General features: G+C 64.5%; 219 protein-coding genes, 2 tRNA genes, 5 pseudogenes, 2 riboswitches and 1 other annotated feature (2 of these 229 cut by a window edge). Of the genes and pseudogenes, 106 read left to right on the forward strand and 120 right to left on the reverse strand.

Annotated elements, in window-relative coordinates:
• From M9955_03330 to M9955_03360, 7 genes are all read left to right on the forward strand, one after another.
• Nucleotides 1–576, forward strand: partial view of a dehydrogenase gene (locus M9955_03330; GenBank protein MCO5080675.1) — the 3' portion only. The gene continues 477 nt to the left of window position 1, outside the view; the window shows 576 of its 1,053 coding nt (coding positions 478–1,053); its start codon lies beyond the left edge, outside the window; it ends in the stop codon at nucleotides 574–576.
• 129 nt (nucleotides 577–705) lie between these two features.
• Complete coding sequence (locus M9955_03335; GenBank protein MCO5080676.1) at nucleotides 706–2,361, forward strand: extracellular solute-binding protein; 1,656 nt, start codon at nucleotides 706–708, stop codon at nucleotides 2,359–2,361.
• 109 nt (nucleotides 2,362–2,470) lie between these two features.
• On the forward strand, nucleotides 2,471–3,418 hold the full coding sequence (locus M9955_03340) for a sugar ABC transporter permease (protein ID MCO5080677.1): 948 nt from the start codon (nucleotides 2,471–2,473) through the stop codon (nucleotides 3,416–3,418).
• On the forward strand, nucleotides 3,418–4,269 hold the full coding sequence (locus tag M9955_03345; GenBank protein ID MCO5080678.1) for a carbohydrate ABC transporter permease: 852 nt from the start codon (nucleotides 3,418–3,420) through the stop codon (nucleotides 4,267–4,269). Before M9955_03340 ends, M9955_03345 begins: the two co-directional genes overlap by 1 nt.
• Nucleotides 4,270–4,278: 9 nt before the next feature.
• Complete coding sequence (gene ugpC / locus M9955_03350) at nucleotides 4,279–5,373, forward strand: sn-glycerol-3-phosphate ABC transporter ATP-binding protein UgpC (protein MCO5080679.1); 1,095 nt, start codon at nucleotides 4,279–4,281, stop codon at nucleotides 5,371–5,373.
• Nucleotides 5,373–7,349 (forward strand): hypothetical protein, encoded by a 1,977-nt coding sequence (locus M9955_03355; protein ID MCO5080680.1) that lies wholly within the window; start codon nucleotides 5,373–5,375, stop codon nucleotides 7,347–7,349. The genes ugpC and M9955_03355 overlap by 1 nt, the downstream gene beginning before the upstream one ends.
• A 113-nt stretch (nucleotides 7,350–7,462) precedes the next feature.
• Entirely contained in the window at nucleotides 7,463–7,777 is a 315-nt protein-coding gene (locus M9955_03360) for a cytochrome c (protein MCO5080681.1), read from the forward strand.
• 28 nt (nucleotides 7,778–7,805) lie between these two features.
• Here the strand turns inward: M9955_03360 and M9955_03365 are convergent, their stop codons facing one another.
• Nucleotides 7,806–8,750 carry a winged helix-turn-helix transcriptional regulator gene (locus tag M9955_03365; GenBank protein MCO5080682.1) on the reverse strand — a complete coding sequence of 315 codons (945 nt, stop codon included), beginning with the start codon at nucleotides 8,748–8,750 and terminating at the stop codon, nucleotides 7,806–7,808.
• A gap of 151 nt (nucleotides 8,751–8,901) precedes the next feature.
• Between M9955_03365 and M9955_03370 the strand changes: the two genes are divergently transcribed.
• The 5 genes and pseudogenes from M9955_03370 to M9955_03390 all read left to right on the forward strand — a co-directional run bounded on the left by M9955_03370 (nucleotide 8,902) and on the right by M9955_03390 (nucleotide 14,190).
• The gene (locus M9955_03370) at nucleotides 8,902–9,894 is read left to right on the forward strand and encodes an ABC transporter substrate-binding protein (protein MCO5080683.1); all 993 of its coding nucleotides are present in this window, start codon (nucleotides 8,902–8,904) and stop codon (nucleotides 9,892–9,894) included.
• 36 nt (nucleotides 9,895–9,930) lie between these two features.
• Nucleotides 9,931–11,025 (forward strand): ABC transporter permease, encoded by a 1,095-nt coding sequence (locus M9955_03375; GenBank protein MCO5080684.1) that lies wholly within the window; start codon nucleotides 9,931–9,933, stop codon nucleotides 11,023–11,025.
• On the forward strand, nucleotides 11,022–11,780 hold the full coding sequence (locus M9955_03380) for an ATP-binding cassette domain-containing protein (protein MCO5080685.1): 759 nt from the start codon (nucleotides 11,022–11,024) through the stop codon (nucleotides 11,778–11,780). The genes M9955_03375 and M9955_03380 overlap by 4 nt, the downstream gene beginning before the upstream one ends.
• A gap of 44 nt (nucleotides 11,781–11,824) precedes the next feature.
• Nucleotides 11,825–12,742, forward strand: coding sequence for a tagatose-bisphosphate aldolase (locus M9955_03385; GenBank protein ID MCO5080686.1), 918 nt, complete (start codon nucleotides 11,825–11,827; stop codon nucleotides 12,740–12,742).
• 16 nt (nucleotides 12,743–12,758) lie between these two features.
• A pseudogene (locus M9955_03390) lies at nucleotides 12,759–14,190 on the forward strand (ROK family protein).
• Here the strand turns inward: M9955_03390 and M9955_03395 are convergent.
• Nucleotides 14,171–14,356: a hypothetical protein gene (locus tag M9955_03395; GenBank protein ID MCO5080687.1), complete on the reverse strand. Its 186-nt coding sequence runs from the start codon at nucleotides 14,354–14,356 to the stop codon at nucleotides 14,171–14,173. The pseudogene M9955_03390 and the gene M9955_03395 overlap by 20 nt on opposite strands.
• A 37-nt stretch (nucleotides 14,357–14,393) precedes the next feature.
• Between M9955_03395 and M9955_03400 the strand changes: the two genes are divergently transcribed.
• On the forward strand, nucleotides 14,394–15,191 hold the full coding sequence (locus M9955_03400) for an inositol monophosphatase family protein (GenBank protein MCO5080688.1): 798 nt from the start codon (nucleotides 14,394–14,396) through the stop codon (nucleotides 15,189–15,191).
• Here M9955_03400 and M9955_03405 read toward each other — a convergent pair.
• The 10 genes from M9955_03405 to M9955_03450 all read right to left on the reverse strand — a co-directional run bounded on the left by M9955_03405 (nucleotide 15,178) and on the right by M9955_03450 (nucleotide 28,655).
• On the reverse strand, nucleotides 15,178–16,254 hold the full coding sequence (locus tag M9955_03405) for an ABC transporter ATP-binding protein (protein MCO5080689.1): 1,077 nt from the start codon (nucleotides 16,252–16,254) through the stop codon (nucleotides 15,178–15,180). The two genes, M9955_03400 and M9955_03405, sit on opposite strands and share 14 nt — an antisense overlap.
• The gene (locus M9955_03410) at nucleotides 16,254–18,506 is read right to left on the reverse strand and encodes an iron ABC transporter permease (protein MCO5080690.1); all 2,253 of its coding nucleotides are present in this window, start codon (nucleotides 18,504–18,506) and stop codon (nucleotides 16,254–16,256) included. Before M9955_03410 ends, M9955_03405 begins: the two co-directional genes overlap by 1 nt.
• Nucleotides 18,507–18,545: 39 nt before the next feature.
• Nucleotides 18,546–19,571, reverse strand: coding sequence for an ABC transporter substrate-binding protein (locus M9955_03415; protein ID MCO5080691.1), 1,026 nt, complete (start codon nucleotides 19,569–19,571; stop codon nucleotides 18,546–18,548).
• 407 nt (nucleotides 19,572–19,978) lie between these two features.
• Nucleotides 19,979–20,899, reverse strand: coding sequence for an FAD:protein FMN transferase (locus M9955_03420; GenBank protein ID MCO5080692.1), 921 nt, complete (start codon nucleotides 20,897–20,899; stop codon nucleotides 19,979–19,981).
• A 3-nt stretch (nucleotides 20,900–20,902) separates the two neighbouring features.
• Nucleotides 20,903–21,472, reverse strand: a complete 570-nt coding sequence (locus M9955_03425) for a nitrous oxide reductase accessory protein NosL (GenBank protein ID MCO5080693.1) — start codon at nucleotides 21,470–21,472, stop codon at nucleotides 20,903–20,905.
• Nucleotides 21,472–22,293, reverse strand: a complete 822-nt coding sequence (locus tag M9955_03430) for an ABC transporter permease (protein ID MCO5080694.1) — start codon at nucleotides 22,291–22,293, stop codon at nucleotides 21,472–21,474. Before M9955_03430 ends, M9955_03425 begins: the two co-directional genes overlap by 1 nt.
• Nucleotides 22,290–23,189 (reverse strand): ABC transporter ATP-binding protein, encoded by a 900-nt coding sequence (locus tag M9955_03435; protein MCO5080695.1) that lies wholly within the window; start codon nucleotides 23,187–23,189, stop codon nucleotides 22,290–22,292. Before M9955_03435 ends, M9955_03430 begins: the two co-directional genes overlap by 4 nt.
• Nucleotides 23,155–24,483: a nitrous oxide reductase family maturation protein NosD gene (locus M9955_03440; protein ID MCO5080696.1), complete on the reverse strand. Its 1,329-nt coding sequence runs from the start codon at nucleotides 24,481–24,483 to the stop codon at nucleotides 23,155–23,157. The genes M9955_03435 and M9955_03440 overlap by 35 nt, the downstream gene beginning before the upstream one ends.
• Before the next feature lie 2 nt (nucleotides 24,484–24,485).
• Nucleotides 24,486–26,441: a TAT-dependent nitrous-oxide reductase gene (gene nosZ, locus M9955_03445; protein MCO5080697.1), complete on the reverse strand. Its 1,956-nt coding sequence runs from the start codon at nucleotides 26,439–26,441 to the stop codon at nucleotides 24,486–24,488.
• A gap of 18 nt (nucleotides 26,442–26,459) precedes the next feature.
• A complete protein-coding gene (locus tag M9955_03450; GenBank protein ID MCO5080698.1) occupies nucleotides 26,460–28,655 on the reverse strand; it encodes a NosR/NirI family protein in 2,196 nt (731 codons plus the stop codon).
• 379 nt (nucleotides 28,656–29,034) lie between these two features.
• Here M9955_03450 and M9955_03455 point away from each other — a divergent pair, with 379 nt between their 5' ends.
• Genes M9955_03455 through M9955_03470 form a run of 4 tightly spaced genes read left to right on the forward strand, consistent with a single transcriptional unit; the run spans nucleotide 29,035 to nucleotide 32,938 of the window.
• The gene (locus M9955_03455; protein ID MCO5080699.1) at nucleotides 29,035–29,316 is read left to right on the forward strand and encodes a DUF2249 domain-containing protein; all 282 of its coding nucleotides are present in this window, start codon (nucleotides 29,035–29,037) and stop codon (nucleotides 29,314–29,316) included.
• A gap of 54 nt (nucleotides 29,317–29,370) precedes the next feature.
• Nucleotides 29,371–29,829 (forward strand): (2Fe-2S)-binding protein, encoded by a 459-nt coding sequence (locus tag M9955_03460; GenBank protein MCO5080700.1) that lies wholly within the window; start codon nucleotides 29,371–29,373, stop codon nucleotides 29,827–29,829.
• A complete protein-coding gene (locus tag M9955_03465; protein ID MCO5080701.1) occupies nucleotides 29,826–30,695 on the forward strand; it encodes an FAD binding domain-containing protein in 870 nt (289 codons plus the stop codon). The genes M9955_03460 and M9955_03465 overlap by 4 nt, the downstream gene beginning before the upstream one ends.
• Complete coding sequence (locus M9955_03470) at nucleotides 30,692–32,938, forward strand: molybdopterin-dependent oxidoreductase (GenBank protein MCO5080702.1); 2,247 nt, start codon at nucleotides 30,692–30,694, stop codon at nucleotides 32,936–32,938. The genes M9955_03465 and M9955_03470 overlap by 4 nt, the downstream gene beginning before the upstream one ends.
• A gap of 232 nt (nucleotides 32,939–33,170) precedes the next feature.
• Here M9955_03470 and M9955_03475 read toward each other — a convergent pair whose 3' ends face one another.
• From M9955_03475 to M9955_03495, 5 genes and pseudogenes are all read right to left on the reverse strand, one after another.
• Nucleotides 33,171–34,256, reverse strand: coding sequence for a fumarylacetoacetate hydrolase family protein (locus tag M9955_03475; protein ID MCO5080703.1), 1,086 nt, complete (start codon nucleotides 34,254–34,256; stop codon nucleotides 33,171–33,173).
• A gap of 127 nt (nucleotides 34,257–34,383) precedes the next feature.
• On the reverse strand, nucleotides 34,384–34,830 hold the full coding sequence (locus M9955_03480; GenBank protein ID MCO5080704.1) for an NAD-binding protein: 447 nt from the start codon (nucleotides 34,828–34,830) through the stop codon (nucleotides 34,384–34,386).
• A 21-nt stretch (nucleotides 34,831–34,851) separates the two neighbouring features.
• Nucleotides 34,852–35,218 (reverse strand): annotated as a pseudogene (locus tag M9955_03485) (NAD(P)-binding domain-containing protein).
• A 46-nt stretch (nucleotides 35,219–35,264) separates the two neighbouring features.
• Nucleotides 35,265–36,164: an IS1 family transposase gene (locus M9955_03490; protein ID MCO5080705.1), complete on the reverse strand. Its 900-nt coding sequence runs from the start codon at nucleotides 36,162–36,164 to the stop codon at nucleotides 35,265–35,267.
• Nucleotides 36,165–36,214: 50 nt separating this feature from the next.
• Nucleotides 36,215–37,225, reverse strand: coding sequence for a P63C domain-containing protein (locus M9955_03495; protein ID MCO5080706.1), 1,011 nt, complete (start codon nucleotides 37,223–37,225; stop codon nucleotides 36,215–36,217).
• A gap of 43 nt (nucleotides 37,226–37,268) precedes the next feature.
• Between M9955_03495 and M9955_03500 the strand changes: the two genes are divergently transcribed.
• On the forward strand, nucleotides 37,269–37,745 hold the full coding sequence (locus M9955_03500; protein MCO5080707.1) for a hypothetical protein: 477 nt from the start codon (nucleotides 37,269–37,271) through the stop codon (nucleotides 37,743–37,745).
• 186 nt (nucleotides 37,746–37,931) lie between these two features.
• Here the strand turns inward: M9955_03500 and M9955_03505 are convergent, their stop codons facing one another.
• The 3 genes from M9955_03505 to M9955_03515 form a co-directional block, all read right to left on the reverse strand.
• A complete protein-coding gene (locus tag M9955_03505; protein ID MCO5080708.1) occupies nucleotides 37,932–38,753 on the reverse strand; it encodes a hypothetical protein in 822 nt (273 codons plus the stop codon).
• 129 nt (nucleotides 38,754–38,882) lie between these two features.
• Nucleotides 38,883–39,920, reverse strand: a complete 1,038-nt coding sequence (locus M9955_03510; protein MCO5080709.1) for a 4-hydroxythreonine-4-phosphate dehydrogenase PdxA — start codon at nucleotides 39,918–39,920, stop codon at nucleotides 38,883–38,885.
• Nucleotides 39,921–39,964: 44 nt separating this feature from the next.
• Nucleotides 39,965–41,193, reverse strand: a protein-coding gene (locus M9955_03515; protein ID MCO5080710.1) for an IS3 family transposase whose coding sequence is annotated in 2 segments (ribosomal slippage) — nucleotides 39,965–40,905 and nucleotides 40,905–41,193 — 1,230 coding nt in all. Because the reading frame shifts where the segments join, the coding sequence is not laid out codon by codon here.
• Nucleotides 40,796–40,912: a sequence feature (AL1L pseudoknot), on the reverse strand. (Overlaps the previous gene by 117 nt.)
• Before the next feature lie 254 nt (nucleotides 41,194–41,447).
• Here M9955_03515 and M9955_03520 point away from each other — a divergent pair.
• The 4 genes and pseudogenes from M9955_03520 (at nucleotide 41,448) to M9955_03535 (ending at nucleotide 45,523) form a co-directional block, all read left to right on the forward strand.
• Nucleotides 41,448–41,827 (forward strand): annotated as a pseudogene (locus tag M9955_03520) (transposase).
• A gap of 596 nt (nucleotides 41,828–42,423) precedes the next feature.
• Nucleotides 42,424–42,834: a DUF3489 domain-containing protein gene (locus tag M9955_03525; GenBank protein MCO5080711.1), complete on the forward strand. Its 411-nt coding sequence runs from the start codon at nucleotides 42,424–42,426 to the stop codon at nucleotides 42,832–42,834.
• Nucleotides 42,835–42,869: 35 nt separating this feature from the next.
• The gene (locus M9955_03530; protein MCO5080712.1) at nucleotides 42,870–43,436 is read left to right on the forward strand and encodes a DUF2924 domain-containing protein; all 567 of its coding nucleotides are present in this window, start codon (nucleotides 42,870–42,872) and stop codon (nucleotides 43,434–43,436) included.
• Between the two features lie 149 nt (nucleotides 43,437–43,585).
• Complete coding sequence (locus tag M9955_03535) at nucleotides 43,586–45,523, forward strand: recombinase family protein (GenBank protein MCO5080713.1); 1,938 nt, start codon at nucleotides 43,586–43,588, stop codon at nucleotides 45,521–45,523.
• Nucleotides 45,524–45,892: 369 nt separating this feature from the next.
• Here the strand turns inward: M9955_03535 and M9955_03540 are convergent.
• Nucleotides 45,893–45,968 (reverse strand) — tRNA-Ala (locus M9955_03540).
• Between the two features lie 261 nt (nucleotides 45,969–46,229).
• Here M9955_03540 and M9955_03545 point away from each other — a divergent pair.
• From M9955_03545 to M9955_03560, 4 genes are all read left to right on the forward strand, one after another.
• Entirely contained in the window at nucleotides 46,230–47,255 is a 1,026-nt protein-coding gene (locus M9955_03545; protein ID MCO5080714.1) for an aldo/keto reductase, read from the forward strand.
• Between the two features lie 108 nt (nucleotides 47,256–47,363).
• Nucleotides 47,364–47,654, forward strand: a complete 291-nt coding sequence (locus tag M9955_03550) for a YggT family protein (protein ID MCO5080715.1) — start codon at nucleotides 47,364–47,366, stop codon at nucleotides 47,652–47,654.
• A gap of 2 nt (nucleotides 47,655–47,656) precedes the next feature.
• Nucleotides 47,657–47,995 carry a DUF167 family protein gene (locus M9955_03555; protein ID MCO5080716.1) on the forward strand — a complete coding sequence of 113 codons (339 nt, stop codon included), beginning with the start codon at nucleotides 47,657–47,659 and terminating at the stop codon, nucleotides 47,993–47,995.
• 26 nt (nucleotides 47,996–48,021) lie between these two features.
• The gene (locus tag M9955_03560) at nucleotides 48,022–48,615 is read left to right on the forward strand and encodes a hypothetical protein (protein MCO5080717.1); all 594 of its coding nucleotides are present in this window, start codon (nucleotides 48,022–48,024) and stop codon (nucleotides 48,613–48,615) included.
• 10 nt (nucleotides 48,616–48,625) lie between these two features.
• On the opposite strand, the gene ppa is transcribed toward M9955_03560, so the two are convergent.
• Complete coding sequence (gene ppa / locus M9955_03565; GenBank protein MCO5080718.1) at nucleotides 48,626–49,159, reverse strand: inorganic diphosphatase; 534 nt, start codon at nucleotides 49,157–49,159, stop codon at nucleotides 48,626–48,628.
• A 223-nt stretch (nucleotides 49,160–49,382) separates the two neighbouring features.
• On the opposite strand from ppa, the gene M9955_03570 reads away from it, so the two are divergent.
• The gene (locus M9955_03570; GenBank protein ID MCO5080719.1) at nucleotides 49,383–50,888 is read left to right on the forward strand and encodes a caspase family protein; all 1,506 of its coding nucleotides are present in this window, start codon (nucleotides 49,383–49,385) and stop codon (nucleotides 50,886–50,888) included.
• 8 nt (nucleotides 50,889–50,896) lie between these two features.
• Complete coding sequence (locus tag M9955_03575) at nucleotides 50,897–51,922, forward strand: tetratricopeptide repeat protein (protein MCO5080720.1); 1,026 nt, start codon at nucleotides 50,897–50,899, stop codon at nucleotides 51,920–51,922.
• A gap of 18 nt (nucleotides 51,923–51,940) precedes the next feature.
• Here the strand turns inward: M9955_03575 and M9955_03580 are convergent, their stop codons facing one another.
• Nucleotides 51,941–53,140, reverse strand: a complete 1,200-nt coding sequence (locus M9955_03580; GenBank protein ID MCO5080721.1) for an aromatic ring-hydroxylating dioxygenase subunit alpha — start codon at nucleotides 53,138–53,140, stop codon at nucleotides 51,941–51,943.
• Nucleotides 53,141–53,500: 360 nt separating this feature from the next.
• On the opposite strand from M9955_03580, the gene M9955_03585 reads away from it, so the two are divergent.
• The 3 genes from M9955_03585 (at nucleotide 53,501) to M9955_03595 (ending at nucleotide 56,421) form a co-directional block, all read left to right on the forward strand.
• Nucleotides 53,501–53,773, forward strand: coding sequence for a helix-turn-helix transcriptional regulator (locus tag M9955_03585; GenBank protein MCO5080722.1), 273 nt, complete (start codon nucleotides 53,501–53,503; stop codon nucleotides 53,771–53,773).
• A gap of 112 nt (nucleotides 53,774–53,885) precedes the next feature.
• Nucleotides 53,886–55,592 carry a SulP family inorganic anion transporter gene (locus M9955_03590; GenBank protein MCO5080723.1) on the forward strand — a complete coding sequence of 569 codons (1,707 nt, stop codon included), beginning with the start codon at nucleotides 53,886–53,888 and terminating at the stop codon, nucleotides 55,590–55,592.
• Nucleotides 55,593–56,004: 412 nt separating this feature from the next.
• Entirely contained in the window at nucleotides 56,005–56,421 is a 417-nt protein-coding gene (locus tag M9955_03595; GenBank protein ID MCO5080724.1) for a hypothetical protein, read from the forward strand.
• Between the two features lie 82 nt (nucleotides 56,422–56,503).
• On the opposite strand, the gene M9955_03600 is transcribed toward M9955_03595, so the two are convergent.
• Together M9955_03600 and M9955_03605 are read right to left on the reverse strand one after the other, a co-directional pair.
• Nucleotides 56,504–58,588: a PAS domain S-box protein gene (locus tag M9955_03600; GenBank protein MCO5080725.1), complete on the reverse strand. Its 2,085-nt coding sequence runs from the start codon at nucleotides 58,586–58,588 to the stop codon at nucleotides 56,504–56,506.
• A gap of 17 nt (nucleotides 58,589–58,605) precedes the next feature.
• On the reverse strand, nucleotides 58,606–59,382 hold the full coding sequence (locus tag M9955_03605; protein MCO5080726.1) for a response regulator transcription factor: 777 nt from the start codon (nucleotides 59,380–59,382) through the stop codon (nucleotides 58,606–58,608).
• 31 nt (nucleotides 59,383–59,413) lie between these two features.
• On the opposite strand from M9955_03605, the gene M9955_03610 reads away from it, so the two are divergent.
• Nucleotides 59,414–60,091 (forward strand): winged helix-turn-helix domain-containing protein, encoded by a 678-nt coding sequence (locus M9955_03610; protein ID MCO5080727.1) that lies wholly within the window; start codon nucleotides 59,414–59,416, stop codon nucleotides 60,089–60,091.
• A 32-nt stretch (nucleotides 60,092–60,123) separates the two neighbouring features.
• Here the strand turns inward: M9955_03610 and M9955_03615 are convergent, their stop codons facing one another.
• Together M9955_03615 and M9955_03620 are read right to left on the reverse strand one after the other, a co-directional pair.
• Nucleotides 60,124–60,267 (reverse strand): hypothetical protein, encoded by a 144-nt coding sequence (locus M9955_03615; protein MCO5080728.1) that lies wholly within the window; start codon nucleotides 60,265–60,267, stop codon nucleotides 60,124–60,126.
• Nucleotides 60,268–60,300: 33 nt separating this feature from the next.
• The gene (locus M9955_03620; protein ID MCO5080729.1) at nucleotides 60,301–60,450 is read right to left on the reverse strand and encodes a hypothetical protein; all 150 of its coding nucleotides are present in this window, start codon (nucleotides 60,448–60,450) and stop codon (nucleotides 60,301–60,303) included.
• 360 nt (nucleotides 60,451–60,810) lie between these two features.
• Between M9955_03620 and M9955_03625 the strand changes: the two genes are divergently transcribed.
• On the forward strand, nucleotides 60,811–61,260 hold the full coding sequence (locus M9955_03625; GenBank protein ID MCO5080730.1) for a L,D-transpeptidase: 450 nt from the start codon (nucleotides 60,811–60,813) through the stop codon (nucleotides 61,258–61,260).
• A gap of 142 nt (nucleotides 61,261–61,402) precedes the next feature.
• Here the strand turns inward: M9955_03625 and M9955_03630 are convergent, their stop codons facing one another.
• From M9955_03630 to M9955_03655, 6 genes are all read right to left on the reverse strand, one after another.
• Nucleotides 61,403–62,338: a phosphatidate cytidylyltransferase gene (locus M9955_03630; protein ID MCO5080731.1), complete on the reverse strand. Its 936-nt coding sequence runs from the start codon at nucleotides 62,336–62,338 to the stop codon at nucleotides 61,403–61,405.
• A gap of 2 nt (nucleotides 62,339–62,340) precedes the next feature.
• Nucleotides 62,341–62,997 carry a 1-acyl-sn-glycerol-3-phosphate acyltransferase gene (locus M9955_03635; protein ID MCO5080732.1) on the reverse strand — a complete coding sequence of 219 codons (657 nt, stop codon included), beginning with the start codon at nucleotides 62,995–62,997 and terminating at the stop codon, nucleotides 62,341–62,343.
• Nucleotides 62,998–63,020: 23 nt separating this feature from the next.
• Nucleotides 63,021–63,476: a hypothetical protein gene (locus M9955_03640; GenBank protein ID MCO5080733.1), complete on the reverse strand. Its 456-nt coding sequence runs from the start codon at nucleotides 63,474–63,476 to the stop codon at nucleotides 63,021–63,023.
• A 212-nt stretch (nucleotides 63,477–63,688) separates the two neighbouring features.
• On the reverse strand, nucleotides 63,689–64,984 hold the full coding sequence (locus M9955_03645; protein MCO5080734.1) for a phosphatase PAP2/dual specificity phosphatase family protein: 1,296 nt from the start codon (nucleotides 64,982–64,984) through the stop codon (nucleotides 63,689–63,691).
• A 216-nt stretch (nucleotides 64,985–65,200) separates the two neighbouring features.
• Nucleotides 65,201–66,970, reverse strand: a complete 1,770-nt coding sequence (locus M9955_03650; GenBank protein MCO5080735.1) for a bifunctional alpha/beta hydrolase/class I SAM-dependent methyltransferase — start codon at nucleotides 66,968–66,970, stop codon at nucleotides 65,201–65,203.
• A 1-nt stretch (nucleotide 66,971) separates the two neighbouring features.
• On the reverse strand, nucleotides 66,972–67,571 hold the full coding sequence (locus M9955_03655; protein MCO5080736.1) for a CDP-alcohol phosphatidyltransferase family protein: 600 nt from the start codon (nucleotides 67,569–67,571) through the stop codon (nucleotides 66,972–66,974).
• A gap of 241 nt (nucleotides 67,572–67,812) precedes the next feature.
• Here M9955_03655 and M9955_03660 point away from each other — a divergent pair, with 241 nt between their 5' ends.
• A complete protein-coding gene (locus M9955_03660; protein ID MCO5080737.1) occupies nucleotides 67,813–68,466 on the forward strand; it encodes a hypothetical protein in 654 nt (217 codons plus the stop codon).
• Between the two features lie 15 nt (nucleotides 68,467–68,481).
• On the opposite strand, the gene M9955_03665 is transcribed toward M9955_03660, so the two are convergent.
• The 3 genes from M9955_03665 to M9955_03675 are packed head-to-tail and all read right to left on the reverse strand — an operon-like array spanning nucleotide 68,482 to nucleotide 70,389.
• On the reverse strand, nucleotides 68,482–69,255 hold the full coding sequence (locus M9955_03665) for a DUF429 domain-containing protein (GenBank protein MCO5080738.1): 774 nt from the start codon (nucleotides 69,253–69,255) through the stop codon (nucleotides 68,482–68,484).
• A complete protein-coding gene (pdxY, locus tag M9955_03670) occupies nucleotides 69,252–70,136 on the reverse strand; it encodes a pyridoxal kinase PdxY (GenBank protein MCO5080739.1) in 885 nt (294 codons plus the stop codon). Before pdxY ends, M9955_03665 begins: the two co-directional genes overlap by 4 nt.
• 4 nt (nucleotides 70,137–70,140) lie before the next feature.
• On the reverse strand, nucleotides 70,141–70,389 hold the full coding sequence (locus M9955_03675; protein ID MCO5080740.1) for a hypothetical protein: 249 nt from the start codon (nucleotides 70,387–70,389) through the stop codon (nucleotides 70,141–70,143).
• A gap of 145 nt (nucleotides 70,390–70,534) precedes the next feature.
• Here M9955_03675 and M9955_03680 point away from each other — a divergent pair, with 145 nt between their 5' ends.
• The 4 genes from M9955_03680 to M9955_03695 all read left to right on the forward strand — a co-directional run bounded on the left by M9955_03680 (nucleotide 70,535) and on the right by M9955_03695 (nucleotide 73,485).
• Complete coding sequence (locus tag M9955_03680; protein ID MCO5080741.1) at nucleotides 70,535–71,185, forward strand: LemA family protein; 651 nt, start codon at nucleotides 70,535–70,537, stop codon at nucleotides 71,183–71,185.
• A gap of 114 nt (nucleotides 71,186–71,299) precedes the next feature.
• On the forward strand, nucleotides 71,300–72,166 hold the full coding sequence (locus tag M9955_03685; protein ID MCO5080742.1) for a YgcG family protein: 867 nt from the start codon (nucleotides 71,300–71,302) through the stop codon (nucleotides 72,164–72,166).
• 17 nt (nucleotides 72,167–72,183) lie between these two features.
• Nucleotides 72,184–72,819 carry a TPM domain-containing protein gene (locus tag M9955_03690; GenBank protein ID MCO5080743.1) on the forward strand — a complete coding sequence of 212 codons (636 nt, stop codon included), beginning with the start codon at nucleotides 72,184–72,186 and terminating at the stop codon, nucleotides 72,817–72,819.
• Between the two features lie 159 nt (nucleotides 72,820–72,978).
• A complete protein-coding gene (locus M9955_03695; protein MCO5080744.1) occupies nucleotides 72,979–73,485 on the forward strand; it encodes a GNAT family N-acetyltransferase in 507 nt (168 codons plus the stop codon).
• 41 nt (nucleotides 73,486–73,526) lie between these two features.
• Here the strand turns inward: M9955_03695 and M9955_03700 are convergent, their stop codons facing one another.
• Nucleotides 73,527–74,921 carry an aminotransferase gene (locus tag M9955_03700; GenBank protein ID MCO5080745.1) on the reverse strand — a complete coding sequence of 465 codons (1,395 nt, stop codon included), beginning with the start codon at nucleotides 74,919–74,921 and terminating at the stop codon, nucleotides 73,527–73,529.
• Between the two features lie 282 nt (nucleotides 74,922–75,203).
• Between M9955_03700 and M9955_03705 the strand changes: the two genes are divergently transcribed.
• The 5 genes from M9955_03705 to M9955_03725 all read left to right on the forward strand — a co-directional run bounded on the left by M9955_03705 (nucleotide 75,204) and on the right by M9955_03725 (nucleotide 79,617).
• A complete protein-coding gene (locus M9955_03705; GenBank protein MCO5080746.1) occupies nucleotides 75,204–76,121 on the forward strand; it encodes an ABC transporter permease in 918 nt (305 codons plus the stop codon).
• Nucleotides 76,118–76,939: an ABC transporter permease gene (locus M9955_03710; protein ID MCO5080747.1), complete on the forward strand. Its 822-nt coding sequence runs from the start codon at nucleotides 76,118–76,120 to the stop codon at nucleotides 76,937–76,939. Before M9955_03705 ends, M9955_03710 begins: the two co-directional genes overlap by 4 nt.
• A gap of 10 nt (nucleotides 76,940–76,949) precedes the next feature.
• Nucleotides 76,950–78,023 carry an ABC transporter ATP-binding protein gene (locus tag M9955_03715; GenBank protein ID MCO5080748.1) on the forward strand — a complete coding sequence of 358 codons (1,074 nt, stop codon included), beginning with the start codon at nucleotides 76,950–76,952 and terminating at the stop codon, nucleotides 78,021–78,023.
• A gap of 97 nt (nucleotides 78,024–78,120) precedes the next feature.
• Entirely contained in the window at nucleotides 78,121–78,912 is a 792-nt protein-coding gene (locus tag M9955_03720) for an SDR family oxidoreductase (protein ID MCO5080749.1), read from the forward strand.
• Between the two features lie 159 nt (nucleotides 78,913–79,071).
• Complete coding sequence (locus M9955_03725; GenBank protein ID MCO5080750.1) at nucleotides 79,072–79,617, forward strand: hypothetical protein; 546 nt, start codon at nucleotides 79,072–79,074, stop codon at nucleotides 79,615–79,617.
• A gap of 78 nt (nucleotides 79,618–79,695) precedes the next feature.
• Here M9955_03725 and M9955_03730 read toward each other — a convergent pair whose 3' ends face one another.
• The 10 genes from M9955_03730 to M9955_03775 form a co-directional block, all read right to left on the reverse strand.
• Complete coding sequence (locus M9955_03730) at nucleotides 79,696–80,100, reverse strand: F0F1 ATP synthase subunit epsilon (GenBank protein MCO5080751.1); 405 nt, start codon at nucleotides 80,098–80,100, stop codon at nucleotides 79,696–79,698.
• An 18-nt stretch (nucleotides 80,101–80,118) separates the two neighbouring features.
• Nucleotides 80,119–80,571: a hypothetical protein gene (locus M9955_03735; protein ID MCO5080752.1), complete on the reverse strand. Its 453-nt coding sequence runs from the start codon at nucleotides 80,569–80,571 to the stop codon at nucleotides 80,119–80,121.
• Nucleotides 80,572–80,625: 54 nt separating this feature from the next.
• Complete coding sequence (atpD, locus tag M9955_03740) at nucleotides 80,626–82,206, reverse strand: F0F1 ATP synthase subunit beta (protein MCO5080753.1); 1,581 nt, start codon at nucleotides 82,204–82,206, stop codon at nucleotides 80,626–80,628.
• Between the two features lie 24 nt (nucleotides 82,207–82,230).
• Nucleotides 82,231–83,112, reverse strand: a complete 882-nt coding sequence (locus M9955_03745; protein MCO5080754.1) for a F0F1 ATP synthase subunit gamma — start codon at nucleotides 83,110–83,112, stop codon at nucleotides 82,231–82,233.
• A gap of 28 nt (nucleotides 83,113–83,140) precedes the next feature.
• Nucleotides 83,141–84,670 (reverse strand): F0F1 ATP synthase subunit alpha, encoded by a 1,530-nt coding sequence (gene atpA / locus M9955_03750; protein MCO5080755.1) that lies wholly within the window; start codon nucleotides 84,668–84,670, stop codon nucleotides 83,141–83,143.
• On the reverse strand, nucleotides 84,670–85,230 hold the full coding sequence (locus M9955_03755) for a F0F1 ATP synthase subunit delta (GenBank protein MCO5080756.1): 561 nt from the start codon (nucleotides 85,228–85,230) through the stop codon (nucleotides 84,670–84,672). Before M9955_03755 ends, atpA begins: the two co-directional genes overlap by 1 nt.
• Nucleotides 85,231–85,469: 239 nt before the next feature.
• Nucleotides 85,470–85,868 (reverse strand): DUF4345 domain-containing protein, encoded by a 399-nt coding sequence (locus M9955_03760; GenBank protein ID MCO5080757.1) that lies wholly within the window; start codon nucleotides 85,866–85,868, stop codon nucleotides 85,470–85,472.
• Nucleotides 85,869–85,958: 90 nt separating this feature from the next.
• Nucleotides 85,959–86,333, reverse strand: a complete 375-nt coding sequence (locus tag M9955_03765) for a type II toxin-antitoxin system RelE/ParE family toxin (GenBank protein MCO5080758.1) — start codon at nucleotides 86,331–86,333, stop codon at nucleotides 85,959–85,961.
• A complete protein-coding gene (locus tag M9955_03770) occupies nucleotides 86,299–86,580 on the reverse strand; it encodes a type II toxin-antitoxin system ParD family antitoxin (protein ID MCO5080759.1) in 282 nt (93 codons plus the stop codon). The genes M9955_03765 and M9955_03770 overlap by 35 nt, the downstream gene beginning before the upstream one ends.
• Nucleotides 86,581–86,654: 74 nt before the next feature.
• Nucleotides 86,655–88,838 carry a primosomal protein N' gene (locus tag M9955_03775; GenBank protein ID MCO5080760.1) on the reverse strand — a complete coding sequence of 728 codons (2,184 nt, stop codon included), beginning with the start codon at nucleotides 88,836–88,838 and terminating at the stop codon, nucleotides 86,655–86,657.
• A gap of 103 nt (nucleotides 88,839–88,941) precedes the next feature.
• On the opposite strand from M9955_03775, the gene fsa reads away from it, so the two are divergent.
• Nucleotides 88,942–89,598: a fructose-6-phosphate aldolase gene (gene fsa, locus M9955_03780; protein MCO5080761.1), complete on the forward strand. Its 657-nt coding sequence runs from the start codon at nucleotides 88,942–88,944 to the stop codon at nucleotides 89,596–89,598.
• A gap of 5 nt (nucleotides 89,599–89,603) precedes the next feature.
• Nucleotides 89,604–90,413, forward strand: coding sequence for a hydratase (locus tag M9955_03785; GenBank protein ID MCO5080762.1), 810 nt, complete (start codon nucleotides 89,604–89,606; stop codon nucleotides 90,411–90,413).
• Here M9955_03785 and M9955_03790 read toward each other — a convergent pair.
• The 3 genes and pseudogenes from M9955_03790 to leuS form a co-directional block, all read right to left on the reverse strand.
• Nucleotides 90,410–91,330: a 1-acyl-sn-glycerol-3-phosphate acyltransferase gene (locus M9955_03790; protein MCO5080763.1), complete on the reverse strand. Its 921-nt coding sequence runs from the start codon at nucleotides 91,328–91,330 to the stop codon at nucleotides 90,410–90,412. The genes M9955_03785 and M9955_03790 overlap by 4 nt on opposite strands.
• A gap of 81 nt (nucleotides 91,331–91,411) precedes the next feature.
• Nucleotides 91,412–91,980 (reverse strand): annotated as a pseudogene (gene lptE / locus M9955_03795) (LPS assembly lipoprotein LptE).
• Nucleotides 91,967–94,591 (reverse strand): leucine--tRNA ligase, encoded by a 2,625-nt coding sequence (gene leuS / locus M9955_03800; protein ID MCO5080764.1) that lies wholly within the window; start codon nucleotides 94,589–94,591, stop codon nucleotides 91,967–91,969. Before leuS ends, lptE begins: the two are co-directional and overlap by 14 nt.
• Nucleotides 94,592–94,717: 126 nt before the next feature.
• Between leuS and M9955_03805 the strand changes: the two genes are divergently transcribed.
• The gene (locus M9955_03805; GenBank protein MCO5080765.1) at nucleotides 94,718–95,380 is read left to right on the forward strand and encodes a YggS family pyridoxal phosphate-dependent enzyme; all 663 of its coding nucleotides are present in this window, start codon (nucleotides 94,718–94,720) and stop codon (nucleotides 95,378–95,380) included.
• 105 nt (nucleotides 95,381–95,485) lie between these two features.
• Here the strand turns inward: M9955_03805 and M9955_03810 are convergent, their stop codons facing one another.
• The 4 genes from M9955_03810 to M9955_03825 all read right to left on the reverse strand — a co-directional run bounded on the left by M9955_03810 (nucleotide 95,486) and on the right by M9955_03825 (nucleotide 99,100).
• Nucleotides 95,486–96,334, reverse strand: a complete 849-nt coding sequence (locus M9955_03810; GenBank protein MCO5080766.1) for a DMT family transporter — start codon at nucleotides 96,332–96,334, stop codon at nucleotides 95,486–95,488.
• 207 nt (nucleotides 96,335–96,541) lie between these two features.
• The gene (locus M9955_03815) at nucleotides 96,542–96,814 is read right to left on the reverse strand and encodes an usg protein (GenBank protein MCO5080767.1); all 273 of its coding nucleotides are present in this window, start codon (nucleotides 96,812–96,814) and stop codon (nucleotides 96,542–96,544) included.
• A gap of 261 nt (nucleotides 96,815–97,075) precedes the next feature.
• Complete coding sequence (locus M9955_03820; GenBank protein MCO5080768.1) at nucleotides 97,076–98,098, reverse strand: IS110 family transposase; 1,023 nt, start codon at nucleotides 98,096–98,098, stop codon at nucleotides 97,076–97,078.
• A 171-nt stretch (nucleotides 98,099–98,269) separates the two neighbouring features.
• Entirely contained in the window at nucleotides 98,270–99,100 is an 831-nt protein-coding gene (locus tag M9955_03825) for an alpha/beta hydrolase (protein ID MCO5080769.1), read from the reverse strand.
• A gap of 155 nt (nucleotides 99,101–99,255) precedes the next feature.
• Between M9955_03825 and M9955_03830 the strand changes: the two genes are divergently transcribed.
• The 16 genes from M9955_03830 (at nucleotide 99,256) to M9955_03905 (ending at nucleotide 115,381) form a co-directional block, all read left to right on the forward strand.
• Complete coding sequence (locus M9955_03830; protein MCO5080770.1) at nucleotides 99,256–101,544, forward strand: bifunctional salicylyl-CoA 5-hydroxylase/oxidoreductase; 2,289 nt, start codon at nucleotides 99,256–99,258, stop codon at nucleotides 101,542–101,544.
• Nucleotides 101,544–102,293 (forward strand): SDR family oxidoreductase, encoded by a 750-nt coding sequence (locus M9955_03835; GenBank protein MCO5080771.1) that lies wholly within the window; start codon nucleotides 101,544–101,546, stop codon nucleotides 102,291–102,293. The genes M9955_03830 and M9955_03835 overlap by 1 nt, the downstream gene beginning before the upstream one ends.
• Nucleotides 102,287–102,751, forward strand: coding sequence for a MarR family transcriptional regulator (locus M9955_03840; GenBank protein MCO5080772.1), 465 nt, complete (start codon nucleotides 102,287–102,289; stop codon nucleotides 102,749–102,751). The genes M9955_03835 and M9955_03840 overlap by 7 nt, the downstream gene beginning before the upstream one ends.
• On the forward strand, nucleotides 102,748–103,566 hold the full coding sequence (locus M9955_03845; protein ID MCO5080773.1) for an enoyl-CoA hydratase family protein: 819 nt from the start codon (nucleotides 102,748–102,750) through the stop codon (nucleotides 103,564–103,566). Before M9955_03840 ends, M9955_03845 begins: the two co-directional genes overlap by 4 nt.
• 236 nt (nucleotides 103,567–103,802) lie before the next feature.
• A complete protein-coding gene (locus tag M9955_03850) occupies nucleotides 103,803–104,945 on the forward strand; it encodes an acyl-CoA dehydrogenase family protein (protein MCO5080774.1) in 1,143 nt (380 codons plus the stop codon).
• A gap of 27 nt (nucleotides 104,946–104,972) precedes the next feature.
• Complete coding sequence (locus M9955_03855; protein MCO5080775.1) at nucleotides 104,973–105,425, forward strand: cupin domain-containing protein; 453 nt, start codon at nucleotides 104,973–104,975, stop codon at nucleotides 105,423–105,425.
• A gap of 2 nt (nucleotides 105,426–105,427) precedes the next feature.
• Nucleotides 105,428–107,047, forward strand: a complete 1,620-nt coding sequence (locus M9955_03860) for an AMP-binding protein (protein ID MCO5080776.1) — start codon at nucleotides 105,428–105,430, stop codon at nucleotides 107,045–107,047.
• A 103-nt stretch (nucleotides 107,048–107,150) separates the two neighbouring features.
• Nucleotides 107,151–108,344, forward strand: coding sequence for a kynureninase (gene kynU, locus M9955_03865; GenBank protein ID MCO5080777.1), 1,194 nt, complete (start codon nucleotides 107,151–107,153; stop codon nucleotides 108,342–108,344).
• Nucleotides 108,341–109,177, forward strand: a complete 837-nt coding sequence (gene kynA, locus M9955_03870) for a tryptophan 2,3-dioxygenase (GenBank protein ID MCO5080778.1) — start codon at nucleotides 108,341–108,343, stop codon at nucleotides 109,175–109,177. Before kynU ends, kynA begins: the two co-directional genes overlap by 4 nt.
• Nucleotides 109,178–109,268: 91 nt before the next feature.
• Complete coding sequence (locus M9955_03875; protein MCO5080779.1) at nucleotides 109,269–110,411, forward strand: ABC transporter substrate-binding protein; 1,143 nt, start codon at nucleotides 109,269–109,271, stop codon at nucleotides 110,409–110,411.
• A gap of 165 nt (nucleotides 110,412–110,576) precedes the next feature.
• Entirely contained in the window at nucleotides 110,577–111,497 is a 921-nt protein-coding gene (locus M9955_03880) for a branched-chain amino acid ABC transporter permease (protein ID MCO5080780.1), read from the forward strand.
• Nucleotides 111,494–112,483: a branched-chain amino acid ABC transporter permease gene (locus M9955_03885; GenBank protein MCO5080781.1), complete on the forward strand. Its 990-nt coding sequence runs from the start codon at nucleotides 111,494–111,496 to the stop codon at nucleotides 112,481–112,483. Before M9955_03880 ends, M9955_03885 begins: the two co-directional genes overlap by 4 nt.
• A complete protein-coding gene (locus M9955_03890) occupies nucleotides 112,476–113,225 on the forward strand; it encodes an ABC transporter ATP-binding protein (GenBank protein MCO5080782.1) in 750 nt (249 codons plus the stop codon). Before M9955_03885 ends, M9955_03890 begins: the two co-directional genes overlap by 8 nt.
• On the forward strand, nucleotides 113,222–113,911 hold the full coding sequence (locus M9955_03895; GenBank protein MCO5080783.1) for an ABC transporter ATP-binding protein: 690 nt from the start codon (nucleotides 113,222–113,224) through the stop codon (nucleotides 113,909–113,911). Before M9955_03890 ends, M9955_03895 begins: the two co-directional genes overlap by 4 nt.
• Nucleotides 113,912–113,931: 20 nt before the next feature.
• Nucleotides 113,932–114,339 carry a RidA family protein gene (locus M9955_03900; GenBank protein MCO5080784.1) on the forward strand — a complete coding sequence of 136 codons (408 nt, stop codon included), beginning with the start codon at nucleotides 113,932–113,934 and terminating at the stop codon, nucleotides 114,337–114,339.
• Between the two features lie 181 nt (nucleotides 114,340–114,520).
• Entirely contained in the window at nucleotides 114,521–115,381 is an 861-nt protein-coding gene (locus M9955_03905; protein ID MCO5080785.1) for an RNA polymerase factor sigma-32, read from the forward strand.
• 9 nt (nucleotides 115,382–115,390) lie between these two features.
• Here the strand turns inward: M9955_03905 and M9955_03910 are convergent, their stop codons facing one another.
• The 7 genes from M9955_03910 to thiB form a co-directional block, all read right to left on the reverse strand.
• Nucleotides 115,391–115,825 carry a 6,7-dimethyl-8-ribityllumazine synthase gene (locus M9955_03910; protein MCO5080786.1) on the reverse strand — a complete coding sequence of 145 codons (435 nt, stop codon included), beginning with the start codon at nucleotides 115,823–115,825 and terminating at the stop codon, nucleotides 115,391–115,393.
• 75 nt (nucleotides 115,826–115,900) lie between these two features.
• Nucleotides 115,901–116,042: riboswitch (FMN riboswitch) on the reverse strand.
• Between the two features lie 36 nt (nucleotides 116,043–116,078).
• On the reverse strand, nucleotides 116,079–117,551 hold the full coding sequence (locus tag M9955_03915; GenBank protein ID MCO5080787.1) for a UdgX family uracil-DNA binding protein: 1,473 nt from the start codon (nucleotides 117,549–117,551) through the stop codon (nucleotides 116,079–116,081).
• A complete protein-coding gene (locus M9955_03920; protein MCO5080788.1) occupies nucleotides 117,548–118,783 on the reverse strand; it encodes a putative DNA modification/repair radical SAM protein in 1,236 nt (411 codons plus the stop codon). The genes M9955_03915 and M9955_03920 overlap by 4 nt, the downstream gene beginning before the upstream one ends.
• Before the next feature lie 64 nt (nucleotides 118,784–118,847).
• Nucleotides 118,848–120,347, reverse strand: coding sequence for a M48 family metalloprotease (locus M9955_03925; protein ID MCO5080789.1), 1,500 nt, complete (start codon nucleotides 120,345–120,347; stop codon nucleotides 118,848–118,850).
• 120 nt (nucleotides 120,348–120,467) lie between these two features.
• Nucleotides 120,468–121,208, reverse strand: a complete 741-nt coding sequence (thiQ, locus tag M9955_03930; GenBank protein MCO5080790.1) for a thiamine ABC transporter ATP-binding protein — start codon at nucleotides 121,206–121,208, stop codon at nucleotides 120,468–120,470.
• Nucleotides 121,205–122,833 carry a thiamine/thiamine pyrophosphate ABC transporter permease gene (gene thiP / locus M9955_03935; GenBank protein ID MCO5080791.1) on the reverse strand — a complete coding sequence of 543 codons (1,629 nt, stop codon included), beginning with the start codon at nucleotides 122,831–122,833 and terminating at the stop codon, nucleotides 121,205–121,207. The genes thiQ and thiP overlap by 4 nt, the downstream gene beginning before the upstream one ends.
• A 22-nt stretch (nucleotides 122,834–122,855) precedes the next feature.
• Nucleotides 122,856–123,857 (reverse strand): thiamine ABC transporter substrate binding subunit, encoded by a 1,002-nt coding sequence (gene thiB / locus M9955_03940; protein MCO5080792.1) that lies wholly within the window; start codon nucleotides 123,855–123,857, stop codon nucleotides 122,856–122,858.
• 38 nt (nucleotides 123,858–123,895) lie between these two features.
• Nucleotides 123,896–124,018, reverse strand: a riboswitch (TPP riboswitch).
• Nucleotides 124,019–124,118: 100 nt separating this feature from the next.
• On the opposite strand from thiB, the gene M9955_03945 reads away from it, so the two are divergent.
• From M9955_03945 to M9955_03960, 4 genes are read left to right on the forward strand one after another with little or no spacing between them, the layout of a single operon-like run.
• Nucleotides 124,119–124,763: a thiamine diphosphokinase gene (locus M9955_03945; protein ID MCO5080793.1), complete on the forward strand. Its 645-nt coding sequence runs from the start codon at nucleotides 124,119–124,121 to the stop codon at nucleotides 124,761–124,763.
• 3 nt (nucleotides 124,764–124,766) lie between these two features.
• Nucleotides 124,767–126,581 carry an ATP-binding cassette domain-containing protein gene (locus tag M9955_03950; GenBank protein MCO5080794.1) on the forward strand — a complete coding sequence of 605 codons (1,815 nt, stop codon included), beginning with the start codon at nucleotides 124,767–124,769 and terminating at the stop codon, nucleotides 126,579–126,581.
• 47 nt (nucleotides 126,582–126,628) lie between these two features.
• Nucleotides 126,629–126,868 carry a type II toxin-antitoxin system CcdA family antitoxin gene (locus M9955_03955; protein ID MCO5080795.1) on the forward strand — a complete coding sequence of 80 codons (240 nt, stop codon included), beginning with the start codon at nucleotides 126,629–126,631 and terminating at the stop codon, nucleotides 126,866–126,868.
• Nucleotides 126,868–127,167 carry a CcdB family protein gene (locus M9955_03960; protein ID MCO5080796.1) on the forward strand — a complete coding sequence of 100 codons (300 nt, stop codon included), beginning with the start codon at nucleotides 126,868–126,870 and terminating at the stop codon, nucleotides 127,165–127,167. The genes M9955_03955 and M9955_03960 overlap by 1 nt, the downstream gene beginning before the upstream one ends.
• Before the next feature lie 11 nt (nucleotides 127,168–127,178).
• Here M9955_03960 and M9955_03965 read toward each other — a convergent pair whose 3' ends face one another.
• Together M9955_03965 and M9955_03970 are read right to left on the reverse strand one after the other, a co-directional pair.
• Entirely contained in the window at nucleotides 127,179–127,547 is a 369-nt protein-coding gene (locus M9955_03965) for a cell division protein ZapA (protein MCO5080797.1), read from the reverse strand.
• 6 nt (nucleotides 127,548–127,553) lie between these two features.
• Nucleotides 127,554–127,826 carry a DUF4164 domain-containing protein gene (locus tag M9955_03970; GenBank protein MCO5080798.1) on the reverse strand — a complete coding sequence of 91 codons (273 nt, stop codon included), beginning with the start codon at nucleotides 127,824–127,826 and terminating at the stop codon, nucleotides 127,554–127,556.
• Between the two features lie 240 nt (nucleotides 127,827–128,066).
• Between M9955_03970 and tkt the strand changes: the two genes are divergently transcribed.
• From tkt to gap, 3 genes are all read left to right on the forward strand, one after another.
• On the forward strand, nucleotides 128,067–130,088 hold the full coding sequence (tkt, locus tag M9955_03975; GenBank protein ID MCO5080799.1) for a transketolase: 2,022 nt from the start codon (nucleotides 128,067–128,069) through the stop codon (nucleotides 130,086–130,088).
• A gap of 44 nt (nucleotides 130,089–130,132) precedes the next feature.
• Nucleotides 130,133–130,423, forward strand: coding sequence for a Dabb family protein (locus M9955_03980; protein MCO5080800.1), 291 nt, complete (start codon nucleotides 130,133–130,135; stop codon nucleotides 130,421–130,423).
• Nucleotides 130,424–130,644: 221 nt separating this feature from the next.
• Complete coding sequence (gene gap / locus M9955_03985; protein MCO5080801.1) at nucleotides 130,645–131,655, forward strand: type I glyceraldehyde-3-phosphate dehydrogenase; 1,011 nt, start codon at nucleotides 130,645–130,647, stop codon at nucleotides 131,653–131,655.
• Nucleotides 131,656–131,727: 72 nt separating this feature from the next.
• Here the strand turns inward: gap and M9955_03990 are convergent, their stop codons facing one another.
• On the reverse strand, nucleotides 131,728–132,507 hold the full coding sequence (locus M9955_03990) for an SDR family oxidoreductase (GenBank protein MCO5080802.1): 780 nt from the start codon (nucleotides 132,505–132,507) through the stop codon (nucleotides 131,728–131,730).
• Between the two features lie 210 nt (nucleotides 132,508–132,717).
• Between M9955_03990 and M9955_03995 the strand changes: the two genes are divergently transcribed.
• The 3 genes from M9955_03995 (at nucleotide 132,718) to M9955_04005 (ending at nucleotide 136,599) form a co-directional block, all read left to right on the forward strand.
• A complete protein-coding gene (locus tag M9955_03995; protein ID MCO5080803.1) occupies nucleotides 132,718–134,568 on the forward strand; it encodes a potassium/proton antiporter in 1,851 nt (616 codons plus the stop codon).
• Nucleotides 134,569–134,650: 82 nt separating this feature from the next.
• Nucleotides 134,651–135,847, forward strand: coding sequence for a phosphoglycerate kinase (locus M9955_04000; GenBank protein ID MCO5080804.1), 1,197 nt, complete (start codon nucleotides 134,651–134,653; stop codon nucleotides 135,845–135,847).
• 20 nt (nucleotides 135,848–135,867) lie between these two features.
• Complete coding sequence (locus M9955_04005) at nucleotides 135,868–136,599, forward strand: SGNH/GDSL hydrolase family protein (protein MCO5080805.1); 732 nt, start codon at nucleotides 135,868–135,870, stop codon at nucleotides 136,597–136,599.
• 80 nt (nucleotides 136,600–136,679) lie between these two features.
• Here the strand turns inward: M9955_04005 and M9955_04010 are convergent, their stop codons facing one another.
• Both M9955_04010 and M9955_04015 read right to left on the reverse strand, forming a co-directional pair.
• Nucleotides 136,680–138,878, reverse strand: coding sequence for an esterase-like activity of phytase family protein (locus M9955_04010; protein ID MCO5080806.1), 2,199 nt, complete (start codon nucleotides 138,876–138,878; stop codon nucleotides 136,680–136,682).
• A 109-nt stretch (nucleotides 138,879–138,987) separates the two neighbouring features.
• Nucleotides 138,988–139,149: a hypothetical protein gene (locus M9955_04015; GenBank protein ID MCO5080807.1), complete on the reverse strand. Its 162-nt coding sequence runs from the start codon at nucleotides 139,147–139,149 to the stop codon at nucleotides 138,988–138,990.
• Between the two features lie 99 nt (nucleotides 139,150–139,248).
• Between M9955_04015 and M9955_04020 the strand changes: the two genes are divergently transcribed.
• The 12 genes from M9955_04020 to M9955_04075 all read left to right on the forward strand — a co-directional run bounded on the left by M9955_04020 (nucleotide 139,249) and on the right by M9955_04075 (nucleotide 150,922).
• Nucleotides 139,249–139,821, forward strand: a complete 573-nt coding sequence (locus tag M9955_04020; GenBank protein ID MCO5080808.1) for a DUF3291 domain-containing protein — start codon at nucleotides 139,249–139,251, stop codon at nucleotides 139,819–139,821.
• 59 nt (nucleotides 139,822–139,880) lie between these two features.
• Nucleotides 139,881–141,803 (forward strand): propionyl-CoA synthetase, encoded by a 1,923-nt coding sequence (locus M9955_04025; GenBank protein ID MCO5080809.1) that lies wholly within the window; start codon nucleotides 139,881–139,883, stop codon nucleotides 141,801–141,803.
• A gap of 96 nt (nucleotides 141,804–141,899) precedes the next feature.
• Nucleotides 141,900–142,688, forward strand: a complete 789-nt coding sequence (locus M9955_04030; protein ID MCO5080810.1) for an SDR family oxidoreductase — start codon at nucleotides 141,900–141,902, stop codon at nucleotides 142,686–142,688.
• A 79-nt stretch (nucleotides 142,689–142,767) separates the two neighbouring features.
• Nucleotides 142,768–142,947, forward strand: coding sequence for a hypothetical protein (locus tag M9955_04035; protein MCO5080811.1), 180 nt, complete (start codon nucleotides 142,768–142,770; stop codon nucleotides 142,945–142,947).
• A 63-nt stretch (nucleotides 142,948–143,010) separates the two neighbouring features.
• A complete protein-coding gene (locus M9955_04040) occupies nucleotides 143,011–143,604 on the forward strand; it encodes a DJ-1/PfpI family protein (protein ID MCO5080812.1) in 594 nt (197 codons plus the stop codon).
• Nucleotides 143,605–143,655: 51 nt separating this feature from the next.
• A complete protein-coding gene (locus M9955_04045; protein ID MCO5080813.1) occupies nucleotides 143,656–144,087 on the forward strand; it encodes a hypothetical protein in 432 nt (143 codons plus the stop codon).
• Nucleotides 144,088–144,090: 3 nt separating this feature from the next.
• Nucleotides 144,091–144,810, forward strand: coding sequence for a YafY family transcriptional regulator (locus tag M9955_04050; GenBank protein MCO5080814.1), 720 nt, complete (start codon nucleotides 144,091–144,093; stop codon nucleotides 144,808–144,810).
• Between the two features lie 195 nt (nucleotides 144,811–145,005).
• Nucleotides 145,006–145,950: a substrate-binding domain-containing protein gene (locus tag M9955_04055; GenBank protein ID MCO5080815.1), complete on the forward strand. Its 945-nt coding sequence runs from the start codon at nucleotides 145,006–145,008 to the stop codon at nucleotides 145,948–145,950.
• A 176-nt stretch (nucleotides 145,951–146,126) separates the two neighbouring features.
• On the forward strand, nucleotides 146,127–147,698 hold the full coding sequence (locus M9955_04060) for a sugar ABC transporter ATP-binding protein (GenBank protein ID MCO5080816.1): 1,572 nt from the start codon (nucleotides 146,127–146,129) through the stop codon (nucleotides 147,696–147,698).
• Nucleotides 147,695–148,711, forward strand: a complete 1,017-nt coding sequence (locus tag M9955_04065) for an ABC transporter permease (GenBank protein ID MCO5080817.1) — start codon at nucleotides 147,695–147,697, stop codon at nucleotides 148,709–148,711. Before M9955_04060 ends, M9955_04065 begins: the two co-directional genes overlap by 4 nt.
• A 126-nt stretch (nucleotides 148,712–148,837) precedes the next feature.
• A complete protein-coding gene (locus M9955_04070) occupies nucleotides 148,838–149,842 on the forward strand; it encodes a LacI family transcriptional regulator (GenBank protein ID MCO5080818.1) in 1,005 nt (334 codons plus the stop codon).
• Nucleotides 149,843–149,977: 135 nt separating this feature from the next.
• Nucleotides 149,978–150,922 carry a DUF2865 domain-containing protein gene (locus M9955_04075; protein MCO5080819.1) on the forward strand — a complete coding sequence of 315 codons (945 nt, stop codon included), beginning with the start codon at nucleotides 149,978–149,980 and terminating at the stop codon, nucleotides 150,920–150,922.
• A gap of 73 nt (nucleotides 150,923–150,995) precedes the next feature.
• Here M9955_04075 and M9955_04080 read toward each other — a convergent pair whose 3' ends face one another.
• The 4 genes from M9955_04080 to M9955_04095 are packed head-to-tail and all read right to left on the reverse strand — an operon-like array spanning nucleotide 150,996 to nucleotide 153,150.
• On the reverse strand, nucleotides 150,996–151,292 hold the full coding sequence (locus tag M9955_04080; GenBank protein MCO5080820.1) for an N-acetyltransferase: 297 nt from the start codon (nucleotides 151,290–151,292) through the stop codon (nucleotides 150,996–150,998).
• A gap of 10 nt (nucleotides 151,293–151,302) precedes the next feature.
• Entirely contained in the window at nucleotides 151,303–151,602 is a 300-nt protein-coding gene (locus tag M9955_04085) for a GNAT family N-acetyltransferase (protein ID MCO5080821.1), read from the reverse strand.
• Nucleotides 151,596–152,216, reverse strand: a complete 621-nt coding sequence (locus M9955_04090; protein ID MCO5080822.1) for an alpha/beta hydrolase — start codon at nucleotides 152,214–152,216, stop codon at nucleotides 151,596–151,598. Before M9955_04090 ends, M9955_04085 begins: the two co-directional genes overlap by 7 nt.
• A 1-nt stretch (nucleotide 152,217) precedes the next feature.
• Entirely contained in the window at nucleotides 152,218–153,150 is a 933-nt protein-coding gene (locus M9955_04095) for a VOC family protein (GenBank protein ID MCO5080823.1), read from the reverse strand.
• 208 nt (nucleotides 153,151–153,358) lie between these two features.
• Between M9955_04095 and M9955_04100 the strand changes: the two genes are divergently transcribed.
• Nucleotides 153,359–154,906, forward strand: coding sequence for an alkaline phosphatase family protein (locus M9955_04100; GenBank protein ID MCO5080824.1), 1,548 nt, complete (start codon nucleotides 153,359–153,361; stop codon nucleotides 154,904–154,906).
• A gap of 9 nt (nucleotides 154,907–154,915) precedes the next feature.
• Here the strand turns inward: M9955_04100 and M9955_04105 are convergent, their stop codons facing one another.
• The 7 genes from M9955_04105 to M9955_04135 form a co-directional block, all read right to left on the reverse strand.
• On the reverse strand, nucleotides 154,916–155,587 hold the full coding sequence (locus M9955_04105; GenBank protein MCO5080825.1) for a 2'-5' RNA ligase family protein: 672 nt from the start codon (nucleotides 155,585–155,587) through the stop codon (nucleotides 154,916–154,918).
• A gap of 62 nt (nucleotides 155,588–155,649) precedes the next feature.
• The gene (locus M9955_04110; protein ID MCO5080826.1) at nucleotides 155,650–155,949 is read right to left on the reverse strand and encodes a monooxygenase; all 300 of its coding nucleotides are present in this window, start codon (nucleotides 155,947–155,949) and stop codon (nucleotides 155,650–155,652) included.
• Between the two features lie 69 nt (nucleotides 155,950–156,018).
• Nucleotides 156,019–157,671 (reverse strand): indolepyruvate oxidoreductase subunit beta family protein, encoded by a 1,653-nt coding sequence (locus M9955_04115; GenBank protein ID MCO5080827.1) that lies wholly within the window; start codon nucleotides 157,669–157,671, stop codon nucleotides 156,019–156,021.
• The gene (locus M9955_04120) at nucleotides 157,664–159,817 is read right to left on the reverse strand and encodes an indolepyruvate ferredoxin oxidoreductase subunit alpha (GenBank protein MCO5080828.1); all 2,154 of its coding nucleotides are present in this window, start codon (nucleotides 159,815–159,817) and stop codon (nucleotides 157,664–157,666) included. The genes M9955_04115 and M9955_04120 overlap by 8 nt, the downstream gene beginning before the upstream one ends.
• A gap of 24 nt (nucleotides 159,818–159,841) precedes the next feature.
• Nucleotides 159,842–160,321, reverse strand: a complete 480-nt coding sequence (locus M9955_04125) for a MarR family transcriptional regulator (protein ID MCO5080829.1) — start codon at nucleotides 160,319–160,321, stop codon at nucleotides 159,842–159,844.
• A complete protein-coding gene (locus M9955_04130; GenBank protein MCO5080830.1) occupies nucleotides 160,321–161,892 on the reverse strand; it encodes an NAD(P)/FAD-dependent oxidoreductase in 1,572 nt (523 codons plus the stop codon). The genes M9955_04125 and M9955_04130 overlap by 1 nt, the downstream gene beginning before the upstream one ends.
• A 19-nt stretch (nucleotides 161,893–161,911) precedes the next feature.
• Nucleotides 161,912–162,703: a cyclase family protein gene (locus M9955_04135; GenBank protein MCO5080831.1), complete on the reverse strand. Its 792-nt coding sequence runs from the start codon at nucleotides 162,701–162,703 to the stop codon at nucleotides 161,912–161,914.
• A gap of 117 nt (nucleotides 162,704–162,820) precedes the next feature.
• On the opposite strand from M9955_04135, the gene M9955_04140 reads away from it, so the two are divergent.
• From M9955_04140 to M9955_04175, 8 genes are all read left to right on the forward strand, one after another.
• Complete coding sequence (locus tag M9955_04140; GenBank protein MCO5080832.1) at nucleotides 162,821–164,395, forward strand: NAD(P)/FAD-dependent oxidoreductase; 1,575 nt, start codon at nucleotides 162,821–162,823, stop codon at nucleotides 164,393–164,395.
• Between the two features lie 65 nt (nucleotides 164,396–164,460).
• Nucleotides 164,461–164,862, forward strand: a complete 402-nt coding sequence (locus M9955_04145; protein MCO5080833.1) for a RidA family protein — start codon at nucleotides 164,461–164,463, stop codon at nucleotides 164,860–164,862.
• Between the two features lie 58 nt (nucleotides 164,863–164,920).
• Complete coding sequence (locus M9955_04150; GenBank protein MCO5080834.1) at nucleotides 164,921–166,459, forward strand: ABC transporter substrate-binding protein; 1,539 nt, start codon at nucleotides 164,921–164,923, stop codon at nucleotides 166,457–166,459.
• A gap of 182 nt (nucleotides 166,460–166,641) precedes the next feature.
• Nucleotides 166,642–167,649: an ABC transporter permease gene (locus M9955_04155; GenBank protein ID MCO5080835.1), complete on the forward strand. Its 1,008-nt coding sequence runs from the start codon at nucleotides 166,642–166,644 to the stop codon at nucleotides 167,647–167,649.
• Nucleotides 167,642–168,493 (forward strand): ABC transporter permease, encoded by an 852-nt coding sequence (locus M9955_04160; protein ID MCO5080836.1) that lies wholly within the window; start codon nucleotides 167,642–167,644, stop codon nucleotides 168,491–168,493. Before M9955_04155 ends, M9955_04160 begins: the two co-directional genes overlap by 8 nt.
• Nucleotides 168,494–168,701: 208 nt before the next feature.
• On the forward strand, nucleotides 168,702–169,580 hold the full coding sequence (locus tag M9955_04165; protein MCO5080837.1) for an ABC transporter ATP-binding protein: 879 nt from the start codon (nucleotides 168,702–168,704) through the stop codon (nucleotides 169,578–169,580).
• Nucleotides 169,573–170,406 carry an ATP-binding cassette domain-containing protein gene (locus M9955_04170; protein MCO5080838.1) on the forward strand — a complete coding sequence of 278 codons (834 nt, stop codon included), beginning with the start codon at nucleotides 169,573–169,575 and terminating at the stop codon, nucleotides 170,404–170,406. Before M9955_04165 ends, M9955_04170 begins: the two co-directional genes overlap by 8 nt.
• A gap of 88 nt (nucleotides 170,407–170,494) precedes the next feature.
• Nucleotides 170,495–171,085 (forward strand): VOC family protein, encoded by a 591-nt coding sequence (locus M9955_04175; protein MCO5080839.1) that lies wholly within the window; start codon nucleotides 170,495–170,497, stop codon nucleotides 171,083–171,085.
• 1 nt (nucleotide 171,086) lies between these two features.
• On the opposite strand, the gene M9955_04180 is transcribed toward M9955_04175, so the two are convergent.
• Genes M9955_04180 through M9955_04200 form a run of 5 tightly spaced genes read right to left on the reverse strand, consistent with a single transcriptional unit; the run spans nucleotide 171,087 to nucleotide 176,004 of the window.
• Nucleotides 171,087–172,553: an aldo/keto reductase gene (locus tag M9955_04180; GenBank protein MCO5080840.1), complete on the reverse strand. Its 1,467-nt coding sequence runs from the start codon at nucleotides 172,551–172,553 to the stop codon at nucleotides 171,087–171,089.
• Nucleotides 172,537–173,553, reverse strand: coding sequence for a branched-chain amino acid ABC transporter permease (locus M9955_04185; GenBank protein ID MCO5080841.1), 1,017 nt, complete (start codon nucleotides 173,551–173,553; stop codon nucleotides 172,537–172,539). Before M9955_04185 ends, M9955_04180 begins: the two co-directional genes overlap by 17 nt.
• The gene (locus M9955_04190) at nucleotides 173,550–174,461 is read right to left on the reverse strand and encodes a branched-chain amino acid ABC transporter permease (GenBank protein ID MCO5080842.1); all 912 of its coding nucleotides are present in this window, start codon (nucleotides 174,459–174,461) and stop codon (nucleotides 173,550–173,552) included. The genes M9955_04185 and M9955_04190 overlap by 4 nt, the downstream gene beginning before the upstream one ends.
• A complete protein-coding gene (locus M9955_04195; GenBank protein MCO5080843.1) occupies nucleotides 174,458–175,207 on the reverse strand; it encodes an ABC transporter ATP-binding protein in 750 nt (249 codons plus the stop codon). Before M9955_04195 ends, M9955_04190 begins: the two co-directional genes overlap by 4 nt.
• Complete coding sequence (locus M9955_04200; protein ID MCO5080844.1) at nucleotides 175,204–176,004, reverse strand: ABC transporter ATP-binding protein; 801 nt, start codon at nucleotides 176,002–176,004, stop codon at nucleotides 175,204–175,206. Before M9955_04200 ends, M9955_04195 begins: the two co-directional genes overlap by 4 nt.
• A gap of 169 nt (nucleotides 176,005–176,173) precedes the next feature.
• On the opposite strand from M9955_04200, the gene M9955_04205 reads away from it, so the two are divergent.
• The 4 genes from M9955_04205 (at nucleotide 176,174) to M9955_04220 (ending at nucleotide 179,618) form a co-directional block, all read left to right on the forward strand.
• A complete protein-coding gene (locus tag M9955_04205; GenBank protein ID MCO5080845.1) occupies nucleotides 176,174–176,890 on the forward strand; it encodes a GntR family transcriptional regulator in 717 nt (238 codons plus the stop codon).
• Nucleotides 176,883–177,230, forward strand: a complete 348-nt coding sequence (locus tag M9955_04210) for a TIGR04076 family protein (protein ID MCO5080846.1) — start codon at nucleotides 176,883–176,885, stop codon at nucleotides 177,228–177,230. Before M9955_04205 ends, M9955_04210 begins: the two co-directional genes overlap by 8 nt.
• A 1-nt stretch (nucleotide 177,231) precedes the next feature.
• On the forward strand, nucleotides 177,232–178,281 hold the full coding sequence (locus tag M9955_04215) for an aldo/keto reductase (protein MCO5080847.1): 1,050 nt from the start codon (nucleotides 177,232–177,234) through the stop codon (nucleotides 178,279–178,281).
• Nucleotides 178,282–178,352: 71 nt separating this feature from the next.
• Nucleotides 178,353–179,618: an ABC transporter substrate-binding protein gene (locus tag M9955_04220; GenBank protein MCO5080848.1), complete on the forward strand. Its 1,266-nt coding sequence runs from the start codon at nucleotides 178,353–178,355 to the stop codon at nucleotides 179,616–179,618.
• Nucleotides 179,619–179,660: 42 nt separating this feature from the next.
• On the opposite strand, the gene M9955_04225 is transcribed toward M9955_04220, so the two are convergent.
• Complete coding sequence (locus M9955_04225) at nucleotides 179,661–181,040, reverse strand: MFS transporter (protein ID MCO5080849.1); 1,380 nt, start codon at nucleotides 181,038–181,040, stop codon at nucleotides 179,661–179,663.
• Nucleotides 181,041–181,181: 141 nt separating this feature from the next.
• Nucleotides 181,182–185,963 (reverse strand): NAD-glutamate dehydrogenase, encoded by a 4,782-nt coding sequence (locus M9955_04230; GenBank protein MCO5080850.1) that lies wholly within the window; start codon nucleotides 185,961–185,963, stop codon nucleotides 181,182–181,184.
• A gap of 128 nt (nucleotides 185,964–186,091) precedes the next feature.
• On the opposite strand from M9955_04230, the gene M9955_04235 reads away from it, so the two are divergent.
• Complete coding sequence (locus tag M9955_04235; protein ID MCO5080851.1) at nucleotides 186,092–186,658, forward strand: peroxidase-related enzyme; 567 nt, start codon at nucleotides 186,092–186,094, stop codon at nucleotides 186,656–186,658.
• 313 nt (nucleotides 186,659–186,971) lie between these two features.
• Here M9955_04235 and M9955_04240 read toward each other — a convergent pair whose 3' ends face one another.
• Nucleotides 186,972–187,439: a YbaK/EbsC family protein gene (locus M9955_04240; protein MCO5080852.1), complete on the reverse strand. Its 468-nt coding sequence runs from the start codon at nucleotides 187,437–187,439 to the stop codon at nucleotides 186,972–186,974.
• 133 nt (nucleotides 187,440–187,572) lie between these two features.
• On the opposite strand from M9955_04240, the gene M9955_04245 reads away from it, so the two are divergent.
• The gene (locus M9955_04245) at nucleotides 187,573–187,950 is read left to right on the forward strand and encodes a YciI family protein (protein ID MCO5080853.1); all 378 of its coding nucleotides are present in this window, start codon (nucleotides 187,573–187,575) and stop codon (nucleotides 187,948–187,950) included.
• Between the two features lie 8 nt (nucleotides 187,951–187,958).
• Here M9955_04245 and M9955_04250 read toward each other — a convergent pair whose 3' ends face one another.
• Nucleotides 187,959–189,197 (reverse strand): ubiquinone biosynthesis hydroxylase, encoded by a 1,239-nt coding sequence (locus tag M9955_04250; GenBank protein ID MCO5080854.1) that lies wholly within the window; start codon nucleotides 189,195–189,197, stop codon nucleotides 187,959–187,961.
• Nucleotides 189,198–189,282: 85 nt separating this feature from the next.
• Here M9955_04250 and M9955_04255 point away from each other — a divergent pair, with 85 nt between their 5' ends.
• From M9955_04255 to M9955_04265, 3 genes are all read left to right on the forward strand, one after another.
• A complete protein-coding gene (locus M9955_04255) occupies nucleotides 189,283–190,155 on the forward strand; it encodes an acyl-CoA thioesterase II (protein MCO5080855.1) in 873 nt (290 codons plus the stop codon).
• Nucleotides 190,156–190,376: 221 nt separating this feature from the next.
• Complete coding sequence (locus tag M9955_04260; GenBank protein ID MCO5080856.1) at nucleotides 190,377–190,715, forward strand: P-II family nitrogen regulator; 339 nt, start codon at nucleotides 190,377–190,379, stop codon at nucleotides 190,713–190,715.
• A gap of 28 nt (nucleotides 190,716–190,743) precedes the next feature.
• Nucleotides 190,744–192,099, forward strand: a complete 1,356-nt coding sequence (locus M9955_04265; GenBank protein ID MCO5080857.1) for an ammonium transporter — start codon at nucleotides 190,744–190,746, stop codon at nucleotides 192,097–192,099.
• A gap of 146 nt (nucleotides 192,100–192,245) precedes the next feature.
• On the opposite strand, the gene M9955_04270 is transcribed toward M9955_04265, so the two are convergent.
• The 3 genes from M9955_04270 to M9955_04280 form a co-directional block, all read right to left on the reverse strand.
• Nucleotides 192,246–192,494: a hypothetical protein gene (locus M9955_04270; protein ID MCO5080858.1), complete on the reverse strand. Its 249-nt coding sequence runs from the start codon at nucleotides 192,492–192,494 to the stop codon at nucleotides 192,246–192,248.
• 110 nt (nucleotides 192,495–192,604) lie between these two features.
• Nucleotides 192,605–192,811: a DUF6447 family protein gene (locus M9955_04275; GenBank protein ID MCO5080859.1), complete on the reverse strand. Its 207-nt coding sequence runs from the start codon at nucleotides 192,809–192,811 to the stop codon at nucleotides 192,605–192,607.
• Between the two features lie 90 nt (nucleotides 192,812–192,901).
• The gene (locus M9955_04280; protein MCO5080860.1) at nucleotides 192,902–196,429 is read right to left on the reverse strand and encodes a hypothetical protein; all 3,528 of its coding nucleotides are present in this window, start codon (nucleotides 196,427–196,429) and stop codon (nucleotides 192,902–192,904) included.
• Between the two features lie 187 nt (nucleotides 196,430–196,616).
• Here M9955_04280 and M9955_04285 point away from each other — a divergent pair, with 187 nt between their 5' ends.
• The 3 genes from M9955_04285 to M9955_04295 all read left to right on the forward strand — a co-directional run bounded on the left by M9955_04285 (nucleotide 196,617) and on the right by M9955_04295 (nucleotide 198,232).
• Entirely contained in the window at nucleotides 196,617–196,940 is a 324-nt protein-coding gene (locus M9955_04285) for a helix-turn-helix domain-containing protein (GenBank protein MCO5080861.1), read from the forward strand.
• A 513-nt stretch (nucleotides 196,941–197,453) separates the two neighbouring features.
• Nucleotides 197,454–198,044, forward strand: coding sequence for a hypothetical protein (locus M9955_04290; GenBank protein ID MCO5080862.1), 591 nt, complete (start codon nucleotides 197,454–197,456; stop codon nucleotides 198,042–198,044).
• A 2-nt stretch (nucleotides 198,045–198,046) separates the two neighbouring features.
• On the forward strand, nucleotides 198,047–198,232 hold the full coding sequence (locus M9955_04295; protein MCO5080863.1) for a hypothetical protein: 186 nt from the start codon (nucleotides 198,047–198,049) through the stop codon (nucleotides 198,230–198,232).
• 61 nt (nucleotides 198,233–198,293) lie between these two features.
• On the opposite strand, the gene M9955_04300 is transcribed toward M9955_04295, so the two are convergent.
• The 13 genes and pseudogenes from M9955_04300 to M9955_04360 form a co-directional block, all read right to left on the reverse strand.
• On the reverse strand, nucleotides 198,294–198,521 hold the full coding sequence (locus M9955_04300; GenBank protein ID MCO5080864.1) for a hypothetical protein: 228 nt from the start codon (nucleotides 198,519–198,521) through the stop codon (nucleotides 198,294–198,296).
• Between the two features lie 81 nt (nucleotides 198,522–198,602).
• Entirely contained in the window at nucleotides 198,603–198,935 is a 333-nt protein-coding gene (locus M9955_04305) for a hypothetical protein (GenBank protein MCO5080865.1), read from the reverse strand.
• Between the two features lie 20 nt (nucleotides 198,936–198,955).
• A complete protein-coding gene (locus M9955_04310) occupies nucleotides 198,956–199,141 on the reverse strand; it encodes a hypothetical protein (protein ID MCO5080866.1) in 186 nt (61 codons plus the stop codon).
• Between the two features lie 39 nt (nucleotides 199,142–199,180).
• Nucleotides 199,181–199,390 (reverse strand): hypothetical protein, encoded by a 210-nt coding sequence (locus M9955_04315; protein ID MCO5080867.1) that lies wholly within the window; start codon nucleotides 199,388–199,390, stop codon nucleotides 199,181–199,183.
• A 10-nt stretch (nucleotides 199,391–199,400) separates the two neighbouring features.
• Nucleotides 199,401–199,649 (reverse strand): hypothetical protein, encoded by a 249-nt coding sequence (locus M9955_04320; GenBank protein MCO5080868.1) that lies wholly within the window; start codon nucleotides 199,647–199,649, stop codon nucleotides 199,401–199,403.
• Nucleotides 199,650–199,698: 49 nt separating this feature from the next.
• On the reverse strand, nucleotides 199,699–200,352 hold the full coding sequence (locus M9955_04325) for a peptidoglycan-binding protein (GenBank protein MCO5080869.1): 654 nt from the start codon (nucleotides 200,350–200,352) through the stop codon (nucleotides 199,699–199,701).
• A 32-nt stretch (nucleotides 200,353–200,384) separates the two neighbouring features.
• On the reverse strand, nucleotides 200,385–201,053 hold the full coding sequence (locus M9955_04330; GenBank protein ID MCO5080870.1) for a hypothetical protein: 669 nt from the start codon (nucleotides 201,051–201,053) through the stop codon (nucleotides 200,385–200,387).
• Nucleotides 201,050–202,111, reverse strand: coding sequence for a glycosyltransferase (locus tag M9955_04335; protein MCO5080871.1), 1,062 nt, complete (start codon nucleotides 202,109–202,111; stop codon nucleotides 201,050–201,052). Before M9955_04335 ends, M9955_04330 begins: the two co-directional genes overlap by 4 nt.
• 344 nt (nucleotides 202,112–202,455) lie before the next feature.
• Nucleotides 202,456–203,121, reverse strand: a pseudogene (locus tag M9955_04340) (hypothetical protein).
• A gap of 179 nt (nucleotides 203,122–203,300) precedes the next feature.
• Nucleotides 203,301–204,134, reverse strand: a complete 834-nt coding sequence (locus M9955_04345) for a hypothetical protein (GenBank protein MCO5080872.1) — start codon at nucleotides 204,132–204,134, stop codon at nucleotides 203,301–203,303.
• 3 nt (nucleotides 204,135–204,137) lie between these two features.
• Entirely contained in the window at nucleotides 204,138–205,496 is a 1,359-nt protein-coding gene (locus M9955_04350) for a hypothetical protein (GenBank protein MCO5080873.1), read from the reverse strand.
• A 3-nt stretch (nucleotides 205,497–205,499) separates the two neighbouring features.
• The gene (locus tag M9955_04355; GenBank protein ID MCO5080874.1) at nucleotides 205,500–207,050 is read right to left on the reverse strand and encodes a hypothetical protein; all 1,551 of its coding nucleotides are present in this window, start codon (nucleotides 207,048–207,050) and stop codon (nucleotides 205,500–205,502) included.
• Between the two features lie 2 nt (nucleotides 207,051–207,052).
• Nucleotides 207,053–211,951, reverse strand: coding sequence for a phage tail length tape measure family protein (locus tag M9955_04360; GenBank protein MCO5080875.1), 4,899 nt, complete (start codon nucleotides 211,949–211,951; stop codon nucleotides 207,053–207,055).
• Nucleotides 211,952–212,076: 125 nt separating this feature from the next.
• Between M9955_04360 and M9955_04365 the strand changes: the two genes are divergently transcribed.
• A complete protein-coding gene (locus M9955_04365; protein ID MCO5080876.1) occupies nucleotides 212,077–212,301 on the forward strand; it encodes a DUF4156 domain-containing protein in 225 nt (74 codons plus the stop codon).
• On the opposite strand, the gene M9955_04370 is transcribed toward M9955_04365, so the two are convergent.
• From M9955_04370 to M9955_04455, 18 genes are all read right to left on the reverse strand, one after another.
• Nucleotides 212,302–212,598, reverse strand: coding sequence for a hypothetical protein (locus tag M9955_04370; GenBank protein ID MCO5080877.1), 297 nt, complete (start codon nucleotides 212,596–212,598; stop codon nucleotides 212,302–212,304).
• 29 nt (nucleotides 212,599–212,627) lie between these two features.
• Nucleotides 212,628–213,074: a hypothetical protein gene (locus tag M9955_04375; protein MCO5080878.1), complete on the reverse strand. Its 447-nt coding sequence runs from the start codon at nucleotides 213,072–213,074 to the stop codon at nucleotides 212,628–212,630.
• A 92-nt stretch (nucleotides 213,075–213,166) separates the two neighbouring features.
• Complete coding sequence (locus M9955_04380) at nucleotides 213,167–214,657, reverse strand: phage tail tube protein (GenBank protein MCO5080879.1); 1,491 nt, start codon at nucleotides 214,655–214,657, stop codon at nucleotides 213,167–213,169.
• Nucleotides 214,658–214,732: 75 nt separating this feature from the next.
• A complete protein-coding gene (locus M9955_04385) occupies nucleotides 214,733–214,909 on the reverse strand; it encodes a hypothetical protein (protein MCO5080880.1) in 177 nt (58 codons plus the stop codon).
• A complete protein-coding gene (locus tag M9955_04390) occupies nucleotides 214,909–215,319 on the reverse strand; it encodes a DUF4128 domain-containing protein (protein MCO5080881.1) in 411 nt (136 codons plus the stop codon). Before M9955_04390 ends, M9955_04385 begins: the two co-directional genes overlap by 1 nt.
• Nucleotides 215,320–215,322: 3 nt before the next feature.
• Nucleotides 215,323–216,021 carry a hypothetical protein gene (locus M9955_04395; protein ID MCO5080882.1) on the reverse strand — a complete coding sequence of 233 codons (699 nt, stop codon included), beginning with the start codon at nucleotides 216,019–216,021 and terminating at the stop codon, nucleotides 215,323–215,325.
• Complete coding sequence (locus tag M9955_04400) at nucleotides 216,021–216,353, reverse strand: hypothetical protein (protein ID MCO5080883.1); 333 nt, start codon at nucleotides 216,351–216,353, stop codon at nucleotides 216,021–216,023. The genes M9955_04395 and M9955_04400 overlap by 1 nt, the downstream gene beginning before the upstream one ends.
• The gene (locus tag M9955_04405; GenBank protein MCO5080884.1) at nucleotides 216,350–216,997 is read right to left on the reverse strand and encodes a hypothetical protein; all 648 of its coding nucleotides are present in this window, start codon (nucleotides 216,995–216,997) and stop codon (nucleotides 216,350–216,352) included. Before M9955_04405 ends, M9955_04400 begins: the two co-directional genes overlap by 4 nt.
• A gap of 4 nt (nucleotides 216,998–217,001) precedes the next feature.
• A complete protein-coding gene (locus tag M9955_04410; GenBank protein ID MCO5080885.1) occupies nucleotides 217,002–217,436 on the reverse strand; it encodes a hypothetical protein in 435 nt (144 codons plus the stop codon).
• A 76-nt stretch (nucleotides 217,437–217,512) separates the two neighbouring features.
• Complete coding sequence (locus M9955_04415; protein MCO5080886.1) at nucleotides 217,513–218,796, reverse strand: phage major capsid protein; 1,284 nt, start codon at nucleotides 218,794–218,796, stop codon at nucleotides 217,513–217,515.
• 11 nt (nucleotides 218,797–218,807) lie between these two features.
• A complete protein-coding gene (locus M9955_04420; protein ID MCO5080887.1) occupies nucleotides 218,808–219,500 on the reverse strand; it encodes an HK97 family phage prohead protease in 693 nt (230 codons plus the stop codon).
• Nucleotides 219,497–220,726, reverse strand: coding sequence for a phage portal protein (locus tag M9955_04425; protein MCO5080888.1), 1,230 nt, complete (start codon nucleotides 220,724–220,726; stop codon nucleotides 219,497–219,499). Before M9955_04425 ends, M9955_04420 begins: the two co-directional genes overlap by 4 nt.
• 12 nt (nucleotides 220,727–220,738) lie before the next feature.
• A complete protein-coding gene (locus M9955_04430) occupies nucleotides 220,739–222,424 on the reverse strand; it encodes a terminase large subunit (protein ID MCO5080889.1) in 1,686 nt (561 codons plus the stop codon).
• Nucleotides 222,411–222,896, reverse strand: coding sequence for a hypothetical protein (locus M9955_04435; protein MCO5080890.1), 486 nt, complete (start codon nucleotides 222,894–222,896; stop codon nucleotides 222,411–222,413). The genes M9955_04430 and M9955_04435 overlap by 14 nt, the downstream gene beginning before the upstream one ends.
• 80 nt (nucleotides 222,897–222,976) lie before the next feature.
• Nucleotides 222,977–223,258: an HNH endonuclease gene (locus M9955_04440; GenBank protein ID MCO5080891.1), complete on the reverse strand. Its 282-nt coding sequence runs from the start codon at nucleotides 223,256–223,258 to the stop codon at nucleotides 222,977–222,979.
• A 16-nt stretch (nucleotides 223,259–223,274) separates the two neighbouring features.
• Nucleotides 223,275–223,352: transfer RNA gene (locus tag M9955_04445), tRNA-Met, on the reverse strand.
• Between the two features lie 138 nt (nucleotides 223,353–223,490).
• Nucleotides 223,491–224,150 (reverse strand): hypothetical protein, encoded by a 660-nt coding sequence (locus M9955_04450; protein ID MCO5080892.1) that lies wholly within the window; start codon nucleotides 224,148–224,150, stop codon nucleotides 223,491–223,493.
• On the reverse strand, nucleotides 224,119–225,081 hold the 3' portion of the coding sequence (locus tag M9955_04455; GenBank protein MCO5080893.1) for a helix-turn-helix domain-containing protein. 258 nt of this gene lie beyond the right edge of the window; 963 of the gene's 1,221 nt are visible here — the last part of the coding sequence; its start codon lies beyond the right edge, outside the window — the gene reads right to left on this strand; it ends in the stop codon at nucleotides 224,119–224,121. The genes M9955_04450 and M9955_04455 overlap by 32 nt, the downstream gene beginning before the upstream one ends.

Raw genomic sequence — 225,081 nt, forward strand, 5'->3', positions numbered from 1 at the left:
TCGCTCGGCATCGGCAATATCGGCGCGGAAGTCTTCCGCATGGCCAAGCCGTTCGACATGAAGTTCATCGCGCACGATCCATTCGCGGACGCCGCCATGGCGCGGGAGCTCGGGATCGAACTGGTCGGTATCGAGGAGTTGTTCTCCCGCGCGGACGTGCTGTCGGTGAGCTGCCCGCTGACGAAGGAGACGAGGCATATCGTGAACGCCGGGCGTATCGCGATGATGAAACCGACCGCCTACCTCATCAACACCGCTCGCGGCCCGATCATCGACCAGAAGGCCTTGACGAAGGCGCTTCAGGAAAACCGCATCGCCGGCGCCGGCCTCGACGTTCTGGAACAGGAGCCACCGGACGTCGACGACCCGATCCTGAAACTCGACAACGTCATTCTGGCGCCGCACGCGCTGTGCTGGACCGATCAGTGTTTTGCCGGCAATGGCGCGGCGGATGTCCGCGCGGTGCTCGACGTCATGCATGGCCGCGACCCGCGGGGCGTAGTGAACAGGGAGGTTCTTGCCACGGATCGCTGGAAGGAGCGCCTGGCCGACTACGCCGCGCGCTTCGGCGCATGAGGGCTATGACGAACTGAGGCGCTGGCCGGTTCGGTCAAGTCTTGAGAATGCCCGGCCGCTGCGCCCGCGACCGAGTCAAAATCGAATGCTGAAGCCCGTTGGGCTCGGCCATCAGGGAGGAGTGAAGCCATGAACGATAGAGAAAGACGAGATTTTCAGGCCGGCCTCGCAGCCGAGGTTGATGCCTTCATGCGCGGCGAGAACACGCGGCGCGATTTCATCAAATTGTTCGGACAGGCCACGGGCATGATCGCCGCGTCAGGCCCCATACTGGGCATGCTGACGGACTGGGCGGTGGCGCAGCAGCAGGCCGAGCTCGCCGATCCGTCGACGCCGCTCGGCAAGGCGCAGGCGGCGGCGCTGGAAGCATCGACCAAGGGACCGGAGGACGGCTCCGCCTTCAAGGCCGTGCAGGCGGCCAAGCAATATTCCGGCGTGACGCTCAACATGACGTCGGAAGCAGGACTTCAGGCTCTCGATCCGCGCAACTTCAGCGGTCCGCTGTGGGAGCAGCTGACCGGCATCAAGCTCAACGCGGTCGAGCTCTCCTGGCCGGACCTCTATTCGAAATCGGTCGCCGAGCATATCGCGACTTCGGGCGCCTATGACGTCCTCGACGTCGCGCCGATGTGGACCCCCTCGCTCGCCGATGGCGGCGTGATCCAGCCGCTGGACGACTATATCGCGAAGTTCATGAACACGGCGGACATGGACGACTTCCATCCGCTGTACAAGGCGCTGCCCACCTACAAGGGCAAGATCTGGGGCTTCTTCGACGATGGCGACATGTTCGCGCTCTACTATCGCAAGGACATCTTCGAGGACCCGAAGCTCAAGGACGCCTACAAGGCCAAGTTCAATGCCGAACTGGCGCCGCCGACGACCTGGAAGGAATACAACCAGATCGCGCAGTTCATCACCGACCAGCTGGCGCCGAACGTTTACGGCGCGGGCCACTTCCGCAAGGCCGGCAGCCCCGGCAACCAGTTCGACTTCCTGCAGCAGTTCCGCGCGAATGGCGGCAAGCTGTTCGACGACAACATGAAGGCGCAGCTGGCTTCCGATGCGGGTGTCGCCACGCTGCAAAGCATGATCGAGTCGAACAAGGCGTCTATGCCGGGCAACAACGAGCTCGACGCCGTGTCGCTCTGGGCAGCCTTCCTCACCGGCAAGGTGGCGATGATCTACTCGTGGCCGCCGTCGGGACGCATGGCCGCCAACTACTCGCAGAGTGCGGCGGCGATCAACTTCATCCCGAAGTCGGAAATCGCCGGCAAGGTCGGCTACGCCGTCGTGCCGGGCAATCCGGAGCACGCGACCGGCTTCAACAAGGCGTTGACGGCGGATTCGGCCAATCCGGAAGCGGCCTATCTGCTGATGCAGTGGATGGTCTCTCCGCCAGTGTCGCTCGCCCGCGTCATGCTGCCCTACGCGCTGCGCGATCCATATCGCCTGTCGCACTACAAGTCCGATCTCTACGGCGAACTCTTCCCGAGCGCGAAGGAATATCTGGCCAACCTCTGCAACTCGGCCAATGTCGGTCTGCTCGATCCGATCATGCCGGGCGCGCAGGACTACTTCCTGAGCATCGACCGGATGTGCACGGCCGTCTGGGCGGGCGCGGACCCGAAGGCCTCGCTCGAAACGGCCGCGAACGAGTTCGACGCGACGACCGAAAGGCTCGGCGTCGACGCGCAGAAGGGCTTCTATACCGAGTTCCTGAAGCTGCCCGGCGCGACGGCCGACAACACCGTCGAAAAGCTCGGCATGGCCGTCAAGCTCTGACCTTCATGCAGCGACCGGCCGGCGCATTCCGCCGGCCGGTCGTGGTGTTTCACAGGCTGAGCGGCGCTCACGCGCCTGCTTCGAGTTCCATACGAAAGAGCGACACGGCATGTCCAACGGGAATGCGGCGACGATTTCGATGATGGCGGCGGCCGGAGCCCCGGCGAGGCAGTCCGCCTTTTCGGCCTGGGCGGACCGTCATTTCAAATGGATACTGGTCGCACCGGCCGTTCTGCTGATCCTGGCCCTGTCGATCTATCCGCTTCTGTTTTCGCTCGTCGTCTCGTTCATCAACTACGATTTCCAGGTGCCCGGCCATGCCTTTGTCGGGCTGAAGAACTTTTCGATGGTGGTCTTCGACCCCGTCGCGCGCTGGTCGCTCCTGCTGACCGCGATCCTGTCGGCCGTCAATGTCGCGATCGAGTTCGCGCTCGGCTTGCTCGTTGCGCTCAGCATGGTGCGCAATTTCCGGGGTCGCGGCCTCGTCATGTCGATCCTGATCGTGCCGCTGTTCATCAGCCCGGTCATCGTCGGGCAGGCCTGGACGCTTCTGCTGCAAAGGCCGTTCGGTCCGACCAATTACATCCTCAGCCAGTTGCTCGGCTACGACGTGACCATCGGCTGGCTGACTGAGAGCCCGTGGCTCTACATCTCCCTGATCATCGCCGACGTCTGGCAGTGGACGCCCTTCATGTTCGTCATATTGCTTGCCGGGCTCACCTCGATCCCACCCAATCTCTACGAGGCGGCTGAGCTCGACGGCGTCAACGCCTGGCAGGCTTTCTGGGCGATCACGGTGCCCCACCTCGCGCCGATGATGATGCTCGCCATCACTTTCCGGCTGCTCGACGCGATCCGCATGTTCGACACGATCTTTATCATGACCGGAGGCGGGCCGGGCACACAGACCTACACCGCCTCCTACTATCTCTACACGGTCGGCTTCACGCAGTTCCACCTGTCGCAGGCGACGGCGGGAAGCTGGCTTTTCCTGATCTTCACCGCAATCGTCGTGACACTTCTGGTCAGGCGGTTGCTCAAGCCGGAGCAGCGCTGATGTCGTCCGTCACGCCTCCCGTCCGCAGGAGGAAACACCGCTCGATTCCTGTCGGGCGCATCCTGCTGCTCGGCTTTTTCCTGATCTTCGTGCTCGTTCCGCTCTACTGGATGTTCAATACGTCTATCAAACCGAGCGACGACTACCTGGCCATCCCGCCGGTCTGGTTTCCGGAGCATCCGACGCTCATCCACTACTGGGCCGCGCTTTTCACCTATCGGGGCTTCGACGGCCTGGTAAACAGCATCATCGTCTCGCTGTCGGCCACCGCGCTCTCGGCGCTTCTGGGCACGCTGATGGCCTACAGTCTGGCGCGCTTCAACACCGGCGGCCAGCACCTCTCCTTCTGGGTCCTGTCGCAACGCTTCCTGCCGCCCATCGGCATCGTGCTGCCGATCTTTCTCATCTATCGCAATATCGGCATCTACGACACGCGCTTCGGCCTGATCATCGCCTATACGGTGTTCACGCTGCCGGTTTCCGTCTGGATGATGTTCGCCTATTTCCGCCAGATGCCGAGTTCCATGGAGGAAGCGGCGCTGGTCGACGGCTGGACACGATGGGGAGCGTTCTGGCGGGTTGCCGTGCCGCTTGCCGCGCCGGGCATCGTGGCGGCGGCGGTGTTCGCCTTCATCGCCTGCTGGACCGAGTTCTTCTTTGCGCTGCTCCTGACGAGCAGACATGCCTTCACGCTGCCCACCGTCTTCCGCGCCTTCATCGGCTTCCAGGGCGCGCAGTACGGCGAGGCGGCGGCTCTGGCGATCGTCTCACTGGTTCCGTCCATCGCGCTCGGCGTGCTGGCCCAGAAACATCTCGTGCGCGGGCTGACGCTCGGCGCCGTCCGCGGTTAGGAGAATGACGTGGCAGACGTAAGGATTTCCGCGCTCCACAAGCACTACGGGACATTTCACGCGGTACGGGGCATCGATCTGGCCATACGCGACGGCGAGTTCACGGTGCTCGTCGGGCCGTCCGGCTGCGGCAAGAGTACGTTGCTGCGGATGATCGCAGGTCTGGAAGAGATTTCCGACGGTACGGTCGAGATCGGTGGCGAGGTGGTCAACGATCTGCGGCCGCGCGACCGGGACGTGGCGATGGTGTTCCAGGACTATGCGCTCTATCCGCACATGACCGTGGCGAAGAATATCGGCTTCGGGCTCAAGGCCCGCAAGATGCCGCCCGCCGAGATAGAATCGCGGGTCAATCAGGCGGCGAGGATGCTCGGCATCACGCCCCTGCTCGACCGCTATCCGCGCCAGCTTTCCGGCGGGCAGCGCCAGCGCGTCGCCATCGGCCGGGCGATCGTGCGCAATCCGCGTATCTTCCTGTTCGACGAGCCGCTTTCGAACCTCGACGCACAGCTGCGGGACGAGATGCGCGGCGAGATCAAGCGGCTTCATCAGGACATCTCCACGACGATGATCTACGTCACGCACGACCAGATCGAGGCGATGACGCTTGCCGACAGGATCGTGCTGATGCGCGACGGCATCATCGAACAGCAGGGCGCTCCGCTCGATCTCTTCGAGAGACCCGCCTCAACCTTCGTCGCCGGCTTCCTCGGCTCGCCGAAGATGAGTTTCCTGCCGGGCCGGCTGACCGAGACGGACGGCTTGCCGGCGGTGCAGGTCGGCAAAATAGCGCTGCCGCTGCCGGTGGGCCGCACGGTCAACGGCTCAGGAGCAGACCAGCCAATTCTTCTCGGGCTGAGGCCCGAACATCTCATGCGCGCCCAGGGCGAAACGCCGGCAGCCGGCTGCTATCGCTACGATGCGACCATCGACATGGTGCAGCCGACCGGCTCGCGCAGCTACGCCAACTTCCTGCTGTCCGGCGAGCAGGTTATCGCCGAACTGCGCGCGCACGACGTCAGCCGCCCGGGCGAAACGCTGCCGATCGATATAAACATGAATCGCGCCTCGGTCTTCGACGCCGCGACGGGGAGAGCGCTCTGATGCCAGCTTCCGCGCCATCTGCCGCCGTGCGCCTCTACGGCACCGAGCAGGTCGATCCGCCCCTGCGAACGTTGCGGGCCGGCCCGCTTTCGGTCGAGTTCGACAATGGAGCGCTTCGCTATGTCCGGATCGACGGCATTGAGGTTTTGCGCGGCATCTCGTTTCTGGTTCGCGACGAGAACTGGGGCACCTTCACGCCGAAGATAGAGGACCTCGACCTCCACGAGGACGCCACCGGCTTCACCGTCACCTATCGCGGCACCTGCGCCGACGCCTCGCGCCGTCTCGTCTACGACGCCCGCATCGTCGGCAAGCAGGACGGTTCGCTGTCGTTCGTGGCGGAGGCCCTTCCGGAGACGGACATTCTGACCAACAGGACGGGCTTCATCGTCCTTCATCCGATCGCGGATCTGGCCGGAAAACCGGTGAAAGTGCTGCATGAAGACGGCACCGAACGGATGGCAGCCTTTCCCGAGAACATCGATCCACGCGTGCCCTTCACGCGGATTCGCGCGCTCTCGCATGAAGTGCGGCCGGGCCTGTGGGCCACCTGTTCGATGGAGGGCGAGGATGCCTTCGAGATGGAGGACCAGCGCAACTGGTCCGACGCCTCCTACAAGACCTATGTGCGCTCGCTGCTGCAACCTTGGCCTTACACCTTGGGCAAGGGTCAGAAATTCACGCAGGCGGTGCATCTGGCCGTGGCGGGAACCCTTTCGCTCCGTCCCGCATCCGGCGGCGAGCAGCGCGGGACTGCGCTGACGCTGGGCAATCCGGCCGGCGCCACGCCGGCGATCGGCGTCGGCGTTCCGGCCGAGGAGACTGCGCCCGCGCTCGCCAATGCCGAATTGATGAAACGCCTCGCGCCGCGCCTGCTGGTCTGTCAGATAGATCTGCGCGAGAACCATGGGCGGCGCGAACTCGAAAACTACAAGGCGCTCTCGGAACTGACCGGCGCCGGCGTTGCGCTGGAGATCATAACTCAGGGCACCCTTGATCCGTACAATGAACTGGCGCCGATCGGCGAGGCAATGCGCGCCGTCGGGCTCGTGCCGGAATCCGTATCGGTCTTCCCGATGCAGGACATGCGCTCGGTGCAGCCGGATGCGCCGTGGCCGGAAATGCCGGGCTTCGAGGAAAGCTACGCCGCAGCGCGTCGTGCCTTTCCCGGTGCAAAGCTCGGCGGAGGCATGGCCGCCTACTTCACCGAACTGAACCGCAAACGCCCACCGGCGGCCCTGCTCGATTATGTGACCTTCACCAGTTGCCCGAGCGTACACGCCGCCGACGATATTTCCGTCATGGAAACGCTGGAGGCGGTCCCGCATCTTATCCGCTCGACACGAGCCTTCGTCGGCGCGGGCAAGCCGCTACGGATCGGCCCGAGCCAGCTCGGATGCCGCGAGAACCCCTACGGCCGCTCGACCACGCCCAACACGGACAACCGGCGGGCCTGCCTCAGCCGTATCGATCCGCGCCAGCGCGGTCTCTTCAACGCCGCCTGGTCGCTCGGCTATATCGCCGCGGCGGCCCGCGAGGGTATCGATGTAGTGACGCTCGGCGCTCCGACCGGACCCTTTGGTCTGATCCATCGAAAGACCGATTTCGTGCAACCCTGGTATGATGTTCATGAGGGAGCCGCCGTCTATCCAGCCTTCCATGTCATGGCTGGCCTGTCGGAGCTTAGCGGCGCGCCTCTGGTCGATGTCGCGGTAGAGGGAAGCAATGGTATCGCCGTGCTCGCGGCTCGAAAGGACGGACGCATCGTGCTGTGGGTTGCCAATCTGACTGCGGAGCCGCAAGCAGTTCAACTGGCCGACGCTGACGTAACGTCGAAGGTTGCGATCCTGTCCGCCGATCGCTTCGAACAGATTGCAGTCGATCCCGCCTTCATGGCTTCCGCTGCGCGGCCCCTGACGGATGGACGCCTGCATCTCGACGCGTATGCCGTCGCACGTGCGGAGTTGACCGTTTAGCCTTCTGCAGCCCGGCTCCGGCGAAAGTCGCGTCGCCGATCGCTGGCAAGAAGTAAGGCTTATATTGCGAGCAATACCCGAAGCGTTAACCATTCTCGGCAAGGATTGCCGGCATGAAACGGCTTGCATCGGCATTTGCGGTTCTTGTCCTCTCCGCCTCGGCGTTCGCCGACGACATTGTCGAATTCGGTCGACAGATCGCCGAAACGAACTGCTCTGGCTGTCATGCCGTAAAAGCGACAGGGGCCAGCCCGCACAAGGATGCGCCACCATTTCGGGAGCTCTCATCCCGCTATCCCCTCGAGGCTCTGGAAGAAGCGTTTGCTGAAGGGATCGTCGTCGGGCATGCCGACATGCCGGTGTTCAGGCCCACTGAGGATCAGACCAAAGCACTGCTGGCATATCTGGAAACGATCCAGAGCAAGTAGCTGGCGTCGCTGGAGCACAGGGCGAATATCAAACCGGTGAACCGGCAGCGCGTTGCAACGGAGGCGACGATCGCAGGACGTCGAGCACGCGCATTGCCGTTCTGGTATCGGTGGCTAATGCGTTGATGAGGCCGCTGCGCGCCGCGCCTATGATGCTCACGGCTTTGAGCGGAGAGACGGCGACACCAATCAGAAGCGGCACACGCTTCAACTGTGCCGTGCTGATGGCAAGCAATTGGTCTTCCCGGTTCCAATGCACCATGCGTCCGCTTATGTCGAAATAGCGCAGCAGCACATCGCCAGCCGCATGGTCCAGCGCCGGATCGTCAGGAGTGATCGCCGCGCCGCCGCTGGTGCGGTCGCCGCCATGAGGCCGGCCGATACCGACCAGCGCAGTATCCACCCGCTCCCACAAACCGACGCTTCCGCTGATGGCAGGATCTCGCACCAGGGCGTGGCGCGCCTCGTCGCTCAACAGGTAGGGCGCATGGACGAAACGCGGATTGCCGCCGATCTGCGAGGCAGCGAGACGCGCGAACTCTCCAATCTGGAAATGCCTCGCCGCTTCGGGAATGCCGCCACTGAGAGGCATTGTCGTGGTGCCGGGCAGCGCCGGCAATCCGACCTGCAGAATTTCCCAGACAGTGCGCCCCCAGCCCAGGCCGAGCACCGTGCCGGGCCCGAGGCGCGCGTCTTTCAGCAGTCGCGCTACCGGCTCGGCCAGTGCTGCCATCGCACCCGATTCCGGCGCCGTGGGCGCGATCGCCACCTGCTTGAGCCGCAATTCATCGGCAAGCTGGCCAGCCAGCGAATGGGGCTCCACGAATTCCGCGATCTCGATACGGACGATGCCTTCTTCCCGCGCCCGGCGAATGAGGCGGGACACGGTGGCGGTCGAAAGGCCCATCTGCTGCGCGATATCGCGCTGGGACATGTCCTGCTCGTAGTGGAGACGCGCTACGGTGTGCAGCAGGGTTCGCGAATCTGTCGATTGGATATCCAAGGAATCCGCCTTGCAATTTGCTTCTGCAATTTGTTACACAGGTTTTGTCATTGGCCAAGCCGTTGGTCTGAGGACGGCTCGGGTCCGAATATATCTCGCACCATCGATCTGGGAGGATCTCATGCGCGCCACGTTTTCTCGCTGCTTCTCCGTTCTCGCTGCGGGCACGATCTGTGCCGTCGCAGCGTTTGGGTTTACGGCTTCCGCTCAGGATAAGAAGACCATCGCCCTCGTATACGGCATCAAGGGCGATGCATTCTACGTCACCATGGAAAAGGGCGCTCGCCAAAAGGCCGAGGAACTCGGTGTCGACTTCATCGCCGACGGCCCCTCGCAATGGAATCCTGCGCTGCAGACACCGATCGTCGACGCCATGATCGCGCGCAAGGTCGATGGCCTCGTCGCGGTGCCGAACGATCCGCAGGCGATGATCGCCGTGCTTCAGCGCGCCTCCGACGCTGGCATTCCCGTGGCGACGACCGACCAGTATATCGGCGACGGCGACTACGAGAAGGGCTCGGTGACGTTCCCGGTCAGCTACATCGCGTCCGACAATTTCGCAGGCGGCAAGCTGGCTTGCGATACCCTGATCAAGGACATGGGCGGCAAGGGCAAGCTGCTCGTGCTCGTCTCCACGGCGAACGTGCCTTCCGACACGGCCCGCCGCGACGGCTGCCTCGAGGCGGTCAACGCGACCAATGGCGGCGTCACCGCCTCCGTCGACTACACCCAGAGCAACGCCACTATCGCCACCACGCAGACCCAGGCGGCCCTGCAGAAGGACCCGGACATCGGCGCCATCTTCGGCGGCAATCTGTTCAGCGCGCAAGGCGCTGCGGCTGCCGTCAAGACAGCCAATCTCGCCGGCACGGTCAAGATCGCGAGCTTCGACGCGCCTGAACAGGCCATCGATGATCTCCGCGCCAAAACCATCGACATGGTAATCGCGCAGCAGCCGGCGTTGATCGGCGCGCTGGCCGTGCAGGCCGTGGTCGACGCACTCGACGGCAAGACCGACAAGATCGAGCGCAAGGTGGCCACGCCGTTCGTCGTCATCACACGCGACAACGTCGATACTCCGGAAGCGCAGGCGGCGATCTACAAGAGCAACTGATCCCGCTGATCGATCCCGGAGGTTGGACGAGGAACCATGCCCAAGCTCGCGAGCCGTGAAGGCGTCGAATCCCCGACGCCGATGCGCCGTGCAGGAGATCGGGGCCTGATCCTGCTCGGTCAGGTGTGGGCCTGGCTGTTCCTCGTCATTCTCGTCGCGTTCTTCTCGATCACGACGCCGCATTTCTTCGATCTCTTCAACTTCCAGTCGATGGGCGCGAATGCGGCCGTGATGCTGGTGCTGGCGCTTGGCCAGACCTTCGTCATCATAACCGGCGGCATAGACCTGTCTGTCGGCTATGTGATGGGCCTCGCGACCATCGTCATCTCGATGACGATGCAGGCATTGGTCGGCTATCCCTTCCCCGTTGTGGTATTGGCCGGCCTTCTGGCTGGTCTCAGCGTCGGCGTCGCCGCGGGGTTGATCAATGGAGCTATCATCGCAAAGCTGCAGGTGCCGCCCTTCATCGCTACACTCGGCACGCTGGGCATCGCGCAGGGACTTGCCTATGTTCTTTCCGGCGGCCCGCCGGTGAGCATTCCCCTGCCCGGCCTCGGAACGCTCGGCAACGGCTACCTGTTCTACTATCACGCGACCTATGGCTTCTCCATGTTCGCGGTCCCTGAAGGCGTGACCGGGCCGGAGATCCGCAATGTCAGAGGCTTCATACCGTTCCAGATCCTCTACGCCGGCATCTTCACCGCTTTTTTGGCATGGCTGCTCGCGTCGACCCGCTTCGGACGCCACGTCTACGCCATAGGCGGCAGCGCCAAGGCTGCCTTGCGCGCCGGCATTCCGGTGCAGCGCAACCTCTTCAAGGTCTACGTGCTCTCCTCCGTGATGGCCTCGCTGGCGGGCTTCATGTACGTCCTGCGCTATACAGGCGGCGTCGCCAATTCAGGTGACGCGATGATGCTGTCGTCGATCGCCGCCATCGTTATCGGCGGCGCTTCCCTGCTCGGCGGCGAGGGACGCATACTCGGCACCCTGGTCGGCGCGATGATCATTGCGGTGATCCAGAACGGCCTGGTCCTGCTCGGCATCGATCCGTTCTGGCAATATGCAGCCGTCGGTGTCGTCATCATCCTGGCGGTGCTGGCGGATCAGGCGAAATTCAGGATCAGGCGATGACCACCGAGGCCCGATCCGTGTCCCCGCTCCTGCGTTGCCGCGGCGTGACGAAACGCTTCGGTGGCCTCACTGCCGTCGATGCGGTCGACTTCGACCTCCCTGCCGGCGAAGTCGTCGCGCTGGTCGGCGACAACGGCGCAGGCAAGTCGACGCTCGTCCAGCTCATTTCCGGCGTGTTCCCGTACGACGAAGGTTCGATAGAGGTGGATGGCGAGGCGATGCAGTTCCGCACGCCTGCGGATGCACGTGCGGCAGGCATCGAGACCATCTACCAGGACCTCGCCCTTTGCGATAATCTGAGTGCGGCTGACAACATCTTCCTTGGACGCGAGATCGTAACGCGCCGTCTGGGCGTGTTCCCGGGCGTCGACAACCGGACAATGCGCGAGCGTGCGAAGACAGTGCTGGACGAGCTGCACATCCGCATTCCGGATCTCGACGCGCCAGTGCGGCAGTTGTCAGGTGGCCAGCGTCAGGCCGTCGCGATTTCACGTGCCGTCTACTGGCAGGCGCGGCTGATGATCATGGACGAGCCTACGGCGGCGCTCGGCGTACCGGAGCAGCGCAAGGTGATGGCGCTAATCCAGATGCTGAAAGGCCGTGGTGTTCCGGTCATCCTCATCAGCCACAACATGCAGGACGTGTTCGAAATCGCGGATCGCATTTTCGTGATGCGGCGCGGCAGGAATGTCGGTGATTTTCGCGTCGGTGACGTCAAGCCGAGCGATGTCGTCAATCTGATGATCGGTAGCTGACCGCCCCCCCAGCGGACGCCGACGAAGCAACATTGGAAAACAACATGACAAGTAAAATGACCACCGCGGAACGGCGCGGATACCAGCAGATCACCGGCGCGGATGGGTTGATGATGGTAATCGCCTGCGACCAGCGCGGCGGCATGCGCACCCTTCTGTCCGACGATCCCGCGGTGCGTGCCGGCATCAGCGATGCCGATCTCGGCAGCGTAAAGGCCGGCATCGTCCGTTATCTCGCGAATCATGCGAGTTCCGTCCTTCTCGATCCCACCTGCGCAGTGCCGGGCATTGTGGACGACGGTGTCCTGGCACGGGACGTGGCGCTGATCATTGGCCTCGATGCGTCCGGCTATGATGTCGATGCGAAGGGTTATCGCCAGTCGCGCCTGGCCAAGGGCATCGGCGCGCGACAGGTACGTGAACTGGGCGGAACCGCCGGCAAGATCATGGTCTATTTGCGTCCGGACCAGACAGGCGCGGACGACCACAACATCGGTATCCTTCGCCACTGCATTGAGGATTTTGCTCGCGAGGACATGCTGCTTGTGGTCGAGTTCCTGACCTACGAGCTCGAAGGCGAAACAAAGGAAGAATACAAGGCGAAGGTGCCGGCTCTGGTCGAAGCCGGCACGCGCATTTCGCTTGATTGCGGTGCGAAGGTCCTGAAACTGCCCTATCCCGGAACGGCCCAGGCTTGCGCCAATGTTTCCGCCATGGCGGGAAACGTGCCGTGGGCGGTGCTGTCGGCGGGCATCGACCACGCCACCTTCCTCGGACAGATAGAGACCGCCATGCAGAACGGTGCCTCGGGCGTGATCGCCGGCCGGGCGCTCTGGAAGGATTGTATCTCGCTCGATCGCGACGTGACACGCGAGCGCCTCACCACCATGGCGCTGCCCCGCTTGCGCGAAATACAGGCTCTTATTGGCCGATATGGCGCGCCGCTGGCGAAAGCGTCCTGAAACGCACCGGCAGATCATGAGCATCAGCGAGGCGATAGGAGTCGATATCGGCGGAACCAACCTGCGCGTCGCACGGGTATCCGCATCCGGCACAATCCTGGAGGCCCGTTCCGAGCGCATCAGCCGCGATCCACGGACGGTGCTCGATCGCATCCTGACACTTGCGACGGCATTGTCGACGGCGAGAGTGAAAGGCGTCGGGGTTGGCGTGCCCGGTCGCGTCGACAGCGCGGCGCGCCGTGTACTTTCCGGCGGGTTTCTGGATCTGGCCGGCGTCAACCTCGTCGAACGACTTGAAGATATGGCCGGAAAGTCCGTCATGCTGGACTCCGACTGCAATATGGCCCTCGTCGCCGAGATGCGGGCCGGCGCGGCGATGGGCCGTCAGCACGTGGTCATGCTGACGATCGGCACTGGTATCGGCGGCGCCATCGCGCTTGACGGAAGGATATTGCGCGGTCGCGCCAGCGGCGGCCAACTCGGCCATCTCACTGTGGTTCACGACGGCCTTCCGTGTAATTGCGGACGCAAGGGATGCGTCGAGACGACGAGTTCAGGCACTGCGCTCGGCCGGCTGATCGCAGAAGCGTTGCTGCCGGCCAGCACACGGATCGAGGCGCTGCTTGAGGCTATGGCTACGGACGAGGTTGCGAGATGCGTGGTCACCGCATGGGCCGCGCCGTTGCGCGACGCGATCGACAGTCTGGTCGCGACGATCGACCCCGAACTGGTGGTGCTCGGCGGCGGGCTGGGGCAGGCCGCATGCCGCGCCGTCGCCGGGACCCCGGCAAGGTCTCCCTGGTATCAATGCCCCGTCGAACCTGCCATGCTGGGGGACGATGCCGGCGTGATAGGCGCCGCGCTCGCCGCCCTGGATTGAGGTTTCGATGAAGCGTGCCGTTCTGGTCAATGGCGTCCCCGCCAGCGGCAAAAGCACCGTCGCCCGCTCCATCGCATATCGCTTCGGCTGGCCTCTTTTCAGCCTCGATGCGGTGAAGGAGCCGTTCTTCGAGCATATCGGGGTCGGCGACCGCGAATACAATCGGAAGCTCGGCCGGGCAAGCTACGCGGCGATCTTCAACGTCATCGCGGAGTGTCCTGACGACATCAGCGTGGTGATCGACGCCTGGTTCGGATTCCAGTCGGCGGAGATCCTGGTCGCGCACCTGAAACGCGCGGGATTGGACGAGATTCTGGAAATATGGTGCCACGCAGCACCCGAAGAGATCGCCGCCCGCTACAGAAGGCGCGTGGAGACCCGCGCTCCAGGTCATCCCGGATTGGAATATGTTCCTGAACTCATCGAGCTGGCCGCGCGTGCCCATCCTCTCGACCTGTTCCCGCGGCTGGATGTGGAGACTTCGAGCCCGGCAGACGATACGGCAATCGCCGACTGGATCGAGAGGCAATGGCCGATCATCCCGAGGGTCAATAGCCAAAGTGGATGACTGGCGGCGGATCGAACACCGCATCCTGCATCTCGCGATAACTATGGTACGCCTTCAAGAACTTGTTCTCACGCAGCCTCAGCCCCTGACAATCCTTCACCGTCGATGCTTGGCCGCCTAAAGAATGATAAACGGGCAAAGGAGTCGTCGCGGAGGTCTCCGCCATCCACTTCGATCCGCCCAACGGAGATTGAGGAATCCTGATGCAAGACGAAATCTCTGGCAGGCTATCCCTCGCCCTCGATATGGTCCGCGCCGCAGGCCTGGAAGGGTTGCGCTATTTCAGGGATCTTGGCAGCCTCACGATCGAGAGCAAGGGACATCAGGATATGGTGTCGGAGGCGGATCGGAACGTCGAGCTTTTCATCCGCGAAGCAATAGCTTCCAGCTATCCCGACGATGGCGTCGTCGGAGAGGAGCATGCCGCCACTCCAAGCCGTTCGGGCTATACGTGGGTGCTCGATCCAATTGACGGCACCGCCAACTTCGTGAGCGGAATCCAGTCGTGGACCGTCGTCATAGCCATTGTTCGCGATGGCGTAGCGGAGGCTGGCGTGATCCACGAGCCATGTTCGGGCGAGACATTCCACGGGCTCCGCGGCGGGGGCGCCTTCCTGAACGGTGCACTGATGCATGTCAGCCGTAGCGACAGCCTGTCCCGGGGCTCGCTGGGCGTTGGCTTCTCGAACAGGCGCGAGGCGCATAACGTGGTCAAGCTCATCGATCGGTTGCTGGGCGAGGGCGGTGTTTTCTTCAGGAATGCATCGGGCGCTCTGATGCTGGCTTACGTGGCATCCGGCCGCCTGCTCGGCTATGTCGAGGAACATATGAACGCCTGGGATTGCCTCGCGGGACTTCTCCTCGTCGAAGAGGCCGGCGGTCGCGTGGTCGCGCCGGATCCGGACACGGTCCTGGATCGGGGCACGGTCGTCGTGGCCGCCGCGCCCGGCGTTTTCGACGCCGTGAAGGCCTTGGCGGATCGCGCTTTCAAGCCGGAATGAGGACTGGGCCGCGATCAGGGAACCCGATGCCGATCGCATCGCCCTCGGCGAACGGGCCGTCGACATCGCGGGAGACGACGAACACGTTGCCGGCAGCGGTCTCGACGGCAAACTCGAGGTGACGTCCGACATAGGTCACCTTGCGGATGGTTCCCGGAACGGTGTTGGGCGTGTCGGGTCTCTGGAGGATAAGCCTGTCAGGCCGGACGGCGAGCTTGGCCGGACCCGGTGACAGGCCTCGCGCCGGGAGGGTCAATGCCGCCGGCCCGACCTTCGCCGAAGCTTTTCCGTCGCTGATCGAGAGCACTTCGCAATCGAAGAGGTTTGCCTCTCCGACGAAATCGGCAACGAACGCATTGGCAGGCCAATCGTAGAGATCGCGGGGCGTGCCCTCCTGCGCGATCCTGGCATTGCTCATGACGACGATCCGGTCCGATACCGCCAATGCCTCTTCCTGGTCATGCGTCACATAGACCACCGTCAGGCCGAGCTTCTGCTGGATGTCACGGATTTCGCCACGGACATGACGGCGCAGCTTCGCATCCAGGTTCGACAGAGGCTCGTCGAACAGGAGAACCTGTGGCTCCAGCACGAGCGCACGGGCAACGGCGACGCGCTGTTGCTGCCCCCCGGAGAGTTGGCTCGGAAGGCGGTCATCGAAGCCGGAAAGACCGACCAGTTCGAGGCCCGCCCGTGCCTTCTCGGAGGCCTTGTCCTTGCGCAGCCCCGAGAATTTCAGCCCGTATTCGACATTCTCCCGCACCGTCATGTGGGGGAAGAGCGCATAGGATTGAAACACCATGGAGACATCGCGATCCGTGGCTGGAAGCAGTGTGACGTCCTCGCCGCCGATCAGGATCCGCCCATCGGTCGGCAACTCGAGCCCGGCGATCATGCGCAGCGTCGTCGTCTTCCCGCAGCCGGACGGTCCGAGAAGGGTGACGAGTGTTCCGGCCTCTATGTTCAACGAAACGTCGTCCACTGCCGGCGACTTGCTGCGTCCGTAGACCTTGGTGACGTTCCGGAACTCCACCGAAGCGGCATTCGAACGTATCTCGATCATCATCCGCCTCCGGCAAGAACGGGTTGTCCGCGGCCGGACGGATGCACGTTGGTGCGCGACTGGGAGAGATCGCCCGCCATCCGCCGCCCGATGTCGCGCCGGCCCACCGCGAGTTGCATCATACCGATGACGGCAAGCATGACGACGATGAGCACGGTCGAGTAGGCGATCGCGATGCCGTACTCGTTGTTCTCGACACGACCGACGATATAGCTGGTCGACATGTCGTAGCGCGCGCTCACCAGGAAGATGATGGCGCTGATCGCCGTCATCGCCCTGACGAAGGAATAGACCAGGGCCGCGAGGATCGCCGGCCGCAGAAGCGGAAGGATGATCTTGCGAAAGGTGTGCCAGGAACTGGCCCCGAGCGTCAGCGAGGATTCGTCAAGGCTGCGATCGATCTGCGACATGGAGGCCACTCCCGCGCGCACGCCGACCGGCATGTTCCTGAAGATGAAGGAAAGCACCAGGATGATGCCTGTGCCCGTCAGCTCTATTGGCGGAACGTTGAACGCGATGACATAGGACACGCCGATGATCGTGCCCGGGATGGCAAAGGACAGCATGGTGCCGAACTCGAACGTTCTCTTGCCCGCGAAGTCCTGCCGTACAAGCAGATATGCCGTCAGCAATCCGATGGCGGCGGTGAGCGGCGCCGAGATCAGGGCGATCTGCAGCGTCGTCCAGAAAGATGACCATGCCGATCCGCGCCAGTGGATACCGAATTCGTTCCAGCCGACGGAAAACGCCGTCATGTAGTGCCGGACGGTCAGGGAGAAATCGACTCCCCACAAGGTGACGAAGCTGCCGTAGAAGATTGTCGCGTAGATGAAGATGGTGAACAGCGCCCAGATCAGGGCGACGGCGATGACGAGACGGCTCAGCGCAAGGGGCAGTGCGGCATGCACGCCTGCGTCGCCCTTGCCCGAAACGGTCGTGTAGGAGCGATCGCCAAGCCAGACGCGTTGGGCATAGAACGCGGCCAGCGTGAAGAAGAGCAGCACGATGGCGAGAATAGCGGCCTGCGCCTGGTCGTATTGCGCGCCGACGATCGCGAAGAAGATCTCCGTGGAGAGCACGTCGAAATTGCCGCCGAGCACCAGCGGATTGCCAAAATCCGCCAGAGATTCGATGAAGCCCAGCAGGAAGGCGTTGGCCAGGCCCGGCCGCATCAGCGGCAGCGATACGGTGAGGAATGTCTGCCAGCGGTTGGCGCGGAGCGTTTGCGCGGCTTCCTCCATGGACGGGCTTATGCCTTCGACCACCCCGATCAGGACCAGAAACGCGATCGGCGTGAAAGCCAGCCCCTGGGCGATGAGCAACCCTGGCATGCCGTAGACCCACCGTGTCGGCTGAATGCCGAAAACGGACGAGAATGCCTGCGTGGCGATGCCGGACAGCCCGAAGATGAGAATGATCGCAAGCCCGATGACGAAGGGCGGCGTTATGATCGGCAGGACTGTCAATACGCGCAGCAGACGGCGGTAGCGAAAGCCGGTACGCGTGGCGACGAGCGCGAAGACCAGGCCAAGCGCCGTTGTCAGGACTCCGACGATGACAGCCAGCGCGAGCGAGTTCCACGCAACGCCGCAGCGCGGACCGCCGCTCAGGCAGCCGAGTCCCCATAGCCGTTCACTCAACAGCTTTCCGAGGAATACCTCGAATGAGTAAAAGCCCTCCTGGGTCACGAACGCGCTCGCGAGCATCTGTAGTATAGGCATGAAGATGAACACGCCGACCACGGCCACCACGAAACCGATCGCGCCGACGACGAACTCATCGCCTCCGACGGCGCCCTTCGCGGCGAGGCCGAGGGTCAGCAGGAAAAGGAGCGAGAAGGCGACCAGCATCGCACCCCAGCCCATGCCGAACTGCCGGTCGTCGAGTTCCCCGAAAAGGGTGTTGGCCCATTGCCAGGACCACCCTCTCACGCCGATTCCGAAGCCCTGAAGAGCGAACCAAGCAAGTCCGCCGGCTCCTATGGCGATCAGAATGCTGCCGAAGGCGGGATCCTGCTTGCCCCGGCCGAGCAGCAATATCGGTGCGATCAGCACAAGACCGATCGGTGCGAGCCAGAGCTTTTGTCCCTGAAGATTCAGGAACAGAGCCGGCGCCACATCCTTATCCAGAGGATAGCCGTCAAACAGCCAGGAGAAGGTGAAGAAATTGTCGTTGATGCCGTACCAGGGGAGAAGCGCATAGCCCAGCAATCCGACCGCCATCCACATGGCGGCGGTCGGATAGAGCCACAACGGTTTCGCGCCGCTCCTTCGCACGTCACAGAGCCGGCGTTATTGCGGCAGGGTCGAGACCTCGTCGTCCCACTTCTTCAGCAGGCGCTTCCGCTCATCGCTCGAACCATACTTCTTGAAGTCGTAGTCGATCAGCTTGATGGTCGACAGGTCCGGCGTGAGCGGCGAAACTTCGGCTGATTTGTTCGAAGGAAGCTGGAACGATTTCACGTCCTTGGCTTTCGACTGCATTTCCGCGCTCAGCGCCCAGTCGTAGAACTGCTTGGCCTCGTCCTCGTTCCGCGCGCCCTTGATGATGGACATGGAGCCGATCTCGTAGCCGGTGCCCTCACAGGGAGCGACAGTCACGACGGGGAAGCCGGCGGCGGTCTGTGCGACCGCATCATGCATGAAGACAATGCCGATCGTCGTCTCTCCGAGACCGGCCGCCTTGATCGGCGCCGATCCCGACTTGGTATACTGGTTGATGTTCTTGTGCAGCGCCTTCAGATATTCAAAGCCCTGCTCCTCGCCCATCAATTGAACCATGGTCGCGAGCATCGTGTAGGCGGTGCCGGAAGAATTCGGATTGGCCATCTGGATCTGGCCCTTGTATTCCGGTTTGGCAAGATCCGCCCAGCACTTCGGCTCGGCCAGTCCATTCTTGGCCAGCAGATCCTTGTTGTATCCGAACCCGAGCGCACCCGAATATACGCCGACGGTCCTGTTGCCGGATGCCTCCGCCTGCTTGATCGCCCAGTCATGCAACTCGCCGCGCATCGGGGATTCGTAGACCTCGGTGAGCCCTTCCTCGGCCGCCTGAAGATGCGGATCGCCAGTGCCTCCCCACCAGACGTCGCCCTTGGGGTTGGCGGCTTCCGCCCGCACCTGCGCGTATGTCTCGCCGGAACTCTTGCGCGTCATGTCCACGGTGATACCGGTCTTCTCTTCAAAGCCCGTCTTGATCTGCTGGCACCAGGCCTCATCCGCGGCGCAGTAAAGCGTCAGGCTTGCTGCCGAGGCGCCCGAGGCCGCGAGCATTGTGGCCGCAGACAGAATCGCGACGTGAATCGAAAATCTTGCCATGATGGTTCCTCCCAATTCTCTGCCGTCGTCATTGTCCGCGGCAAAACGAAAATTGGGGCAAGAACTGCCGCCTGACAACCGAAGAAATGATTTGCCGTCAAAATAATATCCGTCGCTGGTGGGGCGGAGGGCTGACCTGCTCTGGGCAGAATCTTGATGTTCGCTGCCGTTCCGTCTCCAACGTCACACAATAGCAATGAGCATCCAGCGTTTGCTGACAATGAGCCACAATTTAGCCCGGCGTATGAGGCGCGTCCTGTCGACAGGCCAGAAGTCCCTCAGGATTAGAGGGGCAGGCGCGACCTCAAAAATAGGAATTTCCGAAATTCCACAGCGATGGAATAGCAGATCATACGCGAGATCGCGTTTGATATTTCAGGGGTTTTCTGCTCATCCGCACAGGTTTCCTAAGCCCGCCGTGAAATGCCCTCGATGCGTGAACCGTGGAACTGCATCGTTATATGATCGATAGTCTTTCGGTCGGGCATCAGGCATGCAGCCGTGGATAGCGCATCGGCGACCGCCGCGGACGGCGCGGTCATCGAGATCGATCGCCAGACCGAGCGCGCCGGCCGTCCCGTCAGTGGATCGAGGATGTGCCCGTCATGGCCGGCCTGGTCGAAAGTCGTGCCCAGCGGCGAGGATGTCGCGAGCGCACGCTGTCGCAAGCCGAGGCTGGCGCCTGCTTCCAGCCGCATGGGCCAGTCCCCGCCTTCCGGCCGGCCGCCCATGGCGCGGAATTCGCCGGTGTCGATCAGGATGTCGTCCAGCCCTTCGGCCTCCAGCAGCGCCGCGACCCGGTCGGCGACATAGCCCTGCCCGATGCCGTTCAGGGTCAGCGCCATGCCCGGCTGCAGCGTGATCGCTGCAGGATCAACGCCGACCTTGTGGAGGCCGACATAGCGGCGGGCGTGCTCGATTGCAGTGTCCGACGGCCTCTTTCCCGCTGCCGCCGCCTCCGCCCAGAGTGCCCAGAGCGGCTGTACCGTCGGATCGAAAAGCCCGCCGCTCGCATTGTGGACGGAGGCGGCCGTCGACAGGCATTCGAGCAGTTCGAACGGAGGCGCTTCCAGCCGGCCCTCGCGATTCAGCCGGGCCAGCGCGCTGACCGCCCGATAAAGGCTGAGGATGTTCTCCAGCCGGTCGATCTCGGCAAAGACGCGGGCGGCGATCGCCTCGGCATCTGGATGGTCGAGCCGTATGGAGGCGCGCGCGCCGAGGGCCTGTCCGGTCCACAGCCGGGCCGCTGGCCCGGCATGGAGTCTTCCGGCGAGCGGCGATATCGCCATGGCGGCGGAAATGGCGATCAGGCGGCGACGGGTGAGCATGGTTCAGCCTCCGACGGAATTCGGCAAGGCGCGAAGACGGCCTTTGTAGTCATCGTCCTGTTCGTGAGTCGGCCCGTGTTCCACCGGCGTCAGGACCATGTCGTCCGTGATCGAGGACAATTTCAGCACCTCTCCGCCTTCGGTTCGGGCGAAGGCCTCGGCCCCGGCCGAGTTCTCGAAGGGCACCGTCTCCGGTGCGCCCATCCCGCCTTCGCGGACGGAGCCGACCACGAAGAATGCCTTCTCCGCGTCGATCCAGTTGCCGTCACCGGGCTGTTCCCAGGTCGCGCCGGGAGCGCCCATATCGTTGACGTAGATCGCGAGGATCGGTGCGACCTGCTCCGGCGCGCGCGCATAGGCGATCGCATCGCGCACCTGGCTGAAGAAAAGCGGCGCCATGCCCTTCAGGTGGACCTGCGCCTTCGGGCCGGGATGTTCGAGCAGGTTCATCTGACAGTAATGGCCCAATGTCTCCGCCGTCATGTCCTGCGGGGCGATGTCCTGCGCGACTTCCTGCTTGCAGGCGCTCGCGATCAACAGGAAGGCCAGAAACACGAGCCTTGTCGACGTCATCATGGGGTCACCTTTCTGAACGCAGCCCAGGCCATGGCCAGCACGACGACCGGCCAGAGCAGGATCGACGCGGCGGATTGCCAGAGCGGTATCGCGTCGGCCGCGCCGCCGATGCCGCCGGCCACCGAGACCGCTTCGGCGGCCGAGAGGTTGAAGATGCGGAAAGCATCCGCGGGATTGGACAGCAGAGCGATCGGCAGGATGCGGGTGGTCAGCGGGCCGCCCGCATCCGAGACGATGAGCGCCAGAAGCGCAAGGTCGAACAGGACGACGACCGCCAGCCAGAGGCCGATGGCGAGCCCCGCCGCGCTTGACGTCCGCCGGGTCAGGGCCGAGAGCGCGTAGCCTGCGCCGAGGAACGTCGCACCGAGCAGCACAGACGACCAGACCAGTCGCCACAAGGATGGCAGACCGGCCAGCGCGTCCCGATCGACGACGATCGCCGCGATGCCGGCCACGCCGTAACCCAGACCGGTTGCAAGGCCGAGGATCGCGACATGGGCGAGGAGCTTGCCGAGCAGGATCTGCAGCCGCGAGACGGGATAGGTCAGGACCAGCGGCAGCGTCCCTCTTTCGACCTCGCCCGCCACCGCGTCGAAGCTCATGAGCAAGGCCAGCAGCGGCACGAGATAGACCGAAAGGGAAGTCAGAGAGGCGACGATCACGGAAAGCCGGTCGACACCGACATCGCCGGTGGGGGCCGCGCCCGCCGCAGCCAGCACGAGCGCGAACAGGGCCATCATCGCGGTGGCGATGGCGACCCAGCGGTTCCGGAACGCGATGCGGAACTCGCAGAGGACGGTGGCGAGCACACGCTTCATTGCCCGGCTCTCCTGCTGAAATGGGAATAGATGTCTTCGAGGCTCGGCGGGACGACATCCAGATCGGCGACCTGTCCGTCGAGCGCGGCGATGCGCGACAGGAGCGGCAGCTTCTGCGCCTGCTCGCAGGCCAGCCTCAGCCGGCCGTCATCGGTACGGATTGCTTCTGGAAGGGCAATTGCCAGCGCCGCCTCGTTCCCGGCGGCCGGAGTGACCAGCATGCCGACGGGCAGGGCCGCCCTGCCCCTCAGTTCGGGCAGGCTGCCCTCCGCCACCAGTTTTCCCTTCGAAAGGATCAAAATCCTGTCGGTGCGGGCCTCGACCTCGGTCAGGACGTGGGACGAGAGCAATATGGCGGCCCCGTCTGCCGCCAGCCCATCGAGAAGATCGTAGAAATCGCGGCGCGAGACCGGATCGAGGCCGGATGTCGGCTCGTCCAGCACTAGCAGCCGCGGCTTGCCGATCAACGTCTGGGCCAGGCCGACACGCTGGCGCATTCCCTTGGAATAGCCGCCGATCCGGCGGCGCGCGGCATGAGCCAGCCCTACCCTCTCCAGGAGATCCATCGCCTGTTTCGGGCTCTCGCCGCGCAGCGACAGATAATAGCGGATCTGCTCTTCCCCCGTCAGCGACGGATGGAACGACGCGTTCTCCGGCAGGTAGGCCACCTGCGTGCGCGCCTCGGCCGAACCCGGCGCCGCGCCGCAGACGGTCACGGAACCGCTGTCGAAGGGGATAAGGCCGAGGATCATCTTCATCATCGTCGATTTGCCCGCGCCGTTGTGGCCGAGCAGGGCGACGCGCTTGCCGCGCTCAAGCGTCAGCGAGACATCCTTGAGTGCCTCGACCGACTGAAAGCGCTTAGTGAGCCGCGAGATTTCCAGCGTCGAATTCATCAATGTTTCCTTGGGCCCATCGTCCCTGGACCTGGCTCTCAAAGGCCTGCGCTTCCGCGCTGACCGGAATGGAAAGGGGCCGCATCAAGGGGGAGGAATCGCGTACGCCGCCCGGCAGCGTGGCCGGAAAACTCTGCTGGCTCCAGCGGACCAGTTGCACGGCCGGGGAGCCTGTCAGAAGCGCTGCCGCAGGCTGCGACCACAGGATCTGGTCCATCAGATCGTTCGGGCGGTAGAAGCTGTCGGCAAGGCCGTCGCCGTTCAGGTCGTAGGCCGGATGATCAGACCAGAAATTGCCGCGCCCCTTATGACTCCACTCCATGTGGCGGGTGCCGACATATTTCACCTGCTCCCGATTGCCGATGAAGGCGTTGCCGGTGAGCACGTTCTTCTCGGAACCGGCCGTGAAATGGATGCCGATCCCGCACCCTTCGAAACGGTTCTCCCAGATCAGGTTCTTGTGCGCGTTGTATATGAAGAGGCATTTCTTCGTGCCGCCGCGCACCAGATTCCCCGTCACATCCGCGTTGTTGGCATAGTTCAGCATCAGCCCGTGCTCGCGGTCGCCGAGGCTGAGGTTGTTCAGGATCTTCGCGCGGTCGGAGAACATGATGGCAAAGCCGAGATGGTTGCCGATCGATATGTTCTGCGACACCTCGGTGTTGCGGGTGTACATGAAGTGCACGGCAAAGCGCAGGTCGCGCATCATGTTGCCGCGATAGATGCTGTTGGAACTGGCGTTGGAGAAGATGCCGTCGCGGCCGTAGCGGATCGAGTTCCCCTCGAGCAGCGTCCCCGGGCTGTTCCAGACATAGATGCCGTTGCCGCGTTCGTTCATATGAAGGTTCTGCGTGCCGACGATCTCGTTGCCGACGACCTGCGCATCGCGGCCGCCATGCACATCGATGCCATGCATGTTTCCGGTGACCAGCAGCCCTTTCACCCGTGCGCGGTCCGCCCCCTTCTCGATCTTCACGCCGGCGTCGAGATCCTGGTTCACCTGTCCCGATCCGGTGACGGTGAAGCCCGACAACGTAATGTCCGGCGCTTCCAGCGTGATGACGCTGCCCTTCCCGCCGCCGTCAACAACGGCGCCGCGCGGCCCGACGACGGTCAGCGGACGGTCGATCGTGACGGGACCTTCATAGGTCCCGTCGGTCAGCTTGAGCACGTCGCCGGGTGCGGCCCCGGCGACGGCGAGAGCAAGGCTGCCCACTCCCGGCGCGACCTCCCGCTCGGCCGCGGCCAGCGGCGCGGCGGACAGCAGGCCGATAAGAAGGACAGCCAGGCGCATGGTCAGGCGGCCTTCGGCTCGACGAACATGCGGCCGCGCATCTCCATGTGGAGCGCATGGCAGAACCACTGGCAGTAGTACCAGTAGACGCCGGGGTTCGCCGCGACGAACGTCACGGAGGCGGTCTGCTGCGGCCCGATCTCCATCGCCACGCCATGGTTGCCCATGGTGAAGCCGTGGGTCAGGTCGTCGATTTCGTCGAGATTGGTGACGATCACCGTCACCTCGTCGCCCTCCTTCACGGTGAAGCTCTCGACGCTGAACGCCGGCGCGACGGAGGTCATGTAGACGCGGACCTTGTTGCCGTCGCGGACCACCTCGTCGGTCCATTCATCGATGTTGACGCCATCGGCCTCGGCCTGCTTGCGGGTCTCGGCCCACATCGGATCGCTGCGGTCCCAGACGGACTTGATGTTGGGCAGGATCGAGGGATGCACGGCGATCGCGTCATGCGGCTCGGCGAAGTTCGAGCCGTCATGCACCAGCACCATCTTGTCGCCGGAAATGTCGATGAGCTGGTCGTTCTCCGGCTTCAGCGGCCCCACATTCAGGAAGCGGTCCTTCGAGAACTTGCAGAGGCAGACAAGCCAGTTATTGGCTGCGTCCAGCGTCTCGCCCATCACCGTCTTCAGGTGGCCGGGTTGGTAGTGGACATCCAGCTTGTCCTTGATCGGATCGATCTTCTCGCCGGCATAGGCCTTGATCGCGTCCTCGATGTTCCACTTGACGACCTGGCTGTCGAGGAAGAGCGATGTGTAGGCGTTACCGCGCCCGTCGAAGGCGGTGTGCAACGGGCCGAGGCCCAGTTGCGGCTCCGCCACCACGGCGCTGCGCGGTTCGGCATTGTCATTGAACAGCGCATCGAACTTCGTCACGTCCAGCACGGTCACGGTCGGCGACAGCTTGCCGCCGATGCACAGGTGCTTCTTGTCAGGCGCCATGTTGCATCCATGCGGGTTGTTGGCGATCGGGATGTAGCGGGTGAACTGCGACTTTGCCTCCTTGCGCCCATCCAGCACCTTGACGCCGTTGATCTCCTCATACTGCCCCGCGGCGATGGCCTTCTCGATCTCGGCGATGTTGAAGACGACGATATGGTCCATCTCGGACTTGGTCATCTCCTCCAGCGTCATGCCCATTTCCGAGTTGTAGCTGGTCGAGAAGGCCCACTTGCCCTCGTAGTCGGCGTCACAATTGTCGAGGTTGCCCGAGACCTGCACCTGCCAGGCCACATCCCACTTGTCGGCATCGATCGCGGTGAAGATGTTCACGTAGGTCGAGACGTCCTGCATGGTCGAACCGTCATTGTTCAACGGAGCTTCGTCCTCGCCGTTGCAGAAGACGTAGTTGGTGCGCGGCCACTTTTGTGGACGCATGCCGTGGATGCCCTTGGCGTTCGGGATCTCGAGGATCGCGTCCGTCTTCATGACGTCGCAGCGCACCCGCGCCACGCGGGTGTTCGCCTTGTCGTTCATGAACAGGTAGCGCCCGTCATACTTGCCTTCGGTGAAGGACATGTGGACATGGTGCAGGTCGCCATTGTCATGGATATGCTTGCCGTTGGCGGCGAGCTGCTTCTTCGTCTTCTCCGTCATCGTCCGCTGGTGGATGCGGATCGATTCATTGGTCTGGCCCCAGCCGGAAGCCGAGCACCGGTTGAAGACCGGAACACGCATCAGCTCGCGCATCGAGGGAATGCCGAGGATGCGCATCTCGCCGGTCTGGCCCGAGGACCAGAAGCCGTAATAGTCGTCAAGCTGCCCCGGCGCGACCGTACCGTCTGCGCCTGCCGCATGGGCCTTTCCGGCGCCTGCCGCGGAGATTCCCGCGGCGCCGAGCCCGATCGCGGCAGAGCCCATCACAGCCCGGCCTCCGAAGGCGCCGGCCAGCGCCGTACTCGATGCCGTCGCGCCGAGCAGCGCGCGGCGAGTAACTCCGTTGTTCCTGTCTGATTCCATGGCGAGACTCCTTTTTGGTCAGGTCGTGGGTTGATCGGTTTGAACTGCGCTCCTGGCGGCTGGGACCATCCCCAGCGTCGGCGTGCTTGCCGCCAGCTTTGCCCGTGCTTTCATCTTCTTGATCACCACCGGGCATGTGGTCTGCGACTGGTAGAGCACCTGGCAATGCAGGCAGTTGATGCACTCGTTGGGGTTGATCTCACCGGTCGGGTGGATCGACTGCACGGGGCACTGATGCGCGCAGGTCTGGCAGGGGTGGCCGCACTCATGGTAGCGCTTGAGCCAATCGAACATCCTGAGCCGCGCCGGGATCGCCAGTGCCGCGCCCAGCGGGCAGAGATAGCGGCAGTAGAAGCGTTCCACGAAAAGACCGGCGATCAGCACCGCCGCGGCATAGGCCACGAAAGGCCAGGCCCGCACGAACTTCAGGATGATGGCGGTCTTGAAGGGCTCCACTTCCGCCAGATGCTCGGCATGCTCGACGCTGATCAGCGAGACGCCGAACAGGCCGAGGAAGATCATGTACTTGATCGGCCAGAGCCGCTCGTGCAGGCCCCATGGCAAGGTCCATTGCGGGACTCTCAGCTTGCGGGCGATCTGGTTGGTCAGCTCCTGCAGGGCGCCGAACGGGCACAGCCAGCCGCAATAGGCGCCACGACCCCAGAACAGGAGGGCTGCGGCGAGCGAGAACCACAGGATGAAGGTCAGCGGGTCGAGCAGGAAGGCCTGCCAGCTGAAGCCGTTCACGAGGCTGCCGAACAGCGCCATGATGTTGACGACCGAGAGCTGGGCGTTGGCGTACCATCCGAGGAACACCAGCGTCACCACGAGGAAGCCCATGCGGAAGGCATAGAACAGGCGCTCGTTCCTGACCGCGAAGGTCTGGAAGAAGAACACTCCCGTCAGCACCGTCAGCATCGCGCCGAGCACGGCTATCTTCAGCTTCGAATCTGTCCAGATGCGCTTCCAAAGGTCCGCCTGCGCAGCGCCTTCGCTGCGATCCGCGACGGTCGCCACCTCCGATGCCGGGGCGGCGGCAGGGCGCGCGATGGCGCGCAGGTATTTCTGCGGCAACTGGTAGCCGAGGTCGAAGGTGTGGAAGAGCTTCTCGATCGGCCCCACTTCCCGCTGCACGAGAAGCTGGATGCGAAACGGCTTGGCCGGATCGAACCCGACGCCGGCGGGGATGCGGAACAGATCCTTCTCGGGGAAATCCGGCGCGCCTGCCGCGGCTATCGTGGAAAGGCGGCGATGGTCGCGGTCGCGGAAGCGCACCGAGACGTCGTCCTGGATCAAAACGATCCTGTCGAAGATGCCGCCGCGCACATAGCCCGATCCCTTGAAGGAATAGAGACCCCGCCCCATCAGCGCGACAGCGTTCTCGCCTTCCTTCAGCCAGGTCTTCAGGTTCGCCGCCTCGGCGGGACCGAGCAGCCCCTCAGCCACCGGCGGCGCGGAAACGAGCGCCGCCTGCAAGTCGATGAAGACGGTTCCGGGCGGCTCCGTCAAAGCGCGCTCGCGCGCCCTGGCATCTGCATTGGCCGCGAAGGCGGTATTGACCTGCCCGACGTCCAGGGACAGCCTTCTCACCGTGCCGTCGCCTTCGGCCTCGAGCCAGTCCGCTGGCGCTGCCGCAGCGGGATCGATCTCGAATTGCGGTCCGGCGTCGGCCTGCTCGGCCGACAGTCCGCCCAGACCGAGCGCACGGGCGACCTTGAGACCCGACCTGACGATCGAATCGTCGATCACCATGACCGTCACGGTAGCGCCCGAGATGATATCGACCTCGTGGGCGGTGCCGCCGGATTTCGCCTCAGCGATGAGGTCGAGGCCGGAATAGCCTTCGACGAGCGCCTTGATCTTGGCCTCCGGGATGCCGATCAGCACGATCGGCTCGGAATGTTTCACCAGCCGCACGCCGACGATCCTGGCATTCTTGTCGACGGCCACGAGAGAATGGATCGGCTTGCCGGAATAGCCCGTCGTCCCGACGAAATCGGAGGTGATGAACGCCCAGGCAACCGTCTCGCCGCCCTTAAGGACGGGCGCGACGGCAAGATCGCTGCGGATCGGCCCGAAGACATCGGCTCCGGGAACGAGCTCCGACGCGACCTCGGCCGGCAGGTATTCCTGCAGCACCGTAGCCGCCAAGGCGTTGCCGGCCAGCAGGCCCAGCATCGCGCAAAAAAGAAGAAGGAGACGGAGAATTTTCATTCCATGATGTTTCGGCGTTTCATGGCCGGAACATTGGACTGCGGCTCCAAAATGTTATTTGCGCCAAGACAAACAGCGCAGCGCTTTGCATGCGGCAAAATGTACGCAAGCAGCGGCGATCAATATCGATCCATGGCCGTTCAAAGCTTGTGGAAGCGAGCCGCCATCCGCCTCCGGTGCAGTCACATCGGGACGTGCCTCCAGACCGCTATCAGCAAGTCTTCCGACGATTCTCCAAACGACAACCAACGTGGTCCGCGGAAGCAGTTCCTCTCACAAGTTTGCGCTTTAGCAAAGACGCTCTGTCAATCAGGTTGAATCATACCTAGCACCTCCTGAAATATCCTGCCTTGGCGGGCAAAAGAGGCTTTGATTTCTGATGACTGATACAAAAGCCGCGAGGCCGGCTATCGATGTGCGCACTATCCCGCCTTTCGAACGACATCCGAAAATCTTCGGCATTCTGAAGACGCTCAACGCGGACGAGTCCTTTGTGGTCATCAGCGACCACGATCCCAGACCGCTGCACTACCAGATAGAAACCAACTATCCTGATCTCTTTGCATGGGAGTATCTCGAGCAGGGGCCGAAAGTCTGGCGCGTCCGGATTGCCCGGGAAGCATCATCGGGTTGTGGATGCGGTTGCGGATCGCAGCCATGACAGGAGATGTTCGGCGCCGGGAGGGATAGCAGTTTCATGCGGACGCGGCTTCGCGTGAACGGACAGTATGTCGAAGCGGATGTCGAACCCGCCACCCGGTTGAGCACTTTTCTCCGGGAGCCGCTCGCTCTTAAGGGCGTTAAGGAAGGCTGTTGCGAGGGCGAGTGCGGCGCCTGCACTGTTCTCGTTGATGATAGGCCGATCAATTCTTGCCTGATGTTGGCGTTCCAGGCCGAAGGACTTGATGTCGTCACAATCGAGGGGCTCTCCGCCGGTGGCGTCAGCCGTCTGCAGCAGGTTTTCGTCGATACAGGCGCGGTGCAGTGCGGCTATTGCATCCCGGGCATGATTATGGCGGCGGAAGGGCTCCTGCGCGCTAACGCCGATCCGAACGAATTCGCGACCCGTCATGCGCTTGCGGGCAATATCTGCCGCTGCACCGGATATGAGACGATCGTGCGCGCCGTCATAGCCGAGGCTGCCGCGCGTAGAAAAGAAGAAGCACGATCATGACGGCGCTTGCTGTGGTCGCTCCTGTCCACATGGCGGCGCTGCGTGAGCTGATAAGCGCCGCTAAAGCCCCGCTACATTTTCTTGCCGGCGGTACCGATATGCTGATCGCCGGCAGAAGCCTGCCGGAGGCAGGGGTGCTGGTGGATGTTTCGCGCGTCGAAGGTCTCGCTGGCATTGACATGCGAGGAAGGGACATACGCATCGGCGCAGCCACCAGGGTTGCCACACTTGCAGACCACGGCGGACTCCGGGCGAAGCTTCCGGCACTCTGCCATGCAGCCAGACAGTGCGGCTCCGCGCAGATTCGCAACCGTGCCACTATAGGCGGCAATATCGCCAATGCCGCACCTTCGGCCGACCTCGTGCCAGTGTTGCTCGCGGCAGAGGCACGGCTCGTGCTTATGCAGCCGGGCGGCCGATCGCGCGAAACGGAGCTTGCCGGCTATGCGCATGTACCCGGAGACTTGATCGTTGAAGTGATCCTGCCCTCGGAGAGCCTCCTTTCCCACAGCGCATTCGTCAAGCTCGGGCCGCGTCTCGATTTGACGATCGCTCGCTTGAACCTCGCCTTGGTTGCGAACATACAGAAGGACTGCTTTGGAGCCTTGCGGCTCGTGGCGGGTTCCATCGGACCTGAGCCTCGCCGCTTATCCCTGGCAGAAGCCGCTTTGGCGGGCCGTAGGCTTGCACCCCCCACGCTACGTGACTTCATCTCAGCGTTGACGTCGGAGGTCGACATGGCCATCCCCGGACGCGCATCTCAATCCTACAAGCGCCGCGCCGTGGCTGGGATCGGCTTAGATCTGATCGCATGCCTGACCGGCACAAGCCCTCGCGACCGACTGTTTGAGGAAGCGCTGGAGTGAACCAGGTCTCCCGTCGCATTCCACTTATCGACGGTATCGCCAAGGTCACCGGCGATCTGCATTTCGTCGCCGACCTTCCGGTCGAAGGATCGCTGCATTGCGCCCTTGTCTTCAGCTCCCGTCCTCATGCGCGGATACAAGCTATCGATGCCGCGGGCGCCTTGGCGCTCAAAGGCGTTCACGCCGTATTCTGGCATGAGAACACTCCGAGGCGGCGCTATAACAGCTCCATCTGGTTTGCCGGCCAGGAAGCTATCGCCGATGAGCAAATGTTCCCTTCCGTCGTGCGGCATATCGGCGACCGCGTCGCTGCGGTGGTGGCCGACACCGAAGAACTCGCGCGTCGAGCCGCCCGCCTGATTGCGGTCAGCTACGAGGACTTGCCAGCCATCCTTGCTCCCAAAGCCGCGCTGGAACACTCCGGAGCGACTGTCGGAGCCGACGGTACGCCGACATTCCTCAACCCATTGGCCGAAACAACTTTCGAACATGGGAACGCGGAGGCCAGCTTTGCCGCCGCCGACCTTATCGTAGAAGCGAACGTTACCACGCCGCGATCACATCATTGTGCGATCGAGACCCACTGCTGTGTTGCCACGCCGCAGCCCGATGGACGCCTTCTGATACTCTCTCCGTGCCAGAGCGTCTTTGCCGTACAGGCCGTCATCGCGCAGGCGCTGAACCTTCCCGTTGAGCGGTTGCGCGTCGTCAAGACTCCGATCGGTGGCTCCTTCGGAGGCAAGGCCGAGCCCATTCTGGATCCGCTCTGCGCCTTCTTCGCGCTCACGCTCGGTCGGCCCGTCACGATCCGCTACAACCGCCGCGAAACCTTCACGGCCACGCGGACGCGGTCAAGCGTCATCGGGCGCATGCGGATAGGTCTGAGCGCCGACGGCCATATTCTGGCGCGAGAGACCGACGCTTTGGTCGATATTGGCGCCTACTGCACGGGCGGCAACTATCTGCCTGACTCGATGCTGCAGCGGCTGGTACGGCTCTACGATGTTCCGGCAGAGCGTTATCGAGGGCGGGCGGTCTACACGAACACGGCGCCCACGGGTGCGTTCCGTGGCTATGGATCGCCACAGATCCATACAATCGGCGAAATCATCCTGGATATCGCTGCTCGCTGGCTACAGCTCGATCCTGTCGAGCTGCGCCTGAGAAATATTGTCCGTCCTGGATGCAAGGAGCCGTGGCAAGGACTCGATCTCGGCAACGCGCGCGGGCGCGAGTGTCTCGTGCGCGCCGCCGACGCATTCAAATGGTCGCAGCGCCTTCAATCTGGTCAAAGACGCGGCCGCTGGAGACGGGGTGTGGGAATGGCTGCCGCCACCCATATCAATGGCTGCTATCCAGGCTTCCACGAAGAGACCACCGCGACGCTGAAGCTGTTGCCCGACGGACGGGTCCAGCTTGTCTGTGCGCTCCACGATCTCGGATGCGGAGCCGACACGACTTTGGCGCAGATTGCAGGAGAAGTGCTCGGACTTCGCGCGGACGAGATCGCAATTGTCGCGGCGGATACCGATACCTGTCCTTACGATCTTGGGACACGGGCGAGCCGGATGACCTACATATGCGGCGAGGCTGTCCGCAGGGCCGCGGTGGCGCTCGCGGCAATCATCAGAGCTGAAGGCGTACGGGAACTCAACGCAGCCGAGAACGAGCTGCGGCTTGAGGCAGGAGCAGTTCGTCGCGTGGACGGCTCCTGCCTGGCGCTGTCTGATATCGCGGCTCGCCTCGACGCTCGCAGAACAAACCTGCCGGCGGCGACCGAAACCTATCGCGCTGCAGCTAACCCCGGTTCCTACGCCGCACACTTCGCGGAAGTCGAAGTCGACACGCTGACCGGCCGTGTCCGCGTGACGGACTACCTCGCCGCTCACGACGTGGGACAGGCAATCAACCCGATGCTGGTCGAAGGACAGATCCACGGCGGCATCCAGATCGGTATCGGCTATGCGCTTTATGAAGAGGTGGCGATCGATTCCACGACGGGCGCAATGCGTGGCGACAGCTTCAGCCGCTACACGATGGCCAACGCTCCGGAGATGCCGCCGATGCGCATCTTGCTGGTGGAGGATGGGGAGCCAACAGGGCCGTTCGGAGCCAAGGCGGTGGGTGAGATCGCCACGATTCCTGTTGCCGCTGCGGTCGTCAATGCCGTGAATCACGCGCTTGGAACCGAAATCACGGACTTGCCGCTTGCGCCCGAGCGGATATTGGCGGCGTTAGACTGACCAGCGTCATGCGGCAGTCACCCCGTTGTAGACGTGGGTTAGATCACAAACGGTCACCCAGATCGCGACGGCAGAGCGATGACGTCGTTGACTTCACCCGCCCTCGCCGTGCAGGCCGCCCACACCGCGATGCCGCTGATGCAGCCAAGACGGAAAGCGTCACTTCTTAGCGCCGCTCGTTTGGGTCAGCTTACCTGTCTGATGCTCGTCTGATAACGTGAGCAACACATCATCAGATGAGATTTCGGACGGCGAGATTTCGCATGAGGGCGCGCGCACCGAAGATCCACTCCGGGCATTCCGTCGATAGGCGCACCGTGTTTGTCAGGCGACCCAGCCGAGGGGAAGAGATTGTGACGATGTCACCCAACTTGTGGGTAAAACCCTCGCCCGGCACATCGCGGTCCTGGATCGGTGCAAACAGCGTGCCGAGGAACAGCATCAAGCCATCCGGATATTGGTGATGCCGACCCAGTGTCTGGCGCACCAAATCCTCGGGGTCGCGGCTGATCTCCTTCATCGAGGAATGGCCTTTGAGCACAAAGCCGTCCTGACCCGTCACGGTCAGATCGAGTTCGGCCGCGCGCACGTCGTCGAGCGTGAAGGCCGCATCGAACAGCCTGATCATCGGGCCGATAGCGCAGCTAGCATTGTTGTCCTTCGCCTTGGACAAGAGCAGCGCTGACCGCCCTTCCACGTCGCGCAAATTAACGTCGTTGCCGAGCGTCGCGCCTACGATCCTGCCCCGAGAGGAGACAGCCAGCACAACCTCCGGCTCGGGATTGTTCCATTTCGAAACCGGATGCAATCCGACCTCCGCCCCCGCCCCCACTGAAGACAGGACTTGCGCCTTGGAGAAGACCTCGGCATCAGGTCCGATACCGACCTCCAGATACTGGCTCCACAATCCTTCCGCGATGAGCGCAGTCTTGATCATCACCGCCTCGTCAGAGCCAGCCTTGATGTCGCGCAACGATCCGCCAATCGCCGCGCCGACCCTGCGGCGGATGTCTTGCGCCTTCATCGGATCGCCTGCCGCCTTCTCCTCGATGACACGTTCGACCATCGACGAAGTAAAGGTGACACCGCAGGCCTTCACCGCCTGAAGGTCGCACGGAGCCAGAAGATGCGGCAGCGACATGTCGTCTGGACTATTGGCGACGATCTCGGCTAACGGCGCCAGGGCGGTGCCCGCGACTGCGTTCACATAGACGGCCGGGTCCTTAAGGTCGCAGATGTCCGAAACAAGCGGCGTCTCCGGCGACGTGATGTCCAAGATCATACCGTCCCGCACTGTGACGACGGAAGGACCAACCATCTCCGGCCGCCATACTCGCCCGACAAAAGTTCCGTCCGCTGGCAAGATCACTTTTTCCTCCTGAGGCTAGCGATTTTGAGCGCGATGGGTCGTGCTCAGATCTGACGGAATACAAGTGCATCCTCGATTACTGAGCCGTTTGCAGCTTTGGAAAGCCTGGCTGGATATCGAGAATTAGCGCTGAATGATCCAAGTCTCCGTGACGGCCGATGACTGACGCGAAGGCCTGTTCGAGGTGCGCGCTCAAGCCCAAAGACAGACGCCGCTCGCTCGCATAGCGGAGTGCGTTGCGAATATCCTTCAGATGCGTGCTTGATCTGCCACGAACGGAAAAGTCGCCGGCGATCATGCGCGGCCCAAGCTGCTCTACCACAGCGCTGCCGGCAAGCCCGCCCCGGATCGCTTCGAGAAAGGCGTCGAGATCGAGCCCGCCGCTTCGCGCGAGCGCGATACCTTCGCTCACCGCGCCGATCGTCGCGCCGACGATGACCTGATTGGCGAGCTTGGCGATCTGCCCCGAGCCGGCCGGACCGAGATAGATAGGCCGCCCAAGCGATTGAAGCACAGGAAGCATCCGATCGAAAACCTTCCACTCGCCGCCCACCATGATCGCAAGCGTGCCAGCTTCAGCGCCGGCCGTCCCACCCGAGACAGGAGCGTCCAGCTGCTCGACGCCGCACTCCGCAAGACGCCGGCCATGGTCGAGAGCCTCCTGTGGCGCGATGGAACTCATGTCGATCAGGATACTGCCCCGCGGCATCGCAGACGCCGCGCCGCGTTCGAAAAGGATCGGCGACCGACGCTCCGTCGGTCAGCATGGTGATGATGACATCTGCCTTGCCGACCGCCTCGGTGACATCCTCGAAAACCCGCAAGCCGGTCAGGTCCATGCCGCCCAGCTTTCCCGGATCGCGGTTCCACACCGCAATCTCGCCGAACTCATCTGCCAGCCGCCGCGCCATACGGCGCCCCATGAGACCGAGGCCCAAAACAGATAGTGGTAGTGTCTCAGTTTGAATTTTCGGCGATGCGCTTTTTGTAAGGACCGCGCGGACCGGGTTTGGGTGATACGGCGTCCATCATGCCGCAGAGATCGTCCATCGACCAGAGCGTCTTGGACACGCCAGCGGCCATAGCAGGCGACATTTTCAGCGTCTTGTGAACGCGGATGAAGTTGTACCAGACGGTGTAGAGAGCCACCATGTGAACGTGGTTTTCGAACTTCTTTGAGAACGCGTTGGTGAGGCGCGTAAAGCGACGGTTCGCCATGCGCATCGTGAGATTGGCGCGCTCAATGTGTGACGTGCTGACGTGTGCCGGCTCGGGGTTTCCCTCAACGCGCGTCTTGACCGCACCAGTGCAAACGGCCGGACTATAGCGGCGCTCTGGCGACGACTTCTTGCCTTCCGGCTCGCCGTACTGCTTCACCAGCATGGCGTAGTCGATGTCTGCGCCAAACGTCTCCTCGACCGCGTTCAGGTAGGCGCGATGGCCGTCTGTCGTAAGCTGGACGCGGTTTGCAAGACGCTCCTGCACGTCCTGCATGAAGGCCAGCGCATACTCGCCATCGCGACCACCAACCAACCAAGACACGATCAGCTTGCTGTCGGCGTCGAGCGCGGTCCAAGTCCATGTGTCGCCAGCGCGGTCAACGGCGTTCTTCATGGTCGCGACGTTCTTCTGCTTCGCGGCGGTAAAGCTCCAAATCTCGTCGCACTGGACGCGCTTGGCCGTCACGTTGCGGACTTCGCGGTCATGCAGCTCAGCGCAGAACGCGCCAGCGTCCACAAGCAGCTTGGAAACCGTGTTGATCGACACGTCGGCAACGCGGGAGATCGACCGCATAGAAGAACCCTCACAGAGCATGGTAAGGATTTGGACACGGGTTCTTAGAGGCAGCTTGTTCATGCCCCTAATATCTGAACTTTTATGCTTAGTGTCAAGCATGAAAGTTCACATCAATCGAAAAGGTCGGTTTGATCGCCTGCCTTCGGGAAGCGCTTTCCGAACAACTTCCTGAACTGTCCAACCGTGTCGGAAACCTTTATGAGCGTCAGAACCTCTTGGACCTGCCGCTTAAGCTTCTCGATCCCGTAGCCCTGCGTGAGGTGCTGGTGAAACCTGGCCTTCCGGTTTCCCTTGGCGTCAATCTTCGGATTAATCCGGTCTAGCTCCTCTAGGACGGCCCCGTTCTCCAAGGGGTGATATACGTAGCTTCGCGTGAACTTCGCAAAATGTTGCGGACGGTTTTGGATGACGGCACCGTTGGCGGTCATAGTTCGCTTGCGGCTGCCATAAAGACGGTTCAATTCGTCGTAGTACTCATCGGGAAACTGTTTTTCCCATTCGCGCTTTTCGCTCTCGATGTACTGCTGGACGAGGATCCTAAGTGCATTCGGCTGGCGGATCTCCTGAAAGCCGGTTGCCTCATCGATGAGGGCGGCGACACCCACTTTGGCAAAAGCATTTAGAAGGATTTGCGCCTGTGCTGCCAATCCTTCCTGAGAAGCCGTCAGCTTACCGTTGTCACGAGCGCGTATGATCGCCTTGCATACATTGACCAGAACATCCGCCTCGTAGCCGTGGCCCAGATCCTGTGTCAGGGGCTTGAAATTAATAGGGTTCTCGAGATCTTGGACCAGTTTTTGATCTAGTTCGGATCCTAGTCCTTTCCGGCGCATTGCCCGGAGAAAGACGTTGCCGCCGCCGGACTTCATGTCCAACGCCCGCGCCATGCCGCGCTTGTGGAACAGCCTCCGTCCATCTTTGAGCACGTAGCAATCGAGATCGAGAGATCCGACTTGCATTTTGCCTTGATGGGTAGCTCGTGGAAGCGAGGGATCCGATGAAACCGCCTTTGGTTTCCACCGCGCTTCTGCGCCGCGTTTTGCGATCTCGCGGCGTTCCTCGCTGCTCAGACTTTGAGCGCGAGATTTTCCGCCCTTGCTCTGTGGGGTATCGTCATTCATGGAGTCACCTCATGCTTGCTGCACAGGAAACTCATAGCTATGCTTGCTGATTATTGCAAGCATATCTATCTATTTTTCACAGCACAATGCTTGCTATCTTTTCCAACGGCTTTCCGCCGCCTTCTTCGCGATCTCGGCGCGCCGCTCCGGCGTCATATTCTCGGCGCGCTTCTTTCCGCCCTTTGCGCCTAGCGCCTTCGCAGCAGGATCTTTGCCGTCGTCGATCACGTCGTCGGTTTCTTCGCCTGTCGCAATGCGCATGACCCGGACGGCGTTTCCGATCACGTCGGCAGGGCGCTTCTGGCCTTTAGGTCCGGTAGGCATCGAGCGGCGTTCCTTCTGGCCAGACTTCTTTCTCAAGCAGCAACCGGCGTTGCTGGATTTCAATCCACTTATCGCCCCCCTCTTTCCGCGCTCGCTTCTCCTGCTTCATGAGCATATGACATGCTCCGATTTTGCGGAGACGGGATTTTGTTTCTGGGGAATGCGGACGTCCCCTGTACTTGGTATCGGTGGATGAAGAGTAGATAGTTTCGATTGTGTAGTTGCTGAACGCGGTCTCAAACCTCCGCCGGGTCATTCGAGCCTCCCATGCTTTCCGCTAAGCATATAGAAGTTCAGACCGGATCGCGACAAGCGAGCGCTCAAATTTCAAACTGAGACACTACCCAGATAGTTGCAAGATTTCCTCCGTCGATCGGTTCGGCTATGCTGGCGAACCGGATATGAAACAGGCATCGGGTTCGGCGCCAGTCGGCCGGCGGGCCACAATGCGCATGGTCCCTAGCTCGATTTCGAGCGACTCATTCGAATCCAGCGAGACATGGAAACTATCCCGACCGGGATCGACACATGCGGCGGCAGGCCGCCCTTCAAGCCGCAAGTGGGCTATCTCGCGTAGCGACGCACGGTCGAGAAGCGAAACGGCCTGATCCTTGAAATGGGTGACGAGCAAGCGGTCGGATCCGACGCAGTAGATACGCGTCGGATCGGCAAGCACCGGCGCCGTGGAGTCAACGACGAAATCTCTCACGTCGATTCTTGCGATCGTATTAGACCCCCTATTGGCCACGAACAGCACGGTTTCGTCGCTGCCAAGACAATTCCCTTCCGGTTGCACGCCGGGCAGGAGCGCCCGCGGCGCTATGGTCGGATCGCGAGGCGCTATCCTTGTCACCGTGTGGGTTAGAAGGTTGGTCACGTAGGCGGTCCCGCCATCGCGGGTGACCGAGAGGAGGTGGCTCTTGAGGCCGCCAGTCGCCGCCCCCCTGCTCGGCAATCTGTCCTCGCAGGGATTGTCGAAGACCAGCAACACGTCGGCGGCTTCGCTCAGTGCGTAGAGCCGTCCCGCCTCGTCCACGGCAAGACCGTGAATCCGTGTATAGGGTCGGCAATCCAGCGTGTTGACGAGCCGGCGCCGTGCAATGTCGATGACGAACACCTCGTGGCCGCCGACACCCGCGTCGGTGCCTTTCTGCACGCCATAGTGGCCTACGAAGGCAAACCGCCCTTCACGGTCGGCGACCATCTCGTGCGGATAGCTCGCCAGATGGATCCTCTCCGCCGCGCCGGTCCGCTCCAGATCGTGGAACGCAATGCAATGTCCGGATTTTTCGACCAAGACGAGAGTGCGGCCATTCCTCACCTGCCCACCTCCCTAGAAAGGCCGCCGTGTCTCGATCGCGCGCTGTGCCAAAATCACCGCGATCTGGAACGCCTGGACGATTGCATCGGCATTGGCCAGGTTCTTTCCCACTATATCGAAGGCACTGCCTTGGGCGGGCGTGACGATAGGGATGGGAAAACCGCCATGAATCGTGACGCCGCGATCGAATCCGATCGCCTTCAAAGCGATCTGGCCCTGATCGTGATACATGGTCACGACCGCATCGTAGGCTCCGTTCCAAGCTTTGGGAAAGATCGAATCGGCAGGAAATGGCCCTTCCACCGCTACGCCGGCCTCTCGCATGCGCGCAATTGCCGGAGCAATGATCTCGATCTCCTCACGGCCCAGCGCGCCGGCGTCCCCGGCGTGCGGATTGAGCCCACAGACAGCAAGACGCGACGGCTGGCGACCGAAGAGCCGCAGCGTTCTATCGGCCAGGCCTATCGCGTCCGCAACCGCTTCAATCGTGATGCGGTCCGCCACCTCACGTAGTCCTATGTGGGAGGTAACTCGTGTCGTGCACAGATGGCCAAGAATACTAACCTCGCCGAAGTAGGTGTCATGCCCCAGCGTCTCGGCAAAAAAATGGGCCTCATCCAAGTACCGGACGCTGGCCGCCTTCAATGATGCCTTGTTGAGCGGCGCATATAACAGTGCATCCGCATGTCCGCTGCGGACCAGAGCCACCGCCTCGGTCAGGTGCGCGAGCGTCGCCTTGCCGCTTCGTTCGGACACTTGAGCCCGCGCAATCGGGCCATTCCCACCGACCGGACGATGCAGCAGGATGATTCGTGCATCATCCTCGAATGCAGCCTCTATTTCCTCTGTGCTTTCGATCTCAACAAAGTCCAGATCGATGCCAGCTATTACGGCTCCATTCTCGAACTCGGCCTTGTCGGCCAGGACCACGATCCGCGCGTTCCGCGTTTCAGCAGGGCGAGCCAGCAATTTGGCCACAAGTTCCGATCCGATGCCGGCCGGGTCACCCAATGTCACGAGAATTCGCGGCAAGAGCTGCAGCTTTTCCATCGGAATGAACCGCCCCGGGTTTGCCGGAGGCCGTTTCGTTTGGGTCACGCTGCCATGGCTGGTTCTTCCAGCATGGCGTAGTAGCGCTCCTCGGCTTCAGCCGGCGGGACGTTGCCGATGGGCTCCAGCAGCCGGCGATTGTTGAACCAGTCGACCCACGTCAGCGTGGCAAACTCGACGGCCTCGAAGCTTCGCCACGGTCCGCGTCGATGGATGACCTCGGCCTTGTATAGCCCGTTGATCGTCTCTGCGAGAGCGTTGTCGTAGGAATCTCCAACGCTGCCCACGGAGGGCTCGATGCCGGCTTCGGCCAGGCGCTCGGTGTAGCGGATGCTGACATATTGAGAGCCCCTATCGGAATGGTGCACCAGACCGCCGCGATGGATGGGCCGCCGTTCGTGCAGAGCCTGTTCGAGAGCATCGAGGACGAAGCCCGCATGGGCGGTCCTGCTCACCCGCCAGCCGACGATCCGGCGGGCATAGGCATCGATGACGAAGGCCACGTAGACGAAACCCGACCAGGTGCTGACATAGGTGAAGTCCGACAGCCAGAGGCGGTTCGGCGCCGGAGCATGGAAGACCCGGTTCACATGGTCGCGCGGACATGGCGCCGCCTTGTCCTGCACCGTAGTCCGGATGGCCTTGCCGCGGATGACGCCGTGAAGGCCCAGGCCGGCCATCAGACGTTCGACGGTGCAGCGCGCGACGGTAAAACCTTCGCGCAGCATCTGCCGCCAGACCTTGCGCGCGCCATAGACCTCAAAGTTCTCGGCGAAGACGCGCTCGATCTCCGGCCTTAAGGCCATGTCCCGCTTCGCCCGCGCCGAGAGCTTCTCGGGATCGACCCGCTTGGCGACATGGTTGCGGTAGGTCGACGGGGCGATCGGCAGCACCTTGCAGATCGGCTCGACCCCGTGAACCTCGCGGTGATCGTCAATGAACGCAATCATCGTTTGAAAGGGCGGTCGAGCTCCGCCTGGGCAAAATAAGCGCTCGCCTTGCGCAGGATCTCGTTGGCCTGTCGAAGCTCACGGTTCTCCCGCTCCAGAGCCTTCAGCTTCGCTGCCATGTCCGTCGGCACACCGGCCCGCTTGCCGGCATCAACCTCGAACTTCTTCACCCACTCATTCAGAGTTTGCGCCGTGCAGCCGATCTTGGCCGCCACCGATGATACCGCCGCCCAGCGCGACGGATGCTCGGGCTCGTGATCAAGAACCAGCCGCACGGCTCGCTGGCGCACTTCGGGGGAAAACTTGTTCGTCGTCTTGCTCATGATGGCTCCACCTTCTCAGGAGTTGGAGCCTCCGGCAAACCCGGGGCGGTTCAACGTGCGGCGCGGCAATCAACGTGAGTCTGCGCAACAGCAACGCCTCGATCCTTCACCAACCTCACCGCCTCAAGTTTGAACTCGCGGCTGAACTTCCTTCTCTGCATTCCCACTCTCCAGTTCCGTCAAACACCTTATCTCGGTGTCCACGAAACCGGCAGCAGGCCACCGGCCTCGCTGTCGCGCTGGCTGGTCCGCAGCTATCGCTTCAAAAAAAGCTGCTGGCCTCAGAACAAGATCGGCCCGACATCAAGAAGGCGCCAAGAATGGACGACCGGCGGCAGCCGAGGATGCGGCTTGAGCCACACAGGCTGGTCTTCATCGATGAGACTGGCATGACCACGAAGATGACACGCCTGTAAGGCCGCTGCCTCAAGGGCGAGCGGCTGCGTTCCAAGGCGCCGTCGGGCACTGGAAAACCCAGACCTTCATCGCCGGTCTCAGATGCTTCGGGCTCACCACACCTTTCGTAGTGGACCGGCCGATGAACCGGCACATCTTCGAGACTTATGTAGAGACCCAGCTTGCCCCGACGCTGTCTGCGGGCGATGTTGTCATCCTCGACAACCTCGCCGCTCACACCAAGGGCCGAAGCCTACTTCAAGGCCGCAGGGTATGCACAAAATTGAAAGTCCGAGGCGATAGGGCTCTGACGAAAGCTTCGGAACGCAAGGTTGCCGGGTGTTGTTCGTCTTTGATATCGCTCTTTGGCTTGTTGGTGGGAGACAAACCCAAGGCAGCCGTACCGTTCAACGTTATAGCTATGCTGCCTGCGGCGAATATCCCGCAACCGCATCACCGTATAAGTGATAGTGTTACTCGCGACGTCACCCTTCGAAACGATCATGGGTAACGCCGAGATATTATATCTGGCACATGGTCGTCGACCGGGACGGCGAAGCCGGGGCTCGGGGTGGGGGCCGCCTAGCCGTCGATGGCGTCGTGACGGTAGGCGGCCATTTTCCTCGCGGATAACAGAGCCGTCACGACCCTTCCGCAATATCATATGAACGAGACCAAATTGCCATTTGACTCTCGTCCCCATACGAGCATTGGTGACAGCGACAGCTGCCGGCGAGTTTGATCGCAGAGCCAGGTTTCTCCCGCCCGCATTTGCGGGCTTCAGCCAGTACAGGCGCCGGATGGTCCGGCTGGCTGAAGCGATGGAGAACAGACATGGCAATTACCGAGCTTTCGTACGAGGAACCTGTCGCCGGGCAGGTTGCGCAGCCTGATCGCGCCCCAGCCCCGGCGGCAAAGAACACGCGCGGGAAGAAGCTTCGTGAGAAGGCGACGCCGCTGACCGTCGGTCCCGAGGTCGTCAAGTTCCCCGGGAATGCCAAAGCGAAGAAGCCGCTGCCGACAGGGCCGAAGTCAGCGGCGGTGTTGAAGCTGCTTCGGTCTGCGAAGGGCGCCACTGTCGATGCGATGATGCAGGTGACGGGCTGGCAGGCGCATTCGGTGCGCGGCTTCCTGTCGGGTGTGGTGAGGAAGAAGCTCGGCCTTGCGGTGACGAGCAGCCTCGGCAAGGACGGCATGCGCCGCTATCGGGTCATGGCTGAAGCCGATGCTGCGAAGACGGGGTGACCGTCATGCACGCGCGACCGGACCATGCCGCCGGAGTGGCGGCGCTCGGCAAATTGCCGAGAGAAGACCTCGTCCGCCATTGGGTTCGTATCTACCGCCATCAGCCGCCGACCGGCGCCCGCAAGGAACTGCTACTGCGGGCTGCTGCCTGGCATCTTCAGGCCAAACATCTCGGCGGCCATTCCGCCGAGATGCGCCGGCTGCTCAGGTCCGCCATGGACAGGGTCGAGGCAAAGGCGCTCGCCCATGGAAAGGAGCGTAGCCGGACCGGTTCAGAACACAAAGCTGGTTTGTCGGCTTCCATCGATGTTGTCGAAGGCCCTGTTGCGGAAGCTTCACGGTGCAGCGATTGCGATGATCGCACGTCACAGCCGGGCAGACCGGACGGGGCAATGGAGAAGAAGGCCGGCCACCGACGTCGTCAGCGTCGTTCCGTTCAGCCGGGTGCGCGGCTGCTGCGGGACTGGAACGGCAGGACCCATGTCGTCGATGTGATCGAGGGCGGATACGTCTTCGAGACAAAGGTCTATCCTTCGCTCAGCGCCATCGCCAGACAGATCACCGGCGCCCACTGGTCCGGCCCGAGGTTCTTCGGGCTATGAATGACAGAGCAGATATGGCTGGCAATATCCGCTCAACATCGGAGAAGAGAAGATGCTCCACTCCTGATCGGGGCTCCGGTCAATCCGGCAGAACGGGTGTGATACCGGAGCGTCCTGCACCGACAGTCTATCGTAGCACGCACGGACAGATGTCCCGTTCTCCATCCTCTGCACCTCGCCTGCGCTGTGCGGTCTACACCCGGAAGTCGAGCGAGGAGGGACTTGAACAAGACTTCAACTCCCTCGATGCACAGTTCGAGGCCTGTGCCGCCTTCATCGCCTCGCAGGCAGGATTGGGCTGGAAGCTGGTATCCGACCGCTATGACGATGGCGGCATCTCCGGCGGCACCATGGAGCGCCCTGCCCTCAGGCGCCTGCTGCAGGATGTTCGCGACAGGAAGATCGATGTCGTGGTCGTCTACAAGATCGATCGTCTGACCCGCTCGCTCATGGACTTTGCCAGGATCGTCGAGGTGTTCGATCAGGCCGGCGCCTCGTTCGTCTCCGTTACCCAGCAGTTCAACACCACCACCTCGATGGGCAGGCTGACGCTCAACGTTCTCCTCTCCTTCGCCCAGTTCGAGCGGGAGGTCACGGCCGAGCGCATCCGGGACAAGATCGCGGCATCGAAGAGGAAAGGCATGTGGATGGGCGGCGCCGTGCCGCTCGGCTACCGGGTCAGGGACCGGAGGCTCATCATTCATGAGAAGGAGGCCGGCTTCGTCCGGCACCTGTTCAGGCGCTATCTCGAACTCGGATCGGTCCCAAGGCTGGTCGCAGAGCTGAACAGGGCCGCCGTGCTTCATGGCAAGTCGTGTGAGCTGAAGGAAAGAGATGCGCAAGATGAGAACCCTGCCGACAAGCAGGCCGGCGCCCGCGGCACCCCGAAAGGTGTTCATGATGATGATCTGAGCCGTAACGGCCGGCATCGGTCTGCGGGCGGCACGATCGCAGCGGCAACAACGGACATAGACGGAGCTTCCAACGAGGAAGGCAGTGCCGCCGGAAGCAGCGACCGGCTGTGTCGTCCGATGCGGGCCGGCATGCTCTACAAGGTGCTTGCCAATCCGCTCTACATCGGCAAGCTCCGGCATCATGACAATGTCTATGATGGCGAGCACGAGGCGAACATCGATGAAGAGCTGTTCGGACGTGTTCAGCAGAAGCTGGCGGCCGGCGCGGCAACGCCACGGGGATCGCGTGTCCATGGTGACATTCATCTGTTGACCGGGATTCTGTTCGACGAGACAGGAGATCGTCTGGCGCCGACCCATGCAAGGGCGCATGGCCGGCGCTATCGCTACTATGTCTCCAGCCGCATCCGGACGTCGCAGGGGGATGTTGCAGGTAGCTGGCGCGTGCCGGCGACGCAGATCGAGCAGCTGGTGATCGACGCCGCCGTCGGCATACTGCGGGACAGGGCGAGGATCGCACGCTGGATCGGCGAGCATGTGTCAGCGCATCTCATCAAGCCGGGTCTCGATCGCGTCGAAGCTGTGATCGGGTGCCTGTCGTCGGCGCAGCCGGCGGAGGGACGTCGCACGGCCCTGCACCGCATCTTCAGCTCCATCACCCTGTCCGCAACCTCCATCCGCTTCGAGGTCGTACCAGGGGCGATCGTCGGTACCCTGCTGGAACGAGACGAGGAGCCAGCCGGTATGCACGAGACGCCCGACGTCACGCTGGACGATGACAGCGCCGATCCCGATGATGCCCTCCCGGCAACCGAGATCATCGACGTGCCTGTGATCCTGAAGCGTCGCGGCAGCGAGATGCGGCTGGTGATCGATTCTCCGCTCGCGCGGCCGCGGCAGGCTGATCCCGCGCTGGTCGATCTCGTCGCTCGCGCGCATGTCTATCTCGACCGGCTCACATCGTCTTCCGACATCGGCAGCACGGAGATCGCAAGAGAGTTCGGTGTCGACCGTGCCGACGTCGGCCGCATCCTGCCGCTCGCCTTCCTCAGCCCGGCGATGCTCGCAGCGATCCTCACCGGACGCCAGTCGCCATCGCTCACCGCCCGGCAGCTCGCCCGCATCGACCTGCCGTTGCTCTGGTCCGGGCAGGAGGCCGCACTCCGGCAATAGCCTCGGCTGGACCGAAGCGGCGAGAGCGATCGGGAAGTCTTGTTCCCACCCGGCTGCTGCAGCCAGCTGCTATCAGCAGTCCGGCCGGTAACGTCACCGGAACCACCGCTACGATCACTGGCGATGGCGCTCCGATCTCCGCCGGCATCGCCACGATCGTCGCCACCGTCACCGCGATCTCCATGCATCGCGTCGCCAGACTTGTGGGCACGGCAAACGCCCGACAGAGACGCGGTCCCCCAATGCCCGCCAATTCCATCTCAATGAGCGTCTCACTTCGGTGGAACTGCACGCTGGACTCGGCTAAGCCTCGGAAAAGTCGACGCTATTCCAGACAGCACTTGTGGGCACATGTTCGGGAGATTCCGCTGGTGGAGCTGAGGGGGATCGAACCCCTGACCTCGTCATTGCGAACGACGCGCTCTCCCAGCTGAGCTACAGCCCCTTCAGCGGATGGCGCGCATTTATGGGTTCTTGCCTGCGCCTGTCAAGAACGCCTGCTCCCAATATCGCGCAAACGGGAATGCCGGCGACGCCTGCATCCACACCGGATGCCTAGTTCTTCCGCACGAGCTGCTTTCCGACGAAATATCCGACAAGCCGCCATCGCCCGTAGCACGCTCCGGACTCCCCTGCCCGCGACGGAAATCCGTCTGTACGGGATCGTTCGATCTGCTAGAACGTCGCGGCAGGGAGGACTGCCGACATGAATCCACACGAGACCCGCATCCTTGGCAAATCCGGCGTTCCGCTCTCGCAACTCGGATTTGGCGGCGCCGGCATCGGCGAACTTTTCGTCAAGGTCGACGAGGCTACCGCCGCTGAGACCCTGAATGCCGCCTGGGATGAAGGCATACGCTATTTCGACACCGCTCCCTGGTACGGGCGCGGCCTCAGCGAAATCCGCACCGGCCGCGTCCTGGACAACAAGCCGCGCGGTGATTTCGTGCTGTCGACCAAGGTCGGCCGCTGGTTTTTCCCGCCGGCCGATCCGGAAGGCTTCGACACCGGTTTCTGGAAAGGCGGGCTGCGCTTCGACCATGTCCACGACTACAGCTATGACGGCATCATGCGCGCCTACGAGCAGTCGCATATGCGGCTCGGCATGAACCGCATCGACCTTCTCGTCATCCATGATCTCGACATACGGCACCACCTGCTGGACAAGAAGGTGAGCGCCTATCTCGACCAGCTTTTCACCTCGGGCTGGCGCGCGCTCGATCAGTTGCGCTCGCACGGTCTGGTGCGGGGCATCGGCGCCGGCATCAACGAACTGGGGATGATCCCGCGTTTCCTCGATCTGTTCGATCTCGATTTCTTCCTGCTGGCGCTGCAATACACTTTGCTCGATCACGACACGCTGAAGGAGGAGCTGCCCTATTGCCGGCGGCGCAATGTGGGCATCGTCATCGGCGGCGTCTTCTCCTCCGGCATTGCCGCGACGGGCGCCGTTCCCGGTGCAAAATACAATTACGACGATGCGACGCCGGAAGTGATGGAACGGGTGCGGCGCATCGAGGCGGTATGCAAGGCGCATGGCGTTCCGCTGGCAGCGGCCGCTCTCCAGTTCCCGCTCGGCCATCCTTCGGTCGCCTCGGTCATTCCCGGCGCCATCCACCCGGATCATGTCAGGCAGAACGTCGCCAATTTCCGGCACGCTATTCCGTCATCGCTCTGGTCCGATTTGAAGAACGAGGGCCTGATCGCGAAGGACGCGCCGACACCGCAGTAAACGACGCGCTGGACCGATTCGGCAAGACGCCGTTGGCATATGTATGATGCCGGCACTTGCCGCTGTCCGGGGCAATGGCTACATGTCGGCCTGTTGACGGAGAACAGAATGCTCGCGCTGATCCAGACGCTCGTGTTTGCGCTCGACATCTACTGGTGGCTTTTGATCGCCTCGGCCATCTTCTCGTGGCTCTATGCGTTCAACGTCGTGAATTCGCGCAACCAGTTCGTCGGCATGATCGGCGACTTCCTGTTCCGGATTACGGAGCCGGTGCTGCGGCCGGTCCGCAAAATTCTGCCGGATCTTGGCGGCATAGACATTTCGCCCATCATCGTACTGCTCATCATCTTCTTCCTGCGCCAGTTCCTCATCACCTCGGTCGCTCCGCTGGTGGTGTGACAATGCAGCCCTTCCGCGCCGATGCGGGCGGCGTGCTGGTGCAGGTGCGGCTGACGCCGCGCGCCAGCGACGAAAACGTCACCGGCGTGGAAACGGCGTCCGACGGCCGTCCCCATATTGCCATGCGTGTGCGGGCGGTTCCCGACAAGGGGGCCGCGAACGATGCCGCCGGGAGACTTCTCGCGGACTGGCTCGGCGTCCCGAAGGCCAGCGTTTCCATCGCTGCGGGCAATACCTCCCGGCTGAAGACGCTGCGCGTGGCCGGTGACACGCAACGGCTGATCGCGGCGCTGGAGGCGAAACTGTCGGCGCCGGTTCACCTGAGGCCGAAAAGGCGCTAGCGTCGGCCTCCACCGGAGGCGTGACCATGAAGCGAACCCTTGTTGCAGCCGTTTTCTTCGGCCTCGCCGCCGCTGCCGCGCGGGCCGAAACCATCGAGAGCGTCTATACGGATCTCGACATCGGCCGCGACTGCGTCATGATCTCGACCGCCGAGGAGGGCGTGGATGCCGCCGACTATGTCTGCTCCGGCTATTTCGGCTTTCCGGTCCTCCTGTTCTACGGAGACTTGCGCGAATCCGTCTTCTACGGCTTCCCGCCGGAAGGCACGCCTGCCTGGGAGAGTTTCGACGCGTTCAATTCGACCGGACCGAAGATCGAATGGCGGATCGCGGTGAACGGAGAGCAGAAGCTTCCCTTCGCCACCATCCATCGCTGGTTCGTCAACGACGTGCCGGAAGACCCGGAGAAGAAGACCGAGGTGCTGGTCGTCGAGAAGGTGGGACAACCTGGCGACCGGCAGGGCTGCGCCGTCGGCTATGTCGTCGCCACGGGAAATCCCAAGGCCAACGAGACGGCCCGCCGCATTGCCGACGAGCAGGTGCGGGACTTTTCATGCGGCGCGGACGAGCCCGTGCTTGTCGGAGGCGTCGTGCAGGTGCCGTCCTTCACGCGGCCGTGAGGCGAACGCGCTACTTCGCGGCCTTCGCCCGGTCGATCGCCTCGGTGATCATCCTGCGCGCATAGGCGGCGTCATGCCAGCCGCCGATCTTCACCCACTTGCCGGGCTCCAGATCCTTGTAGTGCTCGAAGAAATGCTCGATCTGCTGCAGCGTGATTTCCGGCAGATCGCTGTAATTATGGACGTTGGCGTAGCGCAGCGTCAGCTTCGGCGTCGGCACCGCGATCACCTTCTCGTCCGTGCCGGCATTGTCCTCCATGATCAGCACGCCGATCGGCCGCACATTGATGATGCAGCCTGGCACCAGGGCGCGCGTGTTGGCCACCAGCACGTCGATCGGATCGCCGTCGCCTGACAGTGTGTGCGGCACGAAGCCGTAATTCCCCGGATAACGCATGGCCGTGTAGAGGAAACGGTCGACGACCAGCGTACCCGCCTCCTTGTCCATCTCGTACTTGATCGGCTCGCCTCCGACCGGCACCTCGATGATCACGTTGACGTCTTCGGGCGGATTCTTGCCGATCTGGATGGCGTCGATACGCATGGGTCACTCCTCAGTTGATGTCACGCATAGCGGCGACACGCGCTTTTCGCAATTGCGAAGGTGCACCGGCCTTCCGGAAACCGTCGCGAAGCTTGCCGGTGCGCGACAGGCCGGCAGGAGGCTTCGATATTGGAAGCTGCCATCTTGCCGCCATCGGCGGATTGCAGTCTTCTTGCGGCCAAAGCCGGGGTGGGCGATGCAGGCTTCGGAAGCAGCGATGCGGATGTGGCGTTTGTGCGCGGCAGCTTTCGCGCTGCTGGTCTTCGCCTCGACATTCGTCCTTGCCGGGGAAGGCAGGGCGTTGCGCGGCGTCGCGCTGGTCATCGGCCAGTCGGCCTACCGGCAGCTTCAGCCGCTGCCCAATCCCGCCAACGATGCGCGGGAGATCGGCAATCTCCTCTCCGGTCTCGGCTTCGACGTCGACACGCTGGCGGACGGCGACATGAGACGCCTCGATCGTGCGCTCTCGCGCTTCGAGGAGGATGCGGCGGAGGCCGATGTCGCGCTGATCTATTATTCAGGGCATGGCATTGAGGCCGGCGGCGAGAATTTTCTGGTCCCGGTCGACGCCGCCCCGCCCGATGCAAATGGCGCGGCGAAGGATCTTGTCGCGATAGGTCCGATACTGGAGCGGCTGCGCAAGGCCGTGCCCATCGTGATCGTGCTGCTGGACGCCTGCCGCACCAATCCGTTTCCGCCGGGTACGGTCGTTTCCGCCGCGGATGGCCGGGCGGCGCCCGCCAGCGCCATCGGCCTCGGCGTGCCGCGCGGCGCCGTGCCGCTCGGCGACGCCCGGCAGGAAACGCTGGGCACGGTCATCGGCTTCGCCGCAGAACCCGGCAAGGCCGCGCTGGACGGCGATCCGGGCGGCAACAGCCCCTATGCGGCGGCGCTGCTCAAGCACCTTGCGGCCGGCGGCTACGCCTTCGGCGACGTCATGACCATGGTGTCGGAGGAGGTCTATCTGAAGACTTCGGCGCGGCAATTGCCATGGGTCAGCGCCGGCCTCAGACGGCTGCTCTATTTCGGCCTCGAGCCGCCGAAAGCCTCGGCCGACGACGAGGCGATCGGCGAGAGCCGCCGCAAGCTGCTGCTCACCATCGCCACTACGCCGCCGCAGACCCGGCAGATGGTGGAGCAGGTGGCGGCGTCGAACGCCGTTCCGCTCGACGCGCTCTACGGCATGCTGGACGCGCTCGGCGTCGATGCCGGCAGCGGCGACGTGGCGCAGCGCCTGACGCAGGGTGCGGAACGCCTCAAGGCGATGCTTGCCGAACGCGACGTGCAGACGCGGCAGGACCCTGAGATCGTCCGCCTGTCGCAGCTTGCTGACAAGGCGGAGGCGGAAGGCGTGATCGCGCTCGCCCTGCGGTTCCGGGAGCGCGCCAGCGGTCGCGCCGACGAGATCGACGCGGCGCTGGATGAGGCGGAGCGCAACATCGCCGGCCGGCGGCTGGAGTTGGCTGCGACCTATAGGGCGAGCGCCGATACCGCCAATCTGAATTTCGATTTCGCCACCGCGGCGAAGCGCTATGCCGATGCCTTCGCGCAGGCCGAGCGCTGGGACGTGCCGCTTTCCTATGTGTTGAAGGTGTCGGAGGCAGACGCCCTGGCCGATCTCGGCGACTATCGCGGCAACAACGATGCCCTGAAACGCAGCCTCGAAGCCTACGGCCGTGCGCTGGAGATCGGCCGGCAGCAACCGAACGCCGGCGCGACGCTGCGTTGAAGGGCAATATGGCGATCGTGCTGACCAAGCTCGGCACGCGTCTTCCCGACAGCGCGGCGTGGCTCGATCAGGCAGCCGCCATCTATGGCGAGATATCGAAGACGCTGCCGCGCAAGCGCTATCCGCAGGATTGGGCCTATGTGCAGCTCAATCTCGGTGGACTCTATCAGAAGCTTGCGGACCAGACGGGCGACCCTGCCTACATCGACCGCGCCCTCAAGGCCTATACGGGCGCGGCGGAAGTGATGACGCGCAAGGCCGCGCCCGAGATCTGGGCCGGCTTGCAGATGAACATCGGCAACGCCTACACGTCGCGCGGCAACGGCGCGGGCGGCGTCAAGGATCTGCGCCGCGCCGAGAAGGCAATGGAGGCCGCGCTTTCGGTCTGGACGCGCGAGAACGACCCGGTCAACTGGGCGCTCGCCACGGCCAATCTCGGCAGCGTGCTCAGCAATATCGGCGGCAAGGAAAAGGACGCCGCCATGCTGCGGCGCGCGATCGCGGCATACGAAGCGTCGATGCGGGTCGCCACCCGCGACCGCCAGCCCATCGACTGGGCGGCCGGCATGAACAATCTCGGCGCGACCTATCTCGACCTTGCCGAACTTGAAGGAGACGTCGCGCTCTACGAACGGTCTCTGGCCTCCTATCGCGCGGCCCGGACGGTGTTCACACGCGACGTGGACGCGAGCGGCTACGCGATCGCCTGTTACAGCGAGGGCCGGACGCTGCTTTTCCTCGGCCGGCGGACGGGCAGCGTCGAGCGCTTCCGCGAGGCGGAAGCGGTGCTCGGCGAGGCTCTGGACGTGCTGGCCATGGGCTCCAACCGCGTCGGCTGGGCGCGCGCCCGCTCCGTGCTCGGGGAAGTGCAGGTCGAGATAGGCCGCCGCACCGGCGACCGCGCGGTGCTGAGACAGGCCCGCACCGCCTTCGACGATGCGCGCACTGCATTCCGCGAAGCCGGCATGGGCGAAACCGGCCAGGGTTTCTGGGAAAAGCAGATCGCGGCGATCGACGCGGAACTCGCGAAATAGCGCGTTGGCCGAGAGGCCTCAGCGCCGGCTGAGCAGCGCGTCGTTGAGGTTCGCCATATCCTTCTCGTCCGGCGCGGTCTCCAGCCCGAGCACGGGCAACGCCTGCCGCAGATGATCGTGATGGGTGCGCACGCCGAATTCGAGGTCGGAGAGGTAGAACCCCTGGAAAGCGTCGGACAGCATGGATTCGTTCGACCAGACGGAAAGCTGCACGTCCTCCGCCATGGTGTCGCGGTCGATGCGGAAGGCGAGATAGCGCGCCGCCGCCTCTTCGCGGGTCTCGTCGCGATAGCGGTAGATCGCACCGCGCAGCAGCGTCTCGCCCGTCGACAGCGGGAATTCCTGATAGAATTGCGCGGTCTCCGGCGTCAGGGCGACTACCGTGTTGGGAAACAGGCCGTAATACACCCATGCCCTGCGCAGATGCTCCGGCAGGCGTTCGGGCTGCGGCGCGACCTTGAGGTAGTTCCGCACGCTCCAGCGGCGACCGGCATGCGGATTATAGGTGGCGAAGGAACGCGACACGCCGTTGACGAAGGGCTCGTCGAAATAGGTCGAGCCGTAGAGGTCCTGCAGCGCCGGATGCGCCATGGCGACGTGATAGCCCTCATTGTCCACGTCGCGCACCGATTTCCAGTTGACCGGCGTCGTCTGCGTCCAGATGCCGTAGGACGGCACCATGTCCGGCACGTCGTAATGGCTGATCTCCTCCGTCACCGGCGCCATAAGTTCGGCGACAGAAGGCTGGCCGCTCTCGCGAAAGCGGATGAAGATGAAGCCCATCCAGATTTCGAGTTCCAGCGGCATCAGCCCGAACTCCGTCTTGTCGAGATCCGGGAAGGAACGCGGCCTCGCGGCGCCGCGCAGCGTCCCGTCCAGATTGTAGACCCAGCCGTGGAACGGGCAGACCAGCGCGTTCTTGCAGGTGCCCTGGCTTTCGGCGACGACGCGGCTGCCGCGATGGCGGCAGAGATTGTGGAAGGCGCGCACTTCCCCGTCCTTGCCGCGCACCACCAGCGCGCGTTCGCCGACGACGTCCATGGCGAGATAATCGCCCGGATTGGGAAGGTCGGAGATGTGGCCGACGATCTGCCAATGCTTGCGGAAGACGTGCTCCTTCTCCAGTTCGAGAAGGGCGGGGCTGTGATAGCTCCAGCCGGGCAATCCGCTGCGATCCCAATCGTTCGGGACCGCCACATTGTGCACATGGCGGTTCATAACGTGCTCGTGAATTGTTGAATGTTCATTCAATACAAACACATTTATCGTTCTTTTGCAACAGCTTATGGATTCAGAAACTGTTCCACACGGCGCTCTGCATAGAGCGCAGGGCGCGTCTCCACCCAGCTCCAGTCCGAATTTCGCCTGTTGTTCCCGCGTCTTACGCCGGACCGGGCCATGGCCATAAACCTCGGGCAATCGGAAAACGCGATGCTTTGATGGACTGTCTGGCACCGCCCCCAATGCCATACGTCAAATATCCGTCACTTTCTTGCCTGGAATATCAATACTGATGCTTGAAGCATCATGATAAAGGTTCTAAGGATAAGAAATGATCCTTGAAACCGGCATCGCCTTATGATTACGTCCGGACAGCTGCGCGCGGCGCGGGCGCTGCTCGGCGTCGATCAGAGACAACTGGCCGAACTGGCCGACGTGTCGCTGCCGACCATCCAGCGGATGGAGGCCAGCGGCGGCGTCGTGCGCGGCACGGTGGACACGCTGACGAAGGTCGCGGAGGCGTTGCGACGGGCAGGCATCGACCTGATCGGCGAAGACCAGCGAAGCGAGGGCGGCGGCCGGGGCGTGCGTCTGCGCGAGAGCGGGCGCCGGTCCGATCCGGACGTGTGACAACATTTTTAAGCGTCGCGACGGCGACCGCCGACTTCATGCCGACGATCCCGTCGCCTCGTGGATGAGGCAGAGCATGACCGCACAGGTCGATAGAGCGGAAACAGCAAGCATGGAAACCGGGAAGGCGTCGCATCACCCCGCGCCGACATTCGCTGAGCTGTTCACGCCCAAGCTGGTGACCGTGCTCAGGGAAGGCTACAACTTCTCGAAATTCCGTGCCGACGCCATTGCCGGCCTGACCGTCGCCATCGTCGCCCTGCCTTTGTCGATGGCGATCGCGATCGCCTCGGGAGTCTCGCCGGATCGCGGCCTGTTCACCGCGATCGTCGGCGGTTTCCTCGTCTCGGCGCTCGGCGGCAGCCGCTTCCAGATCGGCGGCCCGGCGGGCGCCTTCATCGTTCTGGTCGCCGCGACCGTCTCCCGGCACGGCGTCGACGGGCTCGTCCTGGCGACGATGATGGCCGGCGTTTTCCTCGCCGCTATCGGCTTCCTCAGGCTCGGCACCTACATCAAGTTCATCCCCTACCCGGTGACTGTCGGCTTCACCGCCGGCATCGCCGTCATCATCTTCGCCAGTCAGCTCAGCGAGCTCTTCGGCCTGACCCTGCCCGGCAAGGAGCCGGGCGAGCTCCTGCCGAAGCTGGTTGCGCTCGCCGAAGCCGCGCATACGGTCAATCCGTCGGCGTTCGGCCTCGCTTTGCTCACCATCGGCATCATCGTCGGCATCCAGCGCCTGAAACCGTCGCTGCCCAGCCTGCTCATAGCCGTCGTCTCGGCATCCGTCGTCGCGGCGTTGTTCTCGCTTCCGGTCGAAACCATCGGCACGCGCTTCGGCGGCATACCGCGTTCGCTGCCGGTGCCCGCGCTGCCGGTGTTCTCTCTGGAAAAAGTACAGGCGGTGCTCCCCGACGCGATCGCCTTCGCCTTGCTGGGGGCCATCGAGTCGCTCCTCTCGGCCGTCGTCGCGGACGGCATGAGCGGGCGTCGGCACCGGTCGAACTGCGAGCTCGTCGCGCAGGGCGTCGCCAATATCGGCTCCGCGCTGTTCGGCGGCATCTGCGTCACCGGCACGATCGCCCGCACCGCCACCAACGTGCGCGCCGGGGCGGTGGGTCCGGTGTCGGGCATGCTGCATTCCGCCTTCCTGCTCGGCTTCATGCTGCTCGCCGCCCCGCTCGCCAGCTACATCCCGCTCGCCGCGCTTGCCGGCGTGCTGGCCGTCGTCGCCTGGAACATGGCCGAGAAGCATGCCTTCGCCACATTGCTGCGCTCGTCGGCCGGCGACGCGATCGTGCTCATCGTCACCTTCGGCCTCGTCGTCTTCCGTGATCTCACCGAGGGCATCGTGGTCGGCTTCGCGCTTGGCGCCCTGCTCTTCATCGACCGCATGGCGAAGAGCATCGCCATCGAGGCCGACGTGCCCACGGTCGAGGAGGATGTCGCCGACGATTCGGGGCGCGCGCGCGGCGAATACGAGCCGGTCGTGGCCAGCGACCCGGACACGATCGTCTATCGCATCTCCGGCGCCTTCTTCTTCGGGGCGGCGTCCACCGTCGGAGCCGTCCTCGATCGCATCGCCGACCGCCACCGCAATTTCATCCTGGATTGCAGTTCCGTGCCGCACCTCGACTCCACGGCCGCCAACGTGCTGGAAGCTGCGGCGAAAAAGGCGAAACGGGAAGGCGTGCGCTTCTTCATCACCGGGGCCTCGCCGCATGTTCGCAAGACCCTGCTCGTCCACGGCGTGCGCCCGCCGCTCGTCGCCTACTCGCCTTCCGTGGATGCGGCGCGCGCCGAACTGCGCTCGGCCGGCTGAGCACGGCGTAAACAGCCGCCGCCGGATCGGTCTTGTTTGATCCGGCCTGACAGGGTTTCCGTCCGGAGGGCTTCAGCCCGGTCTGCCCTCCCCTGACCTGCGAGACTCCGATTCCCTGTCGGCAACGGTTGATGGAACCTTCCCGACCGATAACCGTTGATGCGACCAGGATACGAAACATCCGGGCGGCGTCTGCCGAAGCGGTCCCGCCCCGTGCGGACAAGTATCTGAAAAAGTTCATTTTATCCGGCAGGTTTGCCATTCGTTTGCGTACGCCATGTGGCATGTATGACGATTTTATGCCCGTTTCTGTTGTTTCACGTTTGTTACAAGATCGTAAACGGGCAACATGGAGCCGATACAAACGCGGAGTAGTTTCGTTTCATAAGGGAACGAAAAAAAGAGAATGCAAATGTTTGGCAAAACGAAATACGGCAAGGTCTCACGGCGGGTCGAGGAAGCAGCCATGCAGAATCCGTTTTTTCCCCAGATCGCGCTGCGTCGCCGCTCGAATGAGCATCCGATGATCATGTTCGCCGCGCTTGCCGGCATCGGCCTCGGCTCGATGGCGCTGATCCCGACTGCTGGTCCGGCGCTCGTCAGCGCCGAGCGTGCCCCCGTCAAGATCGCGGAGACCCTGAAGAATACCGGCAAGGGTCCGCGCCTGCAGCCGCTCACCGACACCGACGTGGCATGCTACGGACAGGTCTGGGGTTCCGAGAGCGAGGAATGCCTGCTCAATATCGCGCGCGATTCCGGACGTGACGGCCGCTCCATACGCATGATCGCGAGCGCCGAGCCGGATACGCAGCGCCCCAATCTTTTCTGAGACCCCGTTTCGAAACCTCCCCTGCGCTCACTCCGGCGCATCCTCGCCCCTCGGCGTTCCTGCCGCCGAGGGGCGTTTTTTATCACCCGGTTGTCAGCGCGACCTGGTCGCCTATGGCGCCGAGGACTCCGCGCACGTCGAGCGTGCTGAACGGCTTCTCCAGAATCTGCGGACGCAGATGCACCGGCAAGGTGTCGACTTCCGCGCGTGCTCCGATCATGTCGCCGGTCACCAGCACGAAACGCCGAGCGAGGTGTGGACGGCGGGCGAGAATCTGCCGGTAGATCTCCATACCGCCGACACCCGGCATGCGCAGGTCGCTGAACAGGATGTCGGGTTCCTGTTCCGCGACGAGATCGTCGAGGGATGTGTAGCTGGCGTCGACGCGGGCTTTCACCCCCATGAGTTCCAGTATGTCCGCGAGCGATCCGGCGACGTCGGCCTCATCGTCGACGATGACGGCAAAGCGAAGGGCGCTGGCGGCGGTCGCCGCGGCGCTGACCCCCGCAGTAGTCCCGCTGGCAAGCGGCAGTTCCACGAGAAAACGCGCACCGCTCGGCGAAGCGGGTTCGAACCAGACGCGCCCCTTGTGGCGCTCGACGATGGATTTCGAGATGGAGAGGCCGATGCCCGTGCCCACGCCCGCCGGCTTCGTCGTGAAGTAGGACTCGAAGACACGGTGCCGGATTTCCTCCGGAATGCCGCCGCCATTGTCCTCGACCGAGAAGCGGGCATTGTCGCCGTCGACATAGGTGCGCACCTTGATGCGGCGCGGCGCCGGAACGCCGTTGAGCGCATGCTGGCTGTTGATGAGGAAATTGGCCGCCACCTGCGTCAGATGATCGGCGTCGCCCATCACCAGCAGCACGCCCGGCGCGAGGTCCGTGTCGATCTGTATGCCGCTGCTCCTGGCGCCATAGGCGGTGACCTCCAGCGCCGAGCGGATGACGGCGTTGAGATCGGTCTCGGCCTGTGCGGTCGGATGCAGGCGCACCATGCCGAGAAAGCTCTTGACGATGCGGCCGCAGCGCTCCGCGGCGGCTCGCACCTTCTCGGCGCGGGACTTGACGCTCGGGTCGCTGGCGAATTCATGCAGCAGCGTGGACTGCGCCACCACCACCGCCAGCGGATTGTTGAGTTCATGCGAAACGCCGGCAAGCAGCGAACCCATGGCCGCCATCTTCTCGTTCTGATGCAGCCTCTCGCGCTGGCGGTTGATCTCGTCCTCGGCCCGCCGCCTTTCGCGCAGGTCGCGGATCGAGCCGAGGATCAGCCTTCGTCCGGCGACGTCCACTTGCGAGGCGGTCAGCTCGATCGGGAATATCTCCCCGTCGGCGGTCATCGACGTCGTCTCGAGGCGGCGGCCGATCATCGGCTTGCCGCGCTTCGCCATATAGTCGGCGCCGTTGGAGTGGCCATCGCGGTAGAAGGGCGGGATCAGCGTATAGAGCACGTCCTTGCCGAGGATTTCCTCCTTGATCCAGCCGAACATGCGTTCCGCTGCGGGATTGAATTCGATGATGGAGCCGATTTCATCGATGACGACGACGGCGTCGAGGGATGCCTGCACCATGGCGGTGCGGATCACCTCGCTGACATGGGCTTCCGATTCGGAGCGCTCGACCGCGTCGCCGATCGACATCGCCATCAGTTCCAGCGCCGACATCTCGCTGTCGGTCCACTCGCGCTCGCGCACGCAGTCGTTGATGGCGAGCGTTCCCCAGAAATGGCCGTGCGCGAAGACCGCCACGGACAGGAACGACCGGATTCCCTGCGTCTCGAAGTCCTCGCGCAGGAAGCCGCTCAGCTCCCGCGTGTGACCGGCGAAGGTCTTGCCCTGGCGCACGTCTTCGGCCAGCCTTTCCAGCAGCGGATCGGTGTCGACCATCGACTGCACGATGATCGTCGGCGGCCGCTGGATCGCCTCGATGAAGGGAGCGGACCAGTAGGCGGCGATGGACTGCGCGAAGCCCTTGCCCGGCAGCTCGCGCATGCGGAACAGGATCGTGCGATGGCAGTCGAGCGCACGGCCTAGCGTCGCCAGCACGCTGTCCATCTCGGACTGCCAGTTGGCGGCCTGCCTGAGCTGGCGTACCAGGCTCGCGCAGACGACGGCCAGGGCGGAACCGGTATCCGGATGCTGGCGATCTGCCGGCCCGTTGCCCATCGCTATCGTCGCGCCGTCTATTCGCCGCCCTGGAGCGAGAAGATGTAGCCTTCTCCGCGCACCGTCCGCAGGAAGCGCGGATTGCCGGGATCGGTCTCTATCTTCTTGCGCAGGCGCATGACGCGGATGTCGACGGCGCGGGAGGATTCCGGATCTTCGGAGAAGCCGATGGCCTCGGAGATCGTGGCGCGGGTCAGCAGCCTGTTCGGGCGGGTCAAAAAGACCTCCAGCACGTCGAACTCGCTTTTCGCCATATCGATGATGCCGCCATCGGCGCCGGTGACGGCGCGTCCGTCGAGATCGGCCGTGAAGCCGCCGAAGCTGACGAGGCGGCGCGCAGCCTGGCCCGACGGCTGCGCGGCGGGGCGCGAAGCCTCCACCGGCGGCAGCCTCCGCAGCACGCTGCGGACGCGCGCCAGCAGTTCCCGCAGCTCGTAAGGCTTCACCAGATAGTCGTCGGCTCCCAGTTCCAGCCCGACGACCCGGTCGATCGCGGTGCCCGCGGCCGAGGCGTAGATGATGCCGGCCGGAAGCTGCGAGCGCAGCCAGCGGCCGAGCGACAGCCCGTCCTCGCCCGGCATGGCGATGTCCAGTATGGCGATCTGGAAGGTCTCGCTGGCGACCAGTTCGCGCATCGCTGCCGCGTTCTCCGCCGTCAGCACGTCGTAGCCGTTCGCGCCGAGATACTCGGCGACGGCTTCCCGGAGATCCGGTTCGTCCTCGACAACGACAATTCGGGCGCGCAGCTGGGCCTGTCCTCCGCTTTCCGCCGAAATTAGATTGGGTATAAACATATTACCAGCATTGCCTTTGAAGAGTGGATTGATGGCCGGCAGACCGATGGTTGCGCTGATCTGCCTCGCACGGGACAGCGGCGCGGCGCTTGAGGAACATCTCGCCCGGCGCGGTTACGCGGTGCGTCGCGTCGAGGAGATATGGGAAGCCGAATCGATGCTCGCCGCCGGCGGCATCGACATAGCGGTGGTCGGCGACGGCGTCGCGCCCGGCAGCGCGCTCGACCTGCTCAGGGCGCATGCCGACGGAAGCGGCCCGCTTTTCGTATTCGTCTGGAGCACGACCGCCCTCGTGGAAAAGGTGCTCGCGCTGGAGCTCGGCGCCGCCGACGTCGTCGATGCGGCCGCGACGACGCGCGAGATCGCGGCGCGCATCGGCGGCCTTGCCGCGCGCAAGGGCAAGAGCGTCGGCGATCTGCTGGTGCTGGAAAACGCCACTGTCGACCTGCGCTCGGCGCTCGTGATGCACCATTCCGGGAGCGAGGAGCAGCTTTCGGCGGGCCAGGTCGCGTTGATCCGCCTTTTCCTCGCCAGTCCCGGCAAGGTGCTGACGCGCGACGACATCGTCGCCGCCGCGCCCGCCGAGAATGCCGACGCCTTCGACCGTTCCATCGATTCCCGCATCGTCCGGTTGCGACGCAAGCTCGACACCGACACGATCGTGACGATCCGCGGCGCGGGCTATCGCTTCGATCCGCCGGGTGAATAGCCGGCAATTGGTTGTGGACGTCTTCAATTCGGTCAGCGCAGTCCGGCCACGATCGCGGGCGCCTCGGCGGCGTCGGCACGGTCCTTGAGCAGCACGGCGGCGACGGCTGCGAAGCCGAGCAGGCCCTGCATGTAGAGCAGCGCTGACAGAACCACGCCGGCAATTCCCTTCTTCATCATCGCTCCTTCGGTTCGACGGCGGGGCCGCCGTCACGCGCCGATGGCGGCATCCGGGCTCGCCGCTGTCACGACACCCGGCGTCCGCGCATCCGGCGCGGCGACCCCGACCATGGCCAGCACGGCGGTGGCCGCCGCGACCTTGCCGGTCCAGGCCATGGCTCCCCGAGCCAGTTCCGTCATCGAAATCCCGTCTTTTCGCTTCATCCCGGCCGCGAAAATGCCGGCTCTCTGTTTCCGCTTCATGCCGCGCGGGGCCGAAGCTGTTGCAGGCAGGTTGCGGGGAAGCGCCGGTTTCGCAGACCGGCGGAACCACAACCACCGAGGAAGATTCCGCCGGATTTCTCCCTCCAAGGTTGCATTTGACGCACCCGCTTTGCACATGTTGCCCGTTTTCGCCTGAACCATGTTGGAAATTGCGGCTTTTGTAACATTCACGAAACGAAATAATTCATTAAGCGAAATTAATCCGAAACAAAACGAACCGATAACCCCTCTTAACGAACACAGCCGAAACCGTTCGGCCAACAGAGGGGTCAGACAATGAAAACCGCCGCCCGTTTCATCAACATCGCCGCCGCCATGCTCGCCGGCGCCATGATCTTCGCCGGCGCCAATGCCGCGCACGCCACCAACCAGCTCGTCGCCCGCGTGTCGCTGTCGCAGCAGACCATGGAGGTTATCGTCGACGGCCGCACCGCCTTCGAATGGAAGGTCTCGACGGGCCGCAAGGGCTACGGCACGCCGACCGGTTCCTACAAGCCGATCCGCATGCACAAGATGTGGTACTCCAAGAAATACGACAACGCGCCGATGCCGCACTCCGTCTTCTTTAACGGCGGTTACGCCGTCCATGCGACGGACGCGGTGAAGCGCCTCGGCCGCCCGGCCTCGCATGGCTGCGTGCGGCTGCATCCGGACAATGCCTCGGATTTCTACAAGCTGGTCGAGACTTTCGGTCCCGGCAACACGCAGATCGTCATCGTGCAGTAGCGGCCCGTGGCGGGGCGGAGCGCACCTTGAGCCGAGGGGTTCGGTTCGGTGCGCTCCTGAAGCGGCGTGGGGTCACTCAGGCGATCCCGCGCCGCTGATTTTTTGAGGGAACGCCGGCGCTGCACCCGAGGCTGAGAGCTGCTCACACCGTCCAGTAGAAGCGCACGATATGGAAGAAGATCGGCGCGGCGAAGACGAGGCTGTCGGCGCGGTCGAGCATGCCGCCATGGCCCTCGATCAGCTGGCCCCAGTCCTTCACGCCCTGGTCGCGCTTGATGGCCGAGGCGACGAGGCCGCCGAGAAAGCCCAGCGTGCAGATCATGAAAGCCACCGCGCCGGCCTGCAGAGGCGTGAACGGCGTCATGAAGGACAGCGCCGCGCCGAGCAGACTGGCGCTGACGAGCCCGCCGATCAGCCCCTCCCACGTCTTCGACGGCGAGACGTTCGGCGAGACGCGGTGCTTCCCGAACAGCTTTCCGAAAATATACTGCAGCACGTCGCTGCCCTGCACCGTGACGATCAGGAAGACGATCAGGAACACTTGGCTCCCCGCGAAACCCGGAATGTCGAGGAACAGCAGGAAGGGCACATGGCTGATGCAGTAGACGGCGATCATGATCGCCCATTGCTGCTGCGCGACGCGTTCGAGGAAACGCTCCGTGTCGCCGCGCAGCGCCGTCAGCGCCGGCATGATGAGGAAGCAATAGACCGGGATGAAGATGGTGAAGAGCCCGTACCATTCCGTCCACACCAGCCAGTACTGGAACGGCAGCACGATGCCGAACATGCCGAGCAGCACCCAGTGGTCGCTGCGGCGCGTGTAGGTCAGCGTCACGAATTCGCGCAGCGCCGCGAAGGACACGAAGGCGAAAAGCAGCAGGATGCCGTTCTTGCCGAAGAGGAAGGCGATCGACATCAGGATCACCATCACCCACCAGGCATTGATGCGCTGGGTGAGGTTGACGAGCGTCGGGCTCGGCTCCGGGCCGGCGCGCCACGACAATATGCCGGCGACAGTCGAGGCGGCGATCAGCACGACATAGGGCGCCAGCATCATGGAGAGTGTGAAGCGCACCATCGCTATTTCTCCGGCCGCGGATCGAGCGCCAGCAGCGCGTCGCGGGCGCGATGCAGGAAGGCGTGACGATCCTCGCCCTCCTCCGGCGCGACCGGCGCGCCGAAGACCGCGCGGCAGAGCAGCGGCACCGGCAGGAACTCGCCTTTGGGCAGCACGCGCGACATGTTCTCGATCCAGCAGGGGACAAGTTCGACGTCGGGACGCGCCAGCGCCAGATTGTAGAGGCCGGACTTGAAGGGCAGCAGCGGCTCCTCCGTCATGTTGCGCGTGCCCTCGGGAAAGAGGATCAGCGAATCGCCCTGATCCAGCACGCCGAGCATCACAGCCATCGGGTCCTGCTTGCGTTCCGCCCAGTTCCGCTCGATCAGCACGGAAGAGAGCATGTCCTCGGCGATGAAGCGCCGCAGCCGCGTCTTGCCCCAATAGTCGGCCCCGGCCACGGCGCGGGTGCGGCGTCGTTCCCGTGGCGGCAGGCAGGCCGAGACGAGGATGAAGTCGCCATGGCTCGTGTGGTTGGCGAAATAGATGCGCTGACGATCGGACGGCGTCGTGCCTTGCCAGAGCGGCCGCACGCCGGTCACGACGCGGGCGAGGGTCGCCAGCACCGCCGATGTCACCGCGCGCAGGAATCGGAACAGCAATGTCCTGGTTTCGCCCATTATCCGCCTCTTGGCGGATTCCGTTACGCGAAGTTTGCGGCCAAGGCCAGCGCGGCCGCGAGGATGGAGAGGAGTGCGAGAGCGCTCTGCCGGCGCATCCAGCGCCGCGTGCCGGCGATGCGCTGGCTGAGCGGCCGCGTCGTTTCGGGCAACGGCTTCAGCTTCGCCCTCGCCAGAAAGTCGTCGACCGCCCCGCCGCCTGAAAGCTCGTCCGGATAGGTGGCCATCAGCGTGAACAGGGCGACGTCGAGAAGGAGCAGGGCGGAAATGGCGAGGATGGCGACGGCGCAGACGAAGCTCGCGACCGCAAGGAGGGCGCTAAGGAACGGATGAGAGCCGGGAAGGATCATCACGACAACGATGACGGCCGGGACGCAAAGCACGCTTGCAACGTCAGCCGAGATCGCATGCCGCTTTGCGCGCGAGGCGATCAGGCGGCAGTCGAAGTGGTAATTGCCCGGGCTCGAACCGTCTGTCACTGTTTCCCTTTCAGTTGCTGCTGCGAGTTGTTCGCTCGGCGAACTACCCCTCTCCGTCTCGGGCTTCGCCCTCCCCACCTCTCCCCAGAGGGGCGAGGAACCCAAGCTGGAAAAGCGCCGGCATCGCGGCAGAATCCGACCTCAGTTCCTCGCCCCTCTGGGGAGAGGTGCCGAGCAAAGCGAGGCGGAGAGGGGTACCGTGCAATGCAAGATTATCCCAAATGCACCCGCCGTCCGGCTTTTGCCAGCAACGCCTCCACTTCTGACCTATCCTTCGCCCGTCCCGTATCGATCAGCCATCCCGCCACCACGCCCGCGCTGCGCTGGAAGCCGAGGGCGCAGCAGACGAGCACCGGACCTCTTGCCCGGGAAATCTCGATCTGCGCTGCGGCATCCCGCTTCGTCGTCGCCTCGGGCCGCACCAGATCCATCATCGGAAAGGCCACCCATTCGCCCTCCGCACGGGCCGGGCGCTCCAGTTCCGCCGCGAGGTCTATCACCGTCGCGAAATCCGCCGCCTCCTTCACGCTCGGCCATCGCCCCAGAAAGACGCCGTCCGCAACCTCCACGCTCGGCGCGAGTTTGCGCGTCCAGGCCCACACGTTGATCAGCGCGCCGGCCCGATACGGCCAGAGCAGCCACCGGCTGGCGAGGCTGACACGCCCGTCCGCCGTCTTCTGGAACACTTTTGGACCGCCGCCGAAATAGCCGAAGGAAACGATGACGAGCGCCAGTGCAGGCCACAGCAGCGCCAGCCACGCCGCTTCCCGGAATGCGCCGACGACCGCCCCTATCAACAGCAGAACGGCTCCGCCGAGATAGAAGCCACCGAGCCGCCGCGCCTTCGGGCCCATGGTCGGTCGAAAGCCGGCAAACGGCATTTCCCCCTTCGCCGGAAACAGCCATAGCGCGAACAGGCCAAGCAGCGCGCCGGTCGGAATATCGATGAAGTGATGCTGATAGGTTGTCATCACCGAGGCGCCGATCAGCACGCACCAGACATGCCAGACCGGCCGCAGCCATCCGGGCATCCTGTGGCGCAGATGATCCCAGATGATCACCAGCAGCGCGATATGCAGCGACGGCGCCTGGTTGAACGGCTTGTCGAAACCGCCGAGCACGTCGAACATGAAGCCCGGCAACCCGTTGGTTTCTGGACGCGAAAAGGTCGCCGCCAGCGGAAAGAGAAGAAAGCACAGGCAGGCGATGGTCTGCGCCGTCAGATAGCGCCCAGCCAGCCGGTTCACGCCGGACGCGCTGTCATTGACGAACAGCGACAGCCCGTAGAAAGCGTTGATCGACCAATAGGGAATGATGGTCCAGGCAAGGAAGGGTATGTGGCGTTCCCAGCCATAGACGACGCTGCCCACCCCATTTCTGGTCGAGGCATGCCAGTTGGCGAAGCCATAGGTCAGATAGAAGAGCGGGGCGAGGAAGACGAGCCAGAGCGCCGCGCGCTTGAAAACCGCGATGTAGCCTTGAGAACCAGTGATCGGCAGCGCGGTCATGAAGATAGCCGGCCAGGTTTCGGCGGGACTACCCCGACCCCTGACCCCTCCCCACAAGGGGGAGGGGAACCGGGCATCCGTGGCGCCCGTCGCCAACCTTCAATGGTGGGCGCAGGAACCGTAATGCAAACGTCCCCCTCCCCCTTGTGGGGAGGGGTCAGGGGTCGGGGTATCCGGCGCTCGAGGCTGAAAGCAGACTCTGTCATCGTACAAGAATCACACCCGTTCCGCCGTCGATACGGTGAAAATCCCCCATTGGTCGATGCGCTGCTCCAGCTTGCGGAAACCGGCCGCTTCCACCAGTTGATCCATTTCCGCCTGTGTGCGCCGCCGCATCACCCATGCCGCGCCGCCGCGATGCGAGGTGAGGCTGCGGGCGATCATTTCGAGCTGCGGATGCCAGGGCTGGTTGGTGTAGACGAGCAGCGAGCCGGGCGTCATGGCGCGGGCGAGGCCGTCGAGGGAACGCGCGATCAACCCGTTGTCGGGAAAGAGTTCGTAGAGGCCGGAGACGATGGCGAGGTCGGGCGCAGGCTCTATTGCGGCCAGCCCGTCGCCGTCGAAGGCGTCGGCCTCGTGGAACGTGGCGATCGCGCCGAGTTTTCTGTCGGCGATCAGCTTGCGCCCGGCCGAAACGTTGATGCCGGAATAATCCTGCAGGCGGATCGTCGCCGGTTGATCGGGCAGTTCCGCCACGGCGTCGAGCACGTAGCGTCCATGTCCGGCGGCGATATCCAGAATGTGGAGATCGCGCCCGGCGGCCTTGAGCCGTGTCGCGGCCGTTCCGATCAGTTCCTCCAGATGGGCCTTGCGCTGGCGGATGCCGCGCCAGCCTATGGCGTCGAGATAGGTCCGGTCGACGGCCCTGCCGATCGGCCCCAGGCCGCGCGGCTCGTTCTCATAGACGTAGTCGAGCGTGGAGCCCGAATCGAACCCGGTCTTCACGCCGATGCCGAGGCCTTTCGAGACCCACGAACCCAAGCGGATCGAGGCGCGGTTCATGGCCCAGTAAAGCCCCTTCGGGCTGAGCGACGGCAGGGGACACGCGAGACGATCGGCCTCGTCACGCGTATAGCCGGCGCGATGGGCGTCGGTGAGCACGACGGGCGGCTCGGGAGTGTCGAACTGGGTCAGGATGAAGCGTCGTGCCTCGGCGATCGCCCTGGCGCGATCGGCCTCGCCGAGCGTGTCGTGGTAGAAACCATCGAGCACATGGCGCTCCTTCACGCGGCTGCCGAGATTGACGAAGAATTCGTGCTGCGGGCCATGCCGTACGACCCAGTCCGCGCCGGAAATCAGAAGTTGCGTCGGGACGGTGATCGCGCGGGCGTCCGCGACCACGCGCGCGGCATGCTCGTAAAGTTCGACGAGGATGTTCGATGCGATCGGCCGCGTGATCAGCGGATCGCTCTCGAAGGATTTTATGCGCGCTCTGTCATGCGTCAGGAAGCGCGCCTTGACGTAGGAATTGACGAAGAATGTGCCTTTCAGCCTCTGCCAGAGCGCGATGCCTTCCTTCGCGAAAGGCACGTAGAGTTTCACGCTGAAGGCCGGCGAGGCCAGCACCAGCGCCCTGACCTTCGGCGCGTAGTCATGCGCCCATGTCGCGGCGAGCACCGCACCGACCGACTGCGCGACCACTGCGACATCGGCCTCGTCGAAACCGTCGTTTGCCTTGATTTCCTTGAGGAACGCGTCGATGTCGCGCACCGAATGGGCGAATGAAGGCGACCAGCCGCGTTTGCCCGGCGAGCGGCCGTGACCGCGCGCATCCCAGGCGTAGAAGGTGAAATCCGGGAGATCGAACTCGTCCACCAGATGCGCCATGCGGCCGCCATGCTCGTGGCCGCGATGGAGGAGCAGGACAGCGCCGCGCGCCACGCCGTTCAGCGCCGGCCAGACGCGGTAGAAAAGCTCGGTGCCGTCATGCGTTGCGAATGTCCGCTCGACAGGCGTTCGCACTGCCGGTCCGTTGGTCCCGTCCATCCTATCTCCCCAAGCCTGCCCGAACCCGGTTGACGACAGTGACGGCGGAAAGCGCCGCCAGCAACGGGAAAATCCACGAAAGCCATGCCGGCAGCGCAAAGCCGGAGGCGACGAGCACGGCGACGATGCCCAGCGCAAGAGCACGGTCGCTCTTGCCGAGCGGCCCGGCATAGTTGCGGCCTATGCCCGCCGGAATGCCGAGAACGCCCGCGAATTCCACGATGACGGCGGCGATGGCGAAGGCGACGACGCCGGCCGGCGCGAACGGCGAAACGAAGGCGAAGGGCAGTATCAGCGCGAGATCGGAAACGACGTCGCTCAACTCGTTCAGATACATGCCGAGGGTGGAAGCCTGCCCGAACTCCCGCGCCAGCATGCCGTCTATGGCGTTCAGCGCCATGCGGATGAAAAGCACCGCCGGCAGCATCCAGAACACGGCCCGATCGTCGGGATAGACGGCGAGCAGGATGCCGGCGGCGACCGACAAGAGCATCGCCGCGATCGTGATCTGGTTGGCGGTGACGCCAGCCGATGCCAGCCGGGAGGTCAGCGGCCGGAGCAAGGCCTGGAAAGCAGGCTTGATATCATAGAGCGTCGCCACCGAATCATCCCTCTTTTGACCGGTTGAACACTGTTCAATCGCCTCTGATACACCGTTTCACCAGCACTGAACAGTGTTCAATCTGCAACCGGCGGCGCATCTCCAGTGGCAAATCTGCATCACTCATTTGTCAGAATACAAGCCGCGTGCTGGAACGCGAAACAAACAATCGACAACGAGCCGGCTTCGCATAGCCTGCGATTCGAGGGGTGCGCTGTTCAATCTACATATCGGGATTGTCATGAAGCGAGCCATTGTCGCGTTCTTCGCGTCTTTCTTGTCTCTAGCCTTACCAGCCTCTGCCCAGGACGACCCGCCGCCGACATTCGGGTTCGTCACTGAAGATCCTTTCCTCCAGCCGGGAGAGGAAGCGAAGAGGAACGACGTCACCATTCTCGGGGGAGTCTTCGTCTCCGACACCTTCGGCGGGGCAGCGGAATTGTGGAGCGCGGACTATCTCGACAGCTACATGTTCGGGGCGATCGTCGGACGCGATTTCTACGATCTCGGCTACGGCTTCCTGCTCGGCGGCGTCGTCGGCGCGAGCGTCCGTTTCGGTGACGACGAGCCGGACACGACCGGTGAGCTGTGGACCGGGCTTCGCCTGCGGCATCAGGGGTTTCTCATCGGCAATCTGCTGATTTCCCCCGGCATCACCGCCGGTTTCAGCGCCGTGACGGGGGCGAACTCGGTCGAGCGCGAGCGCGAACTCTACTATGACGGCGACGCGAGCCTCCTCGGCTATATCGGACCCGAACTGGCGTACCGCTGGCGGACGCTGCCCAATGTCGAAACGGTCACGCAACTCCACCATCGTTCGGGCGGAGCCGGCACTTTCGGCAATATGGGCGAAGGCTCGAACGCGTGGACTTGGGGACTGCGTTTCAAGTTCTGACCGGAGCAGTCGCCCTCAGCACCAGATGGCGATCGGTATGCCGTAGCTGTCCCTGCCGGGTGGCGAGGGAAAGGACATCGCCTCGCCGCGTGCGATGCGGCCCGCGACGAGACACATTGCGGTGGCGTCGAGGAAGTCGTCGGATGCAGCGCCGCGCGGAGGCGATTGGTCGAGAAACATACGGGGCACGCCCGATGACGCGAGCAGGATCCTGCGCTCTTCCATGCCGGCGGGATTGACGCGGTTCTTCACCTTTTTCGGCAGCGACATCGGCATGCCGGCGTTCAGGCACCGGAAGGCCATTTCCGGATGCGATTCATGGATTCTCGTCCGCAGTTCGGGCCGCTCGCGAAGCAATCTGTCGATCTCGCGTATCTTCGAGAAAATACCGAAGGCCTGGATGGAAACGCCGCGCGGCGGGTCCGACGTCCACCGTGCCGTCTCGCTTGCCCGGCGATGCGCGTCGTACCATGCATCGAGCGACCTGAAGGGCGCCTCGTCCGCATAGACGGCGGCGCGGGAGGGAATCGAGAACACGCTGGACTGCCGCTCGCCGAGCAGGGGCCGCACCAGCGATTCCGGCCCGCGGCCACCGCGGCGGGTGAAATCCGGCAGGCCGATCGGCATGTCGACGGCAAGCAGCGCGTCGTCGGGCATCCCGGACAGCAATCCTTCGAAAGAAGGGAACACCCTCACGTCGAACGCCCGGGCCGGTCTTGCCGTTGCGGCGATCCAGCCCGCCTTGCAGCCATCGACGCCAACGAGTGTCGGAAGCGCGTCGAGACTCATGCCCGCCGGTCGCGGCCGGGATGCGTCAGGTGCCGGAGCTGGACCATGGCCATGGGGTGGGAAAGGCTGGCGGCGTCGGTTTCCAGCGTCAGTTCGTCGGCGCCGCGCTTGGCCGTGCGCGCAAGGATCTCGAAGACGGCGGCCGTGGTCGTCTGCAACGCCTTCGCGTCCGGTTGTCCGGACAGGAGCCGCGCCAGGAACACGGCGGCGGTGAGATCGCCGAGCCCGTTCGGCGGACGATCGATGATGCGGTGCTCCGCAAGCAACGCCTCGTTCGGTGTCAGCAGCAGATTGCCGGTGCCGCCGGCCATCATGGCCGGGGACGACGTGACCAGCACGCTGCGCGGGCCTGCATCGAGCGCTCCCGCCATCACCGCGCGCATGTCGGGCAGTTTCGCGCCGACCAGCCATTCCAGCTCGTAACGGTTCGGCGTGACGATATCCGCGATCGGCAGCAAATCGTCGCGCATCGCCTTCGCCAGCGCTTCCGGCACATAAAGGCCGCCCACGTCGCCGATGACGGGATCGCAGATATAGGTCGCGCGCGGATTCCGCGCCTTGACGGTCTTGACCAGCGCGGCCACCGCGCCCGCCTGCGAGGCGTCGCCGAGATATCCCGACAGGACGGCTGTGACTTCGCCCAGCCACGGAGCGCGCTCCAGGTCGGCCATCAGCGCCGCGAAGGCGTCGGAAGGCGGCACGATGCGCGTCGCGCGGCTGTGGCCCGGATGCCAGGGCAGGATGACCGTCGGCACCGCCCAGACGGGAAAGCCCAGCGTCTCCAGCGCGAACACGGCCGCCCTGTTGCCGACGGAGCCGCGCACCACATGGCTCGACACGACGATGACGGCGCGGGGCGCGTCGGCTTCGGCATTGCTCATGAAATCACCCGCCGCGAATCAGAAAGACGACAAGCCAGATGAACAGCGCCGCCGTGAGGATCAAGCCCAGCGAACGACCGATGCGCGTGCCGAGCCTGTCGATCCTGTCCTCGGCTTCGCCGTCCTTCGCCGTGACATGATCGCGCAATCCGGCCGAAGCACGGGCCAGCAGGGAACTGTCGGCCTCGTGCGAGACGCGATCCAGAATGCGTCGCGATTCCTCCGCCTGCCGGTCGTCGTCGGGTTGGTTCATTCGGCTCCGCCCTTCATCCGTGCCTATTCCTTTCGCGCGCCGTTTCACAGTGCCGGCGTCCTCTGGACCGCCATTTTCTTGCGCCTGCTTTATGCTACACCAGCGGCACTGAAATTGTGCCTGTCCATCCATACGAGGGCTCGTCATGACCACCCTGCCGCTTCGTGCCAGCCGGTTTCCGCACCGGGCGTTCGCCTTCCTGCTCCTGCTTGTCCTTGCGCCCCTGCTTTCGGCCTGCGGCTACAACACGATTCCGACGGCGGAGGAGAACGCCAAGGCGGCATGGAGCGAGGTGCTCAACCAGTATCAGCGCCGCGCCGATCTCATCCCCAATCTGGTCGAGACCGTGAAGGGATATGCGGCGCACGAGAAAGAGGTGCTTGAAAGCGTGGTCGAGGCACGCGCCAAGGCGACACAGGTGACGGTATCGCCCGAGACGTTGAGCGATCCCGAAGCCTTCAAGCAGTTCCAGGACAATCAGGCCGGACTGACCAGCGCGCTGTCGCGGCTGCTGGCTGTGGTTGAAAACTATCCGGACCTCAAGGCGAACCAGAATTTTCTGGCGCTGCAGGCGCAACTCGAAGGCACGGAGAACCGCATCGCGGTGGCGCGTCGCGACTATATCCAGGCCGTGCGCGACTACAATCTGACGCTGAGAACCTTCCCGTCGGTGCTGTGGGCGACGTTCTGGTTCACCGGCAACGAGCCCTACCAGAACTTCAGCGTCGAGGAGGACAAGCTCAAGGTGCCTACCGTCGATTTCGGCAGCGGCTCCGGCGGCAATTCGGGCGGGTGAGACTGCATTGAATCCGCGCTGAAATCGCCGAGCATGTACGCGGAAACACCCTGTTCTGTCCTGCCGGACAGCACCCCCACCCCTGCCCACTCCTCGCAAGAGGGAGGGGCTAGAATGGGGATTCTCTCATCCATGAGTGCCCGGCCCTCGACGGCGAATATCATCGGTTTCGGACGTTTTGTTCCGCTATTCGCTTTCCTGCTTTTTCTCATCGTATCGGCTTCCTCCGCCGTCGCCGCCGAACTGCCGGCGCTGACCGGCCGGGTGGTGGACAATGCGGGCATGATCGACGCGTCGACGCGCCAGTCGATCGTGTCGAAGCTGGAGGCGTTCGAAAAGAAGACCTCGGCGCAGGTGGTGGTCGCGACCGTCGACAGCCTCGACGGCGAGGCGATCGAGCCCTACGCCAACCGGCTCTTCCGCGCCTGGGGGCTTGGGCAGGCCGGCGACGACAACGGCGTGCTGCTGCTGGTGGCCAAGAACGACCGCAAGATGCGGATCGAGGTCGGTTATGGACTGGAAGGCACGTTGACGGACCTGCACTCCAAGCTCATCATCGAGAACACTATGGTTCCGGCCTTCCGGGCGGGCGATTTTTCCGGCGGAATCGCGAAAGCCGTCGACCAGATCCTGATGGTGCTCGAAGGCAATGCCGACGAGATCACGCCGCCAGATTACCAGTACACGGCGCCCGAAAGCGATATCGACCCGATCTTCGTCATCTTCATCGTGATCTGGGGCACGCTGTTCATCGGCGGCTTCGCCTCGGCTTTCCTGGCTCCGATCTTCGGCAAGAAGATCGGAAAGAACCGCTACCGCTGGCTGGGAATGGATTTCGAATTCGGCGGTGGATCGTCGAGCGGAGGCGGCTGGTCCTCGGGCTCGTCCTCTTCCGGATGGTCGAGCGGCAGCAGCAGTAGCGGCGGCTTCTCGGGCGGCGGAGGTTCGTCCGGCGGCGGCGGTGCATCGGGGAGCTGGTGACATGAGGGGCCGGTGATATGGCGCGCAACCTGACGGCCGAAGAGCACCAGCGTGTCACGGAAGCAATACGCGCGGCGGAGAGCCGGACGTCCGGCGAGATTTATTGCGTCGTGGCCCGCAGCAGCGACAGCTATTTCTTTCCCGCCATAAGCCTCGTGCTCGCTTTCATCCTGGCCGGCAGCCTGGTCGTCGCGCTGGTGCTGGAACACTGGTGGGTGAGCGTGCGGCTGCCATGGTTCGCGGCCGCGCAGGTGCTCGCGGCGCTGTGCGCGGGCGTCGTGCTGTGGATCGTCCCGGCGCTTCGCATCCATCTCGTGCCGCACCAGCTTCGTCACCGGCGCGCGCACGACAATGCCCTGAAGCAGTTCCTCGCGCGCAACGTGCACCTGACCGCGCAGCGCACCGGCGTTCTGCTGTTCGTATCGCTGGCCGAACACTATGCCGAGGTCGTGGCCGATAGCGGCATCGACCGGAAGGTGGAACCTGAAACGTGGGAAGCTGCCGTCGCCATGCTGATCTCCGGGGCAAGGGACGATAGGCTGGCCGACGGATTCGCCGATGCCGTGGGCGCGGTAGGCTCAGTCCTGGCGGCGCATTTCCCCATCGGCAGCGGCGATCAGAACGAACTCGACGACCATCTGGTCGAGATCTGAGCGAGGGCGGACGTCAAAACACCGTGATCCGTTTCCGCACGGGTCGGGAGCGCCCCGCGAAGGCCTCGCGCCGTGTCGTGGGATGCGCAGTGTGGATTTGTTCCGGGAAGGCGTCGAGACGCTTGCGCCCAGCGAAGGGTGGTCTATGGTTAACAAATCATGAATACCCTGACGATCGATATACGCAAGGCCGAACCCCGCGATGCGGACGCCATCGCCGACGTGCATCAGGCGGCATGGCAGGGCACCTATGCCGGCATCATCCCGCATCGTGCGCTCAACGGAATGCTCGGCCGGCGCGGGCCGCAATGGTGGGCGCACGCGATCCGGCGCGCGACGTCGATCCTCGTGGTCGACATGGGCGGCAAAGTGGCCGGCTACGCCACGATCGGCCGCAACCGGGCGCGGGAATTGCCGCAGCAGGGCGAAATCTACGAGCTCTACCTCAGGCCCGAATGCCAGGGCATCGGCCTCGGCACGCGGCTGTTCGCGGCGGCGCGGGCGCGGCTCGCGGCGCACAACATGAAAGGCCTCGTTGTGTGGGCGCTGGAGGACAATGTCGGCGCGCTCGACTTCTATGCCGGCGCCGGCGGCCGCGACATCGCGGAGGGCGTCGAGGTGTTCGACCAGAAGGCTCTGCGCAAGATCGCCTTTGCCTGGGACTGACGCGTTCCGTAGCCTCCAGACTGAGGGTCAGGACCTGGCTCCTACCCGTTCCAGATGCCTTCCGTCCTGAGATCGTCCATGGTGCGCGAAATGCCCTCGCGCAGGATCGATGCCATCTCGTCGATCTCTTCGCGCGTGATGACGATCGGCGGCGACATGACGCACATATGGATCAGCGGCCGCACCAGAAGACCGAGCGACTGGCAATGCGCGTCGATGCGGCGGCCGACATCCTTGTCGAGCCTGATCGGATTGTTGCTCTCGCGGTCCGCCACGCATTCGACGCAGGCCATGAGGCCGACGCCGCGCACCTCGCCCACCAGCGGCAACTCCTCCAGTTCCTTCAGACGCGACTGGAAGTAGGGCGCGACCGCCCGCGCATGCTCCAGCGCGCCGTTTTCGAGCAGGTCGAGATTCTTCAGCGCCACCGCGCAGCCGATCGGATGGCTGGAATAGGTGAGGCCGTGGCCGAACAGGGCGTCCGGTCGGTTGGTGCGCCGCAGTTCCTCCAGCAGCCGCCCGGAGATCATGACGCCGCCGAGGGGGAAATAGCCCGAGGTCACGCCCTTGGCGAAGGTGATCATGTCCGGCTCGATGTCGAACACATCGCCCGAGGCGAAGACATGGCCGAGCCGGCCGAAGGCTGTCACCACCTCGTCGGAGATGTAGAGGATGTCGTTGTCGCGGCAGAGGTCCCGGACGCGCTTGAGATAGCCGGGAGGCGGCACGATCACGCCGCCGGAGGCCTGGACCGGCTCGGCGATGAAGGCGCCGATGCGATCCGCGCCGATGCGCGCCACCGTCTCGCGGAACTCCTCGACGAGGGAATCGGCGAACGCCTCGACCGTCATGCCCGCCGGGCGGCGGATGGGATCGGGACTGGACAGCCTGACCACCAGCTCGTCCGCCCCGTCCATCCAGTCGCGCTCGCGCGGGCGGCCGTTGAGCGAGGCCGAAAGATAGGTCGAGCCGTGATAGGCGCCGCCGCGCGACAGCACGATCTTCTTCTCGCGGCGGCCGCGCACATTGTTCATGAACTGCATGAAGCGCAGCGCCGTCTCGACCGCCGACGAGCCGCCCGTCGTGTAGAAGACATGGTTGAGATCGCCCGGCGCATGCGCCGCGAGCCGTTCCGCCAGCACCGCCGACGGCGCGTTCATCGTATACCACGGCGTGTTGTAGGACAGCGCCATCGCCTGGTCGTAGAGGACCTGCGCCAGTTCGCGGTTGCGGTGGCCGAGATTGACGCACCACATGCCGGCCGGCCCGTCGATGAGCCGCCGGCCCTCCGCGTCGGTGATATGGACACCCTCGCCGGCGGTGATCAGGCCGAGCGCATCCGTGCCGATGGAGCCCGCGATCGGCCATGGCTGGATAAGATGGCGCTCGGCGAGTTGGACCGCATCCGGCGACCCGCCGTCGGAATCGGCAGGCATATTCGCGAGCTTTGTCCAGTCATGCGCTGCCGCCATACGAATTCTCCACGATCATCGTTATTCAAAGCGCCGCGCTCGACTGGCACAAGCCATTGAAAATCCGGAGCTCATTTCCATCATTTTGAATGGCAGTTCAATCAATAGAGCAGAAATGCCGCTTGATTTCAATCTGCGAATGGGCATGATGCCGTCAAACGGCGCAATGGGACCGCCGCACAAGCAGGGGACGTGCATGTCGGAAGCGCCGGACATGCTGACCGGATATACGGAAGACCGCCTCCAATGACGGTCGTCGCGGAAGGCTCGCCCCGTCTCAGCGCCTCCCGCTCCCGCCGTGGCCAGTGGCTGCAATCCGAAAGCTCCCAGGGCCTGGCCCTGATCAGCCCGACGCTCGCCTTCGCGCTCGTCATGCTCGTCGTGCCGATCATCGTGGTCGTCGCCCACAGCTTCTGGACGCAGCACTATCTGACGATCGACCGCACCTTCACCCTCGAACAGTATCGCATCGCGCTGACCGAGCCGATCTACCGCGACCTTTTGATGCGTTCGCTCTTCATCTCGCTTGTGGTGAGCGCCGCGACGGTCGCGCTGGCCTATCCGATCGCCTACTTCATCTCCTTCTACGGCGGGCGGCACAAGGGCCTGTGGCTCTTCCTCATCACCATCCCCTTCTGGACGAGCTACCTGCTCCGGGTGATGTCGTGGAAGGTGATTCTCGGCTTCAACGGCGTGCTGAACTCCGGCCTGATGGGCATCGGCGTCATCGACGAGCCGTCGACCGCCTTCCTCTACAACACCACCGCCGTCGTCATCACGCTGACGCACGCCTGGGCGGCCTTCGCGATCCTGCCGATCTTCGTTTCGCTGGAGAAGATCGACCGCACGCTGCTGGAAGCCGCGACCGATCTCGGCGACGGACCGTTGCGCCGCTTCGTCCGCGTCACGCTGCCGCTTTCGCTGCCCGGCGTCATTTCGGCCATCCTGATCGTCATGATCCCGACGGTGGGCGACTTCGTCACGCCGAAGCTGGTCGGCGGCAAGGACGGCGTGATGATCGCCGGCGCCATCCAGTCGCAGTTCGGCAAGGGCGCCAACTGGCCGCTCGGCGCCGCGCTCTCGGTGACGACGATGATCGTGGTGACGGCCATGGCCGCCGCGACGGTGCTGATCCTGCGCGGCATGGCGAGGCTGGCGCGATGACCCTGCCGGGCAGACTGCTCGGCAAATGGCTGCCGGCCTATGCCTTCCTCTATATCGCGTTCCTCTATCTGCCCGTGCTGCTGCTGCCCGTGTTCTCGGTGAACACGGCTGCCACGCCCCGCTTCCCGCTGCAGGGCTACACGCTGAAATGGTACGAGAGCCTGCCGAATACGCCGGCGCTGCTCGACGCGGCGTGGAACAGCCTCGTCGTCGGCGTCGCCGCGTCCGTGCTCGCGACGGTGCTCGGCATCTGCGCCGCACGCGCCATCACCCGCTACCGCTTTCCCGGCCGGCGGCCGATCAACGGCCTGATCATGGCGCCGCTGGTGCTGCCGGAAATCATCGTCGCGGTGTCGCTGCTCATCGTGCTCCTGCAGCTCGGGCTCGAACTCTCGCTCTTCACCGTGGTGCTCGGCCACGTGCTGATCTGCATCCCCTATTCGATGACGGTGCTCACCGCCGGCTTCGAGGGTTTCGACCGCAGCCTGGAGGAAGCGTCCGCCGACCTCGGCGAAACCGCCTTCGGCACCTTCCGGCGCGTCACGCTGCCGATGGTGGCCCCAGCCATCATCTCCTCGCTGCTCGTCTGCTTCACCATCTCGCTCGACGAGTTCATCCTGGCTTTTTTCCTCACCGGCACGGAGGTCACGCTGCCGGTCTACATATGGGGCCAGCTCCGGTTTGCCGCCAAGCTGCCCAGTGTGCTGGCGCTCGGCACACTGCTCCTTATAGGGTCGTTCCTGCTGCTGAGCGTCGCCGAATTCCTGCGGCGGCGCGCGGAACGCCAGACCCGGATGACGGGAACCGCTCATGCCTGATCCGCGCGCCATGATCGAGATCCGCAACGTCACGCGAAGCTACGGCGCGTTCAAGGCTCTGAACGACGCCTCGCTCGTCATCCGGGAGGGTGAATTCTTCTCGCTGCTCGGCCCGTCGGGTTGCGGCAAGACCACGCTGCTGAGGATGATCGCCGGTTTCGACACGCCGACCAGCGGCTCCATCCTGGTCGATGGCCAGCCGATGGACGGCATTCCCGCCAACAGGCGGCCGACCAACATGGTGTTCCAGAGCTATGCCATCTTTCCGCATCTCAATGTCGAGCAGAACGTCGCCTACGGCCTGAAGCGACAGAAGCTCGACGCCGGCGAGGAGAAACGGCGCGTTGAGGAGGCCCTGTCGCAGGTGTCGCTCTCCGGCCTCGGCAAGCGGCGCGCGACGGAGCTTTCCGGCGGCCAGCGCCAGCGCGTCGCGCTCGCCCGCGCGCTCGTCATGCGGCCAAAGGTGCTTCTGCTCGACGAGCCTCTGTCGGCGCTGGACAAGAAGCTGCGCGAGCAGATGCAGGTGGAACTGCGCCATCTCCAGCAGACCGTGGGCATCACCTTCGTGCTCGTCACCCACGACCAGTACGAAGCGCTGGCAATGTCAGACCGCATCGCCGTGATGTTCGGCGGCAACATCGCGCAGATCGCCGCGCCCAAGGAGATCTACCAGCGGCCCGTCAACCGGCAGGTGGCGGATTTTCTGGGGGGCATGAATTTCGTCAGCGCCGAAATCGTGGATGAGGAAGCGCAGGCGATCGTCGTCGACACGGCCGGCTTCGGCAGGGTGAAGACGGACAAGCCCGCCAGCTACAGGCGCAACGGCAAGGCGGCGACGCTTGGCATCCGGCCCGAGCGCCTGCGCGTGCTGTGGGACGATGCGACCGCCCAGCACGAAGTGGCGGGAACGGTGATCGACCGGCACTATTTTGGCGAGACGACGCATCTGATCGTCGAGGTGCCCGGCTTCGAGAAGCCGCTTTCGGTGGTCGAGACCAACAATTTCGGCGCCGACGACCTGCCGGTCGGCGCCGAAATCAGACTTGCCTACGATCCGGACGCGCTGGTCGCCCTGTCCGACTGAACAGCCTCCCGCAACGGCCTTTTTGCCCTGCGATCTTCTATACGCCGCCACCGCGGCGTGCGACAAACCGTGCCGGCAGCAACGAGGGGGAAGAAACATGCGTTTGCCGGAGGGAAGCGTTGCCTGGGTGACCGGCGCGGGCAGCGGCATAGGTCAGGCCTGCGCCGTGACGCTGGCGAAAGCCGGCGCCACCGTGGCGCTCACCGGGCGGCGCAAAGAGGCGCTGGAAGAGACGGCGGCGATGATTGCGGGGATCGACGCGCCCGCGCCGACGCTGGTTGCGTGCGACGTCACGGACCATGTGTCGGTCGCCGATGCCTACGCCACGATCGAAAAGGCGCACGGCGCGCCGCTGGTGCTGGTCAACAGCGCCGGCTGGAACGTCACCCGCCGCCATTGGGACAATCTCGCGCCCGAAGGTGCGTCGCAGGTGGTCGACATCGATCTGAAGGCGATGTTCTATTGCACGCTCGCCGTGCTGCCGGCGATGCGCGCGCGCCGCGACGGCCGCATCGTGCACATCTGCTCGCAGGCCGGCGTGTCGCTGCAGACGGTCAGCGGACCAAGCTATTCCGCCGCGAAGACGGGCGTCGTCGCCATGAGCGCCAGCCTGAACGCCGAGCAGGGCATCCACGGCATCCGATCGATCTGCATCTCGCCGGGCGAGGTCGAGACCCCGATCCTCAACACGCGCCCCTCCCCGCCCACCATGGCCGAGCGGGAGCTGATGCTCCAGCCGCAGGACGTGGCGGACGCCGTGCTGTTCTCCGTCACGCTGCCTGCACGCGCCTGCGTGACGGAACTTGTGATTCTGCCCACCGACGACCGTCATGTCCGCGAACGCGCCCGCGCCATCGAGGCGCTGACAAGGCGGCAGGACGGGCTTTGAGCAGTCGTGCACGACCATGAAAAAGGAGACCATTCGTTCAAAGTTTAACGAATGGTTGAGAAGAGGATTAAGCCCAACTGGAGAAATCCCGGAGAAAGAGCCGCCGATGAGGTAAAATGAGGCCTGTGTCTTATCGATGCATCCGCGTCGGAGGGTCGCATGCAACTGACGATCTCGCAGATCGGCTCCGCCTCGCCTTACTGGGTCGCGCGCTATGTGCCGGCATACAGCATGGGCGTCCGCAACGGCAGCGCCAACACCGCCGAGCCTGCCGGCAGCGTATCGGCCATGCCTGTGGTGGAACTCGGGGAACTGGAAACGGAGTACGACCAGTTCGGCCGTTTCGGCGCGTCGGCCGCGCGCGCCTCCGACGGAGGCGAGCCTGCAACCGCGCACCGTTCCGGCATCAATGCCAGCAAGCATTTCCGCTCGGGCCAGGTGACCGTCAGCGAGCTTGAGCAGGAATATGCCCGTTCGATGCTGGCGCTGACCACCGGACCGGACAGCGGCACCGATGTGCGGCGTTTCATTCCGTCCGGCATGACGGAATATCAAGTCTATCAGCTCTACGACTTCCAGTATCGCTGGGCGATCGAGGTGGAGCGCCGGGCGCTGGCACGGCAGGCGGCGGAAACGCAGCACCCTGCCCGCGCCGATGTTCCGGCTGTCGAAAGCCCGGGCCTGGAAGCGGATTTCCGGCGCTGAAGGTCTTCTTTCGTCAAGAATGAGAATGGCCGCCTTTCGGCGGCCAGTTCGCAAACGATCGTCTTCCGGCGAATTACCTCACGCCGGCAGGATGGCGCCTTCCAACGTCGTCAGCTGGTTCAGGAACTCTTCCGCCTTCGTCCGCGCATGCTCGGTCTTCGCGTCGGCAAGATCTTCCTTCGCCGACTGGATGCGGCGGGCGATATCCGCACGGTCGATGTCGTCCACATGCACCGCCGATTCGGCCAGCAACGTGCAGCCTGAAGGCAGGATGTCGGCAAAGCCGCCGAACACCACGTAACGGTCTTCCTTGCCGGAAGCAGGCTTCACCGTCACCACGCCCGGCTTGATCGTGGTCATCACAGGCGCATGGTTGGCCATCACCGTCATTTCGCCTTCCGAGCCCGGAATGACCACCGCCTCGACTGTCTCGGAGACGAGAAGGCGTTCGGGCGAGACGAGTTCAAATTGGAAGCTTGCCATGCTCAGTCGATCCAATCTCTAGACATGCGGGATAGCCTTGCGAACCGCCTCGGCTACCTCCGGTGGGCATCCCGAGATCTTGTCCAGCCGCGGCCAGACTTCGGGATACATATTTGCGATCCGCGCGCCCAGCCTGAGGACAAAGAAAGCCGTCCCGCCGATCTTGCCGCTGCCCGTCGCGACGCTTACGCGGCCGTCGGGCTGGGGATGGTTGATCGCCCGCTGGTGGGCAAAGATCGCCTGGACAAGCGGGTCGCTATCCGTGCCGCTGCAACTCCCGGTGAGCTGGACGGCGCCATACAGCGCCTTGCGATCCATGGGCGTCTCGGGTTGGGCGAGGGCAAGACGGTAGTACCACTGGATATAGAGCACATCGGCGCGCACATTGTTTTGCCCGCTTCTTCCAACCGAACAGTCCACATTCCACAGAATGTCGAAGTGGTCCCCGTCCGAATGGAGATACGCTTTCATCCCCTCACCAGCCCCGTTTGCAGCGCGCCTTCAGACGCGCTGCAAGACATAGCATCAAGCCGCTTCCGCCGCCAGACGCTGCGCCTTCTCGATCGCTTCCTCGATGGAGCCGACCATGTAGAAGGCGGCTTCCGGCAGATGATCGTATTCGCCGTTCACCAGGCCCTTGAAGCCCTTGATGGTGTCGGCGAGATCGACCAGTTTGCCCGGCGAACCGGTGAACACCTCGGCCACGAAGAAGGGCTGCGACAGGAAGCGCTCGACCTTGCGGGCGCGCGCCACCGTTAGCTTGTCCTCTTCCGACAGCTCGTCCATGCCCAGAATGGCGATGATGTCCTGCAGCGACTTGTAGCGCTGCAAGGTCTGCTGCACCTGACGGGCGACCTGATAGTGTTCCTCGCCGACGACCTGCGGGTCGAGCATGCGCGAGGTGGAGTCGAGCGGATCGACGGCCGGGTAGATGCCCTTTTCCGCGATCGAGCGCGACAGCACGGTCGTCGCGTCGAGGTGGGCGAAGGACGTCGCCGGCGCCGGGTCGGTCAGGTCGTCGGCCGGCACGTAGATGGCCTGCACCGAGGTGATCGAGCCCTTGGTCGTCGTGGTGATGCGCTCCTGCATCTGACCCATGTCGGTCGCCAGCGTCGGCTGATAGCCCACGGCCGATGGAATGCGGCCGAGCAGAGCCGACACTTCCGAACCCGCCTGCGTGAAGCGGAAGATGTTGTCGACGAAGAACAGCACGTCCTGGCCCTGGTCGCGGAAGTGCTCGGCGACGGTAAGGCCCGACAGGGCGACGCGGGCGCGGGCTCCCGGCGGCTCGTTCATCTGGCCGTAGACCAGCGCGGCCTTGGAGCCGGCGGCCGAGCCATTGTTCTCGTGCGGGTCCTTGTTCACGCCCGACTCGATCATCTCGTGATAGAGGTCGTTACCCTCGCGGGTGCGCTCGCCGACGCCGGCGAACACGGAGTAGCCGCCATGCGCCTTCGCGACGTTGTTGATCAGTTCCATGATGAGAACGGTCTTGCCGACGCCGGCGCCGCCGAACAGGCCGATCTTGCCGCCCTTGGCGTAAGGAGCGAGCAGGTCGACGACCTTGATGCCGGTGACCAGGATCTGGGCTTCCGTCGACTGCTCGACATAGGCCGGCGCGTCCTGATGGATGGCGCGCTTGGCGGCCGTCTTGAGCGGGCCAGCCTCGTCCACCGGCTCGCCGATGACGTTCATGATGCGGCCGAGCGTCTCGTCGCCCACCGGCACCATGATCGGGGCGCCCGTGTCCGAAACGACCTGGCCGCGCACCAGACCCTCGGTCGAGTCCATGGCGATGCAGCGCACCGTGTTCTCGCCGAGATGCTGCGCCACTTCGAGCACGAGCCGGTTGCCGCCATTGTCGGTTTCCAGCGCGTTCAGGATGGGCGGCAGGTGATCTTCGAACTGCACGTCAATGACCGCGCCGATAACCTGACGGACCTTGCCATGCGCTCCTTTGGCGAGGTTGAAGCTTGCCGTCGCGCCGCGCGTTTCCACCTTGCCCGGCTTTCCCTCGGCCACCAGCTTTGCCGCCTCTTTCGCCGAAGCGCTCTTCACGGGCGCCTTTCTGGGGGCCGCTGCTTTCGGGGTCGCTGCTTTCGCCATCGTCCTTACCCTTCTCGTAATTCCCTAGAGCGCCTCGGCGCCCGAAATGATCTCGATCAGTTCCTTGGTGATCTGCGCCTGACGCTGGCGGTTATACGTGATCGATAGCTTGTTGATCATGTCGCCTGCGTTGCGCGTCGCGCTGTCCATCGCGCTCATCTTGGCGCCCATCTCGCCCGCCGCGTTTTCGAGCAGCGCGCGGAAGATCTGGACGGAGATGTTGCGCGGGATGAGATCCGAGAGGATCTCGCCCGGCTCCGGCTCGTATTCGTAAGCGGCGGAACCGTTGCCGGCTTCGGCCGACCCCGCGGGCGCAGCCGCCGGGATGATCTGCTGGGCGGTCGGAATCTGCGAGATGACCGACTTGAATTCCGAATAGATCAGCGTGCAGACGTCGAACTGGCCGTCATTGAAGAGCGCGATGATCTTCCTGGCGATGGCGTCGGCATTGGCGAAGCCGATCTGCTTGACCTCGCGCAGCTCGATGCGGTCGATGATCAGGCTGCCGTATTCGCGGCGCAATATGTCGTTGCCCTTCTTGCCGACGGTGATGATCTTCACCGCCTTGCCGGCCGCCTGCAGCCTGCGGATATGCTCGCGGGCCAGACGCGCGATCTGCGAGTTGAAGCCGCCGCAAAGGCCGCGTTCCGCCGTGCAGACGACGAGAAGATGCGTGTCGTCCCTGCCCGTGCCGCTCATCAGAGCCGGCGCGTCGCCGCCCGAGCCGACCGCCTGCGTGATGTTGGAGAGAACGGCCCCCATGCGCTGGGCGTAGGGACGCGCAGCCTCCGCCGCCTCCTGGGCGCGGCGCAGCTTCGCCGCGGCGACCATCTGCATCGCCTTGGTGATCTTCTGCGTCGCCTTCACCGAGGCGATGCGGTTGCGGAGATCTTTGAGTGACGGCATTCGCCAGCCCTAGCTTTCTGAGGTCAGGTTAGGCGAACGTCTTCGCGAACGCGTCGATCTCGGCCTTCAGCTTGCCGCGCAGATCGTCGGACAGCGCCTTCTCGGCACGGATGCCGTCCAGCACGGCCTTGCCGGTGGTGCGCATATGCGCCAGCAGACCCTGCTCGAACTTGCCGACCTGCGGCACGGTGAGCTTGTCGAGGTAGCCGTTGACGCCGGCGAAGATGACCGCGACCTGCTCTTCCGTCTTCAGCGGCGAGAACTGCGGCTGCTTCAGAAGCTCCGTCAGGCGCGCGCCGCGGTTGAGCAGGCGCTGCGTGGCGGCGTCGAGATCCGAGCCGAACTGCGCGAAGGCTGCCATTTCGCGGTACTGGGCGAGTTCGCCCTTGATCGAGCCGGCAACCTGCTTCATCGCCTTGACCTGCGCGGCGGAGCCGACGCGCGACACCGACAGACCGACGTTCACGGCCGGACGGATGCCCTGGAAGAACAGGTTGGTCTCGAGGAAGATCTGGCCGTCGGTGATCGAGATCACGTTGGTCGGGATGTAGGCCGACACGTCGTTGGCCTGCGTCTCGATCACCGGGAGAGCCGTCAGCGAACCGGCGCCATTGTCCTCGTTCAGCTTCGCGGCGCGCTCCAGCAGACGGGAGTGCAGGTAGAAGACGTCGCCCGGATAGGCTTCGCGGCCCGGCGGGCGGCGCAGCAGCAGCGACATCTGGCGGTAGGCGACGGCCTGCTTCGACAGATCGTCATAGGCGATCAGCGCGTGCTTGCCGTTGTCGCGGAAATATTCGCCCATGGCGCAGCCGGCGAACGGCGCAAGGAACTGCATCGGAGCCGGGTCGGACGCGGTGGCGGCGACGACGATGGAATATTCGAGCGCGCCGCGCTCCTCGAGCACTTTCACGAACTGGGCGACGGTCGAGCGCTTCTGGCCGACGGCGACGTAGACGCAGAACAGCTTTTCCCCTTCCGGGCCGCTCTCGTGGATGGCCTTCTGGTTGAGGATCGTGTCGAGGATGATGGCGGTCTTGCCGGTCTGGCGGTCGCCGATGACCAGCTCGCGCTGGCCGCGGCCGACCGGGATCAGCGCATCGATGGCCTTGAGGCCGGTCGACATCGGCTCGTGCACCGACTTGCGGGGGATGATGCCGGGCGCCTTGACGTCCACACGGCGGCGCTCGTCAGCCTTGATCGGACCCTTGCCGTCGATCGGATTGCCCAGCGCATCGACGACGCGGCCAAGCAGGCCGGGACCGACCGGCACGTCGACGATGGCGCCCGTGCGCTTGACGGTGTCGCCTTCCTTGATGTCGCGGTCGTTGCCGAAGATGACGACGCCGACATTGTCGGCTTCGAGGTTGAGCGCCATGCCGCGAATGCCGCCGGGAAACTCCACCATCTCACCGGCCTGGACATTGTCCAGACCGTAGACGCGGGCGATACCGTCGCCGACCGACAGAACCTGACCGACCTCGGAAACCTCGGCTTCCCTGCCGAAATTCTTGATCTGGTCCTTGAGGATTGCGGAAATTTCCGCGGCGCGGATGTCCATCAGCCGACCTCTTTCAGTGCGAGCTTGAGCGAATTGAGTTTGGTTTTGAGCGACGTGTCGATCTGGCGCGAGCCGATCTTGACCACCATGCCGCCGAGCAGCGAGGGATCGACGGTCACGGAGATCGCCACATCCTTGCCGGCGACGCTTTTCAGCGCAGCCTTGAGATCCTTCTCCTGCGCCGCCGTCAGGGCATGCGCGGAGGTGACTTCGGCAGCGGCCTCGCCACGATGCTCCGCGGCGATGCGGCGGAAGGCGCTGATCATGCCGGGCAGCACGAACAGACGGCGGTTCATCGCGACGACGCGCAGGAAGCTGCTGACCAGACCCGTGATCTTCGCCTTGTCGGCGATCGCCACGATGGCCTTGAGCTGGTCGTCGGCGGAGAAAACGGGACTGTAGATCAGGCGCTTGAGATCGTCGCTGCCCTCGATCAGCGTCTCGAAACGACCGAGATCACCCTCGACCGCCGCAACGGCGTTCGACTCCAGCGCGAGATCGAAGAGCGATCGCGCATAGCGATCTGCGACACCGGAGATTGGCGAACTGGATTGTGCCACGGAGCGTCGGTTCTCTCGTCTGACAGGCCGGAAGATTTCTGGCGCGAGGCGGAACGCTCTGGCTAAATCTTTGACCTAGTTGAATTTTTACGTCCGGAGGGGGCTTGAAAACGGCTCCCCCGGCCGAAAGTCGACTGCCGCATAGCACAGGCGTTAGAGACTCGCAACACGATGGCAGACAAGCTTTTTGCACTGTTTGTCGCAGCCGCCGCATACCGAACCGGGCGCGTTGCGCCGGCTCAGGGGATAAAGCCGAAGACAAAGCCGAGCGGCAGCGCGGCGAGCACAAGTTCGACGACCAGCGCAACCCAGTTGAACGGCTTGTTGCCGGCGTCGGAAAGCATGGAGACGACGCGGCCGAACGCCGTGAAAAGCCAGGAGAATCCGAGCGCGTTGTAGAGGAAGGGCTGGTTGCCGAGCAGGACGCAGCAGATGCCGAGACCGAGATAGAAGCCGGCCATGGTGCTGCGCGCCTCCGCGATGGCGTGCGGCCTGTCGTCCCGCGTCTTCAGCCGCAACAGCCGAAAGGCCAGATGCGGCGCGAACAAGAGGATCAGGCCGAAAGCGACCGTGACGAGCGCGCTGGCCCAAGCGCCCCACTCGCCCTGCGTCGCCGGCCAGGGAAAGGCGAATTCCATCTGAACCCCTCATCGGATCGCGTCGGCGGAGTGTAGACGAGGATTTGGCCGGATTGAACCGTCCTGTTGTTTCACCTCAACATCAGGGTATCAGGAAAGACTGCGGCGGTCTTCCTCCCGCAACGCCTGCGTTACCCGGCGAGCAGGGTCCATGCGATCGCCGAGGACGCGGAGGATCACCAGTTCAGCGTCGTCCCCAAGCGATGACTCGACTGCATAGTACAGAATATGACTGGCGCCGCCGCTTCGTCGGGCGACAACCTGGAGATGCAGCGAACGGACACCTGATCTGATCTCCGGTCGGGCTTTCGATGTTGCTCGGAACGCGTCGCTCCGCAACTCGCGTAACGCGGTGTTGATCAGGTCCATGTAGCGATGCGCCTGCACAGCGCCGAAAAGCTTGATCGAATCTCGAAATATTCGCAGAAGGTCACGATCCGCCTGACGGGTGAAGCGATGCCTCACGTCGCGCCTCCTCGAAGATGTCTTCAAGCGTCCGGTCCGAGAACCGGCCGGCCTCCATGTCGTCGATTCCCTTCTGGACCTCTTCGCGCAGCATGCGTAGTTCCTCTTCGCGCAGCTCACGCTCATGGCGAAGCACACGCAAGGCATCGCGCACCACCTCGCTGGCGGAGACATATTCGCCGCGGGACACTTCTCCCTCGACAAACTTCACCATTTCCTCGGTAAGGCTGACATTCATGGTGGGCATGGGGAGATCTCCACTCTTGTGGAGAATCTAGCGCCAAAACCGTCGATTGGCAAACTTTGACAACAGTCGTCCTTTTACAAAAAGCTCTGCGGATCGATGTCGACCTGCACGCGCACCGAGCCGCGCGCCTTCAGGCCCTCGGCGAGCATCCTGCGGATGAAACCCTGCATGTCGGCGCGGCGCTCGCCGTGGATCAGGAGACGAAAGCGGTGACGCCCGGCAACGACGGCCATCGGCGCCTCGGCCGGCCCGAGAATGGCGATATCCGCTGCTTGCGGCGCGGCACGGCGCAACTGCCGCGCATGGCTTTCGGCATCGGCCCGGGTGTCGGCGCTGACGATGATTCCGGCCAGCCTGCCGAAGGGCGGCAGGGACGATCTTTCCCGCTCCGCGATCTCCCGTTCGTAGAAGGCGGCCGAATCACCCGACACGATGGCCTGCATGACGGGATGGTCCGGCTGGTAGGTCTGCAGCAGGCCAATGCTCTTCCTGCCGGTGCGGCCGGCCCGGCCCGTCACCTGGCTGAGCAGCTGGAAGGTCCGCTCGGCAGCGCGCGGATCGCCATTGGCGAGGCCGAGGTCGGCGTCGACCACGCCGACCAGCGTCATGCCCGGAAAGTTGTGGCCCTTGGCGACGAGCTGCGTGCCGATGACGATGTCCGCCTCGCCCTTGGCCACCGCCTCGAACTCCAGTCGCATGCGCTTCACGCCGCCGAGAATGTCGGACGAGAGCACGATGGTGCGGGCATCCGGGAAGTGGCCGACCACCTCCTCGGCGATCCGCTCCACGCCCGGGCCGCAGGCGACGAGGTGATCGAGGGCGCCGCATTCGGGACAGGCATCGGGCCGCTTCTCGTGATGGCCGCAATGATGGCAGACGAGCTGGCCGCGAAACCTGTGCTCCACCAGCCAGCTCGAACATTGCGGACACTGGAAGCGATGGCCGCAGGCGCGGCAGAGCGTCAGCGGCGCATAGCCGCGACGATTGAGGAAAAGCAGGGACTGCTCGCCCCGCTCAAGCGTTTGCCGGACTTCCGAGATCAGCAGGGGCGACAGGAACCCGCCGCGCGCGGGCGGAGCGCGGCGCATGTCGATGGCGCGGATTTCCGGCAGCGCGGCCTCGGCGAAACGGGCCGGCAGATGCACCTTGGCGTAACGCCCCTGCGCGGCATTCACCTGCGTCTCGACGGACGGCGTGGCGGAGGCGAGCATGACCGCAAAGCCGCCTATATGCGCCCGCACCACGGCCATGTCACGCGCATTGTAGAAGACGCGGTCCTCCTGCTTGTAGGCGGGGTCGTGCTCCTCGTCGACGATGATGAGGCCGAGTTCGTTGAACGGCAGGAAGAGCGCCGAGCGCGCACCGGCGACCACCCGCACCGTGCCTTCGGCCACCTGCCGCCAGACACGCTCCCGCATGCGCGGCGGCAGGTCCGAATGCCATTCCGCCGGCTTGGCGCCGAACCGGTCGTGGAAGCGGGCGAGAAAAGCCTGCGTCAGCGCGATTTCCGGCAAGAGGATGAGAACCTGCCGGCCTGCCTCGACCGCCGCCGCCACGGCCTCGAAATAGACTTCGGTCTTGCCCGAACCGGTGACGCCGTCGATCAGGGTCGCGGAAAATTTTGCAGCGGCGGCGGCCTTGCGCAGATCAGTCGCCGCCGCCTGCTGGTCCGCCGTGAGGTCGGGCGCGGCATAGGACGGATCGGGACGCGCCACCACCGGACGCGGTGGAATCAGCGTTTCCGAGAACACGCCCTGCGCCTTGAGCCCGTCGATGACGGTGAGCGATACGCCGGCCGCATGGGCAAGGCCCGAGCGGGTCCAGGCCATGCCGTCCCCTGCCATTTCGAGGACGCGCGCGCGGGCATCCGTCATGCGGTCGGGGCGTGCGTCAGTCATTTGCAGCCCGTTGATCCATGGTTCCGGGTCGAACGCTTCCGGGGCGCGCAGGATCATGCGGGCGACCAGTCCCGGCGGCGACAGCGTGTAGCCGGCCACCCAATCGACAAAGCGGCGCATATCCTCGCAGATCGGAGGGCAGTCGAACGCCTCGCTGATCGGCCGCAGGCGCTTCGCCTCGATCGCCTCGCAATCGCCGTCCCAGACGATGCCGGCCACTTCGCGGGGGCCTAGCGGCACGCGCACGATGGAGCCCGGCACGACATGCATGCCGTCCGGCACCGCGTAGCTGTAGGGCCGGTCGGCCGGCATCGGCACCAGAACCGGCACGGCGCGCTGCCTCGCCGATTCGTGCCCCATCGATTCACCCGTCATGCCACGTGACGTAGTCTGCTTCTTGGTCTAGAGCAAAGGCAACCGCTTGCGGCCATGCCCATGCGAGAGAACAGCAAGGAGACGCCTCATGAAATTCTTTGTCGACACGGCCGATGTGAAGGAAATCCGCGAACTCAACGATCTCGGCCTCGTTGACGGCGTCACCACAAATCCCTCGCTGATCCTGAAGTCGGGCGGCAACATCGCCGAAGTGACCAAAGAGATCTGCGATATCGTCGCAGGACCGGTTTCCGCCGAGGTCGTGGCGACCGAATACAGGCAGATGATGAAGGAAGCGGAGATCCTGGCGAAGATCGCCGACAATGTCGCGATCAAGGTGCCGCTGACGCTCGACGGCCTCAAGGCCTGCAAGACCATCCGCACGGAACTTAACCGCATGGTCAACGTCACGCTCTGCTTCTCGGCCAATCAGGCGCTGCTGGCCGCGAAGGCCGGCGCGACCTTCATCTCGCCCTTCGTCGGCCGTCTCGACGACATGGGCATCGACGGCATGGATCTGATCGCCGAGATCAAGCAGATCTACGACAACTACAATTTCGAGACCGAGATCCTGACGGCGTCGGTGCGCACGGTGAACCACGTCAAGCAGGCCGCGCTGATCGGCGCCGACGTCATTACCGCGCCGCCGGCGACGCTTCGCGCGCTGGTCAGCCACCCGCTCACCGACAAGGGCCTCGCCGCCTTCCTCGCCGACTGGGCGAAGACCGGCCAGAAGATCGGCTGATCGCCATGACGGATGCGGGAGCGATCGCCGACGAGGTGTTGAAGGCGCTCGCCTCCCGTGACCCGGTCGAGCCGTTCACGGCCCGGGTCGCCAGCTTCGACGATCGCGCCGCCTATGCGGTGACGAGCGAGCTACGCCGCAGGCGCAGCGAGCGCGGCGAAATGCCCATCGGCCGCAAGATCGGCTTCACCAACCGCAACATCTGGGCCGAGTACGGCGTCTACGAGCCGATCTGGGGCGACATCTACGCGACGACGGCGCATGACGTCCAACCCGGCGCGCGGGCAAGAATCTCGCATCTGCCGCAGCCGCGCATCGAGCCGGAGATCGTCCTCGGGCTCGACGGCGATCTTTCCGGCGATATGTCGGCGGAGGACGTCGCGGAACGAATCGGCTGGGTCGCCCACGGCTTCGAGATCGTGCAATCCATCTTTCCCGACTGGAAATGCAGCGTCGCGGACTGCGTGGCCGATGGCGGCCTGCACGGCGCGCTGTTCATCGGACCGCGCAAGCCCTTGTCGGCGGTCGAGCGCCGCGTCCTGCCCGCCATCTTGCCGAAGATCGGGATCGAACTCTTCCGCGACGGCAGGCCGATCGACGCAGGCATCGGCTCCAACGTGCTCGGCGGGCCGGTGCAGGCGCTGAAATATCTTGTCGACGTGCTGGCCCGGGACCCGCTCAATCCTTCGTTGCGCGCTGGCGAGTTCATTTCGACCGGCACGATAACCCGCGCCTTCCCGGTATCGGCGGGGGAGCGCTGGTCGACGCGGCTGACCGGCTTCGACCTGCCGGGAATGGATGTCGAACTCTACTAAGGCGCTACCGACCGGGCCACGAAGTCGGCCCGCGGATTGGCGGCAAGCTCTTCCACCGTATGCGCCTGCAGCCTCGCGGCGACGGACGCCGCATCGCCTTCCAGCGCGTCCGCCGCGATCGGCTTGCCGACCGATATCCTGTAGGCGCGTCCGGTCTTGTTCAGCAATTCGTGGAAGACGGTAATATCGCGCAGGTCGTTGGAGAAGCGCGAAAGAAAATAGAACAGGCCTGAATTCCGGGCCTGAATGTTGACCGGCACGACCGGACAGTCGTAGCGCCGGGCGAGCGCCACGACGGAGCTCTGCCACGGGCGCTCGGTCAGCCTGCCCTCGTTCCAGTAGGCGATGCGGCCGGAAGGGAACAGCACCACCATGCGCCTGGCGGCAAAGGCCCGCGCAGTAGCCTCCAGCGTATCGCGGCCCTTGGCATGGCTCTTTTCGGCCGCGCGCCACTCGACGGGTATGACGAGGTCGCGAAAGCCGGCCGCGACGCGGAGCGCATCGCGATTGGCGAAGAAGATCATGTCGGGGCGCACGGTCTTGAACGCGTCGAAGACCGCGACGCCGTCGGCGATGCCCGTTGGGTGGCTCGGCGCCAGGATGAACGGCCCGGAATCCGGCAGGTTCTCCAGCCCGCGTACGTCAATGTCGAGCCGCAGCAGACGGCTGAGATATTCCATAGCCTCGAAGCCGGGCAGATCGCGGACGTCGTCCGCCATGCGCACGGCCTTCCGGTAATGGAAGACACGCATCAGCAGGGGGCGGATCAAAGGCCAGATCGGGTTACGGGCAAGATTCAGCGAGCGCTCGGCGATCAGCTGGTCGACGACGTGCATGTTTGCGCCGGCGTCCGTGCCCTTGATGAGTGCCGCGGCGGCCTCAGCGGGAGCGCTGCGCGGCGGATTCAACGAGGGCATTCTGCAACTCCGTTTTGCGCTGAGTGCGCGTCCGGCATGACGGGAACATGACGAACCCCGCCGTCGTCGCGAAGTTCCCTTCTACTTGCCCGTGTGGCGCACGAGATCCTGCGCCACCGCGAGCCGAACGAGTTCCGCCAGTTCACGCGCAGCGCGATTTTCGGCGTCGCGGCGCGCCCGATAGGCGGCAAACTCCTGATTGGGAATATCGTATTGCGACGTGATCTGCCGGCGGCCGCTCGCGATCGGCTTTTGCGTCGCGGCATCGAACAGCACGTAGTTGGAGAACATGGTGACCGCGCCGGATGTCGGCTGATTCACCGACGAGGTCTGCGAAATGGTCGAGACCTCGCGGCTGGTCACCACGCCAAGCTCCAGTTCATAGGTCGGCGTCGACGTCTGCGCCTTGCCGCCGTTGAACAGGAAGATCAGCTGGTTGCGGACTTCCTGCGCATCGCGCGTCCTTGCGGGACGGATGAGAACGGAGGACAGGGCGGCGTTCGTCGTACTGCCGTCCGCCGTGACCGGCGCATCGGAGTAGAGCGGCCGCACGGTGCAGCCCGCGACACCGATCGCCAGGGCGGAGAGCAGAGCCAGCGAAACCGCGCGAATCATCCGAAATCCTCTGGCCTGCTGTCAGGCAACGACATTCACGATCCGCTGCGGGACCACGATGACCTTGCGCGGCGGCTTGCCGTCGAGAGCCTTGACCACGGCATCGAGCGCCAGCGCCGCATTCTCCACCGCAGCTTGATCCGCGTCGCGCGCGATTGTCAAATCGCCCCGCTTCTTGCCGTTCACCTGCACTGGATAGGTGATCTCGTTGTCGACGACCAGCGCAGGGTCGAAATCCGGCCATTTCTGATTCGCCACGAGGCCTTCGCAGCCAAGAGTCGCCCAGCACTCCTCGGCCAGATGCGGCATCATCGGCGCGATCATCCTGATCAGCATCTCCAGCGCCTCGCGGAGCGCACCTTTCGTCGCGGCATCCGTCCCCCGCGAGAGGGTTCCGGCCGGGCCATGCACGGCGTTGACGAGTTCGTAGAGGCGCGCGACGGCCTTGTTGAAGGCGAGCTTGCCGATATCCTCGCCGACGGCCTTGACGGCCTTGTGCGCGGCCTTCGAGATCGCGCCCGCCGCGCCGGAGGAAGCAGCCTCCGGCGCGACGCCCTCCAGATGCGGCGCGGCCTCGGAGACGAGACGCCAGACGCGCTGCACGAAGCGATGCGCGCCCTCGACGCCGGCCTCCGTCCAGATCACGTCGCGATCCGGCGGCGAGTCCGACAGCATGAACCAGCGCGCCGTGTCGGCGCCGTAGCTGGCGATGATGTCGTCGGGATCGACCACGTTCTTCTTCGACTTCGACATCTTCTCGATCGAGCCTATCTCGACCGGCGCGCCGTCCGACAACATGGTCGCGCTGCGCTGGCCGTCCGTCTCCTCGATCCGGATCTCGGCCGGCGTTACCCAGCCCTGCGGACCCTTGTAGGTCTCGTGGACAACCATGCCCTGCGTGAACAGGCCCTCGAACGGCTCCTCGACCGTATTGAGATGGCCCGTCGCCTTCATGGCGCGGGTGAAGAAGCGCGAATAGAGCAGGTGCAGGATCGCGTGCTCGATGCCGCCTATATACTGATTGACCGGCAGCCAGCCCTTCGGGCCGTCGACATGAGCGAGATCGGTCGGCTCCTCCGTGTCCCAAGGATCGGTGAAGCGCGCGAAATACCAGGACGAATCGACGAACGTATCCATCGTATCCGTGTCGCGCCGCGCGTCCTTGCCGCATTGCGGGCAGGCGACATGCTTCCACGTCGGATGGTGGTCCAGCGGATTGCCCGGCCTGTCGAAATTGACGTCGGAAGGCAGCTCGACCGGCAGTTGATCGGCCGGCACCGGCAGGGAACCGCAATCGTCGCAATGGATGACCGGGATCGGGCAACCCCAGTAGCGCTGGCGCGAGATCAGCCAGTCGCGCAGCCGGAACTGCACCTTGCGCTCACCCTGCGGACGCCCCTCCACCATCTGCTCGCCGAGCAGGCGCGCGACCTCGTCAAAGGCCTGCTTCGGCTTCATGCCGTCAAGGAAGCGCGAATTGATCATCACGCCGTCGTCGACATAGGCCTCGTCGCGGATTTCGAAAGTCGCGGCATCGGCGCCTTCCGGCATGACCACCGGCACGACCGGCAGACCGTATTTGCGGGCGAAGTCGAGGTCGCGCTGATCGCCGGACGGACAGCCGAAAATAGCGCCCGTGCCGTAATCCATCAGCACGAAGTTCGCGACGTAGATCGGCAGCGTCCAGGCCGGATCGAACGGATGCACGACGCGCAGACCTGTGTCGAAGCCGCGCTTCTCGGCGGTCTCCAGTTCGGCGGCGGACGTGCCGCGATGGCGGATATCCTCGATGAAGGCGGTAAGGTCGGGATTGAATTCCGCCGCCCGCTTCGCCAGCGGATGGTCCGCGGCGATCGCCATGAAGGACGCGCCGAAGATCGTATCCGGCCGCGTCGTGTAGACTTCCAGTTCGCTCTCGCCCGGAGGCGGGTTGGCGAGCGCCCAGCGGATCAGCAGGCCCTCGGACCGGCCGATCCAGTTCGACTGCATCAGCTTGACCTTCTCGGGCCAGCGGTCGAGCGTCTCAAGCCCGTCGAGCAGGTCCTGGCTCATCGAGGTGATCTTGAAGAACCATTGCGTCAGGTCGCGCTGCTCGACCAGCGCGCCGGACCGCCAGCCGCGTCCGTCAATGACCTGCTCGTTGGCGAGCACGGTCATGTCCTCGGGGTCCCAGTTGACCTTGGCCGACTTGCGCTCGACCAGCCCAGCCTTCCAGAAGTCGAGGAACATCTTCTGCTGATGCTTGTAGTAGCTCGGGTCGCAGGTGGCGAATTCGCGCGACCAGTCCCAGGAAAAGCCCAGCGTCCGCAACTGGCTCTTCATCGTCTCGATATTGGCATAGGTCCAGGCGCGCGGGTCGACCTTGTTGTCGCGCGCCGCGTTCTCGGCCGGCAGGCCGAACGCGTCCCAGCCGAACGGATGCAGGACGTTGAAGCCTATGGCGCGCTTGTAGCGCGTCAGAACGTCGCCCAGCGTATAGTTGCGGACGTGCCCCATGTGGATGCGCCCGGACGGATAGGGGAACATTTCGAGGACGTAGTATTTCGGACGCGGGTCGTCGTTCTTCGTCTCGAAGAGCCTGGCGTCGTCCCAGGCTTTCTGCCATTTCGGTTCGGACGCGCGCGGATTGTATCGTTCGGTTGCCATGACCGGAATTTCACTCGATATACGGGCTGACAAAGTGGCGGACCTTCGATCACGGTTTCCGTGACCCGTCAACCGGGCGGGCGCCTTTCGGGGGCGCAGAAGAGGCGAATCGAGCCGGGGTGAGGCATGAGCGACGCGGTTGCGCGATTGAACGAGGTGCGCGCCAACATCGAAAAGGCGGAACGAGCGGCAAAGCGGGCGGCAGGCGGCGTGACGCTCGTCGCCGTGTCGAAGACCTTCGATGCCGGCGATATCCGGCCCGTCATCGAAGCCGGCCAGCGCATCTTCGGCGAAAACCGCGTGCAGGAGGCCATGGGTAAATGGCCGGCCCTGAAGGCGGATTTCGCCGATCTCGAACTGCACCTCATTGGCCCGCTGCAATCGAACAAGACGAAGGAGGCGGTGGCGCTGTTCGATGTGATCGAGACGGTGGATCGGGAAAAGATCGCCGCCGAACTGGCGAAGGAAATCGCCAGACAGGGCAGGGCGCCGAAACTCTATGTGCAGGTGAATACCGGCTCGGAGCCGCAGAAGGCCGGCATCGAGCCGACCGAGGCGGTCGCCTTCGTCAGACGCTGCCGGGATGTACACGGGCTCGCAATCGAGGGGCTGATGTGCATCCCGCCGGCGGACGAGAATCCGGGACCGCATTTCGCGCTGCTCGAAAAGCTGGCGCGCGAGGCGGGCGTCGAAAAGCTCTCCATGGGCATGTCGGGAGACTACGAGACCGCGATCGCTTTCGGCGCGACCGGCGTGCGCGTCGGCAGCGCGATCTTCGGCAGCCGGTAGCTCTTACAGCACGACGCTTTTGATCGGATCACGCGGCGCGGCGTAAGCTTTTGTTTTACGCATATCGTTGTCCCAAAACCGCTGCGCACTTTTGGGCGACATGCGTCAGACTTCCATCACCTCCGGCGGCGCCTTCTTCAGCTTCTGCTCGCGGAAGAAGATGAAGAGGCCGGCGCCGACGATGATAGCCGCGCCGATCAGCACGTGAATCTGGGGCACGTCGCCGAAGACCAGCCAGCCGAAGACGACCGCCCAGAACAGCATCGTGTACTGAAACGGCACCACGGTCGCCGCGTCGCCATATTTCAGCGCCCGGTTGACGCAGACATGCGCCATCATCGCCACGACGCCGAGCAGGGCCAGCAGCGACAGATCGAAAGCGCTGATCGGCACCCAGCCGAAAGGCGCCGTGACGAGGCCGAGCAGCCCGGCCCCGACCATCTGCCAGAAGACGAGCGCGACATCGGGCGTGCCGCGCAGCATGCGCGACGTTATCAGCATCATGGCAAAGGCAAGACTGCCGCCGATCGACACGATGGCGGCTGGCGACAGCGTGGCAGAAGACGGCTGCAACGCGACGAGCACGCCGCAGAAGCCGATGAAGATCGCCGTCCATCGCCGCCAGCCGACATGCTCGCCGAGGAACAGGGGCGAAAGCGCGGCAACGTAGATCGGCGCCGCCATCCAGTAGGTCATCGCATCCGCCAGCGGCAGGTACATGACCGCGAAATAGAACAGATAGACTTCGGCGGACGACACGGCGACGCGCAGGACTTGCACCATCGGGCGCTCGACCGCGAACATCGATCGCCATCCGGCTCTGGCCACCGCCGGCGAGAGCACGACGAGCGCCGCCGCGCTGCGGACCAGCAGCACCTGCCCCACCGTGTAGGTGGCGACCAGCCATTTGCCCATCGTGTCGTTGAGCGCGAACATCAGGATGCCGACGACCATCAGCAGGATGCCGAGCGGCGGGTTTGACACGTGTATGGCTGCCGGTTTCACGTTGCTCGATCCACTCCCCTGACGCGACGGATCGCGCCTTCCTGTGGCGAGCGGTAATGGAAGCCGTTGCCTAGGTCATGCCGCGTCGGTGAACCAGCGCCCTGAAGAGATTGGTCCAGAGAAGGACGGGATGCCTCCTCGCCGGTGCCGGCGTCGTCAGTGGAGGACCAGTTCCCCCGTCACGTTGCGCCATTCGTTCGGCGCGATCAGCCGGCGGTGGGTATAGGCGATGGAGTGAAGCGGACCTTCGAGCTTCGACTTCCAGAAGTCGATGAACCGGTAGAGCACCGGAAATTTCGGCGCCAGATCGTAATCCTGCCAGATATAGGTCTGCAGCAGGTGCGGATGGTCAGGCATGTGATAGAGGATCTGGGCCGTGGTCAGCCCATAGCCCTTGAGCATCAGTTCCATTTCGGCATTGTCGCGCATCGCGGTTCCCCGTGTGTGGACGGCCCGTGGAATGCAAGACTCTGTATCGATGGGATCGGTCAGGTTCAGTCATGTGTCCGGCCTTTTATCGTGGCATTGTAGCCACTGGCCCTGATGAAGTCCGCGGATGGAGAGCCAATCAATTTGTCGAGCTCAAGGCTCTGGGGGAACCTAGGCTTTGCTCCATCCCCGGTCCAACCGGTTCGCCATCATTACTCAGTCCTTCATTCCTCCGGTCGACGATTGCCGAGCCGGATTCCTTCAAACGGCTGCGTGCCGGTAAGTCTCCTCTCTTCTCAGAAGAGCCCACGCGACGCGGGCGGTCTTGTTGGCGATCGCTACCGACACCATGCGTGCCGGTTTGCGCTGCAAGAGCTTCGCGATCCACGGGAATGATGGAGCATCAATGCGCGCTCGTCGTATGACGGCAGTGGCGCCGACTACCAGCAATCGTCGGATTGTCCGATCGCCCTGCTTGCTGATCCGCCCTAGCCTCTCCTTTCCGCCACTACTATTTTGTCGCGGCGTTAAGCCAAGCCAAGCCGCGAACTGTCGCGCTGATTTGAATTCCTCGGCATTCCCAACCGAAGCCGCGATTGCGGCCGCCGTGAGAAAGCCGACGCCTGGGATGGTCATCAGCCTCCGAGCGGCAGCTTGGTCCCGGCACCACTGCATTATGGTGCGATCAAGCTCGGCGATCTTATTGCTCAGCTCTTCTAGCTGCATCTGAATGTGCTTGAAGGGTTGCCACGACGGTTCAGGAAGATGGTCTTTCGCGACGTGTAAGGCTTCGAGAGCAGCTTTCAGCCCGAACTTTCCTTGAGGCGTGATGATACCGAATTCGGCCAAATGGCCTCGGAGTGCGTTGATCAGAGCCGTTCTCTGCCGCACAAAAAGATCTCGGGTCTTGTGCTGCATAAGAAGAGCCTGACGCTCGCAATTTTTCACCGGTACGAAGCGCATGGTTGGACGGGTGACTGCCTCGCAAATCGCTTCGGCATCTGCTGCATCGTTTTTCCCGCGCTTCACATACGGCTTTACATATACCGGAGGCATAAGCTTCACATCGAAGCCCAAGGCACCGAGTTCCCTCGCCCAGTAATGTGAAGTCGAACAAGCTTCCATGCCGACGAGGCAGGGTGGCAACTGCTCGAAGAAATGCAGGAGCTGATTTCGGCGAAGCTGCCGCCGGACAATAACATTGCCGACGTCATCGATAGCATGAACTTGAAACACGTTCTTGGCCAGATCCAGGCCGACGACAGTGATCTTCTCGAAAGTCATGACACGGTTCCTTCTCTGAGTTGCGCAGAATGATCTTAGCATCTCGCGCGACGGGTTCGGAGGGCCGTCCACATCATCAGTTTCAGTCCGGCCGCGATGACACGCGGCCATCGAAGAAATCTCCCGCGATCGATTAGGCTCCCGAATGGTTAACAAATTGCGGTGAGACGGCTATGCCGCGAGCAGGGCGCGCGTGAGCGGATGGTCCGCGTCGCCAAGACCGTCGACGATGGTGAAGTGGTGACGATCCGGCTCGACGACGATGGCCGTCGAGGCCCCGAGCCCGGTCCAGATATTGGCGAGCAGCGCGTTCTGCCGGATGAATTCGGCACGTTCCGCGCCGCCCGCCCAGCAGGTCACACGGACGCCCGCGGCCGGCCTTAGCAGCGCCGGGCTTTCGGCGACCGCTTCCGCCTCGTCGATATGCAGATCGTTGTTCATGGCGGTCGCCATGATCGGCCTCAGATCGTGCACGCCGGAAATGGATACCGTGTTGCGCACGCGGGAAAGCACGGCCGCCGGCAGCGGCGACGACGTGGTCAGCATGCGCGTCGCCAGATGCCCGCCGGCGGAATGGCCGGTCAGCATGACCGGCCCCTCGACCATCGCGGCTGCCGCCTCGATTCCCCGCGCCACTTCCCGCACGATCCCGGCTATGCGCACCTCGGGACACAACGTGTAGGAAGGCATGGCGACCGCATAGCCGCTGTCGACGCAACCGGCTGCCAGATGCGACCAGACGCTCTTGTCGAAAGCCCGCCAGTAGCCGCCATGAATATAGACGACCAGCCCCGTCGGCCTCCCTTCGGGAAGGAACAGGTCGAGGCGGTTGCGCGGCCTGTCGCCATAGGCGATGTCGAGCTTCGCCCGGCCAGCCGCAGCCATGCGGTCGCGATACGCCCTGGCGGGCTCGATCCACGCAGCCGGCCAGCGATCACCCCCCGGTATGTTCACGCCGTTGGCGTAGGCGTCGTCCCAGTCGGTGATGGTGCGATGGATCATCGTCGGTCCCCCTGCTCGGCGGACAAGCGACCCGAAACGGCCCATCCTGTCAACGCCGGCGATGCCTGCCGCGGAAATCTTCAACATCGAAATTTTAGGCTTGAAATAACTACGGCAGGGTGACATCCTCATCACAAGATCAGGAGGCTGGCGCGATGAAGGTTGCGGTACTCGGCGGCGGACCGGCAGGCCTCTACTTCGCCATCTGCATGAAATTGCACGACGCCGCGCACGACGTCACCGTCATCGAGCGCAACAGGCCCGACGACACGTTCGGCTGGGGCGTGGTGCTGTCGGCCGAGACGCTGGACAACCTCACCCGCAACGATCCCGTCAGCGCGCAATGGATACGCCGCCATTTCGCCTACTGGGACGACGTCGCCGTCATCAAGGACGGCGTCAAGACCGTTTCCACCGGCCACGGTTTCTGCGGCATCGGCCGCAAGCGCCTGTTGCAGCTTCTCCAGCAGCGCGCCCGCGAACTGGGCGTCAGGTTGCAGTTCGAGACGGAGGCCGCCGAGCCGCAGACCTATATGGACACGCATGACGTGGTCATCGGCGCCGACGGGCTGAACTCCAAATGCCGCGCCGCCTTCGCCGACGTGTTCAAGCCCGACATCGACATGCGCAAGTGCAAGTTCGTGTGGCTGGGCACGCACCAGAAATTCGCCAACGCCTTCACCTTCATCTTCGAGAAGACCGAGCATGGCTGGGTGTGGGCGCACGCCTACCAGTTCGACCGCGACACGGCGACCTTCATCGTCGAGTGCAGCCAGGAGACGTGGGACGCGTTCGGCTTCGGAACGATGTCGAAGGAAGAGTCGATCGAGACCTGCGAACGGATCTTCGAGAAACATCTCGGCGGCTACAGCCTGATGTCGAACGCCAACCACATACGCGGCTCGGCCTGGATCAATTTTCCGCGCGTGCTTTGCGAACGCTGGTCGTACAGGAATCTGGCGCTGATGGGCGACGCCGCGGCAAGCGCCCACTTCTCCATCGGCTCGGGCTCGAAGCTCGCGCTGGAAAGCGCGGTGGCGCTGGCCGACTATTTGCACAGCGAGCCGACGCTGGAGGCGGCGTTCCGGAAATACGAGGACGCGCGGCGCACCGAGGTGCTGAAACTCCAGTCGGCAGCGCGCAACTCGCTCGAATGGTTCGAGGATGTCGAGCGCTATCTCGGCCTCGATCCGGTCCAGTTCAACTATTCGCTGCTGACTCGCTCGCAGCGCATCAGCCACGAGAATCTGCGCCTGCGCGATCCCGACTGGCTGGGCGGCGCGGAGGAATGGTTCCAGAGCCGCGCCGGCGCCACCAACATGCGCCGCGCGCCGATGTTCGCGCCGTTCCGGCTGCGCGAGATGCATCTGGAGAACCGCATCGTCGTCTCGCCGATGGCGCAGTACAAGGCCGTCGACGGCTGTCCGACCGACTGGCATTTCGCCCACTATGCCGAGCGCGCCAAGGGCGGCGCCGGCCTCGTCTATATCGAGATGACCTGCGTCTCGCCGGAAGGACGCATCACGCCCGGCTGTCCCGGCTTCTATGCGCCCGAACACGAGGTCGCGTGGAAGCGGCTCGTCGACTTCGTCCATGTCGAGACGGAAGCGAAGATCTGCGCGCAGATCGGCCATTCCGGCCCGAAGGGTTCGACCAGGGTCGGCTGGGAGGGCACCGACGAACCGCTCGACAGCGGCAACTGGCCGGTGATGGCCGCGTCCGACGTCGCCTGGTCGCCTGCGAACCAGACGCCGAAGGCGATGACGCGCAAGGACATGGACAAGGTGCGCGACCAGTTCGTCGCGGCGGCGGAGATGGCGGAACGCTGCGGTTTCGACATGATCGAAATCCACGCCGCCCACGGCTACCTGCTCTCGTCCTTCATCACCCCCGTCACCAATCGCCGCACCGACGAATATGGCGGATCGCTCGAAAACCGCATGCGCTATCCGCTGGAGGTGTTCCATGCGGTGCGCGCCGTGTGGCCGGCGGAAAAGCCGATCTCCATGCGCATCTCGGCCCATGACTGGCTGCCCGACGAGGGCGTCGATCCGGCCGAGGCGGTGGAGATCGCGAGGCTGCTGAAGGCTGCCGGCGTCGACATCTGCGACGTTTCAGCCGGGCAGACCTCGATCCGCGCCCGGCCGGTCTATGGCCGCATGTTCCAGACACCGTTCTCGGACCGCATCCGCAACGAGGTCGGCATGCCGACCATGGCCGTCGGCAACATCTTCGAGGCCGACCATGCCAATTCGATCCTGATGGCCGGCCGCGCCGACCTCGTCTGCCTTGCCCGGCCGCACCTCGCCGATCCGTACTGGACGCTGCATCAGGCGGTGAAGCTCAACGATCGCCATGTGAAATGGCCCGATCCTTACCTGCCCGGCCGCGATCAGGCCTATCGCCTTGCCGAGCGGCAGGAGCAGATGACGGGGAAAGTTTGATGTCCCATGCGCTTGTCACCGGTGGCGGCACGGGGGTCGGCAAGGCGATCGCGCTGGCGTTGGCGGCGGCCGGCCACGAGGTCACCATCTGCGGCAGGCGGCGCGAGCCGCTCGAAACAGTGGCGGCGATGCAGTCCAACATCGCGGCCGTCACGGCCGACGTCACCGACGAAGCCTCGATGACGGCACTTCATGCGGCAGCGGAAGCCGCGAACGGTCCGTTCGACATCGTCATCGCCAATGCCGGTGCTGCCGTCAGCGCGCCGGCCCCAAAAGTGTCGCTGGCTGACTGGAGCCAGGCGCTCGCGGTGAACCTCACCGGCGCCTTCCTGACGGTGAAGCCCGCTTTGTCCGGCATGATCGCGCGGAAATCCGGGCGCATCGTCTTCATCGCCTCGACGGCGGGCCTCAAGGGCTATGCCTATGTCGCCCCCTATGTGGCGGCGAAGCACGGCGTCATCGGCCTGATGCGGGCGCTCGCGGTCGAGACGGCGAAAACCGGAGTCACGGTCAACGCCATCTGCCCCGGCTTCACCGAGACCGAGCTGCTGGCCGATTCGGTCGAGCGTATCGTCAGGAAGACCGGACGCAGCGCCGAGGAAGCGCGCGCCAGCCTCGTAGCCGGCAATCCGCAGGGCCGCTTCATCCAGCCGGGCGAGATCGCGGCCGCCGTGATGTGGCTGGTCGGCGACGGCGCGGCCTCGATCACCGGACAGGCCATTTCCGTATCGGGAGGGGAGACATGGTAGCGGTTGCCGTGGCCGAACGGCAGGAGCATGCGCGATTGCGGCTCTGGGTACGCATCCTGCGCGCGCAGCGCCTGATCGAAGGGCAGTTGCGCGAGCGGCTGAAGACGGAGTTCGACACCACCCTGCCCCGCTTCGACGTCATGGCGGCGCTCTACCGGCAGCCGTCCGGCATGCTGATGAGCGACCTGTCGCGCTTCCTCCTCGTCTCCAACGGCAACGTCACCGGCATCGTCGACCGTCTCGTCACCGACGGCCATGTCGTCCGCGCCCAGCGTGAAGGCGACCGGCGCACCTCCATCGTCCGGCTGACCGAGGCCGGCACAGCCTTCTTCGAGAAGATGGCGGCGGTGCATGAAGGCTGGGTCGATTCGCTTCTCGCCGACATAGGCGAGGAGGACGCCCGGCATCTGGCCGGCATCCTGAAATCATTCCGCAGCAACTGGGAGCGCGGCTCATGAAGGGCAAATCCATGGCCGGGCTCAGCCCGGTTCATTTCCATTGGCAGGCGGAGAACGGGATTGCCCGCATCCGGCTGGCGCGGCCGGAACGCAAGAATCCGCTGACCTTCGAATCCTATGCCGAGCTGCGCGATACGTTTCGCGACCTCGCCTATGCCGACGACATCCACGCCGTGGTCTTCCTGCCCAATGGCGGAAATTTCTGCTCGGGCGGCGACGTGCACGACATCATCGGCCCGCTGGTCAATATGGAAATGAAGGAGCTGCTGGCCTTCACGCGCATGACCGGCGACGTGGTCAAGGCCATGATCAATTGCGGCAAGCCGGTCATCTCGGCCGTGGACGGCGTCGCGGTGGGCGCCGGCGCCATCATCGCCATGGCGTCCGACCTGCGCCTTGCTACGCCCGAGGCGAAGACGGCGTTCCTGTTCACGCGCGTCGGCCTCGCCGGGTGCGACATGGGCGCCTGCGCCATGCTGCCGAGGATCATCGGCCAGGGCCGCGCCGCCGAGCTGCTCTACACAGGCCGCACCATGAGCGCGGAGGAAGGCGAGCGTTGGGGCTTCTTCAACCGGCTGGTCGCCGCGGCGGAACTGGAAAGAGAAGCGCTCGACCTCGCCGCCCGCATCGTCGCCGGTCCGACCTTCGCCCACGGCATCACCAAGACGCAGCTCAACCAGGAATGGTCGATGGGTCTCGATCAGGCGATCGAGGCCGAAGCGCAGGCGCAGGCGATCTGCATGCAGACCCGCGACTTCGAACGCGCCTACAAGGCGTTCGTGGCGAAGGAAAAGCCGGTGTTCGAGGGGGATTGAGATGAGGGACGCGACTTTTCCCTCCTCCTTGCGGGGAGGGTGGCCGGACAAGGTCCGGCCGGGTGGGGTACAGGCGGCAGTGCTCGACCTCCGGGCGGTGCCTTCTGATGCTACCCCCTCTGGCCGCTACGCGGCCATCTCCCCCGCAAGGGGGGAGAGTGCCCTCTCCCTTGCCGCACCTGCCCAACCCCGCTGCGCTACGTCCGGTCGGCCCTCCCGTAAGGGGGAACCTCATCATGCCTAACCGCTCCTTCCTGTCCTGGCCGTTCTTCGAGGACCGCCATCGCGAATACGCCGGGCGTCTCGATTCATGGTGCGTGCAGAACCTGCCGGCCGATCATCATGACGTCGATGCGGCCTGCCGCGAGCTGGTAAAAAAACTGGGCCGCGACGGCTGGCTCAAGCCTACCGCCATAGACCCGAAGAATCCCGCGCCCCTCGACGTGCGCACGCTCTGCCTGACCCGCGAGACGCTGGCGCGTCACGACGGGTTGGCCGATTTCGCCTTCGCCATGCAGGGGCTGGGCACCGGCGCCGTCAGCCTCTTCGGCGAGGCGCATCACCGGCAATGGCTGGAAAAGACCCGCGCCGGCGAAGCGCTCTCCGCCTTCGCCCTGTCGGAGCCGCGTTCGGGCTCGGACGTCGCCAACATGGACATGGCGGCGACACGCGACGGCGACCATTACGTGCTTTCGGGAGAGAAGACGTGGATCTCCAATGGCGGCATCGCCGATCTCTACACCGTCTTCGCCCGGACCGGCGAAGCGCCCGGAGCGAAGGGCATTTCGTGCTTCCTCGTCCCTGCCGACACGCCGGGCCTGATCGTCGCCGAACGCATCGAGGTGGTTGCGCCGCATCCGCTGGCGCGGCTCGCCTTCGAGGATTGCCGCGTTCCTGTCTCGGCCATGATCGGCAGGCCCGGCGACGGCTTCAGGATCGCCATGTCGGTGCTCGACGTCTTCCGCTCCACGGTCGGGGCGGCGGCGCTGGGCTTCGCGCGCCGCGCGCTCGACGAGACGATCGCGCGGGCCTCCGGCCGAGAGCTCTTCGGCGCGCCGCTCTTCGACCTGCAGATGGTGCAAGGCCACATCGCCGACATGGCGCTGGACGTCGATGCCGCGGCCCTGCTCGTCTACCGCGCCGCCTGGACGAAGGACATGGGCGCGCCGCGCGTCACCCGCGAGGCGGCGATGGCCAAGCTTTACGCCACCGACCGCGCGCAGGAGGTCATCGACAGGGCCGTCCAATTGCATGGGGGCGACGGCGTGCGCAAGGGGCACATCGTGGAGAGCCTGTATCGGGAGATACGCGCGCTGCGCATCTATGAGGGTGCGTCCGACGTCCAGAAAGTGGTCATCGCCCGTCAGGTGATGCAATGAAACCAGCAACCAGAGAGAAGAACTGCGATGACAAAGGCACTTGCCAAGGGAATCACTGAAAACGGCAGCGGCTTCGAGGGCGTCACCTGGAATGTGCTCGGGCAGACCTACTATCCGAAGGCTGTATGCGAAACGACGTTCGCCTTCGAGACCAACTCGGCGCCGGGCCAGTTCGTGCCGGTGCACATCCACCCGACACAGGACGAATTCATCCTCGTTCAGGAGGGCGAACTCGACCTGAAGCTCGACGGCGTGTGGTCGAAGGCGCGCGCCGGCGATCTTGTGCGCATGCCGAAGGGCATTCCGCACGGCTATTTCAACAAGTCCGACAAGCCGACGCGCGCCCTTTTCTGGGTCTCTCCCGCTGGAAAGCTGCGGGACCTCTTCGCCGCATTGGACGACCTCACGGACATCCAGCGCGTTGTCGAACTGTCGGCCCAGCACGACGTGGACTTCCTGCCGCCGGAGGCGAACGACTGACGATGCTGTCGCCCAGCGCCCACACGGACACTTTCACGCGGGACAACCTCCCGCCCGAAAGCGAATGGCCGGACTTTTTGCTCGACGGCTTCCAGTATCCGGAGGTGCTGAACGCGGCCGTCGAATTGACCGACCGCATGGTGGAGCGCGGTTTTGGCGACAATACCGCGCTGATCGGCAACGGAAGGCGGCGCACCTACAAGGAGCTCTCTGACTGGACGAACCGCCTCGCCCATGCGCTGGTCGAGGATTACGGCGTCAAGCCCGGCAACCGGGTGCTGATCCGCTCGGCCAACAATCCGGCCATGGTCGCCTGCTGGCTGGCGGCGACGAAGGCCGGCGCGGTGGTGGTCAACACCATGCCCATGCTGCGCGCCGGCGAACTGGCGCAGATCGTCGACAAGGCCGAGGTCGCGCTGGCGCTCTGCGACACGCGCATCAAGGACGAGCTCGTCGCCTGCGCCAAGGAAAGCAAATTCCTCAAGGCGGTCATCGGCTTCGACGGCACGGCCAACCACGACGCGGAACTCGACCGCGTCGCGCTCGACAAGCCGGTGAAGTTCGACGCGGTGAAGACCGGCCGCGACGACGTGGCCCTGCTCGGCTTCACCTCCGGCACGACGGGCGTGCCCAAGGCGACCATGCACTTCCACCGCGACCTGCTGATCATCGCGGACGCCTATGCGAAGGAGGTGCTGGAAGTGCAGCCGACCGACATTTTCGTCGGCTCGCCGCCGCTCGCCTTCACCTTCGGCCTGGGCGGGCTCGCCATCTTCCCGCTGCGCTTCGGCGCGGCGGCGACGCTGCTCGAAAGCGCGACGCCGCCGAATATGATCGAGATAATAGAGACCTATAAGGCGACGGTCTCCTTCACCGCGCCGACGGCCTATCGCGCCATGCTCGCCGCCATGGACCGCGGCGCCGACCTCTCCTCGCTGCGCGTCGCGGTTTCGGCCGGCGAGACGCTTCCCGCCCCCGTCTACGAGGAATGGGTGAAGAAGACCGGCAAGCCGATCCTCGACGGCATCGGCGCGACGGAAATGCTGCACATCTTCATCTCCAACCGCTTCGACGATCGCGCGCCCGCCTGCACCGGTAGGCCGGTGACGGGCTACGAGGCGAAGATCGTCGGCGAGGACATGAGCGAGCTGTCGCGCGGCCAGGTCGGGCGGCTGGCGGTGCGCGGCCCCACCGGATGCCGCTACATGGCCGACAAGCGCCAGCGGCAATACGTCCGGGACGGCTGGAACCTGACCGGCGACAGTTTCGTGGAGGACGAGGACGGACGCTTCCACTTCGCCGCACGCTCCGACGACATGATCGTCTCCGCCGGCTACAATATCGCCGGACCGGAGGTGGAGGCCGCCCTTCTCGCCCACGCCGACGTTCGCGAATGCGCCGTCATCGGCGTGCCGGACGAGGAACGCGGCCAGATCGTCGAGGCGCATGTGGTGCTGGTCGATGGCGCTGAAGCCGGCGACCTGATGCGCAAGCTGCTGCAGGACCACGTCAAGGCGACCATCGCGCCCTACAAATATCCGCGTTCGGTCGTGTTCACCGACAGCCTGCCGAAGACCCAGACGGGCAAGATACAGAGATTCAGGCTGAAGGAGCGGAAATGAGTCGTTCCGTGATATTCGGTGTGCGGCATACCCCCACCCCTGACCCTTCCCCACAAGGGAATGCGGGTAACCTTGCTGCGCCATCTATCGCGAGAGTCGGGCCATGACCGACTTCGCCAGGACACGCGCCCTTTTCCACATCCCCGAGGACATGATCTATCTCGACGGCAATTCGCTCGGGCCCCTCCCCGTCGCCGCGAAGGAACGCGTGGCGAGGATGCTGGCGGCCGAATGGGGCGAGCAGCTCATCAAGGGCTGGAACAGCGCCGGCTGGTACATGCAGCCGCGTCGCGTCGGCGACCGTATCGCCAGGCTGATCGGCGCTCCGGACGGCACCGTCGTCATGGGCGACACGCTGTCGATCAAGGTGCATCAGGCACTGGCCTCTGCGCTGGAACTCAATCCCGGCCGCAGGGTCGTGCTCTCCGACAGCGGCAATTTCCCCTCCGATCTCTACATCGCGCAGGGCCTGCTGAAGTCGCTCGACAAGGGGCATGAGCTGAGGATCGTGGAGCCGGAGGATATCCAGGCGGCAATCGACGAGAGCGTCGCCGTGCTGATGCTGACCGAGGTCGACTACCGCACCGGCCGCCTGCACGACATGAAGGCGCTGACGGCCAAAGCACATGAGGCCGGAGCGCTTGCTGTCTGGGACCTCGCCCATTCTGCCGGCGCCCTGCCAGTCGATCTCCTCGGCGCGGACGCGGATTTCGCCGTCGGCTGCACCTACAAGTACCTCAATGGCGGCCCGGGAGCCCCGGCCTTCATCTATGTCGCGCCACGGCATCTGGATACGGCGCGTCCCGTCCTGTCCGGCTGGATGGGACACGAAGCGCCTTTCGCCTTCGACCTCGACTACCGGCCAGGCGGCGGCATCGACCGCATGCGCTGCGGCACGCCGCCGGTGATCGGGCTGACGGCGCTGGACGCCGCGCTCGACGTCTGGGAAGGCGTGGACATGGCGGACGTGCGGGCGAAGTCGATCGCGCTTTGCGACCTGTTCATCCGCGAGGTCGAGGCGCGCTGCCCGGATCTCGTGCTGAACACGCCCCGCGACGGCGCGAAACGCGGCAGCCAGGTGTCATTCAGGCATCCCGAAGGCTACGCCATCATGCAGGCCCTGATCGCCCAAAACGTCATCGGCGACTTCCGCGCGCCGGACGCGATCCGCTTCGGCTTCACCCCGCTCTATACAGGCGAGAAGGAGGTGACGGGGGCGGTGGACATTCTCGCCGGCATCATGGCGGACCGTCTCTGGGAAAGGCCGGAATACAGGCGCAAGGCGGCGGTGACATGAGCAAGCCATACGATCCCGCCTCCGAAGGGGCGGAAATGTCGTTCCGGGGCCGCATGTCCTATGGCGACTACCTGCATCTGGAGAAGATCCTGAATGCGCAGGAGACGCTGTCGCCGGCGCATGACGAGCTTCTGTTCATCATCCAGCATCAGACCTCCGAACTCTGGATGAAGCTCGCCATTCACGAGATCCTCTCGGCCAAGCAGGCGATCCGCGAGGACCGGGTGCAGCCGGCATTCAAGATGCTGACGCGCGTCGCCCGCATCTTCGAGCAGCTGAACAACGCCTGGGACGTGCTGCGCACCATGACGCCGAGCGAATATACGGAGTTCCGCAACGCGCTCGGCCAGTCGTCGGGCTTCCAGTCGTGGCAGTACCGCGCCATCGAGTTCCTGGCGGGCAACCGCAACCTCACCATGCTCAAGCCGCACGAGCACGTGCCGGATATCATGGAGAAGCTGGAGGCGATCCTCGCCGGGCCGAGCCTCTACGACGAGGCGCTGATGCTGCTCGGGCGCCAAGGCTTCGACATCGGCGCGGACGCCGGACGCACCGACTGGCGGCAGACGCGCACGGAAAGCGATGCCGTGCGCGCGGCATGGCGCGAGGTCTACCGCGATCCCGAACATCACTGGGAACTCTACGAACTGGCGGAAAAGCTTGTCGATTTCGAGGATTATTTCCGCCGCTGGCGCTTCAACCACGTCACCACGGTGGAACGCATCATCGGCCTCAAGCGCGGCACGGGCGGCACGGCCGGCGTGTCCTATCTCCGGCGCATGCTCGAGGTAGAGCTGTTCCCGGAGCTCTGGAAGTTGAGGACGGAGCTGTGACGCAGATCGCCGGATTGCGGATCAACACTTTCAAAACGCTCCGCAATCTGCATTCTGGCAAATTCCGACAAGACCAAACGGGAGAAGGACAATGAAGACATTCCTGGCGGCCACCGTCGCCGCTCTTGCTCTGGGCCTTGCCGCGCCCGCTTTCGCCGAGCCGGTGAAGATCGGCATGATCACGAAGCTGTCGGGCGGCGGCGCCGGCCTCGGCGTCGACGCGCGCGACGCTTTCGATCTGGCCATCAAGCTGGCCGGCAACAGCGACATCACCGTCATCACCGAGGACGACGCGATGAAGCCGGAACTCGCGGTGCAGATCGCCGACAAGATGATCCAGTCCGATCAGGTCGACATCCTGACCGGCATCATCTGGTCGAACCTCGCCATGGCTGTCGTCCCGAACGCGGTGGCGCAGGGCAAGTTCTACCTGTCGGTGAATGCCGGGCCTTCTCCCCTGGCAGGGGCAAAGTGCAACGAGAACTACTTCAACGTCGCCTACCAGAACGACAATTTCCACGAGGCCATGGGCGAGTACGCAACCCAGCAGGGTCTCAAGAAGATGTTCATCCTGGCCCCGAACTATCCGGCGGGCACGGATTCGCTCAACGGCTTCAAGCGCTACTACAAGGGCGAGGTGGCCGGCGAGGTCTACACCAAGCTCGGCCAGACCGACTATGCCGCCGAGATCGCCCAGATCCGCGATTCGGGCGCGGATTCGGTGTTCTTCTTCCTGCCGGGCGGCATGGGCATCGCCTTCGTCAAGCAGTATGCCCAGTCGGGCGTGAACATCCCGCTGATGGGGCCGGGCTTCTCCTTCAGCCAGGACGTGCTCGGCGCCATCGGCGACGCCGCGCTCGGCGCGAAGAACTCGGCTTCGTGGTCGAAGGACCTCGACAATGCGGCCAACAAGAAGTTCGTGGAGGAGTTCCAGAAGGCCTACAACAGGCTGCCCTCGATCTATGCAGCGCAGGCTTACGACACGGCCAACCTGATCCTCGCCGCCGCTTCCAAGGCGAGCGTCAAGGACGCCGCCGCCTTCCGCGCCGCGCTGAAGGAGGCCCAGTTCGAATCCGTGCGCGGAAAGTTCAAGTTCAACACCAACAACCACCCGATCCAGGACATCTATGTCCGCGAAGTGGTCAAGGAAGGCGACGCGCTGACCAACAAGATCGTCGGCACGGCCTTCACCGACCACGGCGACGCCTATGCCAAGGACTGCCCGCTGAAGTAGCATCCTTCTCTCCGTTCACGGGGAGAAGGCGCCGGCAGGCGGATGAGGGGCTTTGCCGGCGCTGGCAGATCCCCCGAACGCCTTGCCGCTCCTCACCCTTACCCTCTCCCCCGTAAACGGGGGAGAGGGGAGATCAGCGCAGCGCCATTGACTGCAAGGCTCATCTTGTCCACAGCCCTCCTCATAGAGCAGTTGTTCAACGGACTTCAGTTCGGCGTCATGCTGTTCCTGATGGCGGCCGGGCTGACGCTGATCTTCGGCGTCATGGGCCTGATCAACCTCGCGCACGGTTCGCTGTACATGATCGGAGCATTCGCCTGCGCGGCGGTCGCGGCGTGGACGGGCTCCTTCTGGCTCGGCCTGATCGCGAGCCTCGCGGCAGCCGCAGCGGCAGGCGCCATCGTCGAACTCCTTGTCATACGACGGCTCTACAATCGGGATCATCTCGATCAGGTGCTGGCCACCTTCGCGCTGATCCTGATCTTTTCGGAGGGCACGCGCTGGCTGTTCGGCTCGTTCCCGCTCTATCTCGACATTCCGCCTGTGCTTTCGGGCGCGGTGCCGCTGCCGGGCGGCGCGCAATATCCGCTCTATCGCCTCGCCATCATCGCTGCCGGGATCATCGTCGCGGTCGGCCTCTATTTGCTGATCTCCCGCACGCGGCTCGGCATGCGCATCCGCGCCGGCCAGACCGACCGCGAGATGATCGGCGCGCTCGGCGTCGACATCGGCAGCCTCTACACGCTGGTCTTCGCCCTCGGCGCGGCGCTCGCCGGGCTGGCCGGCGCGATGGTGGGCGCGCTGCAATCCGTGCAGGTCGGCATGGGCGAACCAGTGCTGATCCTCGCCTTCGTCGTCATCGTCATCGGCGGCATCGGCTCCATAAAGGGCGCGCTCATCGGCGCCATCGTGGTCGGGCTGGTGGACACGCTCGGCCGGTTTCTCCTGCCAAAACTGTTCGCGCTGGCGATGGGGCCGGCGGCAGGGGCGACCGTCGGCGCGGCCCTCGCGTCTATGCTGATCTACATCGTCATGGCCCTGATCCTTGCGTTCCGCCCGCAAGGCCTTTTCGCGGCGAACACATGATGGCCGTCACCCGTTCCGCCATCGTCAATCTCGTTCTGGTGTTGCTGCCGCTGGCCTTCGCGCTGGGCGCGCTGATGCTGAACCAGCCATTCTATGTGACGCTGGCGACGCGCATGGCGATCCTGGCGCTGGCGGCGACGGGGCTCAATCTGGCGCTGGGGCTCGGCGGCCTCGTCTCCTTCGGCCACGCCGCCTTCTTCGGCATCGGCGGTTATGCCGCGGGCATTCTCGCGACCCATGCGCTCTACATGCAGCCCGTGCTGACATGGCCATTCGAGATCGGCGGCACGGAAAGCACGCCAGTCATATGGCTCGTGGCGATCGCGGTTGCCGGACTCGTGGCGCTGGCGACCGGCGCCATCAGCCTGCGCACCTCCGGCGTGTACTTCATCATGATCACCCTCGCCTTCGCGCAGATGATCTACTATTTCGCCATCTCCTGGCCGGCCTATGGCGGCGAGGACGGCCTGTCGCTGCCGTCCCGCACCGCCTTTCCGGGCGTGAACACCGTGACGCCGCCCGGCTTCTTCGCCGTCAGCTACGGCGCGCTTCTCGTCGGCCTCGTCGTCTTCGCCGTGCTGCGCGCCTCGCGTTTCGGCGCGGCGTTGCAGGCCGCCCGCCAGAATGAGACGCGGCTGGCGGCGGTAGGAATTTCGCCCTTCCCGATAAAGCTCGCGGCTTTCGTCCTGTCGGCCATGATCACGGCGGTGGCCGGGGCGCTGTTCGCCGATCTCAACCGTTTCGTCAGCCCCTCCATGCTGTCCTGGCAGATGTCGGGCGAACTGATCGTACTGATCATCCTCGGCGGCACAGGACGCCTGTGCGGCCCGGTCGCCGGGGCCGTCGCCTTCGTGCTGATCGAATATCTGCTCGGCGGCTTCACCGAGCGCTGGCAGCTCTTCCTTGGCCTGATCCTGCTGGGCGTCGTGCTCTTTGCGCGTGGCGGCATTGTCGGGCTCGTCGCGGGGAGGCAGCGCCATGGCTGAGCCGATCCTCGCCGCCCGCAACCTCAGAAAGACGTTCGGCGCGCTGAAGGCCACCGACGACGTCAGCCTCGATCTTCGGCCGGGGGAGATCCATGCGCTGATCGGTCCGAACGGCGCCGGCAAGACGACGCTGATCCACCAGATTTCCGGTGCGCTGAAGCCCGACAGCGGCAGCATCTTCTTTCGCGGCGACGACGTGACTTCGCTCGGCCTCGCCAGGCGCGCGCACGCGGGCCTCGGCCGTTCTTTCCAGGTCTCGTCACTGGCGCTGGAATTCTCCGCCCTGCGCAACGTCATGCTGGCCGTGCAGGCGCGGCAGGGATCGAGCTTCCGGTTCTTCAAGCCGGTCATGCGGGACGCAACGCTGATCGAACCGGCAATGGAGGCGCTTGCCCGCGTCGGCGTCGCCGGACGCGCCCGCGTGCCGGCCGGCCAGTTGTCGCACGGCGAACGCCGCAAGCTGGAGATCGCCATCGCGCTGGCGCTCGGCTCCAAGGCGTTCCTGTTCGACGAACCGATGGCCGGCATGGGACCGGAAGGCTCGAAGGAACTGACAGGAATTCTCGACACGCTGCGGCGGGAAGCTCCGATCCTGCTGGTCGAGCACGACATGGACGCGGTTTTCGCGCTTGCCGACCGGATTTCCGTTCTGGTCTACGGACGCATCATCGCGACGGGTTCGGTGGAGGAAATCCGCCGCGACCCGGAAGTGCGCCGCGCCTATCTTGGGGAGCAGGGATGACGACTCTCCTCTCCGTATCCGGCCTCGAAACCTCCTACGGCGCGTCGCAGGCGCTGTTCGGCGTCGATCTCGCGGTCGCCGAAGGCGAGGTCGTGGCGCTGATGGGCCGCAACGGCATGGGCAAGACGACGACCATCGCGTCCATCCTCGGCATGCTGAGGCCGCAGCGCGGCAGCATCCGCTTCGGCGGCGCGGAGATCCTGCGCCAGCCGTCGCATCGCGTCGCCCGCCTCGGCATCGGTCTCGTGCCAGAGGGCCGCCGCTGCTTCCCGAACCTCACCGTGCGCGAGAACCTCGTGGCCGCCACCCGTGGCGACGGCTGGACGCTCGCCCGCGTCCTCGACCTTTTCCCGAGGCTCGGCGAGCGAACCGGCCAGTACGCCAACACGCTCTCCGGCGGCGAGCAGCAGATGCTGGCGATCGGCCGCGCCCTGATGACCAATCCGAAGCTGCTGATCCTCGACGAGGCGACCGAAGGCCTCGCGCCGGTGATCCGGCAGGACATCTGGGCCGCCATCCGCACGCTCAAGACAGCCGGCCAGTCGATACTCGTCGTCGACAAGACGCTTTCCGAACTCCTGCCTGTGGCCGACCGCGCTTTCGTCCTCGAGAAGGGACGAACGGTGTGGACAGGCATGCCGGCCGAACTCACCCCCGACCTCCAAGACCGCTATCTCGGCGTCTGAACCGAAACGTGGAGCCCATCATGTCTTCGTCGCACCAAGTCCTTCATCCGGCCGGCTGGCAGCCCACAAAGGGATATGCCAACGGCATCGCCACGACCGGCGGAAAAATGGTGTTCCTCGGCGGCCAGATCGGCTGGAACGCCGCGCAGGTGTTCGAGACGGACGATTTCGTCGGCCAGACCCGGCAGACGCTGAAGAATATCGTCGCGATCCTGGCAGAGGCCGGCGGACGGCCGGAGCACATCGTCCGCCTCACCTGGTTTGTCACGTCGAAGCAGGAATATCTCGCCAATCTCAAGGGTTTGGGAGCGGCGTACCGCGAGGTCATGGGCCGCAATTTCCCGACCATGAGCGTCATGCAGGTGGTCGCGTTGATCGAGGATGCGGCAAAGATCGAGATCGAGGCGACGGCCGTCATCCCCGAATAGAACCTTATGGTCCGCGCAACAGGGAACGATTCCGGGACGCCGGCGTTTGACGCTGGTCGTCTCCGGTCTGTCGCGCAGCCGATGGATTGCCCACGCGGATGAAATAGGGCCGCGAAGCGCTTCGTAAAGGGCCGGGACGCAATGCCTTCGGGCGGGTGTTCTTGCTGATGGAGCGCGGACGATGGAAGAGACGGCCAGACGCACTTTGATCCGGGCCGCGATGCGGGCGCCTTACCTCGAACGCGAAGAGGAGCAGGCGCTGGCCCTGCGCTGGAAGGACCATCAGGACCAGGAAGCGCTCAACCGCATCACCATTTCGCATATGCGGCTGGTCATCGCCATGTCGGGCAAGTTCCGCCATTTCGGCCTGCCGATGAACGACCTGATCCAGGAGGGCCATGTCGGGCTGCTCGAAGCGGCCGCGCGCTTCGAGCCGGAGCGCGACGTCCGTTTCTCGACCTATGCTTCCTGGTGGATTCGCGCCTCCATACAGGACTACATCCTGCGCAACTGGTCGATCGTGCGCGGCGGCACGAGTTCCGCCCAGAAGGCATTGTTCTTCAACCTTCGGCGTCTGAGGGCGCGGCTGGCGCAGGGCTCGGAAATCCTGTCGAACGCCGAGCTCTACAAGCAGATCGCCACGGCCCTCGGCGTGCCGGAAGCCGATGTCGCGATGATGGATTCGCGGCTGTCGAGCCCCGATTCCTCCCTCAACGCTCCCGTCGGCGACGAAAGCGGCTCGAATGACCGCATGGATTATCTCGTTGACGACGATCCGCTCCCGGACGAGATCGTCGAGGACACGATCGACGTCGAGCGGCGCAACGGCTGGCTGCGCGACGCGCTGGGCGTGCTCAACGAACGCGAATTGCGGATCATCCGGGAACGCCGCCTGCAGGACGAGGGCGCCACGCTGGAGTCGCTCGGCGAAAGGCTGGGCATTTCCAAGGAACGCGTGCGCCAGATCGAGACACGCGCTCTTGAGAAACTGAAGAGCGCGCTGGTGAAGGCCAATCCGGCCATCGCCCTCGGCATCGCCTGAGCGGACGACTCAGGCTGCGAGCCGGGCCCGTGTCTTCACGATCAGCAGCGCCGCTTCGGCGGCCTCCCGCCCTTTCTTGACGAAATGCTCGCTGAAGATTTTCCGGTGATGCTCGGTTTCCTGGAAATGATGCGGCGTCAGCGACACGGATAGCACCGGCACGCCCGTATCCAGCCCGACCCGCATCAACCCATCCACGACCGCCTGCGCCACGAAATCGTGACGGTAGATACCACCATCGACGACCAGCGCGGCCGCAACGATGGCGGCATATCTGCCGCTGGCGGCAAGATCGCGCGAGAAAAGCGGAAGCTCGAAAGCGCCCGGCACGTCGAAGACGTCGACTTCGGCGGCGGGAATGAGCTGGCAGAAACCTTCGAACGCGCGATCGACGATGTCGGCGTGCCATCTGGCTTTGACGAAGGCGTAGCGGGTGTGTGTCATCCGGATCTCCTTTGGCTGCGACAGACACGGCACCCAAGGCGATCACGCGCCGGCCGCGCCATCCGGCGCTGACGACGACGTTCCCTTCCATCCGGACTGTGACCGTCGGCTCAGGCATCGCACCTGATCTGCTGACCCTTCCATGGAAGGCGCTCGCGGGCTCGCGGCATAGCCGCATACCGCCGGTGGGGAGTTTCGCCCCGCCCTGAGAACGGCAGGGACAATAGCCGCTATTTTTGCGCGTGCAAGCGCTTCAGGCGGTCGCCAGACGCCTGACGGCCTGCAGGTCGCCGAGAAAGCGCTTGCGTTCGGCCGCAGCATCCGCCGGGTCCGGGATGCGCAGGATGAAGGAGGGATGGATGGTGATGAAAACTTTCAGCCCGTCCTCGCGTTCGATCGTCTGGCCCCGCATCTTCGTGACCGGCACCGCCTTGCCGAGCAGCGATTGCGCGGCGGTCGCACCGAGCGCCACGACGAGATCGGGCTTCACCAGCGCAAGCTCCTTGTCCAGCCACCAGCGGCAGGCCCGCACCTCGCCCGCATTCGGCTTGCTGTGGATGCGCCTCTTGCCGCGCGGCTCGAACTTGAAGTGCTTCACGGCGTTCGTGACATAGACCTGATCGCGGTCGATCCCGGCCTCATCGAGAATGGCGTCGAACACCTTGCCGGCCGGACCGACGAAGGGTTTTCCGGCCAGATCCTCCTGATCGCCCGGCTGCTCCCCGACGAACATCCAGCGTGCGCTTTCAGGCCCCTCGCCAAAGACGGTCTGCGTCGCGTCGCGCCAGAGCGGGCAACGCCGGCAGCCCTTGGCCGCCTCCCTCAGTTCGGCGATGGTCTCGGCATCGCCTCCGTCGCCGGCTTCGGGCTCGCGCACGCTCCAGTGGCGCGCCTGAAGCTTCTCGTGATGGGCTGGGGCCGGTGTCGGCATCCTGGCGATCATGTCCTTTGCGGCCTTGTCCGCGCCTGCGATCAACCCAGGAATGAGCGTGGCCTCGGGAAGGTTCCGCCAGTATTTCTTCGGCATCTCCGCCTGCATCGCCTTCACCTTCAGCCGCGCCGGGTTGAAGATCGAGCTGAAATAGGTCCGCCACAGTTCTTCGGCGTCGTCCTCGCGCGGCGCGCCTGCGCGGGCGGCTCCCGGCCCGAACGACAGCTCGTCGCCATCCCACGTCGCCGAGGCACAGGGCGTCAGGATCGTCCAGCGCATGCCGGCGAAACGCTTGACGAAGAAGGGCGCGTTGCGCTCCACGATGAAATGGTCGGGCTCGAACCATGCGGCGTAGCTTTCGCCAAGATCGTCCTCGATGCGGCGAAAACGAACAAATGCCCGCATCTTGTGGATGTCGCGGCGCACCGCCTTGTCCATCGCCTCGAACCGTCGCACGTCCGGATCGGACGCCACATGCAGGAGCGCCGGCTCGCGCGAAAGCCGCCAGAGCAGCCGGTAGAGAAAGGCAAAGCGCTCCGGGTCCGAGTGGCAGAAGACGGATTCGGCCCGCTCCACGAAACTGCGCGGCACGTCGAGCCGCGACCCTTGCGGAACGGCCGGCAGCGCGGCTGCGGTCTCATCGACCCGGAGGCGGTCGACCGTCCAGGCGATCTCCTCCGGCTTCACGCCGTTCAGCATCAGCCGGCGCGCCGCTTCCCGCCAGCCGGCGAAATCCGTCTGCGCGGCAAGCGCTACCGTGAAACGCGCCAGCGCAAGATGCGGAGCCGCGCTCACAGCAGGCTCAACTGCCGGGGCGCCGGCGCGAGCTTCCCGCGCAGTCCCTCGGCGTCGAGCGTCATGCCCGGCGTCCAGCCGGCAGCCACGATGAAAGGCCGCACCCTGGCGATCGACTGGCAGATGCGTCCGACATCTTCGAGCCGAAGACGCCGATATGGCCGCGTCTCGATAATGCGATGCACGGCGCGCGTGCCGAGGCCCGGCACACGGAGCAGCGCCTCGCGTTCGGCGCGATTCACGTCGACGGGGAAGCGGCCGCGGTTGCGCAGCGCCCACGCCAGCTTCGGGTCGACGTCGAGGTCGAGCATGCCATCCGTCTTGCCGGAGAGGATTTCCGGCTGGTCGAAGCCATAGAAGCGCATCAGCCAGTCGGCCTGATAAAGCCTGTGCTCGCGCATCAGCGGCGGCTTTTTCGGCGGCAGCGCCGAGGACGCATCGGGAATGGGACTGAAGGCGGAATAATAGACGCGCCGCAGCTGATAGCTGCCATAGAGACGCGAACTCGTCCGCAAGATGCCGTCGTCTGAGGTCTGGTCGGCGCCGACGATCATCTGCGTCGACTGCCCGCCCGGCGCGAAGCGCTGGCGCTTGCGGGTTTTCAGCGTCGGCTCGGATTTCTCCTCGATCTTCAGGCGCAGCGACGCCATTGAGAGGCGGATCGTCTCCGGCCGCTTTTCCGGCGCCAGCCGCTTCACCCCTTCGTCGGTCGGCAACTCGACATTGATCGAAAGACGATCGGCGTAGCGGCCTGCCGCCTCCAGCAGTTCCGGCGAACATTCGGGGATGGTCTTCAGATGGATGTAGCCGGCGAAATTCTCTTCCTCGCGCAGCCGTCGCGCGACCTCCACGATCTCCGCCATCGTCTCGTCCGGCGAGCGGATAACGCCCGACGACAGGAACAGGCCTTCGATGTAGTTGCGCTTGTAGAACGCCATCGTCAGCCGGACGACCTCCTCGACCGAAAACCGGGCGCGGCGCGTGTTCGATGACGAACGGTTGATGCAATAGGCGCAGTCGTAGATGCAGAAATTGGTGAGCAGGATCTTCAACAGCGAGATGCAGCGCCCATCCGGCGCATAGGCGTGGCAGATGCCCATGCCTTCCGTGGAGCCGATGCCGCGCGTCTTCAGCGAATCGCGCTTCGGCGCACCCGAGGAGGCGCAGGAAGCGTCGTATTTCGCGGCCTCGGACAGGATCGCCAGTTTTTCACGAGTGGACAACACAGCCATTTGTTCATGATATGTTCCAAGCCGCCGGAAAGCTATATCGAATGTTAAGCCGTGGCACTGGAACTCACTGGTCGGTGATGATCTTGACCTTGTCGCCGGTCGAGACGGTCGCGCCCGGTCCGAGCGCGTTGATGACCCGGAAGAGATCGAGCTTGCGATCGACCCCGACCATGCTCGCCGCCAGCGTGCCGACGTTCTGGCCGGGCTTCACCGTCACGACGCGGATGCGCAGCGGCTTCAGCGCCGCCTTCTCGCTCTCGGACAACGTACGGAAGGAACCGCTGACCGTCCGTGCGATCGCCGTCAGGCCCGTGCTGGCGGCGGGCGCGGCCGTGAGCAGGCGGTAGACCTGCCCGCCGACGCGCACCACGACGATGTCGAACTGCCAGCCTTCGGCGCGAGCCGTGGCGAAGGCGGCGTCGTTGCCGTTCAGCGTCTCGGCACGCACGCTGGCCGGATCGAGGCCGGCGACCCATCCGCTGCGCAGATAGTCCGCCAGCGACGTGCGCCGGTTGAGCTCGACGGCGTCGAAGCGCACGGCCGTGTCGGCAGGCCCCGTCGCCGTCACCGCCGCAGCGGTGTTGTCGATGATGAAGCCGTCCGGAACGGAGAAGGAGATGCCGAGGCGCGGATGCAGGAAGGTGTTGCCGCGCACATAGCCCTCTTCCGGCGTGTCGCCGAAGAGCACGCCGTCGATGCCGGCCAGGAAGGAATCGCGGTCTCGCGCCCCCGCGCCGGGAGCGCCGAAGGTGCGCGCATGGCGCAGCGCCAGCTCGATGCGCTGCGGCGCGTTCGGATGGCTGGCGAGGAAGTCGAGGCTTGCATCGGTCGCGCCGCTGATCGAGCGGAAATCCTGATAGGCGGCCATCGAGGCGAGGAAGCGCGAAGCGGCATAGGGATCGTAGCCGGCGCGGCCCGACGTCCGGATGCCGATGGCGTCGGCCTCCAGTTCCTGATTGCGCGAGAACTGCGCGAGCCGGAGCTTGCCGCGCACCAGCGCGGCCTTGGCGGCCTGATCGTTGCCGAGAACGTCGGAGACGACGCGCGTCGCCAGCCCTTCCTCGGCCTCCTTGCGCTGGCGCGCGACACCGTGATTGGCGGTGACGTGGCCCATTTCGTGGGCGATGACCGCCGCGAGCTCGGACGAATCATTGGCGAGCGCCAGCAGGCCGCGCGTCACGTAGAGGTAGCCGCCGGGCAGCGCGAAGGCGTTGACGTTCGGAGAATTCAGGATGGTGATGCGATAGGTTTGGGTCGGATTGTCGGTTTCCAGCGTCAGATTGCCGACCACCTTGGCGACCATCCGCTCCAGCTTCGGATCGGAATATTCGCCGCCATAAGTGGCGAGGATGCGCGGATGCTGCTGCCGCGCGAGTTCCGCCACCCGGTCGTTGCGGGTGACCGTGTCGACGGTCACGGGATTGTTCGACGGCTGGAACGCCTGCTCGTTGATCTGGTCGACGGCGGACTGACAGGCGGCAAGTCCCAGCGCAAGCACGGCAACGAGCACGCCGCGCGGCATGTGCCGGGCAGCGGGACCGGTCGCGGCAGACGTGAGGCTCATGCGTGGCAGAATCGATTCCCTTTCCTTCGCCCGTGGCGCGCGGTGCTCCGAAATCCGATCAACACACGCAGCGTTCCATGTGAAGACGAATTATGTCGGCAACCGGGCAACATTTGGTGATTAGCGTGCAGCACCGCCAAGTCCGATATAGTCCCGAAAGGCCTGCGGACCACCCGAACCGAAGAAATCTGCCGCCCGTCCGCTTGCCGAAACCTTGCCGTTTTCGAGAAAAACGAGGTTTTCCGCGATCTTTCGTGCGTCCTCTGGATGGTGTGTCACAAATATCACGGTCATCCTCCGTTCTGCATGCAACTCCCTGACCAGCTCTATCATGTCGTCCCGCAGCGCCGGTCCGAGCGAGGCGAACGGTTCGTCGAGCAGCAGGACCGGCCGGTCGCGCACCAGAACACGCGCGAGAGCCACCCGCTGGCGCTCCCCGCCCGAAAGCGCGCCGGGCAGCCGCTTCTCCTTGCCGGCCAGCCCGACGCGGGCCAGGGCGTCGGCGACGATCTGCCGATCCTGCATATCAAGCTTGAGCGAGGGTGACCGGCCGAGGCCGACATTCTTCTCGACCGGAAGATGGCCGAAGAGATTGTTCTCCTGAAAGACCATCGACACGGGGCGCGCGGCGGGCGGCATGTCGGTGACGTCGGCGTCCCCGATCCGGATGCGTCCGGACGCCGGCGCCTCGAAGCCGGCGATCAGATTGAGCAGCGTCGACTTTCCGGAGCCGCTCGGCCCCATCAGCGCGGTCACCGCCCCTGCGGCGAACGTCACGTCGAAACGGAATGCCGCCTCGCCATAGCTGAAATCGACAGCGTCGAAGATGACCGGCAATCCGGCGTTCAGGTTTCGCGTCATGTTTTCCGCTCACGGCCGAGCCAGTCGGCGACAAGGATGAGGGTGAGGCAGAACAGGCCGAGAAGCAGGGCGAGACCGGCGGCGTCGGCGGTCCGGTAGCTGCCCATGCGCTCGTATAGCAGATAGGGCAGCGTCTTCAGCGCGTCGCTGCCGAACAGCGCGATGACGCCGAGATCTCCCAGCGACAGCGCCATGGCAAAGGCGAAGCCGGTGGCGAGCGGCCGCCTGAGCACCGGCCAGTCGATCAGCCGCAGCCGGTTCCAGCCGCTCACGCCGAGAGATTCGCAAAGCCGGTCATGCCGGGCGGCCGCGGTGTCATGGGCAGGGCGGATAGCGCGCAGCGCGAAGGGCATCGCCATCACGGCATTCACCGTGGCGACCATCACCGGGGCGATGGCGAAGACATCGGCGACATGGCGCAGCAGCACGAACCAGCCGGCGCCGATGACGATCGGCGGCACGACGAGGACCGAACTCGCGCCTGTATCGAAGACGCGCTCGATCAGGCCCGGGTCGCCCGACGCGCGCCTGCGGCGCCGCGATGCTGCCCATCGCGCGGCGGCCAGCGACCAGGCGATCGTCGCGGCAAGGCTCGCGGAGAGCACGGCAAGCACGAGACTTGTGATCAGAGCCCTGTGGAAACCGGCCTCGCCGATCAGGCGGAGGAGATCCGCCTTCAGTCCCGACAGCACGATTGCCGCCATCGGTCCCGCGACGAGGAACAGCGCCAGCAGGATAGAGAGCGCGTTGAACGTGCGCTCGACAGAGCCGAGGGCGAGGGGACGTCGCCGCGCCACGGCGAGATTGGCGTCGCCGGTGACATTCGCGCCGAGACGGGTGAGTGCGACGACCACCGTCAGCGTCAGCGCGATCTGCATGAGGGTCAGCGCCACGGCGCGGGCCGGATCGAAATCGAAGCGCAGCGCCTGATAGATCGCGACTTCCAGCGTCGAGGCCGCTGGCCCGCCGCCGAGCGTCAGCACGATGGTGAAGGAGGTGATGCACAACATGAAGACGAGACCGGCGATGCCGGGCATCGCCGCGCGCAGCACCGGCCATTCGATGAGCCGGAAGGACGCGGAAGCGCCCATACCGAGCTGGCTCGCCAGCCGCCACTGGTCCGTGGGAACGGTGTCCAGCGCTTCGAGAAAAAGCCGTGTCGCCAGCGGCAGGTTGAAGAAAACGTGGGCGACGAGAATGCCGGAGAGGCCGTAGATGCCCGGCCAGCCGCCGTTATCATAAAGGAGCGAAAGGACCGGCGCGAAGATACCTGCCCGTCCGAACAGCGCCAGCACGCCCATTGCGGCGACAATGGCCGGCAGCGCCAGCGGAACGGCGAACAGCTTCAGGATCAGGCCGCGCCCGGGAAAAGCCGGATGCCGCGACAGCGCCCGCGCCACCGCCAACGCGGGAACGACCGAAAGAAGCGTGGAGAGACCTGCCTGCAACAGCGTGAAGCGCGCCACCCGGAACATGTAGCCGTCGAAAGCGGAGAGCGCGCCGGACGTGTCGCGCGCGCCCTCCGCGATGAGCCCGGCAAAGGCGCCGCCGATCAGAATGGCGATGGCCGCGAGCGCGACGACGCCGGGGGCGATGCGGGTTGTGAAGGCCTGCGGCGCCAGCATGCAAGCCCGTCCTATCCGCCTCTCACTGGCTCATCGCCGCCAGCCATTCGTCCACCCACGCCTTGCGGTTCTTCGCCACCTCGTCCGGCGTGAGGAGCAGCGACTTCGCCGGCTTCACCAGTCTGTCGAAGGCGGGGTTGAGCGGCTTGTCGGTCTTGCCGGCCGGGTACATCCAGTTGGTCTCGGGAATGGCGTCCTGAAAGCCGGGACCGGTCATGAACGCCAGGAACTTCGCCGACAGCGGGTTCTTCGCGCCGTTCACGGTCATGCCGGCGACCTCGATCTGGAGATAGTGCCCCTCGGAAAAGGAAGCTGCCTGATAGCGTTCCGTATCCTCGGCGATCATGTGGTAGGCGGGCGAGGTCGTATAGGAAAGCACCATCGGCGCTTCGCCCTTGGTGAACAGGCCGTAGGATTCGCTCCAACCCGGCGTCACGGTGAGTACGCGGCCTTTCAGCTTCTGCCATGCCTCGCCGGCCTGGTCGCCATAGACCGACTTGACCCAGAGCAGCAGGCCGAGTCCCGGCGTGGAGGTGCGCGGGTCCTGGATGACGATTTTTTGCGACGGATCGCCGTCAACCAGCTCCTTCAGGCTGGCCGGCGGTGTCTTGAGGGTTTCCGTGTCATAGACGATGGCGAAATAGCCGTAGTCGTAGGGCACGAAGATATCGTCGGCCCATTCCTCCGGCACGACCACATTGGCGCGATCGATGCCGGCCGGCGCGAACAGGCCGCTTTCCTTCGCCTCGGCGGTCAGATTGGTGTCGAGGCCGAGCACGATATCGGCCTTGGTCGACGCGCCCTCCAGCTTCACGCGATTGAGCAGCGCCGCGCCGTCGGCGACCGGCACGAACTTCAGGTCGCAGCCGCATTCCGCCTCGAAGGCCTTTTCGACCTGCGGGCCCGGCCCCCATTCGGAGGTGAAGCTGTCATAGGTGTAGACGGTGAGCGTGCCCTCCGCCTGCGCCGCCAGCGGCGCAGCAAGAAGGGCGGCACCCGCCAGAAACAGTGAAGACAAACGCATCCGAGCCTCCTTCGCATGGGTTGAAAGGGAATTAAGCGCCGGATGAAGCGTCTAATCCCTCCGCCGGTACAAACCGGATCAGGTTCAGCGGGTTGGCCGGGAAATCCCGTTTTGCCTCTCAGCCGGCGCGCATGACGCGCCCGGCACCCCGTTAGAGCGCGCGCAACCTAGACCGAACCCTTGGCCGGCGCAACAAGGATTGCTCGCGAACTCGACATAGCCGCCTTCCGTTTCCGCATGGCGGCGTGATAGAGCGCCCGCATGAGCCGTTTCACGCTTCTTCTCGGTGGCGATCTGGTCGTGACGCCACGCCTCATCGCGCAGGTGGTCAACACGCGCATCATCGCGGCCGATTCCGGCCTGCGGCACGCGCGCGATCTGACGCTGAACCCCGAACTCTGGGTCGGAGACTTCGATTCCGCGACCGCGCTTCTGGAACGGGCCTATCCCGATCTGCCGCGTGAGCGGTTTCCCGCCGAAAAGGACAAGACCGACGGCGAGCTTGCGGCCGCGATCGCCCTCCGCGAGGGCGCGACGTCGCTGGTTCTGGCCGGGGCATTCGGCGGCCTGCGCACAGACCACGCCTTCCTGCATATGGCGCTTGCCGTGCGGCTGGCCGAAGAGGGCATTCCCGTGATCCTGACCAGCGGCTCGCAGGAAGGCCTGCCTCTCCCGCACGGCCGCAGGAGCTTCGACTTCGCGGACGGCACGCTGTTTTCCATCGTCGGCCTGTCCGAATTGGCGGGCCTGACCGTCGCAGGCGCGAAATGGCCGCTCGCCAATATCGACGTGCCGCTCGGTTCCTCGCTCACCATCTCCAACGAGGTGCGGGGACGGCTGGAGGTCGAATTGCAGGGAGGGCGCGCCATCCTCATCGCCCATCCCTTCCCCATCGAAGGTTTTTGACTTTTGGCTCCGCCGCTTCTGAAACTCGACGACATCCGTCTGACATTCGGCGGCACGCCGCTGTTGCAGGGTGCGAATCTCTCGGTCTCCCCCGGCGACCGCATCGCACTGGTGGGCCGCAACGGCTCCGGCAAGTCGACCCTGCTCAAGATCGCGGCAGGGCTGGTCGAGCCGACGGACGGTGAACTATTCCGCCACCCCTCGGCGACGATCCGCTATCTGCCGCAGGTGCCGGACATGGAAGGCTTCGCCACCGTGCGCGCCTATGTCGAGGCAGGGCTCGGTCCCGCCGACGATCCGCACCGCGCCACCTATCTCATGGAGCATCTCGGTCTCACCGGCGACGAGAAGTCGGACGACCTGTCGGGCGGAGAGGCGCGCCGCGCCGCGCTCGCCAAGGTCATGGCGCCGGAACCGGACATATTGCTGCTCGACGAGCCGACCAACCATCTCGACCTCGCCACCATCGAATGGCTGGAAGAGGAGCTGGTGCGCAGTTCGTCCGCCGTCATTCTCATCTCGCACGACCGCCGCTTCCTCGAACGTGTGTCGAAAGCCGTCGTCTGGCTTGATCGCGGCGAGACGGCGCGGCTCGATCGCGGCTTCGCCCATTTCGAGGAATGGCGCGACAAGATGCTGGAGGAAGAGGAGGTCGCGCAGCAGAAACTAGGCCGGCAGATCGTGCGCGAGGAGCACTGGCTGCGCTACGGCGTCACCGCGCGGCGCAAGCGCAACATGCGCCGCCTCGGCGAGTTGCAGGCCATGCGCCAGAAACACCGCAGCCATCGCGGCGCCGAAGGCGTGGCGACGATGATCGCCTCGGAGGCGAACGAGTCCGGCAAACTCGTCGTCGAGGCGAAATCCATCGACAAGGCTTTTGGCGACCAGATCATCGTCAAGGGGTTTTCGACGCGCATCCAGCGCGGTGACCGTATCGGCTTCGTCGGCGCAAATGGCGCGGGCAAGACGACGCTGCTCAGAATGCTGACCGGGGAGCTCGCGCCCGACGCCGGCAAGGTCCGGCTCGGCGTCAATCTGGAGATCGCGACGCTCGACCAGAAGCGCGCCTCGCTCGATCCGGAGGAGTCTCTGGCGCACTATCTCACCGACGGGCGCGGCGAGACTGTGGTCGTCAACGGCGAGGAGCGCCATGTCGTCTCCTACATGAAGGATTTCCTGTTCAAGCCCGAGCAGGCGCGCACGCCGGTGCGCGAGCTTTCCGGTGGCGAGCGCGCGCGGCTGATTCTCGCCCGCATCCTCGCCCGGCCGTCCAACCTGCTGGTGCTGGACGAGCCGACCAACGATCTCGACATGGAGACGTTGGACCTGTTGCAGGAACTCGTCGCCGCCTATGCCGGCACTGTGCTGCTCGTCAGCCACGACCGCGATTTTCTCGACCGCACCGTGACCAGCGTGATTGCGCCGGAAGGTAATGGCCGCTGGCTGGAATATGCCGGCGGCTATTCGGATATGCTCGCCCAGCGCGGCGGCAGAAAGCTGGAGGACCGCAAGGCGAAGCCGGCCGAAGCGCAGCCTGCTTCCGACGCCCGACCGGCATCGGCGGAACCCAGGGCGGCGTCGAAAAAGCTCTCCTACAAGCAGAAATTCGCGCTGGAATCGCTGCCGAAGAGGATGGAGGCGGTGTCTGCGTCCATCTCGGCGCTGGAAGACAGGATCGCCGATCCGAAATTCTACGAGCGCGATCCGAAGGGTTTCAGCCAGACCATCGCCATGCTCGACAAGGAACGCGCCAGCCTCGCCGCCATGGAGGAGGAGTGGCTGGAACTGGAAATGTTGCGGGAGGAACTTGAGGGGTAGCGAGCGCGTGTTTTTGCGCATAGACTATGCGCAAACGGATATATGCCATGAACACGCATGTTCGATCGCCGCGTCAAGCGACCAATCTGTCCATCAGGGCCGATCTCATCGAAGAGGCAAAGGCTCTGGATATCAACGTTTCGCGGGCCGCGGAGGCGGGCATCGCCAACGCCGTTCGCGCCGAGAAGGAACGCCGTTGGAAGAAAGAGAACGCTCAGGCGTTCCGGGAATGGAACCAGTGGGTCGAGGAGAACGGCCTGCCGTTCGCCGAGTACCGGCAGTTCTGATGGCGAAATACGACGTCTATCGCACGCGCTTCAACGGTCGCTATGTCCTGGATGTCCAGGCTGACATCGTGGATGATTTCGACACCCGCATCGTCGTGCCGCTTCTCGCAATGAAATCGGTGCCGAAAGCGATGGGACGTCTCCACCCTACCTTTGAGATTGACGGCCAGATGTCGGTGATGGCTACTCACCTTATGGCGGCGGTCCCCAAGAGCGAGCTTGTGACGCCGGTCGCCAATCTGACCTCTCGCCACGACGAGATCATCGCGGCGCTGGACATGCTTTTTCAAGGCTTCTGAACTGCGACTTTTCAGTTCGCCTTCTGGACCGCCAACCGCTCGGCAAGCGTCTCCATGCGTTGGGCAAGCCCAGTCAGCGCGCCGGTGAGCGCTGAATCGTTCTTGTCGGCCTTGACCAGCGCGTCGTCGCGCGTCTTGCGCAGCGTGACGATCTCGCTCTCCATGCCCTTCACGCGTTTCTGCAGTTCGGTGAGTTCGTCCATAACCATGATGGCGGCCATGATGGTCAGGCGCTGGTCGCCGATCTCGCCGAACGAGCCCTTGAGATAGGCGACGTAGCGGTCGAACTTCTGGCCCATCTCCATGAGGTGCTCTTCCTGCCCCTCGTCGCAGGCCATGCGATACTGCTTGTTGTCGATGGTGATGGTGACTTGCGCCATTGATCGCTACCTGTCCAGCACCGCCCGGATCGTCTCCATGGCCGTCACCAGCCGGCGGGAAACCTCCTTGTTGGCTTCTTCCAGGCGCTCGGCGCGGGCCTCGGACGTGTCGAGCTCCTGGGCGAGCCGGCTGCGGTCGGCGTTGAGGCGCTGCACCTCGGCTTCCGCCTCGGAATAATCCTGCTCCTGCTCGAGACGCCCGGAGACGGAGCTTTCCAGCGCCTCGATCGCCTTGCTGAGGCGCGCTATCGCTTCCCTGAGAGTGGTTTCGCCGGTCATGCTTCGCGACTTGGGACCTGCACGCGCGAGAATCGCTCGCGTCCTTAACGCCTTATGGGCAAAACATTAGGCGGCGCTGGAAGCGAACGTCAACCAATCGATTCGTCTATCCCCCGCTGATGGTGCGGCCAGCCGCCGCGCCGGCCTCGAAGGGCCCATTCGATTGACACCAAGGCGCGGCCTGCTATGTGTCCGCTGCCTTTGCCCGAGAGCATTTCCGCAAGAGAAAGCGAGCGATCCATGAGCAACAGCGAAAAGCACAACCGGATGGCCAATGCGATCCGTTTTCTGGCCATGGACGCGGTGGAGAAGGCGAATTCCGGTCATCCCGGCCTGCCCATGGGATGCGCCGACATCGCCACAGTTCTGTTCACGAAGTATCTCAAGTTCGACCCGCAGAACCCGCACTGGGCGGACCGCGACCGCTTCATCCTGTCCGCCGGCCATGGCTCCATGCTGCTCTATGCGCTGCTCTACCTGACGGGCTACGACGACATCACCATCGACGAGATCAAGAATTTCCGCCAGCTCGGCTCGAAGACCGCCGGACACCCAGAATACGGCCATGCGGCGGGCATCGAGACGACGACCGGCCCGCTCGGTCAGGGCATCGCCAATTCGGTCGGCTTCGCGCTCGGCGAGCGCATCATGAACGCAGCCTTCGGCAACGATCTTGTCGATCATTACACCTATGTCATCGCCGGCGACGGCTGCCTGATGGAAGGCGTCAGCCAGGAGGCGATCTCGCTGGCCGGCCACCTCAAGCTCAACAAGCTGATCGTCTTCTGGGACAACAACAACATCTCCATCGACGGCGCCGTGACGCTCGCCGATTCCACGGACCAGATGGCGCGCTTTGCCGCCTCCGGCTGGGCGACCATCGCCTGCGACGGCCATGATGCCGACGCCATCGCCAAGGCGATCGACTTCGCCCGCAGTTCGGATCGCCCGACGCTCATCGCGGCCAAGACCACCATAGGCTTCGGCGCGCCGACAAAGGCCGGCACCAAGGCCGCGCACGGCTCGCCCCTCGGCAAGGACGAGATCGCCGCGACGCGCAAGGCGCTCGGCTGGGAGTATGCGCCGTTCGAGGTTCCCTCCGATATTCTGGACGCATGGCGGCTTGCGGGCCTGAACTCGGCCAGGAAGCGCAAGGACTGGGAAGCTCGTCTGGCTGGTGTTGACGGCGATCTGCGCGCGGAATTCCAGCGCCGTATGAAGGGCGAGCTGCCGGGCGGCTTTGATGCCGCCATCGCGGACTACAAGAAGAAGCTCGCCGCCGACAAGCCCAAGGTCGCGACGCGCAAATCGTCCGAGATGGCGCTCGAGGTCATCAATGGCGTCGTTCCGGAGACGATCGGCGGCTCGGCCGACCTGACCGGCTCCAACAACACCAAGACGAGCCAGACCAACGCCATTTCGGCCGGCAACTACGGCAACCGCTATATCCACTATGGCATCCGTGAGCATGGCATGGCGGCGGCCATGAACGGCCTGACGCTGCATGGCGGCATCATTCCGTATGGCGGCACCTTCATGTGCTTCTCCGATTATGCGCGGCCGGCCATGCGGCTCGCCTCGCTGATGGGCATCCGCTCGATCTTCGTCATGACGCATGATTCCATCGGCCTCGGCGAGGACGGTCCGACCCATCAGCCGGTCGAGCATCTGGCGGCGCTGCGCGCCATCCCGAACCATCTCGTCATGCGGCCGGCCGACGCGACGGAGGCGGCCGAATGCTGGCAGATCGCGCTGGAAAGCGCGAGGACGCCGTCGACGCTGGCGCTGACCCGGCAGAACCTGCCGGCCGTGCGCAACGAATATGTCGAGGAAAATCTCTGCGCCCACGGCGCCTACGAACTGGCGACCGCCGACGACGAGGCCAGGGTGACGATTTTCGCGACCGGCTCGGAAGTCGAGATCGCGCTTGCCGCGCGCACGGCGCTGCAGGCGCGTGGCGTACCGACTCGCGTCGTCTCTGTCCCATGCTTCGAACTGTTCGAGGAGCAGAACGAGGACTACAAGAATGCCATGATCGGCCAGTCTCCGGTCAAGGTCGCCATCGAGGCCGGGATCAGGCAGGGTTGGGACCGTTTCATCGGCACGGACGGCATCTTCATCGGCATGCACGGTTTCGGCGCGTCGGGCACGATCGAGCAGCTCTACGAGCACTTCGGCATCACGGCGGACCACACGGTGGCGGCGGTCATGGCGAAGCTGGAAGGCAAGCCCGGCAAGCCGTCGAAGAAGTCCGCGCACTGAACGGGCGGCCGTCCTGCCCATGGCGGTGGACGGCCGGCAGGAACATGATCCGGCACATCGTATTCTTCAGCGCGAAACGCGGGGTGGATGCCACAACCGTCCGGGATGGCCTGATGACGCTCGGCGACATTCCGACGTCCACGCATTTCGAGGTCGCGCTTAACAGCAAGGTCGATCCCTGGTCGAGCGAGGTCGATGTCGTCGTCTATGCCGAGTTCCCGGACGAGGCGGCGCTCGCCGCTTTCAAGGCGCACCCGATCTATGCCGAGACTACGGCCCGCGTCCGCCCGATGCGGGAGCTGCGCTTCTCCGCGGATTTCGAGGCGGCGGTCTGACGCCTGACGGAGTCGCCGCTTCCGGCGGCGGCAGGCTTGCGACACGGTGGTGCGTCATCTTGGATAAATCGATTTAAAACCCGCATGGAAGCGCTGGATTCTTGCCGCCGTCACGTCTATGAACGGCTGCCCGCGCGGCGCCTCCCATGCCGTTCCAGCCGCCGCGCCATTTTTTCCAGGCTGTCCAGAACTGGCGGCCGCACGCCCCGCAGGAGGTTTTCATGACCGTCAGAGTCGCCGTCAACGGATTTGGCCGTATCGGCCGCAACATCGTCCGCGCCATTTACGAGTCGGGCCGCAAGGACATCGACGTGGTCGCCGTCAACGATCTCGGTCCGGTCGAGACCAACGCGCATCTGCTGCGCTTCGACAGCGTGCACGGAAAATTCCCCCACGAAGTGGCGGTGAACGGCGACACGATCTCGATCGGCAAGGAGAGCTTCAAGGTTCTCGCCGTCAGGGACCCGAGCCAGCTCCCCTGGAAGGATCTCGGCGTCGACATCGCGCTGGAATGCACCGGCATCTTCACGGCGCGCGACAAGGCCGCCGCGCACCTGACGGCCGGCGCCAAGCGCGTCATCGTCTCGGCCCCGTCCGACGGCGCCGACCTGACCGTCGTCTACGGCATCAACCATGACAAGCTGAACAAGGACCATATCGTCATCTCGAACGCGTCCTGCACGACCAACTGCCTCGCGCCGCTGGCCGCCGTGCTGCACGAGACGGTGGGCATCGAGAAGGGCATGATGACGACGATCCACTCCTACACGGGCGACCAGCCGACGCTGGACACGATGCACAAGGACATGTACCGCGCCCGCGCCGCAGCGCTGTCGCAGATCCCGACCTCGACCGGCGCGGCCAAGGCCATCGGCCTCGTCCTGCCGGAGCTCAAGGGCAAGCTCGATGGCATCTCGATCCGCGTGCCGACCCCGAACGTCTCTTGCGTCGACTTCAAGTTCATCGCCAAGAAGACCACCACCGCGCAGGAGATCAACGACGCTCTGATCGCCGCCTCGAAGGGCAAGCTGAAGGGCGTGCTCGCCGTCACCAACCATCCGAACGTCTCGATCGACTTCAACCACGATCCGCATTCCTCGACCGTGGCGCTCGACCAGACGAAGGTGATGGACGGCAATTTCGTCTCGGTGCTGTCCTGGTACGACAATGAATGGGGTTTTTCGAACCGCATGGCCGATACGGCCGTGACGTTCGCCAAGACCATCGCCTGAAGCGCTATACATCCTTCGAACAGAAGCGCCCGGCATCGTCCGGGCGTTTTCTTTTGAGCGGGCCTACCGGGATCAGCGAGCGAGATAGCCGCCGTCGACCGGCAATATGGTCCCGGTGATCATCGCCGCGGCGGGCGAGGCAAGGAACAGGATGGCGTCGGCCACCTCCTCCGGCTCGGCAATGCGGCCCATCGGCGTGGCTGCGACGATCGTGGCCATTTTCTCAGTATCGTTGAGCAAAGGCGCGATGAAGGGCGTGCGCACGAAAGTGGGCGCAACCGCGTTGACCCGGATCTTCAGCGACACCCATTCGAGCGCCAGGGCGCGCGTCATGTTGACCACGCCGCCCTTCGTCGTCTGGTAGGCGACGTTCGGATAGAGCCCGCCGGACAGGCCCATGATCGAGGCCGTGTTGACGATCGCGCCGCCCTTGCCCGATGCGGACATGAAGCGCGCGGCGAGCCGCGCCGCCACGAACATGCCGGTCAGATTGACCGAGAGCACGCGGTTCCAGTCCTCGACCGGCATGTCGATCGCCGCCGACCGGATGGCCAGCCCGGCATTGTTGACCAGCACTTCGACGCCGCCGAACGCGTTTCCGATCTCGTCGAAGATGGCGATCATCGCCTGCTCGTCAGTGACGTCGGCGACGAAGGCGCGCGCCGCGCCGTCCTTCTCCGCTATCTCCCGTGCGACCGACGCCGCCTTGTCGCCATCGCGATCGAGGACGCAGACTTTCGCACCCGCCGAGGCCAGATGATGGCAGGCCGCCCGGCCGATGCCATCGCCACCGCCGGTGACCACCGCCACGCGGCCGGGAAGGCCGAAACGGGAAAGAACGCTGTCCGACATCGATTTCCTCCATCCGGCGCAACCGCAGATTCATGCGGCCGCACAAACCGCCGGACACTGGCCGAAGATGGCCCTCTGTTCAACCGGCCGCGACCGCCTGCGGAATATGCCAGCCGGCGCAAAAACACTGCAAGCCGCCTTGCCTCCCGCCACGTCTTCGCCGCACTGTGAGGCAACTACGGCGAACCACACATAAAGGCATTTCACCGCATGGATCAGGCCGTCTATCTCGTGACGCTGATCGGCACCGCGCTGGTGCTGGTCGCAGCGTTCTCGAGCCTGATCGCCTTTCGCTTCGGTGCTCCGCTGCTCTTGCTGTTCCTCGGCATCGGTCTGCTGGCGGGCACCGACGGTCTCGGTCTGGACTTCGACAACGCGGCGCTCTCCTATTTCGTCGGCTCGCTGGCGCTCGCCGTCATCCTGTTCGATTCAGGCTTCGGCACATCCTATGGGGTGCTGCGCCAGGCCGCGCTTCCGGCTCTTTCGCTGGCAACCCTCGGCGTCGTGCTCACGACGGGCCTGTTCGGCGCGGCGGCATGGTATCTCACGCATTTCTCATGGCTGGAATCGCTCCTGCTCGGCGCCACAGTCGCCTCCACGGATGCGGCCGCCGTGTTCTTCCTGCTGCGTGCCGGCAACGTGAATCTGCGCGAGCGGGTCCGCTCCACGCTGGAGATCGAATCCAGCACCAATGATCCCATCGCCATCTTCCTGACCATCACGCTGGTGGAGGTGATCGCGATCGGGCAGGACCCGGGCGCCGAAATGCTGCTGGCCGACATCCTGTTCGGCTTCCTCCGGGAGATGGCGCTTGGCGCGCTCGTCGGCGTCGTGGGCGGCTTCGCCATCGTCCGTCTTCTCGAAAAACTGTCGCTGGATGCCGGCCTGCTTCCGATCTTCGTGCTTGCGCTGTCCATGCTTATCTTCTCGGGCGCAGGCGCGCTGCACGGCTCCGGCTTCCTCGCCGTCTATGTGGCCGGCCTGATAGCGGGAAACGCCAAGATACGTTCGGCCGCCTCGATCAAGCGTTTCCAGGAGGGCATGTCCTGGCTGGCGCAGATCATCATGTTCCTGATCCTCGGCCTCTTCGCCACCCCGTCGCAATTCGTGGGCATACTGCCGGCCGCGATCGCGCTCGGCCTCTTCCTGATGTTCGTGGCGCGGCCCCTTGCGGTGTGGCTCTGCCTTGCGCCCTTCCGCTTCCCGCGCGCGGAGACGGCCTTCATATCGTGGGTCGGGCTGCGCGGCGCGGTCTCCATCCTGCTCGCCATCACGCCGCTTCTGGGCGGCCTGATCGACGGGCGCGAAATCTTCAATTTCGCCTTCATCATCGTGCTCGTCTCGCTCGTCATGCAGGGCTGGACCATCGGCCCGCTCGCCCGTCGGCTGGGCCTGATCGTACCCCCCCGCATCGGCCCGCTGGAGAAATTCGAGCTGGAGCTTCCGGGGTCGGCCCATCACGAACTCCTCACCTACAGGGTGACGCCGGGCAGTCCGGTCACCCGGGGCGAGCGCCTTCCCCGCTGGGCGCGGCCGTCGCTGGTCGTCCGCGACGGGCGGTCGTTCAAATATCCCGAGGCCGGGCGGCTGGTCGCCGGCGACCGCGTCTACATCTTCGTATCCAGCCGCTACCCGAAGCTGCTCGACAAACTGTTCGCCAGCCGGGCGGCGGTCGATCCCGAGGACGAGGATTTCTTCGGCGCCTTCGCGCTCGACCCGCAACGCCCTGCGGCGGAGCTGGAAGCCGCCTACGCGCCCGGTCTCACCGAGGCGGAGTGCAAGCTGACGATCAGCGAGGTCGTGCGCATACGCCTTGGCGGCCAGGTCGAATATGCCGACCGCGTCGTGCTGGGCGGGATCGAGCTGATCGTGCGCGATGTCGACGAGGAGGGCCGCATCGTCGAGCTGGGCATTTCCTTCGAGCCGCAATCGACGCCGCAAGTGCCGGTGTTCCTGAGCTTCGGCGAGATGGTCGACCGCGTCAGCCTCATCCTGCGGTGGCGCAAGACGGAACCCGCCCGCGATTCTCCGGAAGCGCCGCTGCACAAGGCGGAGCAATAGCGGCGCGCAGGCACCGGAAATTCTTGCATTGCGGTGCTTGCGCGATAATGTCCCGCGGCAATTCGAACCCGAGGAGATTCCGGTGGCCGGCTTCAAGACTCTCGACCAGATCGGCGACATCAAGGGCAAGCGCGTTCTCGTGCGTGTCGACCTGAACGTGCCGACGGCGGACGGCAAGGTGACGGATACGACACGCATCGAGCGCGTCGCGCCGACCATCAAGGAACTCTCCGACAAGGGCGCGCGCGTGGTGCTGCTCGCCCATTTCGGACGCCCCAAGGGCGGCCCCGATCCGGAATTCTCGCTGGAGCCGATCGCCCGCGCCACGTCGGACGTGGTCGGCAGGCCCGTCACCTTCATTCCCGACACGATCGGGGAACGCGCGCAGGGCGCCATCTTCGCCATGAATCCGGGCGACATCGCGCTTCTGGAAAACACCCGCTTCGACAAGCGCGAGGAGAAGAACGACCCCGCATTCACCGCCGAACTGGCGAAGAACGGCGACATCTTCGTCAACGACGCCTTTTCGGCGGCGCACCGCGCCCATTCCTCGACCGAAGGGCTGGCGCATCTCCTGCCGGCCTATGCCGGGCGCACCATGCAGGCCGAACTGGAAGCGCTGGAGAAGGGCCTCGGCAATCCGGTCAAGCCGGTCATCGCCATCGTCGGCGGCGCCAAGGTCTCGACCAAGATCGACCTTTTGATGAACCTCGTGAAGAAGGTGGACGCGCTGGTGATCGGCGGCGGCATGGCGAACACCTTCCTTGCCGCGCGCGGCACCGATGTCGGCAGGTCGCTCTGCGAGCACGATCTGGCCGAGACCGCCAAGCAGATCATGATCGAGGCGGCTACGGCGGGTTGCGCGCTCATCCTGCCGGCGGACGGCGTCGTGGCGGAGGAATTCAAGGCGGGCGCGGCCAACGAGACGGTCGCGATCGATAGCGTGCCGGCGGACGGCATGATCCTCGATGTCGGCCCGAAGACGATCGAGGCCGTCAACGCCTGGATCGACCGCGCGAAGACGCTGGTCTGGAACGGTCCGCTCGGCGCCTTCGAGATCGAGCCGTTCGACAAGGCGACGGTGGCCGCGGCGAAGCATGCGGCAAAACGCACCAGGGCCGGCGAGCTCGTTTCGGTGGCCGGCGGCGGCGATACGGTCGCGGCGCTGAACCATGCCGGCGTGGCCGAAGACTTCACCTACATCTCGACCGCCGGCGGCGCCTTCCTCGAATGGATGGAAGGCAAGCCGCTGCCGGGCGTAGAAGTGCTGAAGGCATAGCGGCGATCCGGAGCGGCAGGATGGCGAGCGAAAAATTCAGCCTGGCCGTCCTGCTCACCTGGCTCGCCTTCCCGGTCTATGTCTGGCAGGGCGTCAGTGTGCGGATGCGCACCGAGCGCCTGCTGCCGGCGAAAGGCACGGTGCGCGGCGCGCTCGCCGGAAGCGAGCCGACCATCCGCCTGCTCGTGCTCGGCGATTCCTCCGCAGCGGCCGTGGGCGTCGACAGCACCACGCAGGGCTTCGCGCCGCAGCTTGCGGCCATTCTCCATGCGCGCAGCGGACGCGGCGTCACATGGCGCGCGGCAGGCTTCAATTCCGCGACGGCGGGCGCGATCCGCGACCATGTCGTGCCGAACCTGCCGCATGAGGACTGGACCCATGTGGTTCTCTCGGTCGGCACCAACGACACCAAGAATTTCCACACGGTCGGGCGCTGGGACCGCGAGTTCGGCACGCTCATCTATGCGCTCCGGGCAAAATTCCCGGAGGCGCGGCTGGTCTGGTCGCCGGTGATCGAGATGACCAGCGTGCCGGCGCTGCCCCGCGTATTGGCGCGGCTTCTGGAGATCCGGGCGCAGGCGATCAACCTCATGGGCGTTCGACTCTGCCGCGAGCGCAGCGCCGTTGCCGCGACGCGGCTGCCAGTACTCAACCCGAAGATCGGCTTTTCCCGTGACGGTTTCCATGCCTCGGAAGCCGGCTACCGGGCCTGGGCCGAGCATCTGGTCGATCTCTTGCTGGCCGAAGACTGAGTCCGAAGCGGACCAAAAGAAAGGCCGCGACTTGCGTCGCGGCCAGGCAAGCGTCGATTGCGGCAGAGGCGGGGCAAGCCTCAGTTCGACGCAGCGATGTTGCCGAGATTGAGGAAGATCGTCTCGCCGGAGGAATCATCGACGCCGTCATTGTCGGTGACGACGAAGGCGTTGCCGGCGGCGTCTATGGCGAAACCTTCCACCTTGTCCACGACATAGCCGTTGGTCGCGCCCTTGAGATCGGGGATCAGGTCGCGCACCAGCGTCTTCTCGACCAGCGGCAGATCGCCGTCGAGCCTGGCCGGCCTGAAGGCGTCGAGCGCCACGCGATAGATGTTCTTGGCCCGGGCGTTGGCGCCGATCTGGTTGTCACGCTCGATGATGTAGAGCCCGTCGCCGGAGGCGGCGATCTCGGAAAGGCCTATCCAGCCGGTCTCCGCGCCATCCAGCGGATAGCGCACAGCCGACCATTCCTTGACCTTCGGCTTGTAGGCCAGAAGCTTCACCTGGCCTTTCGGATCGTCCTGCCACTCGCGCTGCACGGCGAGGACCAGCGTGAGGTCATCGCCCTCGCCGATCGTCGTGATGCCCTCGAAGCCGAAGCGGGTTTCCTTGCCGTAGAGTTCGGCCGGCAGCGCGATTTCCTGCCTGATCTCGCCCTTCTCGTCGACGCGATAGATGGCGTTCGGAACGAGCTTCGCCGGATCGCCTTCCGAGGCCAGCCAGAAGCCGCCCTCGCCGTCGACCGCCAGACCTTCGATGTCGAGCTTCTGCGCCGGATTGCCGCCACGCGTCACGATCGTCTTCGCCGTGATGACGGCGGGCTTCTGCGTCGCATCGATGGTGAAGATCGAAGGCGCGCTGGAATAGACCGAGTCCGACGCGGCGAAGAGCTTCCCGGCCTCGCTTCTATCTGCCGTCAATGCGCCGAGCGCGCCCCAGCCGAGCGGCTTGCCGTCCTCGGTGCGGTTGGCGACCAGCATCGGATAGGCAGCGGGGCCCTCGGTGCGCTCGAACACCATCACATGCGAACGGGCAAGGCCGTCCTCGACCAGATCCGTCTCGTTGGCGGTGACGAAGAGGTTGCGCGACGGGATCGCCAGCAGCCCCTCCGGGCCGACGCCTGACGGCAGCAACTGCAGCAGCTTCGGCTCGGCGCCCGTGTCCTCGTAGACGCCGACCAGCGAACCGCGTTCCGAGCCGATGAAGAGGAGCTTCTGGTCGCCATAGGCGCCGACCTCGACGCCTTCCGGCTCGACGCCCTTCTTGTTGCGATGCTCGGGATAGTGACCGAGATCGGCAACGGCATATTCGAAGCTCGCGCCGGATTCGTAGACGACTTCGCCGGTCTTCGAGAAGATCGTGAAGCCGCGCGAGCCGCCCTTCCAGTCGCCTTCATTGGCGACGACGATACGGTCGTTGTCGATCCACTTCACCGCGTCGGGCTCGCGCGGCGTGTTCTCCACCTTGCCGGAGAATTTCAGCGCGCCGTCCTTCCTGGTGTCGACGCCCTCCAGCGTCACGCTGCCCGCGGAGAAATGCGAAGTGACCTTGCCGTTGGCCGCATCAACGATGGCGATGTGGTTGTTCTCCTGCAGCGTCACGGCGATCTCGCCGGCCTCGTTGAAGGCGACGAATTCCGGCTCCGCGTCCTCCGGAGCGATCTCGGAAAGGCTGGCCAGCTCGACCGTGCGGATCGCGCCGCAATCCGCCGCGCCGCCATCGAGCGAAACGATCTTCAGATTACCGGACGGCATCTGCGGGATCGCGCCATCATTCACCTCTTCGTCGCGCTCGTTCTCGATGGCGATGGCGAGGAATTTTCCGTCCTTGCTGAGCGCCAGCGAGTCAGGCTGGCCGCCGAGGTCGCAGGTCGTCTCGATCGCCTTCGAGGCGATGTCGATGACGGTCAGATTGCCGGAAGGGTTGGTCTTGGATTCGGACGTGTTGACGCCGGCCAGCACCTTGCCGCCCGCGACCACGACGGAAGTCGGCTCGCCATTGATCTTGACGATGCCGCCGGCCTTCGGCGCCCTCGGGTCGGTGATGTCGACGAAGCCGACAGCGCCGAGCGGGCTGTCCGAATAGACGAGCGTGTTGCCGTCTTCCGTGGCGGTGATGATCTCGGACGAGGTCGGCGTTTCCTTCTTGATGTCGGCGGGGAGATTGTCGGCCACGGCGAATGTCGCGACGCGGTTGAACATCATATCGGCATTGGCGGGCAGCGCGGCGGACGCCATCAGCGCGGCGGTCAGCAGGGCGAGACGTGTGGTAGACATTTTGACCCTCTCCTTGTCCTGAAAGAGGGTTTCCTTTCGCGCGTCCGCATTTCAGCGGCATGACGATCGCATGAAGCTTGCGTGACAACGCACAATCGCCACTATGGCGTCAGCCCTGATGGCTGAGCAATGCCGTCAGCGAGATCGCCGCAAGCGCGGCGATGGCAAGCTTCCAGAAATCCTTCCGGTGCCGAAGCCCCGGCAGACCGAGCGGCTTGATGATCTGGACGACCATCATGCAGAGGATGATGAGTGACAGGATTTTTGTCATGTCGCCTTTGAGCAGGCCGACGCGGCAGTGTCAAAGCGTCGCCGTTGGCTCGCACCCGGACGGAGTGTATCGTCGCTCTCGACACAATCCGTGTGAGCCATGAGCCAACCGCGCGTCGCCCTCTACACTTTCGGCGTTTTCCGCCTGCCCTCCGACGATCGCGCAAACCGGGGATTCCATGCCCGCAACGACCTCAATTTCGAGGCGGTCGAAGCCAGCGAGGGTTTCGTCGCCCGTTCCGGCTATGCGGACGAGCCGGGACCGGCGAGCTGGGGCGCCGAGGTCTATCCGCGCTTTTACGAGGAACGGGGCGACGGCTACTCTCCCGCGACGTTGTCGCTCTGGGTCGATCTTGAATCGCCGATGGCGTTTTCATACGCCGGCATCCATGCAGACGCGCTCCGCCACGGCCGCGACTGGTTCGTGAAGCCGGAATGGCCACCCTACGCGGTCTGGTGGGTTGACGGCGATCATGTGCCGGACTGGACCGAAGCCGTGGAAAGGCACGACCATCTCCACCGTCACGGACCGACGGCCCGTGCCTTCGATTTCAAGAATGCCTTCGACGCCGGAGGTTCGCCGCTCCGGATCGACCACGCGCGGATGAAGGAGCTCGTGAGGACGAACGTCGCACGGCAAGCAGCAAACTGGCAGATGGCGCGGTATCTTTGAGCCCCCGCCCTTCGTCGGATAGACGAGCAGCCTTGCCGGGGGTACATCACGGCCGCGACATGAGGGAGGAGCCTGTGACGTCACGCTATCATGAGACCTATGAGGGCTGGAAGCGCGAGCCGGAGGCGTTCTGGGCTGAAGCCGCGAAGTCGATCGACTGGTCGAAACCGTGGGATCGGGTATTCGATCCGGAGGCCGGCGCCTATGGCCGCTGGTTCGCTGGCGCCGAATGCAACACCTGCCACAATGCCGTCGACCGCCATGTCGCCGGAGGTCGCGCCGGCCAACTGGCGCTGGTCTACGACAGCCCGATGACAGGCAAGGTTGCACGGTACACCTATGCCGAGCTGAGGCGCGAGGTCGTGGCGCTCGCTTCGGTGCTCCGGAACCAGAGCATCGGCAAGGGCGACCGCGTCATCATCTACATGCCGATGGTGCCGGAAGCGCTCTTCGCCATGCTGGCCTGCGCGCGCCTCGGCGCCATTCATTCCGTGGTCTTCGGCGGTTTCGCTGCGCGCGAACTCGCCACCCGCATCGACGACGCCCAGCCCAAGCTGATCGTCTCGGCGTCCTGCGGCCTCGAGCCCGGACGCATCGTCGCCTACAAGCCGCTGCTGGACGAGGCCATCGACATGGCGCGTCACAAGCCGGATCGCTGCCTGATCCTGCAGCGGGATCAGAAGCGTTGCGACCTCATCGAGGGCCGCGACCTCGATCTCGCCGACCAGATGGCGCGCGAGCGTGCGGCGGGCGCCAATGTCGATTGCGTTCCCGTGGCCGCGACCGACCCGCTCTATGTGCTCTACACCTCCGGCACGACCGGCCAGCCCAAGGGCGTCGTCCGCGACAATGGCGGGCATATGGTGGCGCTGAAATGGTCGATGGAGAACGAGTTCGGCGTGAAGCCGGGCGAAGTGTTCTGGGCTGCCTCCGATGTCGGCTGGGTCGTCGGCCATTCCTACATCGTCTACGCGCCGCTGCTGCATGGCTGCACGACGATCCTGTTCGAGGGCAAGCCGATCGGCACGCCGGATGCCGGCACCTTCTGGCGGGTGATCGCCGAGCACGGCGTCGACGTGCTGTTCACGGCGCCCACCGCTTTCCGCGCCATCAAGGGGCAGGACCCGGACGGCGCGTTCCTGCCGAAATACGACCTGTCGAAGTTCCGCACCCTCTTCCTTGCCGGCGAGCGCGCCGATCCGCCAACGCTGGAATGGGCGGAGAAGAAGCTGGGCGTGCCCGTCATCGACCACTGGTGGCAGACGGAAACCGGCCACCCGATCAGCCAGAACCCGGTGGGGCTCGGCATGCTGCCGGTCAAGTACGGCTCGCCCGGCGTCTCCATGCCGGGCTTCGACGTGCAGGTGCTGGACGATGCAGGCCACGCGGTGCCTTCCGGCACCATGGGCAACGTGGTCATAAAGCTGCCGCTGCCGCCCGGCTGCCTGCCAACGCTGTGGAATGCGGACGACCGCTTTCGCGAGGCCTATCTCGCCGAGTTCCCCGGCTACTACAAGACGGCCGACGCCGGCTATCTGGACGATGACGGCTATCTCTTCATCATGGCCCGCACCGACGACATCATCAACGTCGCCGGCCATCGTCTCTCGACCGGCGGCATGGAGGAGGTCGTCGCCGAGCATCCGGACGTGGCGGAATGCGCCGTCGTCGGCATCGCGGACGCGATGAAGGGGCAGGTTCCCTGCGGTTTCGTCGTGCTGAGCGCCGGCCGCGACCGCGAAGCCGGCGAACTGGAGCGCGAGATCGTCGCGCTGGTGCGGGAGCGGATCGGCGCGGTCGCGGCGCTGAAGACGGTGATCCCCGTGAAGCGGCTGCCAAAAACCCGATCCGGCAAGATCCTGCGTGCGACCATCCAGAAGATCGCCGACAAGGAGGAGTGGAAGATGCCGGCGACCATCGACGATCCGGCCATCCTCGACGAGATCGGCGCGGCGCTGAGGGAGCGCGGCATCGGCGTTTAGGATCAGGTGACGGCGTCCCGCTGTCACCTTGACCCGACGGATCGCTTTCGCCACTGTCGCCGCGATTGTGCAACTGCGAAAAGGCGGAGCGAGGACATGGCCCTGGACGGCAAGACGGCGATCGTGACGGGCGCGGCCGGCGGCATCGGATATGCCATCGCCGAACGATTCCTGCGCGAAGGCGCCCGCGTCGTGATCGCGGATGTCGACCAGGCGAAGGGCACCAGGGCGGAAAAGGCTCTCTCGAAGCTGGGCGAAGTCCGCTTCATCCGCACCGACGTCGCGCGAAAGCTCGATGTCCACAATCTGGTGGCCGCCGCCATCGACGCCTTCGGCGACATCGATGTGCTCGTCAACAATGCCGGCATCGTGCACGACGCGGACTTTCTCGACCTGAAGGAGGAGGATTTCGACCGCGTGCTCGGGGTCAACCTCAAGGGCTCGTTCCTCGTGGGACAGGCGGTCGCCCGGCACATGGTCGACAAGGTCAGGCAGGGCGGCGCGCCGGGAGCGATCGTCAACATGTCTTCGATCAACGCGCTGGTCGCCATCCCGACACAGGTGCCCTACTCGATCTCCAAAGGCGGCGTGAACCAGCTCACCCGCGTCATGGCGCTGGCGCTCGCCCCTTACGGCATCCGCGTCAACGCGATCGGCCCGGGCTCGATCATGACCGACATGCTCAATGCCGTGAACAACGACCCGGCGGCCAGAAACCGCGTGCTGTCGCGCACGCCGCTCGGCCGCGTCGGCGAATCGTCGGAGATTGCCTCGATCGCCGCCTTCCTCGCCTCCGACGACGCCAGCTACGTCACCGGCCAGACCATCTACGCCGATGGCGGGCGGCTGCCGCTCAACTACACGGTTCCCGTGAAGCCGTTATAGCGTTTCCCACCCTCCTGACTCAGTGCTGTCAGCAGGGGTGTGCGATTATGGCTCCGCACACAAACAAGAGGAGCCAGCCATGCAACTGTCCGCACCCTTCCGCAGCGTCCGGCGCTACATCGGCAAGATCAGGACCATTCGCGATGAGATTCGCACGGAACGTTTCATGAACGCCTTGCCCGAGGAACTGCGCAAGGACATCGGCTGGCCGGATCGGCAGAGTGATCGCTCGATCCAGCGCCGGCGGTCCTTCGACTGAGCAACCTTTGCTTTTCGACCCGGCCGCCCCATCTTCACGAAGCGGCGACCGCAGGAAACTGTCATGAGCGAAAACAGCAGGGCAATCGGTTTCGTCTTCATCCCTGGCTTTGCCGACTGGGAATACGGCATGCTTTCCGCCTCGGCGGTCGACTGGTTCGGGGACAGGGCGATCGCCATGTCGCCGGACGGCAAGCCGGTCGCTTCGATGAGCGGCTTTGCGCTTTCTCCGCAGAGGGCGGCGGTCGTGGAGGAAAGTGCCGATCTCGACGGCGTCGTGCTCGTGGGCTCGGACAGATGGGCTTCGGATGAAGCGCCAGACGTCTCCGCCCTGCTGCATTCGATGCGCGGGCGCGGCGCAATCGTCGGCGGGATCTGTGCCGGCACGCTGGGTCTCGCCCGCGCCGGCCTGTTCGCCGACGTTGCCCATACGAGCAACGGCCGCGACTGGATCCTGCGCCATCTACCGGACTATCCGGGCAACGACAACTATCGGGATGTGCCGTATGCGGTGGCCGACACCGGGATCGTCTCGGCCCCGGGCTCGGCTCCCGGCACGTTCGCGCTGGAATTCCTGACGTTGTTGCATCCGGACAAGACGGAGGAACTGGCCGGGATGCGGGCGTTGTTCCAGAAGGAATATGCTGCTTCCTCCTGACAATATGCTGTCAGGAGCCTTGTGCGATAAGCCGGTCGAGGGAGATCGGACATGAAAAGTTGGACCGACAAGCTCGATGCGGGCACGCCCGTCGTGAAGCCGACGCCCCGGACGTTCGGCGACGTGGTGGAAGGACAGTCCATGCTGGTGCCGACGGCGCGTCAGGTGGACGACTTCATCCGTTCGATTCCGCCCGGCACGAAAATGGACGTTCGTGCGCTGCGCACGGCGCTGGCCCTCGAATACGGGGCGGAAGTGACCTGCCCGGTCTATATGGGCTATCATCTGCGCACGGTGGCCGAAGCCGCCAACGAGGCTCTGCAGCGCGGCATGCCGCTGGAGGACCTGACGCCCTTCTGGCGCGTGCTGGACGAGGATACGCCCACGACCGGGCGGCTGACCTTCGGCACCGACCTGCTGAGAGCCCAGCGCGCAAAGGAAGGGCTGCCCGGGGAAGGACAGGCCGAGAAAGGACGAGATTGAGCCATGCGCCGCGCCGACCGTCTGTTCCAGATCGTGCAACACCTGCGCGGCGGCCGTCTGGTCACCGCCCAGAAGCTCGGCACATGGCTCGAAGTCTCGGAGCGCACCATCTACCGGGACATCGCCGACCTGCAATCGACCGGCGTTCCCATCGATGGGGAGGCCGGCGTCGGCTACATGATGAGGGAAGGCTACGACCTTCCGCCGCTCATGTTCACGCGTGACGAGATCGTGGCGCTGGTGGCCGGAGCGCGCATGGTGCGCGCCTTCGGCGGCGCGGCGATGGCGCGGGCCGCCGAGGAAGCGCTGGTTAAGATCGGTTCGGTCCTGCCCGACAGCGAGAAGGACCGCATCGCCCGCACCGAGATCCATGCGCCCATGTATGTGGTCAGCGACGCGGCGCGCGCCGCCATCGACCTCATCGAGCGCGCCATCGAGAAGCGGCAGGTACTGACCATGGATTACCGCGACGAGGCCGGACGCGGCTCCCTGCGCGACGTGCGGCCGCTCGGACTGTGGTTCTGGGGCAAGGTCTGGACGTTGGTCGCATGGTGCGAGATGCGCGGCGATTTCCGTGCCTTCCGCATCGACCGCATCGCGGAGATCCGCTGCGCCGGACGCGTCTTCAAGCCCGAGCGCGGCAAGCAGCTTGCCGACTTCTATCGCACCATCGAGCGCAACGAGGACATGATGGCGCCGATGGCGCGCACCCACGGTTCTTGATCTTCATCTTCCAAGCCTCTGCGTTAACCGCATACGATCATGACGCATAATCGGCTTGCCGGAACGATAATGCGCTGCAGCATCGAATTGACTCTCATCTCCCCGTGAACGCCTTGCGCAAACGTTTGGCATTGATTAGGCTCGATGACCGGCGCTGAAGGAGGTTCAGCGCATGCCGGCCATTGGGAGGATTTCATGAACAGACGTGAGTTTCTGCTGTCGTCCGCCGCCACCGCTCTGGTGCTTGGCGCGCCCGCCGCTTTCGCACAGGACAAGCTGACCATTCTCGGCTCCGTGCCGAGCCTCAGCTTCCCCTTCTTCGTGCACATGCTGAACCAGATCAAGGTCGAGGCCGGGGCACAGGGCGTGAACCTGACCGAGAGCGACGGCCAGAATTCCGCGCCGAAGCAGACCGCCGATATCGAGGCGGCCATCGTGCAGAAGGTCAACGCCATCGTCATCTCGCCGCTTGACGTCAATGCGCTGGCGCCGGCGGTGGAGCAGGCGATCCAGGCCGGCATCCCGGTCGTCACCATCGATCGCCGCGTGGACAATGTCGAGGGCATCCTCGCCCATGTCGGCGCCGACAACGTCAAGGGCGGCGAGGCCGAAGCCCAGGCGGTCGTCGACGCCTTCCCGGACGGCGCCAAGATCTTCCATCTGCAGGGCCAGCCCGGCGCCGGCCCGGCGATCGACCGCAACAAGGGCGTCCACAACGTCATCGACCCGGTCAAGGACAAGTACCAGATCATCTTCGAGCAGACCGCGAACTTCGCGCGCGCCGAAGGCCTGTCGGTCACCGAGGCCGGCCTCGCCGCCAACGGCAAGCCGGACGCCATCATCTGCGCCAATGACGACATGGCGCTGGGGGCGATGGAGGCCTGCGCCGCGCGCGGCTTCAACGACGTCAAGATCTACGGCTTCGACGCGCTCCCCGAGGCTCTTGCGGCCGTTCGCGACGGCAAGCTCGCCGGCACCGTCGAGCAGTTCCCGGGCGAGCAGTCGCGCACCGCGGTCCGCATCGCTGTCGCCTACGCCAAGGACAAGACCGAACCGGCGGAGAAAGTTGTCCTGTTGACGCCCATCGTCATCGGCAAGGATAATCTCGACAAGGCCGAGCGTCTGGGCGAAGTGAAGTAGGACGCCTCCCAAGGCGAGGACCGATGCGTGGCCGGTTTTGAGTTGAGGCAGCCGGCCGCGCATCGCTGAGCATTCGACAGGGCGGCCGGCGCAATCCAGCAATACGGGACGGCTTTCTTCCGGCATTGCGGAGAATGACGCCGGGAAGGCCCGATCCGAGTCTTCGGGAGACGCAAATGCCCGCTGAAGCACCGTCATCCGCCGATGTGTTGCTGACCGTCGAGGGCGTAACGAAGCGCTTCGGCGGCGTCACCGCGTTGAGCGACGTATCGCTGGACGTGCGGCGCGGCGAGATTCTCGGCCTGATGGGCGAGAACGGCGCCGGCAAGTCGACGCTGCTCAAAATCCTGTCAGGCGTGCAGCCGCCCACCAGCGGCCGCATCACCTTCGACGGCAACGACTTCGCTCCCTCCAGCCCGCAGGAGGCGAAGCGGCTGGGCATCGTCACCATCTATCAGGAACTGAGCCTGATCCCGACCCTGACGGTGGCGGAGAACATCTTCATCGGCCGCGCCCCGACCGGCCTGCTCGGCTTCGTCAACTGGCGACGCATGGAGCGCGAGGCCCGCGACATCATCGCGCGCGTCGGCCTGAAGCTCGATCCGCGTACCCCGGTCTCCTCGCTTTCCGTCGCCGAGCAGCAGCTCGTCGAGATCGCACGCGCGCTTTCCCTCGACAGCCGCCTCATCATCATGGACGAGCCGACATCGGCGCTGACCGAAAGCGAGGTGCAGAAGCTGCTGTCGATCATGGACCGGCTGCGCAAGGATGGCGTCGCCATCATGTTCGTTACGCACCGGCTCGAGGAAGCGTCCTTCATCTGCGACCGCATGACCGTGCTGCGCGACGGCAAGCTCGCCGGACACCTGGAAAGAGAAGCCGGCCGGCCCATTCCCACCCCGCGCATCATCGAGCGCATGGTGGGGCGCGCGGCATCCGAGCTATACGCCCGCCCCACCGACCGTCACGTCGCCGGGGAAGTCCGCCTCTCGGTGCGCGGCCTGCGCACCGTACGCGATCCCGAAGCGCCGCACGCCATCGTGCTGGAAGGCGTCGATCTCGACCTCAAGGCCGGCGAGATCCTCGGCGTGGCCGGGCTTGTCGGCTCGGGTCGCACCGAACTGGCGCGCGCCATCTTCGGCGCCGACCGCATCGCCGCCGGAACGATCACGCTGGACGGCAGGCAGATAGCCCCCGCTTCGCCGGCCGACGCGATCGAACTCGGCATCGGGCTGGTGCCCGAGGACCGCAAGCATCAGGCGGTCTTCGCCGCGCTCGGCATCCTCAACAATTTCTCCGTGGCCGCCCTCGGCAATTACAGCAATAGCCTGGGCTTCATGCAGGAGCGGCGCGAGCGGGACGCCCTGATGAACTACAGGAAAATGCTGTCGATCCGCATGGCATCGCCAGAGCAGGCGATCGAGGGCCTGTCCGGCGGCAACCAGCAGAAGGTGATTCTCGCCCGCTGGCTGGCGCGCGATCCCAAGGTGCTGATCGTCGACGAGCCGACGCGCGGCGTCGATGTCGGCGCCAAGGCCGAGGTCCACCAGATTCTCGTGCAACTGGCGGCGCGCGGCATTGCGGTTATGGTGATATCGTCCGAATTGCCGGAGATCCTTGCCGTGAGCGACCGCATCGTCACCATGCGACAAGGACGCATCACCGGCGAAATGCCGGCGATCGAGGCCGATGAGGAGAAGCTGATGGCGTTGATGGCGCTCGATCAGCGTCAGGGGGAAGCAGCATGAGCAGCACCGTCGCCAACGAGGAACGCAAGGGCGTCGATCTTGCCCGCATCCTGGTCAGCTTCGGTCCGCTGATCTTCCTGGCTGCGCTGATCGTCGTGTTCACGGTCATGAAGCCGAGCTTCATCGACCCCATCAACCTGTTCAACATCATGCGGCAGATCTCGATCACCGGCCTGATCGCGCTCGGCATGACCTTCGTCATCCTCACGGCCGGCATCGACCTTTCCGTCGGCTCGCTGCTCGCCTTCTGCGGCATGGTGGCGGCGGTGGTCGCCAAGGGCGGCGCGGCGAACACGATGTCGCTCGATCCGTCGCAGGCCGCCGGCTACGGCTGGTTCGCGGCTATGCTGGCGGCGATCGTCGTAGGCGCGCTCTGCGGCGGCATACAGGGCCTGGCGATCACGCGCCTGAAGGTGCCGCCTTTCGTCGTCACGCTCGGCGGCCTCACCATCTTCCGCGGCCTGACGCTGACCATTTCCAACGGCGGCCCGATCTCGGGCTTCGAGCCCGCCATGCGCTGGTTCGGCACCGGTCTCATCGGTCCCGTCCCGGTTCCGGCGGTGATCTTCATCATCGCCGCGATCCTCTGCCACATCGTGCTGCGCTACACGCGCTATGGCCGCGCCGTCTATGCGGTGGGCGGCAATGCGGAGGCCGCGCGGCTTTCCGGCCTGCGTGTCGACCGTATCCTGATCTCGGTCTACGTGATCGTCGGCTTCTTCGCCGGGCTCGCCGCCTTCGTGCTGTCGGCACGCCTGAACTCGTCGGAGGCGGTGGCCGGCATCGGCTACGAATTGACCGTCATTTCGGCCGTGGTGATCGGCGGGACCTCGCTTTTCGGCGGTGTCGGCTCGATCACCGGCACGGTGGTCGGCGCCGCCCTCATCGGCGTGCTGCAGAACGGGCTACAGTTCAACAACGTTTCTTCCTATACACAGAGCATCGTAATTGGCCTCATCCTGGTCATCGCCGTGGCCTTCGACCGCTGGCTGAAATCGCGGGTGAGACGCTAAAACATGTCGCCCGAAAGTGGGAACCGGTTTCGGGACAACGATATGCGAAAAAACAATAACCTGAAGCGTGTCGCCTGATTCCGGTTCGATGCGACACGCTTTAACGAGAGGATCGGGACGCGCCCGATGGTGACGATCAAGGACGTCGCGAAAAGGGCCAACGTGTCCTTCACGACGGTATCGCATGTCATCAACAAGACGCGGCCCGTCAGTCCCGAAACGGCGACCCGCGTCGAGGCCGCCATCGTCGATCTCGGCTACCTGCCATCCGAAGTCGCCCGCTCGCTGAAATCGAACCGGACGCGCACCATTGGCATGATCGTGACGACCACGTCGAACCCCTTCTTCGGGGAGGTGATCCGCGGCGTGGAGCGCAGTTGTTTCGAAGCCGGCTATGCGCTGATGATCTGCAACACGGACGACGTGACCGATCAACTCGTCACCTACATGCAGACCCTGTTCGCCAAGCGCATCGACGCAGCCATCGTCATGACATCGAACGCCAGCCCGGAATTCTTCCGGCGTCTCGGCCAGATGAAGCGGGTGCCGATCGTCGCCATCGACGCGCCGCCCGGCGCCGTGTCATGCGTGGTCTCGGACGATTCCGTCCTTGGCGGACGCATCGTCGCGGAATACCTCCTCGATCTCGGTTTCGAGCGCATCGCATGCCTCACCGGCCCCGAGGAGCATCCGCGCATGGCGGATCGCCTCAAGGGCTTCACTGCGGCGCTTATGGATCGTGGCAAGGTCTTCGCGCCCGAACTGCTTCACCGGACGGCGCTCACCATGGAGGGCGGGCGCAACGCGGCGCGGCATCTGATGTCGAAGCCGCCGCATCTCAGGCCGCAGGCGATCTTCGCGCTGAGCGACGTCATGGCGATCGGCCTCTTGCACGGACTGCGCGAACTCGGGCTCACCATACCGGACGATGTTTCCGTCGTCGGCTATGACGATATCGAATTCGCTGCCTACACGTTTCCGCCACTGACGACGGTCAGGCAGCCGGCCGAGGAACTCGGAACGGTGGCCGCGAGGACCATGATCGCGCATCTGGATCAGGAAGCGCCGCTGCCGCGCTCGACCGCGATCAGGCCGCAACTGGTGATCCGGCAGTCCGTCAGACGACCCTGATCCGGTTTGCGCCCGGCCGGAGATTAAGGTTGATCGCAGCTTTGCACAGGACATGAATTGACGACGCGACGCATTGCGGAATAACAGCCTCGACTGGAAACGCTGCCAGTTCTCCTCATGCGGGCGGAGCGGATCGTGAAGCCGATACCTCGAACCGATACAGCCATGTTGCGGCGCGGCCTGTTTGCAGCCCTGCTTGCCGCAGGCGCGCTCTTCGGCGCCGCGACGGCCGCCCATGCCGACATCTGCGACGCGCTCCGCTCGCAATTGCGTACAGCCGCCGGCGGCCAGAGCCCGGAAGTGGCGCAGCTCAACCGGCAGCTTGCCGCGATCCGCAATCTGGAAAGCCGCCGCCAATGCAGCGGCAAGGCGAGGGGCGGCTTCTTCAACGCCTGCGGCGACCTTTCGAAGCGCCGCGCCGAAGTCGAACGGAAAATCCAGGTCGCGGCCCGCCAGAAGGGCGGGAGCCATGACGCCATACGCGCCCGCATGGCCGATCTCGGTTGCGCGATGGCGGTCGCCAGGCGTGACGCAGCGCGATCCGGACCGCTGCAATCGGCTTCGACATGGCGCGACGGCAGCGACACTCTGTTCTGCGTGCGCCTTTCCGACGGCTACTTTTTCCCGGCGCCCAACTCCCAGTTCGTGCAGGCCGCGAACTACAAGCTGATCCGGAGCCAGTGCCAATATATCTGCGACGACCCGCAAATGGCGGTATACGAGCTTCCCGACCTCTCGCTCGAGACGGAGGAGATGGTTTCGGTCGAAGAACGCAAGACCTACAAGAACCTGCCGAGCGCCTTCGCCTATCGCGAAGCAGCCGATTTCAAAGGGTGCGACCCGCAGCGTTATCACCGGCGCATGAACGAGGCGCGCGCCCGCGCGACCACGCCCACGACCGTCGATTCCGCCGGCATCGTGCTGCCGCTACCGGCACCGCGCCCGGACATCGATACGGTCATGGCCTATTCCGGCGAAACGCGGCCCGCCGCCGATCCGTTCACGCGCAAGGTGAGGATCGTCGGCACGCCGTTTCTTCCGAACGACCGTCCGACCCACACCGATCTTTTCGCCGACTAGGGCACTTCCGGCGCATGTTTCCCGACAGTGGGAACCGGTCTCGGGATGAAGACATGCGCAAAACAAGAAACTGCTACGCCGCCTTCACATCGTCCCATTCCGGCGACATGCGCCTGAATTCGTCCGCCACGAACCAGCAGGCGGGCGTGATCTTCAGGCCTTGCGCGCGGGCATCGGCGAAAAGCCTTTCGACCAGCGCCTCGCCCACGCCGTCGCCCCTGTATGGAGGCGGAACGAAGGTGTGGTCGGCGATGATGTGCTTTTCGCCGGCACGCACGAAGGTCAGGCGCGACTGCTCGCCATTCGGCATGACGATGAAATAGCGGCCGCCCTTCGGCGTCGCCTCGAAGCTGATTTCATCCATGTTCATGCCCCCGCTCTCAGGTGTTGAGCACGTCCGCCCATTCGGGATGCCGCTTGAACTGCGCATTCGCGAACGGGCAGAGCGGGATGATTTTCTTGCCCGCCGCGCGTGCGTCTTCCACGGCCCGCGTCACCAGACGCTGCCCGACGCCCTGGCCGCGAAAGGCGTCCGGCACGCCCGTGTGGTCGATGATGATGCGGTGCTCGCCAGCCTTGCTGAACGTCATCTCGGCGACCTCGCCGCCCGGCCCGCGCACGAAATAGCGTCCCTTGCTGCCGTCTTCTTCCAACTGGATTTCCGGTTGCTCGCTCACGATACCGCCTCCGTGCTTGCATTTTCGAGGAAACGCCTGGCTGCGGCCACCTCGTTCGGCCGCAACTCATGCCCGCCTTCGTGCCAGTCCAGCGTAACGGCGGCACCGGCATCGCGCAAATAGGCGTCGAGCCGCGAGGTGAGCCCCGGATGGCAGATCGGATCGCGACGACCCGCCGTAACCAAGATACGCTTGCCCGCCAGGCTTCCCGCGATCTCCGGCGCGAACGGGATCAGCGGATGCATCAGCACCGCCGCATCGAAGAGATCGGGCGCCGCGAACAGCGTCGACGCAAGGATGTTGGCGCCGTTCGAATAGCCGAGGCCGAAAACCTTGTCCGCGCCCGCCGCATGGCTGCGCACGAAATCCGTCATCTTTGCGGTTGCGCGGGCAAGGTCGTCCATGTCGTAGACGCCCTCTCCGGTGCGGTGGAAGAAACGCGCGGCACCCATTTCGGATACGTCGCCTCGCGGCGAGATGATCGTGGCCTGCGGCAGCAACTCCCGTCCCAGCGACAGGAGTTGGTGCTCGTCGCCGCCCGTGCCGTGGAACAGGAAGAGGGTCGGCGCGCCGGGCAGGCCCGGCCTCACCTCATGAATGTAGCTGTCCTTCGTCATCTCAGTCCTCCAACGGCTGCAGGTGCCCTTCGAGGTAGGACCTCAGATGCGCATGCTGCTTCGGCAGTTTCAGCGCCTCGCCAAGGTGGGCCGTATCCTCGTCGCGGTCGAATCCGGGCTCATTGGTCGCGATTTCGAACAACACGCCACCCGGTGTGCGGAAATAGACGGACCAGAAATAGTCGCGGTCAATGACCGGGGTCACCTGATAGCCCGTATCGACAAGCGCCTTGCGGACTTCGAGCTGCTTCGCGCGATCCTCGACCGCGAAGGCGACGTGATGCACGGAGCCTGCGCCGAGATCGGCGAAGCCCGCGCCCGGCAGCGTCTCGATATCAACCACATCCGCGCCATTGCCGTTCGGAACGGCGAGACGGGTGACGTTGCCGGCGGTATCCGCCTCCTGATAGCCCATATGCTTCAGCAGTTCCCTGGTGCGGCCGGCATCGCGCAGGCGCATCGATACCGAATGGAAGCCGCGGATCGCCTCGTCGTCCGGCACGCCGCCCTTCGCCCACGGCGCCCGCTCGTCGCCTTTCGCCTCGACAAGCGCGAAACTGTCGCCGTCAGGTCCGTCGAAATGCAGCCGGTTTTCGCCGAACAAACTTTCCGGCTTGACATGCGCGGCACCCTCATCGGTCAACCGTTTCGACCAGTATCCGAGCGATCCCTCGGGCACGGAGAAGACCGTGGTTCCGACCTCGCCGACGCCGCGACGCGCCTTGCCGATATTGGGGAACGGGAAATAGGTCATCACCGAACCGGGCGTGCCGAACTCGTCGGCATAATAGAGATGGTAGACATCCGGCGCGTCGAAATTGACGGTCTTCTTGACGCGGCGCAGGCCGAGCGTCTTCGTGAAGAAATGATTGTTCTGTCGTGCATCGGACGCCATCGAGGTGACGTGGTGCAGCCCCTTGATCTGATCGAGCATGATATGGCTCCTTCCGTTCGGACACATGGTGTCCTGTTGCTTGCCGACAATGTCGTGCGGCAGCGGCGGAATGGAAAGCGCCGGACCGCAGAATGGACCGTTCTCTCCATGGAGACAATGAAGGGGCGTTCGTTCATTGGACGGTGACGAAATGCGCTTGCCTTGCAGCGAAAACTTCGCTCCAAAAGCATGAACCAAGGGAGTTCCGATGGCGAAAAAGGGCAGGAAGCCAAACGTCCTGTTGATCACCTGCGACCAGTGGCGCGGTGAATGCCTGTCCTCGGCCGAACATGCGACCGTCCGCACGCCGAATGCCGACGCGCTGGCGAGCGGCGGCGTGGCCTTCCGCCGGCACTATGCCGGTGCGGCGCCCTGTTCGCCGGCGCGCGCCTGCATCTACACCGGTCTCTACCAGATGAACAATCGCGTCTGCCGTAACGGCACGCCCATGGACGGCCGGCATTTCAACATCGCGCTTGCAGCCCGCGCCCTCGGCTATGACCCGACGCTTTTCGGCTACACGGACGTCTCGCCCGACCCGCGCCGCCATGCGCCGGGCGATCCTGTGCTGAAGAGTTACGAGGGCGTGCTGCCCGGTTTCACCGCCCGCTGCCTGCTGCCCGAGCACCAGAAACCGTGGTTGTCATGGCTCGCCGCGCGCGGCATCGATTCCAGCGCCGGCTTTCCGGACATCCATCGCCCCGCCGGCAAGGCGCCGGAGCCGGTGACGGCCGCTTCGCCCGTCTATTCGAAGGACGAGACTCCGGCCGCCTTCCTCACCGACGAGTTCATCCGCTGGCATGGCGAACAGCGCGGCGCCAATCCGTGGTTCGCGCATATCTCCTATCTCAGCCCGCATCCGCCCTTCATCGTGCCGGAACCGTTCAACACCATGTACGATCCGGCCGACGGACCGGATTTCCGCAGAGCCAAGGGCCGCAAGGCCGAGGCCGCGCAGCATCCTTACGTTGCCTACCATCTGGCGCGTACGATCCGCGAAAACTTCATTCCGGGTGCGAAAGGCAGGGTCGCCGATTGGGACGAGACCACCTTCCGTCAGATCCGCGCCATCTACTACGGCATGATTTCCGAGGTGGATTCGCAACTCGGCCGGCTATGGTCGAGCATCAAGGCCGCCGGCGAATGGGAGAACACGATCATCGTGCTCACCTCCGACCATGCCGAGCAGATGGGCGACCATTTCATGCTCGGCAAGGGCGGCTATTTCGACGGCAGCTACCACATCCCGCTCATCATCCATGCGCCGGGCGCAAAGGCAGCCGGCAGCGCCGTCGAAGCCTTCACGGAAGCCGTCGATGTGATGCCGACTCTCATCGACCTCATGGGCGGCGAGCCGCCCACATGGATCGATGGCCGCTCGCTGAAACCTTTTCTCAAAGGCAAGGCGCCGGCAGGCTGGCGCGATGCGGCGCATTGGGAATTCGATTTCCGCAACATCTCGGGCCAGAAGGCGGAGACGCATTTCGGCCTTCCCTCGCATCAATGCAATCTCGCCGTGCTGCGCGGCGAACGCTACAAATACGTCCATTTCGGCGGCCTGCCGCCAGCGCTCTACGACCTTGTCGAAGACCCCGGCGAGACTTGCAATCTGGCCGAGGAAGCGGATTATCTCCGCGTAAGGCTGGAGATGGCGGAGCGGCTGCTCGCATGGCGCGCCGCGCATCTGGACAGGACGCTGTCGCTCTCCGAACTCGCGGAAAAGGGCGTCGCGGGAACCTTCGCGCCGCGCCTCTGAGGTCTCCGCTCATCCGCGCAGCGGAAACGAGGCGACGATCCGATATTGCGACTTGCCATGCAGGCTGTGCACGAGGTGGAACTCGCGCACGGTCAAACGGATCGGCGCGATGGTCTCCCCGGGAACGGGCGCGCCGTAAAGCATCGTCATATGCGGCGTGAACGGGCGCAGCTTTCCGCCGATGATGCGCGCCCGCTCCAGCACACCGTGCAGCCGCTCATAAAGACCACGCATGCCGGACGTGTCCGACGATGTGAGCACGATCGGGCGTTTCGCAGCGGACGCCTCGGTAATCGGACCGAACGTCATCATACGGTCGAGCACGACATCGAATGGATCGCAGCGGACGAAGCGCGCCGCGCCGACCGCCGCCTGTTCCGCCTCCTCCGTCATCTGCCGGGCGCTCTGCTTGCAAAGGCAGATCAGGGACATGTGCAGCCGGGCAGGATCAGCGAATCGCGTCGTCAGGCCGGCGCGTGCCGCCATGGCGCGACGCGTCTCGTCCACCGCCTGCGCGACAACCGCATCCGCCAGCACCGCGAAGAAGACCGTATGCTGCTGCAGACGGTCGAAGCCGAAGAATTCGAACTGCTGTCCATGTCGCGCAGACCCACGCAGGCGCCGCAGACGTACGTCATGGCGCGGCGGATCGATCCGTGGAAAGCCGAAATCCAGTTGCATACCGCAACATGGAACAAAACCGGAACTTTTGGAAGCCGATTCTGCGGGCGCCGGGAAGGTCGCTATCGGCCGCGTGTGACGACCGAAAGCCGCTCGTTGACAGCGGAGCTTCGCACGTCGATGCCGGTGATGCCGAACTGCGCAAGGCGCGCGGAGTGTTTCGCGGTGTAGGCCTTTGCCGCTTCCTCCGTCTCGAACAGATAGGCGCCGCCGGCGACGCCGCGCCCCTTCGCCTCGGTCCAGACTTTCCAGATCAGTCCCGGCTCGCCGGCGATATCGGCGGCGAGGCCCTGAAGCGCCTCCGCCATCTCTTCGCCCCACGGACCGGAAAACGGGAACTCGAAAACCAGCAATGTCGTCATCGTCACGCCCTCTCCTCAGCTATCGACATCAAACAGACCGGCGACGCCGCGAAGGCAAGGCAACATCGTCTATTCCCGGCCGGCGGTCGCGTAACCGTCTTGCGCGAATGAGCGCACGGTCTTCAGCGCGCCGTCGAGCATGTCGCCCTTCTCGTCTTTCAACGCCGCCTCGCGCAGTCGGCGCAGCCATTCGGCAGCATCTGTCCGTCCTTTCAGGATCGGCAGTGCCGACAGCACGCGATCGAACTTCGACTGCGCTCGCGCATGCGTATCGGAATACCCCTTTATCAGCCGGCGGCACGCCAGGATCTCCACCGCGAGATCGTAGTCGCTCGCGGCATGATCCAGCGCCAGCCGGTACCAGCGGTCGAGATGCGCGGCCTCCACCGCGTGGCGCAGCAAGCTGCGCCGCCAGCGCCGCAGCCCGCCTATGACCCAGAGCATGGCGAAGCCGGTCATGCTGTCCGTGCGGATGCGGCGACCCCTGTTGATACGGCGGTCGATCCATGCGGCGAGTTTCGGCCGGTCTTCGATGTAACGGCCGAGCCGGACGGGCAGAGTGCCGCAAAACTCCTCAACACGCGGATGAAAGAACTCCGTCACCTGCAGGATGGACTCGCCCCTCACCCCGACCTCGCGACGCACGCGCGCGTCTCGCGCCGACCGCGTCTTGAGATCGGCGACACGGATCATGTCGTCATAGCAGAGCGCATTGGCGAGATGCTTCGCCGCTGCGATCGAAAGCCGGTAGCCATGGGCAGCGTCATCGAGCGCCATCGCCTTGTCGAGCAGATCGAGATAGTCGCGGCCATAGGCGATGTCCTGATAGTCGACCACCTTGCGAATGCCGCGCAGCGCCATGTCGCGAACGGGGTCGGGCAGACGGGAAACGCGTGCGGCGAGCCCCTCCCAGCGCTCCATCAATGTCTGTGGTCCTGACACCTGCGCCGCCACTCCGGTATTTTCCGGGGAACGCGCCGCCTCGGCGGAACTCAGCGGACCATGCGCCGCGGCCCGGTCGTCCGCACCGCCGGGAACGACCGCTCGCGGTGTCGGCGCGGCGCCGCCGCGCGCCCGGTCATAGGCGGCGCCGAACGCGGCGAGGCTCGCATCCGCACCGCGCCCGCCGGCCTTGATCGCGGCCTCGAAGCTCTCGCGCGTGAAGGGCAATGCTCCGGAACCTGCCAGCGCGCCCAAAAGGCTCGCCGAGATCATGGTGCCTTTCTCGACGGCGATCCGCTCCATGTCGAAGGAAATGAAGCGCAGGGACGCGGCTTCGGCGGCTTCGACCACCTTCGGCGACGAGGCGCGTCCGTCGCCCGGCTCGATCTTTTCGGACACGGCGGCGATACGGTGCGACGACGCGATCAGCGTCGTGCGTTCCGGCGTGACGAAGCCACGCATGATGGCGCGACCCGCCTCCATCAGCTCCGCCGCGATCAGAACATCGACGTCGCCCTGCGCCGGCGACAGGGCGAAGATCGGCAGGCGGCCGGTGTCCGGCGCCATCTCGACATAATAGATCGTAGCCCCGGTGCGCTGCGCCACGCCCGCGACCGAGGTCGACTGGGCGACATGGCCGTTGCGTTCGGCGACGTCGACGATCCAGTCGGACAGCACGCCGCCGCCCTGCCCGCCGACGGCAAGGATGGCGAGCTTGATGACGTCGCCCGCGCCAGGCGAGTGCGGCTTGGCCTGGAGCGGCTGAGGACGGTCAAGCATCGGCGAAGGCCAGCCGCCTGCTCTCGCGGCGGCGCTGCAGGAAGCCGATCGCCGCGCGGCGCGTTCGCTCGATGAAGCGGTCCCAGCCGCCGGGATTGTGGACGACGTCGGCGCGATAGAAGGACGGGCAGAGCACCGCCGCGTCCGCCACCTCGCCGCAATTGCCGCAGCCGACGCAGGTCTGGTCGATATGGGCGACGGGATCGTCGCGCAGCGGATCGTCGAGCGATTTCACCGAGAGCGACGGACAGCCGGAAAGCCGGATGCAGGCATGGTCGCCGGTGCAGATGTCCTCATCCACGCCGAAGCGCGGCTTGACCACGCGTTCGCCCTTCCTGATCGCCTCGTTGACGATTGGCCGCTCGCGGCGCTGGCGATTGAGCATGCATTCGGACGAGGCGACAATGACCTTGGGGCCGGTCTCATCCGTCGTCAGCGCCTCCTTGAGCGTCGCGCGCATCTTCGGCACGTCATAGGTGCGGTCGATCTGGCGGAACCATTTGACGCCCATGCCCTTCACCGCCTCGGTGATCGGATGCTTTGTCGATTTCGAGCGGTTGCTGGCGCGCGATGACAGGATGTCCTGACCGCCCGTCGCGGCGGAATAGTAATTGTCGACGATGACGATGACGCCGTCATTTCTGTTGAACACGGCGTTGCCGACGGAAGACGTCAGGCCGTTGTGCCAGAAGCCGCCGTCGCCGACGAAGGAGATCGACCGCCTTTTCGCTTCCGGCGAATTGAAGGCGGAGGCCGAGGCCGGCCCGAGCCCGTAGCCCATCGTTGTCGCGCCAAGCTCGAATGGCGGCATGATCGAAAACAGATGGCAGCCTATGTCGGAGGCGATGTGATGTTTTCCCAGCTCCTGCTCGACCAGCTTCATCGCCGCGAAGATCGGCCGTTCCGGGCAGCCGGTGCAGAAGCCCGGGGGACGGCCGGGCACGATTCTGGAGATGTCCGGAATCTCGTCGGCATTGCCGGCCTTGTTCGGCGCGCGCACCTCGCTTGGCAGGAGTTGCGGCGCGTTCTCGCGCAGGAATGCCCCGATGCCGTCGAGCATGACCTGCCCGGTATATTCGCCCGCCATCGGCAAGACTTCCTTGCCGACGATCTTTGTGTCGCGACCGGCCTTGTGCAGCATGGCGGCGAACGCCTGCTCGATATAGTTCGGCTGTCCCTCCTCCACGACCAGAACTGCGTCCTTGCCTTCGCAGAAGGTCAGAAACTCGTCGTCGATAAGCGGATAGCAGACATTGAGCACATAGATCGGCACGTCCGTGTCGCCATAGATGTCGGCGAGCCCCATGCGCTGCAGGGCGCGAATGACGCCGTTATACATGCCGCCCTGGCAAATGATCCCGACCACGCCGTCGGCCGCGCCGAAGAATTCGTTGAGCCGGTTCTTGCGGATGTATTCGACGGCGGCCGGCCAGCGCTTCTGCACTTTCTCCTTCTCGTGGTTGAAGGAGGCGGGTGGCAACACGATGCGGCCGGTGTCGCGGCGCGGCGACGACAGCGCATCGGCCACCGTCATCTCGGGCCGCCTGTTGTCCTTGGCGATGAAATGGCCATGCACATGGCAACAGCGTATGCGCACCTGCAGCATCACCGGCGTGTTGGAGACTTCCGACAGCTCGAAACCGTCTTCCACCGCCTTGACGATCGACGGCAGGTTCGGACGCGGGTCGAGCAGCCAGACCTGGCTCTTCATGGCGAAGGCGTGGCTGCGCTCCTGCATGATCGACGAGCCTTCGCCGTAGTCCTCGCCGACAATGATGAGCGCGCCGCCCGTCACGCCGCCGGAAGCGAGATTGGCGAGCGCGTCCGACGCGACATTGGTGCCCACGGTGGATTTGAAGGTGGCCGCGCCCCGGATCGGATAATGCACGGAGGCCGCGAGCATGGCGGTCGCCGTGGCCTCCGAGGCGCTCGCCTCGAAATGTACGCCGAGTTCGGAAAGAATGTCCTGCGCGTCGGCCAGAACGTCCATCAGATGGCTGATCGGCGCGCCCTGATAGCCGCCGACATAGCCGACGCCGCATTGCAGCAGCGCCTTGGTGATGGCCAGAATGCCCTCGCCGGAAAACTCCTCGCCGGCTCCGAGCCTCAGCTTCTCGACTTCCTTCGCAAACGATCTCTCAGCCATCAGGCGTCTCCAACAGGACGTCCCTCAAATCTCGTGCTTGCGGATGTTCCTGAGCATCTTCTGCAACGTGGCGACCAACGCCGCATATTCGGCATCGTCGATCCCCTCGAACATCAACTCGAACGCCTCGTGCATAGGCGGCCATGCACGGGCGAATTCCGCGCGTCCCTTGTCGGTCAGGAATACCTTGCGCACGCGGCTGTCCGTCTCGGCCGTTTCGCGCCGCACCAGCCCATGCCCTTCCAGCGCATCAAGCGTCCGCGACAGGGTGGACTGCTCGATCACCGTGTAGACGGAGAGGTCGCCGACGGTGACGCCGTCCATCACAGAAAGCACGGCGAGCGTGCGCACCTGTGAAATGGTCCGGTGCTGTCTGCGGAAATCCTCGCGCAGCGTGGCGTTGTAGCGGCCCATGATGCGGTTCATCAGATAGGGCGCGAACTGCTGCAGCCCGATCTGGCCGAGGGTCGAGATGCGCTGCGGATGGCCGACCTTTTGCTCCATCACAGCCTCTGCGCCAGAAGGAAGCCGGAGCCGGCGCCGAGCCCCGCGCCCGGATGGGTGGACGCGCCGATATGGTAGAGGTCCCTGACGCTCGTCTGGTGATTGATCGATGACTTGAACGGCCGCCACAGGAAGGACTGGTCGATCGTGGACGAGCCGCCATAGGGGTCGCCGTCGACGAGATTGATGTTCATCGCTTCGAGGTCCGCGGGCGAACAGGCCTTTCGCGCAACCACCGAGTCCCTGAAACCTTCGATGTGGCTGGCGAGGATTGCCTCGACACGATCGGCATAGGCTTCGCGCAGCCTCTCCGTCCAGCTACCCTCGGCCACCACCAGCTTGCCGGCGGCGTCGCCCTTGATCTCGCGCGGTGCTTCCGGAAGCTGCAGCCAGAGGATTGCCTTGCCGGGCGGACAGCGGGACGGGTCGAGCGCATGCGGCTGGCCCACGCAGATCGTCGGCGTCTCGGGAAGCATGCCGCGCACCGCCTCGTTGCAGGCCTTCGACACGCCATCCAGCCCCGGCGTCAGATGCAGCAGCGCAACCTTGCCCAGTTCGGGATTCTTCCAGACAGGCGGCTTGTCGAGTGCATAGTGGATCTGGAAATTGCCCTTGCCGTACCGATAGGTCCCGAGCGCCGCGGTTTCGTCTGCCGACGCCGTTGCGCCAAGCAGCCGCCCGTAAAGCTGTGTCGGCGTCACCGAGCAGATCACACCCCTGGCGGCGGCGATCTCCTCGCCGGAAGCAAGCCGCACACCGGTCGCCCTGCCGCCGGATTGCATGATCGAGGCAACGTCCGCGCCGGTCTGGATCTGGCCGCCGCGCTCCCGGATAAGGGCATCGAACGCCGCCAGCAGGTTGCGGCTGCCGCCTTTCACGATCGGAGCGCCTGCGGCTTCCAGCGCGAAGCCGATGACCTTGGCGATCTGCCCCGAAAAGGCGTCCTCCGGGCCGAGCCCTGCGTGCAGGACCCACGGCGCCCAAAGCGCCCGAGTCAATTCGGATTGATAGCCGCCTTCGAGCCAGCTTCTAGCCGGCGTCAGCATATCCCCAGCGAAGGTTTTGAGGCCGCGCGGCCCGCGCCGCCATGCTTCGCCGGCCAGGAGCCTGAAGGTCGGCCAGCTCCAGAGCTGTCCGCCGAGCAGGCCGAACAGCAGCCCGGCATTGCGTTCGATCTCGCCGACGTCGCGGCCATGCCGGTCGCCGTCGCCGGCTGCGATCTCGTTCAGGGCGGCGATGTTGGCGGCGCGGTCGGTGCGCACGATCGCATGCGACCCATCCGGCCTGAGCACGCCGGTCGGCGTCGCCGTATGGCAGAATTCCAGACCATGGCGCGCGAGATCGGCCCCGAGCGCGGCATGCGCCGGCCCCGTGAGAAACAGCACGAAGGTCGTCGCCATGACGTCGTGCACGAAACCCGGCGCCGTGATCTCGTCGGTGCGGATGCAGCCGCCGATGCGGTCGTTGCGCTCAAGCACAAGGACCTTGCGGCCCTTGCCGCCGAGCAGGGCCGCGCAGACCAGCGCGTTGATGCCGCTGCCGACGATGATGTGGTCCGGCGTCGCGGTCACGATCGGACGCCTCTCCGGCTCAGCCCTTGGCGACCAGCGCCATGGCGCGGATCGGACTGCCGGTGCCCTTGACGATCTTCAGCGGCGCCGCGACGAGGATCGCGCCGCGCGTCGGCAGCCTGTCCAGATTGCAGAGGCTGGCGAGGCCGTATTTGTTGGCCTTGTGCATCAGCGTATGCGCCGGGAAGGGCGGCTCCATGCCGCCGGCCTTGCCGGCGTCGGTGCCGATCGTTTCCGAACCCCAGCCGCATATGTCCTTGCCGATCAGGTACTGGATCGCCTCGGCCGTTGGTCCGGGCGTGTGCGGCCCGGTCTCGTTGGCGTTCAGGAACTCGGCCTCCGAGCCGTTCCTCTTGTACCAGTCGGTGCGCATGACGACCCATTCGCCCGGATTGATGGCGCCATGCTTCGCTTCCCACGCCTTGATGTGGTCGACGGTCAGCAGGAAGTCGGGATCGGCCGCGGATTCCCTGGAGCAGTCGATGACGTTGACCGGGCCGACGAATTTCTTCACCGGAATGGTGTCGGTGGAACCGTCCGCATAGTCCTTGCCGGAAATCCAGTGGATCGGCGCGTCGAAATGGGTGCCGGAATGCTCACCGAGCTTCAGCCAGTTCCATGCCCACCACGGGCCATTCTTGTCGTATTCCGAGATGGTGTGGATCTCGACCTTCGGCGTGTCGACGGCCAGCTCCGGCGGCAGCTTGATGAGCGGCGTGTCGGGGCCGAGCGGCGCCGTGAGGTCGACCACCTCGATGCCGCCCGAAAGCAGCTGGCTTGCCAGTTCGCCGAGAAGTTTCTGCGCGTCCATGCTCATGTTCCCTCTTGTCGGTACAGTCGGAGGCTCGTTGCGGCCCTTAACTAACTACTAGACGAAAACCTATGCATCTGCAATTATCTTTAAGCCTAAAGGAAATGGGTTGGGGGCGTGAGCGAATTTGACGCCATATGCATCGGTGCCGGCCACAACAGTCTGGCCTGCGCGGCGCATTTGGCGAAAAAAGGCTGGAAAGTCGGGGTTTTCGAACGGAACCCCGTAGCCGGCGGCGCGGTGCAGACGCAGGAATATACGCTGCCGGGGTTCCGCCACGATTTCGGCGCGATGAATCTCAGCCTGTTCGCAGGCTCGGCATTCCACCGGATATATGCAAATGAATTGAAAGCGGCCGGTCTCGAATTCGTCCCGGCCGCCGATTGCTTCGCCAGCGTGTTCCCGGATGGGCAATGGTTCGGCGTCTCGACGGACATCGAAAAAACCGTTGCGCGCCTTGAGAAGATCTCCGCCAAAGACGCCGAGACGTGGCGCGGCCTCGTCGGCGGCTTCATGGGCGAGGCAGAGCATCTCTTCCGTCTGCTTGGGTCGCCGATGAGCACACGGGCGCTGGCCGGCACCGGCTGGAACCTCTGGCGCAAGAAGGGCGCGGCAGGCGCGCTTGATATGGCGCGGCTGCTTTTGTCATCGCCGCGCACATGGCTGGACGACACGTTCGAGAGCCCGGAGGTCAAGGCGACGCTTGCCGCCTGGGGCATGCATCTCGACTTCGCGCCGGACATCGCCGGCGGCGCCGTGTTTCCATATCTCGAATCCATGGCCAACCAGAGTTTCGGCATGGTCATCGGCAAGGGTGGGGCGGACACGATCATCCGTGCGCTTTCCGCCATGGTGACGGGCGCGGGCGGCGCGGTCTCCACCGGCGCGGAGGTCGCGGAGATCGTCACATCCGGCGGCAGGGCGACCGGCGTACGGCTGGCTTCCGGCGAAACGCATACGGCGACCAAGGCGGTTATCGCCGGTGTCGCGCCGCGCGCCCTGCGTGAAAAACTGCTGCCGAACGGCTCCGGCAATGCGGCCTTCGACACGGCGATGCGGACATTCCGCCACGCGCCGGGCACCATGATGATCCATCTGGCGCTGGACGACCTGCCGGAATGGAGCGCCGGCGAGGAACTGCGCAAGTTCGCCTATGTCCATATCGCGCCTTCACTCGACCAGATGGCACGCACCTACAGCCAAGCGGTTGCGGGTCTTCTGCCCTCGGAGCCGGTCCTCGTCGTCGGCCAGCCGACGGCCATCGACCCGTCACGCGCACCGGAAGGCAGGCATGTGCTATGGGTGCAGGTGCGCGCCCTGCCTGCCGAGATAAAGGGCGATGCGGCCGGCAGCGACGAGGCCATGCATTGGGACGACGTCAAGGAGCTTTACGCCGACCGCGCGCTCGCCATCATCGAGCAGAACGCGCCGGGTCTGGGGAGAAAGATTCTGGGTCGCGCGGTTTTCTCGCCGCTCGATCTCGAGCGCGCCAATCCGAATCTCGTCGGCGGCGACCAGATCTGCGGCAGCCATCACATCTCGCAGAATTTTCTCTTTCGCCCGGCGCGCGGCTATGCTCGCTGGAACACGCCGGTCGAGGGGCTGCATCTCGTTGGCGCGGCGACATGGCCGGGCGCCGGCACCGGCGCCGGCTCGGGCTTCATGCTCGCCCAGCAACTGGCGGGGAGGTAGCCGGCAATGACGTCCGAAAGTGCCTCCGGGGTCATGCTGGAGCACGATAGAATGGTGAGGGAACAATGAAACGAACGGCCATCAACCCCGACAATATGTACGTCTCCACGCATTTCGGCTTCTCGCATGCCGTGGAGCAGCATGGCGGGCGTACGCTGCACCTGGCCGGTCAGGTGGCATGGAACGCGGCCGGCGAACTGGTCGGCGCAGGCGACCTTGCCGCGCAGACGCGTCAGGCGCTCGCCAATCTGAAGACGGTTCTTGCCGCGGCCGGGGCCTCGCCCGCCGATGTCGTGCGCCTGAGGACCTATGTCGTCAATCACAGCCCGGAAAAGCTTGGCCCGGTGACGGAAGAAATCCTCGCTTTCTATGACGGAGCGACACCGGCTGCGAACACCTTCATCGGGGTTCAGTCGCTCGCTCTGCCCGACTTCCTGATCGAGATCGAGGCGACCGCCGCGCTTTGAAAGTCGGCGCTGGCCGCCAGCAACACAACCAACGAACAAACACAGAAGGGAACCTGATATGTACCGAAATCCAAATCGCAGAACGCTCCTCAAGATGGCCGGCGCGAGCGCCGTGCTCTCCGGGCTCGGCATGCCGTCCATCGCCCGCGCGCAGGCCAGCGAGCTCACCATCGCCTACAACGTCAACCTGCCGTCCTGGGACCCGACCACCGGCCCCTCGGCCGTCAACCCGACCATCCAGGGCCTTTATCAGTCGGTCTTCGACCAGTTCATCCTGCAGAAGCCGGACCTGTCGCTGGACAAGGGTCTTCTGACCGAATGGGGCTTCTCCGACGACCAGAAGCAGGTGCATATGACCGTGCGCGACGGCGTCACCTGGCACGACGGCTCGCCCTTCACGGCCGAGGACATCGTCTGGTCGCTGACGCGCGCCGGACAGGAGGCGACCGGCAACCCGATCCAGTTCGTCTGGAAGAACGTCACCAACCTGAAGGCTGACGGCAACAAGATCACCGGCGACGTGGTGCAGTTCGACCCGACCTATTTCAAGTGGATGTCCTTCCTCACCGGCTATGTGCTGCCCAAGGCCTATTACGAGAAGGTCGGCGCACAGGGCTTCGAGGAAAAGCCGATCGGCACCGGCCCATACATGGTCGAGAAATACGAGCGCAACGCCTTCATGCGCCTGAAGGCCAATCCCAACTATTGGGGCGGCAAGCCGGCCTTCGAGAACGTCACCATCAAGTTCGTGCCGGATGCGGCGAGCCGCGTCGCCGAGCTCGAATCCGGCTCATCGCAGGTGACGCTGGAAATCCCTTATGAAGAGTATGACCGCCTGATCGCCAAGGACGGGCTGGCCGGCTCCTGCGAGACGATCTCCGATATCGGCATGGTCTTCTTCAACGACATCGATCCGATGAAGGACGCCAATGTCCGCAAGGCGGCGGTCATGTCGGTCGACAAGAAGCTTCTGGTCGACCGCCTGCTGCGCGGTTACGGCCTGCCGCTCGACACGCTGGAGACGCCTGAATACGAGGCCTTCGATCCATCGATCAAGGTGGAGTACAACCCCGACAAGGCCAAGGAACTGCTTGCCGCATCCGGCTTCTCGCCCGACAATCCGGTCAAGTTCACCATCCAGACGACGCGCGGTTTCAAGCCGAAGGACTACGAGATGGTGCAGGCCATCGTCGGCATGTGGCGCAAGGTCGGCATCGAGGCGACGATCGAGGTCTACGAGATCGCCAAGCATTACGAACTGCGCGCCGCCGACCAGCTCGCTCCCGCTGCCTTCTACAATTGGGGCAACTCTATCGGCGACCCGACGACCTCGACCGGCTTCGCCATGTACGGCCCCTCGCCCCACTCCGTGTGGGACACTCAGGACGTCATCGACGCGATCAACCCGCTCTGGGGCGAACCGGACGAAGCCAAGCGCATCGCCGGCTGGAAAGCGGTGTCGAAGCTGATCGCCGACAACGCCTATGTGCTGCCGCTGCTGCAGTACGCCCAGCCCATCGTCCACACGAAGGGCGTCAACGTCGTGCCGCACAAATCGGGCGCACTGCTGCCCGCGCTGATGACGCCGGCGTCCTGAGCCCTCTGCCGGCAGTCTCGTGCCGCCCCTCATCCGCCTGCCGGCACCTTCTCCCCGTGAAAGACGGGGAGAAGGAAGAAGTGGCAGCGCCGATGCCTCCCTCCCCCGTTCTTACGGGAGGGAGCAATGGTGAAAAGCAGCTCGGCGCCGCACCGGAAACCGCACTGTAGGCAGCTGCCCGGATGATCCTCCAGCGCTTCCTGATCCGCCTTCTCACCATGATCGTCACGCTGCTCGGCGTGTCGGTGGTGGTGTTCGTCATTATCCGCGTGGCGCCGGGCGACCCGATCGCCATGATGCTGCCGCCCGGCGCGACGCAGGCGGACATCGACCGCCTGCGCGCGCTTTACGGCTTGGACAAGTCGCTCGTCGAACAGTATTTCATCTGGCTTTCCGGCGTGCTGCGGGGTGATTTCGGCACCTCGATCTCGCTGCGACAGGATGTGCTCGGCCTCGTTCTCGGCCGCCTGCCAGCGACGCTCGAACTCTCCGTCGCAGCACTTCTTCTCGCCATCCTCATCGGCGTCCCGCTCGCCATTCTCGGCGCGCGCGAACAAGGCACGGTGGTCGAGGCGGGCATCGACGTGGCCAACGGCGCGGCGCTCTCCATCCCCGATTTCCTGTGGGGACTGGTGCTGATCCTGCTGTTCGGCGTGCTCGCCCCGATCTTCCACATATCCGGCCGCGTCTCGCCGCAGCTCGACCTGCCCTTCGCCACGCAGTTCTATCTTCTGGAAAGCATTCTGAGGCTGCGCCTCGACCTGACAGCGGACATAGTCAGCCACATGTTCATGCCCGCGCTGGCGCTGGCGCTGCCGCTCGCCGCCATAATTTCGCAGCTCCTGAAGATCTCGCTGAAGGAGGTGATGACGCTCGACTATGTGACGCTGGCGCGCGTGAAAGGTTTTTCGGAGACGCAGGTGATCCTGCGCGAGGCGTTGAAGAACGCGGCTCTGCCGACGCTGACGCTGATCGGCGTACAGTTCACCTTCCTCATCGGCGGCACGGTGATCGTCGAGCGCCTGTTCTCCTACGAGGGGCTCGGCAACATGGCGATCGACGCGGTGATCAACCGCGACCTGCCGCTGATCCAAGGCATCGTGCTGGTCTTCGCGCTTCTTTTCGTGCTCATCAACCTCGCCGTCGACATGACGTACGCGCTGCTCAATCCAAGGCTGCGCCATGGCTGACGCGACACGCGCTTCGTCCCGTCGCTCCGATGCGCGCCTCTGGCTGGCCGGCGGCTGGCTGCTTGTCGCGATGCTAGCCGCCATCTTCGCGCCGCTGGTCGCCCCGCAGGACCCGCTGGCGCAGGATCTCATGTTCGAGCGCCTGCCGCCCTTCTGGATGAGAGGGGCGGAACCCGGTTTCTGGCTCGGCACCGACAGCCTCGGCCGCGACCTCCTCTCGCGCATCATCTACGGCGGACGCGTCGCCTTCATCGTCGCCTTCGCGGCTGCCTTCGCCGCCTGCATCGTCGGCTCCGCCCTCGGCCTCGTCGCCGGCTATTTCGGCGGCTGGGCGGACCGCATCATCTCCCGCGTCGTCGACATCTGGATGGCGTTTCCGCCGGTGCTTTTCGCCATCCTGCTTGTCGCCGTCTTCGGCACCGGCCTCGGCTCCGTCATCATCGCCATCGCCGTCATCGACTGGACGCGCTTCTGCCGCGTGGTGCGCGCCGAAGCGATGAGCCAGGCGCGCATGGACTATGTCGAAAGCGCCCGCATCGCCGGATTCGGCCGCGTCGGCATCATGTTGCGCGAGGTGCTGCCGAACGTGCTGCCGACCATCGTCGCGCTGTTGTCCCTCGAAATGGGTATCGCGGTGATCGTCGAGGCGATCCTCTCCTTCGTCAACCTGTCCATCTCGACGGACGATCCGACCTGGGGCGGCATCATCGCCGAGGGCCGCCTTTCCATTCATCAGGCGTGGTGGGTACTGGTCTTCCCGCTGGTGACGCTTTTCCTCACGGTGCTTTCGTTCAGCCAATTCGGCGAAGGACTGAAGGCGCGTTTCGATCCGGTGCTGCGATAATGGATCGCTCGTTCCAGCACATACCCCCACCCCTAACCCCTCCCCACAAGGGGGAGGGGAACCTAGTCGTGGCTTTGCCAAACACCAAACTGGGAGGGTTTTGCTCGGCATCTCGGCCACAGAATCCCCCTCCCCCTTGTGGGGAGGGGTTAGGGGTGGGGGTAAGGGCGAAGGCCAACGCATATAGAGCCGCTCTGGGTGGTTATTCATGACCCCCACGCTCGAAATCTCCAATCTCAGCGCCACGCTGCCGAACGGCGTGCGCGTGCTGCGTTCCGTATCGCTTGCCGTCCAGCCCGGCGAGGTGCGGGCGTTGGTGGGCGAAAGCGGCGCGGGAAAAAGCATGATCGGCAAGGCCGTGCTCGGCGTGCTTCCGTCCAGCGTGCGTGTCGCCGAGGGAACGATCCGGCTCGAAGGCACGGACCTCGGCAGCCTTGCGCTGAAAACCCGGCGGTCGCTGATCGGCGCGAAGACGGCTCTGATCCCGCAGGACCCTTTGACGGCGCTCAATCCGTCCCGCCGCATCGGCCCGCAGATGACGGACCGGCTCGTGCACATACTCGGCTGGGAGGCGAAGCGCGCCGACGTCCGCATCAGGCAGCTTCTGGACGAGGTCCATATCCGCGATCCCGAGCGCGTCATCCGTTCCTATCCGCACGAGCTTTCCGGCGGCATGCGCCAGCGCGTGCTGATCGCGGCCGCCTTCGCCGCCGAGCCCCGTCTGATCGTCGCCGATGAGCCGACGACGGCGCTCGATGTCACCGTCCAGAAGCAGATTCTCAGGCTGATCGCAGACATGCAGGCCAGGCACGGCACGGCGATCCTCTTCGTCACGCACGATCTCGGCGTCGTCGCCAAGATCAGCCAGCGCGTGTCCGTGCTCTATGCCGGCAAGATCGTGGAGGAGGCCGAGACGCCGGCGCTGTTCGCCGCGCCTCGCCATGCCTACACGCGCGCTCTGATGGCGGCGACGCCGCGCTACACCGATCCGCTGGCCTCGCTGCTGCCGGTGGACGATGCCGTTCTGACCGGTCTCGCCGCCGAGATCGCAGCGGCGGACGCCGCGTGGAGAGCGCCGCATGGCTGAGCCGCTGTTCAGGATCAGCGGCCTCATGGTCGCGCTCCCCGACATGGCGCGCAAGCCCGTGATCGGTCGCGCGCCATTGCTCGAGATCCTGAAGGGTCTCGACTTCGAGCTGCCGCGCAACGCGGTCACCGGCATCGTCGGCGAATCCGGTTCGGGCAAGTCGACGCTCGGTCGCGCGCTGGTGCGCCTCAACGAGCCAAGCGCCGGCAGCATCCTCTTCGACGGCCGCGACATCACGCATCTTTCCGAGGCGGAACTCAGGCCCTTGCGCCGCGACCTGCAGATGATCTTCCAGGACCCGATGTCCTCGCTCAACCCGCGCCAGACCATCGGTGCGATCATCGCGGCGCCGCTGAAGAATAACGGAATGGGCGACAACCTCTCCAGGCGCGTCTCCGATGCGCTGGACCGCGTCGGCCTGCCTCAAAGTTTCGCGAAACGCTACCGCCACGAACTGTCCGGCGGCCAACGGCAGCGCGTCGGCATCGCGCGGGCGCTGGCGCTCGAACCGAAATTCGTGCTGGCCGACGAAATCGTCTCGGGCCTCGACGTCTCCACGCAGGCGCAGATTCTGACGCTACTCGAAAAGCTGGCTGCGGAGATGGGCCTGACCGTGGCCTTTATCAGCCACGATCTTTCCGTCATTCGCCGGCTCTGCAGGCAGGTGATCGTGATGCGGAGCGGCGAGATCGTGGAGTCCGGCCCGACCGAGCGCATCTTCGCCGCGCCGCAAAGCGACTACACGCGCGAGCTCATCGCGGCGATACCACTGCCGGAGATCGATCCGGAATGGCTGCATCGCCGCACGGTCGTCGCGACCGGCTAGCGCAACCGACATGCTTCTCGCGCCGGAACCGCAGGCGGCCGGCGCGGCGGGCAACGAAGCCTGCACTGGGAGACGTGATATGAAAGCCATGCTTCGCAGCGCAATTTTCGCGACGACCGTTCTCGCCGGCGTGGTTCCGGCGCTGGCCGACCAGATTCCCGGCATGCGCGGGCACGACCATACGGGCGTGACGGTGCCGGACATGAAACAGGCCGTGGACTTCTTCACCGACGTCATCGGCTGCGAGAAAGCCATGTCCTTCGGCCCCTTCGCCGACGACAAGGGCACCTTTATGCAGGATGTGCTCGGCGTCGATCCGAAAGCCGTGATCGAGGAGATCACCATGATGCGCTGCGGCTTCGGCTCGAATGTGGAACTGTTCAAATACACTGCGCCTGACCAGAAGGACCTCCAGCCGAAGAACAGCGATATTGGCGGCTTCCACATCGCCTTCTATGTCGACGATGTCGCCGCGGCGAAGACCTATCTGGAGGGCAAGGGCGTGGCGACGCGCATGGGGCCGATCCCGGTTAGCGAGGGACCGGCGGCCGGCCAGAGCATCCTGTATTTCCAGGCGCCCTGGGGCCTGCAGTTCGAGGCGATCAGCTATCCGGACGGCATGGCCTATGAAAAGGACGCCAAAACGGTCCTGTGGAGCCCGAAAGACCCCGCCAGATAGGTCAGTCGGCGACGACCGCCTCGGCCTCGATCTCGACCTCGTAGTCGCCGATCAGGCCGCCGGCTGCGATCATCGTGTTGGCCGGCATGATCCCGCCGAAGACGCGGCCATGCGCGCGCGACACCGGCTCCCACTGGCCTGCGTCGCGCAGATAGATGCGCGTGCGCACGACATCCTCCGCTCTGCCGCCGAGCGCGGAGATCGAGGCAAGGATCTTGTCGAGAATGTAGGTCGCCTGCGCGCCGGCCTCGCCCGGCGCCACGCAGCGGTCACCGCCATGCGTCGCGGTCGTGCCGGACACGCGGATCGTGTCCTTGACCCGTACCGCGCGGCTGTAACCGGCGATCGGCTCCCAGACGCTGCCGGAGGAGACGCGGAGCCGATGAGGCGAGCCCGGCACCGGCTCGGCGACGAAGATCGACGGGATGGCGTCGAGATGGTGGCTGAGATCGCCGGACGCGGTGAGATAGGGCGGCCTGCGGTACTCGTCGCCGCAATCGCCGGGAATGGGCTTCGTCGTCGTGAACGCTGCTTCGAGAGCGGCGCGATCCTCGTCGTCCAGCGAAAAGCCGAAAACCTTCAGGTTGTCGTCGCGATGCTCGCTTTCGCCCAGCCGCGCGCCGATGATGGTCGCCGCCACGGCTTCATGTTCCAGCACCCAGCGGCTCGCCACGTTGGAAAGCGAAACGTCGTGCTTGGCCGCAATGCCCGCCGCTGCGCGCAGGATGCCCTGGAAGGCTTCCCACCCGCCGGCAACGTCGATGAAGCGCTTGTATTTCGACCGGCTCCAGTCGCCGATCTCGGCAGGCTCCGGCTTGTCGAGCCATTTTTCCGAGAGGAAGCCGCCGCAGAGCGTGCCGTAGGCCAGCAGCTTCACGCCCTTTTCCGCCGAGAGGCGCGACAGGTCGTGGGCCGCGCGGCGGTCGACCAGCGAGAACGACACCTGGTTGGTCGCGATCGGAATACCGTCGGCGATGGCGACACGCAGATGAGCGGCGTCGAAATTGGTGACGCCGAGCGCGCCGATCAGCCCTTCGTCCATCAGCCGCTTCATCTCGTGCAGCGCGTCGAGCCATGCCGGATGCTCGAAGGTCCACCAGTGGAACTGAAGCAGGTCGACCTTGTCGACGCCGAGCCGGTCCAGCCTTTCCTGCACGCCGCGGCGCACGATGTCGGCCGTCATCGGGCCCGGCTCGGGGCACCATTTCGTGAAGGCGACCGGCCGCCGCGCTTGGTGCCTGGATCGCGCCAGCAGGCGCCCGGTGATCAGTTCGGCGCTTCCGTAATGATCCGCCATGTCGAACGTGTCGAAGCCCGCCTTCGCATAGGCTTCGAGCGCATCCGCTCCGGCCTCCGGATCGAGCGTCGTGCCATCCTTCTCAAGGTCCGCCACCTGCCAGAGGCCGCAGACCAGTCGGCTGATATCGAGCCCCTTGCCGAGGGTGACGCGCTCAGGGATTGCGGACATCGGAAGCCTTTTCGTTTTCTTCGGTCAAGAGGCGTGCCGGCTCTCTGCCGAGCTTGCCGAGATGGCGCGAGACGACACGCTCCTCGCCCAGAATGCCGCGCGGCCTGAGAAGCAGGATGGCGCAGAGCGCGACGCCGATCATCACGATCTGGAGCGCGGCAGCGCGCGCCTGCTGGCCCGGCGGGAAGATGGCCGATACTGCGCCTGCCGACGCCGCCCAGATCCCCCAGACCAGAACCGCGCCGAGGATAGCGCCGCGATTGTTGCCGGAGCCACCGACGATCAGCATCGCCCAGACCTGGAAGGTGAGGATGGGCAGGTAGTTTTCCGGCGCGATGAAGCCGATGAAATGCGCCTGCGCGGCGCCCGCCAGCCCCATGATGCCGCCGCCCAGCGCAAAAGCCTGAAGCCGGAAGCGGGTGGCGTTCTTGCCGAGCGCCAATGCCGCCTGCTCGTCCTCCCGGATGGCGCGAAGCACCCGTCCCCACGGGCTACGCGCCAGCCTTTCGAGCAGCAGATAGGTCGCGGCGACGACGATGACGAGCACGCCGAGATTGAGCAGGCTGAAGGTCAGCGGCTCGCCGGCGAGTTCGGCGAAGGGGCGCGGGATGAAGCCGATGCCGAACGGCCCACCGGTCAGCGGCTCGAGATTGAGCGCGGCAAGCTGCACGACCACGGCCGCGCCGAAGGTGGCGATGGCGAGGTAATCGGCCCGCAAGCGGATCGTCAGCGCGCCGATCAGGAACGAGGCGATGCTGGCCATGACCGCGCCGCCTGCCCATCCGACGACGATCGGCAGGCTGAAGCCGCCAAAGCGCGCCGGATCGTCGGGCGTTGTCAGCAGGGCGGAGGTATAGGCGCCGATGGCGACGAAGCCGGCAACGCCGACATTGAAGAGGCCGGTCTGCCCCCACTGCACGTTGAGACCGAGCGCGATGATCGCATAGGTCAGCGCCATGGTCAGGAAGAAGGCGCCGTACGCGACGAGTTCGAGGCTCATTCGGCCCTCCCGAACAGCCCTTGCGGCCTGATGAGAAGCACCGCGACGAGGATGACGAAGGCCACCGCCGCGCGCCATTCGGCGCCGACGACCTGTACGGCGATCGCCTCCGACAGGCCGACGATCAGCCCGGCGAACATCGCGCCCGGAACGCTGCCGATGCCGCCAAGGATCGCGGCGGCGAAAAGCGGCAGCAGAAGATCGAAGCCCATCTGCGGCCGGATCTGCACGAGAAGGCCGGCGGTCACGCCGGCAACGGCAGCCAGCCCCGCGCCGAGCAGCCAGACGACTCGTATCACTTGACGGACCTCGATGCCGACGACGCCGGCAAGCTGCGGGTTCTCGCTGACGGCGCGCATCGAGCGGCCTATGGGCGTCCGCGTCAGCATGAGATGGACGGCGACGACCAGCACCGCCGCCACCGCCAGAGACAGAAGCTGGTCCGGCGTCGCCCGGAGGCCGCTGCCGAGCCGCATCGCGATCTGCAGCGCGCGGCTGTAATAGGTGGGATTGGAGGTGAAGATGAATTCGAGCAGGCTGCGCAGCGTCAATGCCGCGCCGAAGCTCGCCATGACAAGGATGATGATGGTCGCGCGCTGATGACGCAGGCGTCCGAACAGCAGCCAGTCGATGACGAGCGCCAACAGGCCGTTGAGCACGAAGGCGGCGACCGCCGCGATGGGCAGCGCCCAGCCAAAGGAGAACGGCCCCAATGGCGTCGTCAGCCCGCCGAACAGCGCGCCCAGCGCGCTGGCGGCCATCAACGCGAAATAGGCGCCGGACGAGATCAGTTCGCCGTGGGCGAAATTGGCGAAGCGCAGGATGGAATAGGTGAGCGTGATGCCGACGGCGCCGAGCCCGATCATCGAGCCGGCGATAAGGCCATCCATGATCGCCTGCGGATTCATGGATGGATGTCCTCGTCCTTGCGCGCGCCGAGATAGAGTTCGGCGATCAGCGGATCGTCCATCAGCCCGGCTGCCTTGCCTTCATGGCGCAGCCTGCCCTCCACGAGGATCACCGCGCGATCGGCGATGGCGAGCGCGGCCTTGACGTTCTGCTCGACCAGCACGACGGTCACGCCGGCCGCGTTGATGCCCTTCAGCCGCTCGAAGACTTCCGCGACGATCTTGGGCGAGAGGCCGGCGGACGGCTCGTCGAGGATCAGCACGGACGGCTCGACGATCAACGCCCGCGCCACGGCAAGCATCTGCCGCTGGCCGCCCGACAGCGCGCCGGCCCGCCGCGACGGCTTCACGCCAAGATCAGGGAACATGGTGTAGAGATCGGCGACGCGTATCGCCCGTTTCTCCCTGGGCAGGATCTGCGCCGCCAGCAGAAGATTGTCGTGGATCGATAGGGTGGCGAAGATGTTCTCGGTCTGCGGCACGAAGGCGAGGCCGTGCCGGACCTTTTCATGCGTCGGCACGGCGGTGACGTCGGCGCCTTCCAGCGCCACCGAGCCCGAATGGATCGGCACCAGCCCCGCGACGGCCTTGACGAAGGTGGACTTTCCGGCGCCGTTAGGCCCCAGCACGACGACCAGTTCGCCGCGCGTCACGGCGAGATCGACGCCGCGCACGATCGGCAGATCGCGCTCGTAGCCGGCGACCAGAGCGGACGTGGCGAGCGCGATGCCGGATGCTGCCGTCATCGATGTACCCCGCCCAGATAGGCGTCGATGACGGCGGGATCGCGGGCCACGTCGTCTGGCCTGCCTTCCGTGAGATGACGGCCGCCGGCCATGACGACGACGCGCCCGCAAAGCCGCGCCACCATGTCCATATTGTGCTCGATGAGCAGGATCGACCTACCCTGCGCGTTGAGTTCCAGGACACGATCGATGATGAGTTCGAGCAGCGTCGGATTGACGCCCGCCGCCGGCTCGTCCAGCAGGATCGCCTGCGGATCGGCCATCAGGATGCGAGCGAGTTCGAGCAGCTTGCGCTGCCCGCCGGAAAGCACGCGCGCCGGTTCGTGCTCCAGCCGCGACAGCGTGACGAAATCGAGCAGGCCCCGAGCCTTGTCCACGGCGGCGCGCTCCTCGGCGGCGACGCGCCCGGGCCGCAGCACATTCATCCAGATGCGCTCGCCGAGCTGATCCTGCCGGCCGGTCAGGACGTTTTCCAGCACGGTCATCTCGGCGAAAGGACGCGGAATCTGGAAAGTGCGCCCGACCCCCGACGCCAGCCGCCGGTCCGCACCCTCCCCGGTCACATCGCGGCCGGCGATCGAGATTGTGCCGCCTCTTGGCTTGAGGCTGCCGGCCAGCAAATTGAACATGGTCGTCTTGCCGGCGCCATTGGGACCGATCAGGCCGAGCATCTCGCCGCGCCTCAAGGCGACCGACATGCCGTCGACTGCCTTTAGACCGCCGAACACGCGAACGAGATCGCGGGCCTCGATCAGCGGCCCGGCATTCTCGGAATGCGTCGACTTCGTCGTCCGGATTTCAACCAACGCCGCACCAAAAGTTTGATGGGTGATGTTTGATCAAACTTTACAATACCGCATCACGCAAGTACAAATTTCGCCGAAGCCGAGGGTTTCGGCAAACTCTTGAACGGCAGCATGGCATGTCCGATCGGGAAACGAGCGTCGTGAATTGGAGCGTCTCGGCATGAGCCGGCAGGACGCGCTTTCCCCTGTCGGCCGCGAAACCCTGCATGATCGCGTCTATGCGGAACTACGGCGCTCCCTCATCCACGGCATGTTCGACGCTGGCGAGACGCTGCGCATCCAGGACATCGCCGACCGGCTTCAGACCAGCACCATGCCGGTGCGCGAGGCGTTTGGCCGGCTGGTTTCCGAGCAGGCGCTGGAAGCGCTTCCCAACCGCTCCGTGCGCGTGCCGGTCATCACCCGCGACAAGCTCGACGATCTGGCCCGCGCCCGCTGCCTGATCGAGGGCGAAATGGTCGCGCTGGCGCTTCCCAATCTCTCGGCCGAGGATTTCGGCCAGTTGCGGGCGCTCACCCGTGCCTGCGATGCCGCCTTCGACGGCGAGGAAAGCATGCGCGCCGGTCAGAGCTCGGAACTCAACCACGCCTTCCACTTCTATATCTATCGGGCGGCTGGCTCGCCGGTGCTGATTCCGGTCGTCGAAAGCCTGTGGCTCCAGTCCGGGCCGTATGTCCGGGCGGCGGCCCAGATCCATGACCAGAGCAGGGATCTCTCGGCGACGCACTACCACTGGCTGATGATCGAGGCGCTAGAACGCGGCGACCGCATCGGCGCAATGAAGGCGTTGAAGGACGACATAACGCGGTCTTTCGACCTTATTCGTGAGAGGCTGGACGATTCCGCGGAACCGACGAAGGCGGCGCGCTATGGCTGAGCAGGCGGACGATTCCTTCGAGCTCTACGACCTGCGTGTCGAGGCCGTCATCCCCGATGGCGCGAAGATCTATTGCGGGGCAAAGCCCGGCGACTATTTCGAGCTGCGCGGCGAGATGCTGCATCTGCCGCCCGGCCAGGGCATCTCGATCTATTCGCTGGCCGCCGCGCTGCCCCTGCTCGCGGCGAAACAGCGCCCGACGCACAGGAACGACTGGATGACGACGGACGCCGAAATCGCCTGTCCCGATCCGAATTGCGGTTCGCGGCTGAGGATCAGGCGGCTCGGCCTGCGCCGCTTCAGCCACGCCGAAACCACTGCGGTGCCTTTGGATGATTGAGATGCAACGCATCGACCTCGCTCCGGACTACGAGATTTCGCGGGTTATCCGCGGCGGCTGGCAGCTTGCCACGGGGCATGGCGACGTGAAGAGCGACGATCCTATCGCCGACATGGTGGCCTTCGCAGACGCCGGCATCACCACGTTCGACTGCGCCGACATCTACACCGGCGTCGAGGAATTGATCGGCCGCTTCCGCCTGCGCTACCGGGACTTGCGTGGCCACGCCGCGCTCGAACGGATCAAGGTTCACACGAAATTCGTTCCCGACCTCGATATCCTTCCGAAGATCACGAAGAAATACGTCGCCCGCGGCATCGACGAATCCCTGCGCCGGCTCAAGATCGAGCGGCTGGACCTCGTGCAGTTCCACTGGTGGGACTATGCCGCGCCGCGCTGGCTCGAGACGGCGCAGTGGCTCGAGGAACTCCGGCAGTCCGGCAAGATCCATAAGGTGAGCGGTACGAATTTCGACACCGACCACATGGTCGCGATGATCGATGCGGGCGTGCCGCTGACCACCATGCAGGTGCAGTATTCGCTGCTCGACGCCCGTCCCGCGAAACGCATGGTGGAGGAAGCCGGGAAGCATGACGTCTGGCTGCTCTGCTACGGCACCGTCGCCGGCGGCTTCCTCGGCGACAGATGGCTTGGCCGGCGCGAACCGGCAGGCGACTTCGAGAACCGGTCGCTGATAAAATACAAGCTGATCATCGACGACCTCGGCGGCTGGGACCTGTTCCAGTCGCTCCTGATCACGCTGCGCAAGATCGCCAGCGACCACGACACCGACATCGCCACCATCGCCAGCGCAGCCGTGCTGGCACGGCCTCGCGTCGCCGGCGTCATCGTCGGTGCGCGCGACCGCTCCCATCTGAACTCCAACCTCGCCATCGCCAGCGTCAGGCTGACCGAGGAAAACCACGCCGAGATCGCCAGGGCGCTGGCCGACGCGAAGCAACTCGACGGCGACGTCTATTCGCTGGAGCGCGACCGCGAGAACCGGCACGGCGCCATCATGAAATACAACCTCAACAAAGGAGCTGCCTGAGTGCCGCGCGGCGCTCGGGGAATATCACTCAAACCGGCCGCAATGACGGCTTTCACAACAGGGGAACGTCAATGAGACACATGCTTCTTGCCACCACGCTTCTTTCCACGCTCGGCGCCTTCGCGTTGCCTGCGGCGGCACAGAACTGCGACATCACCGTCGGCGTCGTCATGGAGCTGACGGGTCCCGCGGGCGCCTATGGCCAGGCCGGCGCCAAGTCGGTCGAGATGGCGTTCCGCGACTTCAACGAGGCCGGCGGCGTGGACGGCTGCAAGCTCGTCACCGACACGCGCGACAGCCAGAGCCAGGGCAACGTCGCCGTCGACCAGGCGACACAGCTCGTCAACATCAAGAAGGTGCCGGTCATCATCGGCGGCATCATCTCGTCGGTGTCGATCCCGATCCTGACTTCGGTCACTGCGCCGGCCGGCGTCGTCCAGGTGTCGCCCGCCTCCTCCTCGCCGACGCTCACCGCGCTCGGACGCGAGGGGAAGACCAACGGCGTCTTCTTCCGCACCATCACCTCGGATGCCTTGCAGGGTACAGCCGCCGCGAAATACGCGATCGACCAGGGATTGAAGAAGCTCGCCATCGTCCACGTCAACAACGACTTCGGCGTGAACATGGCGCGCGAATTCGCGGCGGCCTACGAGAAACTCGGCGGCACGATCACATCTACCACGCCTTACAACGAGAAACAGTCGAGCTACTCCGCCGAAGCCAGCGCCGCCATGACCGGCGAGCCCGAAGCGCTCTACCTCGTCAGCTATCCGGTCGACGGCGCAACGATCGCGCGCGCCTGGATCTCGGGCGGCGGCGCGGCGAAATTCCTTCTGAACGACGGCATGAACGCCGCGGAGTTCATCGATGCCGTCGGCGCGCAATACCTCAACGACGCGTTCGGCACCTCGTCGGGCACCGCCAAGACCGCCTCGACCGACTATTTCTACGGCAACTACGAAGCCTTCTCCGGCGGCATCAAGCCGGACGCGCCGGCCGCCGACCGCTCCTACGACGCGGGCGCCATCGTCGCGCTTGCCATAGCCAAGGCGGGCAAGGCGGACCCCGCCGCGATCAAGACGGCGATCCACGACGTCACGGCGGCCAATGGCGAGCCGATCCACGCCGGCAAGGACGAATTCGCCAAGGCGCTCGCCCTGATCAAGGAAGGCAAGCCCGTCAAATATGAAGGCGTCATCGGCCCGATCAGCTTCGACGAATATGGTGACATCACCGGCCCGTTCCGCCTGTGGCGCATCCAGGACGGCAAGGTGACCACGGTCGGCGAGATGAGCGCCGAGGAGGTCGAGAAGGTCAAGGCCGAGACCGCGAAGTAGGGCTGCCGGGGCGGCGAGAGCCGCCCCGTTTTCCTTGGGCGATCAACGTCCCTCGACGCTATTGGCCGGATACGGCGTCCGCAGCAGGATGAGGAAGCCAGCCGCCAGAAACAGCACGATGACAGCCATGCCGAGCCGTGGCGAGCCGCTCGCGGCGGTGACCGTCGCCACCATGAACGGCGCGAGAAAACTGGTCGCCCGGCCCGCCAGCGCGTAGATGCCGAAATAGCGGCCGGCCTCTTCGGGCGTCACGCTACGCGCCATGTAGGAGCGCGAGGACGCCTGCACCGGGCCGAAAGCGACGCCGATCAGCACGCCGTAGAGGATGTAGCATTTCTCCGCCGCGGTGCCGAACAGGCCCCCGCTGTCCTCGATCCCGAGCGGCACCATCCCGAACAGCGTGAAGCCCGGCCCGGTCGAGACGATGCCGATCGTGGCAATGGTCAGCGACACAATGGACAGGAGCACGACAGTCTTCGAGCCGAGCGTCGTGTCGAGCCGGCTGGCGACGAGGCAGCCGAAGATCGCCACCACGTTGAGCATGATGCCGAAAAGCCCGAGTTCGGTGATCGACCAGCCGAACATCAGCGCCGCGAACGTGCCGCCGAGCGCCAGCAGCGCATTCACGCCGTCCTGATATATCATCCGAGCGACGAGGAAGCGGATGATGCCGCCGCGCTGCCGCGCTTCGAGGATTGTCTCCCGGAGTTCTGACAGGCCGGTCTTTACCGCGCGGGCGATCGGCAGGCCCTTGCCCTGATCGGGCGTGAACAGGAACATCGGCAGGATGAAGACGAGATACCAGAGCGCGGCCATAGGCCCCGTCGCCCGCGCGTCTTCACCCTGCGCCGGATCGAGGCCGAACAGCGGGGTGATGCCGAGCAGCGTCTTTCCCGTCTCGGGCGACGCCGAGATGAACAGCAGCACGAAGATCAGCATGATCATGCCGCCCAGATAGCCTAGCCCCCAGGCGATGTTGGAGATGCGCCCGATCTGCTCCTTCGGCACCAGACGCGGCATCATGGAATCGTTGAAGACGATGGAGAACTCCGCCGCCACCGACGCCAGCGAGAAGAACGCCAGCACCAGCACCACATTGGAGCCGGGCGCGGCCCACCACAGCGCCGCGATGCAAACGATCTTGAGCACGGCGAAAGTGCCAATCCACGGCTTTCGCGGTCCCGTCTGGTCGGCGATCGAGCCGAGCATCGGCGACAGGATGGCGATGATGAAGCCCGACGCCGCGATGCCGTAGCCCCAGGCCGCCTGCCCCGCCGCCGGGTCGGACACCATGCGCGACACGAAATAAGGTCCGAAGACAAAGGTCGTGACGACGGTGAAGAAGGGTTGCGCCGCCCAGTCGAACAGCATCCAGCCCCAGATGCCGCGCCTCGGCACGGCACCGGATGTCGCAGCGGTCATTCGTGCCCCTCGTTCCTGACACCGGTTCAGCGCATTCTTAAACCGGCTCGCCGTCCCTTTACAGATTTGGTCGCGACGATTTCCCCCGATTGCGGGGACGAAGCGCGAAATGCGTCAGATATATCTCTGATATGCGCGCTGTCACCCTCCCGCCAGATCGCTCATCAGCCCGGCCGCGACCGTCAGGCGGGAAACCGTTATGTCGCCGCCTTCGGTCAGGGCCACGAGCCGTTCGCGCGCCTTGGCGACACGTTCGCCTCCGGCTGCGAGCCATTCGGCGACGGGCTCCTGTGCCTTCGCATGGCTGGCGAGCGCCTGCACGGCGATGCCGCGGCGAGCTGCCGCGATCATGTCAAGGGCCCTGTTCAGCGCCAGTCCGTCATAATAGTCCGAGGTCGAGGCATCGTCCGCCGCCGCCTCGATGCGCGAGATGCGGAACGCGTCGCTGACCGCGAAGAAAGCCTTGCCTGCCTCGGCGAGCGCGGTCGCCGAAACGCCCCTGCCGCTTGCTGCAAGCCTTGCGACCAGCGCGATGTCCGGGATCAGTTCCGTCACATCCAGCATCGAAAGCCGCTCGGCCAGGGCGTCCGGCACGCCCGCCTTGGCGAAGCCGTGGCGTCGTTCCTCGACACGCTCTTTCGTATATTGCGGAAGCATTCCGCCAAGTTTCGGCTCCAGCACCTTGCGGGCCTCTGCGAGCGCCGAGATCTGGTCGCCGATGGCGCCCTCGCCGCTGCCGTTCTTCAGGTCCCAGGCGGTCGCGCCGTGAAGCAGACGGCCAACCGCGCCGTAGAGATCGAGCTGCACCTGCCCGTCGATCCTGTTGTCGAGCGCGTCGATCTCGCGATAAAGCGCCGGCAGGCCAAAACCGTCGCGGACGATGGCGAAGGCGCGCACGATGTCGCGCACGGTGCGGCCCGTTGCGTCCTGAAGCCGGGTGACGAAGGCCGGTCCGCCGCGATTGATGAGGTCGTTGCTGACGACACGGGTGATGATCTCGCGCCGGAGCCGATGGCCGTCGATTTCCGCCGCGTATTTCTTTTCCATCCTGTCGGGGAAGTAGGACAGGAGGTCCCGTGCGAAATGCGGATCGTCCGGCACGTCGGTGGCGACCATGTCGGAGAACAGCACGATCTTGGCATAGGCGAGCAGCACGCCGAGTTCGGCGCGGGTCAGCGGCTCCCTGCGCGCTTCCCGCTGCGCGAAGCCGGAGGCCGATGGCAGCGTCTCGACGGCGCGGTCGAGCAGGCCCCGCTGTTCCATCACCGCGACGAAACGCGCCTGATGGGCGAGATCGGCCATGCCCTGCTTGCGCATGACGGACAGCGCCAGCGTCTGCTGATAGTTGTTCGCCAGCACCAGTTGCGCGACCTCGTCGGTCATCTCGGCCAAGAGCTTGTTGCGCGCCTCGCGCTTCAACGTGCCTTTTCGCATGGCCGAAGCCAGCGCGATCTTGATGTTGACCTCGACGTCCGAAGAATTGACGCCGCCCGAATTGTCGATCGCATCGGAATTGCACGCGCCGCCGAGAAGGCCGAATTCGATGCGCGCCCGCTGCGTGACGCCGAGATTGGCGCCTTCGCCGATCACCTTGGCGCGAACCTCGGCAGCGGTGACGCGGATCGCGTCATTGGCGCGATCGCCCGCATCCGCGTTCGTCTCGGTGCTGGCGCGCACATAGGTGCCGATCCCGCCGAACCAGAGCAGATCGGCCGGCGCCTTGAGGATCGCCTGCATGATCTCGGCCGGCGTCACCGTCGTCCTGTCGATACCGATGGCGGCGGCTGCTTCCGGAGAGAGTTCCACCGATTTCTGCGCGCGGGAGACGATGATCCCGCCCGCCGACAGCTTCGATCGGTCGTAGTCCTGCCAGCTCGAACGCGGCAGCGCGAAAAGCCGCTGGCGCTCGGCGAAAGACGCCGCCGCGTCGGGCGTTGGATCGATGAAGATATCGCGATGGTCGAAGGCTGCCACCAGTCTCGTCTGTTCCGACAAAAGCATGCCGTTGCCGAAGACATCACCCGACATGTCGCCGACGCCGACCACGGTAAAAGGCGAAGTCTGGATGTCGCGGTTCATCTCGCGGAAATGCCGCTTCACGGCCTCCCATGCGCCCCGCGCAGTGATCCCCATCTTCTTGTGGTCGTAGCCGGCCGAACCGCCCGACGCGAAGGCGTCGTCCAGCCAGAAGCCATGGGCCTGGCTGATGGCATTGGCCGTGTCGGAGAAAGTCGCCGTACCCTTGTCGGCGGCGACGACGAAATATGGATCGTCCGTGTCGCGCCGCACGACATTGGCCGGCGGCAGAACATCGTCTCCGTCGAGATTGTCCGTCACCGACAGCAGGCTTGAGACGAAATTGATATAGGCTTGCCGACCGGCGTCGAACCAGAGATCGCGCTGCGACGCCGGCGGCAGGCGCTTTGGATAGAAGCCTCCCTTGGCGCCCACCGGCACGATGACCGCGTTCTTGACCTGCTGCGCCTTCACCAGACCCAGGACCTCGGTGCGGTAATCCTGCGCCCTGTCCGACCAGCGAAGGCCGCCGCGCGCCACCGGTCCGAAGCGCAGATGCAGGCCCTCGACCTCCGTGCCGTAGACATAGATTTCCCGCCACGGCCTCGGCTCCGGCATGCCGTTGACGGCGCGCGGGTCGAGCTTGATCGCCAGCGACACGCCGGCCTTGAGGTCCGGCACGAAATGATTGGTGCGCAGCGACGCATCGAGCAGGTTGAGATAACGTCGGATGATGGTGTCGTCGTCGAGGCTAGGCACCTCGGCCAGCGCATCGCCGATCTGCGATTTGAGATGCTTGACCGTCACCTCGCCTTCGCTGCCCCTGGGATCGAAGCGCGCCACGAATATCTGGTGAAGAGCGCGCGCAATGTCGGGATAGCGGTTCAGCGCGGCGGCGATGAAATCCTGGCTCTGCGGGATGCCCACCTGCTGCAGGTAGCGGCCATAGGCGCGCAGCACCGTGATGTCGCGCGACCTCAGCCCCGCCGTCTGCGCCAGCGCGTTGTAGCTGTCATTGTCCGCCTCTCCGCGCCAGACCGCGAGGAATACTTCCTCGAACAGCGACCCGCCATCCGTCAGATCGATCGGCTTGCCGTAGGCGCTCTCCAGTTCCATGTCGTGTACGAAGACAGGCGCGCCGCCTTCCTCGCCCACTTCGAAGGTACGCTCGCTGATGACGCGGAAGCCGATATTCTCCAGCATGGGAACGCGTCGCGACAGCGCCACCGGCGCACCATGGTGGTAGATCTTCAGCGCCGCCTGCTCGGCCGGCTGATCGGCGTGGCGATAGTAGTCCACCGCGATCGGATTGTCGGCGCTGATCGTGGCGATGCGTCCGGCGTCGGACAGCGCTTCGGCAGGCGAGAAGCTGTTGCGGTAGCTTTCCGGGAAAAGCGCGGCGATGCGCTTCAGATCGGGGCCTGCTCCGCTCTCGACGGCGGCTTGCTGCAGCGCGTCGTCCCAGGTGCGGACGATGTCGCGCACCGCCGCTTCCAGCGCGGCCGGCTCGACCTTCGGCGTCTTGCCTCCGGATCGCCCGATAATGAAATGCACGCGCGCCAGCCCGCCCTCCGGGAACGCAGGATAATAGGCAGACAGGCGGCCTTCGAAGACCGTCTTGAGATACTGGCCGATCTTCTCGCGAACGATCGAATCGTAGCGGTCGCGCGGCACGAAGACGATCACAGAGACGAACCGGTCGAACTGGTCGACGCGCACGAGCACCCGCACGCGCGGCCGCTCGCCGAGCGCCAGAATCGCCTCTGCATGTTTGCGCAGCGTGGCGATATTGATCTGGAAAAGTTCGTCGCGCGGATAGGATTCCAGCACATTGATCAGCGCCTTGCCGGAATGATCAGACGGATCGAAGCCGGACTTGTGGATCACCGTCTCGACCTTGGAGCGCAGAAACGGAATCCGCATCACCGAGCGCGTATAGGCGGTCGAGGTGAACAGGCCGACGACGCGCAGCTCCCCGGCGAGCTTGCCATGCTGGTCGTAGGTCTTGATGCCGATATAGTCGAGGTAGGCGCGTCGATGGACGACGGACTTGGTGTTCGCCTTGGTGACGATCAGCGGCTCCGGCCCGTGCAGGAACGCGCGGATCTCCGGCGTGGTGCGCGCGCCTTCCACGTCGCGCCGCAACACCCGCACATTCGGATCCGCGAGCACGCCGAGCCCGTTTGGCTGCGCCTCCAGCGTGCCGCTCTTCTCGCCGCCGGAATAGGTGAACTCGCGCATACCCAGAAAGGTGAAATTGTCGTCGCGGAGCCATTCCAGAAAGGCGATCGCCTCGTTGACCTCGGCGCGCTCCAGCGGCACCGGCGCGTAGCGGAAATCGGAGATCGCGCGGTCGAGCCGCGCCAGCATGGGTTTCCAGTCGCGCACGGCCGCCTTGACCTGGACGAGCAGCGTTTTTAGCCGTTCCTCCAGCAGCCTGACCTCCTCCGCGCCGAGCGGCGGAACATGCACATGGATGACGCTCACCTTGTCGGCTGCGGGATCGCTCTTGCCCTGGCCGGTCTCGCCGCGCACGGCAGCGACGCCTTTTCCCTCATGCTCGACGACCAGAACGGGGTGCACGACGAGCGCGGGCTCGCCGGCGATATCGGAAATCTCGCCCATCACCGAATCGAAGAGGAACGGCATGTTGTCGTTGACGACGGTGATCACCGTCATGGGGCGACCGTCGTGCTTCACCGCGTCATCGTTGGCGATGTCGATCACGGACTCGCCCCGCCGGTGCCGCTTCAGCGCGGCCGATGCAAGCTCTGCCGCCTTGTCGAGCGCCACGCCGCCATAGCCGGCAAGGTCCTCGGCGGGCGCGCGTGAGAACAGCAGAGCCTTCGTCGCCTCATCCGGCTTTCTCGCGGATGTCGACGCTTCGGCTTTCGCTTTGCTGGCCATGCTGTCGGGTCCTCCCCCTGCGCCCCCTGCTTCGCACGCTATCGTAGCAGACGGCGGCTATTTGGCGACTGGTCGAAATCGCTTCCTGCTATGAAAATACAAAGTTGGATGAAGCGGAGATGACGAACATGCATGAAGACCGGATTACGACGCTCGATCTGCCGGCGGGCGAGCTCGGTGAGGCCACCAGAGCCTATTTCGACAAATGCCGCGAGAAGCTCGGGCTCGTTCCAAACGTTCTTCTGGCATATGCCTTCGACGAGAAGAAGCTGCGCGCCTTCACCGACATGTACAACGACCTGATGCTGGGAGATTCCGGCCTGTCGAAGCTCGAGCGGGAGATGATCGCGGTTGCCGTCTCGTCCGTCAATCACTGCTACTACTGCCTGACGGCTCATGGCGCGGCGGTGCGCCAGCTTTCAGGCGATCCGGTACTGGGCGAGATGATGGTGATGAACTATCGCGCCGCGAACCTCCAGCCGAAACAGAAAGCGATGCTGGATTTCGCCGTCAAGCTGACCGAGACGCCCGACCGGATCGAGGAGGGGGACCGCGAAGCCTTGCGCCAGAACGGCTTCAGCGACCGCGACATATGGGACATCGCGGCCACGGCTGCATTCTTCAACATGTCGAACCGCGTGGCGGCAGCCGTCGATATGAGGCCGAATCCGGAATATCACGCCATGGCGCGTTGACCGAAAGCCGGATTCAGAACGTCGGAAGGATCGGACGGCAGGCGTCCTTGTCTCGTGACATCGAGACAAAGGAGCAGACCATGTACCCCGTTTTGCACGCCGCCCTCGGCAAATCCATTTTCAGGCCGGCGCCCGGAAGGGCGGTGCATGTCCCCCCAGCGGGCATCTCGCGTCTCGCGATCGCGTTCACGCTTGCCCTCGCTCTGGCGGCTGCGGGCGACATGACCGCTTCGCCGGAGCGGACCGTTGCGGAGCAATCTGGCGGATCTGCCCTCCGGTGACGGCTACGGATCAGTGCGATACGTCCGCGGGCTCAGCTCGGCGCCTGGCAGACATCGACCCACTGCGCATTCGTGAGTTCCGCCATGCGCGCCGGGCTCAGCCGCACCGCCGCGTTGGTGGCGCCCGCCGCGGGCACGACCTCGGCGAAGCTTCTCAGCGACACGTCGCAATAGATCGGCAGCGACGCCGGCAGGCCGAAGGGGCAGACACCGCCCACCGGATGGCTGGTCGCCGCCGTCACCTCTTCTGCGCCGAGCATGCGCGGCTTGCCTCCGAACCGGTCCTTGAACTTGCGGTTGTCGAGACGCGCCGTCCCGCAGGCGACCACCAGCATCGTTTCATCGCCGACCCGCAGGCAGATCGTCTTGGCGATCTGCTCCGGCTTCACCCCATGCGCTTCCGCGGCGAGCGGCACCGTCGCCGAGCTTTGCCCGGTGACGATAACCTCGATCTCGGGAGCTTTTTCGGCGAAGAAGGCGCGAACGGAATCAAGACTCATGGCGCGACGAGTATCGCCGCGGGCGACGGCTTGCAATCCATCGCCGCTGCGGTCCAGCTCAAATTCCACTGTCGGAACGTCGGCCGGCGGGGCCTGTGGCCGTCCTGGACGGAGATACGAAGGAGAAGGCACCATGCAATATCTCTGCCTCGTCTATCACGACGAAGACGTCTTCCGGAAAATGTCGCCGGATGAGCTCGCCGCGATGCAGCAGGACGCGAAAGCCTACGACATCGCGCTCCAAAATAGCGGACGCCTCGCCATGGCGCGCCCGCTGAAACGACCGCATATGGCCAGGACCGTCCGAGTCCGCGCGCGCAAGCGCGACACCATGGACGGACCTTTCGCCGAGACCAAGGAGCAGCTGATCGGCTTCCTCATCATAGAGGCTGGCGACATGGACGAGGCCGTCGGAATCGCCGCCGACATCCCGCTTGCCCGGACCGGAACCATCGAGGTGCGCGGTCTCTCCTTCCATGGCGATCCGGAACTGGAGCAGCCGAAGGCGTAGGCCGCCTCTCAGATCGGCTCTCCGCGCAGCAGCCGCGGCGTCTCGCCGGCAAGGCCTGACGCCTGCCGGATGAAGAACGATTTCAGGCCCGGCAGGCGATCGACGATGCCGAGACCGATGTCGCGAACCGCTCTCAGCGGACCGAAGTCGTTGGAGAACATCCGGTTGAGCACATCCGTCGTGACGCCCATCTGGAACGTGTCGAAGCGCCGCCACATCTGGTAGCGCTCCAGAACGTCGATGCTGCCGATGTCCTGCCCCATGCGGTCGGCCTCGACGACCACCTCGGCCAGCGCCGCCGCATCCCGGAAGCCGAGATTGAGCCCCTGCCCCGCAATGGGATGGATGCCGTGAGCGGCGTCGCCGCAGAGCGCGAAGCGCGGCTTCACGAAGTCCCGCGCCAGCGTCAGGCCGAGGGGCCAGGCGCGCGGCTTGCTTTCGACGCGTATCTCGCCAAGCTTCAGACCGAAGCGCTGCTCGAGTTCCGTCTCGAAGACGAGTTCGTCCTCCTGCACCAGCCGCTCCGCATCGGCGGTCCGTTCGGTCCAGACGATGGACGACCTGTTGCCTCCCTTGTCGTCGGGCTTCAGCGGCAGGATGGCGAAAGGTCCGGCAGGCAGGAAATGCTCCTCCGCGCGGCCATTGTGGGGGCGTTCGTGCCCCACCGTGCATACGATGCCCGATTGCCCGTAGTCCCAATGCACCGTCTTGATGCCCGCCATGTCGCGCAGTCGGGATTTCACGCCGTCCGCCGCGACCAGCAGTCGTGCGTCAATCGTCACGCCATCTGCCAGATGCACGGTGACGCCTGCACCCGTGACGTCGAAGCCCTGCACCGCGACACCCTCGATGATGTCGATGCCGAGATCTGAGGCCCGGCGGCGCAGCGCACGGTTCATCACCGTATTCGCCACCATATGCGCGAACGGTTCGCCCGGCGCCACCTCGCCGTCGAAGGTGAGGAAAACCGGCCGCACCGGATCGGAACTACGCGAATCCGTCACGATCATCTCGGTCATCGGCTGCGCCTCGGGCTCGATCTCGCTCCAGCAGCCGAACTGGTCGAGCATGCGACAGGCCGCGGCGGCAATCGCCGAAGCCCTGCCGTCGCGCTCCCATGCCCCTTCAGGTGCGGCATCGACCACGGCCACGGCCAGATTCGGTCTTGCGGCCTTGATACCGACCGCGGTCGCCATCCCGACATAGCCTGCGCCGGCTATCAGCACATCGAGTGAACGCGTCCCCATTTCCGACCTCTGTCATCTCCGCCGGCGCTTGACTTGGCGCTTCAGGCCGGTCAGGCAGGAACCCTGACGTTGCCGAAAGTCCTTCATGCCGACCGCATTGCAAGACCTGCTCGCCATTCTCGACCTTGAGCAGCTGGAGCACAACCTGTTTCGGGGTCGCAGCCCCGACACGTCGTGGCAACGCGTCTTCGGCGGCCAGACCATCGCGCAGGCGCTCGTCGCCGCGCAGCGCACCGTCGAACCCGCCCGACAGGTGCATTCCCTGCACGGCTATTTCATGCTGGGCGGGGACCCCAAGGTCCCGATCGTCTACGAGGTCGACCGCATACGCGACGGCGGCAGCTTCACGACGCGCCGGGTCGTGGCGATCCAGCACGGCAAGGCGATATTCTCGCTGGAGGCCTCCTTTCAGGTCGATGAGGGCGGGCTCGATCACCAGACGCCGGCACCGCTTCATGTGCCGCGGCCCGAAACGCTGCCGAGCCAGCAGGACCTCATAGCCCGATATGGCGACGCCATCCCGAGACCCATACTGCGCTACTGGGAGCGGGAGCGGCCGATCGAGATGCGGCCCGTCATTCTCGAGCATTACACCAGCCGCGAAAAGCTGGCTCCGGAACAGCACGTCTGGATTCGCTTCATCGGCGACGTCCACGCCAGTCGCGACATCCGCAGCGCGCTGCTGGCCTATGTCTCGGACATAACGCTGCTCGACACCTCGACCTTCGCCCACGGACGCGCCGTCTTCGATCCCGATATTCAGGCGGCCAGCCTCGACCATGCGATGTGGTTTCATCGGGATCATCCGCTGGACGGCTGGCTGCTCTACACGATGGACAGCCCCTCCACACAGGGCGGCAGAGGCTTCACGCGCGGTGCGATCTATTCGGAAGACGGGGTCCTCATAGCCTCGGTTGCCCAGGAAGGACTCATCCGGCTGCGCCGATCGCCTTCATAATAGGCAGTTTCTCCGTTTTGCACATTTCTTAATCAAGTCGTTTGCTGCATCTGCGAAGGCAGGCAGCCGGCCTTGCCGCGGATGGCAGCCTTTCCAATACGTTAACATCGGATTTCGCGACTTGGCACGGAGCTTGAATCCCGTGGCCCACTAGTCGGCGGCATTTGCGGTCTGGCCAGTTGTGCAACGCGGGGGACCCGCAAAGCAGAGGGTGAAACCTGATGAAGATAGTGATGGCGATCATCAAGCCGTTCAAGCTCGACGAGGTGCGCGAGGCGCTGACCAATGTCGGGATCCAGGGCCTGACCGTCACCGAAGTCAAAGGCTACGGGCGTCAGAAAGGACATACTGAAATCTATCGCGGCGCGGAATACGCGGTGAGTTTTCTCCCGAAGATCAAGATCGAGATCGCTGTCGCGACCGATCTTGTCGAGAAGGCGGTCGAAGCGATCAGCAGCGCCGCCAAGACCGGCCAGATCGGCGACGGCAAGATCTTCGTCTACCCGATCGAGCAGGCCGTCCGCATCCGGACCGGCGAAACCGACACCGACGCGCTCTGAGCCAGCGGCGATTTTCATGGAGACTTTGATGAACATTCCAACTTCAGTGAAGTCGACGGCGCGCGCGGCGCTCCTCGGCACCCTGGCGCTCGCCGCCTTCGGCCCGCTCGCCGCTTTCGGGCAGGAGGCCACCACCGAGGCGCCCGCCGCCGAAGCCGCGGCGTCGGCTCTCAACAGCGGCGACACCGCGTGGATGCTGGTTTCCACCATCCTCGTCCTGTTCATGATCCTGCCCGGCCTCGCCCTTTTCTATGGCGGCCTGGTGCGTGCGAAGAACATCCTCTCGGTCCTGATGCAGTGCACGATGATCACCGCCACGGTCATCATCGTCTGGGTCGTCTGGGGCTATTCCTTCGCCTTCGGCGGTGGCACGAGCCCCTATTGGGGCGGCTTCGGCAAGGTCTTCCTGTCGGGCGTGACATCGGCGTCCGAGTCGGGGACGATTCCCGAATACGTCTTCATCGCCTTCCAGATGACCTTCGCCTGCATCACGCCGGCGCTGATCATCGGCGGCTTCGCCGAGCGCATCAAGTTCGGCGCGGTCATCCTGTTCGTCGTCCTTTGGGTCACCTTCGTCTACTTCCCGATCGCCCATATGGCCTGGGACGCGAACGGCCTGTTCTTCGGCTGGAGCACGATGGACTTCGCCGGCGGCACGGTCGTGCACATCAATGCCGGCATCGCCGCGCTCGTCGGCGCGATCATGATCGGCAAGCGCGCCGGTTACGGCAAGGACAACATGGCGCCTCACTCCATGCCGTTCACGCTGGTCGGCGCGGGCATACTGTGGGTCGGCTGGTTCGGCTTCAACGCGGGTTCGGCGCTTTCGGCCGGCAGCGGCGCGGCGCTCGCCATGATCAACACCTTCACCGCCACGGCCGGCGCGACCGTCGCCTGGGCGCTGGTCGAGAAGGCGCATCGCGGCAAGGCCTCGATGCTGGGCGGCGCGTCGGGCATCATCGCCGGCCTCGTGGCGGTGACGCCGGCGGCGGGCTTCGTCGGTCCGGTAGGCGCCATCGTGCTCGGCGCCATCGCCTCGGCCGTCGCCTACTATTTCGTCGCGGTGGTGAAGATCAAGGCGGGCTACGACGACTCGCTGGACGTGTTCGGCATCCACGGCGTGGCGGGCATCATCGGCGCCATCGGCACCGGCATCTTCGCATCGTCGTCGCTGGGCGGCGTCGGCTATGCCGATGGCGTCACGATGGGCGCGCAGGTGTGGACCCAGATCCTCGCCGTGCTGATCACCATCATCTGGTGCGGCGTCGTCTCGGCGATCCTCTACAAGGTCGTGGACCTGATCGTCGGCCTGCGCCCGACCGTCGAAGCCGAGCGCGAAGGCCTCGACCTCACCTCGCACGGCGAAGTGGCCTACCACTCATGAGCGGGAAGGCCGGGCGGTCCATGCCGTCCGGCCTCCTCCGAAGGCTCCCTGCCCAAAAAAGAATCCCGTCGCAGCAGGCAAAAGCACGCTGCGCCCTGAGGCCCGGTTCGCCGGGCCTCTTTTTTGCGCTCAAGGCAGAAGTTTCTTCAGGCGATGCCGAGACGCTTCAGCAGCGGCAGCTGCTTTTCTTCGAAGGCGGCGAAGCGTTTCTGGAGTTCGGCTTCGTGCTCGGCGCGGTCGGTCACGGCCTTGCCCTCGACAACGAACTGTTCGCCGCGCCGGGCCAGCAACTGGCTGGCGAACGCCTTCGGCTCCGCGCCGGCCTGCATTCCGGCAAGGAAAATCTGCGCCATGCGGTCGACGGCGTGGCCGGTGCCGGTCACGGACGAGGCCATGTAGCGCAGCTCGGAAAAATGCGGCGCGCGGTCGAGGATCGCCTGATTGAATTTCCTGGTCGACGCTTTTCTTGCCGAAAGGGTGTTGGTCCAACAACGCGATTTGCTGTTTACTGTATCAGTGTCTTTTCCAGTTCCGCCTTGAGCGCGCGGCCATAGGCGGCTTTCGCCGTCTCCGCGATGGCGAGCTGCAGCTTGAGCCGCGTGATCTCCCCTTCAGTGAGCTGAACGTTCGCCAGCTGCTTCTTTGCAGCATCCGACATCTCAGCCATCGGATACGATTTCCCGTCGATCACCACGTTTCTTTCGTCAGCCATCATTTTTTCCTTTGCTTAGATGTTCCAACACGGTTCCGGATAATAAAAAGCGGGGGCCCGAAGGCCCCCGCCACTCTAAGGTAGGACGAATTACGCCAAGATAATATCGGCCGGAGAGAACTCGGTTCCACCGATCGTATTGATCGTACCAAGGAACGTAAGCTCGTTCGCGCTGATGACGTTGTCGACAGTCACCGTCTGGAAGAGCCACACACCCACAACGTTCGCGTTGTTTGCTGCAACAACAGTAAACAATGCGTCACTACCTACCGCCTCGTTGGTAAGCGCAAACTCCGTTTCGAGTTCGGTCGCTGCGTTAGCGGCATTGGCAATGTTCGCGACAGTGTACGTACCATTGCTCTCAACGTTTGCCACATGCCCATACTCGGCCGTGTTAAGATTGAACGTCGTGTTGCTGCCTGTAGCAGGGTTAAAGACGTTCGTCAGCACACCGTTGCCGTTGTCATCAACCAACGCCCGCAGCGGACCGCCAACACCAAGAGTATCGAACGTGACGTTGAAGTTGTTGACGGTGCTAACGCCAATGGTAGCGTTGAAGACCACCAAGTCAGAACCGCCGCCGCCTGCGGAACCCAGCGTAACAGTGTTGTTGCCGCCAAGGCTGTCGAGGAAGACGTTCAAGTTAAACTCAGGCCCGACCGTGCTCGCGTCCAGGTTCAACTGAGCCGCAGCGATAGAGCCAACCGTGCCGTCATTCGCGCGAACGGTAAAGGTTTCCGGCGCCAGCACAGTAGCCAACTGCGAGCTGTCCATCTTGTCGAGCGCAGCGTTGGTTAGCTGCAGGTCGAGCGTCTGCGCGATGGCCAGATCGTTGTTGAAGTGCAGGAAGCCAACGTTGGAGATACCCGCGAGGTCCCCTTCCGTCACCACTGCACCATTCCGAACCTCGACGATATCAACGTTCTGGTTGAGAGCGGCCGTGTTCTGATCGCCGCCATCAACGATCGACTTGCCGTTGATATTGGCGTCCGCGAAGATGAACCGATCGGCAGCGCCGTTGCCGTTCTCTTCGCCGTCGTAGCTGAACGAGTTCGCCGCGGTCAACGTGCGAGCGTCGATCACAACGGCCGAGTTCGTGTTGCTGGTGCCGTTGTTCAGCGGATCGTTATCGTTGATGATCGCGATGTTGGTACCGCCATCCGTCTGGTCGACCAGCTCGTTGGTAAGCGTCAGGAAATACGAACCAGCATCGTTGTCAACGAGACGGATCGCATCAACGCCCGAGAGACCTTCCCACTCCGACGCACCGAGATTGATGACGCCGGCGAAGGAGCCGTCAATCGCGAGCGTATCGAAACCGGTGCCGGCGTCCCACACGTCGGCAATGGTCCAGCCAGCGCGCGAGTCGTTGAGCAGGTCAGCCACGATGGTATCGTCACCGCTACCGGTGGCGATGTTCTGGCTGCCGCCGCCGACACGGGCGATGAAGTCGCCAAGATAGTCGCTGGCATCGATGGTCGCGAACATCAGACGGGCTACGTTGGCGAGATCGCCGTCGCCGTCGCGGATGTTGTCGCCGTCAGTCGCAGCGCCCGAAGCATTCAGACCATAGATGCCGCGGGTGTTGCCGCCACCGACAGAACCGGAGTCGAGGTTGAAGAAGTCGCCCGCGCGACCGCCATCGACTATCAGCGTGCCCGTGTGAGCCGCAGCCGCGGTCAACTGGACATTGTTCGACTCGGTGTCGTTATCATGGAAGGTGACGTTCTCGACGCCAGCCGCGTTGAGCTGGAAGTTGAAGCGCGGATCGGCATTGACGCCGTCGACAATCGTCACGCCCACCGTATCATTGGCGGTGTTGGTCGCCAGATTGGCGGTGATGATGACGTCGTTGATGCCGTTGTCGCCGGTGGTGCTGTGGGCGACGGTGATCGCCTGCGCGACCGTAGCCGACAGATTATTGAGAACGAAGTTCGTCACCGGGCCATTGCCGATCACGGTCTCGTTGCGCAGGTAGATGTCTTCCAGATCCGGGAAGAGCGCGGTGTCGACGGTGACGGTGCCGTTGCTTGGGCCTTCATCTTCGACGCGCAGATGCTGGATGTCGTTGAACGCACCGGCGGTGACGGACGAGAAGACGACGACCGTGTTGCTGCCAGCGCCGCCCTCGACGACCGTACCTGCATTAGCGCCACCAGCCAGACGGAAGGTGTCATCACCAGAACCGCCGGTTGCTTCGAACGCCACCGGAACGCCGGACGTACCGTCCAGAATGGCGGTAACCTCGGAGCCGAGTACGACATCCAGATCGCCCGTGAGAGCCGAAGCGTCGAACTTGGTGAGCGAGCCGGCCACGTTGAACAGACCGCCACCCGTATTGTAGGCTTCGACCACACCGTTGTTCAGGATCTCAAACTCGTAGCCGATGGTCAGATCCTGATCGCCGGTCACGGTGATGTCTTCCGCATCCTCGGCATAGTATTCGTCCAGCGCGTTCGCCGCACCGACGCTCGCGATGTTGTGGTGCTCGATGCCCACGCCGGGCGCATAGGCCTGAACGATAATGTCGTACAGGTCGACATTGTTCAGGGTCAGGTTGACCGTGTCGCTCGCTCCGGCAGCCGCCGCATTCGTGAACAAGAAGTGGACGTGGCTGTCCTCGTCACGCGAGTTGTTCACGGACAGGTTGAGACCCGCCGGGCCGTTCGTGCTCTGAATGTTGTAAGCCTCGAACAACCCGTCATCGACGCCGCTGACGTTCATTTCCTGAAGGCCGTTGGTGTCCTGCAGATCGAGATAGCCGTCGCCATCAAGACGGGAATTGACGTTGATCTCCTGGATGTTGTTCAGGGTCGGGTTGATGTCGTTGTCGCCGGTTTCGGTGTCGTTGACATAGGTGAAGTTGAGCACGTTGTACGCGCCCGTGCCGGTCAGCACGTCGTCGTCGTTCAGCGTGTTCATCTGGTCGGTGCCGCCCGGGTTGAACGCGCGCGGAGCCTCGAAGATCGAGCCCGATGCTGTGTCGGGGTTGACCGTCAGCGTGACCTGGCCGAATACGCCGTCGTCGGCGTCGAAGTTCGTGCCGTCCGCGGTCTCGATCGGGGTGAAGGTGTCGCCCGTGGCCGGCAGAACGGCGCTGCCGTCCAGAATGGCCGCGTAGAGATCGTTCACCGAGTCGCCGATGCCGGCGAGATCGGACTTGACGAAGACGTTGACCATCGAGGCCAGTGCGACGATGGCGGCGCCATCCGGGCCGGCGACGCCGCGCTCGGCGGCAACCTGCGCGTAAAACGCAAGCGCGTCAGGGCGGGTCAGATAGGCGAGGCCCTCGGCCGACTGAGCCGATGCCGGCACCAGCTCGTTGTAGAAAGCCGCGACCTTGTCGCTGAGGCTCGAAGCGCCGGCCGTGATCGCCGCGAACGCCGCAGCAGCCGTCGGGTTGCCCTGCACCAGCGCGTTGATGACGTTGATGAAGATGTTCTCGTCGTTGAAGACGATGTTCGGGTTGTTAGAACCGAAGTTCGTCGCATTCAGATTGTTGATCAGGACGGTGAAACCTTCCTGATTCGGTACGCCCCCAAGCCCTAGCTCGTAGGCAGCCGCAATCGCTTTCGCGGCGGCTTCGTTGGCCTGAATCAGTGCTGCCAACTGTTCCATTCGCTTCTCTCCTCGAAATACTCGGATAGCCGGACATGGCCATCCCCGTCCGGTGAACGCGATGTAACCTGTGATTGTGGCTAGTGTCAATCGCCCTTTACAAAAAGTTGCATCGTGATACTGTTGCCACAACAGGGGAGATCAACCGGATCGTACGCGATCCCATCCTTCGCAGGATAATAAAGCCATGACTGCAGCGGTCAGCAAGAGCAGCAATCACATGGAAATTCAACAGCTTAGGAAGGAAGGCGGGCAGTGGCTCAAGGAACTGCGCGAGCAGGCAGGCCACACGCAGCGCTCCTTCGCCATAGCTGTCGGCGTCGACTATTATACGTTCATATCTCAAATAGAGACAGGTCGTGGCAGCGTTCCGAAAGAACGCTATGCCATATGGGCTGAAAAGCTCGGCATGAATCCGAAAGACTTCCTGCGTCAATACATGAAGTTCTTTGATCCTATTTCATATGAAATCCTGTTTTCCGAGCATACACACTTAAAAGTTGTTGAATAGGAAAACGGTGCCCGGAGCGCAATTCGGCTTGGGCTTCGAAGATACTGCATCTTATGGTTGCATGACACTCCGCGCAAAAGCGCTGTTGCGGCATTTGTCGTCCGGCCCGTGAGCCGGGCACCGCGCATCGGCATGCCCCGCGCGGGTCGTGCCGGGATTTTCCACTGCCGCATCGATGATTCGCCTGGCACCGCCGCGCAACCGCGGCGGGCGGGACGTTTCCCTGCAAACCGGCATCCGGCGCGGCGGCAATCATGCGAATGACAGCGCCGAAGGCCGCATGGTTAATGCCCCCTTTTTGCCAAGTCATTGTTTTTATTAAGGATCGTTACCGCTCTCACGAGCAAGCAGCGCGTCATCTTTCTCACTGACACCGGATTTGCGCCGCCTGCGCTCGTCCGGAGCCCAGCCGGGGCAAATCCGCCCGTTGGGGAGTCAGCAATGGACATTCATGAAATCTGGATTCGGCTCCTGACCGCTGGCCTCCGGGAGCTGACGGAAGGAGATTCCGAAATGGCATATAAGACCAGCAAGTACATCCCCTATGGCAGCGACGGCGGCCACGGCATGCAGATGTTCGAGGCGAAAAACGTCTTCGACTACATGGCCGGCAAGGGTCAGATCATCGATTCGGTCATGCTCTTCGCGCATACCAACGTCGAGACGCTGGCGACGCCGCTGCCCGGCATTCTGAGCGGCTATCAGTATCAGTTCGACGCCAGCATCGACGACGATTTCAACGGCGTTCCCGACTGGTTCATCGACATCCGGATTTTCGACAAGGATGGCAGCCTCAAGGGCGCGAAGATGGAGATCGATGGCAACGCCGGCAACGCAAAGCACATGCAATGGCTGACCTTCAATCTGAACACCAGCGCGTTCGAGGGCAAGGTCAACGGCCACTTCGTCTCGATCGAGGTGGAGAAGACCGGCGTCAACGAATGGTCGGCGCGGCTGGATCAGGATACCATGCACGAGGTCGTCGGCGCGAGCTGGAAGGGCGAGGGCAAGTTCGGCGTCGAAGTCTATAACGACGGGATTTCGAGCTACAACGAGTTCCAGATCATCAATCCGCCCGACGATCCGATCGGGTTGGTGGCGTAGCCATGGCCATCCTGAAGCGATGCCATTGCGGCGCTGCAGCGGAGATTGAGAACGCTTTCGGGGCGTTCCGCGTCAGGTGCACGAAGGGCTGCACCGATGTCTACCCCACAGCCGAAGAGGCGGCGCGGACGTGGAACGGCGAGCGGCGTATCGACCACGGCAACAGAGACGGGCTGGAGTCGAAGTAGCTGGCCGCCGGACAAAGAAAAGCCCGCCCCATTGCTGGAGCGGGCTTCATAGAATGACGAATTACGACTTCGCCGGCCCGGTGCTTCCCCATGCCCATGGCAGCATCTTCCCGTCGTAAAGCTGCCGACCGGTCTCCACGACCTGGCTGTTGAGGGCGGCTATCGCCTTATAGTGCGGGACGTCCGTCCGAAGATAATCCAGATGCTTGTTGAGAAGTTTGCTGATCGTACTGATGTCCTGAATGAAGTCGTCGCTGTTCACGGTCTTGATTGTTCTGCGTCGAGCCATGCTGGCCTCCTTGACCTGTTCGGGATGCCGCTACCGATAGGAATGATGTCCCAAATCAGGCCCGAAGTCGAGAGGTCGAGATCACTCCGGTCCATCCTCCCGCGGCTTGAACCGCCGCACGATGATCTCGAACACGACATCGCTGATCCACATGGCACATGTGCCGATCAGGAAGGCAGACGCTAGGAGCACCGGCTGGTCTTCCGCCGGCAGAGGCCAGCCGGTTGCCTTTATATAATGTATCGCCGGCACGGTCAGGTAGGCCGCCGCGAGCGCGCCGCAGATCGGCGAGGCGAACATCTCCCGTATCTTGAACCGCTTTCGCGACAGCGCCCGCATGATGCCGCCGAAGCCCCCGGCGACGAAGACGGTCGAATCGATGCCGATCGACTGGAGGAATTCATGGAGCGTCATGCCTCGCCCTTTCTGCACTGCTAGATGAAGAAGACGATCGCCGCGCCGATCGCGACGACGGCGAGCGCGTAGGCCACGAAGATGAGACGCCAGTCGTCGGTCACGGCTTCGCCTCGCCGCAGAACGTCGCGCGTGCCGAGTTCACGGCGCGCACTTCCAGTTGCGTCTGTTCGGTGTCCCGGCCGGACCAGGTCACCGGCCGCCACGCGCGGGCGCAGAGGTCGGCGATGTTGAAATCGTTCGCCTCAGTCGCGGCGGTTCGGGTCGTGAGGATCGACTGGCACCCTGCCAGCAAGCACGTCATCGCGAGCAGCAGCAGCGGCGTCGACGCGCGCCTTGTGAGCGCGCCCAAGTTCGGCAAGCACTTCATCTTCGGCGGCCTTTCTGATGCGGCCGTCCCGCACCGCCTGCACGATGATCGGCAGGATGGTCAGGACGGCCTTGAGAACGAGCATCCACATGGGATCACTGGACGGGCGGCTGCTGCTTGGTGAGACCGCCGAAGCCGTCGCGCACGACGTTGACGATCATCTTCAGCACGCCGAGCCCCGTGATGGCGAGGGCCGCCCAGGTCGGATCGAGGAACGCGATCTTCGAGCATTCGAGATCGCCGTTCGGCAGGGTCGTGCAGCCCATGGCGGTCAGCACGGCCGTCGCGCCAGCGATCAGGATCATCAGGATGTTTGCGATGTTGTGAAACAGATTGGAGTTCATGGCACGGTTCCTGTGGAGGGAGGATGCCCGGCGACCGGCCGGGCGCGGTTCAGGTGGCGAGCGCCGCCCACGTCTGCGCGCCGACCCTGCCGTCCACGACGAGCTTTGCCTTGCGCTGGAAGGCCTTCACCGCGGCCTCGGTGCGGTCGCCGAAATGCGCGTCCACGACGAGCTGCGCGCCGGCCGCGTTGAGCAGCTTCTGAAGCCGCTCGACGTCCGCGCCCTTGTTGCCCTTCACCAGCAGCGGATTGACGGACTTGCTGACCGGCTTCGCAGCCTTGGCCGGCGCGACGCTGAAGGCCGACAGATCCCACGGCGTCGTGTCGTCGCCGGCCTTGCCCGCCACGACGGACAGATGGACATGGTGATTGTGCGGGTTCTTGCCGGTGTACGGCTGCCATGCCCATGGCTTCGGCCCGGCCGGGCCGGAGGCGATCTGCCCGAACGAGATCACATATTTGATGCGCGGGTCGCGCGAGGCGATCAGCGCCTTCGCCAGCCTGCTGCTGTCGATGCCATGACCGACGTCGTGCGTCAGGTCCAGCGCTCGCACGACGCCGCTGCCGTCCGGATTGTGGTCGGACGTGCGCGCCGAGTGCGCCGCGTCGCCGATCGTGCCGTCGCTCGCTTTCGAGCGGTTCGGAGACAACGCGTTGATCTGCGCGCGCAACGTCTCAAGGCTGCGTGCAAGCCGCCATGCCATGGTCTTTTCCTTTCGGGTTGTGGAGTGCCGGTTCAGGCCGGCGCGATGCCGATCGTCATGCGACCCTGCGTGCTGCTGGAACCGAGCGTTGCGGTCGTGGCGCCAGTTGCGCCGGCTATAAGCTTGTAACCGGCAGCAATGGCGAAGCCGCCGTCGTCATCGTCCGTCGTATTATCGTCGAGGATTTCGGCGAAGTCGGCCAGATTGGCGTTAGCCCAAGAGCTGACCGTCGTCGCGACCGAGAACGCCACCACGGCGAGCACGAGGCATCCGTCCACCGTCGTCGTAGCAGTCGGACAGGAGACGGAGGTGGAAGAGCCAGAATTGCTGCCGGTGTTGACGTTGATCGTGGTGTTGGCGTTCCGGATCGCGATGATAACCGCGATGGTGTGCGAGCCGAACAGACCGACCGTGACCGCGCTCTCGGAACCGGAATGGACCTTCGAATAGACGCCGAGTCGTGTCGAGGTCGCGAACGTGCCGTTACCCTGAGGGCTGTTCGAGAGTTCGGAATAGCCGGACGGCGCTGTCTGCCCACCGTTTTCCGTGCCGACGATGCAGAGCAGTAGATCGCCGGCCTGCGCCCCGGCTGGCGGGCTGACACTGACCGAGCTTCCTGAGCCTTTTGCGACCGTACCGATGGCAGCGATGAAGGGGCCAGATTTCGGCTTCCAGAATGGCAGGGCGGTGAGCAACATCATGCTGCCTCCTGATACCAGCCCTTGCCGTACAGCGTGGCGAGGCGGTTGAAATAGCGCTCGTACTGCTCGCCGACCGTCGCCATGGAGAAGCGGCGGTGCGCATCGTCGCGAATGCGCTCGTGGTTGAGCGCCGGAGCGCAGTCGAGAGCACTGCAGAACTCCGCGAAGGACCTGCAGCGGAAGCCGTGGACGCCGTGCTCCACCGTCTCGGTGAACGCGCCCCAGTCCGTGCAGATGACTGGCGCGCCGCAGGCCATGGCCTCGATCGTCACTGTGCCGAACGGCTCGACATAGATCGTCGGGGCGAACAGGCATCGAGCGCCAGCCATCAGCGTCGCACGCGTCGCCGCGTCAACCTCGCCGACGAAACGGCCATAGCCCTTGCCGTTCTCGCCGCCCGGCCCGGCGAGGATCAGGTCGACGCCCTTTGCCTGGCACACCTCCTGCGCGATCCGGTATCCCTTGCGATCCGTGATCCGGCCGACATAGAGCGCATAGTCGCCCCGTTCCCTCGGCAGATTGTAGAGCCCGTCCTCGATCTGGTTCGGAATGACCGCGTCGAACCACTGCCCGTCGGCCGCGCCGGGATTACCGGCCTGTGCACCATAGATCATATGCATCCACGCATAGCTCTCGAAGACGCGGTACTTGGCGAAAGTGCCAGCATAGCCAATGCCGAATTCGACGGAGACATGGTTCGGGAAGGCATCCGCGATTGGCTTGTGGGACCAGCCGCCGATCAGACAGATGAAGTCGCGCGCGCCGAGCCGTTCCTCCAACGCATCAATCACGCGGGCATTGAAGCCGTTCCAGTAAGGATGCGACCAGTCGGCCTCGGTGTAGTGCCTGTCGCCGACCATCTTGCGGCGCTTGTTCTCGGAGATGCAGGGGATCAGCTCGACGCAGGGCGCGTCGGTCCTTTCGCCGGCATAGAGCAGCACCTCGTGGCCACGGTCGAACATCATCCGGCAGAAGCGCCTGACCTTCTGCGTGAATGCGCAGGAAGGAAAGTCGGCCGTCACATGGGTATGCGGCAGGGATACGACGTGGAGACGCATGGTTACCCCATTTTCTTGATGATGAGCATCGTGCCGTTCGGCCCGACGGAAGCGTGACAGCGGAACTTGTCGCCATTGGTCGTGGTGAACGGGTCGCCGTCCGTCTCGGTCCAGTTCGAGATGGTAATCGCGCCGGCCGAAGCGCCATTCTCTATGTCGAGGATGATCGCCCCAACGACGGCACCAGGATTGAGCGTATGCGCGCCATTATTGACGTAGTGCTGGATCGGGCGGTCGGCCATGTCCAGCGTCACCGTCCCGGTCGTGATCGTGCCGAGCGACTTCGACGTAACGCTCGCGCCGCCCGTGATCGGCCCCTGATTTTCGACATTATCGCGCAACAGGTTCGGACCGGTTGGCCCTGTCGGTCCCGTCGCACCGGCAGGTCCCGTCGGCCCCGTGGGGCCGGTAGCGCCGACCGCTCCGCCAACTCCCGATGGCCCTGTCGCACCCGCAGGGCCGATGTCGCCCTGCGGGCCGGTCGGACCAGTCGGACCTGTCGGCCCGGCAGGACCGGTTGCGCCAATTGCACCAACGTCGCCTTCTGGACCCGTTGGGCCGGTAGGTCCAGTCGCGCCAGCGGGACCCGTGCCGCCCGTAGGTCCGGCCGGCCCCGTGGGGCCGGCAACGCCTGCGATACCCCCGGCATCCGTCCATGACGAACCGTTCCACACATAGAGATGATTGTCGGCCTCGACGAGATAGGTTGCGCCGACCCCCTCGCCCGGAGGCGAAGGCAGCGCGCCCGTGGTAGCAACGACGGCGTCGATCTGGAGGCCTTCCCCCTGTGGACCCGTGGGGCCGGTAGGGCCGGTCGGACCTGCGGGACCCGTGACGCCGGTAGCGCCGGGAGCGCCTGTGCCGCCCGGCGAGCCGGTAGGACCAGTCGGTCCCGTGGGACCGGCGGGGCCGGTCGCGCCGGCAGATCCGGTTGCCCCGGTCGGTCCCGTGACGCCCGGAGCGCCCGTTCCGCCGGTCGGCCCAGTCGGTCCGGTCGGTCCCGTCGGACCCGGCAAGCCGCCCGTCTGGCCGAACCAACTCGCCACCGTTACCCAGTCCTCGTTCATCAACGGCACGTTGACGAGGTTGCCGTAATTGGCGAGGCCGTACGGATTGCCGCCGGAAACCGGGTTCGAATTGTAGAGTAGCAGGCGGTCGAGCGCTTCCTGGACTTCGGCGGGGATCGACATCAGATGACTTCCTCAAGTTCGAATGCCGTCGAGCCGTACCCGAAGACGACTTGAGACAGCGGGTCCATAGTGTTTGCGGTGGAGAGGAAAGAGCGCTTCTGGATATTCAGTCCGTCGCCCGGATCGGCGATGACGAAGACCTCGCCGTCATAACCGGCGATGCGCTGGAACTCGTAGCCCTTGTCGAAAAGTTCGACCTCGGGGATGTAGTCGAAGCCGAAGCGGAAGACGCGGGGATTGGTCCGCCGCCAGAAATGCTTGTTGCCGGCGAGCGCCGTCGATTTGAAGCTCGCATCCTTGAATGACAGGCCGTTGTTGCTGAAGCCGTAGTTGATGGATGGCTGCCAGAACCGGCTCATGAACAGCCGGCCGAAGCGCAGGAAATTGGCCGGATTTGCCTGATCGTCGATCTCGATCTGCCAGTACATCGACGTCACCGGGACGTCGAAGACGTGGATCAGCCACATGCCGCGCTCGGCATCCTCCCACGACGGAATGCCGGTCCAGTAGTTCGGGTCTTCCCACGTCAGCGTGTTCCATTCGGCGCGCGTCGCACCGAGCACCCAGCCCGTGTCCGTCGTCTCCGAATTGATCCGGTAACTGTAGCCGGTGGAGATGTTGGCCGGTCCAAGGCAAATGGCCTTCAGCGTGGCCGGGCCGGCGAGCTGCACGTTGATGATCGTGTTCGACGGCTGGAGGTCCACCGACTGCGCAACGCGTCTCAGCGCCCGTTTCTGGAGGTTTGACAGCGGGTTTGTGGGCAGCCAGCCGCCGCCGGAGAGCACACCGGCATCGGCATGGTTGCCGTAGAGCAGGATGATGTTGTCGGACATGCCTCAACCGCAGAGATAGATGCAGGCGACGCGCTTCCATTCGGAAGCGGACGAAAACGTCACGGGCTCGCGCACGCGGGCGACGATGCTGGAGAGCGCGGCGAGCGTTAGGGGCGTATCCGGATCGAGGCGCATCCCCTTGCCCGGCATGCCCGACACGCAGATGAAATCGCCCGGCTCCAGATTGCCGGCCTCGCCGCAGACATTGATCTGCCCCTCCCCAAGGGCGTTGATGACCGCGTAGTCATGGCTGGCGGCCAGATGCTTCAGCGGCGGCGGCAGGTTCAGATCCTCGACGGACCAGTCGCGGACGCGCCGGGAGACGACGCCGATCGCATTCAGCTGTCCCGCCCGGCGCGAGCGTTCGACCTCCGTCACGGTGTTGTCGATATCGATGCGCGCCAGCACGCGCCGGTCGACGAGGATGTCGCCGATCTCGGTGTCGTCGTCCTTCAAGATCAGGCCGGGGTGAGCGCCGGTGAACGGGCCGATGCCGCCCCGGTTCATGAAGAGGCAATATCCCCCGCCTGCCTGGCTGACGCCGAGAACGCCCGCGCCGCCCTGATTGGCGGATGGACCGATGTCGAACCAGACGCCGTGCGCGTCGGAGCCGACGCCGTCATGCGTGATCCGGAACGCGCCCTTGTTGCCGTTGCCGCGCGACCAGAGCTGGCCCATGGTGACGAGCGCTGGCCCGGTTCCGGTGTTCTGGAAGGCGACGGCTGCATTCACCGATTCGATGATCACGCTGAGAAGCGTCGTCGTCCAGCCGGGGACGAGCGTGAACTCGCCGAGCGATGCGACCGTCTGGCCCGCCGCGTTCCGGACGCGGATGAAGTTGTCCAGCGCGGTCATTTCGATGCGCCGGCCAGTGTTTGCCGTGCGGATCGTATTGCCCGTGATCGTGCTGCTCTCGACAGTGACCGCCTGCAAAAGCCCGGCGATGATCGTGCCGAGATTTGCCGAAAGGGCCGAAAGCGCGGCGAAGTTGGTGCCTGTCTGCTCCGGGCCGACGGAATTGGCGGGCGGCACCTGATTGCTTGTCGTCGCCGCTATGCCGGCCGTGGGCGAGACGGGCCAGTAATCGCCGAGATTGTCCGACACATCGCGGGCGCGATACCACGACCAGCGCGTCACATTGCGGCCAAGGCCGGTCTGGACGAACTGTCCGCCCGGGGTGATCTCGCCGACCTTGCTGGCGGCGGCGCGGTTGTTCGACGCGGCCGACCAGACCTCGATTCCGATCAGCGCCAGATAGGTGAGGCAGCCGCCGCCGGCAAAATCGGTCGTCGCCTTGTGGACGATCTGCTGCACGCCGCCGACCGCCGTCGCCGACGTCACCAGAATGTTGGTATCGGCCATGGATCAGCCCCAGGCCACCACGTTGACGCTCTCGTCGGCGAGGTTGAGCGTGCGGCCGATCACGACCATCGCCTTGCCATCGCCATAGCCGAGGCGGCCGTTCTCGATGCGGATCGTCGCCGTCGAGCCGATCGCCGGGGCCTCGTCCACCGGCACGTTGAAGACCGGCACGTCGCGCTCGGCGCTGTAGAGCGCGAAACGCCGCGTCGCTTCGGCCTGCGCGTGCGCCGCGACGTTCAGCAGGGTCTCGATGGCGAGTTCCGGCGCCAGCGCATGGCGCGCCTTCACGGCCGCGTCCTCGACCTTGATCTCGCGGGTTTCCTTGGCGAGGAAGGTCCGGAAGTCGGCATCGACGCAGCCGGCGACGCCGGAATCGTCCATCGTCTGGTAAATCCGGCGCCAGGTCAGCGTGAGACGCCAGCACGGCAGGCCCTTGTCGGTGTCCGGGTTGCGGCTGAAGCCGAGCACCCCGCCGTCCTGCTCGATCTCGTATTCCGTCAGTTCGTCCGTTGGTATGCCGGGAGCCTCCATGCGGTAGACGGTGAACTGGTTGAGCTGGTTCGGGATCACGGCCGCGCCGACCGACGACAGAATGGCGCTGATCGCCGACAGGCCGGTGCGGTCGTCGCTGATCCAGATGCCGCAATCGTAGGGCGCTGCCGCGTCGAGCGCGTTGAAGGCGCTGGTCACGACGTCGCCGTTCGCGATCCCCATGCGCGACATGATCGCGCGCGCCACTGCGCCGGGGCAGATATTGGCATAGTCGGCCGGGGCCGTGACGTCTGCCGTGACCACGAATTCCGGCTCTCCGCCGAGACGGAAAAGCCCGAGCGCCATGCAGGTCGCATATTTGCCCGGCCGAAGGCTCGCGGCCTGCAAGGTCGGAAGGTCTGGATAGTTCGACGCGAAGGTGAGCGGCACGCCGCCGTCATAGACCTGAATGGCGCTGATCAGCCCGTCATGCACCTGATAGATCAGGTCGAACGGGTTCACGCAGGGAGCCGGGACATTGTAGCAGCGGCCGAACAGCAGCGGCTTCGGCGTGTCCTTCAGGTCTTCGTTGCCTTCCGCCGTCGGCCCGCCGGAAAGCGTCGTGCCGGCATAACGCACCGTCTGCACGGGCCGGTCGAGATCGAGGCGGCGATCGTAGATGCGCAGCGCCAGATACGTCCATGCCTGCGAACTGTCGACGCCTTCGACGGTGCCGACGAGAACGACAGTGGCGGACGAATACGGCGCCCGATCATTGACAAGGCGAAGCAGGCGGAAGGCCCTGCCGTCAAAGGAATGGTCGAGCAGCTGGTCGAGCCCGCCGTCGGCGTTCGAAAGGCGGATGTCGCCATAGGAGATCGACGCTTCCCCCATGGTCCGGCCCGACGAGAACAGCGCCTGCTCGAACTTGCCGGGATCGCTGATGCGATCCTCGTAATAGGCGTTCGAAGGCGTGTCCGTCGGCAGCGTGTTGTAGCCGCCGGTCGAATAGCGCAGCGTGACGGGATTGTTGCTCCCGTCGAGCGCGCTGATCTCCAGCAGGTAGGTCGGAGCGTCAGCCATGCTCAAGCCGCTTTCTTCTGTCGCGACCGAAACTCGGCGTTCCTGCCCTGCTCTCGCAGCGCCGTCACCGCCTCCATCGTTGCCGCCACCGTCTCACGGCCGGCCATCGCTTCCATCTGGATCATCCGCTGCATCACGTCGGTAAGCTGCCGCTGCATGGCCTGGATGGCCTTGACCACGGCCGAATTGTCGTTGGCGGCATACCAGCCGCCGCGCATCGCCTCGATCTCCGGGCGGTACCGCTGCGCCTGCGCCGCCGGCATGACGAACTCGCCTGGCATCAGCCTTTTCAGGACGCTGTCCATGCCGGGAACGCCGCCCGTCACCCATCCGCCCGACGCCATGCCCGCCGCGTGCTTCTTCAGGTCCGCCTCGATCCCCGCCAGCGTCGTCAGGCCGGCATTGAGGTTGCCGCTGTAGAAGGCGTAGCCGACAGGGTCCGGCTCGCGCTTGAGGATGGAGCGATAGAGGTTCGCCACCGGATCGGTCGACGAGTAGTTCGCGGTCGAGGCGGTCGAGGCCGTCTGCTGCGCGGCGGCAGCCGCGCTCTGGGCCGCCAGCTGCGCCTTGAGCACCGCCAGCATCTCCTGAAACACGGTATTCTTGTAGGCGTCGTCGGCGGCCTGCGCGCTCGCTTCCGCCGCCTGCGCGGCTTTCAGGTCGGCGATGGCTGCGCTTACGCTCTTCACGCCATCGTCGATGTCGATCAGCTTGCCGACCTGCTTTTCCAGCGCGGAAAGCTGCTTCTCCGCTGCCGAGAGCTGCGACGAGGCCTTGGCGAGCGCCTGTTCCAGCGTCGCATCGACCTGTTCGAAGATCTGGAAATAGGCTTCCGACGATGCGTAGTAGCTGCGCGCCTCTTCCAGATAGGCCCGGCTGACCTCTTCCAGCCTGCCCTGCGCCGTCTCGTCGCCGGCAAGCGCCTTGGCGGACACCTCGTTGAACTGCCGCTGCGCCTCCATCAGCCGCTCGTATGGCGAGTAGGGCGAAAGCTGCTTGTCGAGTTTCAGGCTGTCCCGGAAATTCCGGATGCCCTCGGTGAACGATTTTAGCCGCGAGATCGTGCTCTCGATCTCCGACCGCTCTTTTTCATAGGCGGAGCGGAGCGCGGCCTTGGCGTCCTCCACCTTCGCCTGCGCGTCGGCGAGCGCCTGCGCCGTGTCGCCACCCTCGCCCATGCCGATCAGGCCCATCAGCGAGGCGGAAAGCTCCGGCATGGCGGCGGCAAGCTGCCTGATCTGGTCGTCGGTAAGTTTTGCTTCCTTGACGATGCTGCGCAGCGACAGAGCCAGTTCGCGATTGGCGAGGTCGGCCGAAAGCCCGAGCGCCGCCGCGTCGCGAAGCCGGTCATTGTACCGCTTCTGCGCATCAAGCAGGTCGTTGAAGTAGCCGAGGTCCGAAAGCTCGTAGAGCGACGCCGAGATATCGTCGATGAATGCGGATTGCAGCTTTTTCAGCGCGGCGTTCAGCTGCTTGTCGAGCGCTTCCGCCGCCGCGAAGGCCGACATGCCGAGTTCTTCCAGCGCCGTCTGCGCGGCCTTCACCGCGCCCTGCACGGCCTGCACCGCGCTTTCGTACTCCGTGAACTCCTGCCGGCCGCCGATGAAGGCGAGGATCATGCGCTTGGCGGCCTCGGTCGCGGCGGCCATGTCGCGGTCGCCCATCTCCCGGAGTTCCGCCTCCAGCCGCGCCGCCTCTTCGGCCGACACCGAAGCGCGGTCGATCTTGTTGATCGTCTCCTCGGTGAAATAGGCGACGTCGGCGAGCATGGTGCGCAGCTCCTCGCGGAGATCGCGCATTGCCTTCGAGCCCTGATAGAGCGGGCTGTCCGTGCCGTAGCCGGAGGAATAGGCCTCAAGCTGGCCCGGCAGGGCGTCGTAGAAGTCGCGCCGCAGCCGCAGGAACATCGCGTTCCACGACTGATGCAGCCGGTCGACCAGATCGAAGTTCTTGGCCTTCCACGCGAGGCTGACCGCCTTGTCGATCTCGCCGAGATAGTCCGAAAGCTGCTTCTGGAGAACGCCGATACCCCGCCCCTCGCCGACGGCGAGCAGGTTGTTGATCGCGTTCATCTGCTTTTCGAGTTCGCGCTTCGCGGCCTTCAGCTTGGCGCGCGCGCCCATCAGCCCGCCGATCAGGCCTGCAATGCCGCCGACGACCGCGCCGATAGGTCCGGCGATCGAGCCGAGCACGGCCGTCATCTGCATGCCGGCGCCGAAACCCTGCACCGCGCCGCCAAGCGCGCCCATCAGCGGACTGGCCGACTGGTATCCCGTCGAGAAACCGCCGAGGCCTGCGCTCAGGAGACCGAGCGCCGTCTGTCCGAAGCCGGAGCCGACGCCGCCAGAAGCGCCCTGCTTTCCGGTCGAAACCTCACGCAGGCCGGCCCAGGCGTCGAATGTGCCTTCCTGCGCGCCCTTCGCCGTGCCGACCGTCGCGCCGGTTCGCACCGCATCGGGAAGACCAGACATCGCAGCGTTGAACTTGGAGATGTACTGCGCGTTCGTGTTGGAACCGTCATTGACGTTGCCGGCGGCTGCGACGGGCTTGCCGGTGAAGTGGACCGACACGGCGTCGGCGGCATTACCGAACTTTTGCAGCGACTGACCGAATTTGGCGTAGAAGACCTTGTCCTGCGCCGACTGATCGCCAAGAAACTGCTTGATGGACATCGAGGTGCCAAGCACCTCCTGTGTCCACGCCGGGATGTTCCCGCCCATGACCTGATATGCGCCATAGGCTCGATCACCGTAATACCTGCTGTTAGGGTTGGTGATAACCCGACCCATCGCGCCGTAGTTGCCGGCATAGCTGCCGCTCTCGATCTTGCGGATGGCGGCGGCATAGGTCTGAAGCCCTGCGTCGATACCGCGCTCCAGTACCGGCACGACGCCCTGCGCCATCGCCTTGCCCGTCTGGATCGCGGCGGGCATGCCGGGCGTGCCACCACGGCCCTGCCGTTCCCATGCCGGCCCTTCGGCCGCCTGCTGGATGACAGGGACGATCGCCTTGCCGATTTCCTGTCCGGTAGCGCGCGCTGCCGGGATGTTCGTCTTCGTCGACGGCGCGTCGAGCGCAAAACCCTTGCCGCCCATCCAGTTCGACAGGCCTTCGGCAACATTGTCGAAATTCATCGACGCCAGTCGCGCGCCAAGGCTGACGAGCGATTCCAGCAGATCGCGACCGGTGAACAGGTCCTCAAGGAAGCCGGCGAAACCGTCCTTCAGGGCTTCGGCTGCCTCCTTGCCCTTGTCCTTCAGCTTGCCGAACTTGTCGGCGGTCTTGTCCGTCTCCTTGCCGAGGTCGCGAACGCCAAGCGCAGAGGCGAGGAACAGCTCGTCAATGCGAGCTTCGACGGCGGCGCGCTGGAAACCGTCCAGCTTCTCGCCGAACCGGTCGAGAAGGCCGATAAGCTCCTCAGCCTCGCGACGCGCGGCCTCGCCGGGGAAATACTGTTCGAGCAGGTTGTCGGCGCGGCCCTCGAATGCATCAAATTGGCGCTTCAATTCGGCGGCGGCAGCAGCGGCCTTTTTTAGGGCCTCTTCCGTGCCGGCTATCCGGTCCCTGGCATTCTGGGCGGCCTGTCCGGCAATGGCATCGAAGATGGCCTTTGCATAGTCCTTGCCGACGATATCCTCTACCGTCTTCTGGTACTCTTCCCAATTCTTGGTCAGCTCGGCGAGAGTGTCCTTGCCGTCGATGTCGATTGGATCAAGCTTGAACTTGTCCGGATCGAGCCCAACCTTGCTGAGGTCGAAGCCGAACCATTCCGCCGCCTTGTCGGCGCCGACCAGATCGGCAAAGCCCTTGATCGACGAAATGATGGCGTTGATGCCCTCAATCGTCTTCCGCACCATCCAGTTGATACCGGCGATGAAACCGTTGGCCGCCGCCTCGCCGGCCGCCACGAAAAGCGGGCCTATGTTGGCCGCGCCGAGCTTGATCGTCTGGTAGGTGACGCCAAAGGCGGCGATCGTATTGTTGACGAACGAACTGAACGCGCTGATCGCCAGATCCCATGCAGCCTCGAACCATGGCGCGATCTCCGCGATGGCAGGCTGCAGATAGTCGTAGATTGCGCGGCCGGGAACCTGCACCATGGCCAGCGCGACGTCGGTAAAGCTGACGGCGACGCCGGTCGCATCCTCGATCTCGCTGCGCAGCATGGCGATGCCGCCAGCGACGACGGCCGCGCCGAGCGCGATCGGCCCAAACTTTGTTGCGATGCCCCCGAGGATCGACGACAGGTCTTTGAACGCGGCATTAACGCCACCCTGACCGGCATAAATCTGCGCGATCTGCGGTCCCTGCTGCATGAGCAGCATCGCGGGATTTTGGCCAAGGGCGGCCATCTGCCCAACGTCGAAGAGCTGATAGGTCAGGTTGCGGCGGCGGAACGAGGCAGCGTTATCGTTAGCGGCCTGAGCAGCCTTTGCCGCCTTGCTGTTCCGAACGAGCGCGGCGGTGTTCAGGTCGATCTGACCTGTCTCGACTTCGAGATTGCGGTTGACCGTCGACACGATGCCGGCGAGTTGCGTGTGGCCTCGTGCGGCGAGTTCGGCCGCATTGCCCGCAAAGGCCAGCTTCTGCGTCATGCCCGCAATCAGGATTTGCGCCTGCGCTGCGCTGATCTGGCCCGTTTCGAGAGCAGCATTGATACGCCGAAGGCCCTGCTCGTATTTCGCCTGGCTGGCATAGCCCTCGACATATTGGAGCGAGAGGCGATGAATGCCGTTGCCGGCCTGACTGACCTTCGTGTCCGTCTGCTGGACCGTCTGCCCAAGGCCCGTCACGGCCGCGCCGGCACGCGCGCTCGACTGTTCGAGCGAACGCGCGCCGGCCGTGAAGCCGGCAGCATCCATATCGGCGCTGACGCGCAAAGCGCTGAGTTTGACGGTCATTGGACTTTCAGGGGAAGGTTGCTATCGTCCGGCAGCTTTGCCGGGAGGAAACGTTGAAGAAGATAACTATTGTCGGATGCATGGCGCTCGCGGGGTGCGTTTCCGCAACCCCGGGATCTCACAAGGTGGTACTGACCAACAACGCGGGGATGGTGAGCGGATGCAAGTTCTTGGGGCAGCACACCGTGAGTTCGCTGCAACAATTCACTCCTGACGTGAACCGGAAGGACATAGAGACGACGCTCAAGAACAAGATCGCCGAAGTAGGCGGCACCCACGGCGTCACACCCGGACCTGTCGCACAGAACGTGAATTCGCTTCTGCAAACGGCCGACGTCTATCGCTGCTGATCATCGCTTCCGCTTCGCCTCTTCGCGCGCCTGCCGTTCCTTCTCGCGCTCGACGCAAATGGCTAGCCATTCATCGTCGATTTCCTTGAACAGATACAGGAACTCGTCGAAATCCTGTCCGTCTATGCCGTAGCGCTGCGCATAGGCATTGATCGACGCGAAGCTGACCGGCATCTCTCCGCCCATGGCGAGGTAGGGACGGTCATAGCGAAGCGCTTCCCACGCTCGCCAGAGAAGGCCGTGCCATTCCTCCGGCTCGGCGTCCTCCGGCATCGCGGCGAGTTCCGTTTCGGGCATCTCGCCGGGAAATTCCTCCGCGAGCTTGGTCAGCCAGTCGGCTTGCTTTGCGCCTTCGGCTCTCCAGCGGAGTTGGGCACGGACTTTTTTCCCTCGTCCTCCATAAACTCGGCGTCGCTCTGCCCGATCATGGAGGCGCAATAGAGCACTGCGTCGACCACATCGCGATAGGCGTAGTCGGAAAGAATTTCGCGCGCTCTCTCCGGTGAATAGACTTCGTCGAGGCCCTTCCAGTCGTGGAGGATATGCCGGGCGAGCAGCTTGCCCAGCTCCGGCTGCAAGACCTGTGCCGGGACACGAACGCCCTTATAGGCCTTGCGCAGGCGCTTCTGCATGCTGTCCTGCGCGTTGACGAAGTCGGGCAGGTGTATCGACGACACGTTGAACTCGACGCCCGGCCATTCGGGATAGGGAATCCAGTCGCCGGTCTTCTCGCGCTCAAGATCGACCTTGAGCGAGGAAAGCTTGATGGTCATGGAAGAAATCCTTTGTCGGAAGGGATGCGGCGACGTCCGACAACGCCGCCGCACTTACGCGCGTAACTCGTTCCGTGTCGGCGGAACGGCGGTCACGCCTCGACGTATTCGAGACGGTCGATGATGAAATGTCCGGCGGTCAGCGTGTCCTTCGACGCCCGGAACTCCATCGGCAGCATGACGTCCTGATTCTTGCCGCCGGCAGATGGATTGCCGCCGGTGAACGTCGCGCGAGGCACCGCGAAGACGACGGCCTGACCGTCCTTCACGACGCGGGAGTTGATGTTGCCGACCGTGCCGGCGAGCAGCTTCGCGTAGAGCGCATTCGACCCGAAATAGGTCTCCAGCGTCCCGGTCACCGCGACCTCGCCCGCGCCTATGTCGACGGAGCCCATGCTGTCCGCCGCAGTGATCGCCCGCAGGTTGTTGTTGATGCTGATCGTCAGGCTCCGGACCCAGTTCGGCGCCGACATGGCGACGCCGGATTCCGCGATCCGGCCGACATTGACGTTCGCCGCCATGATCGGATTGCCCGGGGCCGCGTCCGGGGTGGCGTCGAGAGACGTCGTGTCCTGCGAGCCCGTCGTGCCTTGCAGGGTGAAGCTGCCGGTGATCTTCTGCTCGGTCGTGATGTTGAAATCACCTTGACCGACCACCATGCCGCGCATGGCGACATAGGTCGGCACGGCCTGCCCCATGAACCCTTTCTCGATGGTCAGCGAAGAGCGGGTGACGCCATTCTTTATCTGATCGCCGAAGAAGACGCGGATGGTCTTCGACGTGCCGCTGTCCGTCGTCCAACCGGAAGGCAGGTTGTCGAGCGTCAGCTTTGTGGCAGCTACCGCCACGACGCGCGCCCATGCGCCGCTTCGGGCGGCCGCGCCGGCAGACACCAGAAACGCGAAGGTGCTGGCGTCAGCCGCGCCGCCGATCTTCACCCACATGCCCGGCACGATGCCAAGCGTGGTGAAGTCGAGCGACGTCGACCCGAGGCCATCGGCGAGCGCCGTGATGTCGCCGGAAGCGCCCTCGAAGCCGACGACCTTCAGGCGGGCGGCGGCGGCCGGAGCGGCCTCGTCGGCAAGACCCGGCGAGGAAGGTGCGACGACAGCGGTCGCGCCGGAGCCCGATTGCGCACGGAACACGCCATTGTTGCCGGCGACGCCAAAACCGGTCGCGCGCACGAGCTGCCCCTCGGCGAAGGCAGCGCCAGACGTGACGGTGTAGGTATCGCTCGACGCCGTGACATCGGTGATCGCACTGTCGGCAACGCCATCATTGTCGCGCGTCGGCGTGTTCGACCATGGATTGTAGGCGAGTGAACGAAGGAACTCGCTGGCGACGCTGTTGTCGACCGGATACGAGAACTCGAACTGGATCGCGCCGCCGACCGTCTCGTTGACCTTGATCGGATCGGAATTCATGCGATCGTCGCGCAGCTCTTCAGAATCCACGAACGTCGGCGAATAGGCCAGTGTCTCGCTGAGAATGCGTGCGGTGCGCATCCGCGGCGTGGGCGACGGCGTGACGCCGAGCGTCGTTTCCCTGATGGCGGTGAGGCGAAGGCGATTGGAATCAGTCATGTCTTTTCTCCATGGCGAAAGAGCCGCCAGACATGCGCTGGACGGTCAGGCAGGCGTTGAAGGTGGAGGCGGGAGCTACTTCCTGGGCTTCTTCGGCGACGGCTCCCGTGCCGCCTGTTTGGGCCGCTCGATGAAACCGCGCTCGGCGAGATCATCGAAGGTGTGAGGCGTCAGGTCGTCGTCCTCGGTGACAGGCTCGCCCGCCACCCACCGGCGACGAAGCGTGTTGAAGGCTTGTGCGACGATGGCCATCAGTCATCCCTTTCCCAATCGATTGTCACGGTGAGCCTGAAGTAATTCCCGTCCTGCTCGCCGGGCTCGCTCGCGCCGATCGACATGCCGCGCGGCCGGACGCCCGCCTCTTCATTGCCCCTGAAGAGATCGACGATCTGCTTGGCGTAGGTCCGCGCCTGCCCGGTGCCGATGCCGCGCAGCGTCATGACATGGACGTAGACCTGACCGTTTTCGCGGAAGAGGTTCGCGTCCTGCGGATCGGCGCCGATCGACGCCTGATCGTAGAAGTCGCCGAACATTTCGACATAGAGGAAGTGCGCGGGCGATGCGGCGAGGTTCCACGGCTCGTTCTCGAAATGGATCGGCGTCGCCGTCCAGTTCGTCCGGAGATAGGTCTCGATGCCGGTGAAGGCCGCAGGGCTCGACATGGATCAGCGGTTCAGGTTGAGCACGATGGAGGGATAGGTGAGCGCCTGTCCGGCGGCGGTATCCTTGCGCGGGGCCAGGAAGCGGCGGCCGGCGCGGAAAGCGCTCGACCGGGCCGACCGCGAGGCCGCGCGAAGCGGCGCGCCGCCCTTCAGGATGTAGGGAATCGCCGGATGCACGCCCTGCGCAATGTTGAGGAAGCGCGTTTCCGCCGTCACGACCTCGCTGTAGCGGCTGTTGATCATCCTCTTGGTGCCGTCGAAGATGCGGCGGCGCGGCACGTTCAGAAGGCCGGCCTCCGCCTTGCGGACATAGGGCTGGAAATTCGTGATGACGATCTCCGCCTCGGCCGCAATATCGTCGAAGTCGAGAATGATCTTGCCGCCGCTGATGACGATGAAGGACGATGCGAAGCGGCCGCTCTTGCGCGGGCTGCGCTTGCCGAGTTCCGCCAGCGCGAACAGGATCACCGGCTTCCACCACACGAATTCGTAGAGGATCGGACCCGGCGCCCTGACGCTCGTTTCCGGTGCGCCCTCGATGCGATTGACATAGCGCCTGTAAGCAGGGCTTCCTTCTCCGCGCTGGATGACCCGCTCCAGCTCCTCGCGCGCGAACTTCGCCAGCGCGGCGTTGATCCGGTCGGGCTCGACGTCCGCAATGGCGAGACGCAGGTCCCGGTCGAATGTCTCGAACCGCGCCATCAGCCGCGCACCAGAAGTTCGAGCCGCACGAGAGTATCGGCGACCAGCCGCCGGCGCGCGAAGATCACGCTCTGCGTCCGCCCCGCGAAGTCGCACCAGTCGCCCGCCTTCGGCTCTCCGAACGCGCCGAGCGCCGTCGGCGACGTGATGATGACGCTGTCGCCCTGCTTCGCCGCGCCGACGAGTTCCTTCGGGACTTCCCGTCCCTCGAAGCCCTTGACCGTGACGCTGGCGGCCGGCGCGGCCGGATTGGTCCCGCGCTTCAGGACGAGCGCCGAACCGTGCAGCGCCAGTTGCCGGTCGAGGCTCTTGATCGCGGCGGCGGGCGTCATAGCGTGTAGATCCGCAGCGTCGAAAGCAGACGCTCGCAAGACGCGGTCACGACCTTGTTCGCCGTCTCCGAAAGCGTGAATTCCTGCCGGCCGATTCCCTCGACCTCATCGGCCCTCAGATAAAGGCTTTCCGCGCCGAGCGATTTCAGGTGCTGCACCGACAGGATGATCGCCTGCCGGGCGCGCTCCGGCACGATGCCGGTCTGCGCCTCGCCCGCGCCCGCGCCGGCCGTGCCGTTGTAGCCGGCCTTGAAGCGCACCCGCACCGCGTCGGGAAACGCGCCGGCCGAAGGCCAGCTTTCGCCGGGCTTGAGCATCAGCGAGGTCTCGTTGACGCGATAGACGCCAGCATCGAGCGTCTGCTCGACGCCGGCAACGTCGAGATACTTGACTGATTCCACCTTGATCAGCGGCGGGTAAGGCAGGCGGATCACGCCGCGGCAGGCGATCTCCGAAAAGCAGCCTGCGACGATCTCCAGCACCTGAGGGCCTAGCGCGCGTCCGAGCCATCCTCCTGGCCCATCGATATCCTCCGTCACGGCGGCGATCAGCGCCGCCACGGCGGAATCCGTAGGCCCGTGATCGCCGGCAATATCCGCCGGCGTCACGATCGGCGTCGGGGGCGTGATGACGCGGACGCGCATCGGGTCAGTTCGCTGCAGAAGCCGAACCGAGAACCGTCGCCCCCTGCGCCGCCGGCTTGCGACGAGGCTTCAGGATGGCGATCACCGAACCGAAGGCGATATTCGCGGTTGCGGAGACGCGCACGGCCTGGACATACCGCTTCGACGGCCGAAACACCTCCGACACAAGCGTCTTGTCGTTGATGTCGTCGTTCGTGGCGCTCGTGGAAGAGACGGCCGTGCCGGTGATTTCCTCCATGCCGCTGTCGCTGTCGGCGTCGTTCTGCTCGATCTTGAGGGTCGCAACACCGGTCGCGGTGCTGTCGGTGACGGTGGCGAGAAACATCACGGACTCATAGTCCGCCATGTCGATGCGCGAGGAGTTGCTGTCAGTATTGTTGGCAGCCGCGACAGGGGCGCCGACCACGCGGTATTCGAGATTATCGGATAGCTTGTGCATCTCCGCAGTTCCTTCTGAGATTGGTTTCTGGCAGGAGGCCGGCACCGAAGATGCCGGCCATGGCACATGCGAAAGATCAGTCGCCGAACTTCAGGAACTTCAGCGATTCGAAATTGATGGCCGCGCCGCCGACGCGCTTCGTCGTGTAGAAGCCGACATAGGGCTTGTTGGTGAGCGCGTCGCGCAACACACGGATGCCGATGCGATCGACGATCTGGTATGTCTCGCGGAAGTCTCCGAAGCCGATCGAGAGGCTGTCAGCGGCGACCGCAGGCATATCCTCGCCCTCGACAACGTTGAAGCCGAGGATGGTGCCGCCCGAGAGCGCGGAGAGGGATGGCTGCCAGGCATAATTGCCCTGACCGTCCTTCAGCTTGCGCACGGCGCCCACCGTCGCCCTCGACGCCATGAAGTTCGCGTTCTGGCGATACTGCGCCTTGAGCGAATAGACGAGGTCGATCAGCTTGTCGGTGCCGTTCGTGGTCGTGCCGAAGCTGCCGTCGGTGCCGGTGAGAATGTGCTGGAAAGTCCCCCAGGCACGGCTCGCATCGGCGGTGGCGGCAGTCGGATAGGAGAGGATGCCGCGCGGCTTCAGAATGCCGTCGCCGGTGAGAAAAGCGGCATTCTCGGTCCGCGCGAACTTGTCGGACGCCTTGTCCGCCAGCCAGGCTTCGATGTCGAACATCGAATCGTCGAGCAGCTTCTGCGTGACCTGCGGAAACGCATAGAGCTCATGCACCGGGATCTCCCACTTGCCGAGCTGCGGCGTCGCCGTCGCCGGCCGCGCCTGCGTCTCCCCGACCCATCCGGCCACGCCCTCACCGAGGTCGTTGAAGCCTTCGAGTCGGTCGGTGCCGATCGTGACAACCGACGCGACCTGCCGCATCGGCGTGGTTTCGTAGACGCGCTTCACCATGCGGCCGGAGACGTCGGGAACGACGGTATAGCCGCCATCGGGATCGGAGCCGACCGACATGGCCTTGCGCTCTTCGGCGGTCAGGCGTTCGCCTTTGCGCATGTAAGCCACGAACCCGGCCTTGTAGGCGCGATAGCCCTCAAGATCGATCTGCTCGCCGCGCTCTGCCGAGAATTTTTCGGCGGCCTTGCGCTCATCCTTGTCGGCGACGCCGTCGCCGCCGAGCGCCACACGGTTCAGCTTTGTCTCGATTTCGTCGGCGCGCTTCTTTGCCTCGTCCTGAAGCTTGTCCAGAGCGGCGTTCAGCTTCTCGACCTTTTCGGAGGTCACGGTGTCCGCACTGCCGAGCTTCTTGATCTCGGCCTGCATTTCGTCATTTGCCTTCTTGAAGGCGTCAAAGGTAGCGCCCTGCTCTTCGAGCAGTTTCTTCAGTTCCGGGTCCATATGGACCTCCTCTATTGCGGTGAACGGGAGAGCGTTGCGATGTTGCGGCGGATCAGCGCCGCGATGTCAGCATTGGCCTCATCCCGAGGGTCCGCAGCCTTGAAGCCGCCGGCCGCGATTGCCTTGGCGGCGGCATGCGAGAAGCCGCCTGCATCCCGCAGGAACTCCTCGAATTCACGTATGGTCCTGATCCCGCCCGACTTCACCTGCGCCACGCGGGCGGCGCTGTTGGCCGGCATCTGGACAACCGAAACCTCGAAAAGATCGATCTTTTTCAGCGTCCGGCGCGGCTCGGTCGGTTTTGTGCCGAGTTCGAATTCCTTGGCCCGGTAACCGATGCTCAGGCCGTCGAGCACGCGCTCGCGCATGGCGGAGTGGATGACCTTGCCCCGCTCCGTATCAAGCGCGATCAGCTTTCCCTCGACGGCGAGCCCGGTATCGTCCTCCTCCATCGACGTCCACTTGCCGATGGCGAGCCCGTCCATATCCCCCATCCCCCAGCCGCCATGCTGGACGAGCATGGGCGGCAAGCGCTTTTGCTTTTTCCACTCCTTCAGCGTTTCCCGAAACGCCCCTTTCAGGATGACGTCGCCATAGGCGTCGACATTGCCGAACACCGCGCCATAGCCGGAAAAGGTGCCGATCGCGGTGTCGCCGTCGGCGAACTTCACTTCCAGCGGTGCGAAGAAGAGGTCCTGCTTCATGCTGGTTTCTCCGAAGGATTGGCGGGCTTCGCGATGGGCTGAGGCAGCTTGTCGGCTTCCGGCTCGGCGCTCAGCTCCATCTCTTCAAGGCCCCGGACATCGTTCTGCGTCAGCCAGCCCTTCGAGCCGCCGGAACCGAGCCCTTTCGCGTAGTATTCTGCCCGATCCTTCGCAGCGCCGCGCATGAGGGCATTGGGATTGAGTTTGGTGTAGAAGCCGGCGCGCCGCTGGTCATCAGTGAGCAGGTTGACGTCGGCGGACTGCTCGGTACGTTGATACCAGGGCATCAGCGTATGAACGACGTGTGCGAGAAAGAACTGCTCGGCGCTGGCGAATGTCGGCGTCTGGTCTCCGGCATGGCCGACCATCTGAGGGAAGACCCGGAACTCGCGACAGATCTCCTCTATCTGGTGCTTGCGCGTTTCGAGGAGCTGCTGATCGACGCTGGAGGCGTTGAGCGTATGGAACTTCGCGGCATGATCGACGATCAGCGGTTTTCCCGATCGGTCGCCGCCGACCTGATGACGGTCGAGCCACTTCGACAGCTGCTCGTATTGATCGGCGTTCAAATTACCCTCGACAGCCAGAATCCCTGACGAACGCGCTCCGTTCTTCTGGAATTCGGCCTGCCCCTGCTCCAGCGTCGACGACAGCCCGATCGCGTTGCGCGCAAGCTTCACGGCGTCCAGGCCGAGCCACGAATTCCACGACGGACCGCGCAGATGCCAGATCGCGTCGGCCGCAAAAAGCTTCTGCTCTCCGGTCAGCGCCGACGTGACGCGGTACTCCAGCGACATATCGCGATTCTGCTTGACGTCGACCTGCTTCGGCTCGATCGGGATCAGTTCCCTGATCTCCCGTTCCGGCCCGACGCGATTGACGAAAACATAGGCGTTCCCTGTCAGGATGACGTGGAACATCAAGGTCTCGCGAAACTCGAAGCTGGTCTGCCATGCGTTCGGCCGACGATAGAGAAGGTTGTCGAGTCCCCCGGAAACAATCCGCTTCCGGCCATCCTTCTCCTGATAGACATGCCACGGGACCTGTGCGACGCCCTCGGAAATCACGCGGCAGCAGGCCAGCACGGTCGACACTTCCAGAGCCGCCTGCGTCGTCACGATCACTCCGGACGACGCTTCGCGCCCCGTCCCGAAATTCAGCCGATGCAACTCGCCCAGCGTAGCGCTCTTCTGCTCGCCTCCGAATAGTCTCGTCCAGAAGCCCATACGATCCTAGTCCTATGCCGCTTCCCAGAAGGACACGCCGCGAGCCGCGGGATTCCAGCTCATCAGGATGGCGGCGCAGAACGACGCGATCAGCGGGTCGATCTTGGCGCGGCCCGAGACCTGCTTCGTGATCATGGCGCTGTTGCCCTTCATCTCGACCTTGGCGTTGCCCATGACCCAGTTCATCAGTCCGAGGCCGGAATGCGACACGGTGCCATCGCTTAGTTTCCGTTCGAGTCCCCACAGGGCGGGCGCGAGAGCCGGACCTTGTGCGAGGCGCCGGAACATCGGCTCCGTTATGCCGCGGGACGCCAGTTCCTCAACGATCGTGCCGATATTGTTCGGATCGAAGCCGACGGCGTTCTTGTCAGGAAGCAGGCCGGCTCCCAGCACCTGCTGCACGAAATCGGCCATGCGGGCGACGTCGTCAGGCACCTCGCAGAAGGTGAGCGATCCTTCCGCCTCGAAATCCAGCAGCTTCGCCGCGATGTCCTTCCGGATTTCCAGCACTTTCGGATGCGCGAAGGCATGGTTCCACACCAGCCATTGCCGCGTTCCCATCTCGCGCCCGATTACCGCCAGGCCGAGGAGATCGTCGAGCCCGCCGCCGTCGATGCCGACCGTCGCCACCTCCGACCGCTTGATCAGCTCCTCCAGCGACAGTGTACTGTCTGCCCGATCCGGCCAGTAATCCGCGCCGCGCCAGCTGTCGCTTCCGATGCCTACGCCGATTTCGATGTTGAGATGCTGACTCGTCCAGATCAGTTCGGCTTCCTTGGTCGCCTTGCCGTTGTTTTCGTAGTCGTCGGCGAGGCGCTGCGGATCGATCGAGCGATTGTTGTTCGGCAGGATAAGAGGCCAGTTGCGCTGGTCGCGCCAGAACTCCTCGTTGCGCTGCAGCTTCTCGGGAAACTCGTAGAGCACCGGCAACAGGATGGGATTCGAGCCGCCGACGCCGTCGCGGATCTGGCGCGCCTTCTTCAGTTCCGTGCGCCATATGCCGGCAGGCTGCTCATCCGACTGCGTCGTGATCATCAGCAGTTGGCCGCCCTGCTTCGTGATGCCGCCGCCGCGAATCTGCTGCATGACGGCGGCGGCTTTCGCCTTCTTGCCGAGTTCGTGCAGTTCGTCGACGATCGTCAGGATCGGAATCTCGCCCGTGACGATCGCGGTGTCGAAGGTCTTCACATCCAGCTTCGTGCCGGTTTTTCTCCGTGTGATGCACTTGATGTGATCCTGCACCCTGAAGATGGCATCGAGGCGTGGATCGAGCCGGATCATGCCTTGCGCCTGGTCGAATCCGCGTTCGGAGATGTTCTGGCTCGGGGCCACGATCAGCATCTGCCGGTTCGGCGCCTCTTCAAGGAAGAGGGCTGTCAGGCCGAGCGCGGCGACATAAGTCGTCTTCGAGTTCTTCTTCGGCACCATGCACAACAGTTCCCAGACGAGCCGCTGTCTGGTGTCCGGATCCTCGCTTGCGAGGAACGCGCACAGGATTTCCCGGAACCAGTCGCCGCAGGCTTCCGCGAGCGGAGGATTGCCAGGGACGTCCGGCAGCCGCAGCCGGTTGAAGAACGCGAGCGCCCGGGCGGCCTTTTCCTCGTTGAGCGGAACCTCCGCCATGGGCGTCTGGCCGGCTTGAAGTCGCTCCCACCAGTCCGGGCAGGCGAAGCGAGGAAGGGCGTCAGTGGGTGACATTCTGCGCTGCTTCGGCTTCCAGCTCGGCCATCAGGTCTGCGTCGGCGGCCATGGCGCGCTGTTCGTCTATCGCCTTCTTGCCCGGTCGTTCGGCAGGACGGGACGGCTCGCTCGGCTTGGCCGCCATCTGGCGCTCGATCTCCATGCGGTCGTTGCGCTCCAGCATTTTGCTGAGTTCCTTCAGCGCCCCGACATTGCCGTCGTTCGCGAGGTCCATGACGATCTCGAAGCGGCGCGCTTCGAGCCGGTCGCGCATCTCGTCGCGCTTTTTCAGCTCGGCTCTAAAATACCGCTTCACGGTCGCCAGCGAGATGCCGACGCCATTCGCTATCCGCGCCGTGCTCCATCCCAGCGCCAGCAACAGCTTGATCTTGTTGCGATCCCGGTCGGTCGGCTCATACGGAGGGCGGCCCCGCTGCCCGTACCGTTCACGAACAGGATTGCCGAAGAGGTCGAAATTCTCGGATGCCATGACAAAAAATCCGCGAATGAGCCCCAACCGGTCCGGGGCCCCATCCCCTCTAGACTTTCGACCCGCCCCCCCCTGGCCGGTCAGTACCAGACCCCGCGACGGTGCCTGCTCTCCTGCTCCTCGCGCTGCTTCTCGCCGTCGTGGCAGGGCTTGCAGAGGGTTTGCAGGTTGCTCTCCAACCAGAAGAGCCGTTCATCGCCGCGATGCGGCTTCACGTGATCGCATACGAGGTTCGACGTGTTGCCGTCGGCATGGCCGCAGCGCTTGCAGCGGTAGAGATCGCGGAGGAAGACCTCCAGCCTCAACGCCTGCCAGCGCGCGGTCTTGTACCAGCGCCGCCATGGCATGGTCTCTCTGCTCATGATGGCGACATCGGTTTGGTTGCGGGGAGCGGATTCGAACCGCCGACCTCCAGCTTATGAGGCTGACGAGCTACCGGGCTGCTCTACCCCGACATATTGAAATTTGAGGAATCTTCCCCATCGCGGACATGCTGACCACATAGGGTGGCAGTCTCTGTCCTGGGCCGGACGACGGAACCTACACGCTCACTGCGCAGCCCCGATACGATCCGAATGTTCTGAGGTGATTCCGCTATCGGAGTCTTTGCACCTGGTCAAGCGACAGACTGATCTCCACGCCGCGACCGAAGACAGGCACATCGACGACAAGTCGGCCACGATCGTCATCGGGACGCACGACCTCGCCGTGATGCCACGAGAAGGGGCCGTCCTTGATCATCACCCGATCCCCGATCAGGAATAGCGATGGCGCTTTCGATTTGCGATGCGGTCGCACGCGCGTGACCGCCATGATTTCCGCCATTTCCGGCTCGGCGAGACGCGATGGACGATCGTTAGTGGGCACCAGCCGGTCAACGCCAGCATAGGTCAGGATGCCTTCCCAGCACACTTCACCCGGAGCAAGCAGCACGAACACGTAACCCGGATACATCACCCGACGGACGATTCGATTGCCCTTTCCATTTGGATTCTTTTCCACAACTCTTTCGCGCGGACAGAACGCTCTCTGCCTGTCCTTGAGCATGCGCCATGCCACTTCCGTCTCGCTGCCGGGCCGCACCGACACGAGATACCAGAACGGGCCGCCTCTGATACCATCGGGCCTGCGGTCGCGCGCTTGCGCCCGGAGCCACCCGATCATCGCGATCTCGGACGACGAACGCGCAATATAGCGTTCGGATACCCAGCGGGGATTGCTATCACTCGGCCGCTTCACATGCACCGCCAGCATCCGGTTGACCCTCTTTTGCCGCTGCTATCGCCGCCTCGAATTCGCCCAACGCCGCCGGCCCGCCTGCCGGAAAGTAGATCACCGGCATGCGGCCGGGATCGGGAAGCCACGGCCAGCCCTGCCGCTCGAATTCGGCCCGCCATTCCGCCAGCAGCGGCGATCCGACCGGCACCGGCTCCATCAGCGCGCCGAGCGCCACCTCGTCCGGTTTAGGCGCGGTAACGCCGACGCCGCGCGTCTCCGCCGCCGCGTCCATGGCGTTGACCTTCGGCCAGCCCATGCGCCGCCGCTTCTCGCGCTCGGTGCGTTCGCGATCCAACGCGCCTTCGGCGATGGCGCGTTCCTCCCACGGCTTCAGCGGCGTCGCCGCCTTCGGCCCGGTCGCCAGATCGGCCATGCGGATCGCGCCCCATACCGGCCCGAAGGCCGGCGCATAGACAGGCTTCTCCGGATCGGCCTTCGGTTCGGGGACTTCCGTCCACAGCCTTTGCCCGAAATAGGTCGACGGCGCCGGCACATGGCTCTTGCGCTGCGCCTTCAGCAGCGCCAGCCAGTGCGGGAAGAGCCTCGCCGCCTCGGCGCGATCCTCTGCGGACAGCGAGCGCCAGACGCGGAGCGCCGGTTCCTTCGGCATGCCGGCGAAGCCCGGCCAGTCCTTCAGCAGCGCCCAGCCGTCGGCATCGATCTTTTTCGGGTCTTCCGTTTCCTCGCGCTCGCGCCCTCTCTCTCTGGAGGGGTCTATGGAGGAGTCTGGAGGGGTTGGGTGACAAAGCTTGTCACCCTTTTCCGTCTCCGGTGTCACCCTTACCGCGTCGTCGGTGTCACCCTTTTCGCCTTCGTCTAAGGGTGACACCGTGTCACCCTTATTTTCGGCGTCATCACAGAGCGCCGCCCAGCCTTCCCTGCCGAGGCGCTGCAGCAGGTCGATGTC

It is taken from the genome of Rhizobiaceae bacterium, assembly GCA_023953845.1.
Taxonomy (GTDB): domain Bacteria; phylum Pseudomonadota; class Alphaproteobacteria; order Rhizobiales; family Rhizobiaceae; genus Arvimicrobium.

Excerpts from the sequence above, each read along its gene's own strand:
- M9955_04025 (MCO5080809.1), top strand. The coding sequence starts at position 139,881 with ATGAGGGAGGAGCCTGTGACGTCACGCTATCATGAGACCTATGAGGGC.
- M9955_04125 (MCO5080829.1), bottom strand. The coding sequence starts at position 160,321 with ATGGAGCAAAAGGTCGGCCATCCGCAGCGCATCTCGACCCTCGGCCAG.
- leuS (MCO5080764.1), bottom strand. The coding sequence starts at position 94,591 with ATGGCAACCGAACGATACAATCCGCGCGCGTCCGAACCGAAATGGCAG.
- M9955_04145 (MCO5080833.1), top strand. The coding sequence starts at position 164,461 with ATGAAACGAACGGCCATCAACCCCGACAATATGTACGTCTCCACGCAT.
- M9955_03385 (MCO5080686.1), top strand. The coding sequence starts at position 11,825 with ATGACAAGTAAAATGACCACCGCGGAACGGCGCGGATACCAGCAGATC.
- M9955_04400 (MCO5080883.1), bottom strand. The coding sequence starts at position 216,353 with ATGACGCCCGCCGCCGCGATCAAGAGCCTCGACCGGCAACTGGCGCTG.
- M9955_04315 (MCO5080867.1), bottom strand. The coding sequence starts at position 199,390 with ATGCTCGTTCTCAAGGCCGTCCTGACCATCCTGCCGATCATCGTGCAG.
- thiQ (MCO5080790.1), bottom strand. The coding sequence starts at position 121,208 with ATGACGCGAAACCTGAACGCCGGATTGCCGGTCATCTTCGACGCTGTC.
- M9955_04185 (MCO5080841.1), bottom strand. The coding sequence starts at position 173,553 with ATGAGCCTCGAACTCGTCGCGTACGGCGCCTTCTTCCTGACCATGGCG.
- M9955_03610 (MCO5080727.1), top strand. The coding sequence starts at position 59,414 with ATGGCCGGCAGACCGATGGTTGCGCTGATCTGCCTCGCACGGGACAGC.
- M9955_03495 (MCO5080706.1), bottom strand. The coding sequence starts at position 37,225 with ATGAATGACGATACCCCACAGAGCAAGGGCGGAAAATCTCGCGCTCAA.
- M9955_03625 (MCO5080730.1), top strand. The coding sequence starts at position 60,811 with ATGAAAACCGCCGCCCGTTTCATCAACATCGCCGCCGCCATGCTCGCC.
- M9955_03475 (MCO5080703.1), bottom strand. The coding sequence starts at position 34,256 with ATGGTTGGTCCTTCCGTCGTCACAGTGCGGGACGGTATGATCTTGGAC.
- M9955_03630 (MCO5080731.1), bottom strand. The coding sequence starts at position 62,338 with ATGGTGCGCTTCACACTCTCCATGATGCTGGCGCCCTATGTCGTGCTG.
- atpD (MCO5080753.1), bottom strand. The coding sequence starts at position 82,206 with ATGGCGAAAGCAGCGACCCCGAAAGCAGCGGCCCCCAGAAAGGCGCCC.
- M9955_03360 (MCO5080681.1), top strand. The coding sequence starts at position 7,463 with ATGAAACGGCTTGCATCGGCATTTGCGGTTCTTGTCCTCTCCGCCTCG.
- M9955_03910 (MCO5080786.1), bottom strand. The coding sequence starts at position 115,825 with ATGACACACACCCGCTACGCCTTCGTCAAAGCCAGATGGCACGCCGAC.
- M9955_04425 (MCO5080888.1), bottom strand. The coding sequence starts at position 220,726 with ATGGGCTTCTGGACGAGACTATTCGGAGGCGAGCAGAAGAGCGCTACG.
- M9955_04165 (MCO5080837.1), top strand. The coding sequence starts at position 168,702 with ATGACCCCCACGCTCGAAATCTCCAATCTCAGCGCCACGCTGCCGAAC.
- tkt (MCO5080799.1), top strand. The coding sequence starts at position 128,067 with ATGAGCAACAGCGAAAAGCACAACCGGATGGCCAATGCGATCCGTTTT.
- M9955_03555 (MCO5080716.1), top strand. The coding sequence starts at position 47,657 with ATGCAGCCCTTCCGCGCCGATGCGGGCGGCGTGCTGGTGCAGGTGCGG.
- M9955_03535 (MCO5080713.1), top strand. The coding sequence starts at position 43,586 with ATGTCCCGTTCTCCATCCTCTGCACCTCGCCTGCGCTGTGCGGTCTAC.
- M9955_03660 (MCO5080737.1), top strand. The coding sequence starts at position 67,813 with ATGAAGCGAGCCATTGTCGCGTTCTTCGCGTCTTTCTTGTCTCTAGCC.
- M9955_03835 (MCO5080771.1), top strand. The coding sequence starts at position 101,544 with ATGTCCCATGCGCTTGTCACCGGTGGCGGCACGGGGGTCGGCAAGGCG.
- M9955_03415 (MCO5080691.1), bottom strand. The coding sequence starts at position 19,571 with ATGGCAAGATTTTCGATTCACGTCGCGATTCTGTCTGCGGCCACAATG.
- M9955_04250 (MCO5080854.1), bottom strand. The coding sequence starts at position 189,197 with ATGGGGACGCGTTCACTCGATGTGCTGATAGCCGGCGCAGGCTATGTC.
- M9955_03435 (MCO5080695.1), bottom strand. The coding sequence starts at position 23,189 with ATGAATTCGACGCTGGAAATCTCGCGGCTCACTAAGCGCTTTCAGTCG.
- M9955_04190 (MCO5080842.1), bottom strand. The coding sequence starts at position 174,461 with ATGAATCCGCAGGCGATCATGGATGGCCTTATCGCCGGCTCGATGATC.
- M9955_04410 (MCO5080885.1), bottom strand. The coding sequence starts at position 217,436 with ATGCACAAGCTATCCGATAATCTCGAATACCGCGTGGTCGGCGCCCCT.
- M9955_03710 (MCO5080747.1), top strand. The coding sequence starts at position 76,118 with ATGACCCTGCCGGGCAGACTGCTCGGCAAATGGCTGCCGGCCTATGCC.
- M9955_03600 (MCO5080725.1), bottom strand. The coding sequence starts at position 58,588 with ATGGGCAACGGGCCGGCAGATCGCCAGCATCCGGATACCGGTTCCGCC.
- M9955_04380 (MCO5080879.1), bottom strand. The coding sequence starts at position 214,657 with ATGACTGATTCCAATCGCCTTCGCCTCACCGCCATCAGGGAAACGACG.
- M9955_03810 (MCO5080766.1), bottom strand. The coding sequence starts at position 96,334 with ATGGTCGTCGGCATCCTGATGTTCGCGCTCAACGACACGATGGGCAAA.
- M9955_03960 (MCO5080796.1), top strand. The coding sequence starts at position 126,868 with ATGGCGAAATACGACGTCTATCGCACGCGCTTCAACGGTCGCTATGTC.
- M9955_03615 (MCO5080728.1), bottom strand. The coding sequence starts at position 60,267 with ATGAAGAAGGGAATTGCCGGCGTGGTTCTGTCAGCGCTGCTCTACATG.
- M9955_03570 (MCO5080719.1), top strand. The coding sequence starts at position 49,383 with ATGTGGCGTTTGTGCGCGGCAGCTTTCGCGCTGCTGGTCTTCGCCTCG.
- M9955_04100 (MCO5080824.1), top strand. The coding sequence starts at position 153,359 with ATGGCGAAAAAGGGCAGGAAGCCAAACGTCCTGTTGATCACCTGCGAC.
- M9955_03925 (MCO5080789.1), bottom strand. The coding sequence starts at position 120,347 with ATGAGCCTCACGTCTGCCGCGACCGGTCCCGCTGCCCGGCACATGCCG.
- kynA (MCO5080778.1), top strand. The coding sequence starts at position 108,341 with ATGAGCAAGCCATACGATCCCGCCTCCGAAGGGGCGGAAATGTCGTTC.
- M9955_03490 (MCO5080705.1), bottom strand. The coding sequence starts at position 36,164 with ATGAACAAGCTGCCTCTAAGAACCCGTGTCCAAATCCTTACCATGCTC.
- M9955_04320 (MCO5080868.1), bottom strand. The coding sequence starts at position 199,649 with ATGAACTCCAATCTGTTTCACAACATCGCAAACATCCTGATGATCCTG.
- M9955_03855 (MCO5080775.1), top strand. The coding sequence starts at position 104,973 with ATGACAAAGGCACTTGCCAAGGGAATCACTGAAAACGGCAGCGGCTTC.
- M9955_03525 (MCO5080711.1), top strand. The coding sequence starts at position 42,424 with ATGGCAATTACCGAGCTTTCGTACGAGGAACCTGTCGCCGGGCAGGTT.
- M9955_03875 (MCO5080779.1), top strand. The coding sequence starts at position 109,269 with ATGAAGACATTCCTGGCGGCCACCGTCGCCGCTCTTGCTCTGGGCCTT.
- M9955_03770 (MCO5080759.1), bottom strand. The coding sequence starts at position 86,580 with ATGCCCACCATGAATGTCAGCCTTACCGAGGAAATGGTGAAGTTTGTC.
- pdxY (MCO5080739.1), bottom strand. The coding sequence starts at position 70,136 with ATGAGCAATGCCGAAGCCGACGCGCCCCGCGCCGTCATCGTCGTGTCG.
- thiP (MCO5080791.1), bottom strand. The coding sequence starts at position 122,833 with ATGCTGGCGCCGCAGGCCTTCACAACCCGCATCGCCCCCGGCGTCGTC.
- M9955_04450 (MCO5080892.1), bottom strand. The coding sequence starts at position 224,150 with ATGCTGGCGGTGCATGTGAAGCGGCCGAGTGATAGCAATCCCCGCTGG.
- M9955_03605 (MCO5080726.1), bottom strand. The coding sequence starts at position 59,382 with ATGTTTATACCCAATCTAATTTCGGCGGAAAGCGGAGGACAGGCCCAG.
- thiB (MCO5080792.1), bottom strand. The coding sequence starts at position 123,857 with ATGCGTTTGTCTTCACTGTTTCTGGCGGGTGCCGCCCTTCTTGCTGCG.
- M9955_04355 (MCO5080874.1), bottom strand. The coding sequence starts at position 207,050 with ATGGCTGACGCTCCGACCTACCTGCTGGAGATCAGCGCGCTCGACGGG.
- M9955_03815 (MCO5080767.1), bottom strand. The coding sequence starts at position 96,814 with ATGCGCGACAATGCCGAAATGGAACTGATGCTCAAGGGCTATGGGCTG.
- M9955_04385 (MCO5080880.1), bottom strand. The coding sequence starts at position 214,909 with ATGGCCATCGTCGCACAAGCCTTCAACACGCTTCGTCGCCGGTGGGTG.
- M9955_04440 (MCO5080891.1), bottom strand. The coding sequence starts at position 223,258 with ATGAGCAGAGAGACCATGCCATGGCGGCGCTGGTACAAGACCGCGCGC.
- M9955_04065 (MCO5080817.1), top strand. The coding sequence starts at position 147,695 with ATGAGCAGCACCGTCGCCAACGAGGAACGCAAGGGCGTCGATCTTGCC.
- M9955_03900 (MCO5080784.1), top strand. The coding sequence starts at position 113,932 with ATGTCTTCGTCGCACCAAGTCCTTCATCCGGCCGGCTGGCAGCCCACA.
- M9955_03380 (MCO5080685.1), top strand. The coding sequence starts at position 11,022 with ATGACCACCGAGGCCCGATCCGTGTCCCCGCTCCTGCGTTGCCGCGGC.
- M9955_04230 (MCO5080850.1), bottom strand. The coding sequence starts at position 185,963 with ATGGCCAGCAAAGCGAAAGCCGAAGCGTCGACATCCGCGAGAAAGCCG.
- M9955_03375 (MCO5080684.1), top strand. The coding sequence starts at position 9,931 with ATGCCCAAGCTCGCGAGCCGTGAAGGCGTCGAATCCCCGACGCCGATG.
- M9955_03990 (MCO5080802.1), bottom strand. The coding sequence starts at position 132,507 with ATGTCGGACAGCGTTCTTTCCCGTTTCGGCCTTCCCGGCCGCGTGGCG.
- M9955_04415 (MCO5080886.1), bottom strand. The coding sequence starts at position 218,796 with ATGGACCCGGAACTGAAGAAACTGCTCGAAGAGCAGGGCGCTACCTTT.
- M9955_03735 (MCO5080752.1), bottom strand. The coding sequence starts at position 80,571 with ATGAAAGCGTATCTCCATTCGGACGGGGACCACTTCGACATTCTGTGG.
- M9955_04245 (MCO5080853.1), top strand. The coding sequence starts at position 187,573 with ATGCAATATCTCTGCCTCGTCTATCACGACGAAGACGTCTTCCGGAAA.
- M9955_03550 (MCO5080715.1), top strand. The coding sequence starts at position 47,364 with ATGCTCGCGCTGATCCAGACGCTCGTGTTTGCGCTCGACATCTACTGG.
- fsa (MCO5080761.1), top strand. The coding sequence starts at position 88,942 with ATGAAATTCTTTGTCGACACGGCCGATGTGAAGGAAATCCGCGAACTC.
- M9955_03830 (MCO5080770.1), top strand. The coding sequence starts at position 99,256 with ATGAAGGTTGCGGTACTCGGCGGCGGACCGGCAGGCCTCTACTTCGCC.
- M9955_03965 (MCO5080797.1), bottom strand. The coding sequence starts at position 127,547 with ATGGCGCAAGTCACCATCACCATCGACAACAAGCAGTATCGCATGGCC.
- M9955_04330 (MCO5080870.1), bottom strand. The coding sequence starts at position 201,053 with ATGATGTTGCTCACCGCCCTGCCATTCTGGAAGCCGAAATCTGGCCCC.
- M9955_04240 (MCO5080852.1), bottom strand. The coding sequence starts at position 187,439 with ATGAGTCTTGATTCCGTTCGCGCCTTCTTCGCCGAAAAAGCTCCCGAG.
- M9955_03665 (MCO5080738.1), bottom strand. The coding sequence starts at position 69,255 with ATGAGTCTCGACGCGCTTCCGACACTCGTTGGCGTCGATGGCTGCAAG.
- M9955_03690 (MCO5080743.1), top strand. The coding sequence starts at position 72,184 with ATGGCGCGCAACCTGACGGCCGAAGAGCACCAGCGTGTCACGGAAGCA.
- M9955_03420 (MCO5080692.1), bottom strand. The coding sequence starts at position 20,899 with ATGCTCACCCGTCGCCGCCTGATCGCCATTTCCGCCGCCATGGCGATA.
- M9955_03545 (MCO5080714.1), top strand. The coding sequence starts at position 46,230 with ATGAATCCACACGAGACCCGCATCCTTGGCAAATCCGGCGTTCCGCTC.
- M9955_04155 (MCO5080835.1), top strand. The coding sequence starts at position 166,642 with ATGATCCTCCAGCGCTTCCTGATCCGCCTTCTCACCATGATCGTCACG.
- M9955_03820 (MCO5080768.1), bottom strand. The coding sequence starts at position 98,098 with ATGACTTTCGAGAAGATCACTGTCGTCGGCCTGGATCTGGCCAAGAAC.
- M9955_03890 (MCO5080782.1), top strand. The coding sequence starts at position 112,476 with ATGGCTGAGCCGATCCTCGCCGCCCGCAACCTCAGAAAGACGTTCGGC.
- M9955_04405 (MCO5080884.1), bottom strand. The coding sequence starts at position 216,997 with ATGCGCGTCCGCGTCATCACGCCCCCGACGCCGATCGTGACGCCGGCG.
- M9955_04350 (MCO5080873.1), bottom strand. The coding sequence starts at position 205,496 with ATGGCCGATACCAACATTCTGGTGACGTCGGCGACGGCGGTCGGCGGC.
- M9955_03370 (MCO5080683.1), top strand. The coding sequence starts at position 8,902 with ATGCGCGCCACGTTTTCTCGCTGCTTCTCCGTTCTCGCTGCGGGCACG.
- M9955_03905 (MCO5080785.1), top strand. The coding sequence starts at position 114,521 with ATGGAAGAGACGGCCAGACGCACTTTGATCCGGGCCGCGATGCGGGCG.
- M9955_04375 (MCO5080878.1), bottom strand. The coding sequence starts at position 213,074 with ATGACCATCAAGCTTTCCTCGCTCAAGGTCGATCTTGAGCGCGAGAAG.
- M9955_03840 (MCO5080772.1), top strand. The coding sequence starts at position 102,287 with ATGGTAGCGGTTGCCGTGGCCGAACGGCAGGAGCATGCGCGATTGCGG.
- M9955_03695 (MCO5080744.1), top strand. The coding sequence starts at position 72,979 with ATGAATACCCTGACGATCGATATACGCAAGGCCGAACCCCGCGATGCG.
- M9955_03335 (MCO5080676.1), top strand. The coding sequence starts at position 706 with ATGAACGATAGAGAAAGACGAGATTTTCAGGCCGGCCTCGCAGCCGAG.
- M9955_04215 (MCO5080847.1), top strand. The coding sequence starts at position 177,232 with ATGCAACGCATCGACCTCGCTCCGGACTACGAGATTTCGCGGGTTATC.
- M9955_04285 (MCO5080861.1), top strand. The coding sequence starts at position 196,617 with ATGACTGCAGCGGTCAGCAAGAGCAGCAATCACATGGAAATTCAACAG.
- M9955_04335 (MCO5080871.1), bottom strand. The coding sequence starts at position 202,111 with ATGCGTCTCCACGTCGTATCCCTGCCGCATACCCATGTGACGGCCGAC.
- M9955_03355 (MCO5080680.1), top strand. The coding sequence starts at position 5,373 with ATGCCAGCTTCCGCGCCATCTGCCGCCGTGCGCCTCTACGGCACCGAG.
- M9955_03970 (MCO5080798.1), bottom strand. The coding sequence starts at position 127,826 with ATGACCGGCGAAACCACTCTCAGGGAAGCGATAGCGCGCCTCAGCAAG.
- M9955_04390 (MCO5080881.1), bottom strand. The coding sequence starts at position 215,319 with ATGTCGAGCCCTGCGGCCTTCACCGGCATCGAGACCTATCTCCGGACG.
- M9955_03775 (MCO5080760.1), bottom strand. The coding sequence starts at position 88,838 with ATGGGGCACGAATCGGCGAGGCAGCGCGCCGTGCCGGTTCTGGTGCCG.
- M9955_04135 (MCO5080831.1), bottom strand. The coding sequence starts at position 162,703 with ATGGACGCGCAGAAACTTCTCGGCGAACTGGCAAGCCAGCTGCTTTCG.
- M9955_04115 (MCO5080827.1), bottom strand. The coding sequence starts at position 157,671 with ATGCTTGACCGTCCTCAGCCGCTCCAGGCCAAGCCGCACTCGCCTGGC.
- M9955_03345 (MCO5080678.1), top strand. The coding sequence starts at position 3,418 with ATGTCGTCCGTCACGCCTCCCGTCCGCAGGAGGAAACACCGCTCGATT.
- M9955_03705 (MCO5080746.1), top strand. The coding sequence starts at position 75,204 with ATGACGGTCGTCGCGGAAGGCTCGCCCCGTCTCAGCGCCTCCCGCTCC.
- M9955_04210 (MCO5080846.1), top strand. The coding sequence starts at position 176,883 with ATGGCTGAGCAGGCGGACGATTCCTTCGAGCTCTACGACCTGCGTGTC.
- M9955_03895 (MCO5080783.1), top strand. The coding sequence starts at position 113,222 with ATGACGACTCTCCTCTCCGTATCCGGCCTCGAAACCTCCTACGGCGCG.
- M9955_03920 (MCO5080788.1), bottom strand. The coding sequence starts at position 118,783 with ATGGCTGTGTTGTCCACTCGTGAAAAACTGGCGATCCTGTCCGAGGCC.
- M9955_03730 (MCO5080751.1), bottom strand. The coding sequence starts at position 80,100 with ATGGCAAGCTTCCAATTTGAACTCGTCTCGCCCGAACGCCTTCTCGTC.
- M9955_03845 (MCO5080773.1), top strand. The coding sequence starts at position 102,748 with ATGAAGGGCAAATCCATGGCCGGGCTCAGCCCGGTTCATTTCCATTGG.
- M9955_04260 (MCO5080856.1), top strand. The coding sequence starts at position 190,377 with ATGAAGATAGTGATGGCGATCATCAAGCCGTTCAAGCTCGACGAGGTG.
- M9955_04015 (MCO5080807.1), bottom strand. The coding sequence starts at position 139,149 with ATGACAAAAATCCTGTCACTCATCATCCTCTGCATGATGGTCGTCCAG.
- M9955_04270 (MCO5080858.1), bottom strand. The coding sequence starts at position 192,494 with ATGGCCTCGTCCGTGACCGGCACCGGCCACGCCGTCGACCGCATGGCG.
- M9955_03860 (MCO5080776.1), top strand. The coding sequence starts at position 105,428 with ATGCTGTCGCCCAGCGCCCACACGGACACTTTCACGCGGGACAACCTC.
- M9955_03685 (MCO5080742.1), top strand. The coding sequence starts at position 71,300 with ATGGGGATTCTCTCATCCATGAGTGCCCGGCCCTCGACGGCGAATATC.
- M9955_03955 (MCO5080795.1), top strand. The coding sequence starts at position 126,629 with ATGAACACGCATGTTCGATCGCCGCGTCAAGCGACCAATCTGTCCATC.
- M9955_04430 (MCO5080889.1), bottom strand. The coding sequence starts at position 222,424 with ATGTCACCCACTGACGCCCTTCCTCGCTTCGCCTGCCCGGACTGGTGG.
- M9955_04160 (MCO5080836.1), top strand. The coding sequence starts at position 167,642 with ATGGCTGACGCGACACGCGCTTCGTCCCGTCGCTCCGATGCGCGCCTC.
- M9955_04175 (MCO5080839.1), top strand. The coding sequence starts at position 170,495 with ATGCTTCGCAGCGCAATTTTCGCGACGACCGTTCTCGCCGGCGTGGTT.
- M9955_04055 (MCO5080815.1), top strand. The coding sequence starts at position 145,006 with ATGAACAGACGTGAGTTTCTGCTGTCGTCCGCCGCCACCGCTCTGGTG.
- M9955_04420 (MCO5080887.1), bottom strand. The coding sequence starts at position 219,500 with ATGAAGCAGGACCTCTTCTTCGCACCGCTGGAAGTGAAGTTCGCCGAC.
- M9955_04090 (MCO5080822.1), bottom strand. The coding sequence starts at position 152,216 with ATGACGAAGGACAGCTACATTCATGAGGTGAGGCCGGGCCTGCCCGGC.
- atpA (MCO5080755.1), bottom strand. The coding sequence starts at position 84,670 with ATGGACATCCGCGCCGCGGAAATTTCCGCAATCCTCAAGGACCAGATC.
- M9955_04195 (MCO5080843.1), bottom strand. The coding sequence starts at position 175,207 with ATGACGGCAGCATCCGGCATCGCGCTCGCCACGTCCGCTCTGGTCGCC.
- M9955_03650 (MCO5080735.1), bottom strand. The coding sequence starts at position 66,970 with ATGGACGGGACCAACGGACCGGCAGTGCGAACGCCTGTCGAGCGGACA.
- M9955_04060 (MCO5080816.1), top strand. The coding sequence starts at position 146,127 with ATGCCCGCTGAAGCACCGTCATCCGCCGATGTGTTGCTGACCGTCGAG.
- M9955_03825 (MCO5080769.1), bottom strand. The coding sequence starts at position 99,100 with ATGATCCATCGCACCATCACCGACTGGGACGACGCCTACGCCAACGGC.
- M9955_04280 (MCO5080860.1), bottom strand. The coding sequence starts at position 196,429 with ATGGAACAGTTGGCAGCACTGATTCAGGCCAACGAAGCCGCCGCGAAA.
- M9955_03585 (MCO5080722.1), top strand. The coding sequence starts at position 53,501 with ATGATTACGTCCGGACAGCTGCGCGCGGCGCGGGCGCTGCTCGGCGTC.
- M9955_03720 (MCO5080749.1), top strand. The coding sequence starts at position 78,121 with ATGCGTTTGCCGGAGGGAAGCGTTGCCTGGGTGACCGGCGCGGGCAGC.
- nosZ (MCO5080697.1), bottom strand. The coding sequence starts at position 26,441 with ATGGAATCAGACAGGAACAACGGAGTTACTCGCCGCGCGCTGCTCGGC.
- M9955_04035 (MCO5080811.1), top strand. The coding sequence starts at position 142,768 with ATGCAACTGTCCGCACCCTTCCGCAGCGTCCGGCGCTACATCGGCAAG.
- M9955_04095 (MCO5080823.1), bottom strand. The coding sequence starts at position 153,150 with ATGCTCGATCAGATCAAGGGGCTGCACCACGTCACCTCGATGGCGTCC.
- M9955_04020 (MCO5080808.1), top strand. The coding sequence starts at position 139,249 with ATGAGCCAACCGCGCGTCGCCCTCTACACTTTCGGCGTTTTCCGCCTG.
- M9955_03995 (MCO5080803.1), top strand. The coding sequence starts at position 132,718 with ATGGATCAGGCCGTCTATCTCGTGACGCTGATCGGCACCGCGCTGGTG.
- M9955_03560 (MCO5080717.1), top strand. The coding sequence starts at position 48,022 with ATGAAGCGAACCCTTGTTGCAGCCGTTTTCTTCGGCCTCGCCGCCGCT.
- M9955_04170 (MCO5080838.1), top strand. The coding sequence starts at position 169,573 with ATGGCTGAGCCGCTGTTCAGGATCAGCGGCCTCATGGTCGCGCTCCCC.
- M9955_03595 (MCO5080724.1), top strand. The coding sequence starts at position 56,005 with ATGTTTGGCAAAACGAAATACGGCAAGGTCTCACGGCGGGTCGAGGAA.
- M9955_03590 (MCO5080723.1), top strand. The coding sequence starts at position 53,886 with ATGGAAACCGGGAAGGCGTCGCATCACCCCGCGCCGACATTCGCTGAG.
- M9955_04050 (MCO5080814.1), top strand. The coding sequence starts at position 144,091 with ATGCGCCGCGCCGACCGTCTGTTCCAGATCGTGCAACACCTGCGCGGC.
- M9955_04275 (MCO5080859.1), bottom strand. The coding sequence starts at position 192,811 with ATGGCTGACGAAAGAAACGTGGTGATCGACGGGAAATCGTATCCGATG.
- M9955_03675 (MCO5080740.1), bottom strand. The coding sequence starts at position 70,389 with ATGAACCAACCCGACGACGACCGGCAGGCGGAGGAATCGCGACGCATT.
- M9955_03405 (MCO5080689.1), bottom strand. The coding sequence starts at position 16,254 with ATGATCGAGATACGTTCGAATGCCGCTTCGGTGGAGTTCCGGAACGTC.
- M9955_03450 (MCO5080698.1), bottom strand. The coding sequence starts at position 28,655 with ATGAAAATTCTCCGTCTCCTTCTTCTTTTTTGCGCGATGCTGGGCCTG.
- M9955_04150 (MCO5080834.1), top strand. The coding sequence starts at position 164,921 with ATGTACCGAAATCCAAATCGCAGAACGCTCCTCAAGATGGCCGGCGCG.
- M9955_03580 (MCO5080721.1), bottom strand. The coding sequence starts at position 53,140 with ATGAACCGCCATGTGCACAATGTGGCGGTCCCGAACGATTGGGATCGC.
- M9955_03400 (MCO5080688.1), top strand. The coding sequence starts at position 14,394 with ATGCAAGACGAAATCTCTGGCAGGCTATCCCTCGCCCTCGATATGGTC.
- M9955_03505 (MCO5080708.1), bottom strand. The coding sequence starts at position 38,753 with ATGGTCGCCGACCGTGAAGGGCGGTTTGCCTTCGTAGGCCACTATGGC.
- M9955_04045 (MCO5080813.1), top strand. The coding sequence starts at position 143,656 with ATGAAAAGTTGGACCGACAAGCTCGATGCGGGCACGCCCGTCGTGAAG.
- M9955_03620 (MCO5080729.1), bottom strand. The coding sequence starts at position 60,450 with ATGACGGAACTGGCTCGGGGAGCCATGGCCTGGACCGGCAAGGTCGCG.
- M9955_04370 (MCO5080877.1), bottom strand. The coding sequence starts at position 212,598 with ATGCCCGAAACGGAACTCGCCGCGATGCCGGAGGACGCCGAGCCGGAG.
- M9955_04345 (MCO5080872.1), bottom strand. The coding sequence starts at position 204,134 with ATGTCCGACAACATCATCCTGCTCTACGGCAACCATGCCGATGCCGGT.
- M9955_03715 (MCO5080748.1), top strand. The coding sequence starts at position 76,950 with ATGATCGAGATCCGCAACGTCACGCGAAGCTACGGCGCGTTCAAGGCT.
- M9955_03430 (MCO5080694.1), bottom strand. The coding sequence starts at position 22,293 with ATGAAGCGTGTGCTCGCCACCGTCCTCTGCGAGTTCCGCATCGCGTTC.
- M9955_03790 (MCO5080763.1), bottom strand. The coding sequence starts at position 91,330 with ATGCCCTCGTTGAATCCGCCGCGCAGCGCTCCCGCTGAGGCCGCCGCG.
- M9955_04435 (MCO5080890.1), bottom strand. The coding sequence starts at position 222,896 with ATGGCATCCGAGAATTTCGACCTCTTCGGCAATCCTGTTCGTGAACGG.
- M9955_03635 (MCO5080732.1), bottom strand. The coding sequence starts at position 62,997 with ATGGGCGAAACCAGGACATTGCTGTTCCGATTCCTGCGCGCGGTGACA.
- ppa (MCO5080718.1), bottom strand. The coding sequence starts at position 49,159 with ATGCGTATCGACGCCATCCAGATCGGCAAGAATCCGCCCGAAGACGTC.
- M9955_03805 (MCO5080765.1), top strand. The coding sequence starts at position 94,718 with ATGAGCGACGCGGTTGCGCGATTGAACGAGGTGCGCGCCAACATCGAA.
- M9955_03645 (MCO5080734.1), bottom strand. The coding sequence starts at position 64,984 with ATGACCGCGCTGCCGATCACTGGTTCTCAAGGCTACATCGCGGTTTTC.
- M9955_04040 (MCO5080812.1), top strand. The coding sequence starts at position 143,011 with ATGAGCGAAAACAGCAGGGCAATCGGTTTCGTCTTCATCCCTGGCTTT.
- M9955_04305 (MCO5080865.1), bottom strand. The coding sequence starts at position 198,935 with ATGACGCTCCATGAATTCCTCCAGTCGATCGGCATCGATTCGACCGTC.
- M9955_04105 (MCO5080825.1), bottom strand. The coding sequence starts at position 155,587 with ATGCAACTGGATTTCGGCTTTCCACGGATCGATCCGCCGCGCCATGAC.
- M9955_03395 (MCO5080687.1), bottom strand. The coding sequence starts at position 14,356 with ATGGCGGAGACCTCCGCGACGACTCCTTTGCCCGTTTATCATTCTTTA.
- M9955_03885 (MCO5080781.1), top strand. The coding sequence starts at position 111,494 with ATGATGGCCGTCACCCGTTCCGCCATCGTCAATCTCGTTCTGGTGTTG.
- M9955_03575 (MCO5080720.1), top strand. The coding sequence starts at position 50,897 with ATGGCGATCGTGCTGACCAAGCTCGGCACGCGTCTTCCCGACAGCGCG.
- M9955_03725 (MCO5080750.1), top strand. The coding sequence starts at position 79,072 with ATGCAACTGACGATCTCGCAGATCGGCTCCGCCTCGCCTTACTGGGTC.
- M9955_03510 (MCO5080709.1), bottom strand. The coding sequence starts at position 39,920 with ATGGAAAAGCTGCAGCTCTTGCCGCGAATTCTCGTGACATTGGGTGAC.
- M9955_04120 (MCO5080828.1), bottom strand. The coding sequence starts at position 159,817 with ATGGCTGAGAGATCGTTTGCGAAGGAAGTCGAGAAGCTGAGGCTCGGA.
- M9955_03425 (MCO5080693.1), bottom strand. The coding sequence starts at position 21,472 with ATGACGTCGACAAGGCTCGTGTTTCTGGCCTTCCTGTTGATCGCGAGC.
- M9955_04005 (MCO5080805.1), top strand. The coding sequence starts at position 135,868 with ATGGCGAGCGAAAAATTCAGCCTGGCCGTCCTGCTCACCTGGCTCGCC.
- M9955_03785 (MCO5080762.1), top strand. The coding sequence starts at position 89,604 with ATGACGGATGCGGGAGCGATCGCCGACGAGGTGTTGAAGGCGCTCGCC.
- M9955_04030 (MCO5080810.1), top strand. The coding sequence starts at position 141,900 with ATGGCCCTGGACGGCAAGACGGCGATCGTGACGGGCGCGGCCGGCGGC.
- M9955_03980 (MCO5080800.1), top strand. The coding sequence starts at position 130,133 with ATGATCCGGCACATCGTATTCTTCAGCGCGAAACGCGGGGTGGATGCC.
- M9955_03480 (MCO5080704.1), bottom strand. The coding sequence starts at position 34,830 with ATGCTTCCTGTGCTTCAATCGCTTGGGCGGCCTATCTATCTCGGTCCG.
- M9955_04290 (MCO5080862.1), top strand. The coding sequence starts at position 197,454 with ATGGCATATAAGACCAGCAAGTACATCCCCTATGGCAGCGACGGCGGC.
- M9955_04235 (MCO5080851.1), top strand. The coding sequence starts at position 186,092 with ATGCATGAAGACCGGATTACGACGCTCGATCTGCCGGCGGGCGAGCTC.
- M9955_04255 (MCO5080855.1), top strand. The coding sequence starts at position 189,283 with ATGCCGACCGCATTGCAAGACCTGCTCGCCATTCTCGACCTTGAGCAG.
- M9955_03440 (MCO5080696.1), bottom strand. The coding sequence starts at position 24,483 with ATGCGCCTGGCTGTCCTTCTTATCGGCCTGCTGTCCGCCGCGCCGCTG.
- M9955_04225 (MCO5080849.1), bottom strand. The coding sequence starts at position 181,040 with ATGACCGCTGCGACATCCGGTGCCGTGCCGAGGCGCGGCATCTGGGGC.
- M9955_04295 (MCO5080863.1), top strand. The coding sequence starts at position 198,047 with ATGGCCATCCTGAAGCGATGCCATTGCGGCGCTGCAGCGGAGATTGAG.
- M9955_03745 (MCO5080754.1), bottom strand. The coding sequence starts at position 83,112 with ATGCCGTCACTCAAAGATCTCCGCAACCGCATCGCCTCGGTGAAGGCG.
- kynU (MCO5080777.1), top strand. The coding sequence starts at position 107,151 with ATGACCGACTTCGCCAGGACACGCGCCCTTTTCCACATCCCCGAGGAC.
- M9955_04180 (MCO5080840.1), bottom strand. The coding sequence starts at position 172,553 with ATGTCCGCAATCCCTGAGCGCGTCACCCTCGGCAAGGGGCTCGATATC.
- M9955_03455 (MCO5080699.1), top strand. The coding sequence starts at position 29,035 with ATGACTGATACAAAAGCCGCGAGGCCGGCTATCGATGTGCGCACTATC.
- M9955_04010 (MCO5080806.1), bottom strand. The coding sequence starts at position 138,878 with ATGTCTACCACACGTCTCGCCCTGCTGACCGCCGCGCTGATGGCGTCC.
- M9955_03700 (MCO5080745.1), bottom strand. The coding sequence starts at position 74,921 with ATGCCTGCCGATTCCGACGGCGGGTCGCCGGATGCGGTCCAACTCGCC.
- M9955_04265 (MCO5080857.1), top strand. The coding sequence starts at position 190,744 with ATGAACATTCCAACTTCAGTGAAGTCGACGGCGCGCGCGGCGCTCCTC.
- M9955_03945 (MCO5080793.1), top strand. The coding sequence starts at position 124,119 with ATGAGCCGTTTCACGCTTCTTCTCGGTGGCGATCTGGTCGTGACGCCA.
- M9955_04325 (MCO5080869.1), bottom strand. The coding sequence starts at position 200,352 with ATGGCATGGCGGCTTGCACGCAGCCTTGAGACGTTGCGCGCGCAGATC.
- M9955_04395 (MCO5080882.1), bottom strand. The coding sequence starts at position 216,021 with ATGGCGCGGTTCGAGACATTCGACCGGGACCTGCGTCTCGCCATTGCG.
- M9955_04360 (MCO5080875.1), bottom strand. The coding sequence starts at position 211,951 with ATGACCGTCAAACTCAGCGCTTTGCGCGTCAGCGCCGATATGGATGCT.
- M9955_03680 (MCO5080741.1), top strand. The coding sequence starts at position 70,535 with ATGACCACCCTGCCGCTTCGTGCCAGCCGGTTTCCGCACCGGGCGTTC.
- M9955_04110 (MCO5080826.1), bottom strand. The coding sequence starts at position 155,949 with ATGACGACATTGCTGGTTTTCGAGTTCCCGTTTTCCGGTCCGTGGGGC.
- M9955_03850 (MCO5080774.1), top strand. The coding sequence starts at position 103,803 with ATGCCTAACCGCTCCTTCCTGTCCTGGCCGTTCTTCGAGGACCGCCAT.
- M9955_03465 (MCO5080701.1), top strand. The coding sequence starts at position 29,826 with ATGACGGCGCTTGCTGTGGTCGCTCCTGTCCACATGGCGGCGCTGCGT.
- M9955_04080 (MCO5080820.1), bottom strand. The coding sequence starts at position 151,292 with ATGAACATGGATGAAATCAGCTTCGAGGCGACGCCGAAGGGCGGCCGC.
- M9955_03760 (MCO5080757.1), bottom strand. The coding sequence starts at position 85,868 with ATGGAATTCGCCTTTCCCTGGCCGGCGACGCAGGGCGAGTGGGGCGCT.
- M9955_03340 (MCO5080677.1), top strand. The coding sequence starts at position 2,471 with ATGTCCAACGGGAATGCGGCGACGATTTCGATGATGGCGGCGGCCGGA.
- M9955_04220 (MCO5080848.1), top strand. The coding sequence starts at position 178,353 with ATGAGACACATGCTTCTTGCCACCACGCTTCTTTCCACGCTCGGCGCC.
- gap (MCO5080801.1), top strand. The coding sequence starts at position 130,645 with ATGACCGTCAGAGTCGCCGTCAACGGATTTGGCCGTATCGGCCGCAAC.
- M9955_04300 (MCO5080864.1), bottom strand. The coding sequence starts at position 198,521 with ATGGCTCGACGCAGAACAATCAAGACCGTGAACAGCGACGACTTCATT.
- M9955_04205 (MCO5080845.1), top strand. The coding sequence starts at position 176,174 with ATGAGCCGGCAGGACGCGCTTTCCCCTGTCGGCCGCGAAACCCTGCAT.
- M9955_04070 (MCO5080818.1), top strand. The coding sequence starts at position 148,838 with ATGGTGACGATCAAGGACGTCGCGAAAAGGGCCAACGTGTCCTTCACG.